The sequence below is a fragment of the Nocardia amamiensis genome, from assembly GCF_015477605.1.
GTDB lineage: Bacteria > Actinomycetota > Actinomycetes > Mycobacteriales > Mycobacteriaceae > Nocardia > Nocardia amamiensis_A.
In genome coordinates this window covers 1-209,956 of record NZ_JADLQX010000014.1, presented here as the reverse complement: position 1 = coordinate 209,956, position 209,956 = coordinate 1, and the positions used below count along the sequence as shown (strand labels likewise).

The window sequence follows — 209,956 nt, the reverse complement described above, 5'->3', positions numbered from 1 at the left end:
CCTGTCAGGATTGAACTGACGACCGCTCGCTTACAACAACGGGCACGGCCTCTACCACTGAGCTCAGCCGCGCAGCGGCTGGATGGAGCCCCCTGTCAGGATTGAACTGACGACCGCTCGCTTACAAGGCGAGTGCTCTACCACTGAGCTAAGGAGGCGGGGAAAGCGGTTGTCATCATAGCCGGGTACGCCGCCTGCGTGACACCGGGTTTCGGTGTCACGCAGCGGCGGTCGAATCGTCCCGGGCGCAGTATCGATTACCGCGGGATCAGGGCTGTGCTCCCTGGCGGGCCGCATCGTCCGCGGCCATGGCGTCGCGCAGGCTCTTCGGACGCATGTCGGTCCAGTTCTTCTCCACGTACTCGACACAAGCGGCACGGCTGTCCTCGCCGAACACGACTCGCCATCCGGCTGGAACCTCTGCGAAGGCCGGCCACAGGGAGTGCTGTTCCTCGTCGTTGACCAGGACGAAGAAGCGGCCGTCTTCATCATCGAAGGGGTTGGTGCTCAATTTCACCTCACTGGATACTGGCGCAATGTACGGGATCGCTCTTGGTTCGCACGACGCCCGGTTTTCACAAGCCACCGGCGTCGAGAGTCCCCGAGCGTTGTTTCGACACTAGCAAGCGAGACGTTACGCCTGGGCGCTTACCCAGGGGGCACGTCGGCCGCGGCGCAATCAGCTCGCAAAGAAGTCGAGCAGAATCTTGTTGACCGCCTCCGGGCGTTCCAAATACCCGAAATGTCCAGCGTCCGGCACCTCCTGGTACCGCGCACCTGGGATCACGTCGGCGACCTCCCTGGACAGGTACGGCGGAATCATCCGGTCGTCGGCGAATCCGACCGAAAGGCAGGGCACGCGAATCGCCCGGTATGCCTGGACCCGGTCGAAATCGTGGTCCATCCTGCGCTGCGCGCGGATGCCGGGCGGAACCGGTCCGCCGGTGAACTCGAACAGGTCCAGCCAGTCGCGGGCGGCGTTCGGCTCGGCCATGGTGGCGGGCGAGAGATTCATCACCGCGGTAATCGCGGCCTCGTATTTCGCCGGCAGTTTCACCCCGCTGGCGTCCAGTTCGTGTTCGCCGAGCGACAGCGTCTTCTGGAATTGGTCGAGCCGTCCGTGGCCGGCCATGAACACCGCCTTGCGCACCAGGTCGGGGCGGGCCAGCGCCAGCTCCTGGGCCACCCGGGCGCCCATCGACGTCCCGACGACCAGGGCGGGACCCTCGCCGAGGAATTCGATGAGGGCGGCCGTGTCGGCGACCAGGTCGTCGACGGTCATGCCGGAAGCCGCCTCGAAGGACGGCGCGATCCCGCGGTTGTCGAAGGTGCATACCCGGTAACCGGCCGCGACCAGCGCCGGAACCTGGTGCAACTCCCACACCCGGCCGGGACTGCCGGTGCCCATGATCATGACCACCAGCGGCGCCGAACCCTTGACGTCGGTGCCCCTGGCGCGGTCACCCTTCACCTGATAGTTGAGGGAAATCCCGTTCACCGTGGCCAGCGGCATATCGACCCTTTCGTGGAGTTGGTGCTGCGCTCCCCACGGTATAGGGACCAGCGGGGTGGGCGCACCGACCGGGTGACCTGGTGTCGAGTGCCACGCGGCGGTCGGCCGCCCCGGCGGACGCCTTTCCCAGCGTCGCATACCATTGACTTTTCGCACGTACGAGCGCACTGAGCCGGGAGGACTTGACAATGGCCGCGAAGGGCAGCGCCAACGACATTGCGGACGACGAACTGGAGCCACTCGCCGACGAGACCGCCCGCCAGGCGCAGCGGGTGGTCGCGGCCTACGCCGAAGATGCCGACGAATGCCGGATGTTGTTGTCTATGTTGGGTATTGGACCGAGCACCCGGGGCGAATAGGCTCGTTCTCGACGCCAACGGCGACGTCGACTACACAACTCCAGCGGGATACAGCAACGCGCAAAGGATGCGTGAGTGGACCAGATGAACCCGTCCGACGACTCCGAGCACGCCAGAGACACCTCGACTGCTGACACCGCGACCGGAACCACCGGTCCCGACGCGGGCTCCGGTTTCGTCGTCGTCGCCAACCGCCTCCCCGTCGACCTCGATCGACTCCCCGACGGCACCACCCGATGGAAACGCAGCCCGGGCGGCCTGGTCACCGCCCTGGAACCGGTCTTGCGCAACAACAAGGGCGCGTGGGTCGGCTGGGCCGGAGTCCCCGACGTGGACGTCGAGCCGATCATCGAGGACGGCCTCGAACTGCACCCGGTCCCGCTGGCGGCGCAGGAGGTGGCCGACTACTACGAGGGCTTCTCCAACGGCACGCTGTGGCCGCTCTACCACGACGTGATCGTGCGCCCGGTCTACGACCGCAAGTGGTGGAGCGCCTACGTCACCGTGAACCGGCGTTTCGCCGAGGCCACGGCCAAGGTCGCCGCCGAGGGCGCGACCGTATGGGTGCAGGACTACCAGCTCCAACTGGTGCCCAAGATGCTGCGCATGCTGCGCCCGGATCTCACGATCGGCTTCTTCCTGCACATCCCGTTCCCGCCGGTCGAGCTGTTCATGCAGATGCCGTGGCGGACCGAGATCGTGGAGGGCCTGCTCGGCGCCGACCTGATCGGCTTCCACCTACCCGGCGGCGCGCAGAACTTCCTCTACCTGGCTCGCCGGCTGGCCGGCCAGCCGACTTCGCGCGGATCGGTCGGCGTGCGATCCAAGCTCGGCGTCGTCCAGGTCGGATTCCGGACGGTGCGGGTCGGCGCGTTCCCGATCTCGATCGCCTCCGCCGACCTCGACGAGCAATCCCGGCGCAGGTCGGTGCGCGAACGCGCCGCGAAGATCCGGGCCGAGCTGGGCAATCCGAAGAACATCCTGCTCGGCGTGGACCGCCTGGACTACACCAAGGGCATCGACATCCGGCTCAACGCGCTGGAGGAGCTGCTCATCGAGGGCCGGATCGATCCGGCCGACACGGTCATGATCCAACTGGCCACGCCCAGCCGCGAGCGCGTCGAGAGCTATATCCAGATGCGCGGCGATATCGAGCGTCAGGTAGGCCGGATCAACGGCGAGTTCGCCAGGGTGGGCTATCCGGTGGTGCACTATCTGCACCGGCCGATTCCGCGCGACGAGCTGGTCGCGTTCTTCGTGGCCGCGGACGTGATGCTGGTGACGCCGCTGCGCGATGGCATGAACCTGGTCGCCAAGGAGTACGTCGCCTGCCACAGCGGACTGAACGGCACCTTGGTGTTGAGCGAGTTCACCGGCGCTGCCGCGGAACTGCGCCAGGCGTACCTGTGCAACCCGCACGACCTCGACGACGTGAAGGACGCGATCGTCGCCGCGCTCGGCGACGACCGGGACGTCAAGCGCAGGCGGATGCGCTCGCTGCGCCGCCAGGTGCTGGCCCACGACGTGGACCGCTGGGCCCGCGCCTTCTTGGACGCGCTGGCGCAGGGCCAGGTCGCGGGCAGCGCTCTGCTGACCGACGACGACGTGTACCCGGAACCTCGCGAGCCGCGCTGACCAGGCGTTCAGCCGTCCCGCGGTGCACAGGAATCACCCAGCTTCGATCCAGGAACTTCGCAGCCGGGTACTGGACCATGAAGCCATGAGCGAGCGCAGCGAGCGAATCATCGACGCAGCGCGCATCGCGCATGCCGGAACCGAGCGCCAGCGAGGCGAGGCATGAGCAGTGCGCCGGTGGAGCAACCCGAGGCCAGGGTGCTGGTGGTCGACGACGAGCCGATGATCGTCGAACTCCTCTCGGTGAGCCTGCGCTATCAGGGCTTCGAGGTGGACACCGCGGCCGATGGCGCCCAAGCGCTGGACAAGGCGCGCACGTTCCGCCCGCAGGCGCTGATCGTGGACGTGATGATGCCGGGTATGGACGGCTTCGGCCTGCTGCGCAGGCTGCGCGCCGATGGCGTCGACGCCCCCGTGCTGTTCCTCACCGCACGCGACGAGGTGCAGGACAAAGTCACCGGCCTCACCCTTGGGGCCGACGACTACGTCACCAAGCCGTTCAGCCTGGAAGAGGTCGTGGCGAGGTTGCGGGTCATCTTGCGGCGCGCGGGTCACGCCGCGCCGCAGCGGGAGACCTCGCGCATTCGCTTCGAGGACATCGAGCTCGACGACGACACCCATGAGGTGTGGAAGGCGGGCGAGCCGGTGGCACTGTCGCCCACCGAGTTCACGCTGCTGCGGTATTTCATGGTCAACGCCGGAACGGTGTTGAGTAAGCCGCGCATCCTCGATCACGTATGGCGTTACGACTTCGGCGGCGAGGTCGGCGTGGTGGAGACGTATGTCTCCTACCTGCGTAAGAAGGTCGACACGGGCGATATTCGGCTGATCCATACTCTGCGCGGCGTCGGTTACGTCATGCGCGCGCCCCATCGCAAGAGCGGAACGTGAGCCAGAGCAAGGTCGCGATAGCGCGTACGAAAGCCTCTGAGCTGCTGTCCGCGATCCCCCTGCGGGTGACGCTGATGGTCCTGCTGGTGCTCACCGCCGGACTGGGCCTGCTCGTCTCCGGCACGGTGGTCACCTCCGGCTTGGAGCAGCAGCTGACCGACCGGACCGACCAGCAGTTGCACGAGGGCGCGATGGAGTGGGCGCGGCGGCCCCTGCCACCACCGGTGCTGCCACCCGATCCGCGCCACGCCCCGAGCCAGTTCTACGTGCGCTCGCTGAGAACCGATGGACGCATGATCCTGATCCCCACTTTCGGCGTGGATTCCGAGCCCGACCTACGGCAAACACCGCGATCGGGGCCGTACACCGTCGGCTCCGTGAACGGTTCGACCGAGTGGCGTGTGCTGACGGTGCGCACTCCGGACGGCACGACCACGGTGGCGCTGCCACTCACGCAGAACACCGACACGGTGCGGCGATTGGTCATGCTGCAACTGATCGTCGGGGCGATCGTCCTGGCCGCGCTCGCGGTAATGGCGTACTTCATGGTGCGGCGCAGTCTGCGGCCGTTGCGCCGGGTGGAGAGCATCGCCGCGGCGATCGCGGGCGGCGACCTGCACCGCCGCGTGCCGGTGCGGGGTACCAACACCGAGGTCGACCGGTTGTCCCGGTCGCTGAACAGCATGCTGACGCAGATCCAGCGCGCGTTCACCGCGACCGAGGCATCCGAGGAGGCAGCCCGGCGTTCCGAGGAGCGCATGCGCCGATTCGTCGCCGACGCCAGTCACGAACTGCGCACTCCGCTGACCACGATCCGCGGGTTCGCCGAGCTGTACCGCCAAGGCGCCACCGCCGATCCGGGCACGTTCATGGACCGCATCGAGCGTGAATCCCAGCGGATGGGCGTGCTGGTCGAAGACCTGCTGATGCTCGCGCGGCTGGACGCCCAACGCCCGCTGGAACTGGGGCAGGTGGACCTGCTCGCCATCGCCAGCGACGCGGTGCACAACGCGCGTGCGGTGGTTGCCGCCGGACACTCCGACGGACCGGTGCGCACCATCGAGCTGAAAGTCGAACCGGGCGAAGGGATACTCGAGGTGCTCGGCGACGAGGCGCGGTTACGCCAGGTCCTGGGCAACCTGCTGAACAACGCCGTCACGCACACCGCACCCGACGCGTCGGTGACGGTCCGGCTGACACCCGCGGCCGATCACGTCCTGCTCGAGGTCGCCGACACCGGCCCTGGTCTGCCCCCGGAGGAGGCCGAACGCGTCTTCGAACGCTTCTACCGCACCGACACCTCCCGCACCCGCGCCAGCGGCGGCACCGGACTCGGCCTGTCCATCGTGCAGGCCCTGGTCATCGCGCACGGCGGCGAGGTCGTCGTGCGCAGTACGCCCGGCGAAGGGACGACGTTCACCGTGCGGCTGCCGCGCGAAACGGACTCGCCCGGCACTGATAAGACCCCGGCTGCCACCGCGTAGCACTGCTGCTTCGGGCTCCTCGTGTTCACGAACTCCATTACTGGAGTTGAGCTTTCACTCCGAGATCCGCGAAGGCTGGGTACCTGCCTCGGTGATGGGACCGTAACCCGGTCCCGCGGAGCTCGCCCCGGAGTCAAGGCAGGAAATCGCGGTAGCGCTGGTCCGAGATCACGCGGCGACCGGACTTGGTGATGCGCCATGTCCGGGTGCCGGGGAAGTAGCGCACCCACCCCAAGTAGGACAGCGACCGCAATGCGGCATGCGTGGCGTCCCGGGACAAGCCGACGAGCAGACAGAGCTGTCGAACGGCGAGCGCGCGATCGGCCAGTGCGGCAAGCACCTTCGCCTGTGGCTCACTGAGCGCCATCGGCTCGCGTGTCGAGAAGTTCATAGGCGCGGTCGATCGCCTCGTCCTCGAGGATTTCGGCGTGCTCTTCGGGAGTGCGGGGGAAGCCGTCCGGTCCGATGAACTGCACGGAGCCGTTGGTGAGGGATTCGCGGACCCGGAGTCCGTCATCGTCATGGTTGTTACCGGCGTTCACCGGAGGTTCCTCCCGGGCCGCATGCGCCCGGCTTCAATGAGCACGTCGATAGCTGCACCCTTGGCACCGCAGGTACGAGCGTCGCAATCGATGTGTTCCTGTGTCACCCAGTGCGCCTCATCCACCAGGTACGGTCTGCGCGGCGCGGCGTGCGGCCCTCGCCGTTGCGGCAGTTCGGCAGAGTTCTCGAGTTCGGTCAGCTGGCTGCCCACCTCGATCAGCCAGGGCAGCACGCAGAACAGGAGTAGCAGCATCCCGACGACGGCGGCTGCGACGATCAGTACGACTGCGAGTCCTTCGGGCATCTCGTATCCCCCTGGCGCGTTGGTGTGATTGGTGAGCACCCGACGCCGGGGACTCGAGGTCAACCCGGCGTCGGGGCCTGTGGATACCTTGTCCTGGATGAAGCCCTGCGAAGCGGCACATCGTGTGTCACCGTGGAGGCATGGATGATGCCGGGGTCGGGGGACGTACCGCCAGGGCGCGCAAGCTCGCCCGGCTCACGCAACCACAGCTTGCGCAGAAGGCGAACGTGTCGGTGTCGCTGCTGCGCAAGGTCGAGCGAGGCGCCCGCCCAGCCTCGCCCGCGTTCATCGCGGCCGTGGCCGGTGCCCTCGGGGTGAACATCGAGGATCTGACCGGGCAGCCTTATACCCCGGCGCGCGACGATGTTGGGGCACACGCCACCATCCGGGAGCTGCGCCGAAAGATCCTGGCGTTCAACGACGAACCACTGAGCGCGCCGACTACCTTGAAAGAGCTGACCGCGGGACTGCATCGGGTTCAGCAGAGCAGGCGACGGGGCCGGTACGGCGACCACCTCACCGAACTGCCGGACGTAATCCACGGTTTGCACGTGCTCGCGAGCGACGAGCCTTCCGGGCATCGTCTCGAGATGATCTATTCGACGCTCGCCTACGCCTACAACAGTGCGTCGTCGGTCGCCTACCGGTACGGCTACCTCGACCTCGCCGGGTTGGCCGCTGAACGCTGCGTCTGGGCCGCTGAACGCAGTGGTGACCCGGCGTGGCCGATCGCGGCGGAATATCATCGTGCGCTGATCCTGCTGTACTCCGGCGCGTACGCCGGTGGGCTGCGGCTCGTGGAGCGCGCGCACGCCGCCAGCGAGAAGCTGCCCACGACACCGGAAGTCCTCGCGGTGCGAGGCGCGCTGCACCTGCGAGGGGCGATACTCGCGGCCCGTGCGCTCGACGCCGATACCGCCGAAACGCATTTGCGAGAGGCACGCCGAATCGGCGAGGCGATCAGCTCCGACCAGTATCAGGAGTACGGGACCGGGTTCCATCTGCCGAACGTCGCGATCCACTCCGTCGCTGTACCCGTCGAATTGTCCGATGGCACCACCGCGGTCGCGCGCGCGGAGCGGATTCGGCTACCGGCATCGGTCACTCCCTCCCGCGCCGGGCATCACTGGATCGACGTGTCGCGCGCGTGGTTGCTACACGGGGACAAGCATCGTGCCCTCACCAGTCTCGACCAGGCACGCCGGATCGCACCGGGTCTGACGCGCAACCACCCCCAGGTCCACGACACCGTTCGCGTGCTCGCCCACGCCCGCCGCGGAACCGACGCCCTGACCCGGTTCGCGAAATGGGCCAACGTGAAGATTTGAGCTGATAGGCGGCCAAGATTGTTAGCTGCCCAACGCATGTCCCTCGAGCTGGTTCTCGGGCGGCTCAGACCGGAGTGACGGCCTCGACCAACCAGCGTGAGTCGGTTTTCGCCAAGCTGACGCGCACCCGGCTGCCGGTGGTGGTGCCCTGCGGCGTGTCCTTGCTCGTCATGACCTGGTTGAGAAACAGCAGGACCACCGCGTGCGAGCGGTCGGCGGAGACGACACCGCCCGCCTGTGTGGTTGCGGTGACGGTGAGCTGCTTTTCCTTGGCTCCCGGCGCGATCTGCTTGTCGATCAGCGTCAAGTAGTCCTCCCGGAAATCGCCGGTGAGGTTGTCGGCCGACTTCCGCAGGTCGGTGTCCACGGTCTGCGGGCTGTAGGTGAACATGGCCTCGACGGTGCGACTGGCCGTGGCGACGGCGTCTTTGCGCGCGTGCTCGGCCTGCCGGTCGTCCCAGTAGCGGTATCCGTTGACGCCGCCGATGACCGCGGCCGCCGCGACCACGACGCCGAGCACCGCGAGCAGGATCCTGCCTCGAATTCCGTTCAGGTTCATGCCACGAACTCCACATCGGACACGGTCAGGCCGGAGTCGCCGCGGGAGACGGTGACCCGGAACCGGTAATACCTGGTCTGCGGCTCGGCCTGGCCCGCGTTGGTGAGCGTCTGCTTGGCGGCGACCAGCACACGCGCCGAGCGATCGTCATCGCTCTCCAGCGCGGCCTCCACGATCTCGCCGCTGGAGACCACCTTGGCCTGCTGCACGATGCTGGTGAACGGGTCCACCCGGCCGTCGAACTCGGTCTTGAACTCGCCGGAGGCCAGCGCCAGAATCCGGTCGATATCCTGCTTGGCCGAGTCGGCCCGGATGGTGGTGAGGTTGACGATCGCCTGCCTGGCGGTCTGCAGGTACTCGGCGCGGCGCTCGTCGCGTTCGTGCGCCGCGCGCATCGCGAACACCGAAACAGTCGCGCCGCACACGAGTGCGAGCACCAACAGCGCTGAGGCGGCCAGCGCGAGGATCCGCGCGACGCCGCGAGTCCGCGTCTGTGCCGCCTCTTTCTCGGTCGGCGAGTCCTTGTCGGTGTCCTGCTCGGCGTCGGCTCCCGCAGCGTCCGGATCGGCCTCCGTTTTCGCCTTGGCAACCGATGTCGCGGCGACATCTGCGCTCGGCGCGACCGAGTCGGGCGTGTCCTGCGAAGCGGGTTTCGCCAGTGAGGTCGAGGGGTCCGCGCCAATGAAGCTCGGTCCGCTGTCCAGCGGGGAGCCAGAGGTTCCTGCGCCGTGGGCCACGGCGGCTGAGGTCTTCGCGTCTGTGGTCGACGCGGTCGCGGTCTCCTCGACCGGGGGCCCGGCCGAGCGCACCGCACGCCGACGCGTGCGGTGACCTTCTCCGTTGTGATCGCTCATCGTTGCTGCTCCTCGAGCATCGCCTGCCAGCTCGACGGTACCGTGCCCGAACCGCCCGGTCCGATATCGCCCTGCCGGTATGTGCGCCCATCGGCGCCGATGTACACGCCGGTGGCCGGGTCGTATGCCTGCGCGGCGGCTGGAGTACCGCCACCGTAACTCGCGGGTGCGACCACAGGGGGTGCGGCCGCGGGGGCGACCGGCTGCGGCGGCCCGAAGGGCGGGTTGTTGCCTACCGGAAAGTACCCGCTCCGGCACATCTCCGGCGTCGGGGCGCGCACGCCGGGCACCTCCGCACACGGAGTGTTGCGGATACCGCGCACTGCTTCCGGCGCGTCCTGCGGCACTTTGCAGTACAGGCCGGGCGGCGTGGCCGGAGTGTCCAGCTCGCTCGGCGAGCGGCGCTGGTCCGGCGGCAGGAAGCCGGTGGTGCACGCGGGCGGGTCGTTGACCAACGACATGAAGTCGACCAATGCGCCGTACTCGAGCGGGCCCCGGACCGCGGTGAGCAGCGCGGCGACCAGTGGCGGGTAGACCACCAGGACCTGCTCCAGCCCAGCGTGATACGTGACGCCAACTTGGCCGACGCTGACCAGGTTCGCCAGCAGCAGCGGCAGTGTCGGCCGCAGATCGTTGAACAGCGCGCTCACCCGCTGCGCCGCGGCCGGTCCCTTGTTCAGCACGCCGCGCAGTGCGGGGTCGTGGCCGCGCAGTTGATCGGTGACCGTCGCCAGATCGGCGGTCCAGGAACGGATCGCGGCATCCGAGCGGGTCTGGGTGTCCAGCAGCGGCCCGATCTGATCGAGGAGCTGTTTCGTCGGTTCGGCGTTGGCCTGCGCTTCCTGCACCAGCAGGGCCGCGGAATCGATGAACCGCTGCAGGTCGGGACCGGCGCCGTTGAACGCGAGGAACGCCTCGTCGATGACCTGCCGCAGCCGGGTGTCGGCGACGCTGGAGAGCAACCGGTCGGCCTGATCGAGCAGCGTGCCGACGTCCTGCGGCAGCTTGGTGCGCTCCACCGGGATCACGCTGCCGTCGTGCAGGTTTCCGCCCGTCCGGCGCTCGGGCGGCACCAGGTCGACATACTGCTCGCCGACCGCGGACACGCTGCGCACCCAGGCGTCCACGTCGGCGGGGATCTTGTAGTCGCTGGCGATGGACAGTTTCGCGTCCACCCCTACGGGGGTCAGCAGGACTTCCTTCACCACACCGACATTCGTGCCGCGATAGGCGACGTTGGCCGTCGGGTAGAGACCCCCGGTCGCGGCCAGCTGCACCGTGACCTCGTAGCGTCCGATGCCGAACATCGCGGGCAGCTTCACGTATGTCCCGCCCATGACCACCAAGCCGATCACCGTGAGCACGGCGAAGATGATCAGCTGGGTACGGACGAACGGACTGAGTTTCACTGTCCCGGCCCCCCTTGCGGTGCGGTGTTGCCCGGCAAGGGCACGGTCAACCCAGGGATCGCGGGCAGGCCTGGTATCGGCGGCAGACCGGGAATGGTCGGAGCGGGCTGGTTCACCGGCGGCGGCGCCTGGAGCGGCCCGGTGGCCGGGTCACCGTTCTGCGCGGCGGTGCCCGGCGCGAAGCTGCCCAGCGCCCCTTCCACCCCGCCGAAGCGCCCACCCAGGGGCGTGCCGGTGAGGAAGTTCGAATCCAGCCGCCGCCCGGTCATATCCACCGTCATGAACAGATTCAGGTAGTCGCCCTTGATGGCGTGGTCCAGGTTCTTCATCGGGAACGGGAAGGTGGCCAGGATCTTCAACGCCTCGGTGAGGTTGTTGCCGGTATCGGAGAGCGACCGCAGCACCGGGACGAGGCTGTGCAAGTTGGCCTTCAGGTCGTTGCCGCCTGCGTCGATGATCCGCTGCGTGACGTCACTCAATTCGCCCAGCGCGGTGAGCGCCCTGGTGATGTTCGCCCGCCGGTCGGCCAGCACGGTCAGCGCCGGATGGATCTGTTCGATGGCGGCCGCGACCACGTCGCGCTGCTGGGCCAGCTGTCCGCCGAGGCGGTCCAGGCCGCTCATCGCGGCGATGATGTCACCGGTCTGGCGGTCCAGGTTCGTGGTCAGCTCGTTCAGCTGCGGCAGCAGGTCCCGGATCGCGTCCTCCCGCCCGGTGAGCGCGGCATTCAATTCCCGGGTAATGGTTTCCAGCTGGGCGACGCCGCCGCCGTTGAGCACCACCGACAGCGAGGACAGCACCTGCTCGGTGGTCGGGTAGGCCCCGGCCCGCGACAGCGGAATGACGTCGCCGGCTTTCAGCTCGCCTTCCGGGGGCTGATCGGTGGGCGCGGACAGCTCGACATGATTGGACCCGAGCAGACTGGTCTGCCCGATCTTGGCGACCGCGTTGGCGGGCAACCGCACGTCCGGGTTGAGCGAGACGGTGACCAGCGCGTGCCAGTCCTCGACCTCGATTCCCGCGACCGTGCCCACCGTGACGTCGTGCACCCGCACCGGCGAATTCCTGGTCAGCGTGGTGACATTCGGCATCTGGATGCGCACCTGGTAGGCCCCCGGCCCGGTGCCCTCGGTGCCGGGCATCGGCAGCGAGTTCAGCCCGTCCCATTGGCAACCGGAAACACCGAGCGCCACCGCCAGCCCCACCGCGACGGCGGCGGTGCGGCGCATCCGCCGCGTCGGCATCATCGCACTCCTCCCGGGATGGCCAGTCCGGCAATGCCGTCCGGCACGCTCACCGGCGCGGGTTGCGGCCGCGCCGGGGTCTGGCTCGCCACCCGATCGGCCAGGCTGGGATCGGTGTACACCAACTGCTCCGGGAACGCGGTCACGCCGCTGGCCGCGTTCGACATGATCGGCACGTAGTTCATGCTCAAGCTCTTGATCACCGGCGCCAGGTACTGGGCGCAGAGGTCGGCGCTGCGATCGGAGTCGTTGGTCTCCAGCGCGCGGACCGAGCCGCACAGGAAGCCGAGCGGGTCGGCGGGGTTGTTCAGGGCGATCGCGCCGGTCAAGGTGCCCTGAGCCGGTTTGTAGATCTGATAGAAGTTCACCAGCGCGGTCGGACCGGAGTGCAGCACTCGTTCCAGCTCCGGCCGCTTGTCGGCGAGCACCTGGGTGGCATCGGCCAGCCGCTGCACTCCCTCGGTGAGTTCGGCGCCGCTGTTGTCCAGGAACCGGCGCACGTCGGCGACCGCGGCGTCGAGATTGTCCAGTCCCGCGCCGAGATCCGCCGAGACGCCGGCCAGCACCGAGGACACCGACGCCAGCCGTCCGCCGAACTGCACGATCTGCTCGTTGCTCGCCGAGAGCACCTCGACGAACTTCTGCAGGTTGCGCACGGTGCCGAACAGGTCGGTGCGACCGTCCGACAACGTGCTCAAGGTCGCCGACAACTCCCGCAGCGTGTCGCGGAACCGCTGGCCGTTGCCGTCGAGGTTCTCGGCGGCGGTGTCGACGAAACGCCCGAACGAGCCCTGCTTGTCGTCGCCGACGGGGCCGAGCGCGGTGGCCAGTTTGGACAGCTCCGCCTTGATGTCGTCCCACTCCACCGGCACCGCGGTGTGCTCCATGGGGATCACGCCGCCGTCGGTCAGCTTCGGGCCGCCGGTGTAGGCGGGCGCGAGCTGAATGAACCGCGCGGAGACCAGCGAAGGTGAGATGATCACCGCCCGCGGGTCGGCGGGGACGTCGACACCGCGGTCGAGCGTCATCGTCACCTTCACCCGGTCGGCACCGGGCTCGATCGCGTCGATCCGGCCCACCTGCACGCCGAGCACCCGCACGTCGTCGCCCGCGTACAAGCCCGACGTGGACGGGAAGTAGGCCGTGACCTTGGTCGTTCCGATGCGGGCTATGCCGTTCCACGCGACGGCGACCACCAGCACGGCGGCCAGCACACCGGCCACCACCAGCGCCCAGCGGGGCAGTTTCCGTACGACGTTCAGCATGCAGATCCCCCCGGACGCGACTCCGCGGCCGATCTATCGACGGCTTGAGACGGGTAGCGGATGGACGGGTAATGCCCACTCATCGCGGCGGCTCCTGTATCGCGGGTTCGATCGAGGGGAACGGCGTGAGGTAGCTCTGCAGATCGTTCGGCAAGTGCTGCGGCCACACCAGCGCGTCCACCAACGGCTGCAGCGTCTTGCTCGCGGCGTTGACCACGTACGCCTGGAAGTACGGGCCGCTGCCCACCTGCTCGCCGAGCGCGGCGGCGAACGGGCCGAGCCCATCCAGCGCGTCGGCGATGTTCTGCTTGTTCCGCTGTAACAGCGCCAGCACCGAATTCAGCTTGTCCAATGCGGGTTTCAGCTGTGCCTCGTTGTCGGCGACCAGCCCGGAGAGCTGCTGGGCGAGTCCATTGACATACACGATCAGCTGACCGAGCGCGGCGCGCCGCCGATTCAGCTCGCCGAGCAACTCGTTGCCGTCCAGCAGCAGCGCGTTGATCTGGTTGCCCCGGTCGGCGAGGATCTTCGTCACGCTCTGCGCACGCCTCAGCAAATCCGATAGGGCCTCATCGCGCGCGTTGATGCTGCGCGACAGTGCGGTGACACCGTCGAGCGCCGAACGCAGCGGAACGGGCGTGTCGGCGAACGTCTCCGAGAGCGCGTCGAGGGTCCGATCGACCTGGTCCAGGTCCAAGTCGTGCACCGTGCCCGCCAGATCGCTGAGCGCCTCGTTGAGCGAATACGGCGAGGTGGTTCGGTCCAGCGGAATGGTGTCGTCGACGCGCAACGCGCCTGGGCCGGACGGGGTCACCTCCAGCGACTTGCGCCCGAGCACCGTGTTGGTCTTGATCGCCGCCGAAGTCTTCTCCCCCAGCACGATCGACTCCGCCAAGGTGAACCGGACGAGCACCTTCGCGCCGTCCAAGCTGACGTCTTCGACCCGTCCGGACCGCACGCCCGCGACCTGCACGGGGTCACCGGGCACCAAACCGCCCGCGTCAGCGAAGTAGGCGGTGAACGTGGCGCCGGAGCGGATGAACGGAAGCCGGTCGAATTGCAATGCCGACAGCGCCACCGCCACCGCGAGCACAAGGCCGACGATGCCGATGGTGACGGCGGAATTTCGCTGCTCGTTCATCGCTCGTCCGCGCACCTTCCGGTCGTCTGCGCCCCAGGCATGTTGATCTTCATCGTCTGTCCGTTCGGGCCGTCCACCAGGAAGTTGGTCTGGCAGACATAGAGCTGGAGGAAGGAGCCGTATGAGCCGATCCGGATCAGCTGGCGATAGGTCGTCGGCAGCCGCTCCAGCACCCACTGGACGGTGTCGGACCCGGCGTCGAGGTTGGTGGCCAGTCGTCCGGTCTGCTCGATGGTGCCCTGGAGGTCGGGGCGGGCCTGGGCGAGCAGGTCGGTGAGGTCGCCGGTGGCGCCCGCGATCCGCGGGATCGCGTCGCCGATCTGATCCCGATCGGCGGCCAATCCACTGATCAGCCGCTGCAATTCGGCGATGGTCGTGGCGAATTGGTCACCGCGCTCATCGATGGTCCGCAAGACGGTGTTCAGGTTGTCGATCACGCTGCCGATCAGCGCGTCCCGATCCGCCAGCGTCTTGGCGAACGAGCCGCCGCTGTTGAGCAGCGCCACCAGCGTGCCGCCCTGCCCCTGGAAGATCTGCAACAGCGCGTTGGTCAGGTCGTTCACCTGCCCGGGGTCCAAGCCGCGCAGCAGCGGCCGGAACCCGCCGAGCAGCATGTCCAGATCCAGTGCGGGCGCGGTCTGTTCCTTCGGGATGATGCCGCCCGGTTGCAGCACCCGATTGGAGCCGGGCCCCTCGGACAGCTCGAGATAGCGGTCGCCGACCAGGTTCTCGTACTTGACCGCCGCGCGCGTGCTGGTGAGCAGCCGATACTTGCGGTCGACGTCGAACTCGACATGCGCCAGATAGTCTTTGCCGACCTTCACCGAGGTGACCGACCCGACCGGCACACCGGCGATGCGCACCTTCGCGCCGGGCAGCATGCCGGAGGAGCTGGTGAACACGGCGTGGTAGCCGTGCTCCCGCGCGAAGCGCACCTGGCTGAACACGACCGCGAGGCCGGCGAAGACCAGCGTCATCACCAGGGTGAAAATGGCCAATTTGACGGTTGTCGCGGTGTTTTTCACGTACGCGGCACCCCCGGCATTCCGGCGAACAGGATCTGGAAGATCTTCGGCGGATTCACCGTCAGCGTGGTCGACGGTGTGTACACCAGGCCTTCCGAGGTATCGGTGACGACATAGTTCGAGTGGCTGCCCGGCACCCGGTCCAGCAGCCCTTCGCAGCGCGGGCCGCCGGTCGCGTTGACCTTGGGCAGGTCCTCCGGATAGGTGTAGGGCTTGGCGCCGTACATGAAGCCGGTGTTCAGCGCGACGCCTTCTTGCAGGCCGCCGAAGACCGCCTCGCCCATCGGGAGCGCCTTGCCGAGGCCGCCGATCAGGCAGTAGAGCGCGGGCGCGTACTCGTCGAGCAGTCCGGTGGTCGGGCGCAGCAGATCGAGCGCCGTGACGAGCTGGCTCTCGTTCTCGCGCAGCACCGAACCGGTGGTGTCGGCCAGCCCGATGAGGTTCACCAGCACGTTGTCCAGACTGCGCTGCTCCTCGACCAGGGTGTTGCCGGTGACGGTCGCGTTGTTCACCGTGCGCAGCAGGTCGTTCACCGTGTCCGCGTACAGGTTGGTGACGTCGCTGGTCTTGGCCAGGTCCTGTTGCAGCGTGGGCAGGTACGGGTTGATGTCGCGCAGGTAGGCGTCGCTCTGCGCGAGCAGGTCGCCCAGCTTCTGTCCCCGGCCCTGCAACGCGGTGCCCAGCGCGGACAGCGTCGCGTTGAGCTTCTCCGGCTCGATCTTGGCGAGCACGTCGGACAGATGCTGGAACAGCGTGTTGAACTCGACGGTCACCCGCTGCGCCGTCACGGTCGCGCCCGGCCGCATCGGGATGGGCGAAGGCTGCTCGGGGACAATGAAATTGACGTACTTCGCGCCGAACACGGTAGTGGACCTGATGTCGACGGCCGCGTTGGACGGCACCAGCTTCAGCAATTCCGGATCGAGGGCCAGTTTCAGTGTGGCGCCCTCGGCGGTGTTGTCGACGGACGCGACGCGGCCGATCTCCACACCGCGGATCTTCACCTTGGCGTCCGGGTCGAGGACCAGGCCGCTACGCGGCGCGTCCACCGTCACGGTGGCCGTGGAGGTGAACCCGCCGACGAACATGACCAACGAGACCGCCACGATCGCGACCAGCGCGAGCACCATCGCGGCCCCGGCGAGTTTCAGCCCGAGCCCGCCGCGCATCGCCCGCAGGAAGCGGCTTTCGGTTTGCTTCGATTCCGCCATGTCGCTTATCCGGAGAGATGGAAGTTGCCGGAGGTGCCGTAGATGGCCAGCGAGATCAGCAGGGTCACCGTGACCACCGCGACCAGCGAGGCGCGCACCGCATTGCCTACCGCGACACCGACGCCGACCGGTCCGCCCGCGGCGTTGTAGCCGTAGTAGGTGTGAATCAACATGACGGCCAAGGCCATGAAGATCGCCTGGGCGAACGACCAGAGGATGTCGCTCGGGATGAGAAAGGTCGAGAAGTAGTGGTCGTAGACGCCCGCCGACTGCCCGTAGATCACGACCGTGGCGAACCGGCTGGCCAGGAACGAGGCGATCACCGCGAGCGCGTAGAGCGGGACGATCGCGATCATCCCGGCCAGCACGCGGGTGCCGACCAGGTACGGCACCGGCCGGATCGCCATCGACTCCAGCGCGTCGATCTCCTCGGCCACCCGCATCGCGCCCAGCTGCGCGGTGGAACCGGCCCCGATGGTGGCGGCCAGGCCGATGCCGGAGATGACAGGCGCCGCGATGCGAACGTTGATGAACGCCGCGAAGAAGCCGGTGAGCGCCTCGACACCGATGTTGCCCAGTGAGCTGTAGCCCTGCACCGCGATGGTGCCGCCCGCGAACAGCGTGAGGAATCCGACGATCACCACGGTGCCGCCGATGACCGCCAAAGCTCCGGTGCCCATGCTGATCTCGGCGATCAGCCGGATCGTCTCGGTGCGGTAGTGCAGCAGCGCCCGTGGCATGGAGCCGAGCGCCTGGGCGTAGAACACGGCATGCTTGCCGACCGAATCGAGCGAGTCCGATATCCGGCGTACGCGCCGAACGGTCCGGGGGAAGCGGGATTCGATAACAAAGGCCATCGCGTCACCGCGCCGTGAACTTGATGCCGACGGCGGTGACCACCACGTTCACGACGAACAGGGCCATGAAAGCGAAGACTACGGTCTGATTCACCGCATCACCGACACTCTTGGGTCCACCTTTGACATTCAGGCCCAGATAACAGGCGACCAGCCCCGCGATCAGCCCGAACAAACCGGCTTTCACCTCGGAAATGATGAGTTCGGGCAGATGGGTGAGCAGCGTGATCCCATTGACGAACGCGCCGGGGTTGACGTCCTGCAGATATACCGAGAACAGAAACCCGCCGACGATGCCGATCGTGCAGACCAGGCTGTTGAGCATCAGCGCCACGAACATCGACGCGAGCACGCGCGGCACCACCAGCCGGTGCACCGGATTGATGCCCAGCACCCGCATCGCGTCTATTTCCTCGCGAATAGTGCGTGCACCCAGGTCGGCGCAGATCGCGGTGGCGCCCGCCCCCGCGACGATGAGCACGGTGACGATCGGCCCGACCTGAGTTACGGAGCCGAATGCCGCGCCCGCGCCGCTCAGATCCGCCGCGCCGATCTCGCGCAACAGAATGTTCAGCGTGAAGCTCACCAGAACGGTGAACGGAATCGCCACCAGCAATGTCGGGACGATCGATACTCGCGCGATGAACCAGGACTGGTCGATGAACTCCCGCCATTGAAAGGGGCGGCGCACACTGGAACGTGCGACGTCGGCGATGAGTTCGAAGAATCCACCCACGGCCCGCAACGGCACGGCAAGGACCTGGTTCATCCGCGATCCTCCTTGCTCAACCGACGTACACGGCGCACGGCGCGAATCTCAACCGTGGCCGCACCGCCGGAACGATTAGAACATGTTCACCGTGTTCCCGGAAGCATTTTTCACACTTTTGAAGTGCATTTTCTCGAAAAATCGGCATATTAAATTTGACACCGGTTTCAGCCGAGAAAGATCCCACCTCTGTGAAGCGTGACATACCCAGTCCCTATGTCTACCAAGCGCCGATCCCCCGATCAACAGTTGGTCAGCTGACCAGCCAGCGCACCGGCGGCAAGCCGCCTCCGGTCACCCCAGCTCGGTCAGCGAAGACGCCGAGAACGTCTGCCCGGACGGGCGATCGGCGAAGTAGCCCCCCAGCGTGTCGGCCAGATCCCGGGCCGACCACTGCCCGTCGGTCGCGTCGAACCGGCGTTCGACGACGGGCGCCGCCATGAGTGCCACCATCCCCCCGTAGACGACGAACAACTGCCCATTGACCGCGTCGGCCGCCGGAGAGGCGAGGTAGGCCACCAGCCGGGCCACGTGAGCGGGCGACAGGGGATCGACATCGCCCTCCGGTGCGGGACTGAACACAGCCTCGGTCATCGCGGTCCGGGCACGCGGCGCGATCGCATTGGCCCGCACGCCGTAGCGCGACAGCGCCCGCGCGGCCGAGAGAGTCAGCGCGGTGATGCCCGCCTTCGCGGCGCCGTAGTTGGCCTGCCCCTCCGGGCCGAGCAAGCCCGCCTCCGAGGAGGTGTTGACCAGCCTGCCGTAGACCGGGGCGCCCGCCTGCTTGGATTTGCCGCGCCAGTAGGCGGCGGCGTTGCGCGACAGCAGGAAGTGGCCACGCAGATGCACCGCGATCACCGCGTCGAAGTCCTCGTCGGACATGTTGAACAGCATGCGGTCGCGGGTGATGCCCGCGTTGTTCACGACGATGTCGACCGATCCGAAGGATTCCTCGGCGGTACGGATCAACGCGTCGGCGGTCGCCCGCTCGGCGATGCTGCCCGCGACGAATTCCGCCTTGGCGCCCAGGCCGCGAATCTCGGCAAGCGTGTCCGCGACCGGGTCCGACTCCGTGAGGTCGTTGACCACCACCGACGCGCCGGCCCGGGCCAGCGCGAGCGCCTCGGCCCGCCCAAGTCCGGCGCCGCCGCCGGTCACGATCGCCACTCGGCCCGCAAGGCTCAGATCATTGCTCACGCGGCCGACTCTAGAACGTGTTCCAACTTACGGCAAGGGTCGTTCACTGCAGCCGCAGCGCCGCCTTGGGGCACTGCGCGACCGCGTCCTCGACATCGGCGAGCCGATCGGCCGGCACGTCGGCGTCGGCGATGTGCAGCACGTCCTCGTCATCGAGTTCGAACACGTCGGGGGCGATTCCGACGCAGATTCCGTTCGCTTCGCATTGGTCCGGATCGACACTGATCTTCATGGCAACTCCTTTACCACCGCTCTGATCGAAGCCTAACAAGCCGATCCGCTCCACTGGGCCGCCATCGGAGGGATCCAGCATCAATACTGGAACATGTTTCAGTCAATATGCAATGATCGGGAGAACCCGATCCGAACAAAGGCTCGGTCCTACCCACCCCGCCGACTCCGCAAGCTCCGTCGGCCGACCATCCCCCAAGAGGTACCTCCATGCGCATTGCGTACACGCCGCAACAGGAGCAGCTGCGCGCGGAGTTGCGCGACTACTTCGCACGGCTCATCACCCCCGAGCGCAGGGCGGCGCTCAGCGCGCAGACCGGTGAGTACGGGCAGGGCAACGTCTATCGCGAGGTCGTCCAGCAGATGGGCCACGACGGGTGGCTGGCGCTGGGCTGGCCCAAGGAGTACGGCGGCCAGGACCGCTCGACCATGGACCAGCTGATCTTCACCGACGAGGCCGCGATCGCGGGTGCGCCGGTGCCGTTCCTGACCATCAACTCGGTCGCGCCGACGATCATGCACTACGGCAGCGAAGAGCAGAAGAAGTTCTTCCTGCCCAAGATCGCGGCCGGTGAGCTGCACTTCTCCATCGGCTACTCCGAGCCGGGCGCGGGCACCGACCTGGCCAGTCTGCGCACCACCGCGGTGCGCGACGGCGACGAATACGTGATCAACGGCCAGAAGATGTGGACCAGTCTGATCGCCTACGCCGACTATGTCTGGCTGGCTGTGCGCACCGACCCGACGGCCAGGAAGCACAAGGGCATCAGCATGCTCATCGTGCCGACCACCGCCGAGGGCTTCTCCTGGACCCCCGTGCACACCATGGCCGGGCCGGACACCAGCGCGACGTACTACCAGGACGTCCGGGTGCCCGCGAGCGCGCTGGTCGGTCAGGAGAACGGCGGCTGGGCGCTGATCACCAACCAGCTCAACCACGAGCGCGTGGCGCTGACTTCCGCGGGGCCGCTGGCGCTGGCGCTGCGCCAGACCGTGGAGTGGGCGAGCACTACCAAGGCCGGCGACGGCTCCCGGGTGATCGACCGGGAGTGGGTGCAGCTCAACCTGGCCAAGGTGCACGCCAAGGTCGACTACCTCGAGCTGCTGAACTGGGAGATCGCCAGCCGGGCCGACGCGGGCGGCGACGCGGCTCCGCGGCCGTGGGACGCCTCGACCTGCAAGGTGTACGGCACCGAGCTGGCCACCGAGGCCTACCGGCTGCTCATGGAGGTGCTCGGTCCGCAGGCGTACCTGCGCCAGGACTCCCCCGGCGCCGAACTGCGCGGACGGCTGGAGCGGATGCACCGCGCCGCGCTCATCCTGACCTTCGGCGGCGGCACCAACGAGGTGCAGCGCGACATCATCGCCATGACCGCCCTGAAACAGCCCGCCGCTGCCCGCTGATCGAAAGCGACTGGATCACCATGGATTTCACCCCCACCGAAGCCCAACTGGATCTCGCCCGGCTCACCGGCGAGGTGTGCGGCAAGCTGGTCACCGCCGACCGGTTGCGCGAACTCGATACCGCGGACGAGCGATTCGACCAGCCGCTGTGGAGTTCACTCGCCGAGACCGGCGTGCTCGCGGCGGCGCTGCCCGAGTCGGTCGGCGGCAGCGACCTGGGGCCGCTCGAGCAGACCGCCATCCTGCGCGAGCTGGGCAAGCATGTCGCGGCCGTGCCCTACTTGTGGTCGATCGTCCTCGGCGCGGGCGCGCTGGCCCGCTTCGGTGATGCGGCGCAACAGGCTCTGGCCACCCAGGCCGGCGCGGGCCGGATCATCCTCACCGCGGCTCTGGCCGAGGAGCGGAACTGGGAACCCGCCGCGCCGACCACCACCGCGGTCGAGACCGGCGAAGGATGGCGGCTGACCGGCGCCAAGACCACCGTGCCCTACGCCAACCGCGCCGAGCGAATTCTGGTACCCGCCACGATCTCCGGCGCCACCGCCGTCTTCCTGGTCGATCCGGCGGCGGCGACGGTGACGGCGCAGCAGGTCGTCGATCGCAGCCCCGAGTTCGCGGTCGAATTCACCGATACCCCCGGTGAATTGGTCGGCTCCGTCGCGGACGGCGCGGAGATCCTCGACTGGATTCTCGCCCGCGCCTGGCTCGGACTGAGCGCCGTGCAGCTGGGCACCCTGGAACGCGCGCTCGAACTGGTCGCCGAATACGCCAGGGAGCGAGAGCAGTTCGGCAAGGCGGTCGGCAGTTTCCAAGCCGTCGCCCAGCGGCTCGCCGACGCCTACATCGACGTCCAAGGCCTGCGCCTGACGACGACCCAGGCCGCGTGGCTGCTGTCGGAGGACCTGCCCGCGGCGCAGGCGGTGCACACCGCCAAGTTCTGGGCCGCCGACGCGGGTCACCGCGTCGCGCACACCGTCGTCCACGTGCACGGCGGCGTCGGCATCGACCGCGACCACATCGTGCACAACTACTTCACCGCCGCCAAACACAACGAGTTCGCCCTCGGCACGGGCACCGACCACCTGCGCGCACTCGGCGCGCTCTTGGCCGGAACCCCGGCCTGACCGGGACATCACCGAGTCGGCCCGCTACCACGGGGGCCGACTACCGTGTCCAGTCCGCCGAATTTCTTGCTGCACGCGAGCGTATTACGTATTACAGTTATTACGAATACCGGGCACTAAGGAGGTTGGGATGCTGCTGAACAGCAAGGGCCAGGTGACGATTCCTGCCCACCTTCGAGCCAAGCACAATCTCCACGAAGGCGACGACGTGGAGATCATCGAAGTCGATGGCGCGTTGCGGATCGTGCGAGCCGAAGGCGCCTCGACCCGAGGCCAACGTCTCGTCCGGCGACTGCGCGGTACGGCGGACAGCAGGGACATCGACGGCATGAGCACCGACCAAATAATGGACCTGCTTCGTGGCGAGTAGCCTGACGCCAATCGGTGGACCTGCTGTTCTGGTCGACTCCTGCGTCTTGCTCGACGTGATGACCAATGACAAGCGCTGGGCGGAATGGTCGGCGCAGCAAATCACCGAAGCACTGGATTCGGGTCGGGTCGTCATCAATCCGATCATTTACGCCGAGGTCTCGGTCGGGTACGACGCAGTCGAAGAACTGGATTATCTGCTCCCCTCCGACGAGTTCGAGCGCGAAGCGCTGCCGTTTCGGGCGGGCTTCCTTGCCGGCAAGGCGTTTCAGCGCTATCGGCGCAACAGCGGTGAGAAGCGTTCTCCGATGCCCGACTTCTACATCGGAGCACATGCCGCGATGGCGGGCTACCGATTACTGACCCGGGACGTCGCGCGATACCGCGGCTACTTCCCGACCGTCGAGCTGATCGCACCCACTCCCTGACTCGGCAGGATTCATCAGGCCAGCCTCAGGCTCAACTCCTCACTGACTTGCAAAACGTGATCGGCGGCCTCATCGAACATGCTCTGGCCTTCCAGGTCGGTGTGCGCACAGGGCAACCGGCTCCTCCTCCGAAAGCGAACGTTCAGACCAACCATCACTCAATGATGCCGCGCGGATGCCGCGCGAACTGCTTTGCACCGTTCGGATCTCAGCCGGCCGGAGCCGACGTCAAATAGCGCTGGAGGGTAGGCGCGATATCGGCGATGATCTGCTCGCGGGTCAGTGCGACGACCGGTGGCAGGCGCAGCACGTAGCGGCACAGTGCGAGGCCGAGCAGTTGCGTGACGATCAGACCGCCCCGGCGCGGGGCGTCGGCGGGATCTCCGAAGCGCAGGACGGCGGGCAGCACCTGCTCGGCGAAGACCGCGCGAAAGCGTTCGCCGACCGCGTCGTCGGTGATCGACGAGCGCAGCAGGGTCAGCAGCACTTCGCTGTTGGGCTCCTCCTCCCAGACCGCGAAGAATCGGCGGATCAGCGATTCCCCCAAGGCGTCCGGTTCGGCGGCGCCCAGATCCGGCAGGTCCAGGTGGATGTCGACCGCGGCCGCGAACAGGCCGTCTTTGCTGCCGAAATACCGCATGACCATGGACGGGTCGATGGCCGCGTCGGCGGCGATGGCGCGGATGGTCGCTTTGCGGAAACCTTCGGCGGCGAAGCGGGCGCGGGCGGCCGCGAGGATCGCCGCCCGGGTTGCGTCCGACCGGCGGGCGGGAGCCTGATCAGGTTCGGCAGTCATGCGACAAGTGTAGGCCAACAACCGTTGACTTAGTCCGAGGCGTGCTGCCCGATTTATGCCAACAAACGTTGGCCTCGGCCGCGACGTGCGGCCCGCGCGGTCGCGGGTTTCTACTTGGCGCCGGCCTCCGCGTGGTCGTCCGCGGGACGGGCCTGGGTTTGCTCCTTGGCCCAGCGGTAGTCGGGCTTGCCCGCCGGGGATCGCTTGATCTCGTCGACGAACCAGAGACTGCGGGGCTGTTTGTAAGGGGCGATTTCCTTGGTGAGCAATGGGCGCAGTTCTTCGAGCGTCGGCCGGCTCTCGCCGCGGCATTGCACGACCGCGACCACCCGCTGGCCCCAGCGTTCGTCCTCGATGCCGACCACGAGCGCGTCGAAGATCTCCGGGTGCGACTTGAGCGCGCCCTCGACCTCCTCGGGGTAGATCTTCTCGCCGCCGCTGTTGATGCTGACCGAACCGCGGCCGAGCATCGTGACCGTGCCGTCTTCCTCGACCCTGGCGAAATCGCCGGGGATGGCATAGCGAATCCCGTTGAACTCCTTGAACGTCGCCGCGGTCTTCGCTTCGTCCTTGTAGTAGCCGAGCGGGATGTGCCCGTGCCGCGCCAGGATGCCGACCTTCCCGGAGCCGGGCTGCACCGGATTGCCGTCCTCGTCGAGCACCTCGGTGGAGGCGTCGATCTTCACTCGGGGGCCTCCGGTGTGCGTCGCGCCCTTGGCCACGATGGAGATACCGCCGAAACCGGTCTCCGAGGAGCCGATCGAATCGGAGATCATCCGGTTGGGCAACAGTTCGAGGAATTGGTCCTTGAGCGCGGGCGAGAACAGCGCCGCACTGCTGGCCATCACATACAGGCTCGAAAGGTCGTAAGGCTCAGCGGTTTCCGGGTTGCCCTCGATCAGGGCGTCCAGCATCGGGCGCGCCATCGCGTCGCCGGTGATGAAAATGAGGTTGATCTTGTGCTGGTCGACGGCCCGCCACACGCCGTGCCCGGAGAACTCCGGGATCATCACGGTCTTGCCGCCGCCGAACAGGCTGTGGAACGTCGCCCACTGCGCGCCGCCGTGGATCATCGGCGGAATCGGGAACCGCACCATCGGCGGGCTGCCTGCGCCGACCTTCGCCAATTCCCATTCGTCCTGGACGTATTCGCCGGTGATGAAGTTGATGCCTGCGCCGAGCACCCGCCACACGTCCTCCTGGCGCCACATCACGCCCTTGGGCATGCCGGTGGTACCGCCGGTGTAGACCATGTAGAGGTCGTCCGGGGAGCGTTCGCCGAAGTCGCGCTCACCCGAGGACTGCGCGATCACCGCCTCGTATTCCACCGAATCCGCTGCGGTGGGAATCGTCCCGGTCGTATCGTCGTCCACGACGATGACCGTGCGCAGCTTCGGGGTGTTCGCACGAACCGCGGCGACCTTGTCGCTGTAGCGACGCTCGTGGATCAGCGCGACCATGTCCGAATTGTCGAAGATATATTGCAACTCGTTCTCGACATATCGGTAGTTCACGTTGATCATCACGGCGCGCGCCTTGAAGATCGCGACCATGGCCTCGACGGCCTCGATCGTGTTGCGTGAGTAGATGCCCACCTTGTCGCCCGGCTGGACTCCCTGTTCTTGCAGGTAGTGAGCGAGTTTATTGGCGCGCTCCTCCAACTGGGCGTAGGTGACCTCGCGGCCGTCGTCGGCCAGCGCGACGCGGTCGGGCATCAGGTCGATGGCGTGTTCGACAAGGTCCGCTATGTTGTAGCTCACAGCCTTAAAAATAGAACGTGTTACTGTTTCTGACAAGGCTCGAAGTCAGGAGAATCAGCAATGCCGCACTGCCTCGTCGAGAAGCGCGACCATGTCCTCATCGTCACCATGAACCGGCCCGAGGCGCGCAACGCGCTGTCGGCGGAGATGATGGCGATCATGCGTGACGCCTGGGACCAGGTGGACAACGATCCGGACATCCGGGTGGCGATCCTGACCGGCGCGGGCGGCGCGTTCTGCGCCGGCGCCGATCTCAAGGGCATGACCTCCGCACATCCCGGAGACACCATCGAGGGCGGCGGCTGGAATCCGGCCAAACTCGAAGCACTGCTGAAGGGCCGCAGGCTCACCAAGCCCCTGATCGCGGCGGTCGAGGGCCCGGCCATCGCGGGCGGCACCGAGATCCTGCAGGGCACCGACATCCGCGTGGCCGGGGAGAGCGCGAAATTCGGTGTGTCCGAAGCGCGTTGGGGCCTGTTCCCGCTGGGCGGCTCGGCGGTGCGACTGGTCCGCCAGATTCCTTACACCGTCGCGGCGGACATCCTGCTCACCGGCCGGCACATCACGGCGGCGGAGGCCAAGGAGATCGGCCTGATCGGGCACGTGGTGCCAGACGGAACTGCGCTGGACAAGGCGCTCGAACTCGCCGGGCAGATCGCCGCCAACGGCCCCCTCGCGGTGCAGGCCATCCTGCGCACCATCCGGGAGACCGAGGCCATGCCGGAAGAGGACGCGTTCCAGATCGACGCCAAGCTCGGCATGGCGGTGTTCCGCTCGGCCGATGCCAAAGAAGGCCCCAAAGCGTTCGCGGAAAAGCGTAAGCCCACTTTCACCGGGAACTGAAAAACCTGGCGAAAGCGCAACGCCCCCGATGCGCGCGCAACCGACCAGTGCGCACACACCGACCACCGCGCACACACCGACCACTACGCACACATCGGGGGCGACCCCTCGCCGGACTCAGTTGCTGCCCGGGTAGTCCATCCAGAACGGCTCCCACTGGTGGCCGTCGGGGTCGATGAACGTGCGGCCGTGCATGCCGACCTGCGCCTCCTGTGCGCGCTTGTCCTCGTTCACCTCTTCGGTCGCGCCCGCGGCGAGCGCGGCGGCGGTGAGATTGTCGACCTCCGCGGCGCTGCCGAGCGACAGCGCGTACGCGGCATTGATCGCCGCCTTCGTGTCGGCCAGCGGCCGCTTGCTGAAGGTGGTGAAGAAATCCTTGGTGAGCAGCATCAGGCAGATGTTGTCGTCGACCACGATGCAGGCGGCGTTGTCGTCGGTGAACTCCTGGTTGACCTTCCAGCCCAGCGCCTCGTAGAAGGCCTTCGACCGGTCCAGGTCGTCGACGGGGAGATTGATGAAGATCATCTTGCTGCTCATGGCCTCGTCCTTTCGAGCATCCGTTCGTGTCACTCGATATGACGGGCCACCACAGAAAAACTCATCGCACCGCTCGGTGACCCGTGCCACACACCGAACAGGTTTAATGATCTTGATCTGTGCGCGTCTCGAGCTTCGAGACCTGTTTTGTGTCGGTGGCCTGTGGCAGGGTGGCACCCATGAACGACTCGCCCGGCTCCACCGCGGGCCTCGCTCCCGATGTGCTCGCCTCGTTCGAGACCCATCGCAGAGAGCTGTGCGCGTACGCCTACCGTATGCTCGGCTCGTCCTTCGAAGCGGAGGACGCGGTGCAGGAGACCTTCACCCGCGCGTGGAAGTCCTATGCCTCCTTCGAGGGCCGGGCCAGCCTCCGGTCCTGGCTGTACAAGATCACGACGAACGTCTGCCTGGACATGCTCGACGGCCCGCAGCGCAGGGCACGGCCGATGGATCTGTCCGGCCCGTCGCGGCCGGAATCGCCGCTACCGGCGCCGCAGCCGGATTACGTCTGGATCGAGCCCATCCCGAACGCGCTCGCCTTCGGCGCCGATCCGGCCGAGCACGCCAGCGCCAAGGACACCCTGCGCCTGGCCTTCGTCGCCGCCTGCCAGCACTTGCCCGCCACCCAGCGCGCCATCCTGATCATGCGCGAGGTCCTGCGGTTCTCCGCCAGCGAGACCGCCGAGGCGCTCACCATGTCACCCGCGTCGGTGAACAGCGCGCTGCAGCGGGCGCGGGCGACCATGTCCAAGGTCCAGCCGGCGGCCACCGACAGCTACGACGAGACCGACGAGGACCAGCGCCGACTGGTGGACAACTTCGTCAAGGCGTTCGAGGCCTACGACATGGACACGCTGACGTCCCTGCTGAAACAGGATGTTGCACTCTCCATGCCGCCGATCGAGCTGTGGATCTCCGGCCCGGAGAACGTGGCCGCGTTCATGCTCGGCACCGGAAGCGCCTGCCGCGACTCGCGACTGGTCCGGTTGGCAGGCGCCAACGGCCTGCCCGCCTTCGGCCATTACAAGCCAGGCGCCGAGCCGGGCGTGTGGGTGCCGTGGTCGATCACGGTGCTGGAACTCGACGGCGACACCATCGCCGGTCTGAACTTCTTCCTCGACACCGAAAAGCTGTTCCCGCTGTTCGGCCTCGCCCCCGAACTCCGCGAGCCGGTCAGCTGACCAGCGTGAGTTGACCCGGAGAAATGGCGGCCCGGATATCAAAGTCCGAGCCGCCATTTCACTACCGAATCCACAACCCGACCGCGCTTCCACTCAAACCTCGCCAAATCCGTCAACGCTGTAGTCGCATTGTCGAACTGGAGCATCGAGCGGAGTCAAATGGCGGCTCGAGGGGGCGGGCCAGCCACCATATGACTACCGCCGATCCACGAAAGCTCCCTCACTTGGATTTCTGAACGCAACCACAGCCGGTTGACCACGCTGGAAGCCGACGGGTTGCGACCAACCGCGGGAGGTAAGCCGGGTACGGCACCCGACGCGCCCGGCACTGCCCGGGAGGAATACCGTGGTAGCCAAGGCATTACTCGAAGCCTCCGGCAGAGATTTCTCTGGGGATGCTCCATAGTTAGGCGCACGGTTCCATGGGTGTACCGGAGCAGTGCTGGGCACGCTGAGTGCCGCACCCGGCTTACCTCCCGCCGTCGATCACGCACCCGCAGTCCCAGCCCAGTCGACCGGCTGTGGTTGCGTTGGAGAACTCGAGCATCGAGGGGAGTCGAATGGTGGCTTCGGGGCCAGAGAGAGCAACCATTTGACTACTCCCGAGCTCACAGGCGCCGCGTTACCGCGCCGGGATGTATCGGTCGCGGAGTTTGCGTTTGTAGAGCTTGCCGTTCGGGTCGCGCGGCAGTTCGGGCAGGTAGTCGATCGACTTGGGCATCTTGTACTTCGCCAATTGCGTTGCGGCGAAGGCGAGCAGTTCGGCGGTGAGTTCGTCGTCGCCTTCGGCCCCGTCGGCGGGCTGCACGACCGCCTTTACTTCCTGACCCCAATCCGGATGCGGGATGCCGAAAACCGCTACGTCGGCGACCTTCGGGTGGGTGATCAGGACGTTCTCGATCTCGGCGGGGTAGATGTTCACCCCGCCGGACAGGATCAGGTCCGAGCGCCGGTCGTGCAGGTAGAGGTAGCCGTCCTCGTCGAGGTGCCCGATGTCGCCGACGGTGAACAGGTCGCCGACGCGCGAGTCCTCGGTCTTGGCCTTGTCGTGGTGGTACTCGAAACTCGAAGCGCCCATGCGCATGTAGACCAGGCCGGGTTCGCCGACCGGGACCTCGGAGCCGTCCTCTTCGCTGAGCACCTTGATCACCGACCACGGCCACGCCTTGCCCACCGAGCCCGGCTTGCGCAACCAGTCGGTGCCGTTGATCACGGTCCCGCCGCCCTCGGTGGCCGCGTAGTACTCGGTGACGGTGGGCCCCCACCACTCGAGCATCTGCCGCTTGGTCTCCTGCGGGCAGGGCGCGGCACCGTGCACCATGCTGCGCAGCGAGGAGACGTCGTACTTGGCGCGCACTTCCTCCGGCAGCGCGAGCAGGCGGTGGAACTGAGTGGGCACCATGTGGCTGTGCGTCACGCGGTACTTGTCGATCAGCCGCAGCATCTCCTCCGCGTCCCAGCGATCCATCAGAACGAGCTTGTGGCCCAGCTGAATCGAGATGGTGGCGAAGTTCAGCACCGCCGTGTGATACAGCGGCGAGCCGCAGATGTGCACGTGATCGTCGTAGGGCGCGAGGCCGAAGAGGCCGAAGAACGCGGTGGTGTGCGGCGGAACGACATCCGGGTCGGCGCCGGTGAGCGGGCGCCGAACTCCCTTGGGCCGTCCCGTGGTTCCCGACGTGTAGAGCATCGGCGCACCGGTGCTGCGATCGGACGGACGCCCGGTGTCCGCGGCGCCGAGCCAGGCCACCGACTTGAAACCCTCGATCTCGCCCACCGCGAACCGTGCCGTCGCGGGCAATCCCGCCTCGTCGGCCGCGGCCTTCGCGGCGGCGGCGAAACGGTCGCTGGCGATGAACGCCTTCGCCTCGCTGTCGCCCAGGATGTAGGCCACTTCCGGGCCGGTGAGATGCCAGTTCACCGCGACGATGTACAACCCGGACTGATAGGCCGCGAAGTAGGCGGCGATCGCCTCCACACAGTTGTGCACCATGCTCACCAGCACGTCGCCGGTCTCGAGGCCGAGCCCCCGCAGGCCGGTGGCGTAACGATTGGCGAGCGTTGCCAATTCGCGATACGTCACCTCCCGGCCCGACGAATCGACCATCGCGATCCGATCGGGTTCGGCTTCGGCGATGTTCCACAGACCGAGAATTTGCACTGACTCCTGCACGGGGGAATGGTGCGGAGGCGGAGCCGACGGGGCGGGTGAGGCAGTCACCCCATTGAATTTAGAACGTGTTCTACTGTTCGACAAGGGGTGCCAACCGACGCAATTGCGCGATATCGGGAACCGACACCAGCATCATGGTGACGCCGGCGGCTTCCCATACCTTCAGCTGTTCCCGGACGTGCTCCTCGTCGCCGATGATCGCGGTGTCCAGGATCAACTCGTCCGGCACGGCCGCCGCGGCCTCGGCCTTCTTGCCCGCCTGGAACAGCTGCCCGATCTCGTCGACCTCGCGGTCGTAGCCCATCCGCCGGTACACCTGGGCGTGGAAGTTCAGCTCCGGCGCGCCCATGCCGCCGATGTAGAGCGCCATGATCCAGCGCATCCGCGCCAGCTCGCTCGCCGGGTCGTCGGTGATCACCACCTGGCAGCTCGCGGCGATCTCGAAGTCGTCCCCGCTGCGCCGCGCACCCGCCCGAGCGAAGCCCTCGTCGAGCCAGTCGTGGTACATCCCGGCCAGGCGGGGCGCGTAGTAGATGGCCAGCCAGCCATCGGCGATCTCGGCGGTGAGTGCGACATTCTTCGGCCCCTCCGCGCCCAGCCAGATCGGCAAATCCGCACGTAGCGGATGCACGATCGGCTTGAGCGGCTTGCCGAGTCCGAGCGAACCCGGCCCGGTGTAGGGCAGTGGATAGTGCGGGCCGTCGTTGGTGACCGGCGCCTCGCGGGCCAGCACCTTGCGCACGATGTCGACGTACTCCCTGGTGCGCTGCAGCGGCTTGGCGAACGGCTGCCCGTACCAGCCCTCCACCACCTGCGGGCCGGAGACGCCGAGGCCGAGAATCGCACGGCCGCCGCTGAGGTGATCGAGGGTGAGGGCGTGCATGGCGGTCGCCGCGGGAGTGCGCGCGGACATCTGCACCACCGAGGTCCCGAGGCGCACCCGCCGCGTGGCGGAACCCCACCAGGCGAGCGGACCGAAGGCGTCCGACCCCCAGGACTCGGCGGCGAACACGGCGTCGAACCCGGCTTCCTCGGCCGCCGCCACCAGTTCCCCCGCGTTCGCGGGCGGCTGAGCCATCCAGTACCCGAGTTGCAATCCGAACTTCACGCCGGACCCCTTTCCGATCGACTGCGTTTGGCATCGGCGGCGTCAGCGGACCTTCCTGCCGATTACCCACACCGCCGCTTGCCACCAGAGTTAGAACCTGTTCTACTCGATATCGTGACTCAGGGGAATACTGCATCCACGGCAATCGCGGGTGGGAGTGGCACGGGATTGGACACCGTGCCCGAGGTACTCAGCGCGCCCCTGCGGGTGCGATTCGATTACACCCGCTCCGTCGGAATCACCATCGGGACGTTTTTGACCAACCTGCGCGACCGCAAGATCGTCGGCGCGCGCGGCTCAGACGGCCGGGTGATCGTGCCGCCGCCGGAATACGACCCGATTACCGCCGAACCGCTGACCGATTTCGTCGACGTCGCCGAAAACGGCACTGTCGAATCGTGGACCTGGGTGCGCGACCCGCTGCCCGGTCAGCCCTTCGACCGTCCGTTCGCCTGGGCGTTGATCCGCCTCGACGGCGCCGACACGGCCTTGCTGCACGCGGTCGACGTCGCCGCGCCGGAGGACATCCACACCGGCTTGCGGGTGACCGCTCGCTGGGCGGCACAGACCGAGGGCAGCATTCGCGACATAGTGTGCTTCGAGCCCGGCGAGAAATCCGGGACGCCTGCCGAATCCGGCCCCGCGGCCGAGCCGGTCACCATGATCACCACCCCGGTCGACCTGTCCTACAAGCACACCGCCTCCCCGCAGGAGACCGTCTACTTGCGCGGACTCGCCGAGGGCAAGCTGATCGGCGCGCGCACCGACGCCATGGGCAAGGTGTACTTCCCGCCGCGCGGCGCGAACCCGACCGACGGCAGGCCGACCAACGACTTCATCGAGCTGCCCGACCGCGGGACGGTGACCACCTTCTGCATCGTCAACGTGCCGTTCCTCGGGCAGCGGATCAAGCCGCCGTACGTCGCGGCGTATGTGCTGCTGGACGGCGCGGACATCCCGGTGCTGCATCTGGTGCTCGGCTGCGACGCCGGCGAAGTGCGCATGGGCATGCGGGTGGAGGCGGTGTGGAAGCCGCGCGAGGAGTGGGGCTACGGCCTGGAGAACGTGGACCACTTCCGTCCCACCGGCGAGCCGGACGCCGACTACGAGACCTACAAGCACCACCTCTGAGAGAGGCGCACGTTGACTGACAACGCCACCGACATCGCGGTCGTGGGTTTCGCCCACGCACCGCACGTGCCGGAGACCTTCGGCACCACCAATGGCGTCGAGATGCTGGTGCCCTGCTTCCAGCAGCTCTACGACCGGCTCGGCATCACCAAGTCCGATATCGGCTTCTGGTGCTCGGGGTCCTCCGATTACCTTGCCGGACGCGCATTTTCGTTCATCTCGGCGATCGACGCGATCGGCGCGGTGCCGCCGATCAACGAATCGCACGTGGAGATGGACGCCGCCTGGGCGCTGTACGAGGCGTGGGTGAAACTGCGCTCGGGGCAGGCGAAGACCGCGCTGGTGTACGGCTTCGGCAAGTCCTCCGCAGGGACGCTGCGCCAAGTCCTCACCATGCAGCTGGACCCGTACCTGGTCGCGCCGCTGTGGCCGGACGCGCTGTCCATCGCCGGATTGCAGGCGCGCGCGGGGCTCGATGCCGGTCGCTGGACCGAGCGCGACATGGCGGCCGTGGCCGCGGGCGAATCCGGTGACGTCGACAGCCTGCTGGACAACCCGTATGTCGCCGATCCGCTGCGCGCGCACGATGTCGCGCCGATCACCGACGGCGCGGCGGCGGTCGTGCTGGCGGTCGGTGATCGCGCCCGCGAACTGTGCGAGCGTCCCGCCTGGATCACCGGCATGGCGCACCGGGTGGACACCCCGGTCCTCGGCGCACGCGACCTCACCGTCTCCCCCTCGACGTCGGCCGCGGCCCAGGCCGCCACCCGCGGCGACACCAGCGGTTTCGACATCGCGGAACTGCACGCGCCGTTCAGCCATCAGCAGTTGATCCTCACCGAGGCTATCGGCCTGCGCGACGGCACCGCGATCAACCCCTCCGGCGGCGCGCTCGCGGCCAACCCCATGTTCGCGGCGGGCCTGGAGCGCATCGGCTTCGCGGCCGAGGCGATCATGGCGGGCTCGGCGAATCGCGCCCTCGCCCACGCCACCAGTGGCCCCGCCCTTCAGCAGAACCTTGTGACCGTTTTGGAATCGGAGACGACCCGATGAGCCAACCCGCCGCGGTGCTCGGCACCGGACAAACCCATCACGTGACGAAACGTACCGATGTGTCGATGGCGGGCATGTGCCGCGAGGCAATCGATCGCGCCCTCGCCGACGCCGGGCTGACCATCGCCGATATCGACGCGGTCGTGGTCGGCAAGGCGCCCGACCTGTTCGAGGGCGTCATGATGCCCGAGCTGTATTTGGCGGACGCCTTGGGCGCAACCGGGAAGCCGCTGCTGCGCGTGCACACCGCAGGGTCGGTCGGCGGCTCTACCGGCTGCGTCGCGGCCAACCTGGTGCAGGCGGGCGTGCACAAGCGCGTGCTCGCGGTGGCATGGGAGAAGCAGTCGGAGTCGAACGCCATGTGGGCGTTGTCGATTCCGGTGCCGTTCACCATGCCCGTCGGCGCGGGCGCGGGCGGGTACTTCGCACCGCACGTGCGCTCCTACATCCGGCGATCCAACGCGCCGGGTCACATCGGTGCGATGGTCGCGGTGAAGGATCGACGCAACGGCGCCAAGAACCCGCTCGCCCATCTGAAGCAGCCCGACATCACGCTGGAGTCGGTGCTCGCCTCGCAGATGCTGTGGGACCCGATCCGGTTCGACGAGACCTGCCCCTCCTCCGACGGCGCGTGCGCGATCGTGCTCGGCGACGCCGACGCTGCCGCCGCTGTCGAGGCCACCGGCAGGAAGGTCGCCTGGGTGCACGCCACCGCGATGCGCACCGAGCCGACCACCTACGCCGGACGAGACCAGGTCGATCCCCAGGCCGGACGGGACGCGGCCGCGGCGCTCTGGGAGGCCGCGGGCATCACCAACCCGCTGGAGGAGATCGACGTGGCCGAGATCTACGTGCCGTTCTCCTGGTTCGAGCCGATGTGGCTGGAAAACCTCGGCTTCGTGCCCCCTGGCGACGGCTGGAAGCTCACCGACAAAGGCGAGACCGAGATCGGCGGCACCCTGCCGGTCAACCCGTCCGGCGGCGTGCTGTCCTCCAACCCGATCGGCGCCTCTGGCCTCATCCGGTTCGCCGAGGCGGCCAAGCAGGTCATGGGACGCGCCGGGGACTATCAGGTCGAGGGTGCGCGCAAGGCGCTCGGTCATGCCTACGGCGGCGGGTCGCAGTACTTCTCGATGTGGGTGGTCGGATCGGAGCAGCGGTGACGTCCCTGAAGTTCACCCTCGGGATCGCGCTGAGTCCACTGGACCAGCTGCCGGAACTCGCGAAAACCGCCGAGGAATGTGGCTTTTCGTCGATCGCGCTGCCGGACTCGCTGTTCTACATGAAGTCGGCGGCGGCGAAATACCCGTACACGCCTGACGGCAGCCGGTTCTGGGGACCCGACACCCCGTGGGTCGACCCGCTCATCGGCGCGACGGCCATGGCGGCCGTCACCAGCCGCATCCGCTTCTACACGAACGTGCTGAAGCTGGGTTCGCGCAACCCGCTGCTGCTGGCCCGGCAGGTCGGCTCGGTGGCCAACCTGTCCGGCAACCGCTTCGGCTTCGGCGTCGGGATCGGCTGGGCGCCGGAGGAATTCGAGTGGTGCGGAGTGCCGTTCGCGCGGCGCGGCGCCCGGGTGGACGAGATGATCGAGGTCATCAAGCTGGTCCTGGGCGGAGGAATGGTCGAGTATCACGGCGAGTTCTTCGACTTCGATCCATTGCAGATGAGCCCGGCGCCGAGCGAGCCGGTGCCGTTCTACATCGGCGGGCACACCGACGCGGCGCTGCGGCGCGCCGCACGGGTGGGCGACGGCTGGACCTCGGCCATGATGACCTATGACGAGCTGCGGCGCACGATCGCAAGACTCGATGCGCTGCGCGCCGAATTCGGCAGGGCTGGCGAACCGTTCGAGATCCAGGCGGTGTGCGTCGACCGCTTCGGCCGGTCCGGGTATCAGGATCTCGCCGACGCGGGCGTCACCGACGCGATCGTGGTGCCGTGGCTGGCCGACGGCATCGGTTTCGATGGCGAGCTCGCCGCCAAACAGGACTCGCTGCGCAAGTTCGCGCAGCAGAACGTCGCCGAGCCGATCGTGGCCGCGCAGCGAGGAAAGGACATGCCATGACCGAAGAGCACCCGGCCAGGGCGGCGGGCCTCGCCTCGCAGGCCGCGGTTCGAGCGCGGGACAAGCAGGCATGGGTGGCGCTGTTCGCCGAGGACGGCATCGTGGAAGACCCGATCGGCCCGTCCGGGTTCGACCCGGAAGGCAAGGGACACCGAGGTAAGGAGGCCATCGCCGCGTTCTGGGACAAGGCGATCGCCAAGACCGACCTGATCGAGTTCCGGTTCGGCGACTCGTTCGCCTGCGGCAAGGAAGTCGCCTTCACCGGCACCATCCGCAGCACGATCGGCGGTCATCGGATCGACGCCGACGGCGTGTTCACCTACCGGGTGGACCACGACGGCAAGATCGCCGCCCTGCGCGCGTTCTGGGAGGTCGACCGTGCCATGGCGACCGCGCGACCGGTCGACTGAACGCCCTGGCGAACGAGAGAGGGGCCCGCGCACCATACGGTGGGCGGGCCCCTTTCGGATCTCAGTGCGCGACCGGGCACGTCTTGTAGTCGACCGGAAACTCCTTGATCCCATTCAGCCAGCCCGAGCGCAGCCGCTTCACGTCGGCGACCTTGGTGATATCGGGCAGGTGATCGGCGATGGCGTTGAAGATCAGATCGATCTCCAGCCGGGCCAGGTTGGCCCCGATGCAGAAGTGCGCGCCGGTGCCGCCGAAGGCCAGATGCGGGTTGTCCTTGCGCATGATGTCGAACTTCTCCGGCTGATCGAAGACGTCCTCGTCGAAGTTGGCCGAGCGGTACAGCATCACCACGCGCTGCCCCTTCTTGATCCGCACGCCGCCCAGTTCGGTGTCCTCCAGCGCGGTCCGCTGGAACGAGGTGACCGGGGTGGCCCAGCGGATGATCTCGTCAGCGGCCGTGGCGGGCCGCTCCTTCTTGAACAGCTCCCACTGGTCCGGGTTCTCCAGGAACGCCATCATGCCGTGCGAGATGGCGTTGCGGGTGGTCTCGTTGCCTGCAACGGCGAGCATGATCACGAAGAAGCCGAACTCCTCCTCCGTGAGCTTGTCACCATCGATGTCGGCCTCGATCAGCGTGGTCACGATGTCGTCGGCCGGGCACTGCTTGCGCGAGGCCGCCATCTGGTAGGCGTAACCGAGGATCTCGGCGGAGGCCGCGACCGGGTCGGCGGTGCTCTCCGGGTCGTCGTAGCCGGTCATGTCGTTGGACCAGGTGAACACCTTCATCCGGTCTTCCTGCGGGACGCCGATCAGCTCGGCGATGGCCTGCAGCGGCAGTTCGCAGGCGACCTGGGTGACGAAGTCCCCGGAACCGGCTTCGGCTGCCGCCTTCACGATCGCCTCGGCGCGGGCCGACAGCTCGGCGCGCAGACCGTTGATGGCGCGCGGCGTGAACCCGCGCGAGATGATCTTGCGCAGTTTGGTGTGCTCGGGCGCGTCCATGTTCAGCAGGACGATGCGTTGCAGCTCGATCTGCTCGCGGGCGATGTCGTCGTTGAACCGCGGGATGGCGGTGTTCTCGTAACTGGAGAACACATCGCTGCGCCGCGAGACCTCCTTGACATCGGCGTGCTTGCTGACCACCCAGAAACCGTCGTCGTGGAACCCGCTGACGTCGGGCGACTGCGGATTCCACCAGATCGGCGCGGTCCGCCGCAGTTCGGCGAACTCCGCGACCGGAACACGCTCGGCGTAGATGTCCGGGTCCGTGACGTCGAACCCGTCCGGGAGATGCGGCCGGGTATTCCGAGTGTCTACCACCAGATGTCTCCTTCGACAAACTGAAACACGTTCTATAATCATTGAAGCACAGGCGCGAGAACGAGGAAAGAAACCGGACAGATCCGCCCCTGGCAAGTGCTATGAACGCGTTTCAGTTTTCTGTCCCATAAGGAAAGGTTGGACATGGGCACACCCGTGATCGTCGAGGCCGCACGGACCCCGATCGGAAAGCGCGGCGGCTGGCTGTCGGGCCTGCACGCGGCCGAACTGCTCGGCCTGGCCCAACGCGGACTGCTCGAGCGAGCACACCTGGACCCCGGCCAGGTCGAGCAGGTCATCGGCGGATGCGTCACGCAGGCGGGCGAGCAGTCCAACAACGTCACCAGGGTCGCCTGGCTGCACGCGGGCCTGCCGTGGCAGGTCGGCGCCACCACCATCGACACGCAGTGCGGGTCGGCCCAGCAGGCCAACCACCTGATCGCCGGGTTGATCGCCGCCGGCGCGATCGAGGTCGGCATGGCCTGCGGCGTGGAGGCGATGAGCCGGGTTCCGTTGGGCGCCAATGTCGGCGAGCACGCCGGCCCGCGCAGGCCCGCGTCGTGGAACATCGACCTGCCCAATCAGTTCGAGGCCGCGGAGCGAATCGCCAAGCGGCGCGGCATCACTCGCGCCGACGTGGACCAGTTCGGCGCACGCTCACAGCGCCTGGCGGCGCAGGCATGGGCCGAAGGACGGTTCGACCGCGAGGTGCTCACCGTCACCGCTCCCGCGGTCGACAAGGAAGGCAACCCGACAGGCGAAAAGCTCGACGTGCGACGCGATCAGGGCCTGCGCGAGACCAGCGTGGAGGGCTTGGCGAAATTGAAGCCCGTACTGGAGGGTGGCGTGCACACCGCCGGATCGTCCTCGCAGATCTCCGACGGCGCGGCCGCAGTACTGCTGATGGACGAAAAGGCCGCGCGCCGCGCCGGTTTGCGGCCGCGGGCGCGGATCGTCACCCAGGCGGTGGTCGGGGCCGAGCCCGAATTCCATCTCGACGGCCCGGTGCAGGCCTGCACCCGGTTACTGGAACGGTCCGGCATGAATATCGGCGACATCGACCTTTTCGAGATCAACGAGGCGTTCGCGTCGGTCGCGCTTTCCTGGGCGTCGGTTCACCAACCGGACATGGACCGGGTAAATGTCAACGGCGGCGCCATCGCGCTCGGACATCCCGTCGGCTCGACCGGATCACGTCTTCTCACAACGGCTTTGCACGAGTTGGAGCGCACCGACCGCAGCACGGCCATGGTTCTCATGTGCGCCGGTGGCGCACTAGCGACAGGAACGATCATCGAACGTTTGTAGTTTCAACTATTTCCGGGTGATTGGTTGAACGTTCATCCCCTAGGGGACGAAACGTGTCGTACGCCACACAAACCCCCAAACCCCATGGTCGATGAGATGTCAGCTATCTTGCGGCTATCAAGACCGCCCGCGGCGGGACCGCAACGACGGGCCAGAACCGGGTCGTACCCCGGGTTCTCGATAGCCGTTGGGGTGACCCGCAAACGCCACCGTCCCAGTGCCTTCGCCGCGTTCCGGCCTAGAAGCTTCAAGGAAATCCGGAATCAGGCGTAGGTTTTCAGTTACTGAGCCGCTAATATCAATGATACGTATCCGAGATAACGACTGTTAGTACAGCGAAGGGAATTGGGCGGCTCACAATGGCTGATTTCGCGGCGCGGCTGAACAAGCTGTTCGAAACCGTGCATCCCCCGGGGCGTAAGCCGCACACCAACGCAGAGGTTGCGGCAGCGCTGACTGCCTCCGGACATCCGATCTCGAAACCGTACCTGTCACAGTTGCGGTCGGGACAACGGACGAACCCGTCCGATGAGACGGTGGCCGCCCTGGCGAAGTTCTTCAAGGTCAAGCCGGACTACTTCTTCAACGACATCTATGCCGCCAAGATCGATCACGATCTGGAGTTGCTGTCCCAGCTGCAGGGCTACGGACTGCGACGGCTGTCGAGTAGAGCGTTCGACTTGTCCGAAGAATCACAGAACCTGCTCACGTCCATGGCGGAGAAGTTGCGGGCCAGCGAAGGCTTGCCCGAAATTCCTCCGGACGGCACCGAATAGGTTCTACTGCACGGCAACACAGTGCGGCCCGCCGGGTCGCACTGTGTTGCGTTATGCACGTGCAAGCGTGCTTGCAGCACACAACGGGCGCTGGGGTCGTGCCCGAAGAAATAAGGGCACGACCGCGGTCCGGTATGCGATGTTGTCCGGATCAGCGATGCGGATAACGGTTTTCGATGCCGCACGACGTTCGTCGTTCGTGCCGAACCGGATTCCCATCCGTGCCGGTTCGTTCGAATAGCCGACCGGTCGCGCACTATTGCATCTCACCGATCGCCTGCGCGCGACTGCGCTCAATTTCGAGTCGGCGCAGAAGCCACCTCCGGATAGACCCTGGCGGTGCCCCGGACCCATCCGCGTGGACTAATGCCGTCCGGCGGAGCTATCCATCGGGCGTCGACCACGACTTCCCACGCCGGATTGCGCGTCCACCTCGCCTCTTGGTCGGCCCCGAGCCGACCGCTGCCGAAGCACGGCGGCGGAACCTTTTGCGACGGAACCAGTGCGACCTACGGCCATGCGCCGAACCTTCCCTCATCAGTTGAAGCGCGGTTCTCTGCCCGGTCGCCACTCTCACCCGGGACTTCCCAACGGATGGGTGCACATAGTAGACCCCAGCCGCAACTGTGCCCCGGAAGGGGCCGAGCCGATCAAGCCCCGTAGACCGGCTCCGGCGGGGTCGCCTTGGCGATCAGATCGGCCACGACGGGTCCGAGTTCGGCCGGAGTCCAGCGGGCGCCGCGGTCGACGGCGGCGCCGTGCCGCCACCCGTCGGCCAGCGCCACCTTGCCGCCCTCGACCTCGAACATCCGCCCGGTCACGGCCGCCGAGTTCGTGCTGCCCAACCACACGACCAGCGGCGACACGTTCTCCGGGGCCATGGCGTCGAAGCCGTTGTCCGGCTTGGCCATCGTCTCCGCGAATACCGTCTCGGTCATCCGGGTGCGTGCGGCCGGGGCGATCGCGTTCACCGTGACGCCGTAGCGGGCGAACTCGGCGGCGGCGGTCAGGGTCAGGCCCGCGATACCGGCCTTGGCCGCGCCATAGTTGCCCTGCCCCACGCTGCCTTGCAGACCCGCGCCGGAGCTGGTGTTGATGATGCGGCCGTCGACCGGACGGCCCGCCTTCGCCTCCGCCCGCCAGTACTCGATCGCGTGCCGCATGGTGGCGAAGTGGCCTTTGAGATGCACGCGGATCACCGCGTCCCACTCCTCCTCGCTGAGATTGACCAGCATCCGGTCGCGCACGAACCCGGCGTTGTTGACCAGCACGTCGAGCTTGCCGAACGTGTCGACGGCTTGGCGGACCAGCCTGCGGGCGCCTGCCCAGTCCGCGACATCGTCGCCGTTGGCCACGGCTTCCCCGCCGAGCGCCTCGATTTCAGCGACCACCTGCTGCGCCGGGGTCTCCGCGGTAGCCGCGCCGTCCAGGGCCGAACCGAGGTCGTTGACCACGACGCGCGCGCCCGCCGCGGCGAAGGCGAGGGCGTGCGCGCGGCCGATGCCCCGGCCCGCTCCGGTGACGATGACGACGCGTCCGGCGCAGATCTGGTCGGTGTCCATGTGTGTCCTCTTCGTGGGTGGTCGGGTTCGGTCCAGTTGTTCAGGACTGCTGATCCGCGGTGGAGGCGGAGAGGAAGGCGGGGCGCTCGCCACCGCCGTGTACCAGCAGGGTCGCGCCGCTGACGTAGCCGGCCAGCGGCGAGGCGAGGAAGACGGCGCAACGGCCGATGTCCTCGGGGCGAGCCAGGCGACCCATCGGGATGGTCCGGCCCACCGCGTCGACGCCGTCTTGGTCGCCATAGTGCAGGTGGCTCAATTCGGTGTCGACCGGTCCGACCACCAGCGAGTTGACCCGTACTTTCGGCGCCCATTCGACGGCGAGCGAGGCCGTGAGGCTGTCCATGCCCGCCTTGGCCGCGCCGTAGGCGGCGGTACCCGGCGACGGACGGTGCCCGCTGACGCTGGAGACGTTCACGATCGAGCCGCCCTCGTCCTGCCGCTGCATCACAGCGTTGGCGGCCTGCGCCACCAGCAGCGGAGCGAGCAGGTTCAGTTCGACGATCTTGGTGTGAAAGTTCTTGCTCGCCTCGGCGGCCAGCGCGAAGGGCGCGCCACCCGCGTTGTTGACCAGGTGGTCCAGTCGGCCGTGGCGCTCGGTGATCGTCTCGATCAGCGCACGAACCGCGTCCGCGTCCCGGACATCGCACGGCAGGTAGTCGATGGCGCGTCCGTCGACCTCGACGGGACCGTCGGCGGGCCGCCGCGCACACGCGACGACGGTCGCACCCGCGGCCAGGAACGCCTTGCTCACGCCCGCGCCGACGCCGCGAACACCGCCCGTCACCAGAACGACGCGTCCGGCGAGATCGATTTCGAGTGCCACCGTGCTAACCTACCAAGCAACTGCTTGCTTTGCCAATGCGTGCACCGACGATGGGACTTGCGATGGGGATCAGCCGCCACTCCGAATCCACCGGCATCACCGTGGTCACGGTCGACTACCCGCCGGTCAACGCCATCCCCACCGAGGGCTGGTTCACCATCGCCGACGAGGTGCGCGCGGCGGGCCGCGATCCGGATACCAGGGTGGTGGTGCTGCGCGCGGAGAACCGCGGTTTCAACGCGGGCGTGGACATCAAGGAGATCCAGAGCAAGCCCGGCCATCAGGCGCTGATCGACGCCAACCACGGCTGCTTCGAAGCCTTCGCCGCGGTCTACGAGTGCCAGGTGCCGGTCGTCGCGGTGGTGCAGGGCTTCTGCCTGGGCGGCGGCATCGGGCTGGTGGGCAACGCGGACATCGTGATCGCCTCCGATGACGCCACGTTCGGGCTGCCCGAAGTAGACCGCGGCGCGCTCGGCGCGGCGACCCACTTGGCGCGCCTGGTGCCCCAGCACCTGATGCGCGCGCTGTTCTACACGGCAAGCACCGTCACCGCGCAGCAGTTGCACCATTACGGCTCGGTGTACCAGGTGGTACCGCGCGCCGAACTGGACGCGGCGGCTTTGGAATTGGCCAAGAACATCGCGGCCAAGGACGGCCGGGTGATCCGTGCGGCGAAGCGGGCCTTGAACGGCATCGACGTGCAGGACGTGCACCGCAGCTACCGGTACGAGCAGGGATTCACCTTCGAACTCAACCTCGCCGGCGTCGCCGACGAGATCCGCGCCCGGTTCGACGACGATCTCGCGGCGCGCAAGGCCGGGCAGTGAACACAGCGGGTCGGCCCGCGGCGAGCCGACCATCGGAGATGGAGCGAAAAGCAATGCGAGACAAGCGGATGTCGCTCGACCAGGTCGTCGGCGAACTGCGCAGCGGGATGACCATCGGCATCGGCGGCTGGGGCTCCCGGCGCAAGCCGATGGCGCTGGTGCGGGCCATCCTGCGATCGGACCTCACGGATCTGACCGTGGTCGGCTACGGCGGGCCGGACCTCGGGCTGCTGTGCTCGGCAGGGAAGGTGCGCAAGGCGTACTACGGGTTCGTCTCGCTGGATTCGCCCCCGTTCTACGACCCCTGGTTCACCAAGGCGCGAACCTCCGGTTCGCTGGTCGCCCGCGAGATGGACGAGGGCATGCTCAAGTGCGGTCTGGAGGCGGCCGCGGCGCGACTGCCGTTCCTGCCGATCCGTGCCGGTCTCGGATCGGACGTCCCGAACTTCTGGGAGGGCGAACTGAAGACCGTCGAATCGCCGTACCCGGTGGACGGCACGCCGGAGACTCTGATCGCCATGCCGGCGCTGCGCCTGGATGCGGCGCTGGTGCACCTGAATCTCGGCGACGCGCACGGCAACGCCGCCTACACCGGCGTCGACCCGTACTTCGACGATCTCTTCTGCCTGGCGGCGCAGCGACGCTACGTCTCGGTGGAACGGGTGGTGGAGACCGACGAGCTGGTGAAAACCGTTCCGCCACAAGCACTGCTGCTCAATCGAATGATGGTCGACGGCGTGGTGGAGGCCCCTGGCGGCGCGCATTTCACTCTCGCCGCGGACAGCTACGGCCGGGACGAGAAGTTCCAGAAGCACTACGTCGAGTCCGCCAAGACGCCGCAAGCGTGGCAGCGGTTCGTCGACACCTACCTGTCCGGGTCCGAGGAGCAGTACCAGACCGCGGTCCGCCGATTCGCCGAGGAGGCGTGATGCAGACGACCGTGTCCCGCAAGCCACAGGAGGCGCGATGACCAGCACCGAGATCGTGACCCGCGCCGAGGTGTGCGCGGTCGCCTGCGCGGAGATCTTCCGCGGCGCGGGAGAAATCATGGCCAGCCCGATGTCGCCGATGTCCATCCTCGGCGCCCGGTTGGCCAAGCTCACCACCGAACCCGATCTGTTGCTGTCGGACGGCGAAGCGCTTCTGTTCGCCGAGACTCCCCCGCTGGGCGGGAAAGCCGCGATCGAGGGGTGGATTCCGTTCCGGAGGGTCTTCGACGTGGTGGCCTCGGGTCGCAGGCATGTGGTGATGGGCGCCAATCAGATCGACCGCTTCGGCAACCAGAACCTGTCGGCGTTCGGTCCGCTGCAGCAGCCGACCCGGCAGATGTTCGGGGTGCGCGGCGCGCCGGGCAACACCATCAATCACGCCACCAGTTATTGGGTCGCGCGGCACTCCAAGCGCGTGTTCACCGAGCGGGTCGACATCGTGTCGGGCGTGGGCTACGACAAGGTGGACCCGGCCAACCCCGCCTACCGCTTCCATCACCTGCACCGTGTGGTGACCAACCTCGGTGTGTTCGATTTCGAAGGTCCCGGCAACACCATGCGCGCCCGCAGCCTGCACCCTGGCGTAACCGCCGACGAGGTCGCCGAGAACACTTCCTTCGACATCGCGGGACTCGCCGAGGCGGACGAGACGCGCACGCCGACTGCCGAAGAACTTCGGTTGATCCGAGAAGTACTGGATCCCAAGAAGCTTCGCGAAACCGAGGTCCCGGCATGACCGCACATCTGCGCACCGCGTTGACCGATCTGGTCGGGGTCGAGCACCCGATCGTGCAGACCGGTATGGGGTGGGTGGCGGGTCCGCGGCTGGTCTCGGCCACCGCGGAGGCGGGCGGGCTCGGCATCCTCGCCTCCGCCACCATGACCTTCGCGGAGCTGGCGGCGGCCATCGCGAAGACCAAGGCGCACACCGGGAAACCGTTCGGCGTCAACATTCGGGCCGACGCCGCCGACGCACCTGAGCGGATCGATCTGCTGATCCGGGAGAAGGTGGCGGTCGCCTCGTTCGCGCTCGCGCCCAAACAGGATTTGATCGCGAAGCTGAAAGACGCCGGGGTGGTGGTCATCCCGTCGATCGGTGCGGCCAAGCACGCGGTCAAAGTGGCGGCCTGGGGCGCGGACGCGGTCATTGTGCAAGGCGGCGAGGGCGGCGGGCACACCGGCCCGGTGGCCACCACTTTGCTGCTGCCATCGGTGCTGGACGCGGTGGACATTCCCGTGATCGCGGCGGGCGGGTTCTTCGACGGACGCGGGTTGGCCGCCGCGCTGGCCTATGGCGCGGCGGGCATCGCGATGGGCACCCGGTTCCTGCTCACTCAGGAGAGCACGGTCCCGGACGCCGTCAAGCAGGAATATCTGCGCAGGCAGCTGCAGGACACGGTGGTGTCGCTGAAGGTCGACGGGATGCCGCACCGCGTGCTGAACACCGAACTGGTACAGCGCCTGGAGCATTCGGGTCGGTGGCGCGGGCTCACCGCGGCTGTCGCGAACGCGGCCCGGTTCAAGAGCATGACGGGCATGAAATGGTCCACCATGGTTCGCGACGGACTGACCATGCGGAAGACCAAGGATCTCAACTGGTCCCAGGTCATCATGGCCGCGAATACGCCCATGCTGCTGCGCGCCGGACTGGTCGAGGGCAACACTCAGGCGGGTGTGCTCGCCGCGGGCCAGGTCACCGGGATCATCGATGACCTACCCACCTGCAAGGAGCTGATCGACCGAATCGTCACCGACGCAGTGGCGCGGATCGGTGTGCTCGCCGCGCTTCCCGATGGGGCGAACTCGACGAGGATCTAGTCCGAAAGGTTGACGGCCTTCGGAGCACAGACCGAAGGCCGTCTTCTCCGGGGCGGCCACGGCCGACGCAGCTGTCGTCATGGTCCCGCAGGCGGCAGGTCCGATAGTTGATCAGGGTGCGCGCCGGCGAATCGGGCGAGTCCAGCGGCGAAGGAGTCGAACATCGGCTCGAAAATGCGTCGCATCACCAGGGATTCGATCGGGCGCAGAACCGATGCCGGATCGAGGTGGACCTGCCAGACCAGGCGGCAGCGGTCGGGTCCGACGGGATCCAAGGTGATGTCCTCGATCATTCGGCGCGCCAAAGGGATTGACATGGCATCGGCGGAGAAGGTGAAACGAGCAGCGGGCTCCCAGGCCAGGAATCGTTCGCGCACGGTGATCCAGCGCAAGTGGATGTCGCGGATCGTTCCCTCGTCATGCGGTGCAGTTCCGTACCAGGTGGTGGCCCGGTATCCGGCGGCCCACTCCGGTTGCCCTTCGCCGGTGGCGAGAATGTCGAAGGTGCGCTGGGCCGATGCCGCCACGATACGTTCGTTGCGCAAGTGGCAGCGCATCGTAGCGATGTCGCCGAGGCTGCTGGGTCGCAATGCGCACATCGTCATTTCGCGGCGACCAATCTACGGGTCAGGCGAATCGTGGTGCGGCGCGGCAGGTATCGCGGCAGACGCGTCGACACCGCGTTCGCCAGCCCGGATACCACGCTCGGCCGGGGCGTGCGGCGGTCCAGTTCGCGGAGCGCCGTCGCCACCACCTGCTGTGATGTCTGCCGTCGTCCGACGCTGGCGGCTTCGCCCGCCACCTCGAAGAATTCGGTATCGGTGGCACCCGGGCACACGGCGAGCGCGGTGACGCCACTGCCTTCGAGTTCGCCCCACAGCGCCTCGGTGAACGAAAGCACGAACGCCTTCGTCGCGCCGTAGACGGCCATGAACGGAATCGGTTGAAACGCCGCGGTGGAGGCGATGTTGATCACCGCTCCGTCGCCGCGCCGGATCATGTCCGGCAGAACCGCCCGGGTCAATTCCGCGACGGCGGTGATGTTGACCGCGATCTCCTCGCGCGTTCGCGCGGGGTCGTGGTCGACGAGCGGGCCGTGGGTTGCGAAACCGGCATTGTTGACCAGCAGGTCGATCGGCTTGTCGTCCGCGCTCAGCACGTCGGCGAGTCGCTCGACGTCCGCGGGGATCGAAAGATCGGCGGTGACGACTCGCGCCCGGATCCCGAAGGTGTGTTCGAGGTCTGTCGCCAGCTTTCGCAACCGATCCTCGCGCCTGGCCACCAGGATCAGGTTGCAACGTCTTTCGGCCAAGGCCGTGGCGAACGCCGCGCCGATCCCACTACTCGCACCGGTCACGACCGCGGTCGCGCCTTCCCAGTTCTTCATGTCGCCTCCTGAAGGTGAACAGGTGTTCATCTAGCTATACTTAACAGCTGTTCAGTGATCCTTGTCAAGGGAGGCTCGATGACCGATACACGCCAGCGACGAGCGCGCGGGGAGGGTGAGCGGCTGCGCGCGGAGTTGGTTGCCGCCGCGATCGAACTGCTGCTGGAACCGCAGGCGTTGCCGACGCCGTCACTGCGGGCCATCGCCCGGGCCTGCGGTGTCGCGCCCAGTGCGGTCTACATGCACTTCCCGTCTCAGGATGCGCTGAACTATGCCGTGACCGAGGAACTGTTCGGCCGGCTGCGGCACGCGCTGGATGCCGCGGACCCTTCCACCGGCACCCGCTCCGACCGGCTGCGTGCGTTGATCGATGCCTATCTCACGTGGGCCGAGAATCATCCCGGCGCCTACCAATTGCTGTTCGAACGCCCGGATCCCTCGGTCGAATCCGGCACTGGGCCAGGGCTGGATCTGCTGGGCCGTCTCGCCGATCTGTTACCCGCCGCCGAGAAAGCGCCGGACCTCGCACTGCGTGTGTGGTGTGCCCTGCACGGCGTGGTCTCGCTGCGCATCCACAAACCTACGGCCCCTTGGACATCGGAATCGCGTGCCGACGCATGGGCAGTCGTCGCAGCCCTCGCCGACCTACCGTGAGCGCGCGGCATCCGTGCGCTGATCCGGCCACATCGCGCGATATCGTTCCGCGTCCCGGCAAGGCCCGGGTCGGCAACGCCACCGGACATACACACCGCCATCGGCCGGACCGGTGCTTCGGCCACCGCCCGGACCAGCGCATTTACCGCGGACGCCTGGTTGGCGGGGAATCGGCGGCCTAATCTTGACCCATAACCGCATACCGGTTTCGCCTGTCTCCGCCGTGCCGGCGCAGGCGTCGGTCGCGGCATGTGGCGACACCGGCGAATCCAAGGACTCGACCACTACCACTCGAGCGGAGGCCACGATGCCTGCGACGAACGAGATCACTGTGAGCAGTAGCGCTTTCGCCGATGGCGCACCCATTCCGGAGGTTTACTCGTGCACCGGAAAGAATCGGCCGCCACCTTTGACGTGGAGCGTTCCGGAATCAGCTGTCCGACTCGCCCTGATCATGGACGACCCGGACGCACCCATCGGGCTGTTCACCCACTGGGTGGTCAGCGACATCCCGCCGACCACGACCTTCAGCGAGGAGGGTGCGACACCGAACGGCGGTGTGGTCAGCCTCAACAGCGCGGACCTGGCCGATTACTTCGGGCCGTGCCCACCGACCGGGACCGGAGTGCACCACTACCGATTCATCGTGCACGCGCTGTCACACCCGGTTTCATTGAACTCGAAAACACCCGTTGCGCAGGCGAAAGCCGCGATCGAGGAAGCAAGTATCGGACACGGTCAGCTGGTCGGTACCTACACCGTCGACAGCGGACCGGCCTGAGCGGGGCGTCCTCGCCGCACCCGCCTGGACCCGGTCGGCGCGGCGGCACGTCGGCGAACCCGAGTCGCCGACGTGCCACTCGTCGCACCGGTATCAGCGCGGCAGGCGCTCGATGACGGTGGCGTTGGCGGTGCCGCCGCCCTCGCAGATGGTCAGCAGGCCGTAGCGACCTCCGACCCGCTCCAGCTCATTGAGGAGGGTCGCGAAAAGCTTTGCGCCGGTGGCACCGAGCGGGTGGCCGAGCGCGATCGCGCCGCCGTTGACGTTGACCCGCTCCGGATCGGCGCCGGTCTCCTTCAACCAGGCCAGCACCACCGGCGCGAAGGCCTCGTTGATCTCGACCACATCGATGTCGTCGATGGTGAGCCCCGACTTCTCCAACGCCCACTTGGTCGCCGGAATCGGCGCGCTCAGCATGAAGATCGGGTCCGCTCCGCGCGCGCTCACATGATGGATGCGCGCCCGCGGCGTCAGGCCGTACTCGCGCACCGCCCACTCCGACGCGAGCAGCGTGGCGCTGGCGCCGTCGGAAATCTGGCTGGCCACCGCCGCGGTGAGCGGGCTGCCTTCGGCCAGCGGCGGCAGCGCGGCCATCTTCGCCAGGCTGGTCTCGCGGGGACCCTGGTCGATCCAGAAATCGCCGACCGGAACGATCTCGTTGTCGAAGCGGCCGTTCTTGATCGCGTCGCGGGCCCGTTCGTGGCTGCGCAGCGCCCAGCGCTCCATGTCCTCCCTGCTGATGCCCCACTTCTCGGCGATCAACTGGGCCCCGCGGAACTGCGAGACCTCGCCGGTGCCGTAGCGGTGGTCCCAGCCTTCGGCGCCGACGAACGGCGAGTCGAAGCCGTATTCCTTGCCCGCGAGCATGGCCGCGGAGATCGGGATCGCGCTCATGTTCTGCACGCCGCCGGCCACGATCACTTCGGCGGTGCCGCTCATGATGGCCTGCGCGCCGAAATTGATCGCCTGCTGACTGGATCCGCACTGCCGGTCCACCGTGACACCGGGAACCTCTTCGGGGTAACCCGCGGTCAGCCACATGGTGCGGCCGATATTGCCCGCCTGCGGACCGATGTTGTCGACGCAACCCACGATGACGTCGTCCACCACCCCCGGATCGATCGGGCTGCGGTCGAGCAGGCCGCGCAGCACGGCCGCACCCAGATCGGCGGGGTGAACGCCCGCCAGTGCGCCGCCGCGCTTACCGACCGGGGTGCGTACCGCATCGATCACGTACGCGTCCCGCAGCGGGGCATACGGACGACGGGACGCGGAAGGTGCTGACATGTATGGACTCCTACGTGGTGTGCTCGGGGACGGTGAGCCCGTCGAGCACGATGGTCAGGTACTGCTTGGCGAGGTTGTCGACGGTGATGGGGCCACCGGGCCGGTACCACCGCACCGCGACCCACACCGTGTCGCGCAGGAACCGGTAGGCCAGTTCGACGTCGAGTTCCGGCCGGAAGCTGCCGTCCTGTACGCCATTGGTCAGCACCCGGTGCCAGAGCTCGCGGAATTCGCGGTTGTAGTCGGCGATGTAGGTGAACCGCTCCGCGGTGCGCAACCGTTTCGCCTCGGCCTGGTAGATCGCGACCGCGGCGTGCCAGCGGTCGAACGACTCGTAGGACGCGAGCACCAAGGCTTCCAAGGTGTCTCGCGAACTCAGTCCGGAGGCGACGATCTCGCGGTAACGGCCGAAGAGGTCGTCGAGGAACCCGCGCAGGATCTCGTCCACCATCGACTCTTTGGAGTCGAAGTGGTGGTAGAGGCTCCCCGATAGGATTCCGGCCGCGTCGGCGATGTCACGCACGGTGGTGGCGCGCAGTCCCCGCTCGGCGAACAATTCGGCCGCAAGGGCGAGCAGCTCGCTGCGCCGTGCTGATTTCGAGGCGTCTGGTGCGGTCACGCGGCCCATCATACAACCAAGCATTTGCTTGGTCGAGTGGGCGTTCAGCGCGCGGAGTAGCGCAGCGGGGAGGAGACCGAGAGGTCTGCGAGCAGTCGATCGCAGATCACCACCGGCGAGACGCCCGCACGCGCCATCCGCGCGACGAGCGCGAGACGACGTTCGCAGCTGTCCCATTCCACGGTGAGCTGGCCACGGTCCGGTCCCGCGTCCACGGTCGCCATCACCCGCGGCGGACCGCCGGGGACCGGTTCCTCGCTCAACTTGAGCACCATGCCGCGCTGCCAGGCGTGATAGGTCTCCATGTCGGCGCCGATCACGAGCTTGTCCGTGGCCGCGCATAGACCCTGGGCGATCTCGTCCGCGAAGGTCACGCCATCCACACGGAACTTGCGGCATTTCGCGAGGACCGCGAGCAGGTCCGCACGCACCTCGCACAGCAGAGCCATCTGGCGCTGCCTGCGCCGCTCGTGCTCGGTTTCGAAATCGCCCGACGGGTGGCTGAGTCCGATGCGCCTGGCGCGCTCGCGATCGCGCGCCAGATCGGCGCGCAACGCACCGCGCGGGTCGCGCGCGACTTCGCCCTCGTCGACGGCGTGCTGCTCGAGAATCCGCGCGGCCGCCATCGCGACCGCGCGTTCGGAAGTGTGCTCGATGAGTTCGGCGCCGAGGGTGAGCGCCGAAAGCACGAGGCTGTCCAGCCGCCGCCTGGCTAGTACGACGTCGCGGACCAAGTCGAGTTCCAGTTGTTCGCGGGCAGGTGGGCGATCCAGGCCCATAGCCATCGCCCCCTTGCAGAGCGCGGTTCCGATCCCATCCAGCATGGCACACCCCCGCGTTCTCCGGCTCGCCCTTTTCCACCTGATCAGCTGCCTATTTCGGCGCACTGTGCCCGACGCTGGAAGGCGATCGCACTCCGGCGCGCGGGTCGCGCATCGGTACCGAGCTAGCGGCTGCTCGATGGTCGCCGGACGCGCCCCCGCCCGATCCGGTGCGAAAGAACCGGGCAGACAGCCGGGAAAACCCGGAAGGCTCAGGCGCGTTGGCTGCTGACCGAGACCACCTCGCCGGTCAGGTACGAGGTGTAGTCGCTGGCCAGCATCGCGATCGTCGCGGCGACCTCCCACGGTTCGGCCGCGCGGCCGAACGCCTCCCGCTCGGACAATCGGTCCAGCAGTTCGGTGGAACTCACTTTGTCCAGGAAAGCGTGCCTGGCGATGCTCGGGGCCACCGCGTTGATCCGGACGCCGAGTTCGGCGGCTTCGATCGCGCTGCACCTGGTCAGCGCCATTACGCCCGCCTTCGCCGCGGCGTAGTGCGCTTGGCCGTGCTGCGCGCGCCAGCCCAGCACGCTGGCGTTGTTGACGATCACGCCGCCGTGGCCCGCCTCGCGAAAGTAGCCGAGCGCGGCGCGGGTGCAGCGGAACGTGCCGCCCAGCGTGATGTCCAGGACGCGGCTCCACTGCTCGTCGGTCATGTCGACCACCGGCGTCTCCCCGCCCAGCCCGGCGTTGTTGACCATGATGTCGATCCGGCCTATGGTCTCGGCCGCGCCGCGCACCAGGGCGTTCACCTGCTCGGTGTTCTGCACGTCGCACGCGATCGAGGCGACGCGCCGGTCCGGGAACTCGGCGGCGAGCTCGGTGGCCGTCTCCGCCAGCCGCCGCTCGTGCCAGTCGGAGACCACCACGTCGGCGCCCTCGGCCAGCAGCCTGCGCGCCGTGGCCGAGCCGATTCCGGTACCCGCCGCGGCGGTGATCACGGCGGTGCGCCCGGTCAGCAAGCCGTGCCCGGGAACGGGCGCGGGGGCGATCGACAGCGGGCCCGTCACGGGCGCGCCTCGCGCGGCAGTCCGAGCACACGCTCGGCGATGATGTTGCGCTGCACTTCGTTCGAACCTCCGTAGATGGTGTCGGCGCGGGTGAACAGGTACAGCCGCTGCCATTCGTTGAGATCGTGCTCCCCTGTGGGCCCGGCGGCGGACGCGACCAGGCCGCGGGCGCCGAGCACGGCCATGGCCAGCTCGCCGAGTCCGCGATGCCAGTTGGCCCACAGCAGTTTCGCGACCGATGCCTGGCCACCACCATCGTCCACGCCAGCGCCCTGCATCGTGCGCATGGCGTGCGCGCGCAGCACGCGCAGGCCGACCCAGGCTCGGTCGATCCGGTCGGCGATCAGCGGGTCGTCGGCCGCGCCGGTGCGGCGGGCCAGCGCCTCGATGTCGGCCAGTTCGCGGGCGAACCGGATCTGCTGGCCGAGGGTGGAGATACCGCGTTCGAAGGTGAGCGTGCCCATGGCGATCCGCCAGCCGTCACCCGGTTCGCCGACCACCAGGTCCGCGGCCGTGCGGGCGTCGTCGAAGAAGACCTCGTTGAACTCCGACGTCCCGGTGAGCTGGATGATCGGGCGCACGTCGATGCCCGGCTGCTTCATAGGAACCAGCAGGTAGGACAGGCCCTTGTGGCGGGTGGAACCGCGCTCGGTGCGGGCGACGACGAAGCACCAGTCGGCCACGTGGGCCAGCGACGTCCAGATCTTCTGCCCGTTGATCGACCACTCGTCGCCATCGAGATGCGCCGAAGTGGTGATCGCGGCCAGGTCCGATCCCGCGCCCGGTTCCGAATAGCCCTGACACCACAGTTCGCCGACCGTACGGATGCCGGGCAGGAACCGATCCTTTTGAGCTTTGGTGCCGAAGGCGAGCAGAGTCGGGCCGAGCAGTTCCTCACCCACGTGCGACACCCGCGCGGGCGCGTTGGCCTTGGCGTATTCCTCGTGGAAGATCACCTGCTGCCGCACGGTCGCCTCGCGGCCGCCGTACTCCTTCGGCCAGCCGAGGCAGGTCCATCCGGCGGCGGCCAGATGCCGGTCCCAGGCCAGGCGCTCGTCGAACGCCTCGTGTTCGCGGCCGGGGCCGCCGAGACCGCGCAGCGCGCGGAATTCTCCGTTGAGGTTCTCCTCCAGCCACTCGCGCACCTCGGCGGCGAATCGCGCGTCCTGTGCGGCGGAAAGCCGCCCGTCCGGCGCGGCGGTATCGGATTCTGAGGTCTGGATCGCACCCACGCCGGTAGGATAACCTACCAAGCACTTGCTTTGTAGAGCGCGCGCATAACTGGCTCGCGGACGGTAAGGACAACCGTGACAACCCCTGCACAAACGACACCGATGGCACTGCACCACGCCGCTCGCACGTTCGGCGCCGCCCCCGCGGTCGCGGACGGCACGGTCCGGCTGAGCTGGGCCGATCTGCTCGAGTCGGTCCAAGACGTGGCGCGGGCGCTCATCGCGCGGGGCGTGCGGGCGGGTGACCGGGTGGCCATGTGGGCGCCCAACACCCATCACTGGGTGATCGCCGCGCTCGCCGCGCACTACGCCGGGGCGGCGCTGGTGCCGTTGAACACCCGCTACGTCGCCAACGAGGCCGCCGATGTCCTGCACCGGGTACAGGCGAAGGCGCTGTTCATCGCGGGGAGTTTTCTCGGCCGCGACCGGCTCGTGGAATTGCACGCGGCGGCGCCGGATCTAGCCATCGACACGGTCGTGGTGATTCCGGTCGAGCCGGGTACGGAGAACACGGATATCGCCGCGCTGGACTGGTCGGAACTGGCGATCGTCGCCGAACAGGTCACGGTGGCCGAAGCCGAGGACCGCGCCGCGGCGGTGCGCCCGGACGACATCTCCGACATCCTGTTCACCTCCGGTACCACCGGCCGCAGCAAAGGCACCCTGGTCGCGCACCGGCAGGCGCTCGCGGTGGTGCGAGCCTGGGCGGAATGCGCCACGTTGCGCCGCGCCGACCGGTACCTGGTGATCAGTCCGTTCTTCCACAATTTCGGTTACAAGGCGGGCATCCTCGCCTGCCTGGTCACCGGAGCCACGATCATCCCGCAGGCGACCTTCGACGTGCCGGAGACGATGCGGCTGATCGGCGCGGAGAACGTCACGGTGCTGCCCGGCCCGCCGACCATCTACCAGACGATCCTGGACTTCCCCGACCGCGACGAATTCGACCTGAGCAGCCTTCGGGTCGCCGTCACCGGCGCGGCGACGGTGCCGGTGGTGCTGATCGAGCGGATGCGCTCGGAACTCGACTTCGATGTCGTCATCACCGCCTACGGCCTGTCCGAGGCCGCGGGCTTCGGCACCATGTGTCGCGCCGAAGACGACGCCGAGACCATCGCGAACACCTGCGGCAGGCCGATCGCGGATTTCGAACTGCGGCTCGGCGAGGCCGGCGAGGTGCTGCTGCGCGGCCCCAACGTCATGCTCGGATACCTGGACGACCCGGACAGCACCGCCGAGACCATCGACGCCGACGGCTGGTTGCACACCGGCGATGTCGGCACCATCGACGAGCGCGGGTACCTGAAGATCACCGACCGGCTCAAGGACATGTACATCTCCGGCGGCTTCAACGTCTATCCGGCCGAGATCGAGCAGGCGCTGGCGAGGCTGGACGGCGTGGCCGAATCCGCCGTCATCGGAGTGCCCGACAGCAGGATGGGCGAGGTGGGCAAGGCGTACGTGGTGCGCAGGCCCGGTTCGGCGCTCACCGAGGACCAGGTGCTCGCCCATGCCACCACCGTGCTGGCCAACTTCAAGGTGCCGCGGTTCGTCGAATTCCGCGACCAGCTGCCCTACAGCGCCGCCGGGAAAGTGCTCAAGCGTCAACTACGTGAGGAGAAGTCGTAATGTCGCAACCGGCAACCCCGAACGAGGGTCCGGCCGTCCCGGACGAGGGCGAGGTGGTCACCTACGAGCGGCGCGGTCGCGTCGCGATCGTCACACTGAACCGGCCGGACTACCGCAACGCGCAGAACTCGGTGATGACCTACGCGCTCGACGCCGCCTTCGAGCGCGCCGTGGAGGACCCCGAAGTCGGGGTGATCGTCCTGGCCGGCAACGGAAAGCACTTCAGCGCCGGGCACGACATCGGCACGCCGGGCCGCGACCACCACGTGCGATACCAGAACAAGGCCGCGCTGTGGTGGGACCACGTCGACCGGGTCGGCGGCGATCAGCGCTTCGCCCGGGAACTCGAGGTCTATCTCGGCATGTGCCGTCGCTGGCGGGAGATTCCCAAGCCGACCATCGCCATGGTGCAGGGCGCCTGCATCGCGGGCGGCCTCATGCTCGCCTGGGTGTGCGATCTGATCATCGCCTCCGATGACGCGTTCTTCTCCGATCCGGTCGTTCGCATGGGCATTCCCGGTGTCGAATACTTCGCGCACCCCTGGGTGATGGGCCCGCGCGCGGCCAAGGAGTTCCTGTTCACCGGCGACCGGTTCGGCGCGGCCCAGGCCAAAGACTGGGGCATGGTCAACCGGGTGGTGCCGCGCGCCGAGCTCGAGGCCGAGACCTTGGCGCTGGCCGAAAAGATCGCCACCATGCCGCAATTCGGTCTCGCTCTGACCAAGAAAGCGGTCAACCAGGCCGAGGACCTGATGGGCATGCGATCCGGCATGGACTCGGTCTTCGGTCTGCACCACTTCGCACACGCGCACAACGCCGAAGTCGGCGCCGACTCGCTGGGCGGCATGAACGCCAAGTCGATGAAGGCTTCCGCGAGCACCGCAGAACAGAACGGAACGACGTAGTGGATCTGGATCTCGACCAGGCGACGCGGGAATTCCAGCGGGAGGTCCGCGAATTCCTGGCCGCCGACAAACCCGCGCAGCCGCTGCCCTCGATGGACACGAAGGCCGGATTCGAGGCGCATCGCGAATGGGAGCGCACCCTCGCCGACGCCCGGCTCTCGGTGGTCGCCTGGCCCGAGGAGTTCGGCGGACGCGATGCTTCGCTGCTGGAATGGGTGCTGTTCGAGCAGGAGTACTATGCGGCGGGCGCGCCGGGGCGGGTCAGCCAGAACGGCATATTTCTCTTGGCGCCAACACTTTTCGAGCACGGCACGCCGGAGCAGCTCACGCGGATCATGCCGCGGATGGCGCGCGGCGACGACATCTGGGCGCAGGCGTGGTCCGAGCCGGAGGCGGGCAGCGACCTGGCCGGCATCCGCTCCACCGCCCGGCGCACCACCGGCGGCTGGCTGCTGAGCGGCCAGAAGACCTGGAGCTCGCGCGCCGCCTTCGCGGACTGGGCGTTCGGGCTGTTCCGCAGCGACCCCGAGGCCGAGCGGCACAAGGGCCTCACCTATGTGATGTTCCCGCTGAGCGCCGACGGCGTCTCCGTGCGCCCGATTCCGCAATTGGACGGCGAGCCCGGCTTCGCGGAGATCTTCCTCGACGACGTCTTCGTGCCCGACCGTGACGTGATCGGCGCGCCCGGCGACGGCTGGCGGGTGGCGATGAGCACCTCCAGCAACGAACGCGGCCTCTCGCTGCGCAGCCCCGGCCGGTTCAGCGCTACCGCGCGGCGGCTGGTCGATCTGTGGCTCGACGCCGGCGACCAGGACAACACCGCGCAACGCGACGCGGTGGTCGACGCGTGGATCGGCAGCGAGGCATATCGGCTGCACACCTTCGGCACGGTCACCCGCCTCGACGAGGGCGGCAAGCTGGGCGCGGAATCCTCGATCACCAAGGTGTTCTGGTCCGAACTCGACATCGCCATGCACGAGACCGCGCTCGAGGTGCTCGGCGCGGCGGCCGAGCGCTCCGGGCCGTGGACCGACGGTTACCTGTTCGCGCTGTCCGGCCCGATCTACGCGGGCACCAACGAGATCCAGCGCAACATCATCGCCGAGCGGCTGCTCGGACTACCGAGAGGAAGCAGCCGATGAGATTCGCGCTCAGCCCCGAGCAACTCGATTTCGGCGCCAGCCTGCGGAAGCTGCTGGAAGCGGGCCGCACGCCCGCCGCGGTGCGCGCGTGGGCATCGGGCGATCCCGGACCGGGGCGCGCCCTGATCCGGCAGCTGGCCGAAGCCGGTGTGCTCGGCTTGGCCGTCGCGGAGCGGCACGGCGGCCTCGGTGCCGAGCCGATCGATCTGGTCGTGGCTTTCCAAGAGATCGGGCGTGCGGCCGTGCCGGGACCGCTGGTGGAGACAGCCGCCGCGATTCCGGCACTGCTGCAAGCACTTCCGGACCAGAGCTCGGCCGCGCGGTGGTTGCCGGGCTTCGCGGGGGGTGTGGCGCTGGGCACTGTCGCGTTCGCAGCGCCCGGTTGCAGCGGCGTCGCCCTGGACGCCGACACCGCCGAGGTCGCACTCCTGACCGAAGGAACACGGCTGTCCACCGGGCACCGCACCGGCCTGACGCGGTCGGTCGATCCGGCACGCCGCTTGTTCACCGTGGCCGCGGACGCCGCCGTTGCCGAGGGCGAAGCGGTCCGCGAGGCCGCGGCCGCGGGATTCGACACCGGAGCCCTGGCTTGCGCGGCCCAGTTGCTCGGCGCCGGCCGCGCGCTGCTGCACGCCTCCACCGAATACGCCAAGCAGCGCAAGCAGTTCGGCAAGCCGATCGGTGAATTCCAGGCCGTGAAGCAGAAGCTCGCCGACGTGCTGATCGCACTCGATCTCGCCGAGCCACTGCTCTACCGCGCCGCGCTGACCATGACCGGACCCACCCGCGCCCGGGACGTGTCGGCCGCCGTGATCGCCTGCGGCGACGCGGCTTACCGTGCGGCCCGCGCCGCCCTCCAAGTGCACGGCGCCATCGGCTACACCGCCGAGTACGACCTCTCGCTGTGGCTGACCAAGGTGACCGCTTTGCGATCCGCTTGGGGCACAACGGATCTGCACCGCTCCCGGATCGCCCGCGCGCTGCGCGAGGAGACCGATCAAGACCGCGCCACGCGAGGCATCGCATGAGTAACCAGGCCCTCAGTCGGCAGCAAGGCGTGATCATGCGTCGCCCCGCCCGAGCCGGAAAGAACACAGCATGAGCGAGCGCAGCGAGCGAACCGTCGACACATACACCCTGGTGGTGGCGCCGGAGCCGAGCGTCAGCGAGGCGCAGGCATGAGCACCGCCGAACACCAGGAATTCCTCGCGTCGGTCCGGGCCCTGCTGACCAAGCACGCCGGATCTGCGGCGGTGCGTGCCGCGATGGACACCGAACTCGGATACGACCCATCTCTGTGGCGGATGCTGTGCGAGCAGATCGGCGTCGCGGCGCTGGCGATTCCCGAGGAGTACGGCGGTTTCGGCGCGAGCCTGGTCGAATCGCTGCTGGTGGTCGGCGAATTGGGCCGCACGCTGGCCGGGGTGCCGATGCTCGGGTCGGCCGTGCTCGGTGCGCAAGCCGTGCTGCTGTCGGGTGATGCCGAGGCCTGCGCGCGACTGTTGCCCGAGGTCGCCGAAGGCACCAGGACGATCGCGGTCTGCTGGGCGGGCGAGAGCGGCTGGGACGAGCCTGGTGTTCACGAGACCGACGGCGCGCTGACCGGGACCGCGCACTACGTGCTCGACGGGGTGTCCGCGGACACCCTCGTCGTCGTGACGCCGGACGGTCTCTTCGAAGTCGAGCCGACGGCGGCGGGCGTCACACGTCGGTCCGCGCCGACCATGGACCCCACCCGGAAGCTCGCCGAGATCACCTTCGCCGCGGCGCCCGCCCTCCGGCTCGGGTCCGCTGATCCGGCGGCGACCATGGCCCGGCTGCGCGACATCGCCTGGGCCGCCGTGGCCGCCGAGCAGGTCGGCGCGGCCGAGCGCTGCCTGGAGATGACCGTGGACTACGCCAAGTCCCGGGTGCAGTTCGGCCGGGTGATCGGCAGCTTCCAGGCACTCAAGCACCGCATGGCGGACATGTACGTGCTGCTGGAATCGGCCAGGTCCGCGTCCATCGCGGCCACGGCGGCGGTGGCGGCGAACAGCCCGTCGGCCGCCGAGGACGTGTGGGCCGCCCGCGTGCACTGCTCGGAAGCGCTCAACGCCATCGCGGCCGATACCATCCAGTTGCACGGTGGCATCGCGATCACCTGGGAGCACGACGCGCATTTGTTCTTCAAGCGCGCCCACGCGGACGCGCAGTTGTTCGGCACGCCGCGACGGCCGTTGACCCAGCCGGCCTGAGGGGGCGCCGATCGAGCGAGACAGTGACGGCACTGCACAACGTCATGGTCGATGGCGCGGACGTTCAGCTCGACCTCTCGAGTAGAGCGACGAGTCGGTCGGCAATGGCGGGAGATGCCGCGATCGTGTCGGGAGAGTCGAGGCTGTGCCGACGGAAGGTCGAGTCGAGGACGAAGCGCCCGCTTCGCGGGCGATAAGCACGCCAGCGGCTGTATCCCAGGGTCTATTGGGCCGGGCGGGCGGTTCCGGACCATATCGACGACCACGATCCCGCACCGCGCAGCGTGCGAGGAGGTCTAGGCCATCATCATCAGCGGCGACCGACTCGAAGCGCACCGATCAGCCCTGGCCTGGTCCCGGGCGAGGAGTACGGTCAGGAGGTATGACCGAAGCGAAGCGGGGCCGCGTCCGCGTCGAGACCGGCCAGAAGCGAGTGCGAGTCTATTTGGGCGGGCACTTGGTGGCCGACACGGTCAGGCCCGTGCTCGTGTGGGAGAACCCGCATTACCCGACCTACTATGTGCCGGTCGCCGATCTGCACGCCAAGCTCGAACCGCATGGAACCACCCAGCACTCCCCCAGCCGGGGCGACGCGACCGTGTACGACGTGGCGGTCGACGGCACGACGGCCGGGGCGGCGGCGCTGCGATATCACGATTCGCCGATCACCGAATTGCGTGACCTGGTCCGGCTGGAGTGGGACGCGATGGACGAGTGGTTCGAGGAGGACGAGCCGATCTACGTCCATCCGCGCGATCCGTACTCGCGCGTCGACATCCTGGCCAGCTCGCGGCATGTGCGGGTGGAGATCGACGGCGTGACGGTCGCCGACTCGCACACACCGCGCATCCTCTTCGAAACCGGTTTGCCCGCACGGTATTACCTGCCCATGACGGACGTTCGCATGGATCTGTTGCACCCGTCGACCACCCACACCGGCTGCCCCTACAAGGGCACCGCCGATTACTGGACCGTCCGCGTCGAAGGCAAAGAGTACTTCGACTACGTGTGGGGCTACCGCACCCCGCTGCCGGAGAGCCAGAAGGTCGCCGGTCTGGTCTGCTTCTACAACGAGAAGGTCGACATCTATCTGGATGGCGAACTCCAGGAACGCCCGCGCTCCCCGTTCAGCTGACCACCGGGTGCACCGATAGGCCGCCAGCCGGTCGGTCATGTCGGCGGCGTCACCATTGCGGCGTATGAAAGCGCCGCGCTACCCGGCCAGCCGCACGGAGGCAGGTGCGCCGGCATCCGGCATAGGACGCCCGGCCCGTAACTCCTTGCGCCGCAAGGCGAAAGCCTACTCATGCACAGTGTTGTTCGGCCCGCCGTTCCTGGGCTGATCAGACCGCGACCAGTGGCGGGCTGTCGACCGCGCGGCGGTATTGCCCCGGGGCCACCCCGTATTCGCGTTTGAACGCCTTCGCGAAGGCGAATTCCGAGGCGTAGCCAACGCGGCGGGCTACAGCACCGAGGCTGCTGTCGGTGTCGCGGAGCAGGCGGGCGGCGGTCAGCATGCGCCAGCGAGTCACGTAGGCCAGGGGCGGTTCGCCGACTGTCGCGGTGAAGCGGCGGGCGAGCGTCGCGCGCGAGACACCGGCGACGTCGCCGAGGTCGGGGACGGTCCAGGCTCGGGCGGGATCCTCGTGCACAGCGCGAAGCACCGCCGCGACCGCCGGATCGGTGAAAGCGCCTGCCCAGCCGGAGCTTCGGGCGTCGGCCTGCTCGTCGAACCACGCGCGAAGGATGAACAGCAGCAGCGTTTCCAATATCGCGGGCACGGCGGCGTCGCTGCCCGGACGTGGCTCGGCGATCTCGGCGGCGAGCAGATCGACCGCGCCACGCAGCGCGGGATGACGCCCGGGACGCGCGGGTAGATGGATGAATTCGGGCAGCTCGTCGAGGATCGGATGGCTGCGGCCTCGTCCGAGTTCATAGGCACCGCACAGCAGCGCGGTCCGCACGCCGGGCCCCACGATCTCCCTCGGCTCGCCGGGCAGCGCGGTCTCGGTGACCGGACTGTCCAGGCTGTCGAGCAGGTCGTGATCGGCGCCGCGCGGCATGAACAGCACGTCTCCGACGCCGAGCGCCATCGGTTCGCCGTTCGGCGGCACCACCCAGCACGATCCCTGCAAGACCACATGGAATCCCGCGCCGGGGACCACGGGATACCTGCGGCCCCAGGGCGCGTGCCGGATGAACAGGCCGGAGGTCGGGCTGCCGGTGCGGATCGCCGCGATCGTCTCGCTCAGGATGTCCACACAGTTACCATACACTCTTGGCATGAGCGTTTCAGACATCGTATCGAGCTATACAGCCATGGATTGACTCGCATTCGCGCAATAGATTTTCAACCATGACATCGACCGAAGCCACCGCATCCGCTCCGACGATCGCCGTCTACGGCGCCACCGGTCACACCGGCGGCTACCTGCTCACCGAACTGCGCCGCCGCGGGCTCACCCCGATCCTGGTGGGCCGCGACGCCGATCGAATCCGCGCCGCCGCCACCGCCGCAGGCTTGCCGGACGCCGAGGTGCGAGTCGCGGACCTGACCGACCCCGCGGGCCTCGTCGCGGCGTTCACCGGTGCCGACGTGGTGATCAGCAGCCTGCCCGCCTACGTGAACCACGGCGCCGCCGTACTCGCCGCGGCCATCGATGCGGGTGCGCACTACACCGACATGTCCGGTGAGCAGCTGTTCCTGAAGCGGGTCTTCGACGAGTTCGGACCGAGGGCCGCGGCGGCGGGCGTCACCGTGGTTTCCGGCATCACCGACAGCAATGTGCCCGGCGACCTGCTCGCCTACCTCACCAGCCGCCGCGTCGCCGGACCGGCCGACGTGGTGCTGAGCCACCTCAGCAAGAGCGGCGGCAATGGTTCCAAGGGCAGCGCCAAGACGGTCTTCGCCAGCCTGGATTGGTTTCGCGGCGGCGGCTGGCACTATGCCGACGGCGAATTGCGCACCGGCGCGGCGGCACGCCAGGACAAGCTGACCTTCCCCGGCGACACCGAGCCGACCGCCGTCGCGAAATTCCCGCAGCCACCGGTCCTGACCATCCCGCGACACTCGGATGTCTCCTATGTCGAGGGCGTGCTCGCCACGGCGATCCTCGACACGCTCGCCGGGTTCACCGCCGAGATCATCGACACGCTGCCCGACGAGCCCAGCTCGGATCTGCGCTACGACCTCGTGGTCGACGCGTCCGGGACGGACGGGCGCGTGGTTCGCGGCGTGGTCAGCGGCGTCGATTCCTATCGCGATTCGGCGCTGATGGCGGTGGAAACCGCTGTCCGGCTGGCCGCCGGCGGCGCCGCGCCGGGCGCGCTGGCCCCCGCCGAAGCCTTCGACGCGGCGGACTTCCTCGACGGACTGGCGCCGTTCGGGATTACGTGGCGCATCGAGGAAGCCGGAGAACCGGCGCCGAATCGGGCATAGTCGAACGATGACCGACAACCGACCGCCGCTCGCCGTCGCACTCGATCTCGCGCCGCACCCAGAAGGGGGCTGGTATCGCCAAACCTGGCGCAGTCCGGTCGAATTCACGCCCGCGGGATACGGCGGCCCGCGTGCGAGCGCGACGGCGATCTACTTCCTGTTGCTGCCCGGCGAGCAGTCGGCCCCGCACACCGTGCGCTCCGACGAGCTGTGGCTCTGGCATCGCGGCGGGCCGCTGGCACTGAACATCGGCGGCGAAGAAGTGATCCTCGGTCCCGGCCTGGAGCATGGCCAAGTGCTCCAGGCCGTAGTGCCTGGTGGGGTGAGCCAGGCGGCGCGGCCGGCGGGAACGGACTATGTCCTGGTCAGCTGCATCGTCGCGCCGGGGTTCGACTTCGCGGATTTCCGGCTGGACTGAGCGGGTTCAGCGCACCGGCGCCGGGGCGAACGCGGCGAGCTCCTGCGGGTCGTGCGCGCAGAACATCCGGACCCGGTCGCCGTGTTCGGCGCGCAGCGTGCGCAGCCGCTCCAGGTTCTCCACCCGCGCTCGGCCCAGAGTGCCCGCGAGCATCTCGAAGAACCCGAGCCCGACCGGGGGGCGCGCCTTCCCCGATTCGAGCTGCCGGTGGTGGAAGTACGCGTCGCCGCAATGCAGCAGCCAACCGTCGCTCTGCCGGATCGCGACGCCGCTGTGCCCGCGAGTGTGCCCGATCAGGGGAACCAGCAGGATGTCCTCGAGCACCGGCACAGCGGTGAAGCCGAACCAGGATTCCGCGCCGGTTTCGTGGGCGAGCCAGCGTGGCCCGTGCTCCCATTGGCGCGGCTGGTAGCGCCAGCGCTCTCCGGCCGTCGGCCGCTGGGTCGCCGCGTCGAGCTCGTCGGCGAAGACGTGCACGGTGGCGTCGGGGAAATCGGACAGGCCGCCCGCATGATCGAGGTCGAGGTGGGTGAGCACGATGTGGCGGACGTCCTCCCGCCGATAACCGAGCGCGCGGATCTGATGCAGCGCGGTGAGTTCCGGACGCAACCGCGGCCGCAGCAACTGGGCGGTGCCGACGCCGAGCCTGCTCCGGTCGAGCACATCGCCCATACCGAATCCGGTGTCCACCAACACCAGCCCGTCGTCGGTCTCGACGAGCAGGCAGTGGCCGACCAGCCCGCCGGTCACCAGCCCACCGCTGCCGAGCAGCGCCCGCCCGCCGAACGGGCACATCGTCGCGCAGTCCAGATGGTGCACGAGCATCGCGGAAACTCCCTCCTACGGCGCCGGACGGAGGAGATCCGATCCGGCACGAAGGTCTTTGTCGTTCCGGTCAAGGTAGCCGGATCGCGGCTCGCTCGCGACAGCTCGGCCGCCGTCGCGGGTGACCAGCGCGTGCGCGGCTCACCCGAATAACGGCCCTATTCAGGGATTTCGAGCAGACCCTCGTCCACCGCCCAGGCGATGGTGCGCTCCAGCTGGGGGCACGATTCCGGCCGGCCCGGCCGGTATCCGCTCGCGCTCAGCTCGGCGAAGACCGGGCAGTGCTCGGCCGGATCGCCGGTCCACTGCACCGACGTCTGGTGCGAGCTGCTCTTGCGCACCAGCACCTGGCTCCGGCATGCCTGACACCGCAGCGGGGTCAGGCCGTCTTCCAGATACCGCTGTCTGTCGGCCACGGTCTGGGCGCGCACTTCGGCTCGCCGATCCGGCTGGTCGGCGAAATCGGGTGCCTTCGCCCAGGTGGCCGCCATCAGACGCCCGCCTCGGCTTCCTCGGCCTCGCGCTTGCGCCGCAGGTTCTCGGCGACCTCGGCCTCCCACGCCTCGTTGGCCTTGGTGGTGTCCACCTCGAACTCGAAGCGCTGGGTCATCTTCTCGGTGACGTCGGCCAGGTCGACGTAGAACTGCTCGTACCAGCGACGCAGCTGGTAGACCGGCCCGTCCTCCTCGCACAGCAGGGGGTTCTCCACCTTGGACTTGTGCTTCCAGATCTCGACGTCCTGCAGGAAGCCGACGCTGATTCCCTCGGTCATCTTCTCGGCCAGCCGGTCGGCCATCTCGCCGTCGACGCCCTTCGGCTTCTCCAGCGTGATCCCCCATTGCAGGACGAAGGAGTCCTGGGTAACCGGGTAATGGCAGTTGATCAGCACGCTCTTGACCTCGTAACCGCTGTAGATGTTGATCAGCGGGTTGATCATGTACGAGGGGCCGTAATAGGAGGCCTCGGACTTCAGCAGCGTGTCACCGCCGTACTTGGAGGCCATGCCGATGTCCGGCCTGCCCTTGGTCTCCAGGAACTGGGTGGCGATATGGCCCTCGAAGACGTTCTTGAAGTAGGTCGGGAAGGCGAAATGGATGTAGAAGAAGTGGGCCATGTCGACTACGTTGTCGATGATCTCGCGGCAGTTGGCGCCCTCGATCAGCATCGAGTTCCAGGTCCAGTCGGTCCACCCGCCGTCGAGTTCCTCGGTGGGGCTGCCGTCGGCGTCGGTGTAGGGCCCCTTGATGTACGGAATGGTGATCTCGGGTGGCGGCTGGCTGCCTTCGACGTCGTGCCAGACGAACAGCTGACCGTTGCGCTCCAGCGTGGTCCACTTCCTGGTGCGCGCCAACGGCGGAACCCGGCGCGCGTACGGAATCGCGGTGCACTTGCCGCTGGTCCCCGACCAGCGCCAGTCGTGGAACGGGCAGGCGATGTCGTCGCCCTTGACCTCGCCCATGGTCAGGTCGCCGCCCATGTGCCTGCAGTAGGCGTCGAGTACCCGCAGTTCACCGCTGCTGTCGGCCCAGACGACGAGTTTGGTGCCGAACACGTTGACCGCGTGCGGCTTGCCGTCCCGGAAGGTCTTGGCCAAACCCAGGCAATGCCATCCCCGCGCATACCGGGTGGGTACGGTGCCGACATCGAGCTCCCGGACCTTCGCACCGCTAACTGCCATCGCGATTCCTCCTCCTTCTGTACTAGAACACGTTACAAAACTGGGGCCTTCGACGCCAGCTATTCACCTCACTTCCTGCATGAGCGCAAGTCAGACCAGGGGTGAACACCGGTTCTCGACAGAAATAGGAACCTGTTCTAGTCTCAGAGGCAAACGAGTATCGGTTATCAATCGACCAGGCAGGAGCAGGTCCCGAGATGACGCAAGAAGTGACCGAACGGGTCGAAGCGCTGTTGCCGACACTGCGCGAACGCGCGCAGGAGGCCGAGGACCTGCGGCGCATCCCCGACGAATCCATGAAGGCGTTGCAGGAGACCGGCTTCTTCCGGTTGCTCCAGCCCAAGCAGTGGGGCGGTCACGCCGCCGATCCGGTGGTCTTCTACGACACGGTGCGCAAGATCGCCGCCGCGTGCGGGTCCACCGGCTGGGTGGCGGGCATTGTGGGCGTGCACAATTGGCATCTCGCACTGTTCGCACAGCAGGCGCAGGAAGACGTGTGGGGCGAGGACAACGAGGTGCGGATCTCCTCCTCCTATGCGCCCATGGGTGCGGGCACGGTCGTCGACGGCGGCTACATCGTCAACGGCGCGTGGGCTTGGTCGTCCGGGTGCGATCACGCGACCTGGGCGGTGCTCGGCGGCCCGGTGATCAAAGACGGCAAGCCGGTCGACTTCGGCAGCTTCCTCATCCCGCGCGACGACTACCGCATCGATGACGTCTGGAACGTCGTCGGCCTGCGCGGCACCGGTTCCAACACCGTCGTGGTCAAGGACGTTTTCGTGCCGTCGCACCGGTTCCTGAGTTTCCGCGCCATGAGCGAGTTGAAATCGCCTGGCCTGGAACAGAACACCGACCCCGTCTACAAGATGCCCTGGGGCACTATCCATCCCACCACCATCTCCACCCCGATCGTCGGCATGGCCTACGGCGCATACGAGGCGCATGTCGAGCATCAGGGCAAGCGTGTGCGCGCCGCCTACGCGGGCGAGAAGGCCAAAGACGACCCGTTCGCCAAGGTGCGCATCGCGGAAGCCGCCAGCGACATCGACGCCGCTTGGCGGCAGCTGTCGGGCAACGTCGCCGACGAATACGCGCTGCTGGTGGCGGGCAAGGAGATTCCGTTCGACCTGCGCGTGCGGGCCCGGCGCGACCAGGTGCGGGCGACCGGCCGCTCGATCGCGGCCATCGACAAGCTGTTCGAGAGCTCCGGCGCCACCGCGCTCGCGAACGGCACTCCGCTGCAGCGCTTCTGGCGCGACGCGCACGCCGGACGGGTGCACGCGGCCAACGATCCCGAGCGCGCGTACCTGATGTACGGCACGCACGAGTTCGGGCTCCCGGTCACCGACGGCATGGTGTAGGAGTCGACCGTGACCTCAACCGTGGAACTCACCGCCGAATCGACGTCCCGCTACGCGCAGGTGCGACCCGGCTTGCGGCTGCACTATCACGAGGCGGGTGTCGGCAATGGGCCGACGATCGTGCTGCTGCACGGCGGCGGACCCGGCGCGTCCTCGTGGTCGAACTTCGCCCGCAATATCCCGGTGCTGGCGGAGCATTTCCATGTGCTGGCCGTGGACCAGCCGGGATACGGCCGCTCGGACAAGCCGACCGAGCATCCGCAGTACTTCGTGCACAGCGCGTCCGCGCTGAAGGACCTGCTCGACCACTTGCAGATCACCTCGCGGGTGCACCTGCTGGGCAATTCGCTCGGCGGCGGCGCGGCGGTGCGGTTCGCACTCGATTACCCGGATCGGGCCGGGAAGCTGATCCTGATGGGGCCGGGCGGCCTGAGCACCAACCTGTTCGCGCCGGACCCGACCGAGGGCGTGAAGCTGCTCGCCAAGTTCAACTACGAGCCGACCAGGGAGAACCTGGAGGCGTTCCTGCGCATCATGGTCTTCGACCAGTCGCTGATCACCGACGAGCTGATCGACGAGCGGTTCGCCTCGGCGAGCGCGCCGGAGGCGCTGGCCGCGACCCGCGCCATGGGCAAGTCGTTCGCGAGCGCCGACTTCGAGAAGGGGATGCTCTGGCGCGACGCCTACAAGCTGCGTCAGCCGGTGCTGTTGATCTGGGGTCGCGAGGACCGGGTCAACCCGCTCGACGGCGCGCTGGTGGCGACCAAGCTGATCCCGCGCGCGCAGTTGCACGTCTTCGGCGGGTGCGGACACTGGGCACAGCTGGAGAAGTTCCACGAGTTCAACCGGCTGGCCATTGATTTCCTCGCAGGCGTCAAGGAGAAGTGATGGGAATCCGCGCACTGGGTTATCTGCGTATCGAGGCGACCGACATGGCCGCCTGGCGGGAGTACGGGCTGAAAGTCCTGGGCATGGTCGAGGGCAAGGGCGCCGATCCGGAGGCGCTGTATTTGCGCATGGACGAGTTCCCGGCCCGGCTGGTGATCGTTCCCGGCGAGAAGGACCAGCTGCAGATCTCGGGCTGGGAAACCGCCAATACCGCTGAGCTGCAGGACATCCGCAACAGGCTGGACGCGGCGGGCGTGCCCTACAAGGAAGGCACCGCCGCGGAACTGGCCGATCGCCGGGTCTACGAACTGATCCGCTTCGACGACCCTTCCGGCAACACGCTCGAGGCGTTCCACGGCGCCGCGCTGGAGCATCGCCGGGTGGTCAGCCCCTACGGGCACAAGTTCGTCACCGAGGAGCAGGGGCTCGGGCACGTGGTGCTCAGCACCAAGGACGACAAGGCGGCGCTGGAGTTCTACCGCGACGTCCTCGGCTTCCGGCTGCGCGACTCGATGCGGCTACCACCGCAGATGGTCGGGCGCCCCGCCGACGGCGAGCCCGCCTGGCTGCGCTTCTTCGGCTGCAACCCGCGCCACCACTCGCTGGCGTTCCTGCCCATGCCCACGCCGAGCGGCATCGTGCACCTGATGCTCGAGGTGGAGAACGCCGACGACGTCGGGCTGTGCCTGGACCGGGCGCTGCGCAAGAAGGTCAAGATGTCCGCGACGCTCGGACGGCACGTCAACGACAAGATGCTCTCCTTCTACATGAAGACGCCGGGCGGCTTCGACGTCGAATTCGGCTGCGAGGGTATGGAAGTGGACGACGAGGACTGGATCGCACGGGAGTCCACCGCGGTGAGCCTGTGGGGTCACGACTTCACCGTCGGGCAGCGGCAGCAGTGACACCCGAGATCGATCCACGGCAATTCCGGAACGTGCTCGGGCAGTTCTGCACCGGCATCACCGTGATCACCACCTTCGACGGCGACCAGGCCCCGGTCGGCTTCGCCTGCCAGTCCTTCGCCGCCCTCTCCTTGGAACCTCCGCTGGTGCTGTTCTGTCCCACCAAGGCTTCCCGGTCCTGGGCGGCGATCGAGAAGTCCGGACGCTTCTGCGTGAACGTCCTCGCCGAACAGCAGCGCGAACTGTGCGCCCGCTTCGGCTCCCGCGAACCCGACAAGTTCGCCGACGCCGACTGGCACACCTCCGAACTGGAGCTTCCGGTCCTGGACAACGCCCTGGCCACCATCCAGTGCAAAGTCGACAGCGCCATCGATGGCGGCGACCACTACATCGTCATCGGCCGAGTCCAGGCCCTCTCCGAAACGACCACCACGGGCCGCCCCCTGCTGTTCTACCGCGGCCAATACACCGCCATCGAACCCGAGAAGACCACCCCGGCCCCTTGGCGCGCCGACCTGGAACATTTCCTCACGACCACGACCCTCGACACCTGGTTGTAGGCCTATGTAGCCACTGGACCACCCGCGGGGCACACCGAGACCTTTGCGACAAAGTGCTCAATTGATGAGCACTTCAAGGACGAGGATGGGCTTTTGAGACCAGCACCGCGAACCCAGGAGACGAGACTATGGATCAGTTCGCTGGCACCGAGATCCTCACCTGCGTCGATAGCACCCAATGGGAGAGTTGGCTTGCCGACAACCACGATCGCGCCGCGGATGTCTGGCTGAAGATCGCGAAGAAGAGTGCGGCGGGTACGACGATCACCATTACCGAGGCGCTCGACGGAGCGCTGTGCTTCGGCTGGATCGACAGCCACCGTCGCAGCCTCGACACCGACCACTACCTCCAGCGCTACTCTCCGCGCCGCCCGAAGAGCCCCTGGTCTCAGGTGAACGTCGCCAAAGCGGAAGCCCTCATCGCCTCGGGGCGCATGCGGTCCTCCGGTTTCGCCGCCATCGCTGCGGCGCAATCCGACGGGCGCTGGTCTGCCGCCTACGAGCCCCAGCGCACCGCCGCCTGCCCCGCCGACCTGAACGCCGCTCTGGCGGAGAACCCATTTGCTCGAAGCAAATTCGACGGACTCGATCGCACCGGGCAGTACGCGTTCTTCCTGCGGCTGATGAAGGCTCGGGCTCCCGCCGAGCGCGCTACTCAGCTGCGGCGGATCCTCTCGGAGTTGAGTGAAAGCCAGGCCCGTTGATTCGTCGCCTTGTCAATGGACCCGGCAGGTGGAGGCCCACCCGCCCCGCTACCGAGAACAGTCAGGCGAGCTAGGCATCCGGGGCTTCAGGGAGGTCCTCGCCCTGCTGCCGGTGACCAGTGGCGTCGTACGCATTCGGTGACCAGTGCCACCGACAAGCTCGCTCGCCACAATTGTGACTGCCGTCCCAACGAGGTGAATCTGGTTGCAGATGGCTGAGATTCGCTGTCACGATCGGACATACAACCTAGTTCGGCCGCGCTGCGCGCCCCCAATTCACCTGTGTTGTCCGCCGAACGCTCAGTCCATAGCTTGACTACAGAAATCAGGGTCGGGTCAGCGAAGGAACGCCATTGTTCACGAACCGGATCAACCGTGCGCCCGTGATTCCGAACCTGCATCGCGTGCGCTCGGTGGCCGCCACCCTCTGCTCGCTCGCCGTGCTGGCCGCGACGGCGGCGGTCTCGACCGCTCATGCCGACGAGATCGGCCAGAACTCCACCACCGCCACCGAATTCGGTTCGGTGGTCAGCTCGCACGGGTTCGCCGCCGGGTGGGGCGGCATCGAATCGGCTCGCTTCATCGAGTACGTCACCGAGGGCCCGACCGGCGCGCCGACGACGGTGACCGGCATTCTCGCGACGCCTGCCGGAAGCCCACCAGCGGGGGGCTGGCCGGTCGTCGCATGGGATCACGGGACCCGGGGCCTCGGGCCGACCTGCGGGATCACCACGGACCCGAAGGCCGACGCACCCATCGTGCGGGGGCTGCTGGATCGGGGCTACGCGGTCGTCGCGCCCGATTACCTCGGCCTGGGGCCGGGCGCCGCGACCGTCCATCCGTACCTGCACTCGCGCACCGAAGCCACGGCGACCGTCGACCTGGTGCGCGCCGCCCGCCGCGTCGAGCCCGCGCTCGCGCGCCGGTGGGCGGTCGCCGGTGTCTCCCAAGGCGGACACGCCACGCTCAACACCGGCAATATCGCCGACGGCTACGCTCCGGAACTCGATTTCCGCGGCACCGCGGCGCTCGCGCCCGCGTCCAACGTCGAGAAGATATTCACGCTCGCCGGGCCGTATGCGCCGACGGTGCCCGGCTTCGACGGGCTCACCGCGACGTTCGCGGCCGTGCTGGACGGGGTGCGGCTCGTTGCCCCCGATGCGGTGACGTCCATCCTGACGCCCACCGGTTCGGACGTGCTGGCGCGTATCGACCGTCGGTGCCAACCCGAATGGCAAGCCGCGGCCGACGGCGTCTCGATCGGGTCGATGCTCAACCGGCCGGTGGCGGGCAGCCCCGTGGCCGACGCCCTCACCCGCTACCTGGAGGTGCCGACCTCCGGATACCATCAGCCTATGTTCGTGGCGCACGGAACCGCCGATCGCGACATTCCCATTCCGATCACCCACGCGCTGCTCGCCCAATTCAACGCTGCCGGAACGAAATACGAGTTCCACACCTACGACGCCGATCACGGGGGGATCGTCGAGGCCGCTTGGCCGGACGTGCTGGCGTTCGTCGCCCGTGTTCTCGCACCCGCGTGATCAGTAGCGGAGCTGTTTCGCAACCGAGGTAGGTAGTGGGCCGCGGACGGGCCGCGGACGGTGGCGATCCGTTCGCGGCCCGTATTCCGCCGGTCAGGCCGACACGGTCGCCTTCTCCCGCTGCAGTTCCAGTGCGATGTCGATGAGCTGGTCTTCCTGGCCGCCGACGAGCTTGCGCTTGCCCGCGCGGACGAGCATCTCGGCGGCGGAGACGCCGTAGCGCTCGGCTTGCCGCTCGGCGTGCTTGAGGAAGCTGGAGTAGACGCCCGCGTAGCCCATCATCAGGGCTTGGCGGTCCAGCAGGCATTCCTGCGGCATCGCGGGGCGGACGACGTCTTCGGCGGCGTCGGCGATGGCGAAGAAATCGATGCCGGTCGTGATGCCGAGCTTGTCGCACACGCCGACCAGCGCTTCGACCGGTGTGTTGCCCGCGCCCGCACCGAAACGGCGTGCGCTGCCGTCGATCTGGGTGGCGCCGGCGCGGATCGCGTAGACCGAGTTGGCTACTGCCAGATCGAGGTTCTCGTGACCGTGGAAACCGACTTGGGCGTCATCGCCGAGTTCGGCGACCAGTGCGGCGACGCGGTCGGAAACCTGCTCCAGCACCAAGGCTCCGGCCGAATCGACGATGTAGACGCATTGGCAGCCCGCGTCGGCCATGATGCGCGCCTGCTCGGCCAGCACCTCCGGCGGCTGGGTGTGCGACATCATCAGGAAGCCGACGGTCTCCAGGCCGAGTTCCCGCGCGAGACCGAAGTGCTGGATCGACACGTCTGCCTCGGTGCAGTGGGTGGCGATGCGGCAGATGGACGCGCCGTTGTCCTGCGAGATCTTGATGTCTTCCTTCACGCCGACGCCGGGCAGCATCAGGACGGCGATCTTCGCCCGCTTCGCCGTCTCGGCGGCGATGGTGACCAGTTCCTGTTCCGGCGTCTTGGAGAAGCCGTAGTTGAACGACGAGCCGCCGAGTCCGTCGCCGTGGGTCACTTCGATCACCGGCACGCCCGCGCCGTCCAGCGCGGCCACGATGTCGCGGACCTCGGTGGCGGTGAACTGGTGGCGCTTGTGATGCGATCCGTCGCGCAGCGAGGTGTCGGTGACGCGGATGTCGAGTTCTGCTGAATAGACCATGTGGATAGCTCCTTTACACCCGGGCCGCTGTGTCTGATTGGTCGCCCCGCTCCGCTCGGCTCCGGATCTGTTCCGCGATGACCTCGCCCACCTGGGTGGCTGCGGCGGTCATGATGTCGAGGTTGCCCGCGTACGGCGGCAGGAAGTCGCCCGCGCCCTCCACCTCGACGAACACCGACACCTTGGCCATGCCGCCGGACACCACCGACGGCTGGTCGAACTGCGGCTCGTTGAGCAGCCGGTAGCCGGGCACGTACTGCTGGATGTCGGCGACCATCCGGTGGATGGAGTCGGCGATCGCGTCGGTGTCGGCGTCGTCGGGGATGGCGCAGAAAATGGTGTCGCGCATGATCATCGGCGGCTCGGCCGGGTTCAGGATGATGATCGCCTTGCCGCGCTGCGCACCGCCGATGGTCTCCACGCCACGGCTGGTGGTCTTGGTGAACTCATCGATGTTCGCGCGCGTTCCCGGTCCCGCGGACACCGACGACACCGACGCGACGATCTCCGCGTACGGCACCGGGACCACCCGCGACACCGCGGCGACGATCGGGATCGTCGCCTGCCCGCCACAGGTGATCATGTTGACGTTCGGCGCGTCGAGGTTGGCGCCGAGGTTCACCGGCGGCACCACGGCGGGCCCGACGGCGGCGGGTGTCAGATCTACGACCCGGATGCCTGCTTCGGCGTAACGCGGTGCGGCGGCGCGGTGCACGTAGGCCGAGGTCGCCTCGAAGATCAGGTCCGGCAGTTCGGACTGCCCGAGCAGCCAGTCGACGCCCTCGTGTGAGGTCTCCAGCCCCAGCCCGCGGGCCCGCTTCAGCCCCTCGCTGTCCGGGTCGATCCCGATCATCCAGCGTGGCTGGATCTTCTCCGAGCGCAGCAGTTTGTAGAGCAGATCGGTACTGATATTGCCGGACCCGACGATCGCGGCGGTGACGGTCCCGTTCGCGGACACGACAGCCTCCCTAGGTGAATTGCAGACGGACAGAACCGAGTCCGGCGAACTCGGCGTGGAATGCGTCGCCCGGACGGGCGTCGATGGCGCGGGTGCACGAACCGGGCAGCACGATGTCTCCCGCTTTCAGCCGGACGCCGAAGCTCGCCACCTTGCGCGCCAGCCAGGCGACCGCGATCACGGGATCGCCGAGCACGGCGTCGCTGCGGCCCTCGGCGACCACCTCGCCGTTGCGGGTGAGCACCGCGTCGATCGCCTTGACGTCGATATCCGCGGGCGCGACGCGCCCGGCGCCGAGCACGAAGCCGGCGGAGGAGGCATTGTCGGAGATGGTGTCGGCCAGGCCGATGTTCCAGTCCTTGATCCGCGAGTCGATCAACTCGATCGCGGGTGCGAAGGCGACCGTGGCGGCGAGCACGTCCGCCTCGGTGCAGTCGGCTCCGGGCAGGTCGGCGCCGAGCACGAAGCCGACCTCCACCTCGACGCGGGGGAACAGGTAGCGGCCCGCTTCGACCGGAACGTCTTCATAGACTTCCATTTCCGCGAGCAGATGCCCGTAGTCGGGCTCGTCGACGCCCATCATCTGCTGCATGGCCTTCGAGGACAGGCCCACCTTGTGCCCGACAACGCGGGCGCCGCCGTCGAGCCTGCGCCGGATGTTGATCAACTGGATCTCGTAGGCGTCGACCACGTCGATGCCGGGGTGCCTGGCGATCAGCGGATCGATCGCCACCCGGTCGCGCTCGGCGCGCTCGAGTTCGTCGGCCAGTTCGGTTCGTACCGCGTCGGACAGCACGCTAGTTTCCTTCCACAGTTGCTTGATCGAGCGCCGAGACCTGCTCGCCCGCCGCGGACCGGCCGGCCCTGCGGCCGGAGAAGACGCAGTCGGCCAGCGACAGCCCGCTGACGTAGGACTTCGAGCAGATCCCGATGGCGGTGCGTCCGGCCGCGAAAAGCCCGGGAATGTCCTTGCCCTCGGTCGATTTGACCGCGCCGGACTGTTCGTCCACGACGACGCCGCCGAGAGTGAGCATGGGGCACGGATTGGTCAGGCTCGGTTTGATGCCCACATCCAACAGCCAGAACGGGCCGGTCCCGACCGGTTGGGTGTACTCGGCGGGCTTGCCGACCGGATCGGGGGCGCCGGTCTCGATCGCGGTGTTGTGCGCCTCGACCGTTGCGCGCAAACCGGCGGGGTCGATACCCGCCTCGGCCGCTGCTTCTTCCAGCGTGGCGCCCCGGATCGCGGTGCGCCGCATGGTCTCGAACTGCCCGCGCTGGAACCATGCGCCCTGCTTGCCGATCTGGCCGATCGCAGAGCGCATCAACGCGTCGTCGGCCAGCAGCCAGCCCTTGCCGCCGTGCTCGGTGATCAGCGCGTGACCGACGGCAGCGCCGTAGCGGGTCTCGTCGATGACCCGGCGACCGGCGGCGTCCACCAGCAGTGCGCCGGTGAAAGCGCTCGGTGGCAGGAGGAATCGCCATGCGGAGACGTTGTCCATGCGGTCGACGGCCGCACCGGCCTGCTGTGCCATGAGAATCCCGCTGCCGTCGTCACCCGTGGTGCCGAGCGCGAGACCGCCGCGGTAGGCGGGTGCGTACAGCCGCACCATGTCGCGGTTGGCGATGAACCCGCCCGCGCTGACGACCACCCCGCGCCTGGCCAGGACGCGAATCGTGGTGCCGTAGCGGCGTTCCAGCCCGGCCAACCGCCGTTCCAGCCGCCGGCGCAGCGGTGGGTAGTAGATGCCCGGCTTGGCCGCGATATTCGCGATCCGGGTGTAGCGGTCCCGCACCCGCCCGGGCGCGTCACGCAGCGTGTGACACTCCACGCCGATCACCGCGCCGGTGCCGTCGGTAATCAATCGGGTTGCTCGCGTGAGGGTTTCCACGCGCACGCCGAGCCGGGACGCGGCGGCGGCGAGCGGGCCGGTGAGCTTCTTGCCCGAGGTACCCCGGCCCTTCACCCGATGTCCGCGCTGGGCGGCCGGGATGTCCCGGAACGCGCCGGAGATCTCGCTGCCGGAGTAGTACAGGTAGTAGCGGTCGTTCGGATAGGAGGTCTTGTACGGGCAGAGCGAGGCTTCGAACGGAACGCCGTGCCCCTTCAGCCACTCGATCAGACCGGGGCTTTCGTCGACGAACCGGCGTAGCGTCTCGGGAGCGACGGCGTCGCCGACCTCGCGCTCCAGATAGGCGTACATCGCCTCCGGAGTGTCCTCGACTCCCGCCTCACGCTGCACCGAGGTGCCGCCGCCCGCGTAGATGATGCCGCCGGACAGCGCCGACGCACCGCCGCCGGCGAACCGCTCCAGCACGAGCACCTGCGCGCCCGCCGCGGTCGCCTCCAGCGCGGCCGCCGCACCCGCGGCGCCGTATCCGACCACGACAACGTCGGTGGCCAGGTCCCATTCGAGGCCCATGTCCTCCACTCCGGTCTGAAACTGAAACAAGTTTCCTCGACAAATGGAACGTCGAGCAAGTCTTCTGCCACACAACATAGACCAATGGCGCGTCCATTCTATAACGTGTTCTACATGACTGATCGGGAATACGACGTGGTGGTGGTCGGCAGCGGCGCCGCCGGCATGACCGCCGCCCTCACCGCGGCCCAGCACGGGCTGCGCGTGGTGGTCATCGAAAAGGCCGCGCACTACGGCGGGTCGACCGCGCGCTCCGGCGGCGGCGTATGGATCCCGGGCAACAAGGCGCTGCGCGCGTCCGGTCGGCCCGACGACCGCGAGGACGCACGGACCTACCTGCACAGCATCATCGGCGACGTCGTACCCAAGGAACGCATCGACACCTACATCGACCGCGGCGCCGAAGCCTTCGACTTCGTGCTCGACCACACGCCGCTGAAGATGCGCTGGGTGCCGGGCTATTCCGACTACTACCCCGAGGCGCCGGGCGGCCGCGCCGAGGGACGCTCGTGCGAGCCGAGGCCGTTCAACGCCAAAGTCCTCGGCGCGGCGCGCTTCGATCTGGAACCGCCCTACAGCAAGGCGCCGCTGAACGTCGTGGTCACCCAGGCCGATTTCAAGCAGCTCAACCTCATCCGGCGGCATCCGCGCGGCATGCTGCGCGCCATGCGGGTCGGCGCGCGCACCACATGGGCCCGGATCACCGGCAAGCATCTGCTCGGCATGGGGCAGGCACTGGCCGCCGCGCTGCGCAAGGGCCTGCTGGACGCGGACGTGCCGCTGCTGCTGAACACCCCGCTGACCCGGCTGATCGTCGAGGACGACCGGGTCGCCGGCGTCGAGGCCGAACACGAGGGCCAGACCGTCCGCTTCGCGGCTCGCTACGGCGTCGTGCTGGCCACCGGCGGCTTCGAGCACAACGCGGAGATGCGGCACGCCTACCAGCGCGAGCCCATCAGCACCGAATGGACCACCGGCGCGCCCGCCAACACCGGCGACGGCATCAACGCCGGGCTCGAACTCGGCGCCGCCGTCGACATCATGGCCGACGCCTGGTGGGGGCCGACGATCTTCAAGGGCGGCAAGCCCTGGTTCTGCCTGGCGGAGCGCAATCTGCCGGGCTGCGTCATCGTGAACGCCGACGGGAAGCGATTCGGAAATGAGTCCGCTCCTTACGTCGAGGCCGTGCACACCATGTACGGCGGCGAGTACGGCCAAGGCGATGGCCCCGGCGAGAACGTCCCCGCCTGGCTGGTGTTCGACCAGCGCTACCGCAACCGCTACATCTTCGCGGGGTTGCAGCCCGGCCAGCGGTTTCCGTCCCGCTGGATGGAAAACGATCTCATCGTGCAGGCGCCGACGCTGGCCGAACTGGCCGCGAAGATCGGCGTGCCGGAGCAGAACCTGGCCGCGACCATCGAACGGTTCAACGGCTTCGCGGCCAGCGGCGTGGACGAGGACTTCCACCGCGGCGACAGCGCCTACGACAAGTACTACGGCGACCCGACCGTCAAACCGAACCCTTGCCTGGCCGCGCTGGTGGAGGGGCCGTTCTACGCGGCGAAGATCGTGCCCGGCGATCTCGGCACCAAGGGCGGCCTGGTCACCGATACCGCGGGCCGGGTGCTGCGTGAGGACGAGACCGTCATCGAGGGCCTGTACGCCTCCGGCAATGTCAGCGCCCCCGTCATGGGCCACACCTACGCGGGCCCCGGCGCCACCATCGGCCCCGCCATCACCTTCGGCTATCTGGCGGTGCTGGATATCGCCGAGCGCAAGAAGGAACAGCCCGCGGCGGCCACGGCCGGGGCGTGAGGTCATGTCACGGCTCGACGGCCGGGCGCGGCCGCACGTGCTCGGCGCCAGCCGCCCGACTGCGGCGTCGGCGAGCGCGGCCAGCGGCGGCACGGCTCGAAATCGCGGCCGCCGCTGTGCACGCTCGGCAGAAAACGCCGCGACCTCCTCGTCCTCGCTCGGTTGGAGCGGTACACCCGGAACGGGTCGCGAAAACCGATCGTCCCGCGGAACGGGCGAAGTGGAGCCGAGCCGGTGTCACGGACCGCAGGATTGATCCGTGGCGGCAGGTCCGCGACAGATCCGGTGCTTCCCGTCGGAACGCAGGCCGCCCGGATTCGTCCACAATCATGCACAAGGAGTTCTGATGCCCATCGACCCGAAGATCGCACTCGGCGCGCAGCTGCCAAGCCAGGAATTCGCCTGGACACCTTCGGACGTGCAGCTCTACCAGCTCGGTCTCGGCGCGGGTGCGCGCTGGACGGACCCGGCCGAGCTGCGCTACCTCGACGATCGGGAACCGCAGGTGCTGCCGACCTTCGCGACCGTCGCGCCAACGCTGCACGAGACCGAACCACCGAAGGTGAGCTTTCCCGGCATCGACATCGATCTGGCGAAGGTGGTGCACGGCCACCAGGAGATCGAGGTGCACCGGCTGATCCCCCCCGGGGGCAAGGCGACCAGCACCGGCCGGATCGCGGAGATCTGGGACAAGGGCTCCGCGGCGGTGGTCGTGCAGGAGCACACGGTCACCGGTTCCGATGGAGCGCCGCTGTGGACGGCGCGTTCGTCGATCTTCGCCAAGGGCGAGGGCGGCTTCGGTGGCGAGCGCGGACCCAGCACCAAGACTCAGTTGCCGGACCGGGCGCCGGATTTCGACGTCACCACGCCCACACTGCCGCAGCAGGCGCTGCTCTACCGGATGTGCGGTGACCGCAACCCGCTGCACTCTGATCCGAAGTTCGCCCGCGCGGCCGGGTTTCCCGCGCCCATCCTGCACGGGCTGTGCACCTACGGCATCGTCTGCAAGACCGCGACCGACACCGTGCTGGACGCCGACGCGAGCCGCGTCACCGGTTTCCGCGCCCGATTCGCGGGCGTGCTCTTCCCCGGCGAAACGATCCGCACCCGCATCTGGCGCCAGGACGACACCCTGACCATCGCGGCGACCGTCGTGGAGCGCGACGACGCACCGGTCCTCGGCGATGTCACGCTGCGATTCCAGACGGCGTGACGCCGATCGGCAATAGCGGCAGACGCTGCCACTGGGCGGTCGGACGGACCGGATGGCCGGCTCGACCAGCGCACCGATCGGTCCCCGCAGCGGGGACGTACCGCGAAATGGCCCGGACTCGGCGGGCGTCAGGGTCGCTCGTACGACCGAAGTTGCCGGTCACCGGGCGCGCGTCTGGCCGCGGCGCCCTGGATCACCAGAGCGAACAGCACCACGATCAGGACCGGCGCCACCAAGGGCGCCCAGGAAAGACGCAGCGGGATCAGTCCGGCGCCGACCGCTACCGCCGCGAAGCCGACCGCGCCGACCACGGACGGGATGGTGGTGGGGACCACCCCGTGCGGCGCGGTCACCGTGGCGGCGTTGAGCAGATACGTCGTGGCCACCAATCCCGTCGCGGCGGAGGCGAGGATGCCCGCGTCGGCGACCGCGAGCAGGCCGAGCGCGAGCAGCACCGCGCACACCGCCACCGGCCGGTACCACCAGCCGAGCGCGACCAGGACGAGGGCGGGAACGCCGACCCACGGCTCCAGCAGCGCCACCGACGCCACCAGCAGCACCCCGGAGAGAACGGCGAGAAATCGGGTCATCGGCGCACCCGCACCATCCTGCGGTGCTCGGGGAGCACGCGCATGATCTCGTCCAGACGGGCATCCTGCGGCCAGGCCACGACATCGACACCGACGGTGCCCATGTCCCGGTACATCGCGGCGCGCTCGAGCTGCCACATCCTGGCCAGGATCGGATCGAGGTCCTCGCGGAACGGGGTACCGCGCAGGACATCCACCACGACCACCACGTGCCCGCGCTTGCGCAGGTCGATCAACGCGAGCGCGAACTGGGTGTCCAGCAGCGTGGAGAACGCCACCACGATCGCCCCGAGCGGCACGGCCGCGTGCGGCGCGAGGGTGCCGGTGGTCGGAATGTGCTCGTCGCCGACGTCGAGCACGGTGTCGACGATGCGGTAGAACTGCCTGCGTCCGATATCCGGGCGAAGCCAGCGCGGAGCCTGGCCCAGGCACACCACTGCGGTCCGGTCGCCCGCCTGCAATGTCGACTGCACTACCTGCGCCGCGCCGCGCACCGACAACTCCAGAGAGTCGGTGGCCGGCCCCGGGGCCTGCTGCGAGGTGTCCACCAGCACGACGACATCCGCGGAACGGTTGGTCAGTCGCTCGGTGACATACAGCCGCCCGCGCCGCGCGCTCACCGGCCAGTTCACGGTGCGCAACTGATCGCCGGGCGCGTAAGCGCGGATGTCGGCGTACTCGACGCCGGGGCCGTGCCTGCGGGTCAGATGCGTGCCCAGCCGCTCGGGAAGTTCGGTGCGGGGCAGTCGCATCCGCTGCGGATCGGTGATCGGGTAGACGAACAGCTCACCAGCGGGCAACACCGCCGTGGCGATCGCGAGTCCCGCCGGGCTCAGCGCCGACACTCGCACCGAAACGGGATAGCGGCCCCACCGATCCGCCGTGAGCGCCAGGCGCAGGCCGGCGGGGGCGACACCGGAATCGATCGCCTCTTCGACCCGGAGCCCGAGCCCTGGCGAACCCTTCGGTTTCAGCCGCAGCAGCGCATGCCCCTTCTCCACGAAGGCGGCGACGGTGAGCGTCACCTCATCGGATTCGAAACAGCGCAGCGTGCCGCCGCCGTCGATCTGGATCCTGGTCGCGGACTGCTGCCACGGCGCGGTGGCCAGCACGCCGAGCAGCGGCGCGGCGAACACGACCAGCTGCCACCTGCCCAGGATCACCGCCAGCACCAGGGCCGCCGCGGCGCACACCGCGAGCATGAAGACCAGCGGTGCGGGCCGCCACCGCAATTCGGCGTCGACCGCGGAGCTGGCGTCGCGATGCCTCATGTCACGGTGGCGCGCGGGACCGGCAGACGGCGCAATAGTTCGGTGATCACGTCCTCGCCGCGGATGCGGCGCACCCACATCTCCGGCCGGAGCGTGATCCGGTGCGCCATGGCCGGAACGGCCAGCGCCTTCACGTCTTCGGGGACCACGTAGTCGCGGCCGAGCAGCAGCGCCCGTGCCCTGGACATCTGCACGAGATCGAGCTCGGCGCGCGGGCTGGCGCCGACCTCCACCTGGGGATGTCCCCTGGTCGCCGCGGCCAACGCGACGACGTAGCTCACCACATCGGGGTGCACGGTCACGTACTCGACCGACTGCCGCATCTCCAGCAGGCCGTTCGCGTCCACGACCTGGTTGATCTGCGGTTGCTGCGCGCCGCGCTCCAGCCTGCGCCGAATCATCTGGGTCTCGTCCTGTTCGGACAGATAGCCCAGCCGCAGCTTGATGGCGAACCGGTCCAGCTGGGCTTCCGGCAGCGGATAGGTGCCCTCGTACTCGATCGGGTTGTCGGTGGCCAGCACGACGAACGGCTGCGGCAGCACGAATGTCTCGCCGTCGATGCTGACCTGGCCCTCCGCCATCGCCTCCAGCAGCGCGGCCTGGGTCTTCGGCGGGGTGCGGTTCACCTCGTCGGCCAGCAGCAGGTTGGTGAACACCGGGCCGCGCCGGAAGGTGAACCGGCCGGAGGACATGTCGTAGATGGTCGACCCGAGCAGGTCGGCGGGCAGCAGGTCGGGGGTGAACTGCACCCGGGTGAACTGCAACCCGAGCGCGGCCGCGAACGACCTCGCGATGAGCGTCTTGCCGAGGCCGGGCAGGTCCTCGATCAGCACGTGTCCGCCGGACAGCACCGCGATCATGATCAACTGCAACTCGTCCTGCTTGCCGACCACGACCCGGGACAGCTCCCTGAGCACGGCATCGCTGCGCTGAACGGTGACATCCATCGGCATCGTCATTTGTGTACTCGCACTTGCCTCAACCCATTTCACATTCTCTGCAGGCGGCTCAGGATCTCGTCCAGCGCCGCGCGTCCCGGTGCCCTGCTGGTCTGATCACGCAACGACGAATTGGCCGGATCCACCCAGCGCCAGAGTTCGGGGCCGAATTGGTGGATACCCGCCGCCTCGACCGCCTTGCGGTTCTTCGCCACCCGCTGGCCGGTGGACAGCTCGAACTCCTTGGCCAGCAACGGGCGCAAGTGGCGGTCCCACTCGGCCCGGGTGCCGTCCGCGCGGTCCGCGAGCATCTGCGCCCTGGCATGCCAGCGCTGCAACATCTCCGCGGGGCCGTTCTCCATCTCGTCGATTTCGGGTTCCTCCCCGGCGCCGGACCGGTCGAGCAACGACCAGACCAGCCAGCCCAACGCCACCGCAACCGGGATACCCGCGACGACCAGCAGCAACCCACGCGCTCGCTCCACGGCCGCCAACTCGACCACCACGACGGCGATCACACAGGTGATCACGGCCGCCACCCGGGTCATGCCGAATCCTTTCGCACCTGACCGGGGGCCCTGCGTGGTGCGGCAAGCTGCCGGCTCCGGGCCTGAGCGGTCCTGCGGTGCCCTTTCCGGCGCGGCCGGCAGCCCGGGCCCAGTGGCGTGGGCTGCCGCGGTGGAGTCCGTCCGGTCATGCGGGCACCTCCCCTTGCAGGTCGGCGAGCACGATGCGCAGCAGTTGCTGGGCGCGCATGCGCTGCCACTCGAGCATGGCGTGCGGGCTGAATCTGGCCTCTTCGAACAGCGCGACCAGCTCGCGCGCGGACGCGTCGTGCAGCGCGCCTCGTTCGAACGCGCGGGCCAGCACCTCCATCGGAGTGTCCGAGATCAGCGGAGCGGCGGACCGGTCGGAAGCGAGGCCGCGCTCCATGGCGACGTAGCAGGCGATGATCGCGGTGCGCGGGTCCTGGCCGGGCGCGTTCATCGCGGCGAGGCCCATCTCGGCCGCACGAGCCAGCGAGTCCACCACGGTGGGGCCAGCCGGGGCGGCAAGTCCGGGCGCTGGCACGGGTTTGCGCCGGGAGGCCACCGTCACCACGACCAGACCCGTCAGGGCGACCGTCACCAGTCCTGCCGCGGCCATCGCGGCCAGCACCAGCGCCATCCCGGTCAGTTCCGACGATCCCGGGCCGGGTTCGGTCGGCGCGGGTGCCCCGAACTCCGGCGGGGCGCCGGTGGTGGTGGCGGGCGCCGCCGGGGGCGCGGGCTCGCTCGGCCCGCTCGCACCGATGAAGTAGATCGCGGTCCCGGCGGCGACCAGCAAGGCGAGCAACGCGAGCGCCCCCAGCACCGCCAAACCCACCCGCCCGAGGCGCCACTGCTGGCGCTCTTCCGCACGTTCCGGCTCGGGCATGGCCAGCGGCAGGCGATGCTGGCTGGCGATAACACCGGCCAGCAGGATCACCATGGACACGGTGAGCAAGACCGGCATGAGCGCGACCGACACGGCGGACGGAGCACGCCGTTGCGGCTCGGCTTCAATAATTCCTGGGATGTATCCACGCAGGGTGATGACGGCAAGAGCCAGCAGCGTGATCAGCACGATCACGCGCGATATCGGCGCTCGCGCCCGGGCCACTGCGTTACCACCACATCTGAGTACTGCACAAAGCAGCCACATAGTTACATGCCGTGCGGTCCGCTCGGGATGGAATCGAATACTTCGGAGTTCCTCCTCTTAAACCGCGCTAGTAGCGGGGACATCGCAGCACGCGGCGGGAACGGCGACTACCGGGCGACCACCGTCGAAAGTTGGGACAATTCACAAAGTCGGCTTTCTAAACGTGAGATATCCGGCACTCCGACCACGTTCTGGACGAGCGCAGAAAGCGGCGCGGGCGCGACCACGGTGAGTTCACGGTCGGCGTCATAGAGAACATCGATCACGTTCACCAACCGCATGGCGTGATCCGGTGGAACTTCGTTCAGCGGCGGGATATCTCGGATTTCCCAGCGCTGAAAACGTTGGGCCAGTTCGACATAATCAGCGGCAGATGTTGGGACACCGCACAAATTCGCGAAGTCGATGACAAGGGTGTCCTGGGCGGCAATGGCGCGCAATCTCCGTGGGCCGAGGAATATCTCGACGGCAGAGTGGTTCGTCGGTGCCGCAACGGGATTCTCAGGGCCACCGGAGAGCAGGGCTTCGGCACTGCGTGGTGTGCATCGTGCTGGATCCACGATGTATCTTCCGGCCGCGAATCCCGTTCGGGAATCGTTGCCCGAGCGCAGAGCGCGATAGTCGATCGGCCCGTCGACCGGCACCACGTCCATGTGCGCCAGAATCCGTTCGATCGTCGGCACGAAACGGTCGTGGAACAACGGATTGGGCAGCAGCTCATGGGGTGGATAATTCGACGTCACCACCAGGACGACGCGACGGGCGAACAGCGCGTCCAGCAGCCGTGCGATCAGCATCGCGTCGCCGATGTCGTGCACGTGGAACTCATCGAAGCAGATCAGCCGAGCGTCGCCGAGCAGCGCGTCCACCGCGGCGTCGATCGCGCCGGATTCGTGTGCGGCGGCGTGCAACCGGGCGAAGAACTGGTGGAAGTGATAGCGCCGCTTGCGCTCCGAGGCCAGCTCGGCGAAGAACCGATTCATCAGCATGGTTTTGCCGCGCCCCGGCCTGCCGTGCAGGTAGACGCCGCGATGACGCCGAATCGGCTTACCATGCCGATCGAGCAACTCCCGCAACCGCGTCACCGCCCGCGCCTGATCGGAATCCCACTGGATCACGTCGGGTTCCATGACACCTCCTCGTCCTCTACATTTGTAGAGGGCGGCCCGACCGGCGGCCAGGAAAGGTGATCATGTCCACAAGCGACCGGCGCATGCTCCTCCTCGACACGGCCATCGATCTGATCGCGACCCGAGGAATCCGCTCGCTCACCCACCGCGCACTGGACACCGCGCTCGACCTGCCCGCCGGTTCGGCCTCGTACTACTTCCGCACCAGACGCGCACTGCTCGCGGGCGTCGCGGACCGCATCGCCGAGCGATCACGCGCCGACTTCATCGCTGCCGGCCCGAGCCTGGAGGCATCCGGCACGCAGGACACCGCACTCGATCCCGAGCCGGCCGGACGCGCGATCGCGATGTGGGTCGATCGGCTGCTCGCCGAACGTGGCAACCACCTGATCGCCCGGCATGCGCTGCTCGCGGAACTACGCGCGGACCCCGAACTGCGCGCCCGGCTCGCGCGCAGCTTGTTCTCCGTCGGGCATGCGCGAGAACTATTCCGCGCCAAGGGTTCCACCGACCCGGAAACCGCCGCCGCCGACTTCGTCGCCGTGCTCGAGGGCGCGGTCTTCGACCGCTGCACGGGCAACCGCACCCATCTCGCACCCGGCACCCAGGCCAGCGTCGATCAGCTCACGACCCTGTTCGCGGTCTACTTGCGCGCCTTGTGAGCGATATCGAACACCACCCGATCATCTGCTCAGCGCGGGAATTCGCAGCACCGGCGGATGACCATGCCAGATCGGCGGCCGGTCCCGGGCAGTCAGCACCCACAAGGCTTGGCAGCGCTGCTTGATTCGAGCTCGGTGATCGGCCCGCCTTCCACGCGGCACCCTTGCGGCCGAAGCTCTGCACGTCCATGCCGCCGACTCGATCCGCGTCACGGCCAGCCTCGTTCGGAATACCTCTCGCCGCGGGCGCGGCCACGAATCGCCTCCAACGGGTATTCGATGATGTCGTCCGGCAGTTCGTCCAGCGGAAACCAGCGCAGCTCGTAGCAGTTGTCCGGCTCCCGGTTGACCGGCTCGCCGACCCACCGTGACGTCTCGAAGAACAACCCGAGCCGTGCTTCCCGACCGGCCGCGACCACATGCGCGACGTGCACGAAGTTCAGGTCGTCCGGCTCGATCTCGACCCCGGTCTCCTCCCGCGCCTCACGTACCGCCCCGGCCGTCGCCGACTCTCCCGCCTCCAGCCTGCCCGCCGGAAGATGCCACCGTCCGTCGAACTCGTCGGCGCTGCGCCGTCTGCTCAGCAGCAGCTCCTCGCCGCGCAGTAACAGAACGTGCACATCCACCAGATGCCGATCCGTCACCGCCTCAACCTAACGCTCGCCGCCGCACGCCAGAGCATTCCACCGCACCGCTTCCACCCGCCGCGAAGCGCGATCCCGATCCGGCGCTAGCCGGCGTGGGCGGACAGGATCAGACCGGAGGTCGGCACACCGGTACCCGCGGTGACCAGGATGTTCTCCAGATTCTCGACCGGGTTGACCGAGGTGCCGCGGATCTGCCGGACCGCTTCGGCGATGCCGTTCATGCCGTGGATGTAGGCCTCCCCGAGCTGTCCGCCGTGGGTGTTCAGCGGCAGGCGCCCGCCGATCTCGATGGCGCCGTCGGCGATGAAGTCCTTCGCCTCGCCGCGCGGGCAGAAACCGAGTTCCTCCAGCTGCATGAGGACGAACGGGGTGAAGTGGTCGTAGAGGATCGCCGCCTGCATGTCCTCCGGACGCAACCCGCTCTGCGCCCACAGCTGGTCGCCGACCAGGCCCATCTCCGGCAGGCCGGTCATGGCGTCGCGGTAGTAACTGGTCATCACGTACTGGTCCGCGCCGGAACCCTGCGCGGCCGCGGCGATCACGGCGGGACGCTGCGGCAGGTCGCGGGCGCGCTCGACGCTCGTGACCACGATCGCGACGCCCCCGTCGGACTCCTGGCAGCAGTCCAGCAGGTGCAGTGGCTCGGCGATCCAGCGGGAATTCTGGTGCTCGTCCAGCGTGATCGGCTTGCCGTAGAAGAAGGCGGCCGGGTTCACCGCGGCGTGCTTGCGGTCGGCGACCGCGACACGTCCGAAATCCGCGCTGGTGGCCCCGTAGACGTGCATGTAGCGCCGAGCGACCATCGCCACCTGCGCGGCCGGCGTGCCCAGCCCCTGCGGGTAGGACCAGCCCGCGTCGATGCCCGACGAGGTGGGCGCGGTGGCCAGCGCCGTGGAGAACTGCCCGAACCGCGACACCGAACGCTCATTGAACGCGCGATAGGCCACCACCACGTCGGCGATGCCGGTGGCCACCGCCATGGCGGCCTGCTGAACGGTGGCGCAGGCCGCGCCGCCGCCGTAGCCGATGTGGCTGAAGAAGGTCAGCCGCGGAATCCCGACCGCCCTGGCCACCGCGGCCTGGGTGTTGGTGTCCATGGTGAACGTGGTCAGGCCGTCCACATCGGCCGCCGTCAAGCCGGCGTCCGCCAGCGCCGCGGTGACCGCCTCGGCGGCCAGCCGCAGTTCGCTGCGCCCGGAGTCCTTGGAGAAATCCGTCGCGCCGATGCCGACGATGGCCGCGCGGCCGGACATGGCGTGCTCAGTCCTCGTCATCAGCCCTCCGCAACGCAATGACGGCCGTGGCCGTGATGTGATCGCCGAGGCTGTCCTTGCCGACCACGTCGATGTGAATGTCGTCGTCTTCCAGCGCGGTCACCGTGCCGGTGAGGGTCAGCGTGTCACCCGCGTACAGCGGCACACCCAGGCGCAGCGCGAGCGACTTCACGATCGCGCGCGGACCGGCCCAGTCGGTGACGAAACGCTGCACGAGACCGGTGTCGGTGAGGATGTTGACGAAGATGTCCTTGGAGCCGCGGGCGACGGCCTTGTCCCGGTCGTGGTGCACGTCCTGGAAATCCCGGGTGGCCAGGGCGGTGCTGATCACGAACGTCGGATCGGCGGTGATGACCAGCTCGGGCAGCACGGTGCCGACCCGGACGGCATCCGGTTCCACGGCGGAATTCACGAGACCACCTGCCAGAACGGCAGGGTCGCCTCGTCGTCCAGCTTCTCGAAGCCCACCTCGACCGCCAGGCCGACCCGCACCTCGGCGGGGTCGATGCCGCGCAGTTCCCCGAGCATGCGCACGCCCTCCTCCAATTCGACCAGCGCGACCACGAACGGCAGCTGCCGCCCCGGCACCTTCGGCGCGTGGTGCACGACGTAACTGAACACGCTGCCGCGCCCAGAAGCGACCACGTAATCGGTCGGCTTCGACTTGTCCTGCCAGATGGCCGGAATGGGCGGGTGCCGCAGCGATCCGTCCGGCAGCCGCTGAATCCGCAGCTCGCCGATTTTGGTTCCCTCCCAGAAGAATTCGGTGTCCAGCGAGACCAGCGGCTTGACCCGGTCGGCTGCGGCTGGTTTCGGCGCCGCGGTGCCCGGCGCGAATTTCAGCAGCCGGAACAGCATCTCGGCGACCACCTCGTCGCCGACACGCCAGGTGGTCCGGAAGGTGACGAACCACCCTTCCCCCAGCGCGGTCCGCTTCGGGCCGCGGATGTCCGAAAGCCTGCTGGTCACCGAAACCTGTTCGCCCACATTGAGGTAGCGGTAGTAGGTCTGCTGACAGTCGGTGGCGACCACGGAAGTGTAGCCTGCGGCGTCGAGCAGTTCGGTCACCGCGCCCATCGGGTCGTCGGCGGGCCGGGAACCCTTCAGCCCGAACATGGTCCACACCTGAGCCATCGCGGGCGGGGCGACGACGCCGGGATGTCCCGCGGCGCGAGCCGCCGCCTCGTCGACGTAGATGGGATTGGCATCGCCGAGGGCCTCGACCCAGTTGTTGATCATCGGCTGGTTCACCGGATCTCGCCCGAAACGGGGCGCGCACTCGCCCGCCGCCCGGATGGCCTCGGCCGCGGTGATGATCGCTTCCGGAGTGGTGGTTTCCGGCACGCGCGACTCCTTTACTGATTATCGGGGGACTCGCGGCAAGCGCAGTCCGGACGAGGCGACCAGTTCGCGCATCACCTCGTTGACACCGCCGCCGAAGGTCACCACCAGGTTCTGCTTGGTCCGGCGGTCCAGCCACGTGGACAGTTCGGCGGTGCCGGGGTCGGCTCGATCGCCGTAGCGGCCGATGATCTCCTCGGCGAGCCGGCCCGCCTCCTGCAGCGACTCGGTGGAGAAGACCTTGGTGGCCGAGGCGTCGGCGATCACCTGCGCCTGATCGCCGTCTGCGGTCGCGGCCACCTGCCAGTTCAGCAGTTCGTTCAGCCGGACCATGGCGTGCATGCGCCCGAGCGAGCGCCGCACGTCGAGTTCGCCGAGCACACCGCGCGCCTGCGCCCAATCGCGTACCCGGTCGTAGAGCTGCTCGATCTTGCCGGACGGACCCAGGCTCACCCGCTCGTGATTGAGCTGCGTCGTGATCAGCTTCCAGCCCTCGTTCTCCGCGCCGACCAGCATGTTCGCCGGCACTCGCACGTTGTCGAAGTAGGTCGCGTTGGTGTGGTGGGCGCCGTCGCAGGTGATGATCGGCGTCCACGAGTAGCCGGGGTCGGTGGTGTCCACGATCAGGATGGTGATGCCGCGGTGGCGCGACTCGGCCGGGCCGGTGCGGCAGGCCAGCCAGACGTAGTCCGCCTCGTGCGCGCCGGTGGTGAAGATCTTCTGCCCGTTGACGATCCAGTCCCCGGACTCGTCGCGCACCGCGGAGGTGCGCAGCGACGCCAGGTCGGTGCCCGCTTCGGGTTCGGAGTAGCCGATCGCGAAATGGATGTCACCACTGAGGATTCCGGGCAGGAACTGCTGCTTCTGTTCCTCGGTGCCGAACTGCTGCAGGGTCGGACCGACTGTCAGCAGGGTCACCAGCGGAAGCGGGACGTCGGCCCGGACCGCCTCGTTGAAGAAGATCTGCTGCTCGACCGGCCCGAAGCCCTGGCCGCCGTACTCCTTCGGCCAACCGACGCCGAGCCAGCCGTCGCGTCCCATCCTCCGCACCACCGCGCGGTAGGCGTCGCCGTGCCGGTTCACCGCCATCTCGGCCTCCTCCTCGGGAGTCACGAGATCCGCGAAATAGGCACGCAGTTCGTCGCGTAACCGGCGCTGCTCGGCGGTCAGGTCGATGAACATCTCGCCCCCAATCGATCGAGTCGGAACGACGCCCCGCCGAGCCAGCGGGCGATGTCCTTGGCCTGCGAGTAGTAGCGATGCATCGGGTGGGTCATGTCCACGCCGAGACCGCCGTGCAGGTGATGACACTTCTGCATGGCCGTTGGCAGTTCCGCGGCCACGGTGTAGGCCAGGATCTCCAGGTCGTCGTCGGTGCGCTCACGGTGCTGCTGACTCGCATCGTGCTGGGCAAGCGCCCAGTTCGCCGACGCCGCGGCGACGTGCAGCGTGCGCGAGACGACGTACAGGTCCGCGATCTGCTGGGCCACAGCCTGGAACTGCGCCAGCGGCCTGCCGAATTGGTTGCGGGTGCGCAGGTGCTCGGCGGTCAGGATTATCGCGCCCTTCAGCAGCCCGTCGGCCACCGAACCGATCGAGGCGAGCGCCAGCCGGTGCAGATCGCCCAGCCCGGTCGGCCACAGGTAGTCGGCGGGAATCTCCACCTGGTCCAGCAACACGGTGTATTCCGGGATGCCGCCGGAGACCGGCGTCTGCGTCAGGGTGATCCCCTCGGCATCCGCATCGATCAGCGCGATACCGGAATTGGTCGGCACCAGCAGCCAGCGTGCCTGCTCCGCGTAGGGCACGGCGATCTTGCACCCGCTGACGCGCACCGTCTTGCCGCTGGTGACCGCGATGGTCTCCGGCTTGTCGATGAACGGCGCCGCCGGTTCACTCAGCGCCGCGGTGAGCACGGTGCCCTTGGCGACCTCGGGCAGCACCTGCGCCTGCACGCTCTCGGGCGCGGAGGCCACCAGTGGCAGCACACCGAAGCCGAGCGTAGGAAGGGCAGGCACCGCGACGGCGTCCATAGCCAGCTCGGTGAGGAGCACGGACACCTCGAGTAGACCCATGCCGTCGCCACCGTGGCGCTCCGGCAACGGAACGGCAAGCAGGCCGGAGTCGACCAGTCTCGGCCACAGCTCCATATCGCGTGCGGGTTCGTGCTCCATCAAGCTCACGACGACTTCGGCCACCGCGTCTTGGCCCTCGTCCCTGGTGAAATCCACGCTTTTCTCCCAGTTGTCTCGATGACTAGTTATCCGCGTCACGAGGCAGCCCCAGAATCCGCTCACCGGCCACGGTGAGCAGAATCTGCTCGGTTCCACCAGCGATCGATAGACAACGCGTGAGCAGGAATTCCTTCACCACATCGGCATCCTGCGCGCCGACGGGCCCTGCCGTCTCGACAGCGAATTCCGCGACCGCTTGGCGGTGGCGCACCCCGACCAACTTCCGTACGCTACTCTGCGCACCCGGATCCGCGCCCACCAGCGCCTTCAGCGTGGCGCGTTGCTCGAGCAAAAGTCCCGCGATCGCTTCGGCGACGAATCCGCCGAGCCTGTCGTTCACCAGTTCCGCACCCGGACCGGCTGCGGGTGTTTTCGCGATCAGTTCTTCCAGTACCGGCCCGATGCCATTGCCGCCCATTGCCACCCGTTCGGTGGACAGCGTCGAGCGGGCGATTTTCCATCCGTTGTTCACCGCGCCGACCACACAGTCGTCCGGTACGAATACGTCGTCGAGAAAAACCTCGCTGAATCGCGCCTCGCCGGTGATCTGCACCAGCGGGCGGATCTCCAGTCCGGCGCTGTGCATGTCGACCAGGAAATAGGTGATTCCGCGATGCTTGGGCGCGTCCGGATCGGTGCGAGCCAAACAAATTCCCCAATTCGCTTTGTCGCCCAGCGAAGTCCACACCTTTTGCCCGCGCAGCACCCAACCGCCGTCCACCTTTTTCGCGGTGGTGCGCAGCGCGGCCAGGTCCGAACCCGCCTCTGGCTCGCTGAACAGCTGGCACCAGACCACCTCGCCACGCAGCGTCGGCCAGGCGAACCGGTCGATCTGCTCCTGTGTGCCGTGCTGCAGCAGCGTGGGAACCGCCCAACCGCCGATGGCCAGATCCGGCGCGGCGAGCCCGGCGCGGCGCAGTTCCTCGGAGATCATCAGGCCGGTCATCGGATCGGCGCCGCGTCCGTAGGGCCGCGGCCAATGCGGCATGACCAGTCCCGCGTCCACCAGCGCCGCGCCCCGCCGATCGGCGGGCAGCGCCGCGATCCGCGCGACCTCCGCGGCCAGTTCATGGGCGCTGTCGCCGTCCACGGCGACGCCTCCGGCGTGAGCAGTCAGGCCCGGAGGCGGTAGCGGAGCGTGACCACGGAGGGCCCCGCTCATGCCAGAAAGGGCATCAGCGGCGAAGACCCGGTCGGCGCCGGTGGTGCGCCGCAGGCCACGCCGGGTCAACTCGGTCACCCGGGCCCGCCAGCGCGCCGAACCGCCGAGCAGCTGGCGCAGCGCCACCGCCCTGCGCAGGTACAGGTGCGCGTCGTGCTCCCAGGTGAAACCGATCCCGCCGAGCACCTGGATGCAGTCCTTGGCGGTGTCGACCGCCGCGTCCAACGCGACGGCGGCCGCGATGGCGGCGGCGATCGGCAGTTCCGCGCCACCCTCGTCCACGGCGGCCGCGGTGTCGCCCGCGACGGCGCGGATGAGCTCGGTGCGGCACAGCATCCAGGCGCAGATGTGCTTGACCGCCTGGAACGATCCGATCTTGCGGCCGAACTGCTCGCGCACCTTGGCGTACTCGACCGCCGTCTGCAGGCACCAGCCCGCGAGGCCGGCCAGCTCGGCGGCGACCAGCGCGACGAGCAGATCCTCGGCCGGGTGCGGCGCGGCGAACACCCGTTCGGCGGGCACGCGCAGGTCCGTGCACTGCACCCGCGCCAGCGGCGTGCTCGGATCCAGCGGCGCGAGCGGCTCCACCCGCAGGCCTTCGGCGTCGGGCGGGACCAGGCACCAGCGCTGCCCGTGCGGAAGCTCGACCGGCAGCAGCACGGCCGTGCCCGGAGCCGCGCCGAGTACCGAATCCCAGGAACCCGTGAGCAACAACGCGTCGCTTGCGGCGGGTACGCTCACCGTCGAACCGACAACGAAGTCGAGCGCGACGCCGCAGGGCAGATCCTCGTCGAGGCTTCCCGCGGTGATCAGATTGGCCAAAGCCGTTGCCAGCACGGGGCCGCCGACCAGATCGTGCGCCGCCTGCTCCACCAGAACGGCGAGATCGGCGACCGAACCGCCCGCGCCACCCGCGTCCTCGGCCACCGCGACACGGAAGATCCCGATCTCGGCGAGCGCGGGCCAGTAGGCGCGCCAGAAGTCGGGCGAACCGGTCCGCATTGTTGCAATTGGACGGACCGACGCGGCCCATCCGCGCATCGACTCCTGAACGGCTTTATGCTCGTCAGTGGTGGCGATGGTCACACTCCATACCGCCTTTCCGGCGTGACTCCCACACCTAGAACATGTTCTAATATCCTAGCCGGGCGGAAGTCAAGAGACCATCGCCGCGGCGGACCGCGCACGCGGCCGACGAAACGACGTTTCCGGAAAGGACTTTCATCGATGGCCAGTCCGTCCCGTTCGCAGCCAGCCGACCCGAGTGCGGCACTGCCCGCCGCAACGGTCACCACGCTCAGTGAGGACGAACTGAGCTCGGCGGCGCAGCGCGAGCGGCGCAAGCGGATTCTGGACGCGACCTTGGCGCTGGCGTCCAAGGGCGGCTACGACGCGGTTCAGATGCGGGCGGTCGCCGAGCGCGCCGACGTCGCGGTCGGCACGCTGTACCGGTACTTCCCGTCCAAGGTGCACCTGCTGGTCTCGGCGCTCTCGCGCGAATTCGAGCAGATCGAAGGCAAACGCAAGCCGCTTGCCGGACAGACTCCACAGGAGCGCATGCACCTGCTGCTTACCCAGATCACCCGGATGATGCAGCGCGACCCGCTGCTCACCGAGGCCATGACCCGTGCGTTCATGTTCGCCGACGCCTCGGCCGCCGCCGAGGTGGACCGCGTCGGCAAGGTGATGGACCGGGTGTTCGCGCGCGCCATGAACGACGGCGAGCCCACCGAACGGCAGCTGGCCATCGCGCGGGTGATCAGCGATGTGTGGCTGTCGAATCTGGTCGCCTGGCTGACCCGGCGCGCCTCGGCCACGGACGTGACCGAACGCCTGGAACTGACCGTCGACCTCCTGCTCGGCGAACGCAACCAGTAAGTAAGGACCACAAGCCACGTCAGCGCACATCGAGCGAATTCGACGCCCGGCCGCCACGCCGGGCTCGAATTGCCCTTGTGCTGCGACGAAGCTCACCCGCCTCGGTCGCGTTGCCGTTAGCTGGGCGGATCTGTTGGACACGAGATCAAGATGTGCGTTATCGTGCGCACGCGGCCCCGCGCTCTTCTGTGCGCCAAATTCAACCCAGTATTGTTTTGGCCGCCCCCTGAAAAAATCCTCCGATCACTAGGTTGGATGCGTGAGCGCACAGGATCTGCCACTGGAACTTCGCCGTGCACTGTCGACGGTCGCGCGCGTGCCACGGCTGCTGGTCGCATCGGACTACGACGGGACACTCGCACCCATCGTGTCCGACCCGGCCAAAGCCTTTCCCCATCGGGAATCGGTGAGCGCGTTACGAGCCCTCGCCGGCCTCACCGGCACTACCGCCGCCGTGATATCCGGGCGCGCGTTGCGCGATCTCGCGGCGCTGTCGCGCCTGCCGGTCGAAGTGCAACTCATCGGCAGCCACGGCTCGGAATTCGACGTGGGCTTCGTCCACGCGATCGACAACGACGCCAAACATCTGCTTCAAGAGTTGCAGTCGGCACTCAATAAGATCGCCGCGGACAATCCCGGCGTCACGGTAGAGAGCAAGCCGGCCAGTGTGGCCCTGCACGTGCGCAACGCGAGCCCCGAGATCGGGCATCGCGCGCTGTCGCAGGTCCGGCTCGGCCCGGCGTGCTGGTTCGGCGTTCAGGTCACCGAGGGCAAGGCCGTCATCGAGCTGGCCGTGGTGCAGACCGACAAGGGCACCGCGCTGGACACCGTGCGTCACCAGGCGGGCGCGTCGGCCGCGGTGTTCTTCGGCGACGACGTCACCGACGAAAAGGCGTTCCGCGTGCTGTCGGGTCCCGACGTCGGCATCAAGGTGGGCGACGGCGAGAGCCTTGCCAAATTCCGAGTGGACAGCACCGAGACGGTGGCCCGCGCGCTGGCCTACCTGCTGGAGGAGCGGCGCACCTGGCTGGCCGGCGCGAGCGCCCCGCGCATCGAGCGGCTGACCATGCTGGCCAGCCCGCGCTCGGTCGCGCTGCTCACCCCGGACGCCACGGTGACCTGGTTCTGCCACCCGGAGCCGGACTCGGCGGCGGTGTTCGCGCACCTGCTCGGCGGCCCGCAGGGCGGTCACTTCACCATCGAGCCGGAACGGCCGGGACTTCCGCTCTCGCAGCGTTACGTCGACGGCACGATGACCGTCGAAACCCGATGGGCCAGTTTGCAAGTCACCGACTACCTGCCGCACGACGTCGCGCCGACCCGCACCGATCTGACCAGGGTGATCACCGGCGACGCGAAGGCCGTGGTCACCTTCGCCCCGCGCCCGGAGTTCGGCCAGGTTCCGGTGAACCTGGAAGCCCAGGAGGGCGGGCTGCGGGTGTACGGCACCAACGATCCGATCGTGCTGCGGTCCCCCGGCGTGCGGTGGGAGATCGTCACCGACGGCACGCATGAGTCCGCGCGCGCCGTGGTGGACCCGTCCCGCGGCCCGATCGTGCTCGAATTGCGCTGCGGCACCCAGGATCTCGACCCCGCGCAGACCCCCGAGCCGGAGCGGCGACGCCAGGCGGAGCGTTACTGGTCGGAATGGGCCGCGGGGCTCACGCTGCCCCCGCTGAAGCCCGACCTGATGAAGCGCTCCGCGCTCACCCTGCGCGGTCTGGTGCACGCTCCCTCCGGCTCGATCCTCGCGGCGGCCACCACCTCGCTGCCGGAGGACATCGGCGGCGTGCGCAACTGGGACTACCGCTACTGCTGGCTGCGGGATGCCGCACTGACCGCCTCGGCGCTGGTGTCGCTCGGCTCGCTCGCCGAGGCGGAGGATTTCCTCGGGTGGGTGCACCGGGTGCTGGAGACGATCCCAGGCCCGGAGCGCCTGCACCCGCTGTACACGCTCTACGGCGAGACGCTGCCGCCGGAGGCATCGATCGACCAGCTCCCCGGCTACGCGGGCTCGCGCCCGGTGCGCGTGGGCAACGCGGCGAACATGCAGGTGCAGCTGGACGTCTTCGGTCCGATCGTCGATCTCATCGCGACCCTGGCGCACGCGCGGGAGCTGCGCGGCGTAACCGATCCGGCGGGCGTGTTGCCGGACGCCGACTGGGAGCTGGTGTGCGCCATGGTGTCGGCGGTGCAGCGGCGGTGGGAGGAGCCCGACCACGGCATCTGGGAGATCCGCGGCAACCCGCGCCACCACGTGTACTCGAAGGTGATGGGCTGGCTGACCGTCGACCGGGCGCTGACCCTGGCGCAGAAGTTCGACCGTGAGGTCGACCCGGAGTGGGCGGTGCTGCGCGACACCATCGCCGACGAGGTGAAGGCCAAGGGCTGGAACGACGACGTGCAGTCCTACACCGCGGCCTACGACGGCACCGACCTGGACGCCGCCACCCTGCACATCGGGCTGAGCGGCCTGATCGATCCGTCCGACCCGCGGTTCGCGGCGACCGTGGTGGCGACCGAGGCCGAGCTGCGCAGCGGTTCGACCGTGTACCGCTACCACCACGACGACGGCCTACCCGGCGGCGAGGGCGGGTTCCACCTGTGCGCGGCCTGGCTGGTCGAGGCGTACCTGCTGATCGGGAAGCGCTCGGACGCCGAGGCGCTGTTCGCCCAGCTGGTCGACGTGGCAGGCCCGACCGGACTGCTCAGCGAGGAGTACGACCCGGTGGCCGAACGCTCGCTCGGCAACCACCCGCAGGCCTACAGCCACCTGGGCCTGTTGCGTTGCGCACAGCTGCTCGGACAGCCGGTGGAGGCCGCACTGGTCTGACCGAGTGCACCGCTCGAGGGCCCGCGAACGAGGAATCGTTCACGGGCCCTTCGTCTTTGGATCGCACGTGGGCGCCGCATCCTACCGTTTGACTGGGTTGCTAGAGTTAAACGGGAACGATTTCCATTACAAACTGCCGGACTGCCAGGAGTACCCCACGTGAATACCCGATTTGCTCTCAGATGCGTAGGCCTCGCCGTGGGGGTCGCCTCAGCCATGACGCTAGCCGCCTGCGGAAACTCGAGCGCCTCGGACCGGCCGACCGTCGTCGCCTCCACAAATGTCTGGGGCGATATCGCGGCCGCCATCGCGGGCCCCGACGCCACCGTCCGGTCGCTGATCACCGATCCGTCCGCCGACCCGCACTCGCATGAGACCTCTGCTGTGGAGTCGGCCCAGCTCAGCGACGCCGACCTGGTGATATACAACGGCGGCGGTTACGACGAGTTCGCCGAGAAGGCGGTGGCGGGCACGAACAAGCGCAGTGTGGACGCGTTCGCCGCACGCGTCGACAAGAGCGACGAGAACGAGCACATCTGGTACGACGTGCGGACCGTCGGCGTGGTCGCAGGCCAGATCGCCACTCAGCTGAGCGAGCTGGACCCGGACAAGGGCGCGGCCTACGCCGAGCGCGCGAAGGCGTTCACCGACCGGCTCGCCGCGATCAGCGCAATCACCGGCAAGCTGTCCGCCGAGCACCCGAAAACGCCGGTGCTGCAGACCGAACCGCTCGCGCACTATCTGCTGGTCGCCGCCGGGGTCGAGGACCTCACGCCGCACGAGTTCCAGGAGGCCGTCGAGCAGGAGACCGACCCGGCGCCCGCGGCCGTCGCGGCCACCCAGGACCTGCTCACCGGCAAGCGGGTGCGCGCGCTGATCTACAACGTGCAGACCGAGGACAAGATCACCAAGGACCTGCGTGGCACCGCGCAGAACGCGGGCATCAAGGTGGTCGAGGTGACCGAAAGCCTGCCCGACGGCCTGGATTACATTCAGTGGCAGACGAAGAACGCGCAGGCGCTGGCCACCGCGTTGGGCTGAGCAGATGAACAAGGGAGCCGCGCTGACCGAGCACACCGACCGGGCCGACCGGCGGCGAGCGAGCCGCGAGGACGGCTCGGCCGTCGTCCGGCTGGAATCGGCCCGATTGGCCTTCGGCGATCGAACCCTTTGGGACGCGCTGGATCTCAGTGTCGCTCCAGGCGAATTCGTCGCAGTTCTCGGGCCGAATGGATCGGGCAAGACGTCCCTGCTGAAGGTGTTGCTCGGCCAGATCGGGCTGAGCGCGGGCACGGCACGGATCGCAGGTGCCCCTGCGCGCGCCGGCAATCACGACATCGGCTATGTGCCGCAACAGAAGACGATCGACGCCGGGGTGCAGTTGCGCGGCGTCGATCTCGTCGGTCTAGGCGTCGACGGCCATCGGTGGGGGCTCGGCCTGCGGTCCCGCGCCGAACGCAAGCGCAAGGTAGCCGCGGCCATCGCCGACGTCGGCGCGCAGCACTTCGCGCACGCGCCACTGGAATCCATGTCCGGCGGCGAGCAGCAGCGACTGCGGGTGGCGCAGGCCTTGGTCGGCGATCCGAAGGTGCTGCTGTGCGACGAGCCGCTGCTGAGCCTGGACCTGGCCAACCAGCGCCTGGTCGCCGAGCTGATCGATCGGCGGCGGCGCACGCACGACACCGCGGTCCTGTTCGTCACGCACGAGATCAATCCGATTCTGCCGCTGGTGGATCGGGTGCTGTACCTGGTCGACGGGCGATTCCGGATCGGAACGCCGGACGAGGTGATGACCTCGGCGGTCCTGTCCGAGTTGTACCGGACCCAGGTGGACGTCCTGCGGGTGCGCGGGCGCCTGGTGGTCGTCGGCACCGGCGACACAATGGACGCGCTCGGCACCGCGGGCGGACACTGTCACGGCGCGGCGGGCGACGGGTTCGCGCCCGGCCTCTCCACATCGGACGGCGCGCGACCGTCCGGCGCCGCCGGAGCGAGCGATCCGGTGTCACATGGCGCCACGTCTGGAGTCGCGCAATCTGGCGATCCGAGAACCAACGGCGGTAGGCCCGCCGAACCGGCACCGCATGACCCGGTGACCGACACCGCGAAATCGGGTAACCCGGTCCAGAACGACTCGGCGGCGGACGACGCGACAGCGACCGGTCCCGCCGACCGCCCGCCCGCGATCTCGAGCGCTCCGGCGACCGGCGCCACGTCCACGCGACTGGCGTCGAACGACTCGGCACCAGGCAACGGGGCATCCACCCGCCCAGGGCTCGACGACGCCGCTGTCGCCGGAGCCGCTTCGATCGACGCGGAGCAGCCGGTTTCCGCCACCGACGGCGAGGGCAGCGCATCCCCGCCGGCGGCGCATCCGGATCCGAGCGGAGTGCGCTCATGATCGACAAGCTGTCCGGCGTACTCACCAAGCTGCTGGACTTCGGCACCACCGCCAACCTGCTGTCCTACGGCTTCGTCCAGCAGGCGTTGCTGGCCGCGGCGCTGCTCGGGCTGCTGTCCGGGGCGATCGGTCCGCTGATCATCAGCAGGCAGATGTCCTTCGCCGTGCACGGCACCAGCGAGCTGTCGCTGACCGGCGCCGCCGCGGCGCTGCTGGCCGGTATCGGGGTCGGCCTCGGCGCCATCGCCGGGTCCGTGGTCGCCGCCGTGCTCTTCGGTCTGCTGGGGACCCGTGCACGGGAGCGCGATTCGGTGATCGCGGTGGTGCTCTCGTTCGGGCTGGGGCTCTCGGTGCTGTTCCTGTGGCTGGGGCCGGACCGTGCGGGATCGAAGTTCTCGCTGCTCACCGGTCAGGTGGTCAGCGTCGGCAACAACGGCATCGGGCTGCTCGCGGTCTGCACGGCGGCGGTGCTCGCGGTGCTCGCGTTCGTCTACCGGCCGCTGCTGTTCGCCAGCTCGGACCCTGAGGTGGCCGTGGCGCGCGGCGTTCCTGTGCGGGCGCTGTCCATCGTGTTCGCCGTGCTCCTCGGCATCACGGCGGCATTCGGCGTGCAGATCGTCGGCGCGCTGCTGGTGCTCGCGCTGCTGATCACCCCGGCCGCCGCCGCGGCCCAGCTCACCGCGAATCCGGTGCGGGCCACTCTGCTCGCGGTGGTGTTCGCCGAAGTCGCCGCGGTCGGCGGTATCCTGCTGTCGCTTGCGCCGGGCGTCCCGGTGTCGACGTTCGTCACCACGATCTCGTTCCTGATCTACCTCTGCTGCCGCGTACTCGGAAGCCGCAACCGCCGCCTCGCTCGCGCTCGCTGAAAGACCGCCTCCGATAAGGCATAAGCCAGATCGAAATGAGGTGGCCAGCAGTGCTGCCATCCCGAGCCTCGGACTGCATCGGCCCGCCGGACGCATTGCCGCGGCAGTGGCCCGGCCGATGGTATGGGAACTCGGCCGCATCATGTCGACGGCCGCTACGCGGTCCTGGACACCGTCCGTCGCCCGTGCGCTGGAGCGCGGCCTGACGCCCTTGGCTGCGGCGCCGCGGCTGTCGCGGCGATCGGCGTTCGACTCCTGGTCGCGCACCGTGCCGTTGGTCGACTTCGCAGCTCCACGACCACCGTTCCGCAGACCGGTAGGGCTGCTGGTCGGCATGGCTCGGGGTTGTTCACGTCCGGTTCGTGCACGCCTGGTTCTCGATGACCGCGACCATGCACCGTGGCGTCGATACCGCGTGCCAGCCGATATCAGCGCAGTTCAGAGACCATGCTGATCGCCGAGACCAGTTTTGATGGCAGCCGCCTTCAGTCACTTCTGACGGCTTTCGTATGCTCGACCCATCGCGCCCCCGAACGAATGGTGACCCAACGATGATCGATTTCGCGATTCCCGCCGAGCTCGCCGCCGAACGCGACCGAGTCCGCCGATTCGTCATCGACAAGATCGTCCCGTACGAGCGGGACCCACGCCTCACCGCGCACGGCCCGACCGACGATCTGCGCCAGGAGCTCGTCGAACTGGCCCGCGCCGAGAAGCTGCTCACCGTCCAGGCTCCCGAGTCACTCGGCGGACGAGGGCTGTCCCACCTCGAGCAGGCGGTGATCTACGAGGCGGCAGGTTGGTCCACGCTCGGCCCGATCGCGATGAACTGCGCGGCGCCCGACGAGGGCAACATGTTCCTGCTGTCCAAGGTCGCCGACCCCGAGCAGGTGCGGCGCTATCTGGCTCCCGTTGTCGCCGGACATCAGCGCTCGGTGTTCGCCATGACCGAGCCCGACGGCGCCGGATCCGACCCGGCCCAGCTGGCCACCGAAGCCGCCTTCGACGGCGAGAACTTCACCATCAACGGCCGCAAATGGCTGATCACCGGCGCCAACGGCGCGAAGACGTGGATCATCATGGCCCGGCTCGCGCCCAACCCGCATCTGCCGGAAGGCCCCACGCTGTTCCTCACCGACGGCGACCAGCCGGGCATCGTCATCGAACGCACGATGAACACCATGGACCGCAACTACGTCGCCGGGCACGGCGTGGTCCGCTTCGACAACCTGGTCCTGCCCAGGGAAGCGCTGCTCGGCGAAGCAGGCCAAGCGCTGCGCTACGCCCAGCTCAGACTGGCTCCGGCCCGCCTGACCCATTGCATGCGCTGGCTCGGCGCGGCCGAGCGGGCCCAGAGCATCGCGGTGGAACACGCGCGCACCCGCACCGCGTTCGGCAAGCCGATCGGTGAGCACGAGGGCGTGTCGTTCATGTTGGCGGACAATGAGATCGCGCTGCACCAGTGCAGGCTCACCATCTGGCATGCGTGCTGGCTGATGGACAACGGTGAGAAGGCGCGGCACGAGAGTTCGATCGCGAAGGCCTTCGTCTCCGAGGAGCTGTTCCAGGTCGCCGATCGCTGTGTCCAGGTACTCGGTGGCATCGGCATCAGCGACGAGACCGTAGTGGAGATGATCTTCCGGGACATGCGCGCCTTCCGGCTCTACGACGGACCCACCGAAGTGCACAAGTACGCGATCGGGCGCAAGGTCCTGCGCGGATAGCCGAGAATTTACGGCCTGGGGCGAGCTGCCCCGGTCGGCTAACATCCTTGGGCATGAGTTCGGAACTGCACGTCGATGTCTCCAAGGGCGTCGCTGTGCTCACGCTCAACCGGCCCGCTCAGCAGAACGCCTTCACCCCCACGATGGCCGCCGAACTGGGTGCCGCCCTGCAGCGCTGCGATGTGGAAGACGCCATCCGTGCCGTCGTCGTCACCGGCACCCCGCCCGCGTTCTGCGCCGGGGCGGACCTATCCAGTCGGGTCGGCGAGGTCAGCGCGACCATCGAGCCAGCCCCGTGGCGGGTGCGCAAACCTGTGATCGCGGCGGTGAACGGGCACGCGGTCGGCATCGGCCTAGCCCTCGCCCTGCAGTGCGATCTGCGGTACATGGCGCGCGACGCGGTGTACGGGCTCAACCAGGTCCGCCGCGGCGTCTTGGCCGACGGATACGCGCACTGGACGCTCCCCCGCCTGATCGGTATGGCGAACGCCGCCGACATCATGCTGACCGGACGCACCTTCGACGGCGAAGAGGCGAAGGCGATGGGCCTGGCCAACAGCTGCCTGCCCGGCAGCGAGGTGCTACCGACGGCACTGGCCGTCGCGCACGACATCGCCAATGGCTCGGCCCCGCTACCGGTCGCGCTATCCAAGCGGCTGCTATGGGAGGGGCTCCGGATGAGCCCGGCCGTGGTCGGTCAGCTGGAAACCGATCTCAACCAGCACGCCGCCAAGAGCATCGACGGCGGCGAAGCCATGGCCGCGTTCCGGGATCGCCGACAGCCGAGCTGGTCCGGCAGTGTCAGCACGGAATGGCCCGCCTGGGACGCCACCGGCGAGCGCGAGAGGCCCAGCCTGGACTAGGCGGCTGCCTGGCCTTCGCTCAGCCCGGCGCGGACTCCGCCCGGCTGCGCCCGCACTGCGGCTACCTCAGCCTCTGCTCGGCCCGGCGCGGACTGCCGATCGACTCCGTCCGACTGCGCCCCTTACGCGTTGCCTCCGAGCAGAATGAACAGGAACAGCAGCGCGAAGATGATCATCAAGACGGTGCCGATGATGCCGAGGATGTAGCCGACCAGCACCTGGGCCCGGCCGCCGTACGGCTGGACGGGACCGGCGCCTTTCGCGGCGGCTTCGAGAGAATCCTCGATGTCGTTGAGCGCCCGCCGACCCAGTGCCCATGCCACCGGCCCCAGCACGCCGCAGCAGAGGATACTTCCGGCGCCGAGGAACAACACCGCCGACGCGTTCGGATGCTCGATCGGCTGCCCGATAGGCTGATTGGGTATCACCACCAGCCGAATTGTACGGGGGTAGACCGACTCTCCGCGTATTTTGCTGGTCGGCCCCATGCCGCGGCTCACGGCAGGCCGTCGCGCCCTTTCGAATCATGCGGCGGACTCCGCGCCTGGCGGACGTCTCGCCGCGCTCGATCAAATCCGGCGCTGCCGGGCGACTTCCGAGAGCACCACGCCCGCGGCGACCGAGGCGTTGAGCGATTCCACCGGACCGGCCATCGGAATGGACAGAACCGCGTCGCACGTCTCGCGGACCAAGCGGGACAGACCCTTGCCCTCCGAGCCGACCACGATCACGGTCGGCTCGCGACCGTCGAACTCGTCCAGCGTGGTATCGCCGCCCGCGTCCAGGCCGACGACCTGAACGCCCTGCGCGGCCCAATCCTTCAGCGTGCGCGTCAGATTCGTGGCGCGGGCGACCGGGAGGCGAGCCGCGGCACCCGCGCTGGTGCGCCAGGCCACCGCCGTGACGCTCGCGCTGCGCCGCTGCGGAATCAGCACCCCGTGGCCGCCGAAAGCCGCCACGGAACGGATCACCGCGCCGAGGTTGCGCGGGTCGGAGATGTTGTCCAGCGCGACGAGCAGCGCGGGAGCCGCCGAGCCCCGGGCTCGGTCGAGCAGATCGTCCGGATGGGCGTAGCGGTACGGCGGCACCTGCAACGCGACGCCTTGGTGCAGACCGTTGGCGCTCATCCGATCCAGATCGGTGCGCGGCACCTCCAGGATGGAGATGCCCGAGTCGGCGGCCAGCCGCACGCTCTCGGTCAAGCGGTCGTCGTTCTCCGTGCCGACCGCGACGTACAGCGCCGTCGCCGGCACGTCCGCGCGCAGGCACTCCACCACCGGGTTGCGCCCGAGCACCAACTCCGGGCCGTCATCGGTCTTGCGTCCCGCAGGCCGCCCGGTGGCACCGCCGCGTGCGGACGGACGACCTTGAGTGGCTTTGGCTTTCGCGGCCGCCCGCTTGGCGGCGGGATGCTTGGTCCGCTGCTCGGCGGGCGGCGTCGCACCGCGCCCCTCCAGCCCGCGCCTGCGCTTGCCGCCGGAGCCGACTACCGCGCCCTTCTTGGAGCCGGTCTTGCGCACCGCACCTCGGCGCTGCGAGTTGCCTGCCATCACTTGGCCTTTCCGGATTGCGGTGCGCCGAGGGCCCATTCAGGACCGTCGGCCGTGTCGGTGACCTCGATCCCGGCGGCCTGCAAGCGTTCGCGCACGGCGTCGGCGGTCGGCCAGTCCTTCGTGGCCCGCGCCTGCTGGCGACGATCGAGTTCCGCGCCGACCAGCACGTCGAGTGCGCTGAGCGCGGCCGAGGAATCGCTCGGCGCGTACCAGTGCGGATCGAACGGATCGACGCCGAGGACGCCGAGCATGGCCCGCACCTGGCCGGCGAGGTCGCACGCCGAGTCGGTCGCGCCGGCCTCCAATGCCTTGTTGCCTTCGTGCACCACCCGGTGGATCTCGGCCAGCGCTTTCGGCACCGCGAGATCGTCGTCGAGCGCGGCGGCGAACGCGTCGGTCCACTTGCCCACCGGGATCTCCCCGGCCCGGTCGAACACTCGGTTCACGAACGCCTCGATGCGCTGATAGGACTGGGCCGCGTCGTACAGCGCCTTGTCGGAGTACTCCAGCATCGAGCGGTAGTGCGCGCTGCCCAGATAGAACCGCAGCTCGACAGCGCGAACCTTCCTCAGCACGTTCGGCACCGAGAGGACGTTGCCCAGCGACTTGGACATCTTCTCCCCGCCCATGGTCACCCAGCCGTTGTGCAGCCAGTACCTGGCGAAGCCGTCGCCCGCGCCCTTCGACTGGGCGATCTCGTTCTCATGGTGCGGGAACACCAGATCCATACCGCCGCAGTGGATGTCGAACTCCGCGCCGAGATAGAACTCGGCCATGGCGGAGCACTCCAGGTGCCAACCGGGGCGGCCGGGACCCCACGGCGACGGCCAGGTCGGCTCGCCCGGCTTGGCGGCTTTCCACAGGGTGAAGTCGCGCGGGTCGCGCTTGCCCTCGCCCGCGCTCTCGCCCTGGTGCACGTCATCGAGTTTGTGGCCGGAGAGCTGTCCGTACTCGGGGTAGCTCACCACGTCGAAGTAGACATTGCCCGCCGAGGCATAGGCGTGACCCCGATCGATCAGCCGCTGCATCATCTCGACCATCTGAGTGATGTGGCCGGTGGCGCGGGGCTCCGCGGACGGCGGCAGCACGCCGAGCCGCTCGTAGGCGCGATCGAAGGCGCGCTCATGCGTGGCGGCCCATTCCCACCACGGCCTGCCCGCCTCGGCGGCCTTGGCCAGGATCTTGTCCTCGATATCGGTGACGTTGCGGATGAACCAGACGTCGTAGTCGTGCGCGAGCAGCCAGCGTCGCAGCACATCGAACGCGACTCCGCTGCGCACATGGCCGATGTGCGGCTCACCCTGTACGGTGGCGCCACAGAGGTACACCGAAGCACGGCCGGGGACCAACGGCGCGAATTCGCGCACGGTCCGCGTGTCGGTGTCAAAGAGGCGCAGCGTCACGGCAGTCGATCCTAGCTGGTGGTAAGGGACGTTCACGGACCGGCTCTGGTCCGCCGGAGCTGGATCAACGACAGGCTTGTAGCAGGGCTGTCGCCACCGCGGCGACGCCCTCGCCGCGGCCGGTCAGCCCGAGACCGTCGGTGGTGGTGCCGGACACCGAAACCGGGGCGCCGAGCAGCTCGCCGAGCACCTGTTGCGCCTCGGCGCGCCGGGGCCCGATCTTGGGCCGATTGCCGATGACCTGCACCGCGGCGTTGACCACTTCGAAGCCCGCTTCGCCGAGCAGCCTGCGCACTTCCTTCAGCATGGCCGCCCCGGAGACGCCTTCCCATTCCGGGCGTCCGGTGCCGAACACCGCGCCGACGTCGCCCAGTCCCGCCGCGGACAACAGCGCGTCGCACAGCGCGTGCGCGGCGACATCGCCGTCGGAGTGGCCCGCGCAGCCGTCCTCGCCGTCGAACAACAGCCCGGCCATCCAGCAGGGCCGACCGGCCTCGATTGGGTGGACGTCACTGCCGATGCCGACGCGCATACTCACGGCGCCACCTCGCTGGCGCTCGGCGGCGCCATGGCGCGCTGTGCCGATGATTCACTCGCAAGCTCCCGCACCGCGCTGGCGCTCGGCGGCGCCATGGCGCGCTGTGCCGATGACTCGCTCGCAAGCTCCCGCACCGCCCGGCCGATCTCCGCGCCGTCCAGCACCGCGTTGGCGAGCAGGAGGTCGAGCGGAGTGGTGATCTTGAAAGCCAGCGGATCGCCGGGAATGGTGGTGACCGTGGCGCCGAGCCGCTCCACCAGTCCCGCGTCATCGGTGGCCTGGATGCCTTCGGTCGCGTAGGCCGAGCGCAGTAGCTCGGCCGCGAAACCCTGCGGGGTCTGGATGGCGCGCAATTGGGCACGATCGGGTGTGCCGGTGACCGCCCCGGTCGCGTCGACCGACTTGATGGTGTCGGCGACCGGGAGCCCGGGAATCACGGCTGACCGCCCCGTGCGCAGCTCCGCGGCGACGCGGGCGATCAACTCGGGCGGGGTGAGGGCCCGGGCGGCGTCGTGCACGAGGAAGTAGCCCGCATCGGGCGCGGCGGCGATACCGGCCCGCACCGAGTCGGTGCGTTCGGCGCCGCCGACGACCACGTGGACCGAATCCGAGGGCGGCAGCAGGGCAACGGCGCTGTCGACGAACTCGGTGGGAACCATCACGATGATCCGGTCGACCGCGCCGGAGGCGATCAGGCCTTCGACGGCGAGCCGGACCATGGGTGTGCCGCCGACCGTGACGAACGCCTTGGGTGTCGATTCACCCAGACGCACGCCACGACCGGCGGCAGGCACCAGAGCAACGACGGGTCCGCTGGTGGAACGGACACCGTTGTCAGGTGTGTTCACGGTCAGGAAGCCGCGGCGAGGACCTCGTCGAGCAGGGTCTCGGCCTTGCCGTCATCGGTGCCTTCGGCCAGCGCGAGCTCGCCGACCAGGATCTGCCGAGCCTTGGCGAGCATGCGCTTCTCACCTGCGGAGAGGCCGCGATCCTGCTCCCGGCGCCACAGGTCGCGAACGACCTCGGCCACCTTGTTCACATCGCCGGAGGCGAGCTTCTCCAGGTTGGCCTTGTAGCGGCGAGACCAGTTGGTCGGCTCCTCCGTGTGCGGCGCCCGCAGAACCTGGAAGACCCGATCGAGACCCTCCTGGCCGACGACGTCACGCACGCCGACGTATTCGGCGTTCTCCGCGGGAACCCGAACAGTCAGATCGCCTTGGGCGACCTTCAGGACCAGATACTCTTTTTGCTCACCCTTGATGGTGCGAGTCTCGATTGCTTCGATCAGCGCCGCTCCGTGGTGGGGGTAAACGACGGTGTCTCCGACCTTAAAAATCATGTGTCCCGTGCCCCTTTCGATGTTCACAGTTTAACATGCGACTCGATAACGGCGCGATCAACTGTGCAGGTCAGGGCCACAACGAGGCGACCGTGGGGCTTGACAGAAGCCAGGCGGTGTGCATTACGTTGTGCCAGAACAGGTTATCTCCGGGCCTGATCGCCCCCGCTGCCCCACCGGCGACCCGGCACCTTCTCCGCTACTCCCGAAGCTCGACCGAACTGTTACCCACGCGCGGGGTGTCGGCACGGGCAGGCTCGGCACCGCCTCCGGAGCGCGCCCACGCGGCGTCCGGGACAAGTTGGCACAGCCCCCACGCCTGGGCCGCCGAAGGAACTACTACGCTGCCTAGTTACTACGCTCCCCGCGCGGAGCAGAGCCCGGTCGACATGGAGGGACAACCCGTGACTGCCCTGAAAGCTGTGACCGCCCCGAAGGGGGCGCGACGTCGCATGGTGACGGTTGCCGCACTCGCCGCCGGAGCGGCGATCGCGCTGTCCGGCTGCGGCGCGGGTCAGATCTCGCAGACCGCGGAGCAGGTCGCCGCCGTGAACGGCAACCAAGCCGACGTCGGCGACATCGCGCTGCGCAACGTGCACATCGTCTACCCGGCCGAGGGCACCGCGTACACCAACGCCAAGGGCGGCAAGGCGGTCATCGCCCTGTCCATCATCAACAACAGCGAGTCCGTCGCCGACGAGCTGGCCAGCATCACCACCGACCTGGGCACCGTCAAGATCACCCCGGCCGCCGGGAAGTCCGGCGCCCAGCTCGCCCCGCAGCAGACCGTCGTCGCGGGGACCCACCCGGTCAAGCAGAACACGCCGACCACAACGACCGCGGCGCCGACGACGACCGCAGCGCCGACCACCACGGCTGGGGCGCCCACCACCACGGCCCGTACGACCGCGCCGACCACCACCGCGGCCGATTCGCACGGCGCCGACGACCACGGCGCCCAGCCCGCCGCCGACCCCGAGGCCAACCCGATCCTCATCGAGATCACCGGCCTGACCAAGGACATCACCCCGGGCCTGACCTACAACGTCTCGTTCAACTTCAAGCAGAACGGCACCGTCCAGGTCCAGGTCCCCGTCGACGCGGGCCTGCACACCGAGCGGCACGAGTCCGACAAGTCCGGCCCGGCCGAAGCCGAACACAAGGGCGGTCACTGAGCTGTCCTGATATGCGGCGCCTGCGGCGCTGCGTATTCGCACCCCAGGGCGCTGACTAGTCCGGACACTGTCGGTGTTGGTGCGTAAGGTGCGCGTGTGGCAAAGACCAAGCCGATCTTCCGGTGTTCCGCCTGTTCGCACGAAGTCGCCAAATGGGTGGGCAAGTGTCCCGAGTGCGGGGCTTGGGGCACCGTCGACGAGGTCGTCGTCGGGGCGGGTTCGGTCGGGGCTCCGGGTCGCAAGGCGATGTTGCCCAGTACCGCGGCCGCGCCGATCTCCCAGATCGACGCGAAGGTCACCAAGGCCAGGCCGACCGGAGTCAGCGAGCTCGACCGGGTGCTCGGTGGCGGCGTGGTGCCCGGTTCGGTAGTGCTGCTGTCCGGCGAGCCGGGAGTGGGCAAGTCGACGCTGTTGCTCGAGGTCGCCCATCGGTGGGCGACGCAGCGCGATGAGAAGGCGCTCTATGTCACGGCGGAGGAGTCGGCGGGGCAGGTCCGGCTGCGCGCCGATCGCACCGGCGCGGTGCACGAGCGGGTCTATCTGGCGTCGGAATCGGATCTGTCGATCCTGCTCGGGCACGTCGAGCAGGTGCGCCCGACGCTCCTGGTGGTCGACTCCGTGCAGACCATGCTCGCTCCCGACGCCGACGGCGTGATCGGCGGCGTCACCCAGGTCCGCGCGGTGACCGCCGCGCTGACGTCGCTGGCCAAGGCGAGCGGGATCGCGGTGCTGCTGGTCGGGCACGTCACCAAGGACGGCAATGTCGCCGGTCCGCGCACGCTCGAACACCTTGTCGACGTGGTGCTGCAATTCGAGGGCGACAAGAACTCGACGCTGCGCATGGTGCGCGGCATCAAGAACCGTTTCGGCAGCGCCGACGAGGTGGGCTGCTTCGAACTGCACGAGGACGGTATCGCCGGTGTCGACGATCCCTCCGGCCTGTTCCTGCACCACCGGACCGATTCGGTGCCGGGCACCGCGGTGACCGTCGCGATGGACGGCAAACGCCCCCTGGTCGGCGAGGTGCAGGGCCTGACCGTGAAGACCGAGATCCCGCAGCCGCGCCGCGCGGTGAGCGGGCTGGACTACAACCGGGTCGCCATGGTGCTGGCCGTTCTGCAGAGCCGCGGCCGGGTATTCCTCGGCAAAAGCGACGTCTACGCCGCGACGGTCGGCGGGATGCGCCTGGTCGAGCCCGCGGCCGACCTGGCCATCGCACTGGCCATCGCCAGCGCCGACGCCGATGTGCCGATCCCTCCGGGCTGGGTGATCCTCGGCGAGGTCGGGCTGGCGGGCGAGGTCCGCAAGGTGACCGGCGTGAGCCGCAGACTGGCCGAAGCCGAACGCCTCGGCTTCACCACCGCCCTGGTGCCTCCCGGCCTTGCCCCCGCGAAAACCACCATGAAAATCCACGAGGTCACCGACCTCCGCTCAGCCATCCGCATAGCGGGCCTCCGCAAACTGCGCGCCGCTCCCGAAGAAGCAGCGAGCTGACTTCAGGCGATGTTGAACGGCTCGGCCGCGCTGCGCACCGAGCCCAGTTGCGCCACAACGTTGTACGCGCCCGGCGGCACCGGAACACGTTCGCCCGCACAGTTGGGCTGCGAGGTGGAGCCCGACCAGGTCACCGTGAACGCCGCCTGCTCACCGCGATTCATCGTGCGGACATCGGGCTGGCCGTCCGGATAGCAATCCGTGCTCGACCACAGCCGTCGCTGGCCGTCGAGCGTGTGCACCGACACTTGCTGCAGGCCGGAGCCCATATCGCGGGTGCAGGGCACCGACGAGATGTTGGTGATGACGATCCCGAACACCGGCTGCTCACCGGTCCGGTAGGTGGGCTGCTCGACGGTCACTTTGATCGCGAGCGACTGATCAGGGCACGAGGCAGCCGCCGCGGCGGCGACCGACGACTTCGGTACACCGGAATCACCGGCGCCGGACGGCTTGGCCGCCCCGGTGTCGGCCGGCTTGGCCACGACCGAACTGGATCCGGCGGACTTGGTGTCGCCCGGCGAGTCACCGCCGCGCACGACCGCGAGCACGACCCAGATCACCAGCGCCAGCGCGACCACCAGGATGCCGATGGCGAATGCGCGTCGACGCCAGTAGATCTCCGGTGGCAGCGGTCCATTCGGTTCCAGCACGCCTCAACGGTAAGGGCACGGTCGGGCCCAGCGTCTCAGGGGCACGGCGTGTCGGCCGCCCGCGCCCATCGGCCGCGGGTACATTCCGCCCGCACGCTGGGCGAACCTCGGGCGCGCCGCGGTGTCAGACCACCTCGCCGATGTTGCCGACGACCCGGTGCAACTGCACTTTGCCCTCGGCCAGCTTGTAGGTCACGCACGCGATCGCGCACTCACCGGTCGCGACCCGCTGCGAGATGATCATCGACCGTTGCATGAGCAGGCGGCCGGTCTCCACCACGTGCCTGGCCTCCATCTCGTCGACGGTGGACAGACCCTCGCGGCGTCCGATCAGAATGGACGGCGTGACCCGCTCCACCACGCTGCGGATGAATCCGCCGGGGACCTCGCCGCCGTCGAGCGCGTCGATGGTCGCCTTCACGGCGCCGCAGCTGTCGTGGCCGAGCACTACGATGAGCGGCACGTTGAGCACCTGCACCCCGTACTCGATCGAGCCGAGTACCGAGCTGTCGACCACATGGCCCGCGGTGCGCACGACGAACATGTCGCCGAGGCCCTGGTCGAAGATCAACTCGGCCGCGACCCTCGAGTCGCCGCAACCGAACAGAATCGCGTGCGGGTGCTGGCCGCTGACAAGCTTGGCTCGGTCGGCGGCGCCCTGGCTAGGATGCAGCAGCGTACCGCTGACGAAGCGTTCGTTGCCTTCGCGCAAGGACTTCCAGGCACTGATCGGGTTGGAATCCGGCATACCGACCATTGTGCACACCGGATGTGTTACCAGCGAGTTTGGTCGGTTACAGGTGGGCAAATACCGCCTTGCGGCGATAGGACAGGGATAGTGAGGGCAGTGCGGAACGGCGCACCGAAGGACATCGACGCGGACACGTTGCTGGACTGGTATCGAGCGAGCGCGCGCGACCTGCCGTGGCGCAGGCCGGGCGTCACCGCGTGGCAGATCCTGATGAGCGAGATCATGCTGCAACAGACCCCGGTGGTGCGCGTGGAACCGATCTGGCGCGAGTGGGTGGCGCGCTGGCCGGTCCCCTCGGCGATGGCGGCAGCCTCTCCTGCCGAAGTGCTGCGGGCCTGGGGAAGGCTCGGGTATCCGCGGCGCGCGCTGCGCTTGCACGAGTGCGCCAGAGTACTGGCGGCCGTGCACGGCGACGAGGTACCCGCCGACGTGGACGTGCTGCTCGGCCTGCCCGGCATCGGCGCTTACACCGCCCGCGCCGTCGCGTGTTTCGCCTACGGCCAACGAGTTCCGGTGGTGGACACCAACGTCCGCCGCGTGGTTGCCAGAGCGGTGCACGGGCGCGCGGAAGCAGGCAACCCGTCCTCGCGCGACCTCTCCGAGACCGAAGCCTTGCTGCCGAACCAGATCGACCGCGCCGCCGTATTCTCCGCGGCACTGATGGAACTCGGCGCGACCGTGTGTACCGCGCGTACCCCGGATTGCTCGCGGTGTCCGCTGCCGAGCTGCGCTTGGGTCGCGGCGGGACGGCCGGTGACCGAGGTGGTTCGCCGCACCCAGAAATACGAGGGGACCGACCGCCAAGCCCGCGGTCGCCTGCTGGACGTCCTGCGCCACGCCAGCGGTCCGGTCGAGCGGGTTCGCCTCGATCTGGCATGGACCCGCGACCCGGGGCAACGCGATCGGGCGCTCGACTCGCTGCTGGTGGACGGCCTGATCGAGCAAACCGCCGACGGCCTGTTCGCGCTCGCGGGCGAGGGCGGCGGCCAGGACGCGGAAATCCGTCCTTGATCGGCCCTGTCAGACGTAGTCCGTCCTGAGCCCGCGCACGGCCGAAGCGGAGTCGGAGTACGCCTAACGCGCACGGCCGGTGCAAAGGCGGAATACGCCCAACGCGCATGACCGCAGCGAAGGCGGAGGTACGCCTAACCGCCGAGAACGCGCCGCAGAAAGCGCTCGACCTCGGTCCGGTAGCGCCCCGGCTGGTCATCGTGCACGAGGTGGCCCGCGCCGGGGACCAGGGCGTAGTCGGCTTCCGGATGCGCGGCGGCCATCCGCCGCATCTGTCCCGGTGGGGTGATGCTGTGCTCGCCCTCCAGCAACAGGGCGGGCACCCGCACGGCGTGCCATTGCCGCCAGAAGTCGCGCGCCCCCCACTCCTCGGAGATGTCGCGGAACGTGGCGACCGAACCGTGCAGCCGGTAACCCTCGGGCCCGCGCTCGAACGCGTTCAGGAAGTACTGCCCGGCCACCGGCCCGAAGAAGGAAAGAACGGCCTCGTCGTCGGGAAACGGCTGCGGCCATGCCTCGATCATCGCCGCCCAGTGCGCGGCGGTGCGGCCGGTGAAATCCGGTGCGATGTCCTCGATCACCAGCGCACGGACTCGCTCGGGATGAGTCGCGGCGAACACCCACCCGTGCAGGGCGCCCATCGAATGACCGATCACCACCATGGGCTCGGTGATCCCGGCCGTGCCCTCGGCGAGGTCGTCGACGAATGCCTCGGTCGTCAACTCCCCCGGCGCCGGCCTGCCGTGCCCGGCGGCGTCGAAGGTGTAGACGTGGCCGTGTTCGCGCAGCCAGTCCAGCTGATCGCGCCACGTGCGCGCGCTGCCCATCAGTCCGTGCAGCAGCAGGATCGGCGCGCCTGCTCCGCCTTCGTCGTGCAACATCGGTTCGACAATACGAGGCACCGAGCAGCTGCTCGGCGGCAACCGCTAGCTTGGACGCATGGCTGTTGTGAAGATCAACGCGATCGAGGTTCCCGAGGGCGCGGGCCCCGAGCTGGAGAAGCGGTTCGCCCACCGTGCGCACGCAGTGGAGAACTCGCCCGGCTTCCTCGGCTTCCAGCTGCTGCGCCCCGTCGCCGGAGAGAACCGGTACTTCGTTGTCACCCAGTGGGATTCGGAGGAATCCTTCGCCGCGTGGCGGGACGGACCCGCGCGCGAGGCGCACGCGGGCGAGCGCCAGAAGCCCGTCGCGACGGGCGCTTCGCTGCTCGAGTTCGAGGTCGTGCTCGACGTCGCCGGGAAGCCCGGAGACTGACCTCGGCGCCTATCGCCGGGCAGGTCTGCCTGCTCGGCGACTCGCCCGACGCCGTGGTACGCCCGTGCCGGACATAGTTGACGCCGAGGTACCCGAGCTGTCACAGTTCGAAGGACAAACGCGAAGGTGATGCGGTAATTCCGGTGAGATTCCGGAGCGGTCGCGCCACTGTGTTCCATGCATCGAGTCCGGTGCCGGAAAGCCAGACACCGGCACCGTCGCGCCACCACCCGATGGGACGCGTATCCCAAGGAGGACTCGAATGGCCATCGCGCATTCACCCAGCCGGGCAACCGATTCCCTGGCCACCGTGCTCGTCACGGTCGGTGTCGTTCTTCTCGCACTACTCACGCTCTACCTGGTCGGATTCGACCAGGGCGTCATCTCGCGCAGCGGGATGTACCTGCATGAGCTGATGCACGACGGACGGCACCTGCTGGGGCTTCCGTGCCACTGACCGGTTCGCTCGGAACACTGCTGCTTCGCGGCCTGCTGGCCGGCCTCATCGCCGGGCTGCTGGCCGCGACAGTCGGTTACTTCGTCGGCGAACCGAAGGTGGACGCCGCGATCGCCATCGAAGAAGCGAGCTCCGCCGCCGAGCACACGCACGGCGAGCCCGCCGAGTCGCCGGAGGGGCATTCCCACGGCGACGAAGAAGAACCACTGGTGAGCCGCACCGGCCAGAAGTTCGGGCAGTTTCTGGCGCTCGGGCTGGCCGGGCTCGCGCTCGGCGCCATCTACGCCTCGGTCGCGCATGTCGCGCGGCGCTACACCACGCTGTCCGGGCCGCGACTCGCATTGACGCTGGGCGTCGCCGGTTGGGCCGCGATCGTCGCGGTGCCGTTCTTCAAGTACCCGGCCAATCCGCCGGCGGTGGGTGATCCCGACACCATCGACAACCGCACTCTGTTGTGGCTGGCGGCGGTGCTGCTCGGCATCGTGGCCGTCAGTGCCGCGGTGGCGGTGTTCACCGTGCTGCGCGCACAGCTGTCCACGATTCGGCTGATCGGTGGTGTCGCCGCGTTCGTGTTGGTGACCGGGCTCGGCTACGTTCTGCTGCCCGGCGTGAACGAAGTGAGCGCAGATTTCCCGGCGACCCTGCTGTGGGAGTTCCGGATCGCATCACTGGCCGAGACTGCGACACTGTGGACCTGCCTGGCCCTGGGCTTCGCCGCGCTCACCGAATTCGCAACGCGTACCGATACCCCGGTACGAGTAACGGCCGCTACCGCGGACTGATTCGCGTCCGGAAGCGCTGAGGCAGTGTCGGTCCCATGACCGGCACTGCCTTTTCGTCCTGGCCCGCCGCACGGCGTGTCAACTCCTCCGTTCCACCACGCGCCGTTCGTGTCGCGTTCGTCGCGCTCGTGGTCGCCTTGCTGGCGGGCGTCGCCGAGGCGATCGTGCGGGCAGCATGCGCGTCCGACACCAACCCGGAGGACTTGGTGGCCGGGCTCGGCATGCGCGTGGCGATTTATCTGGTGGTGCTGGCCGTCGCGGTGCGTATGGCCCAAGGCGACCGTTGGGCGCGCCTGCTGATCACGGTGGGTATCGGCGTGTTCGGCCTGCTCTCGCTGATCATCGAGCCGCTGGCGGCGGCCATGTCGGCGAAGGAACTCCAGGACCTGTTCACCGAACTGACCCCCGCATCCGTATGGCTGGGGTTCTTCCGCACAGTCCACATAGCCGCGGTACTCATCGCGATTCCCGCGCTCTACACCGGCTCCGCCCGGCGCTGGTTCCGCGAGCGCTAACTATTCGCGCACCCGCGCGGCCCCAGACTCGCGGCACCCGCCCTGGTTCGGCAGGCGGTGATTGTTCGCGCACCCCGAGCGCCACACCCGCGCCATCCGCCTTGGTTCCGCAGGCGGCAATTGTTCGCGCATCCGCCTCGCTTTGAAGCCGCGCCACCCGCGCTTGGTTCCGCACGCACTGACTCTTCGCGCGCCCGCATCACTCCCCGCACACGTCACGGCGTGTGCGGGGAACAAAGCGGACGCGCGAACTACGCGAGTGCCGCGTCGAGGGTGATGTGGTCGACCCCCGCCAGCGCTTTGCTCACTGGGCAGCCCGCCTTTGCAGCCTCGGCGGCGGCCTGGAATGCGTCGCCGTCGATGCCGGAGACGCGACCGCGGACGGTCAGCTTGATACCGGTGATCCGGAAGCCGCCCGCCGGGTCGGGGCCGAGCGTCACGTCGGCGGTGACGTCCAGGCTCTCCGGCGTGCCGCCCGCGTTGCCGATCTGCGCCGAGAGCGCCATCGCGTAGCAGGAGGAGTGCGCGGCCGCGATCAGTTCCTCCGGGCTGGTGGTGCCGTCGGCCTCTTCAGCGGAACGCTTCGGAAACGACACGTCGTACTTGCCAACCCCCGAACTGGTCAGCTCGACCTGTCCCGAACCCTCCTGCAGGGTCCCGGTCCAGGCAGTACGCGCGGTACGTGTGGGCATCACGGTCCTTTCGCCGATGATCGTTTGACGATTCAGGACGAACCTACCCCGGCCACCTTGCCCCGGCCCACCGCTTCGCCGATCAGTTTCGCGCCGTCGTCCGGTCCGCACTCGCGCTGCGGTCGAAGTCGAGCACGCTGGAATCCAGGATGCGCCAAGCACATCGGGCATGGCCGCCCGAACCGAGAGACGCGCCCTCGGCCGAGCGGTCGGCGGCGCCTGAACGCACATCTGGACGGGCAGGATGCCTCGGCGACAGGACGCGCCCGCCGGGCATCCATCCAGCGCCCGGAACCGTCGCTCGCCCGGTGGACAGCAGTATGTCACTCCGCGTTGGTGATCCTGGCCAGCACGATGCCGCCGACGATCAGTGCGAGCGCGAGTACGCGGCCCGCGCTGAGCGGGTCCTTGTTGACGACGATGCCGAGGGTGATCGCGCCGACGGCACCGATGCCCGTGAAGACCGCGTAGGCGGTGCCGACCGGGAGCGTCTGCATCGCCCGGGAGAGCAGGTACACCGCGGTGACGCCGAGGGCGAAGCAGACCAGCGTCGGCACGAGTCTGGTGAAGTTCTCGGTCGGCTTGATGCTCTGCGACCAGACGATCTCCACCAGTCCGGCGACACCGAGGACCACCCAGTTCATCTCAGTACTCCTCGGCCAGATCGCGCGCCGTCGCCAGCGCGAGGGTGTAGGACGCGTCGTGCTCGGCGCGCCGATGCGCGAGCGCGGGGTCCTGACGGGAATTGGCGAGCTCCGCGTGCACGAAAACCGTGTCCGATACGGCGAAATGGCCTGCGAAGAAGTCGCGCATAAAGCGTTCCTGATAGTCGTACGCCGCCTTGGGCGCGCCCGGCGCATACGTGCCACCACGTGCGGTCGTCACGACGAACCGCCGCTCGCCCAAGGACATCCGGGGAAAGGTCACCTGGTCCAGCCACGCTTTGAGCGAGGCCGGGATCGAGTAGTTGTACATCGGGGTGCCGATCAGGATGACATCTGCCGCGAGCAGTTCCGCGAGCAGCGGCCGGACGATCTCCCATGCGGCGGCCTGCTCCGGGGTGCGGGCCAGTTCGCCGAGCCGTTCCGGATCCGTGCTCGGCAGGGCCAGCACCGCGTCGCACAGTTCGGTCCAGGCTTCCCCGATGAACGGCACCGGGTCGGCGGCCAGATCGCGGTAGCGGTAGTCGCCGTCGGGGTTCCGCGCACGCCATGCGCCGGCGAATGCGGCGCTCAACTCCCGGCTGATCGACCGACGCCGCGCACTGGCATCGAGATGCAACAAGGTGCTCATGATCAACCTCCAACTAATTGGACACATCGTCCGGTTCAACACAGAACGACGTTAGCCACAACCGGACGCAATGTCCAGTTATTTCGTAATCGGCTAGAGTCACGGCATGGAACCCCGCGCCGACCTGCTCGCCGGTACCGAGACCGGCCGGGCGAAATCGCATGAGCGCGCGGATGCGGCGCGCAACCGGGCCAAGGTCTTGGCGGCGGCAGCGGGGCTGTTCGCCGACCGAGACCCCCGCACGGTGACGATGGATGACATCGCGAAGGCGGCCGGTGTCGGACGCGGAACCTTGTACCGGCGCTATCCGGACATCAACTCGATCGCGGTGGCACTGCTCGACGAATACGAGCGCGACCTGCAAGAGAAGTTGCTCTCCGGTCCACCGCCGCTTGGGCCGGGAGCCGAACCTGGACAACGGCTGGCCGCTTTCTACGCCGCGATGGTCGAATTGCTGGATGAGCACGCGCATTTGGTGCTCGGCAGCGAAATCGGCGGAGCCCGCTTCACGACCGGCGCGTACGGATTCTGGTACGCGCACGTGCGAGCGCTGTTGGTGGCAGCGGGAATTCGGGAACCGGACGCGATGGTCGATCCGCTTCTCGCGCCGCTGGCAGCGGAGGTCTATCGCCGCCAACGCGAGCGCGGACTCGCCTCCGCGCAGATCACCGACGCGCTGCGCACAATCGCGGAAACGCTTCTCGGCGATTCACGCCAGATCGCGTTTCCGCATCAGCCAGATCGTGCCACCAGCGAAGAACAGCAGGTAGCTCGCCAGCACGAGCAGTGATTCGTTTCTCGAAAGCACGTCGAGCACGCCCGGCGTGGCCGGTCCGTCGACCGTCCGCATCGCCCCGGCCAGCGATCCCGCTGCCGTGCCGGGTAGATGATCGGTAACCACCTCGATCGGCGGGAAAATGCCCGCGACGCCGCGCAGCAGGTTCTCCACCACCAGCACCCAGACCAGACCGAGCCCCACAGCGAGTGCGGGGCCGCGAGCGATCGCGCCGATGAGGGCACCTGCCAGCGTCCACATGCCGAGAATCGCTATGCCGGTGAGGATTCCGAGCAGCGTCCGGTCCAGGGACGGCAGTGTGAGCGGCTGCGATTCGGATACGGCGATCAGTCCGGCCACCGCGATATCAGCGATGAACGCCGCACACACCAGCCCGGCCACCACGCCCGCGAGACTCGCTACTACCGCGGCGACCGCGTGCGTCCGGGAAGGTCCTTGCGTGAAAACCGTTTTCCAAGTTCCCCAGCCGTATCCACTGCCGATGGTCAGCGCACCGAGGATGAGCATCAGCGCTCCGCCGAACATCGCCATGCCCTGGGTGAACACTTCCGGCACCGCGGCGGGCAACATCTGCCGCAGCAGCGCCTCGCGGGGCAGCCCGTTGGACATTCGGCCGGATTCGCCCGACGTATACGCCAGGTAGTTGAACAGATAGGCGAACGTAAGATTCAGCAGAATCCAGGTGCCCAGGATTATCCAGAACGCGGGCCACTTCCGTAGCCGCATGGCTTCCGCGTTCGTGCTGGCCACCAGGTCGCGCAGCCGCAACGCATTCATCGCGCCGCCTCCAGTCGCGTCATTTCGAAGAACACTTCCTCCAGGGATTTCTCGTCGACCCGCAGTTCCAGAAGGTCCGCGCCCGACGCCACGACAGCACGCGCGACCTCGGGCGCGGAGACGGTCTCCGACTCGATCCGGATGCCCCGCGCGGTCAGCAACGCCGAACGCTCGCCGGCCAATCGGCGCACCGCGGGCAACGCCAGCTCCAGCGGCTCGGCCCGCAACAGCAGCGACGAGGCCCCGCGCAACTCCGCGACCGTCGCCTCGGTCAGCAACCTGCCGTGCGAGATCACTCCGACCCGGTCACAGATCTCCTGCACCTCGCTGAGCAGGTGACTCGACAGCAACACGGTGTGGCCGTCGGCGGCCAGATCCGTGATCAGCTCCCGCATTTCCGCCATGCCCGCGGGGTCGAGGCCGTTGGTCGGCTCGTCCAGAATGAGCAGATCAGGTTCGCCGAGCAGCGCCGCACCCACACCGAGCCGCTGTTTCATGCCCAGGGAGTAGGTGCGGAACTTGTCGTCGCCGCGGGACGTCAAGCCGACCCGGTGCAGCGCGTCGGCCACGTCGGTCCGGCCGAGGCCGCGGTACTTCGCCAGCACCAGCAGGTTGTCCCGGCCGGAGAGGTAGGGATAGAAACCAGGGCCCTCGATGAGCACACCGATCCGGCGGACCACCGCGGGATCGCCGGGGCTTCGCCCCGCCACCAGGGCCGTGCCCGCGCTGGGACGGATCAGCCCGACCAGCATGCGCAGCGTGGTGGTCTTGCCCGCTCCGTTCGGGCCGAGAAACCCATAGATCTCGCCGGACGCGACGCTCATGCTGACACCGGCCACCGCGGTGTGCTCCCCATAGCGTTTGGTCAACCCTCGGGTGACCACGATCGAATCTGTCATGCACCGAGAATCCGCCGCCGACCCCGGCCAGGGCATCCGTCGCGGAGCGACGTTCGGTGTACGTACCGAGCACTACGAACACCGCCACCCGCGGCCCTACAACCGGATCGCAACGGCACGCTCGACGACGAATTCACCCCTCCGCGACGGAGGAAGTTCGCGCGCGCCCATCGCGTATTTCGAATGCCGATCGCGCGTATTCGGGAAATACGTTCGCAGGCGGACGTCGAATCAGGGCTCAGCCGCATAGGCTACGTGCGTGCGGGTGGCAGCGTTTACGGATCGGAGCTCGGTCGGCTTGGACTGGGGCGTCGCGCTCGTCGTGGCCGCGGTTCAGGTGGTCGGAGGCACCTTCGCGAATATGCGGCAGACGGGCGTGCAGTCCCTCGACGTGCTCGGGTACCTACTGCTGCTCGCCGGTCCCGTGGCGCTGATCTGGCGGCGGGCGCAGCCAGTGCCGGTGCTGTTCGTCGTCCTGGCCGCGTGCCTGGCGTATTCCCTACGCGGCTACGGGTACGGGCCCATCTTCGTCTCGCTGGTCGTCGCCTTTCTGACCGCCGCGAGCAGCGGATCCCGTTGGTGGACTTATCCACTCGTCCCGCTCGGCTATCTCGCACTGGTCTGGCCGGTGCCCGCGCTGCTCGGCAGACCCGCCGACCTGTGGCAGATCTTCGCGCTGATGGCGTGGCTGGCCGTGCTGCTGTCGGTGGCCGAAGGGATTCGGCAGCGCAAGGCCGTGCTCGTCGCTCGCAGACAGCGGGCGGAAGCCGCGCTCCGGGACGAGGAGGCGCAGCGCGAGCGGCGAGCCAGCGAGGAGCGCCTGGCCATCGCCCGCGAGTTGCACGACGTGCTCGCCCATAGCCTGTCGATGATCAACGTGCAGTCCTCGGTGGCGCTGGAACTTCTCGACAAGCGGCCCGAGCACGCGGAGACGGCGCTGACGGCGATCAAAGCCGCCAGCCGCGACGCGCTCGCCGAGGTGCACGCGCTGCTGCACACGATCCGCTCCGGAACGGTCGCGACGCCCGAGGACCAATCGGCCGCCGCGCACACCGACGACGAGTCCAGCCATCGCCGCATCAACGGCCGCGATTCGGCCACTGCCGAGCCTGCTTCGAGCGATAGTTCCGCGAGGAAGGCCGATGCCGCCGAGCCGCCGCCCGCCCCGCGCGCTCCCGCACCGAGCATCGGCGACCTGGACGAGCTGTTGCAGCGCCCGCGCGCGACCGGCTTGACCGTCGACACCCGAGTGCTCGGCACCCCGCAGCAGCTGCCCAGCGTCATCGACGCGGCGGCGGTGCGGATCATCCAGGAGTCGTTGACCAATGTGCTCCGCCACGCGCCAGGTGCCGACGCGACGGTGACCGTGCGCTACACGTCGGACTCGGTCGATATCACCGTCGACAACACACGCCCCACCTCCGCCCCGTCACGATCCAGCAGCGGCGGCAACGGCGTCATCGGCATGCGAGAGCGGGCCCACGCACTCGGCGGCGCGCTCACGGCCGGCCCGCGCCCCAGCGGCGGCTTCCGAGTCGCGGCGCGGCTGCCCGCCCGAGCCCCTGAGCCGGGAGCGGCCCGACCGGATACGGCGTCACCAGGACCAACGCCGCCCGGCACAGCAGCGAGCACGCCCGCGCGGAGCGACGTGGCGACAACCGCAACCGATCAGGAAGCGGCCGGACCGAGCACGGCGACGCCAGGAACGACGCCGCCCGGCACCAGACCGATCGGCACAGCACCGAGCACGGCCACCTCCAGCACGCCCGTCCATGGCAACGCGGCAACGAGCGCGTCCGCGCCGGGGGCGGCCGAACCCGACACGGCCGATGTCCCGACCAAGACGGCCCCGCCCCCGCGCAAAGCGGCATCAGGCATGCCCCGGACGACTACGGCCCCATCAGGCGGTTCGCAAGACGAACCCACCGACCGACCGAGCACATCCGCCGGACGCGTGAAGCACTAGCTCCCGCCGATGGCAGAGGAGGCTGCGATGCACGACCCCACGACGACACGCAGAGGGGCGACGCGCCTTCGGTCGACGCGCCGCCGACCACGACCGCACTGGGCCGTCGGCCGGTGCAGCACGCTGGCACTGGTAGGGCCGATCACCGGCCCCCAGCGGCGGTCTTCCGGGAAGGTGGGCAGCAGGCCCGCACCGGTTTGGTCGGCCGCCGAGGCGAAGCGGCCGCGCAGCAGCTGGGTACATCCGCTGGAAAGCCGTAGCGTCGATGGGAAACCTGGGCGGCGCAGAGGAGGCTCCTCCGATGCATGACCACGACGGCGCGGCCGGGCACGACAGCATCCGGGTCCTGGTGGCCGACGATCAGGCTCTGGTGCGCGGCGGGTTCGTCGCACTGCTGGACGCCCAGGACGGCATCGAGGTGGTCGGCGAGGCGGACAACGGTGAACAGGCGGTGCGCATGACGCGCAGCCTGCGCCCCGACGTGGTGCTGATGGACATCCGCATGCCGATCCTGGACGGCCTGGCCGCCACGCGCATGATCGCCGAAGACGCCAAGCTGGCCGACGTGCGCGTCGTCGTGCTGACCACCTTCGAACTCGACGAGTACGTCTTCGAGGCGATGCGCTCCGGTGCGACGGGATTTCTCGTCAAGCACACCGAACCGGCCGATCTGGTCCGCGCCGTCCGCGTGGTCGCCGCGGGCGATGCCCTGCTGTCCCCCGGCGTCACCCGTAGGCTGATCGCGGAGTTCTCCGCGCGCGCGAAGACACCACCGGCCGCTACCCTCGCCAAACTCACCGACCGCGAGCGCGAGGTGATGACCTTGGTCGCCGAGGGTCTCACCAACGCCGAAATCGCCGACCGCCTCTTCATGAGCCCCGCCACGGCGCGCACCCACGTCAGCCGCATCCTCACCAAGCTGAACGCCAGAGACCGCACCCAGCTCGTGGTCATGGCCTACGAATCCGGCCTGGTCCGCCCGGGCTGGCAATAGCGCGGTGCTCAGGGAAACCTGATGACGCCTTGGCCCCGACCTACCAACCGGGCCGCCGAATCCGCCAGCGCTCAGGACACCGGCGGCGCTCGCTGATCGGCCACGCAGCGGAAATCCACCTGCCCGGGCAGTCCTCTGACAATGGCCGGACCGACTCCACTCGACGGCGGGCGATGAACCACACATCCCCGATGAGCGCACGTGGCACACGCCGCAACTTGTCGGGCGGCAGCGGGACTGCCCACCGACATCGGGCACGGTCGGCGTGAGGCCCGCGGCGGCGCTCACCGGTCGTCGCACTGCACCGATTCGACACGGGCGGGTCGGTCGCGCGGACAAGCCTCCGGGATGGCGGCCGAACCTCAGTGTGCCGCAGGGCGGTGTGGCCAGATCCGTTCCGGGTCAAGGGTGATGAGATCGGATACGGCGATGACTTGCTGTTCGGCGGCTTGCAGGTGTTCCAGATGGGGCGTGATGACCGCGGCCGCACCGAGGCGATCCACGAGTATGCGCAGCCGCGTGACCGGTGCGTCCACCTCGGGCCCGAGAGTCAGCGTTCGGGCCAGGTCATAGCCCAATCTGCGTGCCAACGCGCGGATTTCGAGTTCGTGACGACGCTGGCGGCGTCCGGAGATGTCCCGGCGCAGGTACCCGATCGCTTTCGGTTTCATCGCTCCCTTTCACTGGTCGGAGCACCCGGCGCCGGGGGCTCTCGCCACCGGCCCGGCGGCGTGTACCGGGGCAGTGTGCCGATGCGGGCACGGCATCAACCCGGCGCCGGATGCTGCGAACAGCGTCGGTCACCAACCGCGCCGTGACGACGCCGCCGACTGTGTGCACCGGCCTGCGCGATATCTGCCGTAGTCCGCCCCGCCATGCCGCTTCTGGTCTAAAGTGCGCGCACGACAACGGATTCGGAACAGGGGGACCGAACGTGACCGACAAAGAAATCACCGATTCCGAATTCACCCCCGCGTGGGAGTCGCCGGAATTCCGGCGACTGCTCGCCACCGGTCAGCCTGGCCGAGCATTGGCCTTGGTCCGCAAGGAAATGGGTTTGTCCCAAGCGGATTTCGCCGCGCTGCTGTACTGGGACCGCACGCATGCCGGACGGGTGGAACGCGGCGAAGTGGCCACCATCTTCGATGTTCGTGAACTTAACCGCGCCGCCGACGCACTCGGCATTCCACGCTCGGCGCTGACCCCGATCTTGCTCGAACCCACCGATCCGAGGACCATCGAAACCGGGGAGGGTGAAGGAGCCGAGAACGTGGACCGCAGACAGTTCGGCCTAGCAGCAACAACGATGGCAGCCGTCGTCGGGAGCACTGCGACACCGGCAGCAGCGGCAGACTCGATACGCGTCGGCAGCGGCCACATCACATATATCCAGACCCTGACGCAACGGCTGTGGGAGCACGACAATCGTTTCGGCGGTGGCAATATCGCGCAGTACGCTCTTCAGCAATACCGCTTGGCACGTCGCCTGCTCGACCATGGTGAATACGGTCCGCGCACCGGCGCTGAATTGGCGAATGCGGCCGGCTGGTTGTCCAATACCGCAGCGTGGTTGGCACGTGACTGCGGACGACCGGACATCGCGCGGCACTGCCTGATGAGATCGGTCCTGCTGGCAGAACAATGCGGCGACACACTGCTGTTGGCGGCAGCGCTCGGTGACCTCGCAAATGTCGGCGTCGGCTCGACCGAAACTGGCCGGGAGTCGATACGGCTCGCGCACCGTGCGACTGAACTCGTCCGTCAGCTCCCTTCGATCCGGCTGAACGCCCTGCGTGCGGCAGAAGAAGCCACCGCACACGCAGCCATAGGAGACCGTACGGAGTTCGAACGCGCCCTGATACGAGTGTGGCGCGAAGCGGATCGCGGTCTCGAAGGCACCGACGACCCTGCCTGGCTGGACCATGTCACGGTGGCCGAGCTTCAGGTCCATGAGGCCAAGGGCCGCAAGCTACTCGGGCAACACAGTCAGTCGGTCGAGCTGTTTCGCGAAAGCATTGGACGCCCCGGCAATCTACCGCGAGACGAGGCGTCGTATCGCGCCTATTTCGCAGCATCGCTCGCCGGTCTCGGGGACACCAGCAGTGCCATCACCGAAGGCCATGCCGCACTAGCGATCCTGGAAGGTCCGGTGAACTCCCCACGCCTGGTGGCCGAATTGCGGCCGGTGCGCTTGGCCGCCGCACGCAGAAATGGCGATGACGCCGAACGCTTTCGCCGCCGCTTCGACGCTCTCAGCCCGGCCCTTCGCTCGCACTAGTACGTTGACCACGAACATCCGCCGGGCTGGGTGATACGCCTCCGGGTTGCGGCGGCGGGCCAGGGTCCGGGGCACTTTCGAGGGCGGTAGCTGCTGTCGAGAGTGCGGGGCGGTGTGTGCAGGAACAGGTTCGAGCCTGGCGGCTGCGGGACGTGGAAGGTCGACGGCCGCAGGCACCAGCTTTCTTGACCTGCGGGTCAAAAACATTTAGAGTCCTTCCCGTGGGCAGGCCGCGGAACTTCGACACCGATACCGTGGTCGAGCGCGCGATGGAGGAGTTCTGGACCCACGGGTACGGCGGCACCTCTCCCGCGCAACTCGCCGAGGCCACTGGCGTCGGCAAGGGCAGCCTGTACCACACGTTCGGCAGCAAACGGCAACTGTTCGAGCAGGCATTGGCCCGCTACGGGCGGATGGGCGTCGAGCACGCCGAGGAGCTGCTGTTCCAACCGGGAAGCACCCGCGAACGCATCGGCGCTTACCTGCGTGAGACCGTGGATTCCGATGTCGCACAGCCGGTTCGGCGTGGCTGCATGGTCGTGAACACGACCGCCGAGCTCGGTGGCCACGACGAGGAGATCACCCGAGCCCTGCATGCCATCGAGGAGCGCATCGTCGCGGTGCTGGCCGCCCGGATCGAACAGGGCCGACGCGACGGCGACGTCGGTCCCGACGTCGATGCGCGGGCCACGGCCGAGTTCCTGCTCAACACCACCGCCGGTTTGCGCATCATGGCCAAGACCCGCGACGCCGACGCGCTGTATCGCATCATCGACGTCGCCCTGACCGCACTCTGACCGATCCGCCCCGTCGCGGTGACTCTCGCGTACCCGAGTTTTTGACCTGTAGTTCAAGAAAGGAAATCTCCATGGATCTCGAATTGACCGGCAAGACCGCCGTCGTCACCGGAGCGAGCCGCGGCATCGGCCTCGCCGTCGCCGAGAGCTTGTCCGCCGCGGGCGCACGCGTGATCGGCGCCGCCCGCACCATCACACCCGAACTCGAAAAGGCCACCGTGGCGAACGTTTCGGTGGACTTGAGCTCGCAAGAGGGCGCCACTGCGCTCGTGGATACCGCGTTGGAGGAGCTCGGTGGCATCGACATCCTGATCAACAACGTTGGTGGCGGCAGCCCCGACCGGCTGACGCTGGGCGGGTTCCTCGACAGCACCGACGATCAGTGGCGGCACTTCCTGGATGTGAACCTGTTCAGCGCCGTCTGGGCGACCCGCGCCGCCCTGCCCAGCCTCCTCGAACGTCGCGGCGCGATCGTGAACGTCTCCTCGATCAACGCACACCTCCCGTCCGCCGGGCCGGTCGGATACAGCGAGGCAAAGGCCGCGCTCACCGCCTTCGGCAAGCGCCTGAGCGAGGAGTTCGGTCCGCAGGGAGTCCGCGTCAACACGGTCTCACCCGGCGTGGTCGGAACCCGGATCTGGCGCGGTTCCGAATGGGTGGGCGCGAAGCTGGCCGCCGCCCAGGGCATCTCGCACGAACAGTTGCTCGAGGCGCTGCCGGACCAGTTCGGCATCGCCTCGGGCCGAATCTCCGAACCGGAAGAGGTCGCGGCCCTCGTGACGTTCCTGGTCTCGGGCAAGGCTGCCAACATCGTCGGAGCCGACCTCGTCATCGACGGCGGGACCATCAAGACGAGCTGAGGACATCGCCTCAGCCGGCGCGTTGACCACGACCGTTCACCGGTCAGGCTGGGATGGCGTGGGTCCGGGTCGGCCCCAGCGTTACTGGCGCCGGTCGAGGCACCCGTCTGACCAGCGGCGCAGCCGCCGAGAGTGGAATCCGGCCGGATGGTCCCGGCCGGATTCTTCGTCTCATGCGGCGTCGAGGGCTGCGGTGATCTTGCGGGCCATCTCGGCCAGGACGGGGCTGGGCGTGCCCTGGTGAAGTCGCGCGGCGGAGTCGATGGCGACGAGGACGGTGCTCCGGAAGTTGGCTGCCTCGGCCGGATCTTTCTCCCCGAGCAGGCTCATTGCTGCGGTCAGGGCCGGCAGCACGTGGTCGGCGAGTTCGGCGACGGTCTTGCCCTTCAGTGTGATGTCCTTGGACTTCGCGGCGAGCACGTGCCCGACCAGGCCGGTCGCCGACGACAGGGCGATACTGCCGTCGGTGGCGGCCTTGTGGGGCTTGCCGGTGGCATCAGCGGCGACCATCAGCGACACGGCGCCGTAGGCGGCGGTACGCACGGTGGCCTTGTCCTGGTCGGTCAGGGTGATGGACATGGTGGTGCTCCTTCGAAATAGGTTGTGATGAAATGGGTTTGGACGGATGGATGATGGAATGCGGCCGGGTTGGCGCCCGCGGTATCCGGATTGCCGAGGGCGGGTCGGGTACGTCGGCGAACGCGGCCGTCCGAGCGATGGTGAGCCCATCGGTTATCAGCTCGGCGAACCCTCCTGGTCATGGGCCGATGCAGTCTCACGTACGGCCGCGGCGACGGCGCGGAAATCCTTGCGCAGGATGTGGTCGTGGTTGCTGGCGACCTTCGCACTGATACGGATGTTCGGGTTGCGGGCGCAGACCGCACCGAGGCTGGCACGGATCCGTTCCTGCTCGTCGCCCTTGCTTCCGAACGACGCCCCCGACGCAAGCACATACCGTGTCGGGACGGTGATGTCGTCCAGCACAGGGCCCAGGTTGGCCGCACGGGAGACCTTGCCGAGCTCGATGTTGCTCTCGGCCTGCTGCGCAGCGGTCATCCGCGGGGTCAGGCCCGTCGGCCGCAGCAGCGCTGTGACCGGGCGCAACAGCTTGAACAGCCTGCGGATCCGCTTCTCCATCGCCGCGTCGAGCCAGTCATAGGGTTCCGCGCCGTCGACCAAGACCGCGCCCACGGCCCGGTCCGGATTGCGGCTGGCCCAGTGCGCCGCGACGAACGCGCCGTAGGACCAGCCGACCACCAGCGCCCGATCCACACCCCTGGCCGCCAGGATGGCATCGACATCCCGCACGCAGGCTTCGAAGGAATAGTCCGCCGAACGCCCCGATTTGCCGCGCGCCCGCTCGTCGTATGTGATGTGCCGGAACCCGGGACCGAGTTCAGCGATGACCCGCCGCCAGTAGCCCTGCGTGGCGAACTGGCCATTGAGGTAGACCACGGGAATACCGGAGCCGCCGGTGTCGGTGACAGCCAGGGCCGTATCGTCGATCGGCACCATGCCGATCCACTTCGAGTTGGTCGAGGAGCTGGTGTTCTTCGTCATGGCAACCACTCTCGGCGCCTGGCCTGATACCACCCTGACGCCGACCTGACACGCCCACTGACACGGTGTAGGCCCCCGGGCCACACGCCGACCGCCCACCCGGCGTACCGCTCACCGCCATGGTTCAGCACTCGGCGACGGCGGGAATCACCTCTCGGCCGATGACCTCCAGCGGGCTGATCGCATCCATTCCGGTCACCCTGCCGATCACCATGTCGATTCCGATATCAGCGAGGCGTTTCAGCGTCCCGACCAACTCGGGGGCTTGCTCGCCCTCCGGACCCACGTCGAAGGCGAAGGGACACGTCTTACGAATCTGGTCGTAGTCGCGACCGATGTCGTCGCAATGGCGACCCAATAGTTGGAGTTTGCGCGGCAGCTCGGGCCCCGGTCGCAGACTGCAAGCGTTCGCGTAGCGGGCCACCAAGGCCAGCGTCTTCTGCTCACCGTCACCGCCGGAGTCTTGGACCCCCTGCGCTGCATACAGAAAGCCCGCACCACCGTCTACCGGTGATGCGGGCCTCTTTGCTCAGGAGTTACTCGCCGGACGCGGCCTCCGCGGAGCCTTCCGACGCGCCGGTCAGCACGACTTCGGGCTTCTCCTCGGCGGCGGCCTTGGTCAGCTTCGCCTTACCGGTGAAGGTGAACTTGGCGTCCTCACCGGAGCCCTCGCCGTCCCAGCCCTCGACGTCGACCTGGATGATCTGGCCAGGGCCGATCTCGCCGAAGAGGATCTTCTCCGACAGCTGGTCCTCGATCTCGCGCTGGATGGTGCGGCGCAGCGGCCGGGCACCGAGCACGGGGTCGAAGCCACGCTTGGCCAGCAGGTTCTTGGCGTTCGGGGTGAGCTCGATCGCCATGTCCTTGTTCTTCAGCTGCGTCGCGACGCGACCGATCATCAGGTCCACCATCTCGACGATCTGCTCGGTGGTGAGCTGGTGGAAGACGATCACGTCGTCGATGCGGTTGAGGAACTCTGGCCGGAAGTGCTTCTTCAGCTCGTCGTTGACCTTGAGCTTCATCCGCTCGTAGTTCGAGCCCTCGTTGTTGGACTGCGAGAAGCCCAGACCGACGGCCTTCGAGATGTCCGAGGTGCCGAGGTTCGACGTGAAGATCAGCACCGTGTTCTTGAAGTCCACGGTCCGGCCCTGACCGTCGGTGAGGCGGCCGTCCTCCAGGACCTGCAACAGGGTGTTGTAGATCTCCTGGTGGGCCTTCTCGATCTCATCGAACAGCACAACCGAGAACGGCTTGCGGCGCACCTTCTCGGTGAGCTGGCCGCCCTCCTTGTAGCCGACGTAGCCCGGAGGGGCACCGAACAGCCGCGAGGCGGTGAAGCGGTCGTGGAACTCGCCCATGTCGATCTGGATGAGCGCGTCGTCGTCGCCGAACAGGAAGTTCGCCAGCGCCTTGGACAGCTCGGTCTTACCGACGCCGGACGGACCGGCGAAGATGAACGAGCCGGACGGGCGCTTCGGGTCCTTCAGGCCGGCGCGGGTGCGGCGGATCGCCTTGGAGACGGCCTTGACCGCATCCTCCTGGCCGATGATCCGCTTGTGCAGCTCGTCCTCCATGCGGAGCAGACGGGTGGTCTCCTCCTCGGTGAGCTTGAACACCGGGATACCGGTCCAGTTCGCCAGCACTTCGGCGATCTGCTCGTCGTCGACCTCGGCCACGACGTCCAGGTCACCGGAACGCCACTGCTTTTCGCGCTCGGCCCGCTTGGCGACGAGCTGCTTCTCCTTGTCACGCAGCCGCGCGGCCTTCTCGAAGTCCTGCGCGTCGATCGCGGACTCCTTCTCCCGGCGCGCCTCGGCGATCTTGTCGTCGAACTCGCGCAGGTCCGGCGGAGCGGTCATGCGGCGGATGCGCATCCTGGCGCCCGCCTCGTCGATCAGGTCGATCGCCTTGTCCGGCAGGAACCGGTCGTTGATGTAGCGGTCGGCCAGGGTGGCGGCGGCCACCAGCGCGCCATCGGTGATGGAGACCCGGTGGTGCGCCTCGTAGCGATCGCGTAGGCCCTTGAGGATGTTGATGGTGTGCTCGACGGTCGGCTCGCCCACCTGCACCGGCTGGAACCGGCGCTCCAGGGCGGCGTCCTTCTCGATGTACTTGCGGTACTCGTCGAGGGTGGTGGCGCCGATGGTCTGCAGCTCGCCGCGGGCCAGCTTCGGCTTCAGGATCGAGGCCGCGTCGATGGCGCCCTCGGCCGCGCCCGCACCGACCAGCGTGTGCAGCTCGTCGATGAACAGGATGATGTCGCCGCGGGTGTTGATCTCCTTGAGCACCTTCTTCAGGCGCTCTTCGAAATCACCGCGGTAGCGGCTGCCCGCGACCAGGGAGCCCAGGTCGAGGGTGTAGAGCTGCTTGTCCTTCAGCGTCTCGGGGACCTCGCCGTTGACGATGGCCTGCGCGAGACCCTCGACCACGGCGGTCTTGCCGACGCCGGGCTCGCCGATCAGCACCGGGTTGTTCTTGGTGCGGCGGCTGAGCACCTGCATCACCCGCTCGATCTCCTTCGAGCGGCCGATGACCGGGTCGAGCTTGCCCTCGAGCGCGGCCTGGGTCAGATTGCGGCCGAACTGGTCGAGCACCAGCGAGGTGGACGGGGTGCCCGCCTCACCGCGCGAGCCGGACTCGACCGGCTCCTTGCCCTGGTACCCGGACAGCAGCTGGATGACCTGCTGACGCACGCGGTTCAGGTCGGCGCCCAGCTTCACCAGCACCTGCGCCGCCACGCCCTCGCCCTCGCGGATGAGGCCGAGCAGGATGTGCTCGGTGCCGATGTAGTTGTGGCCGAGCTGCAGGGCCTCGCGGAGGCTCAGCTCCAGCACCTTCTTGGCGCGCGGGGTGAACGGAATGTGCCCGGACGGGGCCTGCTGGCCCTGGCCGATGATCTCCTCCACCTGGCTGCGCACGCCTTCCAGCGAGATGCCGAGCGACTCCAGCGACTTGGCCGCGACGCCCTCACCCTCGTGGATCAGCCCCAGCAGGATGTGCTCGGTGCCGATGTAGTTGTGGTTGAGCATCCGGGCCTCTTCCTGGGCCAGGACAACGACACGCCTCGCGCGGTCGGTGAACCTCTCGAACATCGCTCCCTCACTCTCCTGCTCCGACATTCTGGCAACAGACGCCGCAGTGTGCTGTGTACAACCGTGGGCGTCAGACTGCCATGAAGCCCGGGGGTTGCGGCCCCCGCCGCCTCCACTCTAGTTGGCAGGGGATGCCGCCGTCGCCAGTCCACCCTATGCCGACCGGCGACAGCACGGTCATTCACTCATAACGTGGGCGTCGCGGGATTCGTTTCCGGTCAGGTTTTGCCCTCAGCGAACAGGCTGCCCGACGACCGGATCTCCGGCACGCACGTATGACCCCGGCTGCCTACCCGGTGTACGGAGCGACGTAACCGCAGGGCACCGGACGTGGATGCGCAGGATCGAGCGCGTTGAGCACGTAGGTCGCGGCCCTCGGGCTGCCCGCTATGCCCGTATGACCAGAGTAGTCCGTCGCGCATCCGTCCTGTACCACGATATTGGTCACGCCGGGCCCGGCGACCAATCCCGCGGTGTAGGGCACGACCAGCTCGTCCAGCACGGTCGCGATGTTCGTATAGGCCACACCGGGGTGGTAGACGCCGTCCTTGTTGAGCGTGCGCACGAACTCCGAGCCTTGCAGCACCTGGCGGCATGCCTGGCATGGCGATCCGGCCACCGCGTCGAAGACCGGGCCCAGACCGAGCCGGGTGCCGAAATCGTTCAGTTCCGCCATGCCGCCCGCGTTCGAGCCGAGCCAGGGCGGGGCCAGTCCGACCATCTTGTCCACCTTCGCCGCACCGCCGAGCCGTTTGACGAAGTAGTTGCCGATGAAGTTGCCCTGGGAGTGGCCGATCAGATCGACCCGGTTCGCGCCGGTCGCGGTGAGCACCCGGTTCACGAAGGCGCCGAGCTGTGCCGCGCTCCGTTCGATCGGAAGCATGCCGCCGATGGCCGAAGCGGGCCACGGCAGGTCGTAGGCGCCGAAGGTGCCCGAGTACACGCAGTAGCCCTCATTGGCCAGCAGCGGCGCGTACACGCCCCAATTCGTCTGTGCGCCACCACCGGTGCCGTGCACGAGAACCACCGGGTTCGGATGCGCGGGGCTGGGCCTGCAGGACCAGTTGTTGGTGCCGGGCAGCGAACCACCCGGATTCGCCAGCTCGGCGGGGATGCCGGCGAAGAAGTTGTAGTCGACGGGATATCGCTCCTGCGCGTGCGTTGAGCCCGCCATGGCGCAGACCACGGCGAGCAGCACGACGACCAACGAAAAGCCTGAGACACCTCGCACGATAGCCTCCAGGTATCGACCGTGTTCCGGGAAGCTACCGCATGGAGTGTCCCAGGCGGAGGGGATTCCAGTGGATTGCCGCGGAAAACTACCGCTGACCGAAAGCAGTCGCCGCGGGCTGGTTCGGCGCCGCGTACTGGCCCGCGACCATCTGACCCGCCGTCCCCGCCGCGACGGTCGACTTCCCCTGCTGGATGCCCGCGACGAACAGCGCGCCGCACAGCGCCAGGAAGGCCAGCGTGTGGAAGACGCCGCGCACGATGTTCCAACGAACCCAAGCCGATTCGTAATCGGCGCGCACGGCGGCGAGGTCGGTGATGGTGGCGGGGTCACCCGCGGCGGCCAGCTGGTCGTTGAGCGGGACGTTCAAGCCGGAGGTCACCGCGAAGGCGATCACGTTGAGCACCAGCGCGAGCACGATCCAGATCAGCGTGCCGCGGTGCTCCCGCCCCAGGTGCAGCGCCGCGGCCAGGATGGTGAACCCGACCGTGCCGAGGAACCCGATCATGAACCAGGGGTTGATGATCACCACGTTGATCTTCTGCATCACGTCGATGATCGTCCGATCGTCCGTGCGGGCCAGCGCGGGCATCACCGAATTGGCGTACGCGTAGAAAAGGCCCGCGATCAGGCCCGTCGCCAGCGTGGCGAGCACCAGTGCGGCGAGACGTGTGGCGGTCATGACTTCCTCCTGCTCGGAAAACCCGGCCGGTGCGTCAGTCGCTCCGGCTGCGTGTATCCAAGTCAAGCCGCTGACACAGGCACTCTCCATGGCCGAGAAGCTCGACCGGCTAAGCGAGCGTCTACGGTGGAGGTCTCACAGATCCCGATCGGAAATGAGCCCACTCTGCATGGCCAATCCAGCCAGCCGCACCCGCTTCTGGTTCTGCGGCAGATCCTCCACGCCGAACTTGGCGAACAGGGCGCGAAGATGGGTCTTGATCGCGTCGACGCTGAGGAACAGCTCCTCCGCGATCTGCTGATTGGAGGCGGGCGTGGCGAAGCCCGCGCCGTGCTTGTATGGGCGGCACAGCGCGATCAGCACCGAGCGCTGGGTCTCGGTGAGCGAGCGCGCGGTGGGGATCGAGCCGGTCGAGGTGCGGGTGATGTCGTCGGGCACACCGCCGAAATCGTGGAAGGACACCTTCGAGGTGCCGACCCGGATGACGTCGCCTGCCATCAGCCTGCGCCGGCCGACGAGCCGGTCGCCGTTGACGAAAGTGCCGTTGCGCGAAAGGCCGTCGTCGACGATGGTCCAGTGCGCACCGAGGTACTCGACCGCCGCGTGCAGGCGGGAGACTTCCGCGTCCCAGCTCAGGGCCAAATCGGCATGCGGAGAACGGCCGATCGTGACCCGGCCGCGGTCCGGCGTGAGCGTGAACTCCTGTTGTCGACCGGCGTCATCGATGAACCGCAAGAATGATCCGACGAATCCTGTCACTGCGCCGATACCTCGCCTTTCCATACCGCCAGTGACCGTCGCACGTTTCCATGGTGCCGCGTTCTGGAACCTCGAGCAAGATCGATTCGTCCGCCATCATGGCCCACCGTGTCATCCGGTCTTGCTGCTATATCGAAGCCCTATCACAAACAAGACCGCCGCCCCGACGTCGCACGATTCGCCGGGACGGCGGCCGAAATAGAACTATCCCTTCGCGGCCTTGTTGTACGCGTCGGTGATGTCGGCGGAGATACGGCCCCGCGCGGACACCTTGTGTCCATTCCGACGCGCCCACTCGCGAATTGCGGCGCTTTGTTCCCGGTCGATGGAGACCCGGCTCTTGGGCGTACCCGCCGCCGTCGCGGCGGCCTTGACCCGGCGCCGACCGCTGACCCGGCGCGCATTCGAAACCCACTCGTCCAAACCGTCGCGCAGCTTCGCCGCATTTGCCGACGACAGGTCGATCTCGTACGACACACCGTCGATCGCAAACTCGATGGTCTCGTCTGCGATGGACTCACCGTCGACATCGTCGATCAGGCTAACGGTGACCTTCTTTGCCATGAGATGAACGTCCTCTCGAAATCGTGCGACCCGCATACTAGGCCGATTACCCGAGGCAAGAATACCTCGAATTCCGGAAATTCCAAGACGGAGTCGCTGCTTTGCAATCAGAGTGGTCACCTGGTGACCGGACGCACAATTGGGAACAGTATCGTTTCTCGGATTCCCAATCCCGTCAGCGCCATCAACAACCGATCGATTCCCATACCGGTTCCGGTGGTCGGCGGCATGCCGTGCTCCATCGCGGCGAGGAAGTCCTCGTCCAGTGCCATGGCCTCGTCGTCACCCTGCGCGGCCAGCCGAGCCTGGTCCACGAACCGCTCGCGCTGGATCACCGGGTCGACCAACTCCGAATAGCCAGTGGCCAACTCGAAGCCCCGCACATAGAGGTCCCACTTCTCCGTCACGCCTGCCCGGCTGCGATGCTGCCTGGTCAGCGGGGATGTCTCCACCGGGAAGTCGCGCACGAAAGTCGGTGCGTACAGCTTGTCGCCATACTGGTGTTCCCAGAGTTCCTCGACGAGTTTCCCGTGGCCATAGCCCTTGTCCTCCGGAATTTCCAGACCGACCCGATCCGCGAGCGCGCGCAATTCGGCAACGGACGTTTCCGGCGTGATCGAGACTCCCAGCGCATCCGACAGCGAGGGGTACATCTCCACAGTCGCCCACTCGCCGCGTAGATCGTATTCGGTGCCGTCGGCCAGGGTCACCACCTGCGTGCCGAACACCTCTTGGGCCACTTCCTGCACCAATTCCCGGATCATCCGCGCCGAGTCGTCATAGGTGCCATATGCCTGGTATGTCTCCAGCATCGCGAACTCGGGGGAATGCGTGGAGTCCGCGCCTTCGTTCCGGAAGTTCCGGTTGATCTCGAAGACCTGCTCCAGGCCGCCGACCACGCAGCGCTTCAGGAACAACTCGGGCGCGATGCGCAGGTAGAGGTCCATATCCAGCGCATTCGAATGGGTGACGAACGGCCGGGCCGCCGCGCCGCCGTGCAGCGTCTGCAGCATCGGCGTCTCCACCTCGAGGAATCCCCTGCGCTCGAGTGCGTTGCGCATCGCCCGCACCACGGCGATGCGGGTACGCGCCATTTCCCTGGCTTCCGGACGCACGATCAAGTCGACATAACGCTGCCGGACCCGGGACTCCTCGTTCATCTCTTTGTGCGCGACCGGCAGCGGGCGCAGCGCCTTCGCCGCCATGAACCAGGAGTCGGCCATGACGCTCAGCTCCCCGGTCCGCGAGACGATGACCTCCCCCTGCACGAAGACGAAGTCACCGAGGTCGACGTCGGCCTTCCAGGCGGCAAGCGCGTCCGCGCCCACGCCGTTGAGGCTGATCATCGCCTGTAGCTTGGTGCCGTCGCCCTCCTGCAGCGTCGCGAAACACAACTTGCCGGTATTACGCATGAATATGACGCGTCCGGCGACACCGACCTGCTGGCCGGTGGCTGTGTCGGCGGCCAGGTCGGGATATGCGGCCCGAATTTCGGCGAGGGTATGCGTACGCGGCACGACGACCGGATACGCCTCGCCACCGGCCGCGAGCAGCCGCTCCCGCTTCTCCCGGCGAATCCGTATCTGCTCCGGGGCGTCGTCGGCGTCGGCCGCCACGGCAGGCCGCGAATCCGATGTCGATGCGCCGGCGGATGCAGAGTTCGGGGTGCTCACATCGAACAACCCTAGCGTGCACCAGAAATCGTTTTGCGGGCCGCCCAGGCTCCAGCCCGTAGTAACGAAACGGTATCGGCCCGGCGACCCACCCGAAGCGCTCCGCGGACACTCAGGGAACTCGAAATAGCCGGTGCGCATCGCGAGGTGCGCGAAAACACCTGGACGCCCGGCTAATTCGAGATGGAAGTGATCGCGGGAATTTACAGGGAGGCGAGCGCCTCCAGCTCGCGGGTGAAGTGCGGCGCCCGCACCGCGACGTTCAGCAGCCCCGCCGCCTTCAGTGCCTGGTAGCCGCCGACCAGGTCGGTCGCCCGATGCAGTCCGAGTTGTTGCAGCGCCGCGGCGGCCAGGCTGGAGGTATAGCCCTCCGAGCAGACGACGATCCACTCCACGTCGTGGTCGGCGGCCAAGGCCAGCCGGGCGGAACTGGCGGGATCCAGCCGCCATTCCAGCACATTGCGCTCGATCACCAAGGCGCCGGGCAAGGTGCCCTCGCGCCCGCGCTGCGCCTGGGGCCGGATATCCACCAGAATGGCGCCCCGCTCGATCGCTTCCGGCAATTCGAAGGCGTAGATCCGGCTCAGCTGGGCCCGCGCGTTCTCGAGCATCTGATCGACGGTCAAACGGGTCATTACATATCACCTTCGGGCTGGTCGGTGAGGACGGTTCGGGTGCGCCGCAAAGTGCCGTGGCCGGTCACCTCGTAATACGACATAGCGGTAAGCGGCGGGGAATAGGCGTGCACGCTCAGCGTGGGATCGAGCGGGCCCGCGGATTCAGCGGCGCCCGCCATACCGGCGGGCGCGCGCATGACGTCGTGCACCCAACCGATCGGGAACGACGCCTGATCGCCCGCCGTGAGCGTGCGGGAGCGCAGTTCCCTTCCATTCCACCGATATTCGGACAGCGCGCCGCTGAGCACGGTCAGCGCGCCGAGCGATCCGGCGTGGTCGTGCAGCTCGGTGGATTTGTCCGGCGTCCAGCTGATCAGCCAGACGTCCACCTCGTCGTCGGCGAGCAACCTGGTCGCCCAGCGCTCGTCGGCCGGCCACTCGCCGTTCGCGGGAAGCAGATGGTCATACCGCCCGGCCAGCACGTCTTCGGCACCTTCGTCGGTCAGCCGCAGCAGATCGGCCGGACGCAGCCGAGTGGGCAGTGCGGGCGCAACCGGACGATCCAGCGGCGGGGTGGCCGACAACGCGGTACGCGCGGATGAAAGGGAAAGTACGGAAGAACGCATGAGCGAATCTCCAGGAGGATGGTATCGGTCGAGGGCGGGTACTCAGCCTCGATCGGTCGAGGCAGGTCAGCCTCGACAACACTCCTGGGTGCTCACGCTAGAAAACACGAGTGCGAGTTTAACAGCACGGTGTGCGGTATCGGCAAGTGCCTGTCCTGCGACAAATCCAACACCGCGCATATCAGACACTTCCCTTGCGCCGCTGGTTGCGTTCGTATACAAGGCGCAGGCCGGTCAGCGTGAGATGCGGGTCATGGTCCTCGATGGTCTCGGATTCCGGGACGATCAGTGGCGCGGTCGCCCCGGTCGCCACCACCGCCACGTCGTCGCCCGCGAAGGCGTCGAACTCGTCGCGGATCCGATCGATCAGCCCGTCGACCAGGCCGGCGAATCCGAATACCGCGCCGGACTGCATGCACTCCATGCTGTTCTTGCCCAGCACCGACCGCGGCCTGGCCAACTCGGCCCGCCGCAGCGCGCTGCGTTCCACCAGCGCCTCGGTGGAGATCTCCACGCCGGGCGCGATGATGCCGCCGAGAAACTCACCCTTCTTCGACACCAGATCCACGCAGATCGCCGTCCCGAAATCGACGACGATCGCGGCCGAGGAATACCGCTGGTAGGCGGCCAGGCAATTGACGATGCGGTCCGCCCCGACTTCTTTCGGATTGTCGACCAGCAGCGGAATGCCCGTGCGCACACCCGGTTCCACCAGCACGTGCGGAACATGACCCCAGTACTCGCTCAGCATTCCGCGGAGTTCGCGCAGTACCGGCGGCACGGTCGACAGCGCGGCGACGCCGACCACCTCGTCCAGTTGCGCGCCGACCAGCCCGCGCACCTGCATGGCGAATTCGTCGGCGGTCAGCAGCGGGTTGGTGTGCATGCGCCAGTGCCGCACCAGTTTCGAATGCGCTCCGGTCCCCGAGAACAGACCGAGTTCGATACTGGTGTTGCGGACATCGATGGTCAGCAGCATGTCCCGGTCGCCGGCTCTCAGGCGAACGACAGGGAGCGCGGCGAGGTCAGTCCCGAGCCCTCCGGCGCGTGCGCCGGGTCCGCGCCCAGCTCGACCGGGCGGTTGCGCTCGTCGACGAACACCACCTTGGGGGCGTACTCCGCGAGTTCCTGCTCGTTCAGCTGACCGTAGGCGATCAGGATGACCAGGTCACCGGGGTGCACCAGGTGGGCGGCGGCTCCGTTGATCCCGATCACGCCGGAACCCCGCTCACCGGCGATGACGTAGGTCTCCAGCCGGGCGCCGTTGTCGATGTCCACGATGCAGACCTGCTCGCCTTCCAGCAGGTCGGCGGCGTCGAGCAGGTCCTGATCCACCGTGACCGAACCGACGTAGTGCAGGTCGGCGTGCGTCACGGTGGCGCGGTGGATCTTCGACTTCATCATGGTGCGCAGCATTGCGTCGCCCTTTCTAGTTCGCGGGAGGGAGCAGGGCGGGATCTGACACCGCCGGGGCAGGCTGGGAGGAATCCGCGGCGGGCCGCGAACCGGAGACGGCGGGGTGCCCGTCGATCGGAGCGCCGAGGGTGAGGGCGATGTTGTCGATGAGCCGGGTGGCGCCGACCTTGGCCGCGATCAGCAACCTGGCATTGCCGGTCGCCGGGGCCGGACCCAGGTTGGCCGAACGCAGCTCTAGGTAGTCGAGGTCGACGCCGGTCACGGCGTCGAGCACCTGGCGGGCGGCGGCCAAGACGGCCGCGCCGCCGAGACCGCCCGCGTGCTTGCCCGCCGACAACGCGGCGGACAGCGCGAGCGCCGATTCGCGCTGCGCCGGATCGAGGTAGCGGTTGCGCGAGGACAGGGCCAAGCCGTCGGCCTCGCGAACGGTGACCACCGGCGTGATCTTCACGTCGAAATTCAGGTCGCGAACCATCTGCCGGATCAGCGTGAGCTGCTGGTAGTCCTTCTCACCGAAGAACGCCTCGGTGGGCCACGCGATCTGCAGCAATTTGGCGACCACGGTGAGCATGCCCGCGAAATGGGTCGGGCGGCTTGCCCCCTCGAGCTCGGCGCCGAGCGGGCCCGGGTGCACGGTGGTGCGTGGGCCGTCCGGGTACATATCGGACACGCTCGGCGCGAACACCAGCTCGATGCCCTCCGCGCGCAGCAGTTCGACGTCGGCGTCCAGCGTGCGGGGGTAGGTGTCCAGATCCTCGTTCGCACCGAACTGCAACGGGTTGACGAAGATCGAGACGATGACCACCTGATTGGTCCGCTTGGCCAGTCGCACGATCTCCAAGTGGCCCTCGTGCAGGGCGCCCATGGTCGGCACCAACGCGACCGTGCGGCCGACGCCGCGCAGGGCGCCGGACACCGCGCTGAGCACCGCGGGATCGTGGTGCACGGTCAGTTCGCCGGGCCGGTAGGCGCCGCGCAATTTCGGGTCGAACATCAGCGTCCTTCCAGCAGTTCGATAACGGCGGGGGCGGCGCCCGCCCGCTCCGCGGTGCGCAGCGACAACGCGCGATATCCCTCGGCCAGCCGGGGATCGACCGCGGTCAACGCGGCCAGGTGGGCGGCGACCGCGTCCGCGTCGCCGCGGGCCACCGGGCCCGTCAGCGCGGACTGGCCGCGGCGCAACGCGTTGTCCAACGCGGCAGAAGCCAGCGGGGCGAGCAGACGCTCGGCCAGCCCGCCCGGCTGATCGTCGACCACCTGCTGGCCGAGCAAGCCGGGACCGGCCAGCGCGACACGCAGCGCGGCCAGCGCGTCGACAACCACCGTGACCAGGTGATTGCTGCCGTGCGCGAGCGCGGCGTGATAGAGCGGCCGGTTCTCTTCCGGCACCCGCACCGGCTCGCCGCCCATCTCGATCACCAGCGACTGCGCGATCGCGTAGCCGACCTCGTCGGCGGCGGTGATGCCGAAGCAGGCGTTGCCGAGCCTGGTCACGTCTTCGTCGTGGCCGGTGAAGGTCATGGCGGGGTGGATGGCCAGCGGAAGGGCGCCGAGCTCGGCCAGCGGGGCTAGTACGCCGATTCCGTTCGCGCCGGAGGTGTGCACCACGATGGTGCTCGGCCGGACGACACCGGCCCCGGCGAGGCCCCGAACCAGACCGGGCAGCTCGGTGTCGGGCACGGCGAGCAGCAGGAGTTCGCTGCGGGCGGCCACCTCTTCGATCGGCAGGATCTCCGAGTCGGGCAGCCGGGTACGGGCGCGCCGAATCGAGGCGTCGGAGATCGCGCAGACGCCGAACACCACATGTCCGGCGCGCTCGAGGGCGGCGCCCAATGCCGAACCCACGCGTCCCGCCGAGACGATTCCCACCGTCAGGCGTGCGGGCGCGGGGTCGTAGCCCGAAGTAGCGCTATCGGAATTCACGCTTCTCGAGGTCAACGTTGTCCTCTCGATGTCGTTCCAGTCCCGCCATGCGGGTACCGGACGGTACGACACGAGGATATCGGCACGCGTTTCGCCGATGCCATGGGGTGCGCGCGTGATTTAGGCCGCAGTGCCGGGCCGGGGACAAGGCCCCGTTCAGCGACCTTCGCGCTGTTCGGACTGCAAGTTCGCCATGATCTCCGCGACCGAGAGACGGCGCGACGGCGCGTCGCCGTCGTGCTCGGCCCTGCGCCGCCTGCGGGTGCTCGGCGTGCCGACGGTCGGCGTGGACGTCGGCCGCAAAACGGGCTCGGGGCGCACGGCAGGCTGCGTCGGAGGTTCGTCGAGCGGTTCCTCGACCGTCTCGGTGAAGGCGTCGGCCCAGCCGCGGGGCCCGGCGTACCGGTCGTGCTCGTCGTCGTCCTCGTCGAAGGAGACGACCGCGGTCTCGGCGGTGACCGGCTCGTCGAAGGGGCTGGCGAAGACCGGCGGCTCGGGGTGATCGGGCTCGAAGATCGGCGTCATACTGCTATGCGGTTGCTGGTCGGCGAAGACCGACCACATTCCGGCATTCGCGGAGCTATTGTTCGCCGATTCCGCACTGGAGCTGGTCAGCTCTTGAATCCGGGTCGCGTCGGCGCGCAGCGCGGGGCGATCCATCGGCAGATCGCCGTCGAACAGCCGTTGCAGGCTCTGGCGCAGCACGGTGAGCTCGGCACGCAGCGCCGCGAGTTCGGCCGCGTCGGCGCCCACTTCCTCGCGCACGCGCGCCTCGACGCCGAGCTCGTACTCGCGGCGCGCGGTGATCTCCCGTTCCAGCTGCAATTCGTAGACCGTCTGCAGATCGCGGACCTTCGCCTTGTCGACCGTCGCCTCTTTGCGGTACTTCGTCGCGGCCAGCGCGCCGACCGCGGCCGCCCACAGCGCCGCGACCAGACCTACCCGTACGAACTGCACATTGTTACTGAAGACCAGGAAAACGCTGGCAACCAGACCCAAAAGAATCAGGACGCCGGTGAACAGTTTTCCCGCATCGTCCCGCCGTCGACGGGAAGTGCTGCTACGGGAGGGTGAAGCCATGCCAGCCAGGGTAGCCAAAACGTGGACCGTCGCCCAGATCGCGGTTGGGTGATATCGCTCGTGGAACTAGCTACGTGGTTGCCGCATCGTCCGTGGGGTCCTCGGGGGCCCGGCAGCAGTACTCCAACCAGAGCGCCGCAGCAACCAAAGCCACCCCCGCCAGCATCCCGACGATCGCGCCAGGGCTGTCGGCCGCCGCGGCGCGCAACGTGCCGCGTTGCGGGAAGACCCAGCACAGGAATCCCAGCCAGATGCCCGCGGCGATCGAACCCACCTGCACCGACGCCTTGGCCAACGCGACGGCGCGGGCTGCCGTGATCGGATGCAGCTGGTGGCGGCCATCGCCGATCTGCTGGTCGTTGACCCTGGCCCGGATCACGAAAGCGAGCACAGCCTCGATGGCGGCCACCGGATAGAGCGAGGCGCCGGCGAAGATCGAGATCGGGGGGAAGTTGTCGTAGGCCACCCTGGTGGCGATCCACGCGACGAGCGCAGCGATGAGCACGTTCGCGACGATGTCCAGGACGCGGGTCGGCTTCAGTTTCACGACGCCGTGCCCGTCAGCGAGAAGTCGGTGCGGCGCACACCGGCGCGCTCGGCCGGATCGAGCCGCTCCAGCAGGTCCGTGACGGAGTACGCCGTGCCGTCGACCTCGAGCACCGCGTCCGGCACGACGTCCAGCCATGGCACCAGCACGAAGGCACGGCGGTGCGCCTGCGGGTGCGGCAGGATCAGATCCGGGTCGGTGCTGCGACAAGCCACGGGCTCGCCGTTGTGCAGTTCAGCGCACCACACCACGTCCACGTCGAGCGTGCGCGCGCCCCAGCGCACGTCGCGGACCCGCCCCGCGGCCTGCTCCAGCTCTTGGCCGCGGCGCAGCCAGTCCGCGCAGCCGAATACCGGATCATCTACCAGCACAGCGGCATTGAGGTAGTCCTCCTGCGGGACACCGCCCCATGGCGCGGTCGAGTACACCGCGGACACGGATAGCACCCGGTGGCCGAACCCGTCCAGGACGCTGCGTAGGTGCGCAAGCCGGTCACCCAGATTCGAGCCGATGGACAGCACCGCACGAGTCATCGGCACGCCTCCGCGGCGCTCCGCTCGGTTCGCAAATGGGCCGCGGCCGGATTTCGGGACCTCATGCTGTGCCCACTTTCCTGCGCTGCTGCCTCCTGGCCTGACCATTCATGCGGGATGCTCCCCTCGGTGGCGCGAGGTGACCACCCGGACGTCGGCGAAGGTGTGTGGGATCGGCGCGGACGGCTTGTGCAGCACCACCTCGACCGAGCTGATCCGGGGATCGGTCATCACGTCGTCGGCGATCTCCGACACCACCGACTCGATGAGATTGCGCGGCGGGCCCTGAACGATCCGCACCGCGCGCTCGGCCAGCGCACCGTAGTCCACCGTGGCCGCCAAGTCGTCGGATGCCGCGGCGACGGCGAAATCCACCCACACCGTCAGATCGACCAGGAATTCCTGGCCGTCGCGGCGTTCGTGATCGAACACCCCGTGATGCCCGTAGGCGCGCAAGCCGCGCAACTCGATCCGGTCGGCGCCACGGCGGATCGGCGCGTTCCGCGCCGCGGTACCGGCTTCGGCATGGACCGGGGACTGGCTCATCGGTGAGCTCCTCGCGCACTCGGGCGGACGGTGTCGTGCTCTGCGGCGCGCTGCCGTGCGGAATTCTGCCACGCGTCGGCGACGGCAATGGCATCCAGTGAGGCGCGCACGTCGTGCACACGCACACCCCAGGCGCCGTGCAGCGCGGCGAGCGCGGAGATGGTCGCGGTGGCCGTCTCTCTACCGGCCGCTGGACGCGGGCCGGCCTCGTCGGCGAGCAGCGCGCCGAGGAAACGCTTGCGTGAGGCGCCGATCAGGATCGGCAGTCCGTGCCCGACGAGTTCGGGCAGCGCGCCGAGCAGGGCCCAGTTGTGTTCGGCGTTCTTCGCGAAACCCAGACCCGGGTCGAGGATCAACCTGGATGGATCGACCCCCGCGGCGACGGCCACGTCCACCTGCTCGCTCAACTCGGCAAGCACCTCGGCGACCACGTCGTCGTAGTGGTCGGCGGGGCCGGTGTGCCGGTAGTCGGCCCCAGCCCGCCAGTGCATGAGAATCCACGGGACACCGGCGGACGCGACCACCCGCACCATGTCCGGATCGGCACGGCCACCGGAGACATCGTTCACCACCGAGACCCCGGCTTCGATCGCCGCCTCGGCGACCGCGGCGCGCATGGTGTCCACGCTGGTCGGCACGCCTGCCGCGACCAGTCCACGGATAACGGGCGTAACCCGAGCCGCCTCGGTTGTCGCGTCGACGCGGACCGCACCCGGCCTGGTGGACTCGCCGCCGACATCGATGATGTCCGCGCCAGCGGCATACAGCCGGACACCGTGGGCGATTGCCAGTTCGGGATCGAGATACTTGCCGCCATCGGAGAACGAATCGCTGGTGACGTTCACTACCCCCATCACCACACAGGACCGACCGCCGCGCGCCCTGATTGCTCCCGGCCCGGTCATCTGAGCGTCCGTGACCGTTCCTTCGTCATCGGCCCGGCCGGTAATCGTCGCGCTCTCACCGCTCCTCGCGGTGTCATCCCTCGTCGCTCCAGTCGCTGCGCTTTCCTCGCTCCTCGGTTCGGACACCGCCGGCCCGCTCACTTACGCAGAATGAGATCGAGCGCCTCGGCGCGCGAGGCGGCGTTGGACTGGAGCAGTCCGCGCACCGCGGAGGTGGTGGTGCTGGCGCCCGGCTTGCGAATGCCGCGCATCGCCATGCACAGGTGCTCGGCCTCGACCACCACGATGGCGCCGCGCGGGTCCAGCTTGCGCATCACCGCGTCGGCGATCTGGCTGGTCAGGCGTTCCTGCACCTGCGGGCGCTTGGCGTACAGGTCGACCAGCCTGGCAAGTTTGGACAGACCGGTGACCCGGCCGTGCAGGCCGGGGATGTAGCCGACGTGAGCGACGCCGTGGAAAGACACGAGGTGGTGCTCACAGGTCGAGTACATCGGGATGTCCCGGACCAGGACGAGTTCCTGATGCCCTTCGTCGAACGTGGTGTTGAGCACGGAATCCGGCTCCACGTAGAGCCCGGCGAACGTCTCCCGGTACGCCCGCGCGACCCGGGCGGGCGTCTCCCGCAGACCTGGCCGATCCGGGTCCTCGCCGACAGCGATCAACAACTCCCGCACCGCGGCTTCGGCGCGGGCCTGGTCGAACGACTTGCCGGTTTCCAGCGCGACCAAGCCGGGCTCGGTGATGCCGAGGTCGACACCGTCGTGTTCAGCAGCATTCGACTCGGCGAGGACGTAGCCGCCGCCGTGATTGTTGGGCGACAATCGAGGACACCTCCAAACTCTCGGGATGCCGGCAATTACTCGGCACCCCCGATAGTCGAGCCTAATCGTCACCGGCCGCGGCGAGCGACCGGGCCGCGGCCCCGCCGATCAGACCCTGCGACAGACCCCGGGACGGATAACCGCCCCCGTTTCAGTGACGCCCGTTCGGCCCATCCCAATCGCCGTTCTCGCTGTCGCCGACCGGGTTCGCGCGACGCGGCTCGTCATAGCCACCACGGTCGCCGTACCCGTCCCGGCCATAGCCGTCGTCGGACCCGCCCCACGGCTGGTAGCCCTGCCGCGGCTGCTGCGGATCGCTCCACCCGCCGGACTGACCCTGCTGCTGCGGCTCGTCTCGCGGCGGCCAACCGGGAGCCGACCACCCCGCCGGAGCGCCGTAGTCCGGTCGCGAACCGTGCGTCCCCTGACGCGGGTAGGCCGGAGCGGGCGTCTGCGGAATCGGGTAGCCGGGCGCGGCCGGGCGGCCATACTGCGGCGGCGCGCCGTACCCGCCATCGTGCGGCGGATAACCGTTGGCGCCCTGCGGCTCCCGCTGCGCGGACGCCGCCACCGGCTTCACCAATGGCTCCGGCGGCCACGATTCACCGCGCTCGGCGGCCAGTTCGCCCGGCGTCTTCACCGGCGGCTTGTCCGACGGCACGCGATCGCCGAAATCGTTGAACGCGGTGATCCGCGGGCGCTTCTCCACCGAAGCGAGAATCTGCTCGAGATCCTTGCGGTGCAGGGTCTCCCGCTCCAGCAGCGCGGTGGCCAGATCGTCGAGCACGTCGCGGTACTCGTTGAGGATGGACCACGCCTCGGTGTGCGCGGCCTCGATGAGGTTGCGCACCTCCTCGTCGATCGCGCCCGCCACTTCGTGCGAGTAGTCCGAGCCCATGCCCATCGAGCGGCCCAGGAACGGATCGCCCTGCTCTTGGCCGTACCGGACCGCGCCGAGCCGAGCGCTCATGCCGTATTCGGTGACCATCGCGCGAGCGATCTTGGTGGCCTGGTCGATGTCCGAGGACGCGCCGGTGGTCGGCTCGTGGAACACCAGTTCCTCGGCCGCGCGACCGCCCATCGCCATGACCAGGCGGGCGATCATCTCGGAGCGGGTCATCAGGCCCTTGTCGTCCTCGGGGACCGTCATGGCGTGACCACCGGTGCGGCCGCGCGCGAGGATGGTCACCTTGTACACCGGTTCGATGTCCGGCATCGCCCAGGCGGCGAGGGTGTGACCGCCCTCGTGGTAAGCGGTGATCTTCTTCTCGTGCTCGCTGATGATCCGGCTCTTGCGGCGCGGGCCGCCGATCACGCGGTCGACCGATTCCTCCAGCGATTCGCCGGTGATCATCGCGCCGTTCTCGCGGGCGGTGAGCAGCGCCGCCTCGTTGATCACGTTGGCCAGGTCCGCGCCGGACATGCCGACGGTGCGCTTGGCGAGGCCGTCCAGGTCGGCATCCGGCGAGATCGGCTTGCCCTGCGAGTGCACCCGCAGGATGGCGCGACGACCGGCGAGGTCGGGGTTGCCCACCGGGATCTGCCGGTCGAACCGGCCGGGACGCAGCAGAGCGGGGTCGAGGATGTCGGGGCGGTTGGTCGCCGCGATCAGGATGATCCCGGTGCGGTCGCCGAACCCGTCCATCTCGACCAGCAGCTGGTTGAGGGTCTGCTCGCGCTCGTCGTGACCACCGCCGAGGCCTGCGCCGCGCTGGCGGCCGACCGCGTCGATCTCGTCGACGAAGATGATGCAGGGGCTGTTCTGTTTGGCCTGCTCGAACAGGTCGCGCACCCGGGAGGCGCCGACGCCGACGAACATCTCGACAAAGTCCGAACCGGAGATGGTGAAGAACGGCACGCCCGCCTCACCCGCGACCGCGCGGGCCAGCAGCGTCTTACCGGTGCCGGGCGGGCCGTAGAGCAGCACGCCCTTGGGGATCTTGGCGCCGAGGGCCTGGTAGCGGACCGGGTTCTGCAGGAAGTCCTTGATCTCGTAGAGCTCTTCGACCGCCTCGTCGGCACCGGCCACGTCGGCGAACGTGGTCTTGGGCATGTCCTTGGACAGCTGCTTGGCCTTCGATTTGCCGAAGCCCATCATGCCGCCGCGCCCGCCGCCCTGCATGCGGGCCATCACGAAGATGAACAGGCCGAGCAGGATCACCATCGGGAGCACGAACAGCAGGATCTGGGTGAACCAGCTCTCCTGCTTGACCACGGTGTTGTAATCGGCCCCTGAGTTCTTCACGGCCTGGAAGATCTGTGCGGAGGTCTCGCTGCCGCCCGGATACTTCGCGATGATCTTGGCCTGACCACCGGTCGCGTCGTTGCCGTTCTTCAGCTCGATGCGCAACTGCTGCTCGCGGTCATCGATCTGAACGTTCTGAACGTTGCTCTTGTCCTCGAGCTGGCTCAGGGCAACCGATGTATCGACGCTCTTCCAGCCCCGCGTGTCGTTGCCGAAGTAGCTGAACGCATAGATCACGAGCAGGATGCCCGAGACTATGGCCAGGGTGCGAAACACAGTCTTGCGGTTCATAGAGCGTCGGCCGGGGCGGCCAGTCCTTTCCGGTGTCTCCGGTTCTTGCCTAGCGATGCGTCTGGCGTGTCCGGTTCCGCGGGGGTTCGGATGCGGACAAGCCACGTTACCGCGTACGGTCTACTCGATACATCGCGCAGTTCGGCTGCAGGTGCAGCTAAAGAGGTAAACGGCCGGAGACCGACGGTGGTTCCCGATGTCTCCGGTTCAGCTTCCTCCAAGTGGCAACAATCATGGCATGTTCGGCCTATCGTGAGCGACGACACAACCACGCGGCGCGAGCGACGGGCACGGAGGCGGTAGCTTGCGTAACCACGAAAGGCCCCGGCAGCGCCGCCATCGGACGCAGTGCGAGCGACGGGCACGGAGGCAGCGGCTTGCGTAACCACGAAGGGCCCCGGCAGCGCTGCGACATCAGACAGAGCGGCGCGAACGACAGGTGCTGCGGAGGCGACTCACCGCACCGCGAAGTGCCCCAAGAGCGCCGCGAAGCAGACAGAACGCAGGGGGTATGGACATAGTCGAGTTACGGACACCCACAGCGATATTGCGTCACGGCCGCGGCAGACTGATCGTTCTGCGGCCCGGATCCGACGGCGAGCGCGTGCTGGACGTTCCCGTCTCGGACCTGCTCAAGGTCCGGCTGAACCGGCGCGCCGACGACGCGGTGGTCATCGAGATCTACCTGCGATACCCGACGCCCGTGCTCACCGGCGTACCCGCGGACCGCACGCCGCTGCCGGTCCTGATCGCCGAGCACGACGTCCCCGCGGCCACTGAGATCGTCGAGCGGATCAACACCCACATCTTGGCCACCCAGCGCATCGACGTGGCCGCGCCCGATCTCCGTCCGCCCGCACCCACCTGGGGCCGGAGCGGGCCCGCCCGCGCGGACGTGGACCGGGCGGCCGGACGGATGACGCCGCGCCGCGAGGCCAAACCGGCGATAGCGGCTCTGCATCGTTACGTGACGCCTGACGAGTACGTCCTGGAGACCGCCCTCGCGGTCGCGCATCCCCCTGCGGGCACCGGTCTCGGGCTGCTCGCCGCGACGACAGGACGGCTGCTGTTCATCGCCATCGCGGAGCCCCGGTACGCGTACGAACTGCCCATCCCCGCGGTCATCTGGGCGCGGACCACCGACACTCCCCCGGTCGGCCCCGGCGAAATCGGCCCGGTGCGCGGCACGACGGGCATGGACGTGCACGACGGCAACCGGACGCTGCGTTTCGCGGGCGCCGAGCGCGCCGACACCGAGCGGGTCACCTGCGCGGTGAACTTCGCGGTGCGCCGCGAATCCGCGGACGGCGCCACCGGCTCCGCGGATCCCGGTGTCGCCCAGCTGTATTCGGAATGGGAGCTGCTGGTCGAGCGGCACTCCCTCGGCATGGTCGACGACGCGCAGTTCCAGCGCTACGGCCGCGGCATCCTGCGCTCACTCCCCGACGGGAGCTGAGTTCAGCGCGACCCGCCGCCACGGGCTGGTCGGGCGCAGCCACAGCCGCAGCAGCTCCATGCGGCGGTCGACGCCGCCGTTCTTCAGCTCGGCCAGGTCCTCGCAGGCCTGCCAATAGGTCCACCCGGTGAGATAGGCGTCACCGAATTGGCGCCAGTTGCGGTACTTGCTCTGCGCGATCGGCAGGGCGCGCCCGAGATAGCTCCAGGCCAGGTCCGCATCGAGGTAGCCGGCGGTGTAGGCCATCCTGGCCACCGCGACCACCCTGGCCAGATCCCAGGCGTGGATGTCGTTGGGCAGCGGCCTGGCCAGGTGATCGGTGAAACCGATCTTGATCGCCTGCGACCAGATGTCGTAGTCGCGGACCAGCGCCTCGGGATTGTCCATGCCCCGGAACGCGCCGACCTGCCGTAGGAAGGCCCGGTGCCGGTCGGCCCGCTCGCCGAAGCGGTCGCGCTCGCTGGCGTTGATCGATGCCGTCACGAGCGGATGCACGAGGGCGTAGAGCGGGGCGTGCATACCGTTCAGCAACTGCTCCATCGAGGCCCGCGCCTCGGTTCCGTCGGTGATGCCCCACGCGCCGGTGAGCGTGTCGATGGCCAGCTCGCGCCGGTCGCCGAGCGGATGCGCGCGTTCCGGCCCGAGCAGCAGCGCGTCGTGGAAGGCGTCCCAGCGCGCGGAGTAAAAGGCGCCGAGCGCCAGTGCGCGCAGCTCATCGTCGGAGATCGCGGCGCCGGACCAATGGTCTTCCTCCCGCTCGTCCAGCTCCGCATACGGAAACGTCGTCAAGGTCGGTACACCGCGCGAAGACATGACCCGATTGTTCCCCATCCGTCAAAGTGCGGGCCGGGTATTCGCGCTTCCGGTGCTCGTCCTGCGAGCGAATCGATCGCCGCACGGTGTCTACTTCCCTGACGCAGGTCGTGATCTGGAGCTAGTGTTCTCGCATGTGTAGAAACATCACCGTCCTGCGTGGTCTGGAACCTGCCGCAACCGAGCAGGAAATCTATGCCGCCGCACTGCAGTACGTGCGCAAGGTCGGTGGCGTGTCCGGCCTGAGCTCGACCACCAAACCGGCCGTCGACAAGGCCGTCGCGGCCATCGCAGCGGCGACCACCACCTTGCTCGCCGAGTTGCCCGACCGCAGGGTCGCGCCGACCACCGAGCCACCGCTACGCCGCCTCGCGGCACGGGAGGCGGCGGCCGAGTAGTCCGGCCGGTCAGGGCAGGGCGTCGACGCCGTAGATCGCGACGCAGACCAGCGCGATCTCCAGCGGCAGACGCCGCTGTTCGATCGAGAATCCCAGGAGATGTTCGATCCGCTGCATGCGGTAGCGGACCGTGTTCTTGTGTACGCCGAGCAGTTTCGCCGTGGCCTCCGGGCTGCGGTGGCTGCGCAAGTAGGCGTGCAGCGTTTCACGCAGACGCGCGGCGTTCGCGTCCCTGGCCGCCAGCGGGCCCAGCTCGCGCTGCACCAGCCCGCGCATGGCGGCGTCGTCGGCGCCCGCCAGATACGCGATCTCCACCCCGCGATATCCGGTCACCCGCCCAGCCGTGGGCGCGCGTTCGGCGACATTCCGCGCGGCGACCGCCTCACGATGACTCTGCCGGAAGCCGCGGATTCCCCCGCCGGGTACCCCGAATGCCACCCGCACCGGAGCCTCGACCTGAGCCGCCACCAGCCGTTCCAGCTCGCCCGGCACCGCGAGTTCCGCGGCCCGTTCCGGGTCGTCCAATCCCGCCCAGGCCCACATCGCGCTGGCGCCGGACGGAACGGTGAGAACCCGCCCGCTGCCGAGGGCCGCGGCCAGCCGGGCCGCGAACCGGTCCAGCATTCCGGTCGCCTCGCCATCCACGCCGCCGGACTCACCCGTGGGCTCATCGGTCCACAGCAGGAACGCGAGATGCTGCTGGGACAGTCGATATCCCAGCCGTACCGACGCCTGCTCGACGTCCACCTCGTCGCCGTCGAGCACGGCGCGGACGGTCTCGGCACGCCGGTTGAGCGCGGCGCGCAGGACCTGCTCGCGCTCTTCCATGTAGGTCTCGGTGAGCAATTCGACCGAGGTACCCATCCACTTGGTCGAGCGCTCGAACAGCCGCATCAGCACCACGCGCTCGATCTCCGGCGGCGCCTGCCGCTGCTCGATCACTTCGGTCATGTAGTCGAGCACCGCCTCCATGCCCACGTGGTAGACGCGCAGCAGCAGCCGCAACTCGAACCCGCGCCTGGCCACGCTGCGCGCGAAAGCGTGCGCCTCTTCCGGCAGCGAGAACTCGAAGGTGTCGCTGGTCAGGCGGCTGAGCACGATCCTGGCGTGTGCCCTGGTACTTGCCGCCAGATCGCGGCGCATATCGCGATCGGCGAGTTCGGGAATGCGCGTGATGATGACGTCGTCGAGCCGGGTGACGATCCGGTCGAGCGTCTCGGCGCGCATCGTCTCGTAGACGTACTCGGCCAGCCAGTCCCGTACCTCCTCCAGGTCGGGACTCGGCCTGATCGCGGCGCGCGGCGACGGCGGAACGGTCATCGCCGACTCCTTCCGTCCGGGCGCGATCTCGCCTCAATTTGTCTTCCAGGTACAAATCCACCAGCCCGCATTGACGAATGAGGCCAAGAAAGTCCCTGCGGATTGTGTCACGATCATAGTTCAGTGGCCTGATTCACAGGCAGACCGCGGTTCAACACAAAGTCAGTGGGAGAACAGCTAGTGACCAACACCGAACCAGCGCCGGGCGCGACCGAGAAGGCCACGGCCAGGAAGACGCAGGCGCGCACGAAGACCGCGAAGACCGGCGACACCCCGGCCGTCATCGAGGTGCGCAATCCCGGTACCGGCCAGGTCGTGGGCACGGTGCCGGAGGAGACCGCGGACGCGGTCGCGGCGAAGGTCCGCGAGCTGCGGCTCTATCAGCCGGAATGGGAGGCGATCGGCCCCGACGGCCGCAAGGCGTGGCTGCTGAAGTTCCAGGACTGGTTGATCGACAACACCGACCGCCTGGCTACCGTGCTGCAGTCGGAGACCGCGAAGCCGCGGGTGGACGCCCTGATCGATCCGGGCTTCGCGACCGATCTGATCGGCTACTACGCACGTCGCGCGGCCAAGTTCCTCGCCGACGACCACCCCTCTCCGCACAGTCCGCTGGCCAGGGTCAAGCGACTGACCACGGTCTACCGGCCCTATCCGGTGGTCGGCGTGATCACGCCGTGGAACTTCCCCCTCGCCATGCCTGCGATGGACGTGTTCCCCGCGCTCGCCGCGGGCGCGGCCGTCATCCTCAAGCCGTCCGAGGTGACTCCGCTTTCGGCGCTCGAACTGGCCAAGGGCTGGGCGGAAATCGGCGCCCCGCCGGTCTTCGCGGTGGTCACGGGCACCGGCGCGACCGGGGCGGCCGTAGTCGGCCACGCCGACTACATCCAGTTCACCGGCTCCACCGCGACCGGCCGCAAGATCGCCGCCGCCTGCGTGGAGCGGATGATTCCCTACAGCCTCGAGCTCGGCGGAAAGGATCCGGCCATCGTCTTGGCCGACTCGGACCTCGATCGCGCGGCGCACGGCATCGCCTTCGGCGGCATGTTCAACTCCGGTCAGGTCTGCATCTCGGTGGAGCGGGTGTATGTCGAGGCGCCGGTCTACGACGAGTTCGTCGCCAAGCTGACCGCCAACGTCGAGGCGCTGCGCCAGGGCCTGGACGGACGCGAAGCCGAATTCGACGTGGGCGCGCTGGCCAACGAGAACCAGGTAGCCATCGTGCAACGCCACGTCGACGAGGCCGTCGCGGCGGGGGCGAAGGTGCTGACCGGCGGCAAACGGGCCGGGTTCGGCACCGCGTTCGAGCCGACCGTGCTCGTCGACGTCGACCACACGATGTCGTGTGTGACCGAGGAGACCTTCGGCCCGACGCTGCCGGTGATGAAGGTGGCCGACGAGGCGGAGGCGATCCGGCTGGCCAACGACTCGGTATACGGGCTGTCGGCGTCGGTGTGGACGGGCGACAAAGAACGCGGCGCTCGGATCGCCCGGCAACTCGACGCGGGCGCGGTCAACATCAACGACGTGTTCGCCAACCTGTTCAGCTACGCGCTGCCGATGGGCGGCTGGGGCCTGTCCGGCGTCGGGACCCGCTGGGGCGGGGCGAACGGTGTGCGCAAGTACTGCCGCCAGCAGGCGATCACCACGCCGATCCTGCCGACGCAGCAGAAAGAGCTGTTCTGGTACCCGTATTCCATGCCGAAGCTGCTGTTCGCGCTCGGCGCCATGCGTGCGGCCGGTGCGCGCGGCCTGCGCCGCCTCGACCTGCCCGCCCTCCTGAAGTTGAAGGGTGACGACAAGTGATCGACGCGAAGCAGATCCGCGGCAAAGTCGTGGTCGTCACCGGCGGCGCCCGCGGCATCGGCCTGGCGACGGCCACCGCGCTGCAGACCCTCGGCGCGCAGATCGCCATCGGCGACATCGACGAGGCAGCGGTCAAAGAGGTCGGCACGGCGCGCGGGTTCGAGCTCTACGGCAAGCTCGACGTGACCGATCAGAACTCCTTCGAGAGTTTCCTCGACGACGTCGAGCGAACCATCGGCCCGATCGATGTGCTGATCAACAACGCGGGCATCATGCCGACCGGCAAGCTGGTGGACGAGCCGGACCAGGTGACCCGCCGCATCCTGGACATCAACGTCTACGGCGTGATCCTCGGCTCCAAGCTCGGCCTGCGCCGGATGCTGCCGCGCGGGCGCGGGCACATCATCAACATCGCCTCGCTGGCGGGCGAGACGCACATCCCGGGCCTGGCCACCTACAACGCCAGTAAGCACGCGGTACTGGGCTTCACCGACACGCTGCGCGAGGAGTACCGGGGTACCGGCCTGCACTTCTCCTCGGTCCTGCCCACGCTGACCAATACCGAGCTGGGCGCGGGCGTCACGGCGCCGAGCCTGCTGCGTCCGGCCGAGCCGGAGGAGATCGCCGACGCCATCGCCGAGCTGATCGTCGCACCGAAGTCCAAGGTCAGAGTGACCGCGCTGGCCGGGTTCATCGCACAGGTGGTCGGGCTGTTGCCGGAGAAGCTCGGTGACGGCATCGGCCGCGCGCTCGGCTCCGGACGCGCCTTCCTCGATGACGTCGACGCCGACCAACGCAAAGCGTACGAGGAGCGCGCCCGCGGGGTGTGATCGGCCAACACGCGGCGCCGTCCCCGGAATCACCCGGAGGGCGGCGCCGCGGAGCGTTGTGGCACACCCCAAAACAGGCATCCGGATGGGTGTCACAAACAATATGTGATGAAAATCACGCGAGCGATCGATTACACCCGCTAGGCGTTCGATCGCGAATGCGTAGCCGATGACCGGCAACCATTCGAGTGTCCACAATCCGCTACCGGCTGCACCAGCATCCTCGCATCAATGCTGGTCAAACGCCCAACTGCACCCCTTCGAGCGGAAACTCGGGCGCATGCCGAGGATTCGCCAACTGCTTAGTGCGGAGCACCATGACAGGCAATATGCTGTCTCTAACAAACCTGCCGACTGTTTCGGTGCCCGTATCCAGACTTTCCGGCCTGATAAGGCTGGAAATTCAGGACTGATTCTGATAGCAAGGGGCTATGGACCCGCATTTGCGCGACCTGCGGTATTTCGTCGCCGTCGCTGAGGAACTGCACTTCACCAATGCCGCTCAGCGGCTGCACATCGCTCAACCCACCCTGTCGCGTCAGATCCGTCAGCTGGAACGCCAGCTCGACGTGGTCTTGTTCGACCGCAACCAGCGCAGTGTCGCCCTGACCGTCGCGGGCAAGGAACTACTCGAAGGCGCCCGCAAGATCCTCGAGCTGTGGGAAGTCACCAACGTCTCGCTGCAGGAGGCGGGCGAGGTGCTGCGCGTGGGCATTCAGTCCGCGCTCGGCCGCGGCCTGCTCAGCGATCTGGAGAGCGCGAGCGGCCACCGACTAGCCCTGCACGCCGCGTCCTGGACCGATCCGTCCAGCGGACTCGCGGGGCGTCAGGCCGACCTCGCCCTGGTCTGGCTTCCGCTGCCCGACCCGAGCCGTTACCGCTGGCAGGTGCTGCGCACCGAGCCGCGCTGGGTGCTGCTACCGGAGAACCACCCGCTGGCGGTCTCGGACACCATCGAATTCTCCGACCTGCTCGATGAGCCGTTCGTCGCGCTGCCGACCGAAGCCGGTGCCGTGCGCGACTTCTGGCTCGGCAACGAGGGGCGTGGCGGCCGCGCGCCGAAGATCGGCGCCGAGGCCGCGACCCCGGAGGACCGGCTGGAGGCGGTGAGCCTCGGCCTGGGTGTCTGCCTGCTCGCGGAGAACAACGTGCCGATGTACCGCTGGCCCGGCCTCACCGCGCGCCCCGTCTCCGGGCTCGCGCCGTGTGAGCTCGCCGTGGCGTGGCGGGCCGACGACAACCGGCCCACCATCCTGGAGTTCGCCGGCCGCGCCGTCGACGGCGGATTCGCCGCGCAGCAGTCCCCGGTCAGCGTCTGACCGAGGGCGCGATGCGCTGCCAAGGGTGACGGGTCTCCAGCTGCGCGGCCAGTCGCAACAGAGTGGATTCACTGCCGGGCGGACCGGCGAGCTGAGCCGCGACGGGCGTCCTCGACGACGGATGCATGCCCATCGGCACGGAGGCGGCAGGCCAGCCGACCAGATTCCACAGCGGGGTGAAGGGGGCGAATCGCGCGCCGGCGAGCAGAGCGGCCGGCTGACTGCGGGAGTGCCAGGCCTCCGCCATGGGTGGCGGGGCGGCGAGCGTGGGAGTGATCACCACGTCGTATCGGTCGAAGAATTCCAGTAGCCGCGCCTCGACCCGGTCGATCTGGGCTGGGCGCACGACCCGCAATTGATGCACCGTCCGGCCGAGGGCCAGCTGGCGCCGGATGCGACGCGATAGTCGAGGGGGCTCGGGTAGGGATAGGGCCGGGGCGTCGCGCTCACCTGCGGCTAGCCAGCGTAGGAAGACCGCGAATAGTGCGTTGCCGTAGGGCATGGCGGTCGTTTCGACGAGATGGCCTGCCGCCGCGGCGACGGAGGCGGCCCTGCGGGCGGCCGCGGTCCAATGCCGGTCGACGCGTATCAGGTTCGACGGCGGATCCACGGCCAGCCCGATGCGTAGTCGGCCGGGTGGGTCCACCTCGGCTAGGTTCGGCCGCGCGGCCAGCACGGCTAGCGCTAATGCCGCGTCCTGCACCGTTGTCGCGAGCACGCCGTTCTCCACCATGCCCGGCCAACCGCCCGTCCCGGCCGCGGTATAGCACCCGGGCTTGATCCCGAAGACCCCGCAGCAGGCCGCCGCGACGCGCACCGAATCGAGGCCGTCACTGCTGTGCGCCAGCGGCACAAGCCCTGCCGCGACCGCCGCACCGGCCGATCCGCCCGCGTGTCGCGCGGTGTTCCACGGGTTGTGCACGACGCGAGCCGGAGCGTCCGGTGGATCCCGACGGTCCTGCTCGCTCCCTGCGCCGAGCCCGAAAACCACGGCGCCCGCGCCGCGCAGCCGGGCGGCCACGGGATACCCGGCCTCCGGCTGCCACCGCGCGGGCGTGCCCGTGATCGACGCGCCCGGTTCGACCGCCACCGGCACACCGGCCAGCGGCAGGGCGTCGAGGTCGTCTCGCTCCTCCAGCGCGGCGGCGTCGGCCATGGCCCACTCGACGCGCAGAACGGGGAGCGCGTTCGATTCCCGCTCCGCCGCCGGGAGCCGGGTCGCCGCCTCCGCCACCACCCGGCTGGGTAGCAGCGCGCCGTCCCGCACAGCCGCCGCGATCGTCGCGGCGGTGCCGTGCCCGGGATCCGGCTCGGCCTCCCGGCCGCGCCCGGAGCGCGTGTCCGCGGCGGCGGAGAACAGCTGAGCGACCACCTCGGCGGTCCTGCTATTGCGAATCGTCGTTCGAGGCGCGGCTGTTCTCGTCGAGAGCGAGCCGTCCGCCATCACCGCGGCATCATCAGACATGTGCTGGTCATCCCCCGTCGCATCGTTGTCGAAATCGGGTGATCCACTGTCGAGCCGCAAGTTATCATTTCGAATACGGCGCGGGGGATGATGGTGTGGGGTGTGGCGGAGAATTTTTGCGGCACATCCACCGACCGACCACTGCGGATTCCGCGGCGTCCGCCGAGCCCACTAGGTCCGAGTATGAGCGCGAACTCTGAGAGCAGTTCCGATACCTACACAGGTGCGGCCACCGGTGCAGGCTATGACGACCTGTCACATGCCGAATTCAGCGCGGTAGCGGCCTTCTCCGCGGCGTGGGAATCCACTCGTCGCCCGCCCGAGATCGCCGAGTACCTGCCCGACGCGACCACGTTGCGCCGTGAGGCATTGGTCGAGCTGATCCGCGTCGACTTACGCCATCGCTGGCTGCGCCGTCCCCCGGCGGGCAAGGGCGCCGCGCCGGAACCAGCCGCACGTAAACGCCTGGCCGATTACTGCGCCGAATTCTCCGAACTCGCTACCGAAGAAATCCCGGCCGGTCTGGTGTATGAGGAGTTCGTCATCCGCCGCCACAGCGGGGAACGGGTCGATCCGCGAGATTGTCTGCGCGAATACCCGCAACAGGCGGAGGAACTGCGCGCCTTGTTGAACGCCGACGAGATCGACCAGAGCACCCGGCGCGCGGTGTTGGAGGATTCCACCCGGACCGTCTTCGTGCGCACCCGCTTCGCTCTCGACGACACCGCATTGAACCAAACGGTCGAGCCCGATCGTGGTTCTGAGGTGACCAGAACGACCACCGCCGATCTGACCGGCACGGCTACCGCCGTTCCCACGACGATCGCGACCGGGCCGAGCCGGGTCAACGCACTCGACCGGATCGAAATCGGTCAGCGGATCGATGATTTCGATCTGCTGACCGGTTTGGGCAGCGGTGCGTTCGCCCGGGTCTTCCTCGCCCGGCAGCGGTCGCTGCAACGGCTGGTCGCGGTCAAGATCTCCGCCGATCACGGCACCGAGCCGCAGACACTGGCCCAGCTGGACCATGACTACATCGTGCGGGTCTTCGACCAGCGGCTGCTAGACGACGCCGAGGGCGCCGCGCGCCGGCTCCGGCTGCTCTACATGCAGTTCCTGCCGGGTGGCACGCTGCTCGGCGTGTTGCGCTGGGTGCGCTCCACCCCACCCGCCGAACGCAGTGGGCAACAGCTGCTGAACGCCGTCGACGCGGCGATGGAGGAGAAAGGTGAGATCCGGCCGACCGACTCCAGCGTGCGAGCCGAGATCGCGGCGCTGAGCTGGCCGGAGACGGTGGCCTGGCTCGGGCGCAGGCTGGCCGAAGCGCTGGACTACGCCTCCTCGCACGGCGTGCTGCACCGGGATGTGAAACCGGCCAACGTGCTGCTCACCGCCGAAGCAGTGCCGAAACTGGCCGACTTCAACATCAGCTTCAGCCGCAATGTGGAGGGCACCAGCCCGGTCGCCTACTTCGGCGGGTCACTGGCCTACATGTCGCCGGAACAGCTGGAGGCCTGCCATCCCGGCTTCGACCGCGGCGCCGCCGACCTGGACACCCGCGCCGACATCTATTCGCTCGGCGTGGTGCTCTGGGAGCTGCTCACCGGAGCCAAGCCGTTCGACGACAGCACAGCGGGCGCGGGCGATCAGAGCGACGACACCACCCTGGAGGCCATGCTGGAGCGCCGCAGCGCCGGTGTGGACGCCGCGGCGCTGGACCGGGTTCCGCCCGACTGCCCGGCCGCCCTGCGCCGCATCCTGCTGACCTGCCTGGCGCCCGAGCGCGACAGCCGGTGGTCCAGCGGCGCGGTCTTGGCCAGACAGCTGGAGATGTGCCTGGACCAACGCGCGCGGGAACTGGTCGACCCCGCGCCGAACAGCTGGCGGCGGCGACTGCGCCCGCACATCGTGCTCGTGGCGCTGATATCGGTGGCACTGCCGAACGTGCTCGCCTCGCTGTACAACATCCAGCACAACCAGCACCTGATCATCAGCCGGATGACCGAGGAAGCCGAACGGACGTTCCTCGTCATCACCAGCGTCGTGAACGCGATTTTCTTCCCTGCCGGCATCGCGGTCGTGTTGTACATGGCCAGATACGTGCTGACAGTGCCGCGCGGTTTGCGCAAAGGACGACGATACGACCCGGACACCCTGCGGCGTGCCAGACGTGACGCGCTGCTGATGGGCGATCGTGCGGTCGCCGTGGCGTTTTCGCTGTGGGTATTGGCGGGCGCCATCTTTCCGCTCGCGCTACAGCTGTCCACCGGAGACATACCGAGAGGGGATGTGGTGCACTTCTTCTCCTCGCTGGTGGTGTGCGGGGCGATCGCGGTGGCCTATCCGTTCTTCCTGCTGACCTTTTACATGGTGCGGTGCATCTACCCGTTGTTCCTCCGGCACGGGGACATAAGTCCCGAGGACGCGGTGTGGCTGCGCGGGCTGGACCAGCGTTGCAACTGGTACCTCGCGGTGGCCGCGTCGGTGCCGCTGCTCGCGGTCGCCGGAGTGACCTTCCTTCCGGCCGAGGACATCCCGTCGGTGATCTTCGCGGTCCGGCTGCTGTGTGTCGGCGGCATAATCGCGTTCGTGGGCACCTATCTGCTGTTCCGTTCGCTGGAGGCGGACCTGCGGGCACTCGAGCGCGTGGTCGACCCGGAATCCGCCGTAGCGGCCTCGCGTCCTGATCGGCAGGCGCGCGTCGAAGCGGACGCGGCGGAGACCGGCAGGTGACCTCATCGCGCACCGACGCTGTCGCCCGGTTCGCCACCGCCTGGCAACGCTGTCTCCAAGGTGATCGGTTGCCGCCGCGGATCTCGGACTACGTGCCCGACGCCACGCAGGTGCGCCTGGCCGTGCTCACCGATCTGGTGCGAGTCGATCTGCGGCGGCGCTGGGAACGCGAAGGACTCGGCAAACGCGTCGCCGAGTACCGCAAGGAATTCCCCGAAGTGGGCGACAGCCCCGAACTCGTCGAGCTCGTGTGCGAGGAGTTCCTGGCGCGCCGCAGACGCGCACCACTGCCGCTGCCGGACTTTCTCGCCGAGTACCCGGATCTGGCCGGCGAGGTCCGCGAACGCCTCGCCGACTTCGCCGCCGACGACGCCGCGGAAGTCGCCACCGCCGAGTCGAGCGCAGCCGCCGCCGTGTTGGCCGATCTCTCGCCCGGCCTGCGGATCGAGGACTTCGACCTGCTCACCGACCTGGGCGGCAGCCTGCTCGGCCGCGTTTTCCTCGCCAGGCAGCGATCCATGCAACGACTCGTCGCCGTGCGGTTCTCGGCCGGGCGGGCGGGCGCACCGCAGACGATGGCCCAGCTCGACCACGCCCACATCGTGCGCGTCTTCGACCAGCGGGTGCTCGGCCCCGACATCGCACGCACCATGACGGTTTCCGCCGCACCTGGCAACCCCGCGATCGCCGTATCCGACACGGGCGCCGCGATCGCCGAGCCGCGACCCGACCTCGACACCACCGTCGCCGCACCCTTCGATCCTGGCGCCACGATCGCCGCACCACACGCGACCAGCGAGGCAATCGCCCCCGACGACCACGCCCAAGACGCGACCGTCGCCGCACCACACGCGACCGACGGGGTTACCACCGTCTCAGCGCCGCCGCCCGACCTCGACACCACCGTCGCCGCGCCCTTCGATCCCGACGCCACGATCGCCGGGCGACCTACGGGCCGCGAGGCAACCAACCCCGACGACAACGCCCGGGATACGACCGTCGCCGCACCACACGGACCCGACAGGGATACCACGGTCTCAGCGCCGCCGCCCGACCTCGACACCACCGTCGCCGCGCCCTTCGATCCCGACGCCACGATCGCCGGGCGACCTACGGGCCGCGAGGCAACCAACCCCGACGACAACGCCCGGGATACGACCGTCGCCGCACCACACGGACGCGACGGGGATACCACCATCGCCGAGCCACATGGTCTCGACACCACTCCCGCCCAGACCCCTGATCCAGACGCTGCCGCCGGTACATCCCGCCGCGCTTCGCCCCCACGACGCAACGGAGCGGAACGGTCTGACGAAACATCCACCGACTCGGCCGAAGGCACCGCCGTCCTCACCCACCCCGACGCCACGCCCGTCGATCGGTCAACCGAATCCTCGACGCTCGTCCGTCCACCGGCCCGCACCGGAGCCACATCTGCGGCGCCGCGCGATGCGACCCTTCCCTCCGCTCCTGCGGCCGCCCTCCCTCGCCTCGTCTACATGCAGTACCTCCCGGGCGGCACCGCGGTCGGCGTGCTCGAGCAAGGTCGTCGCGGACCGGTGGCCGACGGCGGAGCGCTGCTGCTGCGCGCGGTGGACAGCGCCATGGAGGCCAAGAGCGAGATCCGGCCCTCGGATTCCAGCGTGCGCGCCGAGATCGCGCGGCTGAGCTGGCCAGAGACCGTGGCGTGGGTGGGCAGGCGGCTGGCCGACGCGCTGGACTACGCCGCGAACCACGGCGTGCTGCACCATGACATCAAACCGGCGAACGTTCTGTTCACCGCCGAGGGCATCCCGAAGCTCGCGGATTTCGCCCTCGGCGAGTCGGGACCGCGCACGAACGGAGTGTCGCAGGCCGCCGCCGCGACGGATTCGCTGGCCTACCGCTCGCCCGAGCAGTTGGCGCGCTACCTCGATCCCGACGCGCCCGCGCCGGGCGACAGCAGCGATGTGTATTCCCTCGGGGTCCTGCTGTGGGAGATGCTCACAGGGGCGAGCCCGTTCGATGACCCACCGCTCGCCGAGTCCGGACCGACCGCGGAAACCTACGCGGGAATGCTCGCGCTGCGCCGACGCGGCGTCGCGGCGGTGGCGCTGTCGCGCGTGCCGGAGGGAACACCGGCCGCATTACGCCGCGTGCTGTTGGAATGCCTCCACGTGGACCCGAAGCACCGTTGGCGCAGCGGCGCCGAACTCGCCGTTCAACTCGACCTGTGCCTGGACGCCCGCGCTCGCGACTTGGTCGATCCCCCGCCGGACAGCTTCGCCTACCGGGCCCGCGGCTGGCTGCTACCGATCGCGGCGGTGTGTATCGGCGTGCCGAACGTGCTGGCGAGCTTCTACAACATCCAGCTCAACCAGACCTTGATCATCGACCGGATGTCGCCGGCCGCCCAGGAGAAATTCGCTGCGGTCGGATTGATCAACAACCTGATCGCGTTCCCGGTGGCCGCGCTGCTGCTGCTGTTCCTCACCCGGCGCCCCCTCGCGCTCGCGTACCGTCTCAGACGCGGTCGTGCATACTCCGCGAGCACGCTCGCGAAAGCGCGTCGCGACACGCTGCTGATGGGTGATTGGGCGGTATGGGTGCCGTTCGGCTTCTGGTTGGTCGCGGGCATCATCTGGCCGCTGGGACTGGCATTCTCGGGTGTCGATCTACCGCCGAAGACGTTCTTGCATTTCTTCGCCGCGCAGGTCGTGTGTGCGGCGATCGCGCTGGCCTATCCGTTCTTCCCGATCATGGTGTACTCGCTGCGCTCGGTCTATCCGCAATTGCTGGTGCGTGGAGGTATCGGTCCCGGTGACGAGCGCCAGCTGCGGTCCTTGGCCAAGCGCGGAAATTTCTACCTCGGCGTCGCGGCGTCGGTTCCGCTGCTCGGTGTGGCGAGCGCGACCTTCGTCGACCCGGCCGACCTGGGGTTGGTGATCGTTCCGGTGCGCGTACTGAGCGTGGGTGGCATTCTGGCGTTCGTGCTGACCTACCGGCTGTTCCGGCTTCTCGAATCCGATCTCCTCGCGGTGGCCGAGGCGATTCCGCAGAGAACGCGATGAGCACACCGCGGCCGCTGGGGCGGTTGGTGAGTCTGTCGCACGTGCACGATCCGGCCACCACGCCGCTGTACCCGGACGATCCGGAATTCCGCACCGACATCGTGGCCACCATCGCGAACGACGGCTACTACCTGCGCTACATCCAGCAGGGCGAGCACACCGGGACCCATTGGGGTGCGCCGATCCACTTCGACGCCGACGGACTCGCCGCGGACCAGCTGGACTTGGACGACCTGCTGCTGCCCGCGGTGAAGATCGACCTCAGGCACCGGTGCGGGAACGATCGCGACTACGCGATCACGATCGACGACTTGCGCGGGTGGGAGGAGAAGCACGGCCGGATTCCGGACGGCGCCGCGGTGATCGCCTGGACCGGCTGGGACGCGAAATGGGGCACCCCGGAGTTCATCGGCACCGGCGAGTCGGCCGGTCATCAACCGGGTTTCGCGGTGGAGACGGTGGAATGGCTGTTGCGCACCGGCAGGCTCGGCCGCCGCGGCGGGCTCGGCATCGACACGTTCGGCCCGGATGTGGGCACCGATGACACCTACTCGGTGTCGAAGCTGCTCTACGGCCAGCATCGGATCAGCTTGGAATGTCTGGCGAACCTCGCCGAGCTACCCGCCTCAGGGGCCTGGGTCCTGGTGGGCGGCCCGCTCTATCGGGACGGATCCGGCTCCCCCGCAACCATTTTCGCCATCCTCCCGGGGTGAGGGTCAGCCCCCGTAAACCTTGGGATCCAGGGTGCCGATGTAGGGCAGGTCCCGGTAGCGCTCCGCGTAGTCGAGGCCGTAGCCGACGACGAATTCGTTCGGGATGTCGAAGCCGACGTGCGCGACGTCCACGTGCGTGCGTAGCGCGTCGGGCTTGCGCAGCAACGTGACCACCTCGAGCGACGCGGGGTTGCGGGTGGACAGGTTGCGCTTGAGCCAGGACAGGGTGAGCCCGGAGTCGATGATGTCCTCGACGATCAGGACGTTGCGGCCGGCGATGTCCTTGTCCAGGTCTTTCATGATGCGCACCACGCCGGAGGACGAGGTGGACGACCCGTAGGACGAGACGGCCATGAACTCCATCTGGGTCGGGATCGGCAGTGCCTTGGCCAGGTCGGTCATGAAGAAGATCGCACCCTTGAGCACGCCGACCAACAGCAGATCACCCTCGGGAGCATCGGCGGGATAGCGCTTGGCGATGAGTTCGGCCAGCTCCTGGGTCTTGGCGGCGATCTGTTCCTCGGTGATCAGTACCGACGCGATGTCGTCCCCGTACACGTCAGCCGAATTCCTTCCGTGGTGGTGAGCCCGAAGGCCGGTGGGAGTCTGCGTCATCGCCTCCGATGGCCATCCTCGCCCAGCCGCAGTGTCAGCCTGCCATGTTCACGCCCGGCGACCAACCTGCTTCCGGGCGTTCCTCCGCCGACCGCGACACCGCCCTGTCCGCGCCAAGCCGTCACCAACTCGTCGACGGCCTGTAAATGCTTGGTGGTCAGGGCTTTCGCTCCGCCTGCCAGCAGCCATGCCCGGATTGCCCGTTTACGCAGGGCCGCGGGCGCAGTGGCGAGCGTCTCGATCACGAGCGCTTGCCCATCACTCGCGGTGTGCAACAGTTCCGCGGCGAGCGCGTCCAGCACCACGCCGTCTTCGCGCAACTGCTCGGCCGTGCGGGCCAGCGCCGGGGCCACCCCGCCGCCGAGAATCTGCTCCAGCAGCGGTAATACCTCGGTGCGAAGGCGAACCCTGGTGAACTCCGGCGCCGCGTTGTGCGGGTCGTCGTGCGGTGTCATCCCCAGGTCGGCGCACAGTTGCCGGGTCGTCTCCCTGCGCACATCGAGCAACGGCCGCCCCCACGGCTCGGCACACGCGGCCATGCCCTGAATCGAGCGGCCACCCGATCCGCGCGCGAGCCCGAGCAGCACGGTCTCGGCCTGGTCGTCGAGCGTGTGACCGAGCAGCACCGGCAGACCGTTGCGCGCCGCGTCCAGTGCGGCGTATCGAGCCCGCCGCGCCGCCGCCTCCATCCCTCCCTCGGTGCCGACCTCCACCGCCAGCACTCGCGCGGACCGACAGCCGAGCGCCAACGCCTGGGCCGCCGCCTCGGCGGCAACCGCACCCGAGCCCGGCTGCAACCGGTGATCGACCACCAGCGCGTCGACCGCGTTCGTCTCCACCACCGCCACTGCCGTGAGCGCCAGCGAATCCGCGCCGCCGGACAGCGCCACCGCGACCGCCTGCTCCTGGTTCTCGCCCGGACCGAACCGGCTCAGCCACTCCCGCACGGCCCTCCGGACCGTGAGCGCGGCGGCGGTCTCTGGCAGGCGGCGCACATCGGCGGCATCGGGCGCAGACCGCCCAGCACCCGGTGGCCCAGTCTCCGATCCGAAGCGCCCGGGTGTCGTTCCTGGCGCACGCCCCATGCGGGCAGCCTACCGACTGACCGCCCTACCCCAGAACCCGTTCGATCCAGCGCTGCGGGTTCTCGATCTCATCGGTGCGGGGCAGGGCGTCCGCCTCGGTCCACACGGTGTTGAACCGCGCCATGCCGACACTGCCGACCACCTCGTCGACGAACTTCTTGCCGCGCACATACTGCGCGACCTTCGCGTCCACGCCGAGCAGGGCGCGCAGCAGGCGTTGCAGTGGGTTGGTCGGACGCCTGCGGCGCTGATCGAAAGCGGTGCGGATCTGCTGGACCGTCGGAACGACCGCGGGACCGACCGCGTCCATGACGTGATCGGCGTGCCCTTCCAGCAGAGTGCCGAGCATGAGCAGGCGGTCGAGCGCCTCACGCTGCGGCGGCGCCTGAGTGGCACGCAGCAGGCCGACCACGCCGCGCGCGGCAGGGTCGTCCGGAACGCCGCCGCGACGACGCTCGCGCAGCTCCTCGACCAGCCGGGAGAGCATCTCGGCCAGCGGCTCGTCGCCGACTTCGCCGAGCACCTCGACGTTGGCGCGCATGTAGTCGGTCAACCAGGGCGCGGAGGAGAACTGCACCCGATGCGTCACCTCGTGCAGGCAGACCCAGAGCCGGAAATCGCTCGGCGACACCCCGAGCGCACGCTCCACCGCCACGATGTTCGGCGCGACCAGCAGCAGGGTGCCGTCGGCCTCCGTGAACGGGTCGTACTGGCCGAGGATCGCGGTCGACAGGAACGCGAGCATCGCGCCTGCCTGGACACCGGCGGGCTTGCCCGCGAACAGCCTGCTTCCAGTGGGCGCGCCACCGGTGCCGGTGAGCTGGGCCATGGAGTCGGCGGCAGCCCTGATCCAGCCCGGCCGGTCGACGATCCTGGCGGCGGGCACCGGGCGGTCGTCCAGCAATCCGCTCACCTCGCGAACCGGCGCTTCGGCGCGTACGGACGCGTCGGCCAGTTCCGCGACGACCTGCTCGGCCGAGTAGCGCGATGTGCGCGGACCCGCAGGCACCAGAGCGGAACCGGTCTTTGCGGCCAGGCGCCAGTCGACCACGCCGGACAGACCCGCACGACCCTTCCGCCGCTCGATCGCGCTTACGGGGCCGGACCCGGCGGTCGGGGAATCTTGCTGGGTCATGGTCAACCACCCGTCATGAGCATCCACAGTTTCGCAGCGTGCCTGCGATCGCGTCCAACGCGGGCCTGCTCACCTCCGGTGGTCGATCGTTCGACATCAGAGCGAAGGTCAGCACCCGCCCATCGGCGTCAAGCACATACCCGACCAACGCGCTGGACACCGACAGAGTTCCGGTCTTGGCCCGGACCCAGCCTGCGCCCTGCCGGTCCCTGGTGACGTATCGGCTGGTCAGCGAGCCGGTTGCACCTGCGACCGGCAGATTGTCCAGCATCGGCGCCAAGGTCGCCGCGATCCGGTCGGTCTCCGGCTTGGCTTTCGTGCCCGCCGGTTGCACCATGGCGGCGCCGCTGGCCTTGGCGGCGGTCGCCACGACTCGGTCGAGCAACCGGGCGGGAATCCGGTCGTCGACCGAAAGCCCGCTGCTGTCGTGCATATCCAAGCCGGTGAGATCGAAACCGGCCGTGCGCAGCGCCGCGCGCACTGCGGCGACCCCGCCGCTGAAGGAAGCCTCGCCTCCGGTCGCCGTCGCGATCTCCCGTCCGATCGCCTCGGCGAGCACGTTGTCGGAGTAGACCATCATGTCGCGCAGCCGATCGCGCAGCGGGGCCGACCGCACGCCGGCGATCTCGGCCGCGCCCTGCGGCGCGACGCCGATCCTGACCAGGGCGGGGTCGAGGCCGAGGTCGGCGGCCAGCCGCCGCCCGGCGTCCAGTGCGGGGGTGGGGGTGCGCGGCGAGTATTCGACGAGCGGTTGCAGGCGGCCGCCATCGATCATCACCGGCTCGATCGGGGCGATCGAGCCCTCCGGAATGTCGATCGGGTCCCAGCCCTGAGCCATGGTCGGGCCGGTGTAGGCGGAGGTGTCGACGACGATGGTGTCCACCGGTCGGCCCGCGGCTTTGATCTGGGCCACCAGATCGGACAGGCGCGGCCCGTTCGGGTAGTAGCCCTTGCCGTCCGGCTGCGCGGTGAGCGTCGGATCGCCGCCGCCGACCAGCACCAATTCGTTCGGCGCCGAACCGGCGACCACCCTGGTGGTCAGCCGGTGCTCGGCGGGCAGCGTGAGCAGAGCGGCCGCGGTGGTGAGAATCTTGGCGGTAGACGAGGGGATCATCGGTTTGCTCGCGTCGCCGCTCCACAGCACCATGGCGCTGTCGGCGTCGGTCACCTGGCCGGCGAACGCGCCGAGGTCCGGGTTGCCGATCACCGGGGCCAGCGCCGCGGCCATCCCGGCGGGACTCGGCGCGGGCGCGTTCGAGCGTGCCGGGCTGACCTGCGGCGACGGCTCGACCGGCGCGGGCGGTGCGGCGATGGTCAGCCTGCCGTGCCGGAATTCGGCGGTCCACGGCCGTATTGTGAAAAGCGCCACCACCACGACCCCGAGTAATACGCCCAGCGTGACCGCTACGCCGATCGATCTGTTGCGCCTGCGCCGGGCAGCCAGCCCACCGATGTTCTCGTTGCCACCAAACACGTCGCCGCCGCTCTCCTGACCGATTCTCGCAGCAGCCGCCTGCCGCACCCATCTCCCCGCCGACCACACTATCCTCGTTGCGCAACCGTTCCCCCGAACAACCTGGCGAGTCGGCACACTCCGCAGCGGCCGAGTCGGCAGTCGCCGAAAAGAAGCCGAGTCGCCGGCTCGGCACCGATGCAATGAAGGAGATGGCGTGGAGTTCGACGTCACCATCGAGATCCCGAAGGGGTCCCGGAACAAGTACGAGGTCGATCACGAGACCGGCCGGGTCCGGCTCGACCGGTTCCTGTACACGTCCATGGTCTATCCCGCCGACTACGGCTACATCGAGAACACCCTCGGCGAGGACGGTGACCCGCTGGACGCGCTGGTCCTGCTGCCCGACTCGGTGTTCCCCGGCGTGATCGTGGAGGCCCGTCCGGTCGCGATGTACAAGATGGTCGACGAGGCGGGCGGCGACGACAAGATCCTGTGCGTGCCCGCGGGCGACCCGCGCTGGGACCACATCCAGGACCTGAAGGACGTCCCGGAGTTCGAACTGGCCGCGATCAAGCACTTCTTCGAGCGCTACAAGGACCTCGAGCCCGGCAAGTACGTCAAGGGTTCGGAGTGGGTCGGCCGCGCCGAGGCCGAGGCCGAGGTCGAGGCTTCCATCCAGCGCCTGAAGGACCAGGGCGGGCACTGAAAGCCAGTACGGCACGAGCGAAGCGGGGAGTCCGGTGAATTCCGGGCTCCCCGCTTCGTCTTCCCGGCCCATCGAGAGCCGAAAGGCGAAAAGGGACATCCGGATACCGGATGCCCCTTCTCAGTGACAGGTGGCTCAGTAGTAGATGTAGAGATCCCAGCCGCTGTAGGTCTCGACGCACTCCCAGTAGTAGCCGCCGGTGCTCGGCGAAATGCCGTCGGCGCGGCAGGCGTCGAAGGTGGCGTAGGTGCCGACGTAGGTGCCGCCGTAGGCGACGTCCTGGTATCCCGGCGCGGCCGAGGCCGAAGCTGCCGTCGACACCCCGGCGACGGCGGCGGTGGCCAGAAGACCAGCGGCGAGGATGGACTTGATACGCATTGTTTGTGCTCCTGAATGCGGGGCGGAATTTCTGACGTCACAGACGTTATGGGCGATCGCTGCCTCGCACAGCCACCCCTAGGGTGACGGGAAGGCAACCCTGGGGCGAATCACCTTGCCCACCCTGCACACGCCGTGTGGTCGGCATGGCGCGCCCGTTCCGGCACGGACGCGCCGTCGAACTCACTTGCCGCGGAACTCGGGCGCGCGTTTCTCGAAGACCGCCTTGATCGCTTCGGTCAAGTCCTCCGAGGGCAGGAATGCGGCATTCCACGCCGAGACGTAGCGCAGGCCCGCGGCGACCTCGTCCTTGCGCCGCTGATCCAGCACATCCTTGACGCCCTGCACGACCAGCGGCGGGTTCGCGGCGATCTCGCGCGCGGTGGCGTGCGCCGCGTCCAGCACCGCCTCCTGATCCGGGAAGACCTCGTTGACCAGGCCGATCCTCTCCGCACGCGCGGCATCGATGTCCTTGGCGGTGTAGGCGAGCTCACGCAGGTGCCCCTCGCCGATGATGCCGGGCAGCCGGTGCAGCGACCCGATGTCGGCGACGATCGCGACCTTGGCCTCGCGCAGGCTGAACTTCGCGTCGGCGCTGGCGTAGCGGATGTCGGCGGCGGCGATGAGGTCCAGCCCACCGCCGATGCACCACCCGGAGATCGCGGCGATCACCGGCTTGCGGCTGTCCGCCACCGCCGTGACCGAAGCCTGCATACCGCGGATCTCGGTCAGGAAGTCGGTGCGCGGCGCGGCCAAGGCCCGATCGGCCAGCAGCGGGCCGAACGTGCCGCTCATCGCGGGCAAGTCGAGACCGTAGGAGAAGTGCTTCCCGGAACCGGTCAGCACGATCGCGCGGACCTCGGGGTCGGTGTCCAGCGCCTGGAAGATCTCCGGCAACTCGCGCCAGAAATCCGGGCCCATCGCATTGCCCTTGCCAGGGCCGGTCAGCGTCACCTGCGCGACGTTGTCCTTCGTTTCGACGGTAAAAGCCTGCCAATCTGTCATTTGTACAGCGTATCGAGAGAAAATGAGATCGGAACTCCGGGCCGGGACCTTCCGGCATGCAGGACGCACCGCGCAAACGTCGCAACGTGTAAATCCTGTGCAAATTAGCAGCAGCGCACTGGTTCCCGGTTCGGCCGAGGCCGGATCATGGTCGAGTCAGCAAACTTTGGATTCATCGGGTTCGGAGGAGATCATGCTGATGCATCGCGGAATCGGCCTCGACCGGTTCAATGAAATGCCGCGTGGCCGCGCGATTCACGCACTGTACGAATGCTGTTACAACGTCACCTGGGCGGCGAAGCTCGCCGATGCTCGCCCCTACCCGGACCGGGACGCGCTGCTCACCAAGGCGGATGCCGAACTCCTCGCCCTCTCCCAACGAGATGTCGAGCGCGCCTTCGAAGCGCTTGTGCACGAGCAGGTCTCATCGCACGACCTGGCCCAGCTCGCGCGGATCACCCGTGCGCGGATCTCCGGGATGCTCGGGCCGGTCGAGGGATATCCGGAATACTGAGCCGGCGCGACTCGCGCGGCGTACCGCCCGCAATCGCTCTACCCTGGTGAGATGCGCAGGTCGTCATTGCCACCGGTCGCCTGCCGGGTCGCCGATACCCTCATCGCCCGAGGCCACCACGGCCTGATCATGGCCCAGCCGGAGCCGACGCACACCGCCACAGACGCCGCCCGAGCGCTGGGCGTCGACGTGGGCGCGATCACGAAATCGCTGGTCTTCCTGCTCGATGACGACCCGGTACTGCTGCTGGTCTCGGGCGCGCACCAGGTCGACCTGGCGAACACCAGCGCGCGCCTGGAGGGCACGCTGACCCGCGCCCCGGCCAAGCTGGTGCGCGAGGTCACCGGTCAGCCGATCGGCGGTGTCGCACCGGTCGGCCATCCGACCAACCTGCCGACCTGGGTGGACAACGCGCTGTCGCGGCATCGCGAACTCTGGGCCGCCGGCGGGCACCCGAACACTATTTTCCGCACGTCGTTCCGGGAGCTGCTGCGGATCACCGCGGGTCTTCCGATCGACGTCGACTGACCGGTGGACGGCCTCCAGCACCACGCGCTCCGCGCCGGCTCGGCGATCCGGCGTAGTTTCGTCCTGTGACAGAAGCACCACGGCCCGAGACGGAACTCCAGGTTCCCGATGATCTGAGCGGCATCACCGCCGAGCAGTATCGCGCCTCCATGCGCCACTACCCCGCGGGCGTCACCGTCGTCACGCTCAGTTCGCCGCGCGGGCCGGTCGGCTTCACCGCCACCTCCTTCGCGTCGCTGTCGCTCGACCCGCCGCTGGTCTCGTTCAACATCGCGCACACGTCCTCCAGCCTGACCGCCATGCTGGACGCCGAATCCGTCGTCATCCACTTCCTCGGCGAACACCAGCAGCACCTGGCCCACCGGTTCTCGCGCGCCGCCGAGGAGCGATTCACCGACCGCTCCCTGTGGACCTCCCTGGACACCGGCGAGCCGGTCCTGCACGGCACCCCCATCTGGCTGCGCACCACCGTGCACCAGCTCATCCCCATCGGCGACCACACCTTCGTCGTCGGCCTGGTCACCCGGGTCCACGACAACACCGACGAAGAGCCCGCCGCGGCCCCGCTCCTGTACTACAACGGCCGCTATTACCGCCCGACGTTGCTGGGCGACTGATGGAATAGGCGGCTGCCTCGCTGCAGCCGCGTACTTGGATCTCGGCGCGACATCAGGCGCCGTCCAAGGCGCCGAATCCGATGTCGACCGGAAAGGGGTCGGTCAGCCGGAGCACCTCCTGGTGGGTCTCGGCCAGCCGGTAGCTGCGGCTCGCCCAGTCGAGGCGGTACTCCTGGATGATCTTCACTGTGCGATCGGCGGCCAGGTGCACGATCAGATAGATCGGGATCCCCTCGTTCGCATACTCCGCGCACTTGTCGACGGTGTCGGTGTACTCCGATCCCGGCGAGACGACCTCCCCCACCAGAAGTACGTCCGCGGTCGTCAGTTTCCGATCGCCGTCGATGCACCGGTACAGCGCGACATCCGGGCGGCGAAACGAGAAGCCCGGGCTCGCCGGACGGCTCCGGACGTAGTACATCTCGAAATCGGTCACCACGCCGGTGCACGGCTCATCGGGGCTCGCCTGCTCCAAAGCGTTCGCCAGCCGCCGGGCCACGTTGTTGTGCTGGAAGGTTCCGCTGCGGCACACGATCACGTGGCCGTCGACCACCTCGATCTGCCGCTGCACATCTTCCGGGAGCGCGTCGTAGCCCTCCTCCGTGATGAGGAGAGCGCCCGGATCGGTGGCCCAGACTGGCAGCATGCTCATAGGTCCACCTCGAGGTCGGGTTGCCGGATACGCCGATACTATCCGGCAACGCCGCTCGGACCGCGTCGTCAGCCGATCAGGCAGGGGGCCGCGCCGGTGGGGGTGGTGGAGGTGAACGGGCGGGTTTCGGGGGTGGGGTTCCACAGGCCGTTCGTAGCGGCGTAGTCCCAGGTTGGGCCGGTGGTCACGAGGGTGGACACGGCGTCGATCAGGCGGTCCACGTCGGCGGACGTGGTGCCGAGGCCGATGCTGGCGCGCAGGGCGCCGTCCAGGCCGAGGCGGGCGAGCAGCGGGTGGGCGCAGAAACGTCCGTCGCGCACGCCGATGCCGTGTTCGGCGGAGAGGTAGGCGGCGACATGACCGGGAGCGAATCCGTCGAACGCGAAGGCGACGATGCCGACCGAGTCGGGGCTGTCGGACCAGATGCGCAGCAGGCGCACGCCCGGGATCGCGGCGAGGCCGTCGCGGAGTCGATCGGCGAGCCGTTTTTCGTGGGCGGCAAGGGTTTCGGCATCGATGGCACAGAGCGCGTCACAAGCGGCGGCCAGCGCGGCGGCGCCGAGCACGTTCGGCGACCCGGCCTCGTGCCGCTGCGGAGCGGGCGCCCACTCGGTCTCGGTAATGCTCACCTCGCGAACCGCCCCGCCGCCGGATAGGTAGGGCTGCGCCGCGTCGAGCCAATCGCGCTTGCCCACCAGCACACCGGCGCCGAAGGGCGCGTACAGCTTGTGGCCGGAGCAGGCCAAGTAGTCGATTCCGATGTCGCGCAGGCTGATCCGCCGGTGCGGCGCCAGCTGGGCCGCGTCGACCAGGATCCGGGCGCCGCACTGGTGCGCGATGGTGGCCAGCCGCTCCAGCGGAAGCACCTCACCGGTGACGTTCGACGCGCCGGTCACCGCGAGCAACGCGGCCGGCTTGCTGCACAACTCGGCGACCAGCCTGCCCACGGTCTCCTCGACGGTGTCGGCCGCCTGCACGACGCGGCGGCCGTGCCTGGTCCACGGGAGGAAGTTCGCGTGGTGCTCGATATCGAGCACCACCGTGTCGCCTGGCACGCAGGACGCGAGCAAATTCAGCGAGTCGGTGGTATTGCGGGTGAACACCACCACCTGGTCGTCGGCGGCGTCGAGGAACTCGGCCACCGATCCGCGGGCGGCCTCGTAGCACTCGGTGGAGATCCGCGAAGCGTAACCCGCGCCGCGGTGCACGCTCGCGTAGAACGGCAGCAGCCGCTGCACGCGGTCGGTGACCTCCACCAACGCCGGCGCGCTCGCCGCGTAGTCGAAGTTGGCGTAGGTCGCCGTTCCGCCCTGCACAAGCGGCACCAGCAGTTCGTCGCCGGAGACCCGGGCTAGTGCGGCACAGGTGCTGTCGACAGCAATAGTCATCACGTGAATCCCGTCGGCTCAGGGACCCGCGATCGCATGATTCGCCGAGTCCGCGCTTGCCGCGCCCGGTTGGGCGTCGGCCGGGTCGTCACCCGGAGCACCCCACCGCGGAGGAGGGTTGCCGACCAGCAAGCCGGGGCTTAGCGCTGGCACTCATGACCTGACCCGAGACTGGCAGAAGCGGCCCGGCGCTGTCAACCGCGTGCCAACCCGAGCCGGCGCATCCCGATCGGGACATGGCAACAGACCCGAGTCCTCGCAAGCACACTCGCGATCCGTATCACTACCTGACCAAGTCCTACGGGCGCCGTTCACAATCGAACCCACATCAACCGAATCGCACTTGCCTCGAATACATCACGCCTCCCGCATCCGTTTTGGCGCAGGCTCGGCGCCCCATCCACGACAAAGCCACAATTGACCAAACGAAGCAAACATGCAGCAGCGCCCCAGAACCCGCAGGAATCAGCGCTCGCCTGTCAGATAACCACAGCGGACCGAACTTTTTCCGGCAGCAAAACCAAGCGTTATCTGTTTGCAGCCAGTGACGCCCCGATTCGAAATCTGTCAGCTAGATGGTCAGCCCTGACGGTCCGCGTTCTCCAGCTAGCAGCGAGCAGCGGAGTCCGATCGCGGTCGCCGCCGATCCGACCGCGCCGGCTCCACCGCCGCTCTCGACCGAAGCGAGACGAGCATCACCTGTTCGAGCAGCGCTGCGGGCGCCGCGGGAACAAACCCAGTACCGTGGACAACTGGCCAATCGGGGCATTTGCCCTTTGGTAACCCCACTATGGCGCGACGACGGAAAGTATGAGGCAGGTCGATGGGAGGTTCGCTGAGCACCATGCTCCGAACAGAGGTCGACGCGCCGGCGCGCCCGTTGTCGCGGGGCGACCGTGCGCCCCAGGCGAGGACGCTGGTCGACATCCTCACCGCTACGGCACTCGCGCATCCCGACACGCCGGCCATCGATGACGGCCAGGTGGTGCTGTCCTACCTCGAACTGGTCGTCGAGGTGGAGAAGACCATGGCCCGCCTCGCCACCGCGGGCGTTCGTCCCGGCGACCGGGTCGGCGTGCGCATGCCGTCCGGTACCCGCGGGCTCTACGTCACCATCCTCGCGATCCTCTACAGCGGCGCCGCCTACGTGCCGGTCGACGCCGACGACCCGGACGAGCGCGCTCAGCTGGTCTTCGGCGAAGCCCAGGTCACCGCGATCGCCACCGCCGACGGCATCGAAACGACAGCCGCCGGTATCCGCGCCGCGGAGCAGCACGAGGGTGCGGACACCTGGTCGACGCTCCCGACCCCGCGAGACGACGCCTGGATCATCTTCACCTCCGGATCGACCGGAACCCCGAAAGGCGTTGCGGTCACGCACCGCAACGCCGCCGCGTTCGTCGATGCCGAAGCCGACCTGTTCCTCCGCGACGCCCCGATCGGCCCCGGCGACCGGGTCCTCGCCGGTCTCTCGGTCGCCTTCGACGCCTCCTGCGAGGAGATGTGGCTGGCCTGGCGCAACGGCGCCTGCCTGGTGCCCGCACCGCGCGAGCTGGTACGAACCGGCGCCGACCTGGGCCCCTGGCTGGTGCGGCGAGAGATCAGCATCGTCTCGACGGTGCCGACCCTGGCGGCGACCTGGCCGGTCGAGGCGCTCGAGGCGGTGCGCCTGCTGATCTTCGGCGGCGAGGCCGTCCCGCCCGAACTCGCCGAACGCCTTGCCGGAGACGGTGATTCGACTCGCGAGGTATGGAACACCTACGGCCCCACCGAGGCCACGGTCGTCGCCTGCGCCGCACAGCTGAACGGCCAGTGGCCGATCCGCATCGGGTTTCCGCTCAACGGCTGGGATCTCGTCGTGGTGGATCAGGCGGGAAACCCGGTGGCGGAGGGCGAATCCGGTGAATTGGTGATCGGCGGGGTCGGCCTGGCGCGCTATCTCGACCCGGTCAAGGACGCGGAGAAGTACGCGCCGCTGCCCTCGGTGGGCTGGGACCGCGCTTACCGCAGCGGTGACCTGGTCCGGAACGACAGTGCGGGCCTGGTCTTCCTGGGCCGCGCCGACGATCAGATCAAGCTCGGCGGCCGCCGCATCGAACTCGGCGAGATCGACAACGCGCTCCAGCATCTTCCCGGGGTCACCGGTGCCGCCGCCGCGATCCGAACCACCCAGGCGGGCAATAAGTTACTAGTCGGCTACCTCACCGGCCCCGGACCGGACTTCGATGCCAAGGCCGCGAGAGCCGTACTCACCGAACAACTTCCGGCCCCGCTGGTCCCCCGGCTCGCGGTGGTCGACGAGCTACCGACTCGCACCTCCGGCAAGGTCGATCGCGACGCGCTGCCGTGGCCGCTACCGGGCGCCGCGGAGGACGACGACGACAACGACCTGACCGGCACTGCGCAGTGGGTTGCCGGACTGTGGGATTCGATTCTGGGCGGAGAGGTCGGCGATATCGACGCCGACTTCTTCGAATTGGGCGGCGGCTCGCTCGCGGCCGCACAGCTGGTCACCGCCCTGCGCGAACGCTATCCGCAGATCGCCGTCGCCGATGTCTACGACCACCCGCGCCTCGGCGCGCTGGCCGACCTGCTGGAACAGACCACGCCCGCGGTGGCCGTCGCCGAACGGGCGGTACGCCCGACGCCGCCGGGCGCGCAGGCGGCGCAGGTGCTCGCCACCATCCCGCTGACCACGCTCACCGGCCTGCAGTGGCTCACCTGGCTGGCGATCGTCGGCAATATCGCGGCTTGGTCCGGCTCGCTGCCGTGGCTGCCGCAGCTGTCCTGGTGGTGGACGCTGGTCGCGTTCGCACTGTTCATCTCACCGCCCGGCCGCATGGCGATCTGTGTGGCGGGCGCACGGCTGCTGCTGCGCGGCGTCCGGCCGGGCCGCTATCCGCGCGGTGGCTCGGTGCATCTGCGCCTGTGGGCGGCCGTCCGCCTGTCCGAGGCCAGCGGCGCCGAGAACCTCTCCGGCGCACCGTGGATGGTGCCGTTCGCGCGGGCGCTCGGCGCGAAGATCGGCGAGGGTGTCGACCTGCACACCCTGCCGCCGGTGACCGGCATGCTGGAACTCGGCGACGGATGCAGCGTCGAGCCGGAGGTCGATCTGTCCGGTTATTGGATCGACGGCGACGTGGTGCACCTGGGCCCGATCACCATCGGGCCCGGCGCGGTGGTCGGCTCGCGCTCGATCCTGCTGCCCGGTACCAGGATCGGCAAGAACGCCGAGGTGGCGCCGGGCTCCGCGGTGTCGGGCAAGGTGAAGGCGGAACAGGAGTGGGCGGGGTCGCCCGCGGTGAAAATCGGCAAGGCGCAGCACCGCTGGCCGCCGCAGACCCCCGAGCGGGCCCGGCACTGGGTCGGCATCTTCGGCGTCACATCGATGGCGTTGGCCGCCATGCCGATTCTGGGCCTCGGCGCGGGCGGAGCGTTCGTCGCCTGGTTCGTCCGCGATACCCGGACGCTCGGGGAGGGCGTTGTCCGCGCCTTCGCGATCCTTCCCGTCGCGACCCTGCTCAGCCTCGGCCTGTACGCGGCGGCGACCATCGTCGCGGTCCGGCTGCTGAGCATCGGCCTGACCGAGGGCTACCACCCGGTGCGCAGCCGCGTCGGCTGGCAGGCGTGGGCCACCGAGCGACTGCTGGATTCCGCACGCACCTTCCTGTTCCCGCTGTACGCGAGCCTGCTCACGCCGTTGTGGCTGCGCCTGCTCGGCGCGAAGGTCGGCAAGAGCGTCGAGGCGTCCACGGTGCTGTTGCTGCCGAAGTTCACCACCGTGGCCGACGGCGCCTTCCTGGCCGACGACACCATGATCGCGGGTTACGAACTCGGCGGCGGCTGGCTGCGCATCGGCGAGGCCAAGGTGGGCAAGCGCGCTTTTCTCGGCAACTCCGGGATGACCGCCCCCGGCCGCCGCGTCCCCAAGAACGGGCTGGTCGCGGTGCTGTCGGCGGCGCCGTCCAAAGCGAAGGCGGGCTCGTCCTGGCTGGGCAGCCCGCCGGTCCGGCTGCGCCGGACGGCGGAGAACACCGACACCGCACGGACCTTCGACCCGCCCGCCCGCCTGCGCATCGCCCGCGCCGTCGTCGAAACCTGCCGGCTCTTCCCGGTGCTGGTGACTTTCGCCATCGGACTCGGCGTGCTGTGCACGCTGGCCTGGCTCGCGCAAACGTTCGGCCACCTGGCCGCCGGGCTGCTCAGCGGTGTGGTGCTGCTGACCGCCGGTGCCGTCGCGGGCGCGAGCGCGGTCGCCGCCAAATGGTTGCTGGTTGGGCGGATCGGCACCGAGGAACACCCGCTGTGGAGTTCGTTCGTGTGGCGCAACGAGGTCTCCGACACCTTCGTGGAAACGGTTGCCGCGCCGTGGTTCGCCCGCGCGGCGACCGGTACGCCCGTACTGAATCTGTGGCTTCGCGGGCTCGGCGCGACCATCGGCCGCGGGGTATGGTGCGAGTCCTACTGGCTACCGGAGGCGGACCTGGTGACTCTCGGCGACGGCGCGACCGTCGAACGCGGCTGCGTGGTGCAGACCCATCTGTTCCACGATCGGATCATGGCCATGGACAGCGTCACCCTTGGCGCCGGGGCCACCCTCGGGCCGCACTGCGTCGCGCTCCCCGCCTCGGCTATCGGCGACGGCGCGACCATCGGCCCGGCCTCGCTGGTCATGCGCGGTGACACCGTGCCCGCGTCGACGCGCTGGTGGGGCAACCCGATCGCCCCCTGGTTCACAGGCGACCCCGGAGCGAGCTGATGGCGGGCAAGTTCTACGAAGCCCCCATCGATGAGTACCTACCGCAGAACGGCAATCGCGGGTACCGGGTCTCACGATACGAACTGGAGCTGAGCTATCGGGTCGCTGGTAACCGGCTCACCGGACGCGCCACGATCACCGCGGTGACCACCGCTACTCACCCGCGGTTCGCGCTCGACCTCGCCCAAGCGCTCACCGTCGCGAAGGTGTTCGTCAACGGAACCAAGGCCGCCAAATTCACCCATCAGCACGGCAAATTGGTGATCACCCCGCAGCAGCGGATCCCGGCGGGCGGCGCGCTGTCGGTGGTGGTGCTGTACGGCGGTATCCCGAAGCCGGTGCGCGGACCATGGGGCGAGGTCGGCTGGGAGGAGCTCACCGAGGGCGCGCTCGTGGCCAGCCAGCCCAATGGCGCGGCTTCCTGGTTTCCCTGTGACGACCACCCGAGTTCCAAAGCGAGCTACCGGATTTCGATCACCACCGATTCGCCGTACTACGCACTGGCCAACGGCACCCTGCTGCGCAAGCAGACCAAGGCCAGCCAGACCACCTGGGTCTACGAGCAGCCCGAGCCGATGCCGAGCTACCTGGCGACCATCCAGATCGGCCACTACCGCAAGCATCGCATCGGTTCCGTACACGCTCCGGTGCCGATGCAGGCCATCCTTCCGGCCCGACTGCGCGCGAACTTCGACCACGACTTCGCCCGGCAGCCGAAGATGCTCGAGGTCTTCACCGAGAAGTTCGGCCCCTACCCGTTCGAGGGCTACACGGTGGTCGTCACCGACGACGAGCTGGAGATCCCGATCGAGGCGCAGGGCATCTCCATCTTCGGCGCCAACCACTGCGACGGCCGCCGCGGCGCCGAGCGGCTGGTCGCACACGAGCTGGCCCATCAGTGGTTCGGCAACAGCTTGACCATCCGGCAGTGGCGCGATATCTGGCTGCACGAAGGTTTCGCCTGCTACGCGGAATGGATCTGGTCCGAAGCGGCGGGCGGGCCCACCGCCGACCAGTTGGCGCGCGCCGCGCGGCACAATCTGTCCCGCCAGCCGCAGGACATCGTCGTCGGCGACCCAGGACCGCGGCGCATGTTCGACGACCGCGTCTACAAACGCGGCGCGCTGACCTTGCACGCGCTACGCCTCGAGCTCGGCGACTCGACGTTCTTCAACCTGCTGCGCGAGTGGACCATCCGCTACCGCCACTCCTCGGTGACCACGGAGGAATTCACCGACCTCGCGGGACACTACAGCCTCGTGCCGCTGCGGCCGCTGTGGGAAAGCTGGCTGCTCGCCGAACCGCTGCCCCAGCTGCCGCCGCACGGCGGCGCGTCGATCGCCTGATCAGAACACCAGATAGCGCGCGGCGAGTTCTTCGACGAGCGGATCGTCCTCCGCGACGTTCGCCAGCGCGTCGAGATCGGTCTCCACGGCGATCAGCCGCGGGTCGTCGTGCTCGGTGTCGAGGGGTCCGTCCTCGGCGAGCTGGCGCAGCAACTTCTCCTGCACCCTTGTCTTCAGCGAGTCGTTCATATTTGGAACTTGCCTCCACGCATGGCGGCTACACCGGTGTAAGCATGGTTCCCCACGGCGTATTGCGCAGCACGGTGTAGACCGCCAGCAATCCGAAAAATGTCCACATGGTGGTCCGGCTGATCGACGGCAGGCGCATCGCCTGGCCGCGCCAGGCCCGGATGGTCCAGTCCGTCACCCACACCGCGAACGCGAGCACCAGGGGAATCGCGAGCAGATTGCTGTGCAGGGCATCGACGATCTGGCCGTCGGTGAGGTTGTGCACGGCGCGCATGCCGCCGCAGCCGGGGCAGTACCAACCGGTCAGCGCGTAGACCGGGCAAGTGCCGTAGGAGCCTTCGACATGGGGATCGCGCAGGTGCAACAACACGCCGACACCCACGCCGACACCGGCCACCAGGAGCGGCAGTGCCGCTCCGCGCCAGCCGGTCCGCTGCTCGGTCTCCGTACTCCGCTCGGCCTCCGCGGCGGTCGCGGATCCGTCCGCGGCTGCAGCGGATCCCGGGGCAGTGTGCGCGATGTCCACAGCATCAACCGTAGCCGTGTTCGTCGCGCCGCGCCCAGCTACTCCGGCTGGGCGAAACGCAGCACGTTGCCGGATGGGTCGACCAGCTCGAACCCCGGCCCACCGGGGCCGTCCTCGGGGCTGCCCGGTTCGGCGTAGCCATAGCTCTTGCCCGCCAACTCCGCCTGCCAGGCGAACACGTCGTCCACCGCGATCCATACGACGCTGCCGGGCGTGCCGTCGCCCTGATGCTCGCTGAGATGAATCGTCGCTCCGGCCCGTGAGATCTGCGCGTACAGCGGGAACCCAGCGCCGAAGCGGTGCTCCCAGTCGACGGCGAAACCCAAGCAGTCCCGATAGAACTCGAAGGTCCGCGCGACATCGAACATGCGCAGCACGGGTATCGGCGGTTCGAAACGGATCTCCTTGTTGACCACGCCGTGATTGTGGCACCGGGGGGCGGACAAGATCGGTGCCGAAATGATCTTTTGATCGGAGTGAATTCGGGGTACTTCTTAGTACAAGCCAGGAATTCCGTCATCGAGCGCTTGCACTAGCAAGCACCCTTGCTTGCACTGTACGGTGACGGAGGACACAAAGGAGTGCTCGATGCTGGTGAAGTCGATGAGGACGCTGGCGGACGCGCGCAATGGCGCGCTGACCGCTGCTTACCGTGCCGGACTGCGGTCTCGCACCTTCCGGACGGCGTCTCTGAACGCCCCCACCGCCCCATGTGCGGTCATCCCGGTCACTACGAAGGACAGCGCCCGCCTCCGCGTGCACGCCTACGGTCCCGCCGATGCCGACGTCATCGTCCTCATCCACGGCTGGAGCTGCAGCATCGAGTACTGGAATCCGCAGATCAACGCCTTCGCCGACCGATATCGAGTGGTGTGCTACGACCAGCGCGGCCACGGCGCGAGCGAACTCGGCAAGACCACCCCGGGCAAGGAAACGATGGCCGACGACTTGGCGGCCGTCCTGTCCGCCACGCTGCGCCCAGGCCGGCGCGCGGTGCTCGTCGGGCACAGCATGGGCGGAATCACCGTGCAGGCGTGGGCTTCCGCCTACCCGGAGCAGGTGCGGCGGCAGGCCGCCGCGGCCGTGCTGCTGAACACCAGCTCGGGCAACATCCGCTACGACACCGATCTGCTCCCGCTGCTGAACAAGCCGCTGACTTTGGCCGACCGGCCGCTCACCGTACTCGGCGCCACCGTACGGATGCCGATAATCGTGGCCGAGACCCTGCTCACCGCCCCGGTGCCGCTGCCGGGTGGTTGGCCGGCCAGCGCGCTGCTCAAAGCGCGCATCATGACCGAGCAGGCCACCGCGGACCAAGTCGAGTTCGCCCTCGGCATCGTGCGGTCCTGCCGACCGCTCACCCGCGGCAGGCACGCCGCGGCGCTCGCCGACATCGATCTCGCCGAGGCTGCCGCGTCGCTTACGGTGCCAACCACGGTGATCGCGGGCCTGCACGATCGATTGCTGCCCGAGCGCATGTCGCGCCGCATCGCAAATGCGCTCCGCGACACCGGTCATCTCGCCGCGTACCACGTATGGCCGACTGGGCACCTGGGAAATATCGAAGCCGCAGACCGCTTCAACGCGGAATTGGCGAGCATCGCCGAGCGCGTCCACCTGCGTTCCGTAGCAGCCGGCTGATCCACCGCCGCGCGCTGGACGGAAGACGTTCTCCTGGGCCGGTCAACGGCGCCCGGCCCAGGAGTAACGGCTTGCGTCCCTTCGGCTTACCCCCATCCCACACCCGCGCCCACTCGCGGTAGCCCTCCCCATGGACGGCAAGACGCGGACGCCGAACTTCGCCACGCTGGTTAACATTCTGCGAATCGCGAGCGAAACATGGGCAGACAGTTCGGCCCCTATGACAGAGCGGAGCAGCGGTGAAGGGCTATCGCGGAATAACGGCAGTGGCTTTGGCCGCTGGGGCACTCGCGCTGACCGCCCCGACCTCGTCCGCGCTTCCCGTCGGCGTCACACCGGCACGCACGCTCTGCGGAGGCGGCGGTACCGGCATCGGAATGATTGCGGCGCAGTACGATCCCGCGCGCAACTCCTCCGAGAATCCAACGTTATGGATCCGTCCGGAGTTCGTCTTCGCCCCCGACTCGCCAGGCGCGTCCTGCGGCGCGGAGGTCACGGTGTATTGGCGGAACTCCGACACCGGCGAGTTCGGCGGTCTCCCACCGGTCTGGCTCGGCGACGACACGCCATCCGGCGAGAACGTCCACGGCAATTGGGTGCCGATCACCATCCCGTCGGGTCTCGGCCGAGCCGAAGTGCTGATCGCGACCGATTACCCACACGTCCCCGGCAAGGGAACATTCGTCGTCACGTAGTCCGCGCGGGTCGTAGATTTCCTCCCCCTTGGCGCATCGCCGGTCCGGGCTTGGGAATGAATGCGGTGGTCGAGCGGTAGAACAACCTATGAAGCTCGACGATGACGCTCGCGCACTCATCGGTTCCGGTGCCGACGCAACGCTGGTCACCATCAACCCCGACGGCAGCCCTCAGGTATCCGTCGTCTGGGTGGCCCTGCAATCCACGCCGGACGGCGACGAGCTGGTCACCGCTCACCTCGGCGTCTACCGGAAGATCCGCAACGTCCGCCGCGACCCGCGCGTCGCGGTCACCATCCTCTCCCCCGAACGCGGCGAGGTGATGCGCCCGTACTTGTCGATCACCGGCACCGCCCGCGTCGTCGAGGGCGGCGCCCCCGAGCTGCTCACCGAACTCGCCAAGACCCTGGCCAGCCCGACGGCGAAGTTCCCGCCGGAAGACGCTCCGCCCGGCTACCTCACCCGCATCCGCATCGACAAGGTCGGCGGCATCGGCCCCTGGGCATCCTGACGACACGTCCCACATGACTCCCGGCACCGAACGAATCCGGGCGACATAGCCGCAGACTCTTGACTCGTTCCAGAAAACGGACAAGACTTCCTTGCGTGGCAACAGCCTCGGAGTTCCAGCAAATGCTGCGCGGAGTTTCGCTGCGTGTGACCCGTCTCCGGGTCGCCGTGCTGAGCGCGGTGCACGACCACCCGCACGCCGACACGGATTCGATCATCCGCGCCGTGCGGTCCGGGCTGCCCGAGGTGTCCCATCAGACGGTGTACGACTCGTTGAACGCGCTCACCGCCGCAGGCCTGGTCCGGCGTATTCAGCCGTCCGGTTCCGTGGCACGTTACGAGTCGCGGGTCGGCGACAACCACCACCACGTCGTTTGCCGGGCATGCGGGGTGATCGCCGACGTCGACTGCGCCGTCGGCGAGGCCCCCTGTCTGACCGCGTCCGATGATCACGGGTTCTCGATCGACGAGGCCGAGGTCATCTACTGGGGCCTGTGTCCCGACTGTGTAGAAGTACAGGCTTCTCTACCGCATCCGTGATCGCAGCCCATCACTCATTCAGGAAGGAATGCTGTGTCATCCGATAGCCGCCCACCCAATCCTGACACCAGAACTCAGAGCGCGAGCGAGAGCGAGAACCCGGCCATCCCATCCCCGACGGCGAAGACGGAGCATCGCCCTCGCAGCAACAAGGACTGGTGGCCGGAGCAGATCGATGTCTCGCTGCTGCACGCCCACTCGTCCAAGGCCAACCCGCTGGGCGAGGACTTCGACTACCCCGAAGAGTTCAAGAAACTCGACGTCGATGCCCTCAAGGCCGACGTCGCGGCAGTCATGACCAACTCGCAAGACTGGTGGCCCGCCGACTACGGCCACTACGGCGGCCTGTTCATCCGGATGAGCTGGCATGCCGCGGGTACCTATCGCATCGCCGACGGCCGCGGCGGTGGAGGTCAGGGCGCCCAGCGCTTCGCGCCGCTCAACAGCTGGCCGGACAACGCCAATCTGGACAAGGCTCGCCGGCTGCTGTGGCCGGTCAAACAGAAGTACGGCAACAAGATCTCCTGGGCCGACCTGCTCGTGTTCGCAGGCAACGTGGCCTTGGAGTCGATGGGCTTCAAGACCTTCGGCTTCGGTTTCGGCCGCCCGGACATCTGGGAGCCGGAAGAGGTCTTCTGGGGTCCGGAGGACACCTGGCTCGGCGACGAGCGCTACAGCGGCGACCGCGAACTGGCGAAGCCGCTCGGCGCGGTCCAGATGGGCCTGATCTACGTGAACCCGGAAGGCCCCAATGGTCAACCGGATCCGCTGGCCGCTGCCCGCGATATCCGCGAGACGTTCGGCCGCATGGCGATGAACGACGAGGAGACCGTCGCACTGATCGTCGGCGGCCACAGCTTCGGTAAGACCCACGGTGCCGGCGATGCCGACCTGGTCGGCGCCGAACCGGAAGCCGCCCCGCTCGAGCAGCAGGGCCTCGGCTGGAAGAGCGCCTACGGCACCGGCAAAGGTAAGGACGCCATCACCAGCGGCCTGGAGGTCGTCTGGACCGCCACCCCCACCAAGTGGGGCAACGGCTTCCTGCAAAACCTGTACGGCTACGAGTGGGAGCTGACCAAGAGCCCCGCCGGGGCATGGCAGTGGAAGCCGAAGGATGGCGCCGGAGAGGGTGCCATCCCTGACCCGTTCGGTGGGCCCGCGCGAACCCCGACCATGCTCACCACGGACCTGGCGCTGCGGGAAGACCCGATCTACCGGGAGATCACCCACCGCTGGCTGGATCACCCGGAAGAGCTGTCCGAGGCGTTCGCCAAGGCGTGGTACAAGCTGCTGCACCGCGACATGGGGCCGGTCAGCCGCTATCTCGGGCCGTGGGTTCCCGAGCCGCAACTGTGGCAGGATCCGGTTCCCGACGTCGACCACGAATTGATCGACGAGCAGGACATCGCGGCACTGAAGAGCAAGGTCCTCGAGTCCGGCCTGTCCATCGCGCAGCTGGTCAAGACCGCGTGGTCGTCGGCGGCCAGCTTCCGCAGCACCGACAAGCGCGGCGGCGCCAACGGCGCTCGGATCCGGCTGGAGCCGCAGAAGAACTGGGAGGTCAACGAGCCTGCTGAGCTGGACAAAGTGCTGCCGGTGCTGGAGCAGATCCAGCAGAACTTCAACAGCTCGGCCTCCGGCGGCAAGAAGGTCTCGCTTGCCGACCTGATCATCCTGGCCGGGTCCGCGGCCGTCGAGAAGGCGGCCAGGGACGCGGGGCACGACCTCACGGTGCCGTTCGCGCCGGGGCGGACGGACGCGACGCAGGAGAACACCGATGTGGAGTCGTTCGCGGTGCTCGAACCGCGGGCCGACGGGTTCCGTAACTACGTGCGGACCGGCGAGAAGGCTCCGCTGGAGCGCCTGCTGCTCGACCGGGCGTACATGCTGGACTTGACCGCTCCGGAGCTGACGGTGCTCATCGGCGGCCTGCGCGCCTTGGGCGCCAACTACGGCGGCACCGAACACGGTGTGTTCACCGACCGGCCCGGCGTGTTGACGAACGACTTCTTCGTCAACCTCCTCGACCTGAACACGGAGTGGAAGCCGTCCGAGTCGGCGGAGAACGTCTACGAAGGCTTCGACCGGCCCTCCGGCCAGGCCAAGTGGACAGCCACCGCCAACGACCTCATCTTCGGGTCGCACTCGGTGCTGCGAGCGCTGGCCGAGGTGTATGCGCAGCATGACGCCAAGGAAAGGTTCGTGAACGACTTCGTCGCCGCGTGGGTCAAGGTGGTCAACAACGACCGGTTCGACCTCGCCTGATCTGATCGATGAGTTCCAGGCCGGCCCTTCGGGGCCGGCCTGGATACGTTCGGAGTTCGGCGACATGTGGCTGGCACTGGCGCCACGCGCCGGTTGGTAATCGAATTCTCCGACACGCCCTCGATGTTTTACCGGCAGAATTCGGGGCCCTGGTTCATAAGTACCAGCTTGATGATGGTGCATACGAGCCCCGTCGTACCGCTCGCCGAGCCGCTGTCGCCGGCGTCCACCAAGGACGCGGACGGAGTGGGCTGCGGAATCTCGGCCTGCGCGGTCGCAGCGGGTGACAGCACAGCGACGGTCAACAGCGCGCCGATGGTGAGCCGAGTGATTCGAGTCATGCCGAATCTGCCTTTCTCTCTTGAGTTTTCGGTCCGCTGAGGCGTACCGCTAGGACCATCGTCGGCTCTACTTCGGCCGTTACCGTGGTGTTACTCAGCGCTGCCGTTCGAGCGTCATCAACTTCGAGCCACGCCGCTGGGTCGCGCGGACAGCCTGCCGGGCTGCCGCTGTGAACGCATTGAAGCCGTTGTCACCAACGTGGCAAGACGTGGGGCAGCGTGATGCGGTGGCGAGGGGTTGGACGGATTGTTCCGGGACCAAGCGTGTCGAAGCCGGCACCGGTGCGGAAACCAGGAAAAAGATGGAGCCGCCTGGGGGAATCGAACCCCCGACCTTTTCATTACGAGTGAAGCGCTCTACCGACTGAGCTAAGGCGGCGTGCCTTTCGGCCAAGCGAGTCTATCGTCTCGGGGCCGGATCGCGAAAACGGGTGGTCATGGGGTCACCTGGACTGGGCCGCGATCAGGGCTGCGGCCATGGCGGCGAGGGCGAAGCGGGGTTTGACGTTCAGGTCGAGCGCCGTACGGCAGGCGAGGACGGCCTCGATGGACTGGAGCAGGCCCTCGGGCCGCACGCGGGCGGCCAGGTCGTGGATCTGGTCGGACAGGTCGGGGTGGGTGAGCGCGATGCCGGAATCGCGGCGGGCGGCGCCGAACCGGACGGCGAGCGCGTCGCGGTAGACGCCCGCCACGTCGATCAGGGCGCGATCGAGGGCGTCGCGGCCGGTGCGGGTGGCGCGGGATTTCTGCCGTCGCTCCAAGTCCTTCAATACGCCGGCGGAACCACGGGTGGCACTCGCCGCGCCTTTTCCGGTGCCGCCCGCGCCCAGCGCCGTGGCGAGCTCCTCCCGTTCGCGTTCGTCGCGGGCCGCGCTCATCTGCTTGGCCTCGTCGTCGGCCGCGCGCACCAGTTCGTCAGCGGCGGCGTAGGCAGCTCCCGGCTTGCCGACGGCGGCGACCAACGCCAGTGCCCGCTGGCGGCGGGCACGCGCCTCTTCGTCGGTGGCGAGCCTGCGGGCCCGCCCGACGTGCCCGCCACTGATGGAGGCGGCCCAGGTCGCGGTCTTCTCGTCGAGCTTGTCGCGTTCCAGGAGCACCCGAGCGATGGCGGGCACCGACGGCGTAACCAGGTGCACATGCCTGCACCGGGAGCGCAGCGTGATCGAGATGTCCTCCGGATCCACCGAGGGCGCGCACAGCAGGAACACCGTCCGGTCCGGCGGCTCCTCGACCACCTTGAGCAGCACGTTGCCCGCCGCCTCGGTCAACCGGTCGGCGTCCTCGATCACCACCACCTGCCAGCGGCCGGTACTCGGCCTGCGCGCGGCGACCTGCACGATCTCGCGCATCTCCTTGGTACTGATGCTCAATCCCTCGGGCACCACCCGGCGCACGTCGCCGTGCGTGCCCGCCATGGTGGTGGTGCAGGCGTGGCAGCTGCCGCACCCGGGAGCCTGCGGGTCGGTGCATTGCAATGCCGCCGCGAAGCACAGCGCCGCAACAGATCTGCCGGACCCCGGCGGGCCGGTGAACAACCACGAATGGGTCATCGCGCCATCGATCACGCCCGCGCGCGCCGCGACGGCGGCAGCCGTCAACTCGGACTCCACCGCCTCCTGGCCGACCAACCGATCGAAGACACCCGCCACGCCGTACACCCTAGCCGCCTGCACCGACACCGCCGCCGGGCGTCGGCGCATCGGAACCGCGAGCTAGGCGGCGCGCTGCCGCGTACTGTTCGCGCCGTCCAGCGCCTCGCGGATGATGTCGGCGTGCCCGGAATGGTGCGCGATCTCCCGCAGAATGTGCAGGACGGTATAGCGCACGGACTGCCAGATCCGCTCCGGCGTCCACGGCGCCGTCGGCGTGGGAATCGAGCTGTCGAGGCTGTCCACCGAACGGATCAGCTCGGCCGTTGCCGCGGCGACTCCGTCCCAGGTGGCCAGCAACCCGGACACAGTCTCGTCGGACGCCATGACGTACTCACCCTCGAACTTCGAGACGTCCAGTTCCGCGTGCTCGTCCCGGTGCACGATCACCGAGGTCCAGTGCCGTTCGCAGTTGATCAGGTGATGCAGTAGACCGCCGAGGGTCAGTTCGCTCACGGTGGTCCGCCGCCGCGCCTGCTCCTCATCGATCCCGCGCAGGGTGATGCGGAAAAGCTCGCGCTGGTCGGCGAGCATCGCGATCAGATCCTCGCGTTCCTGTTCGGTACTCACGGCGCTCACACTACGGCCGAAGACGAGCGTCGGGCACTCACGCCTTCCCGACGCCGGTCTTCTTCGCCGCCGCCTTCTGCGCCGTGGTCTTCTTGGCGACCGTCTTGGTGGTGGTCGCCTTCTTGGCGGCCGTCTTCTTCGCCGCTGTCTTCTTGGCGGGGGCCTTCTTCGCCGCTGTCTTCTTGGCGGCCTTCTTCACCGGCCCGCGTGCCCGCCGATCGGCGAGCAGCTCCATAGCCCGCTCCGGGGTGATCGACTCGATCTCGTCGCCCTTGCGCAGCGTCGCGTTGGTCTCGCCGTCGGTGACGTACGGGCCGAAGCGGCCGTCCTTGATCACCATCGGCTTGCCGGTGGCCGAGTCGGTGCCGAGCTCACGCAGCGGGGCCGAGTTCGAAGCCTGCCGTCCGCGGCGCTTGGGCTCCGAGTAGATCTTCAGGGCCTCCTCCAGCGTCACGGTGAAGATCTGGTCCTCGGTGTTCAGCGACCGCGAATCGGTGCCCTTCTTCAGATACGGGCCGTACCGCCCGTTCTGCGCTGTGATCTCCTCGCCGTTGGCCGGGTCGGTGCCGACCACACGCGGCAGGGACAACAACTTGAGCGCGTCGTCGAGCGTGATGGTGGCCAGTTCCATGGATTTGAAGAGCGATCCGGTGCGCGGCTTCGGTGCGGCGGCCTTCTTCGCGTTCTTCTTCGCGGGCTCCTGCCCCTCCTCGACCTGCGGCTCGGGCAGGATCTCGGTCACGTACGGCCCGAAACGACCTTCCTTGGCGACGATCTCGTGCCCGGTCTCGGGGTCCACGCCGAGCGCACGGCCTTCCTGCGGCGTCGCGAACAGCTTCTCGGCGACCTCGGGGGTCAGCTCGTCCGGCGGGAGATCGTCCGGCAGATTGGCTCGCTGCGAGACCGAATCGCCTTCCGGATCATCGGGATTCGGGACCATCCGCTCCAGGTACGGCCCGTACTTCCCGACCCGGACCACGACGTCGCGTCCGTCGGCGTCACTGAACAGCTTGATGGAGTTGATCTCTCGGGCATCGATGTCGTCGAGCCGGTCGCCGACCATCCTCTTCAGCCCGCCCGAGCGCGCGACCGAACCCTCGACGCCGTGATCGCCGCCGAAGTAGAAGCTGGACAACCAGTTCCCGCGCTGTTCGCGTCCACCAGCGATGGCGTCGAGATCGTCCTCCATGGCCGCGGTGAAATCGAAGTCGACCAGGCGGCCGAAATGTTCTTCCAGCAGGCCGATCACAGCGAACGCCACCCAGGACGGCACCAGTGCGCTGCCGCGCTTGTACACGTACCCGCGGTCGAGAATCGTCTTGATGATCGACGCATACGTCGACGGACGACCGATGCCGAGTTCTTCGAGCGTCTTGATCAGCGACGCCTCGGTGTAGCGGGCGGGCGGATTCGTGGTGTGCCCGTCGGGGTTCAGCTCGACCGCGGTGACCGCTTGGCCCTGCTCCAGGGCGGGAAGCCGGGATTCGGCATCGTCGGACTGACCGCCCGTCTCCTCGTCCACGCTCTCCACATAGGCCTTGAGGAAGCCAGGGAAGGTGATGGTGCGACCGGAGGCGGAGAACACGCACTCCTCGCCGGTACCGGCGACGCCGGTGATGCGCAGGGTCAGCGTGGTGCCCTTGGCGTCGGCCATCTGCGAGGCGACGGTGCGCTGCCAGATCAGCTCATACAGGCGGAACTCGTCGTTGTCCAAGCGCGAGTGCAGCTGCCCGGGCGTGGCGAACGTATCGCCCGCCGGGCGGATCGCCTCGTGCGCCTCCTGGGCGTTCTTCACCTTGCGGTTGTATTGCCGCGCGGTCGGGTGCACGTACTCGGCGCCGTAGAGCTGGGTCGCCTGCGAACGGGCCGCGGCGATGGCCGACTCCGACAGCGTGGTCGAGTCGGTGCGCATGTAGGTGATGTAGCCGTTCTCGTACAACCGCTGCGCGACCCGCATGGTCCGCTCGGAGCTGAAACGAAGCTTCCGCCCCGCCTCCTGCTGCAGCGTCGAGGTCATGAACGGCGGATACGGCTTGCGGCTGTACGGCTTGGCCTCCGCGGAGGAAACCACCAGGTCGGCCCCGTCCAGCGCCTCGGCGAGCCGCCGTGCGTAGCCTTCGTTCAGCACCACCACGCCGTTGGTGGCCTTGAGCTGGCCGTCCGGACCGAAATCCCGCCCGGTAGCGACCCTGGCGCCGTCGACGGTGACCAACCGGGCCCCGAAGGTCCTCGGATTGGTCGTCTCGCCTCCCTCGCCGGTGCCGGCGTCCAGCTTGGCGGCGATGTCCCAGTACTCGGCGGAGCGGAACGACATCCGCTCGCGCTCACGCTGCACGATCACCCGGGTGGCCACCGACTGCACGCGGCCCGCCGACAGCCGTGGCATGACCTTCTTCCACAGCACCGGGCTGACCTCGTAGCCGTACAGCCGGTCCAGGATACGGCGGGTCTCCTGGGCGTCGACCAGGTCGCTGTCGAGCTCGCGGGTGTCCGCCGCGGCGGCCTGGATGGCGGGCTCGGTGATCTCGTGGAACACCATCCGCCGGACCGGCACCTTCGGCTTGAGCGTCTCCAGCAGGTGCCAGGCGATGGCCTCGCCCTCGCGGTCGGGGTCGGTGGCCAGGTAGAGCTCGTCAGCGTCCTTCAGCAGGCTCTTGAGCTCGGTGACCTTGGCCTTCTTGTCCGGGCTCACGACGTAGATGGGCTCGAAATCATTGTCGACGTCCACGCCGAGACGCGCCCAGGACTGCCCTTTGTACTTGGCCGGGACATCGGCCGCGCCCCGCGGCAGGTCCCGGATATGACCGACCGACGCCTCGACCGTGTAGTTGCGACCGAGGTACGGCGCGATCTTGCGGGCCTTGGTCGGGGACTCGACGATCACGAGACGACGCAGGGGACGGCCCTGGTCGGCTGCACCGCGGTCTCGTGTTGCCACCGGCGAATACACCTTTCCTGATCGACCCGCGCTGCGTTGTTTCCGCTGTGCGCGGCTGGGGGTAAGCGGCTGCGACGGCTGTACGTCGCCACCAGACACGTTTATACCGTGACGCCGCGTGTGGTCGAGTGCTTCCGACTCGAACCACTGAGGGTACGCGCGTCAGTTCGAACCAGTATGCCCTGTCTTTTCGCCACCTCTGCGCGGCGGCGTGCTCGACGGGCGTTCCGCCCAGTTCGCGCGGGCCGTGTCTACCCCAGCAGATATAGCTCGTCCCCCACCCCGTTTCCGGCGGTGAGGGACGAGCGGTGGATCTTGCGCCGCTCAGCTGAGCGCACGCACTCCGGTGGCCTGCGGGCCCTTCGTGCCCTGGCCGACCTCGAATTCGACCTTCTGGTTCTCCTCGAGGGTGCGGAAGCCCGAACCCTGGATCTCGGAGTAGTGGACGAAGACGTCAGCGGAGCCGTCCTCGGGCGCGATGAAGCCGAACCCCTTCTCCGCGTTGAACCACTTCACAGTTCCCTGTGCCATTCTGTTCCTTCTCTTTTCTTACCGGAACGGCGGACAACTGGGTTCGTCCACCGGGTCCGTTCCGACCGCTGTACTGTTGGTTCCCCCTGCAGGAAAGCACCAAGCACACCGTTCGCAACATCGATCCTGCTGACGGTTTGGACTTTGGATCCGTCCCTCGAACACAGAAGCTTGCGACCAGGAACCAGTGAACCATGTCTCCGGGCAATTCAACAGTCGAGTTACCGACAATTTGCAAAAAAGTTGATCTTGCGAATGCGCAGGTGAGGGACACAATGGCGGAATCCGGACTTGCAGTTCGTTTGCCTTCTGATAACCGAGTCGACGTTCGGCAATCCAGCTGTGACCCAGGTCGCTATTGGGTATCGAAATGGCAGGTGGCGCTTCCCGGACGCACACGTTTCACACTTTCCGAGCGTGTTGCGGGGATCGGCTCGTGAATCCAGCGGGCTCGGCGCCCCGCGCGCAGCCGCGAACCGACCTCGGCTACGGCGCATCGTTGCTGAATCGTGTCCTAGCCGGAGTGCCGCACGAGGACCCCAGGCTGACCCATGTCGTCGAGTTGCCGCCCCGGGCAGCCGATCGCACCGCCTGGCCCGCATGGGTATCGCCGGAAGTGATCACCGCGTTGCGCGACGCGGGCGTCGACGCGCCCTGGAGTCATCAGGCCGAGACGGCGGGCCTGGCTTTCGAAGGCAAACACGTGGTCGTGAGCACCGGTACCGCGTCGGGCAAGTCGCTCGGGTACCAGCTTCCGGTGCTCACGACGCTGCAAACGGATCCGAAAGCCACCGCGCTGTACCTGGCCCCCACGAAGGCGCTCGGCGCCGATCAACTGCGTGCCGTCGGGGAACTGACCCACGAAGGTCCGCTGCGGGATATCCATCCAGCCACCTACGACGGCGATACGCCGGCCGAGATCCGGCAGTGGGTGCGCGCCAACGCGCGATGGATTTTCACCAATCCCGACATGCTTCACCTGGGCATACTGCGGTCACACCAACGCTGGGCACGCGTGCTGCGCCGGCTGCGCTATGTGGTCGTGGACGAGTGCCATGCGTATCGCGGGATCTTCGGCTCGCACGTCGCCCTGGTGCTGCGCAGACTGCGGCGCATCGCCGCGCGATACGGCGCCGATCCGGTGTTCGTGCTGTGCTCGGCGACCACGGCGGAACCAGCGGCGGCCGCGTCCCGGCTGATCGGCGCGCCCTGTACGGCGGTCACGCGAGACGGCTCACCACAGGGTCCGCGCACCGTCGCGCTCTGGGAACCGCCGCTTCTCACCGCGGTGACCGGCGAGAACGGCGCTCCGGTGCGCAGGGGTGCCACCGCGGAGGCGGCGCGGATCATGGCGGACCTGGTGGCCGAAGGGGCGCGGACCTTGACCTTCGTCCGCTCGCGCCGAGCCGCCGAGCAGACCGCGATCGATGCCAGGAGGCTGTTGGCCGAAGTCGATCCCGACCTCGCCGCACGTGTGGCGTCCTATCGCGCGGGCTACCTGGCGGAGGACCGGCGCGACTTGGAGGCAGCGTTGTCGGACGGGTCGCTGCTGGGTGCTGCTACGACCAACGCACTGGAACTCGGCGTCGATATCGCGGGGCTGGATGCCGTGGTCATCTCGGGTTTTCCCGGTACGGTCGCATCGTTCTGGCAGCAGGCCGGGCGGGCGGGACGGCGTACCCAGGGATCGCTGGTCGTGCTCGTGGCGCGGGATGACCCACTCGACACCTACCTGGTCCACCACCCGGACGCGCTGCTGGACAAACCGGTCGAGGCCACCATCACCGATCCGCGCAATCCCTACGTGCTCGGTCCGCAACTGCTGTGCGCCGCGTTGGAACTGCCGCTCACCGATACCGAGGTGGACGAGTTCGGCGCGCGTGAAGTACTGCCCGATCTGACCGCGAAAGGGCTGATCAGACGGCGCGGGGACCAGGAAAGCGCGCGATGGTATGTCACCGCGGAGACGCAGCCGCACGACGCGGTCGACGTCCGAGGTGGCATCGGCACGCCGGTGGCCATCGTGGACGGCGAGACCGGCAGGCTGCTGGGCACCGCCGACGCGGGACGGGCACAGGCAACGCTGCACCAGGGCGCCGTCCACCTGCACCAGGGTGAGACATACGTGGTCGACGAGCTGGACCTCCAAGATGGCGTGGCCTTCGTGCACGCGGCGGAACCGGGTTGGACCACCAGCGCCAGGCAGACGACCTCGATCACCATCGACGCGATGACCGAACACCACCGCCACGGTCACGTGACGACCGCTCTGGCGCAGGTACGGGTCACCAGTCAGGTGATCGGCTACCTGCGCACGCTGGCCACCGGCGAAGTGCTCGACCTCGTGGAACTCGATCTGCCCCCGCGAACTCTCCCCACCAGGGCGGTCATGTACACGGTGACACCGGAGTTGTTGGCCCTGGCGGGCATCGAGCCCCAGGACGCCCCAGGCGCGCTGCACGCGGCCGAGCACGCGGCGATCGGCCTGTTGCCGCTGGTGGCGACCTGCGACCGTTGGGACATCGGCGGCGTCTCCACTGCCGAGCATCCGGACACCGGGCTACCCACGGTCTTCGTCTACGACGGCCAAGCGGGTGGAGCCGGTTTCGCCGAGCGGGGGTTCGCCCAGCTGGGGTGGTGGCTCTCGGCAACCCTCGCGGCCATCGAGTCCTGCGGATGCACCGCAGGCTGCCCGTCCTGCGTCCAATCCCCCAAGTGCGGTAATGGGAACCACCCGCTGGACAAGGCCGGCGCGGCACGCCTGCTCACCGCGGTACTGGCCGCACTGTCCGACGGTGACGGCGCCTCCCTCGATTCGTGACGATGCGGAATCCGGCATGTGATCGCTTGTCCAGGTTGCTAGGGCGCCGACAGGGAACACTGGGACACCTCCCAGTGGCGTGGGGTGGCGCCACCCCGGAGAATAAAAAGGAATGAATTCATGTTAACTAGGCTATTGCCACATCATTCGTTGCGTACATGCGCATTCATTCGTTTTCCATATCCGGAGCACCATGGCGAATTCCGGGAGCCGGTTTTTGACCGGCCGGTAGAATTCCGGTTTCCGCCACCCTAAGCGACGCCCGGGCGGTTGTGTATCGAACTCTTCAGTCTTCAACTGGTCCGGCTCTAGCGATCGCTGCGACACTCCGATCGCCATACAGACCTATTGGTACATTCGTTTCGACTGTGACAGTCATGTCCCACTCCGCGGCTGTACAGATCCGGATCCGTGTCCCCATTCGCCGCGCCACCTCATCGGCCTCGGCGCACGCCACATCCACTCCCTGCACCAATGCGCTCGCCGCGGCCAGCGCCGCCATATCCGCCGCGGCCTGCGCACGATGTCGCGCCACCACGACGGCGCCCACGTGCGCGATCAACAGGGTGGCGCCGATCAGCGCCACCAACGCCGAGCCGGCGAACACGGTCGCTACGCCGTCCTCACCATGAACTGCCTCCACGAACCTGCGCCAGGCCCAGCGCCCGGTCCGGTCGACGGCTTCACGATGGGCCCGCCAACAGCGCCGAAATCCATGATCGGCATCACCTGGGTGCTTCCGCTCACAGTGACTCGCTCCTTCCCCGCTGGACGCAGCCGTAGGCCGGACCGAGGACTTCGCAGTCACGGTGCGGTACCCGGTTCGAGGGTCGTGACTGCCTCGGCGCGGAGCGTGAGCAGCGGTAGAAGGGGAGTTCGGGCGGAGACGACAGCGACCGCACGGGTGCCCTCGGTGCGGAGAGCGATGTCGGCCGCCCGCGGGGCGATCCGCCGGGCCGCGGGTACGGCATTGCCGTGATCGCCCCGCGCGGCCAGACGCGCCGCCTCACGTGCGGCGTCGACACAGCGGACCTGCGTCGACGCCGCCAGCAAGGCACCGAGACACAGCACGACGGTGGCGACCACCGCGGTCAGCGCGAGCGCCGCCTCGACTGTCACCGCCCCTCGGTCGTCACTCGGCCTCGGCCGGCCGCGGTGGTCTCGGCCGCCGATGACGCCGCCTACACCGACGTGTTGAGCGCCCGATCGATGATCTTCGTCAGCGCGTTGACGATGCTGTCGCCCGTCACCACGCCGTAGAGCACCGCACCGAACGCCGCCGCCGCGATCGTGCCGATCGCGTACTCCGCGGTGCTCATGCCGTCCTCGGCGACCAACGCCTGCACCGCTCGCCCGCGCAGGCCCGTATATATAGCCTTCAGCCGCTTGCCGCCGGACCTCGTCATCCACTCGATACGCACCCGATTCCCCTCTCATTCCGGCCCGTGCGGCCGCTCCGCACGAGCACGCTTCCTTGGACGCACCGGGCACCGTGATCCCACGCCACCGCCCCGAACCCAGCTGACGCATCCGAATCCACGCCGCTGTGGCGGACGAACGCGTTGCCTCCGAGCGGGTGCTCGGCGGGATCACAGCAGACCGCCGCCGAGTACCCGGCCCGCCAAGCCGATGACCACAGGCACGATGCCGAGGCAGGCGAATGCCGGAAGGAAGCACAAGCCCAGCGGTCCGCCGATCAGGACGCCTGCGCGTTCCGCCTTCGCGGCGGCCGCGTCTTCGACCGTCGCCCTGCGCTGTCCGGCCAGCTCGCCGACCGCGACCGCCAGCGACGCACCGGAGCGAGCCGAACGGCGCGCCATCCGGGCCAGTGACTCGATCTCGTCGGGCCCTCGACGCCCAGATCCATCCCGGGCGACCTGTTCCCAGGCAGTGGCCGCGTCCGCGCCCAGTGCGAGCAGATCCGCCGCCCGCCGCAGTGCTCCGCCCAGCGGTTCCGGCGCCTCGGGCGCCACCGCCCGTGCCGCATCCGCCATCGGCAGACCGGCTCGCAGGCACGCGGCGAGCAGGTCGAAGACCGAGGCGGCGGCCAACGGATCGGCGTTCCGTCCTCCACTCGACTCCTCGACTCGCCCGGTGACCGGCTGGCGCAGAGCACGCCAACGCCGGCCGACCGCCACTCGCCCCGGCAGCAGTGCCAAGGCGATCGCCGACAACAGCAGCGGCGCCACCGTCTCCGTCGTCACTGTCATCCCAACCTTCCCTTCCCGGAGCGGCTGCGTGAAAACCCCGCACGCACCGCATGACCGGCTGCTGTCCTGTTCTCACGCCAGCACCTTTCGTGTAATGACATCGGTCCACAGCAACCCGGCACAGGCCAGCCCGGCGCCAAGGGGAAGCAGCACTTGGCCTGCGGATGAGGCGAAGAGAACATGCAGGGGAGAAGCGCCCATCATCTGGCCGAGCGCGATACCGAGACATGGCAGGCAGGCCAGAACCGCGGCGGTCGCGCGGGCACCGGCCAGCGCGGCGGTGGTGCGGCCGTGCAACCGCATGCGCTCTGCGAGATCCGTACGAGTTGCGGACAGCAACTCGGCCAGCGCCAGACCGTGCTCCTCGGCGATCTGCCAGGCGCCCGCGACACGGGCCAGTTCCGCCGCGACGAGGGACTCCGGTCTCCGCAGCCCCTCGGCCGCGGACCCGCCGAGCCGACTGCGTGCGGCGCCGACGGCGAAGACGCGTGCCGACTCGCCGTGCACCTCGCGTGCCGCGACCTCGGCGGCCGTACTCGGATGGGCGCCTACCCGCAACTCACCGATGACGGCTTCCAACGCCCCGAGGAGGTGGTCGCGCTCGGCGTTCCTGCGCCGGTCGCGCGCAGACCTGCGGACCCGCAGCGCCAGCGTCCCCGCGATCATGCTCGCCGCGAGAAAAGGGCCCGGCCCCAGAACGACGAGCACGGCTACAACGCCTGCGATGGCACCAGCGCGGGCCATGGTGCTCCACGCTGGCCTTCGACGCTCGCCTCGTGCGCTGAATATCCGGACGAACCGGCGCCGTGATCCAGGCGCCGGAGCCGCGACCAGCGCCAATGCGAGTAACACCATCGCCGCACTCATCGGTCGAGCCGTTCGGCGAGCAGGCGGGACAGGTCGGCAGCGGCGGGAGCCTTACCCGTGAAGTGCCATGCGGGCGTAATGCGCACCCGGCCACCGTCGGTGCGATGCACCAGACCGATCTCGCGCAGTCCCCGTGTACCGTCGGGTCGGCGGTGCACATGAAGGACGACTTGGACCGCGGCGGCGAGTTGGCTGTGCAGGGCTGCGCGGTCCATTCCACCCAACGCGGCAAGTGCCTCTAGGCGCGCGGGAACTTCCCGCGGCGAGTTGGCGTGCACGGTGCCCGCGCCGCCGTCGTGACCGGTGTTCAACGCGGTCAGCAGGTCGACGACCTCAGCGCCTCTGACCTCGCCGACCACGATTCGGTCCGGACGCATACGCAGTGCCTGGCGGACCAGATCGCGCACGGTGACCGCACCGACGCCCTCGACATTCGCGGTCCTGGCGACCAGGCGGACGACATGGGGATGCGGCGGTGCGAGCTCGGCGGCGTCTTCGACACAGATGATCCGCTCGGTCGGATGCACCGTCGCCAGCAGGCCGGACAGGAGTGTCGTCTTACCCGCCCCGGTGCCGCCGACCACCAAGAAAGCCAGCCGTGCCCGAACGATGCTCTCCAGCAAGAGCTTTGCCTCCGCCGACACCGCACCCGCCGCGGCGAGCGCGTCCAATCCCTGCGTAGCCGGGCGAAGTACGCGCAGCGAAAGGCAGGTGCCGCCATGGGCGACCGGCGCGAGTACCGCGTGCATGCGGACACCGAACGAATCGCCCAGCGCCGCACCAGTTCCGGACAGCCGGCCGTCCACCCAAGGTTGCGCGTCGTCGAGCCGCCGCCCCGCCGACAGCGCCAAGCGCTGCGCGAGCCGCCGGACCGCGGCCTCGTCGGGGAACGTGATGGAAGTCTGCTCCAGTCCACGCCCGCGATCGATCCACACCGCGTCGGGGCCGGTCACCAGCACGTCCGCGACGTCCGGATCGTGCAGCAACGGTTCTAGCACGCCCGCGCCGGTCATCTCGGTCTGCAACAACCGCAGCGCCCGCAGCAGATCGGTGTCGCCGAGCACCCCGCCTGCCTCGGCCCGGATCGCCGCGGCGACCTGCGCCGGATCCGGGTCACCCGTCTCGGCGGCCAGCCGCTCGCGCACTCGATCCAGCAGCTCACCCGTCAGTAACGCATTCATGCCTCCACCTCGCTGCCGCTCGGCTCCGGCATGACTGCGAACGCAGCCGTGCCCATTGGTCGCTCGCTTCGCTCACTCATGCCTCCACCTCGCTGCCGCTCGGCTCCGGCATGACTGCGAACGCAGCCGTGCCCATTGGTCGCTCGCTTCGCTCACTCATGCCTCCACCTCGCTGCCGCTCACACCCATAACCACCTCGTTCACCGTCGCTGCCCGGCTGGTGCGCTGAGCACACCGAGGACCGCGTCGGCGGCATCGCGCAGTGGTCCCCGCCGGCGCATCGAGACCGCGCCACGCTCCAGCCGGTGCGCAAGCCCGGTTTGGGCGCGGACGGCGGCGAGCAAGGGGATGTCGAGAACTTCGGCGACTTCGTCTCCGCGTAGCCCTCCGGGCGCCGGCCCACGAACGATCAAGCCCTGGTTCGGGTTTCGCCGCGCGATGTGGGCGGAGACCGCTTCGGCGGCGGCGACCGCCCGCAGCCGGGCCGGAACGACCAGCACGACGAGATCCGCCGCGTCGAGCATCTGGTCGGCATGCGGTCCGCGCTCACCCGAAATGTCGCAAACTACGAAATCGCCTGCGGCACGGCCTGCTTCGAGCACAGCGCGGACACCAGCCGCGCCGAGTTCGCGTGGCAACCGCCCCGCACCACATCGAGCGCAGGACAGCACGGCAAGGCCGGGCGCGGCGGCAGGCAGCGCGCCGTGCAGGGCGGCCGCAGACACCCGTCCGTCCTCGACGACCAGGTCGGGCCAGCGCAAGCCCGCTGTCGTCTCGATGCCGAGGAGCAGGTCGAGCCCTCCTCCGAAGGGGGCGCCGTCGACCAGCAAGGTCTCTCGCCGGAACGTCTCGGCCGCAGCGCGCAGCGCGACCGCGACGGCCAGGGTGGACGCCCCAGCCCCGCCGCCCGCCCCGGCGACGGCGACGACCACCCCATCGCCCGCACGCTGCTCGCCATACTCAGCAAACATCTCGATGAGCCCCACCGCGGAGCCCGGCAGAGCGATAACCCGCTCCGCGCCGACCGATGCCGCGACCTGCCAATCGAGCAAACCTGGCTCACCGTCGGTTACCAGCACCACCCCGGTTCGGCGCAGATACCCGCCCGCAGCCGCGTCTCGCGCGGCATCGGTGTCGAGGATCACCAATGCCGCGCCGGTCCAGGCATGCCTTCCGACGGGTTGCGACGGCTCGTCGAGATTCCTTTCGGCGGCGGCCGCGACGCGCCGGACTTCGTCACGCAAGCGTGCGTCGTGGATCAGCACGAGGGCAGGCGGTGTGCCACCTGGCGCCGAGTGGTCGAGATTCATGCAGGTCAGCGTGGCTGAATACGGCCGGGCAAAGAAGGGGGTCCGTGCCGAATGTGGATAACTCACGGGCTGTGGACAACTTCTCGAGCCACGCTGCCGAACGAATCGTCCCGGAAATAGAGGACGGCCCCAGCCGGGGGGGGAGGAGGCTGGGGCCGTCGGGTTCAGCCCCGGGGGGTCGGGCTGAACGCGCCTGGACCATGTCCAGGTGCCAGCAATACTACACCCAATCCCCGGCCACGACGCAAGTCCGGCATCAGAGAACTTTGTGCCTACCCAAGCCCCGGCGTCTGCGGGGCAAACCCCGCGGCAGCATCGCCCACCTCGCCCCTTACCAACGAGGACACCCCTGCCGAAGGGACGCAGCTGGATGAAATCAATCCGCAGGCGTGCTGGCGAGCCACGACAAGAGGCACTAAGACTCGAGGCCGCCGCTTATGCGCCCGGCCGAGCCAAGTCGAGGTCGCCGCCTATTCTGGTCGGGTGGACAACCCACCCACCGCAGGCGGCCGCGTCGCCGCCTTCTTCGATCTGGACAAGACCGTGATCGCGAAATCGAGCACGTTCGTGTTCAGCAAGCCCTTCTACGCGCAGGGGCTCTTGAACCGCCGCGCCGTGCTGGAGAGCAGCTACGCCCACTTCCTGTTCCTGCTGTCCGGGGCCGACCACGATCAGATGGAGCGGATGCGCGCCCACCTGACCAGCATGTGCGCGGGCTGGGACGTCGAGCAGGTGAAATCCATTGTGGGTGAGACACTGCACGAACTGGTCGAGCCCCTGATCTACGCGGAGGCGGCCGACCTGATCGCCGACCACAAGATCCGGGGGCACGATGTGGTGATCGTGTCGGCCTCCGGCGAGGAGATCGTCGCCCCGATCGCCGAAGCGCTCGGCGCCTCGCATACCGCCGCTACCCAGATGGTGGTGGCGGACGGCAAGTACACCGGCGATGTGGAGTTCTACTGCTACGGCGAGGGCAAGGTGGCCGCGATCGAAAAACTCGCCGCCAGTGAGGGTTACGACCTGTCGCGGTGCTACGCCTACTCCGACTCGATCACCGATCTTCCGCTGCTCGGCGCGGTAGGGCACCCGACCGCGGTCAATCCGGACCGCAATCTGCGCCGCGAGGCCACCGCGCGCGGCTGGCCCGTTCTGACCTTCTCCAACCCCGTGTCGCTGTGGTCGCGCTTCCAGGCGCCGTCGTCCACCACGCTCGCTGCGACGGCCGTGGTCGGTGTGAGTGCGGTACTGGCCGGCGCGATCAGCTATCGGATGCTGCGCCGTCGCCGCTGAGATCTGAGCGTTCGGGTGCCGCCTCGCGCGGGGCGCCAGGCCCTCGCCATCAGCTTCGCCGACTTAGCACATGAGGCGAAGGACCAGGCATTTTAACCGCGAAACGCCGAGAAACACGTCGTTTGTTCAATGCCATTCGAACCCTTGATGTGAATGCAGTCACAGTGTAGAAAGGTAACTACGGAAGGGCGGAAGGCCTAGGCAATACCGGAAGAGAAGGGATTGCCTCCCGACCCTCCTTCCCAGCACGGACACCAGGCACCCACGCGGAGCACGCCGCGACAAGGGCAGAAGCGTTGTGGGCCTGCGAAATCCGGGTATTCGACGGCGAGGGCCTCGCACAGGTTGCGGGGATGAACCGGCGATGTCCGGATGGTCGCCGAGGCCGCAGAACACAACCCACCCAGCACGCTTGGTAACCCGGTAGTCCGTGCTAGCGGGCGGTGAGGTCGACAGACAACGCCGCCCGCTTTGACGTGTCGGGGGCCGCGGTTATCCCACCGCCGAGTCGGCGATCGATGTGGCCTCGCGCGCTCCGTCCTCGAAGGCCCCGCAGCAGAAGATCACCCAGCCGCCCACGGCTTCCGGATCGCCGGTCCCGAACCCGTACGCGGCGTCCAGATAGGCCTGGCGCCTGCGCAACCAGAACACCTCCGGTACGCCGAGACTGTGTGGGTCCAGCCCACTGGACACGGCGACCAGGCGTGAGGCCGCCCGCGCGACTACACCGTCCGCCGTCCCGAACGGTCGCAGCGCCAATAGCTCACCGTGTACCACCGCGGCGATCACCGGTGCCGGCGCTCGTGAGCCGAGCGCTGTTTGCGCCAGCAGATCCAGCCGCTGCGCCACACCCGGCTCGTCGCGCGGCCTGCCGAGCGATTCCTCTGCCGAGACCAGATCCGCGGCGGCGAGCAGATGCAGCCGCGCCAGCGCCTGCAGCGGCGCCCGCTGCCAGGTGCCTGCCAGGTTCCGCAATGCGTCCCCGTCCAACGCCTGCCCGACCCGCAACGAACCGGCCAGGATCGGATCGGCCACGCGGCCGTCGGCGGGGAGTTCGGTGCTGCCACCGTCGATGGCGGCCGAGGAACGGGCCGCGCGCACCGCGGCCTCGGCTGCCGTGGTCGGCCACCCACGGCGGTTCGCCTTGTGCCGATGCACCTCGGCGAGCGCGTCGCGGGCACGGTCGGCCGCGTCCCGGACACCCGGTAGATCGGCGAGGGGCTGTAGCGGATCGGTCACGGCATACGAGGCTACTTGCCTGTTCCGGGACCGATCCCCCCGCCTGATGCCCCTTACCCTGCGAGCAGGGCCCGCCCCGGAATCGCGTCGAGCAGGTTGCGGGTGTACTCCTGGCTCGGGTTGTCGAACACCTCGTCGGTGGCAGCCGCCTCGACCACCTTGCCGTGCTGCATGACCAGCACGTCGTCGGCGATCTGCCGGACGACCGCCAGATCGTGGGTGATGAACAGATACGTCAGCCCCAACTCGGCCTGCAACTCACCGAGCAGCCGCAGGATCTGCGCCTGCACCAGCACGTCGAGTGCGGACACCGCCTCGTCGCACACCACCACCTCCGGCCGCAGCGCCAGCGCCCGAGCGACGGCCACCCGCTGACGCTGCCCCCCGGACAGCTCGTTCGGGTAGCGCCGCAGCACGCTGGACGGCAGCGCGACCTTGTCGAGCAGTTCCCGGACGGTCGCCTCGCGCTCCTCGGGCGTGCCGATCCGGTGGGTGCGCAGGGGCTCCTCGATGGTGCGGTAGATGGTGTACATCGGGTCGAGCGAGCCGTAGGGGTCCTGGAAGACCGGCTGCACCCGGCGCCGGAAGGCGAAGGCGCCCTTGCGATCCAGTGTGGCGACCTCGTTGCCGTCGAAGGTGACCGATCCGGAGGTCGGGGCGAGCAGCCCGAGAACCATCCGCGCCACTGTCGTCTTGCCCGACCCGGATTCGCCGACGATCGCCGTGGTCGAACCGCGGCGTAGCCGGAACGACACGTCGTCCACCGCGACGAATTCAGTCGATTTCCACGGTGCGCGGTCGCGGATGCGGAACGTCTTGGTCAGGTGCTCGGCCACGACCACATCGTCCGGAACCACCGAGAGCTCGGCATCGGCCGCCGCGACCTGCCCGGCCACCCGCACGGCCTGCGCCCGGATCTCGGCCCGCTGCCGCAGCGACGACCGCCGATGCGCGGCCAGCGATGGCGCCGAGCTCACCAGCCGCTTGGTGTACTGGTGCTGGGGATCGCGCAGGATCCGCAAAGCCGGGCCGGATTCCACCACCCGCCCGCGATACATCACCACCAAGTGCTCGGCGCGCTCTGCCGCGAGTCCGAGATCGTGGGTGATCAGCAGCACCGCCGTGCCGAGTTCGGTGGTGAGCCGATCGAGATGGTCGAGGATCTGCCGCTGCACGGTCACGTCCAGCGCGGAGGTCGGCTCGTCGGCGAGGAGCAGTTTGGGACGGCAGGCCAAGCCGATCGCGATCAGCGCGCGCTGGCGCATGCCACCGGAGAATTCGTGCGGATACTGGTTCACCCGGCGTTCGGCATCGGGCATGCCCGCTTCCTCGAGCAGTTCCACGGCTCGCTTGTCCGCGGCCCTGCCCTTCGCGATGCCGTTGGCCTCCAGGGTCTCGCGGATCTGGAAACCGATTTTCCAGACCGGATTCAGATTCGACATCGGGTCCTGCGGCACGAAACCGATGCCGCTGCCGCGGACGGCGACGATGTCTCGTTTCGACGCCGCGGTGAGATTCTTGCCATCGAACCGGATCGATCCGGAGGTGACCCGCCCCGTTCCCGGCAGCAGATCGATGATGGCGTGGGCGGTGGTCGATTTGCCCGAGCCCGATTCGCCGACGATGGCCACGGTCTGGCCCGCATACACCGAGAGGCTCACGTCCCGGACCGCGGGCACGTGCTTGCCGTCGGCGGTGAAACCCACGTTCAGGTCGGCGATCTCGAGCAGCGGCTCGCCCTCTTTCATCGCTTCCTCGCCTTCGGATCGAGGGCGTCACGCACCGCGTCGCCCAGCATGATGAAGCTCAGCACGGTCAGCGCCAGAGCCGTCGCGGGATAGAAGAGGATCGCCGAGGTGCGGATCTCCTTCTGCCCAGTGGCGATATCAGCGCCCCAGGACACCACCGTGCGTGGCAATCCGACGCCGAGGTAGGACAGTGTCGCCTCGGTGACGATGAAAACGCCCAGCCACAGCGTGGTGACCACGATCAGCGGCCCCGCCGCGTTCGGCAGCACATGGCGTAGCAGCGTCTGGAGCCGGGACACGCCCAACGCCTGCGCCGCCGTGACGTAGTCGCTGTTCTTCGCCTGGATCACCGCGCTGCGGGCGATCCGCGCGGCCTGCGGCCAGGTGAACGAGGCGAGGATGACGATGACGGTCCAGATCGTGCGGGCATCCAGCAGCTGCATGATGACGATGGCGGCCAGCATCAGCGGTATCGCGTAGAAGATCTCGGCGACCCGGGATACGAACGAATCCAGCGGGCCGCCGTAGAAGCCCGACAGCGCCCCGAGCGTGCCGCCGATCAGCACGAAGAGCATGGTCGCGCCGACTCCGGCCAGCACGGAAGCCCGTGCGCCATAAATGGTCCGGGCGTAGATGTCGCACCCCTGCTTGTCGAAGCCGAAGGGGTGGCCCGCGCTGCGCGGGTCCATGCTGAAGTCGCCGTTGCAGTAGCGCGGATCCTGGCCGGTGAACCAGCCCGGCCAGATCACCACGATCAGCACAAGCACGATCAGCACCGCCGCGGCGATGAAGATCGGATTGCGCCGCAGTTGTCGCCACGCGTCGCGCCAAATGCTGGTGGGCGCGCCGGAATCCACCACGGCGTCGGTGGCGAGCACCTCGACCTCGTCCGGGGGAGCGACGAAGTGCTCCTGGCCGCGGCGCTCCTGGCCGCCGCCCGTGGTCGGGTCAGGCATAGCGAATCCTCGGATCGAGTGCGGCGTAGAGCAGGTCGACGACCAGGTTGGTGATCAGGAAGATGACGATCAGCACCGTGACGAAGGAGACCACCGTCGGCGGCTCGCCCCGGGTGATCGCCTGATAGAGCGTGCCGCCGACGCCGGGAATGTTGAAGATCCCCTCGGTGACGATCGCGCCGCCCATCAGGGCGCCGAGATCGGCGCCGAGGAAAGTGATCACCGGGATCATCGAATTGCGCAGGATATGCACAGTCACCACGCGGCGTCTGCCGAGCCCCTTGGCCGTCGCGGTGCGGACGTAGTCGGCGGACATGTTCTCCGCCACCGAGTTCCGCGTCAGCCGCAGCACGTAGGCGAACGAGAGCGATCCGAGCACGAACGCCGGAACCAGCAGTTCACCGAGCGTCGCCCGCCCGGAGACGGTCACCGGCGCGATTCCCCATTTCACGCCGAGCAGGAATTGCGCCAGAAATCCCACCACGAAGACCGGAACCGCGATGACGATCAGGCTGATCACCAGCATCGTGGAATCGAACAGCTTGCCTTTGCGCAGCCCGGCGATCAGCCCGAACGCGATGCCGAACACGGACTCGACGAGCACCGCCAGCAACGCGAGTTTGATCGTGATCGGGAACGCGCGCGCGAGTTCGTCCCGCACCGGCCTGCCGGAGAAGGCCGTTCCGAAGTCCAGCGTGACGATGCCCTTCAGATACAGCAGATACTGCACGAGGAACGGCTCGTCGAGGTGGTAGCGCGCCCGCAGCTGCGCCTCCACCGCGGGCGTCATCGGCTTGTCACCGGCAAGCGCGTGGATCGGGTCGCCGGGAACGAGGAACACCAGGGCATAGATGAGCAGCGTCGCCCCGAGGAAGACGGGGACCATCTGAAGCAGACGCCGCAGGACGTACCAGGCCATTTCGCCTCCTGGGTCAGCGCTGCCCGCGCCGGAGGCGACGCAGGGCGGCGAGCGGCTACTTCTCGATGTTCTCGAAGTCGAACAGGCCGTTCCAGGCCAGTTCGGCCCTCCGCACCCGGTCCGACCGGCCCGCGGCGGCCACGTAGTCCAACACCGGGATGTCCGCCATGTCCCTGATCAAAAGGCCTTGGGCCTGCGCGATGATCTTGTAGGACTCGTCCTGGGTCGGCGCGGCCTGGGCGGCGTCGAGCAGGCGGTCGACTTCGGGGTTGTTGTAGTCGACGTTGTTGGTTTCGGAGTAGCTGTAGTACTGCGAGGTGAGGAACTGCAGCATGGTCGGGTAGTCACCCTGCCAGCCGTAGCGGAACGCCTTGTTGATCGTGTGCGCGTTGATTTCGTCGCGGATGTTCTTGAATGTCGGGTACGGCGTGCCGACGGCGTCGATACCCAGGGTGTTCTTCACGCTGTTCGCCACGGCCTCGACCCAAGCTTGGTGACCGCCGTCGGAGTTGTAGGCGATCTCGTAGCGGCCCGACCAGGGCGTGATCGCGTCCGCCTGCGCCCACAGCTTCTTGGCCTCGTCCGGGTTGTACTTCAGCACCTCCGAGCCGGGCAGGTTCGGGTCGAACCCGGGCAGGGTGCTCGCGGTGAAGTCGCGCGCCGGAATCCGGGTGCCGTGGAAGATGTTCTCGGCGATCTGCTGTCGGTTGATCGCCATCGAGATCGCTCTGCGCCGCAACAGCCCTTCCTGGCCGGAGAAGTGCGGCACGTTGGACTGGACGCCGATGTGCTGGTTCTGCGCGGTGGGCTTGGTGATCGCGCGGTCGCCGAGATCCTGGTGATAGGACGTGAGCGCGCTGTCGGGCACCGTGTCGAGCGCGTCGAGGTTGCCCGCTTGCAGATCCGCGTACGCCGTGTCGTAGGACTGGTACATCACGAAACGCAGACCCTTGTTCTTGGCCGGGCGACCACCTGGGTAGTCCGGGTTGGGCACCAGATCGATCTTGACGTTGTGCTCCCACGCCCCCGTGCGCGCGAACTTGTAGGGGCCGTTGCCGATCGGGTTCTCACCGAACGCTTTCATGTCCTTGAACGCGGCCTCCGGCAACGGGTAGAACGGCGCGTACCCGAGCCCGGTCTCGAAGTCGATCGAGGGGGCCTTCAGCTCGATGGTGAACGTGCGGTCATCGATCACCTTCAGCCCCGACATCGTCTGTGCGCTGGGCTTTTCCGCGGACACCTCGTCGAAACCGAGGATCGGGTTGAACACATAGCTCTGCAGCTGTGCGTTGGTGCCGAGCGCGCCGTAGTTCCACGCGTCGACGAATGACTTGGCCGTGACGGGTGTGCCGTCGCTGAATTTCCAATTCGACTCGAGGGTGACCCGGTAGTTCTTGCGATCGGTGGTCTGGATCGACTCCGCCATTTCGTCGTGTGCCTTGCCGTTGGCGTCGTAGTACTTCAGTCCTGCGAACAACCGGTCGACCACACGCCCGCCCATGTTCTCGTTGGTGTTGGTGGGGACCAACGGATTCTGCGGCTCGCCGCCATTGACGGTGACGATGTCGGCGTCGCCGCCGTCGCCCGGGGAACAGGCGGCCAGCCCAAGGCTTGTGGCCAGTAGTACTGCCGCGGTCAGCGCCATCGCTCTGTGGAATCTCAACGCGTTCTCCCGTTGCGAGAAGGGGGGAGCCGGACGACACCCGCGCGAAGTCCACCAGCGCATGCCGACACGATCCGCCTGTGTGGTTGGCAGAGTAACCACCGGCGCGGGCACTGTCACCGGATTGATCCGAGTTCGTTGCACTTGTTACCGATCCGGCAACATCGCCGAAACACCCCCAGTTTGGTGCGTAAATACCCGCACGGCCGGAACATTGCCTACGTCGAGGTAGGCGCGTCCGGCGCGCCTCCGTACAGACGCGCGCCGGGGTGACTGCGACGAAACCCGGACGACACACCGCACGCGGCGTAGGTCACAGTTGATTACTGTCGAACTCGGCTGCGTCGAATCGTGCGCTCAGGCTACGTGGAAAGAAGAGAAGAAATGACTGAAACCACCGCCGACCACAGGGACTCGTACCCACCCACACCGGAGTTCGCCGCCGCGGCGAACGCCGACGCCACGCTGTACCAGCGGGCCGCGGCCGACCGCGATGCGTTCTGGGCGGAGCAGGCGGGGCGGTTGCATTGGCATCAGCCATGGACGCAGGTGTTGGATTGGAGCGCCGCGCCGGTGGCCAAGTGGTTCGTCGGCGGCAAGCTCAACGTCGCCTACAACTGTGTGGACCGGCACGTGCTGGCCGGACACGGCGCGCAGGTCGCCATCCACTGGGAAGGCGAACCGGGCGACTCCCGCGCCATCACCTACGCCGAACTGCTCGAAGACGTGTGCCGGGCGGCGAACTACCTCACCGAACTCGGCCTGCACGCCGGGGACCGGGTCGCGATCTACCTGCCGATGATCCCCGAGGCGATCGTCGCCATGCTCGCCTGCGCCCGCCTGGGACTGACCCACTCGGTGGTGTTCGCCGGGTTCTCCCCCACCGCCCTGCGCCAACGCGTCGAGGACGCCGCCGCCCGGCTGGTCATCACCACCGACGGCCAATGGCGCCGCGGCACCGCCGCCCCGCTCAAGGCCGCGGTGGACGAGGCACTCGCCGAGGGCGAGACGACTGTCGAGCACGTGCTGGTGGTGCGCCGCACCGGCATCGACGCGCCGATGACCGCAGGCCGCGACCAGTGGTGGCACGACACCGTCGCGGTCGCCTCCCCCACCCACGAACCGCAAGCCTTCGACGCCGAGCACCCCCTGTTCATCCTCTACACCTCCGGCACCACCGGAAAACCC

General features: G+C 68.2%; 202 protein-coding genes, 2 tRNA genes, 2 pseudogenes and 1 riboswitch. Of the genes and pseudogenes, 83 read left to right on the top strand and 123 right to left on the bottom strand.

The annotated features are described in order from the left end of the window. Window positions 1-83: 83 nt before the first annotated feature. From IU459_RS20190 to IU459_RS20180, 3 genes are all read right to left on the bottom strand, one after another. Window positions 84-158, bottom strand: a tRNA-Thr gene (locus IU459_RS20190). Between the two features lie 110 nt (window positions 159-268). Next, entirely contained in the window at window positions 269-511 is a 243-nt protein-coding gene (locus tag IU459_RS20185) for an MbtH family protein (protein ID WP_040773625.1), read from the bottom strand. Window positions 512-679: 168 nt separating this feature from the next. After that, window positions 680-1,513: an alpha/beta fold hydrolase gene (locus tag IU459_RS20180; RefSeq protein WP_195131083.1), complete on the bottom strand. Its 834-nt coding sequence runs from the start codon at window positions 1,511-1,513 to the stop codon at window positions 680-682. A gap of 188 nt (window positions 1,514-1,701) precedes the next feature. Between IU459_RS20180 and IU459_RS20175 the strand changes: the two genes are divergently transcribed. The 4 genes from IU459_RS20175 (at window position 1,702) to IU459_RS20160 (ending at window position 5,882) form a co-directional block, all read left to right on the top strand. Continuing rightward, entirely contained in the window at window positions 1,702-1,872 is a 171-nt protein-coding gene (locus IU459_RS20175; RefSeq protein ID WP_169811004.1) for a hypothetical protein, read from the top strand. An 84-nt stretch (window positions 1,873-1,956) separates the two neighbouring features. After that, complete coding sequence (locus tag IU459_RS20170; RefSeq protein ID WP_195131113.1) at window positions 1,957-3,507, top strand: alpha,alpha-trehalose-phosphate synthase (UDP-forming); 1,551 nt, start codon at window positions 1,957-1,959, stop codon at window positions 3,505-3,507. A 162-nt stretch (window positions 3,508-3,669) separates the two neighbouring features. After that, window positions 3,670-4,398 carry a response regulator transcription factor gene (locus tag IU459_RS20165; RefSeq protein WP_195131082.1) on the top strand — a complete coding sequence of 243 codons (729 nt, stop codon included), beginning with the start codon at window positions 3,670-3,672 and terminating at the stop codon, window positions 4,396-4,398. 74 nt (window positions 4,399-4,472) lie between these two features. Continuing rightward, window positions 4,473-5,882, top strand: a complete 1,410-nt coding sequence (locus tag IU459_RS20160) for a sensor histidine kinase (RefSeq protein ID WP_195131112.1) — start codon at window positions 4,473-4,475, stop codon at window positions 5,880-5,882. A gap of 133 nt (window positions 5,883-6,015) precedes the next feature. Here IU459_RS20160 and IU459_RS20155 read toward each other — a convergent pair whose 3' ends face one another. Genes IU459_RS20155 through IU459_RS20145 form a run of 3 tightly spaced genes read right to left on the bottom strand, consistent with a single transcriptional unit; the run spans window position 6,016 to window position 6,729 of the window. After that, window positions 6,016-6,249: a helix-turn-helix domain-containing protein gene (locus IU459_RS20155; protein WP_195131081.1), complete on the bottom strand. Its 234-nt coding sequence runs from the start codon at window positions 6,247-6,249 to the stop codon at window positions 6,016-6,018. Further along, window positions 6,236-6,424, bottom strand: coding sequence for a hypothetical protein (locus IU459_RS20150; protein WP_195131080.1), 189 nt, complete (start codon window positions 6,422-6,424; stop codon window positions 6,236-6,238). The genes IU459_RS20155 and IU459_RS20150 overlap by 14 nt, the downstream gene beginning before the upstream one ends. Next, a complete protein-coding gene (locus IU459_RS20145) occupies window positions 6,421-6,729 on the bottom strand; it encodes a hypothetical protein (protein ID WP_195131079.1) in 309 nt (102 codons plus the stop codon). The genes IU459_RS20150 and IU459_RS20145 overlap by 4 nt, the downstream gene beginning before the upstream one ends. Window positions 6,730-6,869: 140 nt before the next feature. Between IU459_RS20145 and IU459_RS20140 the strand changes: the two genes are divergently transcribed. Next, on the top strand, window positions 6,870-8,057 hold the full coding sequence (locus IU459_RS20140) for a helix-turn-helix domain-containing protein (RefSeq protein ID WP_195131078.1): 1,188 nt from the start codon (window positions 6,870-6,872) through the stop codon (window positions 8,055-8,057). Between the two features lie 64 nt (window positions 8,058-8,121). Here the strand turns inward: IU459_RS20140 and IU459_RS20135 are convergent, their stop codons facing one another. From IU459_RS20135 to IU459_RS20080, 12 genes are all read right to left on the bottom strand, one after another. Next, window positions 8,122-8,616 (bottom strand): h domain protein, encoded by a 495-nt coding sequence (locus tag IU459_RS20135; protein WP_228838182.1) that lies wholly within the window; start codon window positions 8,614-8,616, stop codon window positions 8,122-8,124. Beyond that, window positions 8,613-9,470, bottom strand: a complete 858-nt coding sequence (locus tag IU459_RS20130) for a hypothetical protein (RefSeq protein WP_195131077.1) — start codon at window positions 9,468-9,470, stop codon at window positions 8,613-8,615. Before IU459_RS20130 ends, IU459_RS20135 begins: the two co-directional genes overlap by 4 nt. Further along, entirely contained in the window at window positions 9,467-10,879 is a 1,413-nt protein-coding gene (locus IU459_RS20125) for an MCE family protein (RefSeq protein ID WP_195131076.1), read from the bottom strand. Before IU459_RS20125 ends, IU459_RS20130 begins: the two co-directional genes overlap by 4 nt. Further along, the gene (locus IU459_RS20120) at window positions 10,876-12,126 is read right to left on the bottom strand and encodes an MCE family protein (protein ID WP_228838181.1); all 1,251 of its coding nucleotides are present in this window, start codon (window positions 12,124-12,126) and stop codon (window positions 10,876-10,878) included. Before IU459_RS20120 ends, IU459_RS20125 begins: the two co-directional genes overlap by 4 nt. Then, window positions 12,123-13,388: an MCE family protein gene (locus tag IU459_RS20115; RefSeq protein WP_195131075.1), complete on the bottom strand. Its 1,266-nt coding sequence runs from the start codon at window positions 13,386-13,388 to the stop codon at window positions 12,123-12,125. The genes IU459_RS20120 and IU459_RS20115 overlap by 4 nt, the downstream gene beginning before the upstream one ends. Before the next feature lie 79 nt (window positions 13,389-13,467). After that, on the bottom strand, window positions 13,468-14,529 hold the full coding sequence (locus tag IU459_RS20110; RefSeq protein ID WP_195131074.1) for an MCE family protein: 1,062 nt from the start codon (window positions 14,527-14,529) through the stop codon (window positions 13,468-13,470). Next, on the bottom strand, window positions 14,526-15,554 hold the full coding sequence (locus tag IU459_RS20105) for an MCE family protein (RefSeq protein ID WP_195131073.1): 1,029 nt from the start codon (window positions 15,552-15,554) through the stop codon (window positions 14,526-14,528). Before IU459_RS20105 ends, IU459_RS20110 begins: the two co-directional genes overlap by 4 nt. Further along, entirely contained in the window at window positions 15,551-16,723 is a 1,173-nt protein-coding gene (locus IU459_RS20100) for an MCE family protein (RefSeq protein WP_228838220.1), read from the bottom strand. Before IU459_RS20100 ends, IU459_RS20105 begins: the two co-directional genes overlap by 4 nt. A gap of 47 nt (window positions 16,724-16,770) precedes the next feature. Beyond that, window positions 16,771-17,622, bottom strand: coding sequence for an MlaE family ABC transporter permease (locus IU459_RS20095; protein WP_195131071.1), 852 nt, complete (start codon window positions 17,620-17,622; stop codon window positions 16,771-16,773). Window positions 17,623-17,626: 4 nt separating this feature from the next. After that, window positions 17,627-18,391 (bottom strand): MlaE family ABC transporter permease, encoded by a 765-nt coding sequence (locus IU459_RS20090; RefSeq protein WP_067467293.1) that lies wholly within the window; start codon window positions 18,389-18,391, stop codon window positions 17,627-17,629. Window positions 18,392-18,685: 294 nt separating this feature from the next. Next, the gene (locus IU459_RS20085; RefSeq protein ID WP_195131070.1) at window positions 18,686-19,588 is read right to left on the bottom strand and encodes a 3-oxoacyl-ACP reductase; all 903 of its coding nucleotides are present in this window, start codon (window positions 19,586-19,588) and stop codon (window positions 18,686-18,688) included. 43 nt (window positions 19,589-19,631) lie between these two features. Further along, complete coding sequence (locus tag IU459_RS20080; protein WP_195131069.1) at window positions 19,632-19,820, bottom strand: ferredoxin; 189 nt, start codon at window positions 19,818-19,820, stop codon at window positions 19,632-19,634. A gap of 209 nt (window positions 19,821-20,029) precedes the next feature. On the opposite strand from IU459_RS20080, the gene IU459_RS20075 reads away from it, so the two are divergent. The 4 genes from IU459_RS20075 to IU459_RS20060 all read left to right on the top strand — a co-directional run bounded on the left by IU459_RS20075 (window position 20,030) and on the right by IU459_RS20060 (window position 23,144). Beyond that, on the top strand, window positions 20,030-21,223 hold the full coding sequence (locus tag IU459_RS20075; RefSeq protein ID WP_195131068.1) for an acyl-CoA dehydrogenase family protein: 1,194 nt from the start codon (window positions 20,030-20,032) through the stop codon (window positions 21,221-21,223). A 20-nt stretch (window positions 21,224-21,243) separates the two neighbouring features. Then, window positions 21,244-22,347, top strand: a complete 1,104-nt coding sequence (locus tag IU459_RS20070; protein ID WP_195131067.1) for an acyl-CoA dehydrogenase family protein — start codon at window positions 21,244-21,246, stop codon at window positions 22,345-22,347. Between the two features lie 130 nt (window positions 22,348-22,477). Further along, complete coding sequence (locus IU459_RS20065; protein WP_195131066.1) at window positions 22,478-22,717, top strand: AbrB/MazE/SpoVT family DNA-binding domain-containing protein; 240 nt, start codon at window positions 22,478-22,480, stop codon at window positions 22,715-22,717. Continuing rightward, a complete protein-coding gene (locus IU459_RS20060; RefSeq protein WP_324198945.1) occupies window positions 22,707-23,144 on the top strand; it encodes a type II toxin-antitoxin system VapC family toxin in 438 nt (145 codons plus the stop codon). Before IU459_RS20065 ends, IU459_RS20060 begins: the two co-directional genes overlap by 11 nt. Window positions 23,145-23,352: 208 nt before the next feature. Here the strand turns inward: IU459_RS20060 and IU459_RS20055 are convergent, their stop codons facing one another. Then, a complete protein-coding gene (locus tag IU459_RS20055; protein ID WP_195131065.1) occupies window positions 23,353-23,940 on the bottom strand; it encodes a TetR/AcrR family transcriptional regulator in 588 nt (195 codons plus the stop codon). A 110-nt stretch (window positions 23,941-24,050) separates the two neighbouring features. Further along, complete coding sequence (locus IU459_RS20050; RefSeq protein ID WP_195131108.1) at window positions 24,051-25,700, bottom strand: acyl-CoA synthetase; 1,650 nt, start codon at window positions 25,698-25,700, stop codon at window positions 24,051-24,053. A 60-nt stretch (window positions 25,701-25,760) separates the two neighbouring features. On the opposite strand from IU459_RS20050, the gene IU459_RS20045 reads away from it, so the two are divergent. Further along, complete coding sequence (locus IU459_RS20045; RefSeq protein ID WP_195131064.1) at window positions 25,761-26,543, top strand: crotonase/enoyl-CoA hydratase family protein; 783 nt, start codon at window positions 25,761-25,763, stop codon at window positions 26,541-26,543. 117 nt (window positions 26,544-26,660) lie between these two features. Here the strand turns inward: IU459_RS20045 and IU459_RS20040 are convergent, their stop codons facing one another. Then, a complete protein-coding gene (locus IU459_RS20040) occupies window positions 26,661-27,080 on the bottom strand; it encodes a VOC family protein (RefSeq protein ID WP_195131063.1) in 420 nt (139 codons plus the stop codon). A gap of 179 nt (window positions 27,081-27,259) precedes the next feature. Here IU459_RS20040 and IU459_RS20035 point away from each other — a divergent pair, with 179 nt between their 5' ends. Further along, a complete protein-coding gene (locus IU459_RS20035) occupies window positions 27,260-28,261 on the top strand; it encodes a sigma-70 family RNA polymerase sigma factor (RefSeq protein WP_195131062.1) in 1,002 nt (333 codons plus the stop codon). A 622-nt stretch (window positions 28,262-28,883) separates the two neighbouring features. Here the strand turns inward: IU459_RS20035 and IU459_RS20030 are convergent. Continuing rightward, complete coding sequence (locus tag IU459_RS20030) at window positions 28,884-30,434, bottom strand: acyl-CoA synthetase (RefSeq protein ID WP_195131061.1); 1,551 nt, start codon at window positions 30,432-30,434, stop codon at window positions 28,884-28,886. Between the two features lie 70 nt (window positions 30,435-30,504). Next, complete coding sequence (locus IU459_RS20025) at window positions 30,505-31,542, bottom strand: LLM class F420-dependent oxidoreductase (protein WP_195131060.1); 1,038 nt, start codon at window positions 31,540-31,542, stop codon at window positions 30,505-30,507. 168 nt (window positions 31,543-31,710) lie between these two features. On the opposite strand from IU459_RS20025, the gene IU459_RS20020 reads away from it, so the two are divergent. The 5 genes from IU459_RS20020 to IU459_RS20000 are packed head-to-tail and all read left to right on the top strand — an operon-like array spanning window position 31,711 to window position 36,207. Continuing rightward, window positions 31,711-32,673 (top strand): OB-fold nucleic acid binding domain-containing protein, encoded by a 963-nt coding sequence (locus IU459_RS20020; protein ID WP_195131059.1) that lies wholly within the window; start codon window positions 31,711-31,713, stop codon window positions 32,671-32,673. A 12-nt stretch (window positions 32,674-32,685) separates the two neighbouring features. Beyond that, complete coding sequence (locus IU459_RS20015; RefSeq protein WP_195131058.1) at window positions 32,686-33,726, top strand: thiolase domain-containing protein; 1,041 nt, start codon at window positions 32,686-32,688, stop codon at window positions 33,724-33,726. Continuing rightward, a complete protein-coding gene (locus IU459_RS20010; protein ID WP_195131057.1) occupies window positions 33,723-34,889 on the top strand; it encodes a thiolase domain-containing protein in 1,167 nt (388 codons plus the stop codon). Before IU459_RS20015 ends, IU459_RS20010 begins: the two co-directional genes overlap by 4 nt. Window positions 34,890-34,894: 5 nt before the next feature. Further along, a complete protein-coding gene (locus tag IU459_RS20005) occupies window positions 34,895-35,797 on the top strand; it encodes a TIGR03619 family F420-dependent LLM class oxidoreductase (protein WP_195131107.1) in 903 nt (300 codons plus the stop codon). Continuing rightward, window positions 35,794-36,207 (top strand): nuclear transport factor 2 family protein, encoded by a 414-nt coding sequence (locus IU459_RS20000; protein WP_195131056.1) that lies wholly within the window; start codon window positions 35,794-35,796, stop codon window positions 36,205-36,207. The genes IU459_RS20005 and IU459_RS20000 overlap by 4 nt, the downstream gene beginning before the upstream one ends. A 61-nt stretch (window positions 36,208-36,268) precedes the next feature. Here the strand turns inward: IU459_RS20000 and IU459_RS19995 are convergent, their stop codons facing one another. Further along, a complete protein-coding gene (locus tag IU459_RS19995; protein WP_195131055.1) occupies window positions 36,269-37,528 on the bottom strand; it encodes a cytochrome P450 in 1,260 nt (419 codons plus the stop codon). Window positions 37,529-37,672: 144 nt separating this feature from the next. Between IU459_RS19995 and IU459_RS19990 the strand changes: the two genes are divergently transcribed. Both IU459_RS19990 and IU459_RS19985 read left to right on the top strand, forming a co-directional pair. After that, window positions 37,673-38,836: a steroid 3-ketoacyl-CoA thiolase gene (locus IU459_RS19990; protein WP_195131054.1), complete on the top strand. Its 1,164-nt coding sequence runs from the start codon at window positions 37,673-37,675 to the stop codon at window positions 38,834-38,836. A gap of 359 nt (window positions 38,837-39,195) precedes the next feature. Then, window positions 39,196-39,612, top strand: a complete 417-nt coding sequence (locus tag IU459_RS19985) for a helix-turn-helix domain-containing protein (RefSeq protein WP_011207048.1) — start codon at window positions 39,196-39,198, stop codon at window positions 39,610-39,612. A gap of 650 nt (window positions 39,613-40,262) precedes the next feature. On the opposite strand, the gene IU459_RS19980 is transcribed toward IU459_RS19985, so the two are convergent. Together IU459_RS19980 and IU459_RS19975 are read right to left on the bottom strand one after the other, a co-directional pair. Beyond that, window positions 40,263-41,174 carry an SDR family oxidoreductase gene (locus tag IU459_RS19980; protein ID WP_195131053.1) on the bottom strand — a complete coding sequence of 304 codons (912 nt, stop codon included), beginning with the start codon at window positions 41,172-41,174 and terminating at the stop codon, window positions 40,263-40,265. Between the two features lie 40 nt (window positions 41,175-41,214). Continuing rightward, entirely contained in the window at window positions 41,215-41,997 is a 783-nt protein-coding gene (locus IU459_RS19975) for an SDR family oxidoreductase (protein ID WP_195131052.1), read from the bottom strand. 62 nt (window positions 41,998-42,059) lie between these two features. On the opposite strand from IU459_RS19975, the gene IU459_RS19970 reads away from it, so the two are divergent. Genes IU459_RS19970 through IU459_RS19955 form a run of 4 tightly spaced genes read left to right on the top strand, consistent with a single transcriptional unit; the run spans window position 42,060 to window position 45,631 of the window. Beyond that, window positions 42,060-42,824, top strand: a complete 765-nt coding sequence (locus IU459_RS19970; protein ID WP_195131106.1) for an enoyl-CoA hydratase family protein — start codon at window positions 42,060-42,062, stop codon at window positions 42,822-42,824. Window positions 42,825-42,877: 53 nt separating this feature from the next. Then, window positions 42,878-43,753 carry a CoA transferase subunit A gene (locus IU459_RS19965; protein ID WP_195131051.1) on the top strand — a complete coding sequence of 292 codons (876 nt, stop codon included), beginning with the start codon at window positions 42,878-42,880 and terminating at the stop codon, window positions 43,751-43,753. A 37-nt stretch (window positions 43,754-43,790) separates the two neighbouring features. Continuing rightward, window positions 43,791-44,549 carry a CoA-transferase subunit beta gene (locus IU459_RS19960; RefSeq protein ID WP_195131050.1) on the top strand — a complete coding sequence of 253 codons (759 nt, stop codon included), beginning with the start codon at window positions 43,791-43,793 and terminating at the stop codon, window positions 44,547-44,549. Further along, a complete protein-coding gene (locus tag IU459_RS19955; protein ID WP_195131049.1) occupies window positions 44,546-45,631 on the top strand; it encodes an NAD(P)H-dependent flavin oxidoreductase in 1,086 nt (361 codons plus the stop codon). The genes IU459_RS19960 and IU459_RS19955 overlap by 4 nt, the downstream gene beginning before the upstream one ends. Window positions 45,632-45,708: 77 nt before the next feature. On the opposite strand, the gene IU459_RS19950 is transcribed toward IU459_RS19955, so the two are convergent. Together IU459_RS19950 and IU459_RS19945 are read right to left on the bottom strand one after the other, a co-directional pair. Further along, window positions 45,709-46,176 carry an SRPBCC family protein gene (locus tag IU459_RS19950; protein WP_195131048.1) on the bottom strand — a complete coding sequence of 156 codons (468 nt, stop codon included), beginning with the start codon at window positions 46,174-46,176 and terminating at the stop codon, window positions 45,709-45,711. A gap of 56 nt (window positions 46,177-46,232) precedes the next feature. Further along, entirely contained in the window at window positions 46,233-47,018 is a 786-nt protein-coding gene (locus IU459_RS19945; RefSeq protein ID WP_195131047.1) for an SDR family NAD(P)-dependent oxidoreductase, read from the bottom strand. A gap of 78 nt (window positions 47,019-47,096) precedes the next feature. On the opposite strand from IU459_RS19945, the gene IU459_RS19940 reads away from it, so the two are divergent. Next, entirely contained in the window at window positions 47,097-47,672 is a 576-nt protein-coding gene (locus IU459_RS19940) for a TetR/AcrR family transcriptional regulator (protein WP_195131046.1), read from the top strand. A 331-nt stretch (window positions 47,673-48,003) separates the two neighbouring features. Further along, window positions 48,004-48,453: a YbhB/YbcL family Raf kinase inhibitor-like protein gene (locus IU459_RS19935; protein WP_195131045.1), complete on the top strand. Its 450-nt coding sequence runs from the start codon at window positions 48,004-48,006 to the stop codon at window positions 48,451-48,453. A gap of 93 nt (window positions 48,454-48,546) precedes the next feature. Here IU459_RS19935 and IU459_RS19930 read toward each other — a convergent pair whose 3' ends face one another. From IU459_RS19930 to IU459_RS19910, 5 genes are all read right to left on the bottom strand, one after another. Beyond that, window positions 48,547-49,740 carry an acetyl-CoA C-acetyltransferase gene (locus IU459_RS19930; protein ID WP_440446512.1) on the bottom strand — a complete coding sequence of 398 codons (1,194 nt, stop codon included), beginning with the start codon at window positions 49,738-49,740 and terminating at the stop codon, window positions 48,547-48,549. A gap of 10 nt (window positions 49,741-49,750) precedes the next feature. Then, window positions 49,751-50,368, bottom strand: coding sequence for a TetR/AcrR family transcriptional regulator (locus IU459_RS19925; RefSeq protein WP_195131104.1), 618 nt, complete (start codon window positions 50,366-50,368; stop codon window positions 49,751-49,753). A gap of 35 nt (window positions 50,369-50,403) precedes the next feature. Beyond that, window positions 50,404-51,183 (bottom strand): hypothetical protein, encoded by a 780-nt coding sequence (locus IU459_RS19920; protein WP_228838178.1) that lies wholly within the window; start codon window positions 51,181-51,183, stop codon window positions 50,404-50,406. Between the two features lie 209 nt (window positions 51,184-51,392). Then, window positions 51,393-52,190 (bottom strand): SDR family oxidoreductase, encoded by a 798-nt coding sequence (locus IU459_RS19915; protein WP_324198943.1) that lies wholly within the window; start codon window positions 52,188-52,190, stop codon window positions 51,393-51,395. Beyond that, window positions 52,187-53,413: an acyl-CoA dehydrogenase family protein gene (locus tag IU459_RS19910; protein WP_440446514.1), complete on the bottom strand. Its 1,227-nt coding sequence runs from the start codon at window positions 53,411-53,413 to the stop codon at window positions 52,187-52,189. The genes IU459_RS19915 and IU459_RS19910 overlap by 4 nt, the downstream gene beginning before the upstream one ends. A gap of 84 nt (window positions 53,414-53,497) precedes the next feature. Here IU459_RS19910 and IU459_RS19905 point away from each other — a divergent pair, with 84 nt between their 5' ends. The 6 genes from IU459_RS19905 to IU459_RS19880 all read left to right on the top strand — a co-directional run bounded on the left by IU459_RS19905 (window position 53,498) and on the right by IU459_RS19880 (window position 60,467). Further along, complete coding sequence (locus IU459_RS19905; protein ID WP_324198942.1) at window positions 53,498-55,051, top strand: FadD3 family acyl-CoA ligase; 1,554 nt, start codon at window positions 53,498-53,500, stop codon at window positions 55,049-55,051. Then, entirely contained in the window at window positions 55,051-55,956 is a 906-nt protein-coding gene (locus tag IU459_RS19900; RefSeq protein ID WP_195131041.1) for an enoyl-CoA hydratase, read from the top strand. Before IU459_RS19905 ends, IU459_RS19900 begins: the two co-directional genes overlap by 1 nt. Beyond that, window positions 55,956-57,098, top strand: coding sequence for an acyl-CoA dehydrogenase family protein (locus IU459_RS19895; RefSeq protein WP_195131040.1), 1,143 nt, complete (start codon window positions 55,956-55,958; stop codon window positions 57,096-57,098). Before IU459_RS19900 ends, IU459_RS19895 begins: the two co-directional genes overlap by 1 nt. Further along, on the top strand, window positions 57,095-58,126 hold the full coding sequence (locus tag IU459_RS19890; protein ID WP_195131039.1) for an acyl-CoA dehydrogenase family protein: 1,032 nt from the start codon (window positions 57,095-57,097) through the stop codon (window positions 58,124-58,126). Before IU459_RS19895 ends, IU459_RS19890 begins: the two co-directional genes overlap by 4 nt. A gap of 150 nt (window positions 58,127-58,276) precedes the next feature. Beyond that, the gene (locus IU459_RS19885) at window positions 58,277-59,332 is read left to right on the top strand and encodes an acyl-CoA dehydrogenase family protein (protein ID WP_195131038.1); all 1,056 of its coding nucleotides are present in this window, start codon (window positions 58,277-58,279) and stop codon (window positions 59,330-59,332) included. Between the two features lie 382 nt (window positions 59,333-59,714). Next, window positions 59,715-60,467: a DUF427 domain-containing protein gene (locus IU459_RS19880; protein WP_195131037.1), complete on the top strand. Its 753-nt coding sequence runs from the start codon at window positions 59,715-59,717 to the stop codon at window positions 60,465-60,467. Between the two features lie 208 nt (window positions 60,468-60,675). On the opposite strand, the gene IU459_RS19875 is transcribed toward IU459_RS19880, so the two are convergent. Further along, the gene (locus IU459_RS19875) at window positions 60,676-61,593 is read right to left on the bottom strand and encodes an AraC family transcriptional regulator (RefSeq protein WP_195131036.1); all 918 of its coding nucleotides are present in this window, start codon (window positions 61,591-61,593) and stop codon (window positions 60,676-60,678) included. A 95-nt stretch (window positions 61,594-61,688) separates the two neighbouring features. Between IU459_RS19875 and IU459_RS19870 the strand changes: the two genes are divergently transcribed. Continuing rightward, window positions 61,689-62,771 (top strand): saccharopine dehydrogenase NADP-binding domain-containing protein, encoded by a 1,083-nt coding sequence (locus IU459_RS19870; RefSeq protein ID WP_195131035.1) that lies wholly within the window; start codon window positions 61,689-61,691, stop codon window positions 62,769-62,771. A 7-nt stretch (window positions 62,772-62,778) separates the two neighbouring features. Continuing rightward, window positions 62,779-63,189 (top strand): cupin domain-containing protein, encoded by a 411-nt coding sequence (locus IU459_RS19865; RefSeq protein ID WP_195131034.1) that lies wholly within the window; start codon window positions 62,779-62,781, stop codon window positions 63,187-63,189. Window positions 63,190-63,195: 6 nt separating this feature from the next. On the opposite strand, the gene IU459_RS19860 is transcribed toward IU459_RS19865, so the two are convergent. The 3 genes from IU459_RS19860 to IU459_RS19850 form a co-directional block, all read right to left on the bottom strand. Next, window positions 63,196-64,014 carry an MBL fold metallo-hydrolase gene (locus IU459_RS19860; RefSeq protein ID WP_195131033.1) on the bottom strand — a complete coding sequence of 273 codons (819 nt, stop codon included), beginning with the start codon at window positions 64,012-64,014 and terminating at the stop codon, window positions 63,196-63,198. 158 nt (window positions 64,015-64,172) lie between these two features. Continuing rightward, window positions 64,173-64,505 (bottom strand): hypothetical protein, encoded by a 333-nt coding sequence (locus IU459_RS19855; RefSeq protein WP_195131032.1) that lies wholly within the window; start codon window positions 64,503-64,505, stop codon window positions 64,173-64,175. Next, the gene (locus IU459_RS19850; RefSeq protein ID WP_228838175.1) at window positions 64,505-65,692 is read right to left on the bottom strand and encodes a Rieske 2Fe-2S domain-containing protein; all 1,188 of its coding nucleotides are present in this window, start codon (window positions 65,690-65,692) and stop codon (window positions 64,505-64,507) included. The genes IU459_RS19855 and IU459_RS19850 overlap by 1 nt, the downstream gene beginning before the upstream one ends. A 197-nt stretch (window positions 65,693-65,889) precedes the next feature. Between IU459_RS19850 and hsaA the strand changes: the two genes are divergently transcribed. The 6 genes from hsaA to IU459_RS19820 all read left to right on the top strand — a co-directional run bounded on the left by hsaA (window position 65,890) and on the right by IU459_RS19820 (window position 71,654). Continuing rightward, window positions 65,890-67,053: a 3-hydroxy-9,10-secoandrosta-1,3,5(10)-triene-9,17-dione monooxygenase oxygenase subunit gene (gene hsaA, locus IU459_RS19845; protein ID WP_195131031.1), complete on the top strand. Its 1,164-nt coding sequence runs from the start codon at window positions 65,890-65,892 to the stop codon at window positions 67,051-67,053. Window positions 67,054-67,062: 9 nt separating this feature from the next. Further along, window positions 67,063-67,941 carry a 4,5:9,10-diseco-3-hydroxy-5,9,17-trioxoandrosta-1(10),2-diene-4-oate hydrolase gene (gene hsaD, locus IU459_RS19840; RefSeq protein WP_195131030.1) on the top strand — a complete coding sequence of 293 codons (879 nt, stop codon included), beginning with the start codon at window positions 67,063-67,065 and terminating at the stop codon, window positions 67,939-67,941. Beyond that, window positions 67,941-68,846 carry an iron-dependent extradiol dioxygenase HsaC gene (gene hsaC / locus IU459_RS19835; RefSeq protein ID WP_195131029.1) on the top strand — a complete coding sequence of 302 codons (906 nt, stop codon included), beginning with the start codon at window positions 67,941-67,943 and terminating at the stop codon, window positions 68,844-68,846. Before hsaD ends, hsaC begins: the two co-directional genes overlap by 1 nt. After that, entirely contained in the window at window positions 68,843-69,406 is a 564-nt protein-coding gene (gene hsaB, locus IU459_RS19830; protein ID WP_195131028.1) for a 3-hydroxy-9,10-secoandrosta-1,3,5(10)-triene-9,17-dione monooxygenase reductase subunit, read from the top strand. The genes hsaC and hsaB overlap by 4 nt, the downstream gene beginning before the upstream one ends. Before the next feature lie 128 nt (window positions 69,407-69,534). Next, window positions 69,535-70,110: a YdeI/OmpD-associated family protein gene (locus tag IU459_RS19825; protein WP_195131027.1), complete on the top strand. Its 576-nt coding sequence runs from the start codon at window positions 69,535-69,537 to the stop codon at window positions 70,108-70,110. A gap of 353 nt (window positions 70,111-70,463) precedes the next feature. Next, window positions 70,464-71,654 (top strand): lipase family protein, encoded by a 1,191-nt coding sequence (locus IU459_RS19820; RefSeq protein ID WP_195131026.1) that lies wholly within the window; start codon window positions 70,464-70,466, stop codon window positions 71,652-71,654. Between the two features lie 93 nt (window positions 71,655-71,747). On the opposite strand, the gene dmpG is transcribed toward IU459_RS19820, so the two are convergent. From dmpG to IU459_RS19800, 4 genes are read right to left on the bottom strand one after another with little or no spacing between them, the layout of a single operon-like run. Next, window positions 71,748-72,785 carry a 4-hydroxy-2-oxovalerate aldolase gene (gene dmpG / locus IU459_RS19815; protein WP_195131025.1) on the bottom strand — a complete coding sequence of 346 codons (1,038 nt, stop codon included), beginning with the start codon at window positions 72,783-72,785 and terminating at the stop codon, window positions 71,748-71,750. A gap of 13 nt (window positions 72,786-72,798) precedes the next feature. Further along, window positions 72,799-73,743: an acetaldehyde dehydrogenase (acetylating) gene (locus IU459_RS19810; protein WP_195131024.1), complete on the bottom strand. Its 945-nt coding sequence runs from the start codon at window positions 73,741-73,743 to the stop codon at window positions 72,799-72,801. 10 nt (window positions 73,744-73,753) lie between these two features. Continuing rightward, window positions 73,754-74,539, bottom strand: coding sequence for a 2-keto-4-pentenoate hydratase (locus IU459_RS19805; protein WP_195131023.1), 786 nt, complete (start codon window positions 74,537-74,539; stop codon window positions 73,754-73,756). 1 nt (window position 74,540) lies between these two features. Further along, window positions 74,541-76,166: an FAD-binding protein gene (locus IU459_RS19800; protein ID WP_195131101.1), complete on the bottom strand. Its 1,626-nt coding sequence runs from the start codon at window positions 76,164-76,166 to the stop codon at window positions 74,541-74,543. A gap of 114 nt (window positions 76,167-76,280) precedes the next feature. Here IU459_RS19800 and kstD point away from each other — a divergent pair, with 114 nt between their 5' ends. Together kstD and IU459_RS19790 are read left to right on the top strand one after the other, a co-directional pair. Then, the gene (gene kstD, locus IU459_RS19795; protein ID WP_195131022.1) at window positions 76,281-77,981 is read left to right on the top strand and encodes a 3-oxosteroid 1-dehydrogenase; all 1,701 of its coding nucleotides are present in this window, start codon (window positions 76,281-76,283) and stop codon (window positions 77,979-77,981) included. A 346-nt stretch (window positions 77,982-78,327) separates the two neighbouring features. Continuing rightward, a complete protein-coding gene (locus tag IU459_RS19790; protein ID WP_195131021.1) occupies window positions 78,328-79,194 on the top strand; it encodes a MaoC family dehydratase in 867 nt (288 codons plus the stop codon). Between the two features lie 128 nt (window positions 79,195-79,322). Here IU459_RS19790 and IU459_RS19785 read toward each other — a convergent pair whose 3' ends face one another. The 6 genes from IU459_RS19785 to zapE all read right to left on the bottom strand — a co-directional run bounded on the left by IU459_RS19785 (window position 79,323) and on the right by zapE (window position 84,806). Next, window positions 79,323-79,784, bottom strand: coding sequence for a hypothetical protein (locus IU459_RS19785; RefSeq protein ID WP_195131020.1), 462 nt, complete (start codon window positions 79,782-79,784; stop codon window positions 79,323-79,325). Beyond that, entirely contained in the window at window positions 79,781-81,055 is a 1,275-nt protein-coding gene (locus tag IU459_RS19780) for a DUF58 domain-containing protein (RefSeq protein WP_195131019.1), read from the bottom strand. Before IU459_RS19780 ends, IU459_RS19785 begins: the two co-directional genes overlap by 4 nt. Then, window positions 81,052-82,014 carry an AAA family ATPase gene (locus IU459_RS19775; RefSeq protein WP_195131018.1) on the bottom strand — a complete coding sequence of 321 codons (963 nt, stop codon included), beginning with the start codon at window positions 82,012-82,014 and terminating at the stop codon, window positions 81,052-81,054. The genes IU459_RS19780 and IU459_RS19775 overlap by 4 nt, the downstream gene beginning before the upstream one ends. A 29-nt stretch (window positions 82,015-82,043) precedes the next feature. After that, window positions 82,044-82,541, bottom strand: coding sequence for a hypothetical protein (locus IU459_RS19770; RefSeq protein WP_195131017.1), 498 nt, complete (start codon window positions 82,539-82,541; stop codon window positions 82,044-82,046). 145 nt (window positions 82,542-82,686) lie between these two features. Further along, on the bottom strand, window positions 82,687-83,604 hold the full coding sequence (locus tag IU459_RS19765) for a DUF4129 domain-containing protein (protein ID WP_324198941.1): 918 nt from the start codon (window positions 83,602-83,604) through the stop codon (window positions 82,687-82,689). A 179-nt stretch (window positions 83,605-83,783) separates the two neighbouring features. Continuing rightward, a complete protein-coding gene (gene zapE, locus IU459_RS19760) occupies window positions 83,784-84,806 on the bottom strand; it encodes a cell division protein ZapE (protein ID WP_195131015.1) in 1,023 nt (340 codons plus the stop codon). Window positions 84,807-84,868: 62 nt separating this feature from the next. On the opposite strand from zapE, the gene IU459_RS19755 reads away from it, so the two are divergent. Continuing rightward, the gene (locus IU459_RS19755) at window positions 84,869-85,468 is read left to right on the top strand and encodes a TetR/AcrR family transcriptional regulator (protein WP_195131014.1); all 600 of its coding nucleotides are present in this window, start codon (window positions 84,869-84,871) and stop codon (window positions 85,466-85,468) included. Between the two features lie 209 nt (window positions 85,469-85,677). On the opposite strand, the gene IU459_RS19750 is transcribed toward IU459_RS19755, so the two are convergent. The 7 genes from IU459_RS19750 to IU459_RS19720 form a co-directional block, all read right to left on the bottom strand. Continuing rightward, entirely contained in the window at window positions 85,678-86,112 is a 435-nt protein-coding gene (locus IU459_RS19750) for an NUDIX hydrolase (protein ID WP_195131013.1), read from the bottom strand. A gap of 86 nt (window positions 86,113-86,198) precedes the next feature. Then, a complete protein-coding gene (locus IU459_RS19745) occupies window positions 86,199-87,389 on the bottom strand; it encodes a lipid-transfer protein (protein ID WP_228838174.1) in 1,191 nt (396 codons plus the stop codon). After that, window positions 87,376-87,801 carry a MaoC family dehydratase gene (locus tag IU459_RS19740; RefSeq protein ID WP_324198940.1) on the bottom strand — a complete coding sequence of 142 codons (426 nt, stop codon included), beginning with the start codon at window positions 87,799-87,801 and terminating at the stop codon, window positions 87,376-87,378. Before IU459_RS19740 ends, IU459_RS19745 begins: the two co-directional genes overlap by 14 nt. Then, entirely contained in the window at window positions 87,798-88,733 is a 936-nt protein-coding gene (locus IU459_RS19735) for a bifunctional MaoC family dehydratase N-terminal/OB-fold nucleic acid binding domain-containing protein (RefSeq protein WP_195131012.1), read from the bottom strand. The genes IU459_RS19740 and IU459_RS19735 overlap by 4 nt, the downstream gene beginning before the upstream one ends. An 18-nt stretch (window positions 88,734-88,751) precedes the next feature. Next, the gene (locus IU459_RS19730) at window positions 88,752-89,912 is read right to left on the bottom strand and encodes an acyl-CoA dehydrogenase family protein (protein ID WP_195131011.1); all 1,161 of its coding nucleotides are present in this window, start codon (window positions 89,910-89,912) and stop codon (window positions 88,752-88,754) included. Then, on the bottom strand, window positions 89,897-90,961 hold the full coding sequence (locus IU459_RS19725) for an acyl-CoA dehydrogenase family protein (RefSeq protein WP_195131010.1): 1,065 nt from the start codon (window positions 90,959-90,961) through the stop codon (window positions 89,897-89,899). Before IU459_RS19725 ends, IU459_RS19730 begins: the two co-directional genes overlap by 16 nt. 25 nt (window positions 90,962-90,986) lie before the next feature. Continuing rightward, entirely contained in the window at window positions 90,987-93,212 is a 2,226-nt protein-coding gene (locus IU459_RS19720) for an acyl-CoA dehydrogenase (RefSeq protein WP_195131009.1), read from the bottom strand. A gap of 141 nt (window positions 93,213-93,353) precedes the next feature. Between IU459_RS19720 and kstR the strand changes: the two genes are divergently transcribed. The 7 genes and pseudogenes from kstR to IU459_RS19685 all read left to right on the top strand — a co-directional run bounded on the left by kstR (window position 93,354) and on the right by IU459_RS19685 (window position 102,691). After that, on the top strand, window positions 93,354-94,004 hold the full coding sequence (gene kstR, locus IU459_RS19715; protein WP_040773321.1) for a cholesterol catabolism transcriptional regulator KstR: 651 nt from the start codon (window positions 93,354-93,356) through the stop codon (window positions 94,002-94,004). A gap of 259 nt (window positions 94,005-94,263) precedes the next feature. Beyond that, window positions 94,264-96,837 carry a trehalose-phosphatase gene (otsB, locus tag IU459_RS19710; protein WP_195131008.1) on the top strand — a complete coding sequence of 858 codons (2,574 nt, stop codon included), beginning with the start codon at window positions 94,264-94,266 and terminating at the stop codon, window positions 96,835-96,837. Between the two features lie 159 nt (window positions 96,838-96,996). Further along, window positions 96,997-97,878 carry a metal ABC transporter solute-binding protein, Zn/Mn family gene (locus tag IU459_RS19705; protein ID WP_440446511.1) on the top strand — a complete coding sequence of 294 codons (882 nt, stop codon included), beginning with the start codon at window positions 96,997-96,999 and terminating at the stop codon, window positions 97,876-97,878. Window positions 97,879-97,882: 4 nt separating this feature from the next. Further along, window positions 97,883-98,746, top strand: a pseudogene (locus tag IU459_RS19700) (metal ABC transporter ATP-binding protein); the annotation flags it as partial. 488 nt (window positions 98,747-99,234) lie between these two features. After that, window positions 99,235-100,104, top strand: a complete 870-nt coding sequence (locus tag IU459_RS19695) for a metal ABC transporter permease (protein WP_195131006.1) — start codon at window positions 99,235-99,237, stop codon at window positions 100,102-100,104. 551 nt (window positions 100,105-100,655) lie between these two features. Then, window positions 100,656-101,828, top strand: coding sequence for an acyl-CoA dehydrogenase family protein (locus IU459_RS19690; RefSeq protein WP_195131005.1), 1,173 nt, complete (start codon window positions 100,656-100,658; stop codon window positions 101,826-101,828). Between the two features lie 53 nt (window positions 101,829-101,881). Next, on the top strand, window positions 101,882-102,691 hold the full coding sequence (locus IU459_RS19685) for an enoyl-CoA hydratase/isomerase family protein (RefSeq protein ID WP_195131004.1): 810 nt from the start codon (window positions 101,882-101,884) through the stop codon (window positions 102,689-102,691). A gap of 122 nt (window positions 102,692-102,813) precedes the next feature. Here the strand turns inward: IU459_RS19685 and IU459_RS19680 are convergent, their stop codons facing one another. From IU459_RS19680 to carD, 6 genes and pseudogenes are all read right to left on the bottom strand, one after another. Further along, window positions 102,814-103,122, bottom strand: a complete 309-nt coding sequence (locus IU459_RS19680; RefSeq protein ID WP_195131003.1) for a DUF4190 domain-containing protein — start codon at window positions 103,120-103,122, stop codon at window positions 102,814-102,816. A 138-nt stretch (window positions 103,123-103,260) separates the two neighbouring features. Further along, window positions 103,261-104,241, bottom strand: coding sequence for a 23S rRNA (guanosine(2251)-2'-O)-methyltransferase RlmB (rlmB, locus tag IU459_RS19675; RefSeq protein ID WP_195131002.1), 981 nt, complete (start codon window positions 104,239-104,241; stop codon window positions 103,261-103,263). Continuing rightward, window positions 104,241-105,647, bottom strand: coding sequence for a cysteine--tRNA ligase (gene cysS, locus IU459_RS19670; protein WP_195131001.1), 1,407 nt, complete (start codon window positions 105,645-105,647; stop codon window positions 104,241-104,243). The genes rlmB and cysS overlap by 1 nt, the downstream gene beginning before the upstream one ends. Before the next feature lie 64 nt (window positions 105,648-105,711). Next, window positions 105,712-106,179 (bottom strand): 2-C-methyl-D-erythritol 2,4-cyclodiphosphate synthase, encoded by a 468-nt coding sequence (gene ispF, locus IU459_RS19665; protein WP_195131098.1) that lies wholly within the window; start codon window positions 106,177-106,179, stop codon window positions 105,712-105,714. A gap of 161 nt (window positions 106,180-106,340) precedes the next feature. Continuing rightward, window positions 106,341-107,033, bottom strand: a pseudogene (ispD, locus tag IU459_RS19660) (2-C-methyl-D-erythritol 4-phosphate cytidylyltransferase); the annotation flags it as partial. Between the two features lie 2 nt (window positions 107,034-107,035). Next, window positions 107,036-107,524 (bottom strand): RNA polymerase-binding transcription factor CarD, encoded by a 489-nt coding sequence (carD, locus tag IU459_RS19655; protein WP_011206964.1) that lies wholly within the window; start codon window positions 107,522-107,524, stop codon window positions 107,036-107,038. A gap of 404 nt (window positions 107,525-107,928) precedes the next feature. Between carD and IU459_RS19650 the strand changes: the two genes are divergently transcribed. Together IU459_RS19650 and radA are read left to right on the top strand one after the other, a co-directional pair. Then, window positions 107,929-108,699 (top strand): hypothetical protein, encoded by a 771-nt coding sequence (locus tag IU459_RS19650; protein ID WP_324198939.1) that lies wholly within the window; start codon window positions 107,929-107,931, stop codon window positions 108,697-108,699. A gap of 96 nt (window positions 108,700-108,795) precedes the next feature. After that, on the top strand, window positions 108,796-110,193 hold the full coding sequence (gene radA / locus IU459_RS19645) for a DNA repair protein RadA (protein WP_195130999.1): 1,398 nt from the start codon (window positions 108,796-108,798) through the stop codon (window positions 110,191-110,193). A gap of 2 nt (window positions 110,194-110,195) precedes the next feature. Here the strand turns inward: radA and IU459_RS19640 are convergent, their stop codons facing one another. Together IU459_RS19640 and IU459_RS19635 are read right to left on the bottom strand one after the other, a co-directional pair. Continuing rightward, window positions 110,196-110,846 (bottom strand): hypothetical protein, encoded by a 651-nt coding sequence (locus IU459_RS19640; RefSeq protein ID WP_195130998.1) that lies wholly within the window; start codon window positions 110,844-110,846, stop codon window positions 110,196-110,198. 124 nt (window positions 110,847-110,970) lie between these two features. Further along, window positions 110,971-111,594 carry a carbonic anhydrase gene (locus IU459_RS19635; RefSeq protein WP_195130997.1) on the bottom strand — a complete coding sequence of 208 codons (624 nt, stop codon included), beginning with the start codon at window positions 111,592-111,594 and terminating at the stop codon, window positions 110,971-110,973. A gap of 90 nt (window positions 111,595-111,684) precedes the next feature. On the opposite strand from IU459_RS19635, the gene IU459_RS19630 reads away from it, so the two are divergent. Then, window positions 111,685-112,608, top strand: coding sequence for an A/G-specific adenine glycosylase (locus tag IU459_RS19630; protein ID WP_440446510.1), 924 nt, complete (start codon window positions 111,685-111,687; stop codon window positions 112,606-112,608). A 134-nt stretch (window positions 112,609-112,742) separates the two neighbouring features. On the opposite strand, the gene IU459_RS19625 is transcribed toward IU459_RS19630, so the two are convergent. Beyond that, a complete protein-coding gene (locus IU459_RS19625) occupies window positions 112,743-113,489 on the bottom strand; it encodes an alpha/beta fold hydrolase (protein WP_195130996.1) in 747 nt (248 codons plus the stop codon). Window positions 113,490-113,547: 58 nt separating this feature from the next. On the opposite strand from IU459_RS19625, the gene mhuD reads away from it, so the two are divergent. The 4 genes from mhuD to IU459_RS19605 all read left to right on the top strand — a co-directional run bounded on the left by mhuD (window position 113,548) and on the right by IU459_RS19605 (window position 115,616). Beyond that, complete coding sequence (mhuD, locus tag IU459_RS19620; protein ID WP_195130995.1) at window positions 113,548-113,862, top strand: mycobilin-forming heme oxygenase MhuD; 315 nt, start codon at window positions 113,548-113,550, stop codon at window positions 113,860-113,862. A gap of 262 nt (window positions 113,863-114,124) precedes the next feature. Then, the gene (locus tag IU459_RS19615; protein ID WP_039794710.1) at window positions 114,125-114,319 is read left to right on the top strand and encodes a CbtB domain-containing protein; all 195 of its coding nucleotides are present in this window, start codon (window positions 114,125-114,127) and stop codon (window positions 114,317-114,319) included. Further along, window positions 114,310-115,101 (top strand): CbtA family protein, encoded by a 792-nt coding sequence (locus IU459_RS19610; protein WP_195130994.1) that lies wholly within the window; start codon window positions 114,310-114,312, stop codon window positions 115,099-115,101. Before IU459_RS19615 ends, IU459_RS19610 begins: the two co-directional genes overlap by 10 nt. Before the next feature lie 35 nt (window positions 115,102-115,136). Further along, the gene (locus IU459_RS19605; protein WP_195130993.1) at window positions 115,137-115,616 is read left to right on the top strand and encodes a hypothetical protein; all 480 of its coding nucleotides are present in this window, start codon (window positions 115,137-115,139) and stop codon (window positions 115,614-115,616) included. Window positions 115,617-115,867: 251 nt separating this feature from the next. On the opposite strand, the gene IU459_RS19600 is transcribed toward IU459_RS19605, so the two are convergent. The 3 genes from IU459_RS19600 to IU459_RS19590 form a co-directional block, all read right to left on the bottom strand. Then, window positions 115,868-116,308: an OsmC family peroxiredoxin gene (locus IU459_RS19600; protein ID WP_195130992.1), complete on the bottom strand. Its 441-nt coding sequence runs from the start codon at window positions 116,306-116,308 to the stop codon at window positions 115,868-115,870. Between the two features lie 323 nt (window positions 116,309-116,631). Further along, the gene (locus tag IU459_RS19595; RefSeq protein WP_195130991.1) at window positions 116,632-116,952 is read right to left on the bottom strand and encodes a DMT family transporter; all 321 of its coding nucleotides are present in this window, start codon (window positions 116,950-116,952) and stop codon (window positions 116,632-116,634) included. Window position 116,953: 1 nt separating this feature from the next. Then, window positions 116,954-117,601: an FMN-dependent NADH-azoreductase gene (locus tag IU459_RS19590; RefSeq protein WP_195130990.1), complete on the bottom strand. Its 648-nt coding sequence runs from the start codon at window positions 117,599-117,601 to the stop codon at window positions 116,954-116,956. Window positions 117,602-117,707: 106 nt separating this feature from the next. Here IU459_RS19590 and IU459_RS19585 point away from each other — a divergent pair, with 106 nt between their 5' ends. After that, window positions 117,708-118,391 carry a TetR/AcrR family transcriptional regulator gene (locus tag IU459_RS19585; protein ID WP_195130989.1) on the top strand — a complete coding sequence of 228 codons (684 nt, stop codon included), beginning with the start codon at window positions 117,708-117,710 and terminating at the stop codon, window positions 118,389-118,391. Here IU459_RS19585 and IU459_RS19580 read toward each other — a convergent pair. Together IU459_RS19580 and IU459_RS19575 are read right to left on the bottom strand one after the other, a co-directional pair. Continuing rightward, window positions 118,311-119,174 (bottom strand): ABC transporter permease, encoded by an 864-nt coding sequence (locus tag IU459_RS19580; RefSeq protein ID WP_195130988.1) that lies wholly within the window; start codon window positions 119,172-119,174, stop codon window positions 118,311-118,313. The genes IU459_RS19585 and IU459_RS19580 overlap by 81 nt on opposite strands. Next, window positions 119,171-120,073 carry an ABC transporter ATP-binding protein gene (locus IU459_RS19575; RefSeq protein ID WP_195130987.1) on the bottom strand — a complete coding sequence of 301 codons (903 nt, stop codon included), beginning with the start codon at window positions 120,071-120,073 and terminating at the stop codon, window positions 119,171-119,173. The genes IU459_RS19580 and IU459_RS19575 overlap by 4 nt, the downstream gene beginning before the upstream one ends. Window positions 120,074-120,332: 259 nt before the next feature. On the opposite strand from IU459_RS19575, the gene IU459_RS19570 reads away from it, so the two are divergent. Together IU459_RS19570 and IU459_RS19565 are read left to right on the top strand one after the other, a co-directional pair. After that, on the top strand, window positions 120,333-122,039 hold the full coding sequence (locus tag IU459_RS19570) for a histidine kinase (protein WP_324198938.1): 1,707 nt from the start codon (window positions 120,333-120,335) through the stop codon (window positions 122,037-122,039). Window positions 122,040-122,340: 301 nt separating this feature from the next. Next, window positions 122,341-123,033 carry a response regulator gene (locus IU459_RS19565; protein ID WP_195130986.1) on the top strand — a complete coding sequence of 231 codons (693 nt, stop codon included), beginning with the start codon at window positions 122,341-122,343 and terminating at the stop codon, window positions 123,031-123,033. Between the two features lie 362 nt (window positions 123,034-123,395). Here IU459_RS19565 and IU459_RS19560 read toward each other — a convergent pair whose 3' ends face one another. After that, window positions 123,396-123,704, bottom strand: coding sequence for a hypothetical protein (locus tag IU459_RS19560; RefSeq protein WP_195130985.1), 309 nt, complete (start codon window positions 123,702-123,704; stop codon window positions 123,396-123,398). A gap of 110 nt (window positions 123,705-123,814) precedes the next feature. Between IU459_RS19560 and IU459_RS19555 the strand changes: the two genes are divergently transcribed. From IU459_RS19555 to IU459_RS19545, 3 genes are all read left to right on the top strand, one after another. Further along, entirely contained in the window at window positions 123,815-125,311 is a 1,497-nt protein-coding gene (locus tag IU459_RS19555) for a helix-turn-helix domain-containing protein (RefSeq protein WP_195130984.1), read from the top strand. Window positions 125,312-125,532: 221 nt separating this feature from the next. After that, window positions 125,533-126,108: a TetR/AcrR family transcriptional regulator gene (locus tag IU459_RS19550; protein WP_195130983.1), complete on the top strand. Its 576-nt coding sequence runs from the start codon at window positions 125,533-125,535 to the stop codon at window positions 126,106-126,108. A gap of 71 nt (window positions 126,109-126,179) precedes the next feature. Further along, complete coding sequence (locus IU459_RS19545) at window positions 126,180-126,968, top strand: oxidoreductase (RefSeq protein ID WP_195130982.1); 789 nt, start codon at window positions 126,180-126,182, stop codon at window positions 126,966-126,968. 171 nt (window positions 126,969-127,139) lie between these two features. Here the strand turns inward: IU459_RS19545 and IU459_RS19540 are convergent, their stop codons facing one another. From IU459_RS19540 to ftsH, 22 genes are all read right to left on the bottom strand, one after another. Further along, window positions 127,140-127,547: a hypothetical protein gene (locus IU459_RS19540; protein ID WP_195130981.1), complete on the bottom strand. Its 408-nt coding sequence runs from the start codon at window positions 127,545-127,547 to the stop codon at window positions 127,140-127,142. 156 nt (window positions 127,548-127,703) lie between these two features. After that, on the bottom strand, window positions 127,704-128,528 hold the full coding sequence (locus IU459_RS19535; RefSeq protein ID WP_195130980.1) for an alpha/beta fold hydrolase: 825 nt from the start codon (window positions 128,526-128,528) through the stop codon (window positions 127,704-127,706). A 124-nt stretch (window positions 128,529-128,652) separates the two neighbouring features. Further along, the gene (locus IU459_RS19530) at window positions 128,653-128,952 is read right to left on the bottom strand and encodes a hypothetical protein (RefSeq protein ID WP_195130979.1); all 300 of its coding nucleotides are present in this window, start codon (window positions 128,950-128,952) and stop codon (window positions 128,653-128,655) included. A gap of 112 nt (window positions 128,953-129,064) precedes the next feature. Next, entirely contained in the window at window positions 129,065-131,620 is a 2,556-nt protein-coding gene (locus IU459_RS19525) for an ATP-dependent Clp protease ATP-binding subunit (protein ID WP_195130978.1), read from the bottom strand. A gap of 289 nt (window positions 131,621-131,909) precedes the next feature. Then, the gene (locus tag IU459_RS19520; protein WP_195131094.1) at window positions 131,910-132,794 is read right to left on the bottom strand and encodes an esterase/lipase family protein; all 885 of its coding nucleotides are present in this window, start codon (window positions 132,792-132,794) and stop codon (window positions 131,910-131,912) included. A 145-nt stretch (window positions 132,795-132,939) separates the two neighbouring features. Then, entirely contained in the window at window positions 132,940-133,533 is a 594-nt protein-coding gene (locus tag IU459_RS19515) for an anthrone oxygenase family protein (RefSeq protein WP_195130977.1), read from the bottom strand. 135 nt (window positions 133,534-133,668) lie between these two features. Beyond that, a complete protein-coding gene (locus IU459_RS19510) occupies window positions 133,669-134,316 on the bottom strand; it encodes an FHA domain-containing protein (protein WP_195130976.1) in 648 nt (215 codons plus the stop codon). Window positions 134,317-134,496: 180 nt separating this feature from the next. Continuing rightward, the gene (locus tag IU459_RS19505; protein ID WP_067476126.1) at window positions 134,497-134,856 is read right to left on the bottom strand and encodes a histone-like nucleoid-structuring protein Lsr2; all 360 of its coding nucleotides are present in this window, start codon (window positions 134,854-134,856) and stop codon (window positions 134,497-134,499) included. A gap of 116 nt (window positions 134,857-134,972) precedes the next feature. Next, window positions 134,973-136,472 carry a lysine--tRNA ligase gene (lysS, locus tag IU459_RS19500; RefSeq protein WP_195131093.1) on the bottom strand — a complete coding sequence of 500 codons (1,500 nt, stop codon included), beginning with the start codon at window positions 136,470-136,472 and terminating at the stop codon, window positions 134,973-134,975. 260 nt (window positions 136,473-136,732) lie between these two features. Beyond that, window positions 136,733-137,155 (bottom strand): rhodanese-like domain-containing protein, encoded by a 423-nt coding sequence (locus tag IU459_RS19495; RefSeq protein ID WP_195131092.1) that lies wholly within the window; start codon window positions 137,153-137,155, stop codon window positions 136,733-136,735. Window positions 137,156-137,163: 8 nt separating this feature from the next. Continuing rightward, window positions 137,164-137,772: a cysteine dioxygenase gene (locus IU459_RS19490; protein ID WP_195130975.1), complete on the bottom strand. Its 609-nt coding sequence runs from the start codon at window positions 137,770-137,772 to the stop codon at window positions 137,164-137,166. Between the two features lie 181 nt (window positions 137,773-137,953). Continuing rightward, complete coding sequence (locus IU459_RS19485) at window positions 137,954-138,751, bottom strand: type III pantothenate kinase (protein WP_195130974.1); 798 nt, start codon at window positions 138,749-138,751, stop codon at window positions 137,954-137,956. A 17-nt stretch (window positions 138,752-138,768) separates the two neighbouring features. Beyond that, a complete protein-coding gene (panD, locus tag IU459_RS19480; RefSeq protein ID WP_195130973.1) occupies window positions 138,769-139,188 on the bottom strand; it encodes an aspartate 1-decarboxylase in 420 nt (139 codons plus the stop codon). Between the two features lie 13 nt (window positions 139,189-139,201). Continuing rightward, window positions 139,202-140,182, bottom strand: a complete 981-nt coding sequence (panC, locus tag IU459_RS19475; RefSeq protein ID WP_195130972.1) for a pantoate--beta-alanine ligase — start codon at window positions 140,180-140,182, stop codon at window positions 139,202-139,204. Beyond that, the gene (locus IU459_RS19470; protein WP_195130971.1) at window positions 140,182-141,111 is read right to left on the bottom strand and encodes a Rossmann-like and DUF2520 domain-containing protein; all 930 of its coding nucleotides are present in this window, start codon (window positions 141,109-141,111) and stop codon (window positions 140,182-140,184) included. Before IU459_RS19470 ends, panC begins: the two co-directional genes overlap by 1 nt. Before the next feature lie 156 nt (window positions 141,112-141,267). Further along, window positions 141,268-142,191, bottom strand: a complete 924-nt coding sequence (locus IU459_RS19465) for a DUF6779 domain-containing protein (RefSeq protein ID WP_195130970.1) — start codon at window positions 142,189-142,191, stop codon at window positions 141,268-141,270. A 70-nt stretch (window positions 142,192-142,261) separates the two neighbouring features. Then, entirely contained in the window at window positions 142,262-142,732 is a 471-nt protein-coding gene (locus IU459_RS19460) for a DUF3180 domain-containing protein (protein ID WP_195131091.1), read from the bottom strand. Between the two features lie 2 nt (window positions 142,733-142,734). After that, window positions 142,735-143,271, bottom strand: coding sequence for a 2-amino-4-hydroxy-6-hydroxymethyldihydropteridine diphosphokinase (folK, locus tag IU459_RS19455; RefSeq protein ID WP_195130969.1), 537 nt, complete (start codon window positions 143,269-143,271; stop codon window positions 142,735-142,737). A gap of 108 nt (window positions 143,272-143,379) precedes the next feature. Continuing rightward, window positions 143,380-143,817: a dihydroneopterin aldolase gene (gene folB / locus IU459_RS19450; RefSeq protein ID WP_195130968.1), complete on the bottom strand. Its 438-nt coding sequence runs from the start codon at window positions 143,815-143,817 to the stop codon at window positions 143,380-143,382. Then, the gene (folP, locus tag IU459_RS19445) at window positions 143,814-144,671 is read right to left on the bottom strand and encodes a dihydropteroate synthase (protein WP_228838173.1); all 858 of its coding nucleotides are present in this window, start codon (window positions 144,669-144,671) and stop codon (window positions 143,814-143,816) included. Before folP ends, folB begins: the two co-directional genes overlap by 4 nt. 188 nt (window positions 144,672-144,859) lie before the next feature. Further along, window positions 144,860-145,465, bottom strand: coding sequence for a GTP cyclohydrolase I FolE (gene folE, locus IU459_RS19440; RefSeq protein ID WP_195131090.1), 606 nt, complete (start codon window positions 145,463-145,465; stop codon window positions 144,860-144,862). Window positions 145,466-145,694: 229 nt separating this feature from the next. Beyond that, entirely contained in the window at window positions 145,695-148,079 is a 2,385-nt protein-coding gene (gene ftsH, locus IU459_RS19435) for an ATP-dependent zinc metalloprotease FtsH (protein ID WP_195130966.1), read from the bottom strand. Window positions 148,080-148,590: 511 nt separating this feature from the next. On the opposite strand from ftsH, the gene IU459_RS19430 reads away from it, so the two are divergent. Then, the gene (locus IU459_RS19430; RefSeq protein WP_195130965.1) at window positions 148,591-149,535 is read left to right on the top strand and encodes a hypothetical protein; all 945 of its coding nucleotides are present in this window, start codon (window positions 148,591-148,593) and stop codon (window positions 149,533-149,535) included. Here IU459_RS19430 and IU459_RS19425 read toward each other — a convergent pair. Continuing rightward, window positions 149,515-150,348, bottom strand: a complete 834-nt coding sequence (locus tag IU459_RS19425) for a DUF1266 domain-containing protein (protein ID WP_195130964.1) — start codon at window positions 150,346-150,348, stop codon at window positions 149,515-149,517. The two genes, IU459_RS19430 and IU459_RS19425, sit on opposite strands and share 21 nt — an antisense overlap. Window positions 150,349-150,482: 134 nt before the next feature. Here IU459_RS19425 and IU459_RS19420 point away from each other — a divergent pair, with 134 nt between their 5' ends. Then, window positions 150,483-150,746: a DUF2277 domain-containing protein gene (locus IU459_RS19420; protein ID WP_195130963.1), complete on the top strand. Its 264-nt coding sequence runs from the start codon at window positions 150,483-150,485 to the stop codon at window positions 150,744-150,746. 9 nt (window positions 150,747-150,755) lie between these two features. On the opposite strand, the gene IU459_RS19415 is transcribed toward IU459_RS19420, so the two are convergent. Further along, the gene (locus IU459_RS19415) at window positions 150,756-152,066 is read right to left on the bottom strand and encodes a PucR family transcriptional regulator (protein WP_195130962.1); all 1,311 of its coding nucleotides are present in this window, start codon (window positions 152,064-152,066) and stop codon (window positions 150,756-150,758) included. A gap of 180 nt (window positions 152,067-152,246) precedes the next feature. Between IU459_RS19415 and IU459_RS19410 the strand changes: the two genes are divergently transcribed. From IU459_RS19410 to IU459_RS19400, 3 genes are all read left to right on the top strand, one after another. Continuing rightward, complete coding sequence (locus IU459_RS19410) at window positions 152,247-153,872, top strand: aldehyde dehydrogenase family protein (RefSeq protein WP_195130961.1); 1,626 nt, start codon at window positions 152,247-152,249, stop codon at window positions 153,870-153,872. After that, on the top strand, window positions 153,869-154,702 hold the full coding sequence (locus IU459_RS19405) for an SDR family oxidoreductase (protein ID WP_195130960.1): 834 nt from the start codon (window positions 153,869-153,871) through the stop codon (window positions 154,700-154,702). The genes IU459_RS19410 and IU459_RS19405 overlap by 4 nt, the downstream gene beginning before the upstream one ends. A 431-nt stretch (window positions 154,703-155,133) precedes the next feature. Beyond that, on the top strand, window positions 155,134-156,021 hold the full coding sequence (locus IU459_RS19400; protein WP_195130959.1) for a LysR family transcriptional regulator: 888 nt from the start codon (window positions 155,134-155,136) through the stop codon (window positions 156,019-156,021). Here IU459_RS19400 and IU459_RS19395 read toward each other — a convergent pair. After that, complete coding sequence (locus tag IU459_RS19395; RefSeq protein ID WP_195130958.1) at window positions 156,011-157,486, bottom strand: amidase family protein; 1,476 nt, start codon at window positions 157,484-157,486, stop codon at window positions 156,011-156,013. The genes IU459_RS19400 and IU459_RS19395 overlap by 11 nt on opposite strands. A gap of 183 nt (window positions 157,487-157,669) precedes the next feature. Here IU459_RS19395 and IU459_RS19390 point away from each other — a divergent pair, with 183 nt between their 5' ends. The 3 genes from IU459_RS19390 to IU459_RS19380 are packed head-to-tail and all read left to right on the top strand — an operon-like array spanning window position 157,670 to window position 163,982. Beyond that, complete coding sequence (locus IU459_RS19390; RefSeq protein WP_195130957.1) at window positions 157,670-160,219, top strand: serine/threonine-protein kinase; 2,550 nt, start codon at window positions 157,670-157,672, stop codon at window positions 160,217-160,219. Beyond that, complete coding sequence (locus tag IU459_RS39725; RefSeq protein WP_195130956.1) at window positions 160,216-163,269, top strand: protein kinase domain-containing protein; 3,054 nt, start codon at window positions 160,216-160,218, stop codon at window positions 163,267-163,269. The genes IU459_RS19390 and IU459_RS39725 overlap by 4 nt, the downstream gene beginning before the upstream one ends. After that, window positions 163,266-163,982 carry a cyclase family protein gene (locus IU459_RS19380; protein WP_195130955.1) on the top strand — a complete coding sequence of 239 codons (717 nt, stop codon included), beginning with the start codon at window positions 163,266-163,268 and terminating at the stop codon, window positions 163,980-163,982. Before IU459_RS39725 ends, IU459_RS19380 begins: the two co-directional genes overlap by 4 nt. Window positions 163,983-163,985: 3 nt before the next feature. On the opposite strand, the gene hpt is transcribed toward IU459_RS19380, so the two are convergent. The 4 genes from hpt to IU459_RS19360 all read right to left on the bottom strand — a co-directional run bounded on the left by hpt (window position 163,986) and on the right by IU459_RS19360 (window position 168,270). After that, on the bottom strand, window positions 163,986-164,540 hold the full coding sequence (hpt, locus tag IU459_RS19375) for a hypoxanthine phosphoribosyltransferase (protein ID WP_040773205.1): 555 nt from the start codon (window positions 164,538-164,540) through the stop codon (window positions 163,986-163,988). A 53-nt stretch (window positions 164,541-164,593) separates the two neighbouring features. Then, window positions 164,594-165,583 carry a tRNA lysidine(34) synthetase TilS gene (gene tilS, locus IU459_RS19370; RefSeq protein WP_228838191.1) on the bottom strand — a complete coding sequence of 330 codons (990 nt, stop codon included), beginning with the start codon at window positions 165,581-165,583 and terminating at the stop codon, window positions 164,594-164,596. Window positions 165,584-165,707: 124 nt separating this feature from the next. Next, on the bottom strand, window positions 165,708-166,817 hold the full coding sequence (locus IU459_RS19365) for a zinc-dependent metalloprotease (RefSeq protein WP_195130953.1): 1,110 nt from the start codon (window positions 166,815-166,817) through the stop codon (window positions 165,708-165,710). 13 nt (window positions 166,818-166,830) lie between these two features. Further along, window positions 166,831-168,270, bottom strand: coding sequence for a D-alanyl-D-alanine carboxypeptidase/D-alanyl-D-alanine-endopeptidase (locus tag IU459_RS19360; protein WP_440446513.1), 1,440 nt, complete (start codon window positions 168,268-168,270; stop codon window positions 166,831-166,833). 217 nt (window positions 168,271-168,487) lie between these two features. On the opposite strand from IU459_RS19360, the gene IU459_RS19355 reads away from it, so the two are divergent. Beyond that, window positions 168,488-168,979: an inorganic diphosphatase gene (locus IU459_RS19355; RefSeq protein ID WP_067469153.1), complete on the top strand. Its 492-nt coding sequence runs from the start codon at window positions 168,488-168,490 to the stop codon at window positions 168,977-168,979. Between the two features lie 135 nt (window positions 168,980-169,114). Here the strand turns inward: IU459_RS19355 and IU459_RS19350 are convergent, their stop codons facing one another. Continuing rightward, complete coding sequence (locus IU459_RS19350) at window positions 169,115-169,357, bottom strand: hypothetical protein (protein WP_195130951.1); 243 nt, start codon at window positions 169,355-169,357, stop codon at window positions 169,115-169,117. A 183-nt stretch (window positions 169,358-169,540) separates the two neighbouring features. After that, window positions 169,541-170,362: a crotonase/enoyl-CoA hydratase family protein gene (locus IU459_RS19345; RefSeq protein ID WP_195130950.1), complete on the bottom strand. Its 822-nt coding sequence runs from the start codon at window positions 170,360-170,362 to the stop codon at window positions 169,541-169,543. Between the two features lie 199 nt (window positions 170,363-170,561). Between IU459_RS19345 and IU459_RS19340 the strand changes: the two genes are divergently transcribed. The 3 genes from IU459_RS19340 to IU459_RS19330 all read left to right on the top strand — a co-directional run bounded on the left by IU459_RS19340 (window position 170,562) and on the right by IU459_RS19330 (window position 172,021). Then, window positions 170,562-170,876, top strand: coding sequence for a 2-oxo-4-hydroxy-4-carboxy-5-ureidoimidazoline decarboxylase (locus IU459_RS19340; protein WP_228838171.1), 315 nt, complete (start codon window positions 170,562-170,564; stop codon window positions 170,874-170,876). 51 nt (window positions 170,877-170,927) lie between these two features. Next, complete coding sequence (locus IU459_RS19335; protein ID WP_195130948.1) at window positions 170,928-171,404, top strand: YbaK/EbsC family protein; 477 nt, start codon at window positions 170,928-170,930, stop codon at window positions 171,402-171,404. A gap of 65 nt (window positions 171,405-171,469) precedes the next feature. Further along, window positions 171,470-172,021, top strand: coding sequence for a flavin reductase family protein (locus tag IU459_RS19330; RefSeq protein ID WP_369123098.1), 552 nt, complete (start codon window positions 171,470-171,472; stop codon window positions 172,019-172,021). 52 nt (window positions 172,022-172,073) lie between these two features. On the opposite strand, the gene IU459_RS19325 is transcribed toward IU459_RS19330, so the two are convergent. Further along, window positions 172,074-172,673, bottom strand: coding sequence for a Uma2 family endonuclease (locus IU459_RS19325; RefSeq protein ID WP_195130947.1), 600 nt, complete (start codon window positions 172,671-172,673; stop codon window positions 172,074-172,076). A 68-nt stretch (window positions 172,674-172,741) separates the two neighbouring features. After that, on the bottom strand, window positions 172,742-174,061 hold the full coding sequence (locus IU459_RS19320) for an aminotransferase class V-fold PLP-dependent enzyme (RefSeq protein ID WP_195130946.1): 1,320 nt from the start codon (window positions 174,059-174,061) through the stop codon (window positions 172,742-172,744). A gap of 47 nt (window positions 174,062-174,108) precedes the next feature. Then, a riboswitch (SAM riboswitch) is annotated at window positions 174,109-174,222 on the bottom strand. A 683-nt stretch (window positions 174,223-174,905) separates the two neighbouring features. On the opposite strand from IU459_RS19320, the gene IU459_RS19315 reads away from it, so the two are divergent. Continuing rightward, window positions 174,906-178,820, top strand: coding sequence for a Pls/PosA family non-ribosomal peptide synthetase (locus IU459_RS19315; RefSeq protein WP_195130945.1), 3,915 nt, complete (start codon window positions 174,906-174,908; stop codon window positions 178,818-178,820). Further along, window positions 178,820-180,166, top strand: coding sequence for a M1 family metallopeptidase (locus IU459_RS19310; RefSeq protein WP_195130944.1), 1,347 nt, complete (start codon window positions 178,820-178,822; stop codon window positions 180,164-180,166). The genes IU459_RS19315 and IU459_RS19310 overlap by 1 nt, the downstream gene beginning before the upstream one ends. Here IU459_RS19310 and IU459_RS19305 read toward each other — a convergent pair whose 3' ends face one another. Genes IU459_RS19305 through IU459_RS19295 form a run of 3 tightly spaced genes read right to left on the bottom strand, consistent with a single transcriptional unit; the run spans window position 180,167 to window position 181,297 of the window. Further along, on the bottom strand, window positions 180,167-180,355 hold the full coding sequence (locus IU459_RS19305; RefSeq protein ID WP_195130943.1) for a hypothetical protein: 189 nt from the start codon (window positions 180,353-180,355) through the stop codon (window positions 180,167-180,169). It lies immediately after the preceding gene. A 28-nt stretch (window positions 180,356-180,383) separates the two neighbouring features. Beyond that, window positions 180,384-180,881 carry a DUF2752 domain-containing protein gene (locus tag IU459_RS38575; protein ID WP_324198936.1) on the bottom strand — a complete coding sequence of 166 codons (498 nt, stop codon included), beginning with the start codon at window positions 180,879-180,881 and terminating at the stop codon, window positions 180,384-180,386. 38 nt (window positions 180,882-180,919) lie between these two features. Continuing rightward, window positions 180,920-181,297, bottom strand: a complete 378-nt coding sequence (locus tag IU459_RS19295) for a glyoxalase superfamily protein (RefSeq protein ID WP_324198935.1) — start codon at window positions 181,295-181,297, stop codon at window positions 180,920-180,922. 172 nt (window positions 181,298-181,469) lie between these two features. Between IU459_RS19295 and IU459_RS19290 the strand changes: the two genes are divergently transcribed. The 5 genes from IU459_RS19290 (at window position 181,470) to katG (ending at window position 186,532) form a co-directional block, all read left to right on the top strand. Continuing rightward, complete coding sequence (locus IU459_RS19290) at window positions 181,470-182,522, top strand: alpha/beta fold hydrolase (protein WP_195130942.1); 1,053 nt, start codon at window positions 181,470-181,472, stop codon at window positions 182,520-182,522. 266 nt (window positions 182,523-182,788) lie between these two features. Then, the gene (locus IU459_RS19285) at window positions 182,789-183,217 is read left to right on the top strand and encodes a hypothetical protein (RefSeq protein ID WP_195130941.1); all 429 of its coding nucleotides are present in this window, start codon (window positions 182,789-182,791) and stop codon (window positions 183,215-183,217) included. An 88-nt stretch (window positions 183,218-183,305) separates the two neighbouring features. Then, a complete protein-coding gene (locus tag IU459_RS19280; protein WP_195130940.1) occupies window positions 183,306-183,728 on the top strand; it encodes a PPOX class F420-dependent oxidoreductase in 423 nt (140 codons plus the stop codon). A gap of 122 nt (window positions 183,729-183,850) precedes the next feature. Next, a complete protein-coding gene (locus IU459_RS19275) occupies window positions 183,851-184,267 on the top strand; it encodes a Fur family transcriptional regulator (protein WP_228838188.1) in 417 nt (138 codons plus the stop codon). 33 nt (window positions 184,268-184,300) lie between these two features. Continuing rightward, a complete protein-coding gene (gene katG, locus IU459_RS19270; RefSeq protein ID WP_195130938.1) occupies window positions 184,301-186,532 on the top strand; it encodes a catalase/peroxidase HPI in 2,232 nt (743 codons plus the stop codon). A 128-nt stretch (window positions 186,533-186,660) separates the two neighbouring features. Here the strand turns inward: katG and IU459_RS19265 are convergent, their stop codons facing one another. From IU459_RS19265 to IU459_RS19240, 6 genes are all read right to left on the bottom strand, one after another. Continuing rightward, window positions 186,661-186,873, bottom strand: coding sequence for a hypothetical protein (locus IU459_RS19265; RefSeq protein ID WP_195130937.1), 213 nt, complete (start codon window positions 186,871-186,873; stop codon window positions 186,661-186,663). Window positions 186,874-187,176: 303 nt separating this feature from the next. After that, window positions 187,177-187,252: transfer RNA gene (locus IU459_RS19260), tRNA-Thr, on the bottom strand. Window positions 187,253-187,316: 64 nt separating this feature from the next. Then, window positions 187,317-188,573 carry a DNA polymerase III subunit delta' gene (locus tag IU459_RS19255; protein ID WP_228838170.1) on the bottom strand — a complete coding sequence of 419 codons (1,257 nt, stop codon included), beginning with the start codon at window positions 188,571-188,573 and terminating at the stop codon, window positions 187,317-187,319. A gap of 12 nt (window positions 188,574-188,585) precedes the next feature. Continuing rightward, the gene (locus IU459_RS19250) at window positions 188,586-189,056 is read right to left on the bottom strand and encodes a mycothiol transferase (protein WP_195131086.1); all 471 of its coding nucleotides are present in this window, start codon (window positions 189,054-189,056) and stop codon (window positions 188,586-188,588) included. A gap of 73 nt (window positions 189,057-189,129) precedes the next feature. Next, window positions 189,130-191,976: a type I DNA topoisomerase gene (gene topA / locus IU459_RS19245; protein ID WP_324198947.1), complete on the bottom strand. Its 2,847-nt coding sequence runs from the start codon at window positions 191,974-191,976 to the stop codon at window positions 189,130-189,132. 378 nt (window positions 191,977-192,354) lie between these two features. Continuing rightward, window positions 192,355-192,561, bottom strand: a complete 207-nt coding sequence (locus tag IU459_RS19240; protein WP_011206895.1) for a cold-shock protein — start codon at window positions 192,559-192,561, stop codon at window positions 192,355-192,357. Between the two features lie 436 nt (window positions 192,562-192,997). Between IU459_RS19240 and IU459_RS19235 the strand changes: the two genes are divergently transcribed. Continuing rightward, complete coding sequence (locus IU459_RS19235) at window positions 192,998-195,382, top strand: DEAD/DEAH box helicase (protein ID WP_440446509.1); 2,385 nt, start codon at window positions 192,998-193,000, stop codon at window positions 195,380-195,382. A 286-nt stretch (window positions 195,383-195,668) separates the two neighbouring features. Here the strand turns inward: IU459_RS19235 and IU459_RS19230 are convergent, their stop codons facing one another. The 7 genes from IU459_RS19230 to ssd all read right to left on the bottom strand — a co-directional run bounded on the left by IU459_RS19230 (window position 195,669) and on the right by ssd (window position 200,950). Continuing rightward, window positions 195,669-196,025, bottom strand: coding sequence for an Rv3654c family TadE-like protein (locus IU459_RS19230; protein WP_195130933.1), 357 nt, complete (start codon window positions 196,023-196,025; stop codon window positions 195,669-195,671). Between the two features lie 161 nt (window positions 196,026-196,186). After that, window positions 196,187-196,501 (bottom strand): TadE family type IV pilus minor pilin, encoded by a 315-nt coding sequence (locus IU459_RS19225; RefSeq protein WP_195130932.1) that lies wholly within the window; start codon window positions 196,499-196,501, stop codon window positions 196,187-196,189. 62 nt (window positions 196,502-196,563) lie between these two features. Continuing rightward, window positions 196,564-196,788 carry a DUF4244 domain-containing protein gene (locus tag IU459_RS39720; RefSeq protein WP_324198946.1) on the bottom strand — a complete coding sequence of 75 codons (225 nt, stop codon included), beginning with the start codon at window positions 196,786-196,788 and terminating at the stop codon, window positions 196,564-196,566. A gap of 183 nt (window positions 196,789-196,971) precedes the next feature. Next, entirely contained in the window at window positions 196,972-197,592 is a 621-nt protein-coding gene (locus IU459_RS19215) for a type II secretion system F family protein (protein WP_195130931.1), read from the bottom strand. A 72-nt stretch (window positions 197,593-197,664) separates the two neighbouring features. Beyond that, window positions 197,665-198,459 carry a type II secretion system F family protein gene (locus IU459_RS19210; protein WP_195130930.1) on the bottom strand — a complete coding sequence of 265 codons (795 nt, stop codon included), beginning with the start codon at window positions 198,457-198,459 and terminating at the stop codon, window positions 197,665-197,667. Continuing rightward, the gene (locus IU459_RS19205; protein WP_195130929.1) at window positions 198,456-199,640 is read right to left on the bottom strand and encodes a TadA family conjugal transfer-associated ATPase; all 1,185 of its coding nucleotides are present in this window, start codon (window positions 199,638-199,640) and stop codon (window positions 198,456-198,458) included. The genes IU459_RS19210 and IU459_RS19205 overlap by 4 nt, the downstream gene beginning before the upstream one ends. Before the next feature lie 200 nt (window positions 199,641-199,840). Continuing rightward, complete coding sequence (ssd, locus tag IU459_RS19200; protein ID WP_195130928.1) at window positions 199,841-200,950, bottom strand: septum site-determining protein Ssd; 1,110 nt, start codon at window positions 200,948-200,950, stop codon at window positions 199,841-199,843. Window positions 200,951-201,433: 483 nt separating this feature from the next. On the opposite strand from ssd, the gene IU459_RS19195 reads away from it, so the two are divergent. Further along, a complete protein-coding gene (locus tag IU459_RS19195) occupies window positions 201,434-202,243 on the top strand; it encodes an HAD family hydrolase (RefSeq protein WP_195130927.1) in 810 nt (269 codons plus the stop codon). A 492-nt stretch (window positions 202,244-202,735) separates the two neighbouring features. Here IU459_RS19195 and IU459_RS19190 read toward each other — a convergent pair whose 3' ends face one another. Genes IU459_RS19190 through IU459_RS19170 form a run of 5 tightly spaced genes read right to left on the bottom strand, consistent with a single transcriptional unit; the run spans window position 202,736 to window position 208,750 of the window. Beyond that, window positions 202,736-203,482: an oxidoreductase gene (locus IU459_RS19190; RefSeq protein WP_195130926.1), complete on the bottom strand. Its 747-nt coding sequence runs from the start codon at window positions 203,480-203,482 to the stop codon at window positions 202,736-202,738. Between the two features lie 53 nt (window positions 203,483-203,535). After that, on the bottom strand, window positions 203,536-205,230 hold the full coding sequence (locus IU459_RS19185; protein WP_195130925.1) for a dipeptide ABC transporter ATP-binding protein: 1,695 nt from the start codon (window positions 205,228-205,230) through the stop codon (window positions 203,536-203,538). Next, the gene (locus IU459_RS19180) at window positions 205,227-206,186 is read right to left on the bottom strand and encodes an ABC transporter permease (protein WP_195130924.1); all 960 of its coding nucleotides are present in this window, start codon (window positions 206,184-206,186) and stop codon (window positions 205,227-205,229) included. The genes IU459_RS19185 and IU459_RS19180 overlap by 4 nt, the downstream gene beginning before the upstream one ends. After that, window positions 206,179-207,105: an ABC transporter permease gene (locus tag IU459_RS19175; protein ID WP_195130923.1), complete on the bottom strand. Its 927-nt coding sequence runs from the start codon at window positions 207,103-207,105 to the stop codon at window positions 206,179-206,181. The genes IU459_RS19180 and IU459_RS19175 overlap by 8 nt, the downstream gene beginning before the upstream one ends. Before the next feature lie 55 nt (window positions 207,106-207,160). After that, window positions 207,161-208,750 carry a peptide ABC transporter substrate-binding protein gene (locus IU459_RS19170; RefSeq protein ID WP_195131084.1) on the bottom strand — a complete coding sequence of 530 codons (1,590 nt, stop codon included), beginning with the start codon at window positions 208,748-208,750 and terminating at the stop codon, window positions 207,161-207,163. 402 nt (window positions 208,751-209,152) lie between these two features. Between IU459_RS19170 and IU459_RS19165 the strand changes: the two genes are divergently transcribed. Then, on the top strand, window positions 209,153-209,956 hold an 804-nt coding region (locus IU459_RS19165; RefSeq protein ID WP_195130922.1), incomplete at its 3' end, for an AMP-binding protein.

Excerpts from the sequence above, each read along its gene's own strand:
- IU459_RS20180 (WP_195131083.1), bottom strand. The coding sequence starts at position 1,513 with ATGCCGCTGGCCACGGTGAACGGGATTTCCCTCAACTATCAGGTGAAG.
- IU459_RS20175 (WP_169811004.1), top strand. The coding sequence starts at position 1,702 with ATGGCCGCGAAGGGCAGCGCCAACGACATTGCGGACGACGAACTGGAG.
- IU459_RS20170 (WP_195131113.1), top strand. The coding sequence starts at position 1,957 with ATGAACCCGTCCGACGACTCCGAGCACGCCAGAGACACCTCGACTGCT.
- IU459_RS20165 (WP_195131082.1), top strand. The coding sequence starts at position 3,670 with ATGAGCAGTGCGCCGGTGGAGCAACCCGAGGCCAGGGTGCTGGTGGTC.
- IU459_RS20160 (WP_195131112.1), top strand. The coding sequence starts at position 4,473 with ATGGTCCTGCTGGTGCTCACCGCCGGACTGGGCCTGCTCGTCTCCGGC.
- IU459_RS20155 (WP_195131081.1), bottom strand. The coding sequence starts at position 6,249 with ATGGCGCTCAGTGAGCCACAGGCGAAGGTGCTTGCCGCACTGGCCGAT.
- IU459_RS20145 (WP_195131079.1), bottom strand. The coding sequence starts at position 6,729 with ATGCCCGAAGGACTCGCAGTCGTACTGATCGTCGCAGCCGCCGTCGTC.
- IU459_RS20140 (WP_195131078.1), top strand. The coding sequence starts at position 6,870 with ATGGATGATGCCGGGGTCGGGGGACGTACCGCCAGGGCGCGCAAGCTC.
- IU459_RS20135 (WP_228838182.1), bottom strand. The coding sequence starts at position 8,616 with ATGAACCTGAACGGAATTCGAGGCAGGATCCTGCTCGCGGTGCTCGGC.
- IU459_RS20130 (WP_195131077.1), bottom strand. The coding sequence starts at position 9,470 with ATGAGCGATCACAACGGAGAAGGTCACCGCACGCGTCGGCGTGCGGTG.
- IU459_RS20120 (WP_228838181.1), bottom strand. The coding sequence starts at position 12,126 with ATGATGCCGACGCGGCGGATGCGCCGCACCGCCGCCGTCGCGGTGGGG.
- IU459_RS20115 (WP_195131075.1), bottom strand. The coding sequence starts at position 13,388 with ATGCTGAACGTCGTACGGAAACTGCCCCGCTGGGCGCTGGTGGTGGCC.
- IU459_RS20110 (WP_195131074.1), bottom strand. The coding sequence starts at position 14,529 with ATGAACGAGCAGCGAAATTCCGCCGTCACCATCGGCATCGTCGGCCTT.
- IU459_RS20100 (WP_228838220.1), bottom strand. The coding sequence starts at position 16,723 with ATGCGCGGCGGGCTCGGGCTGAAACTCGCCGGGGCCGCGATGGTGCTC.
- IU459_RS20095 (WP_195131071.1), bottom strand. The coding sequence starts at position 17,622 with ATGGCCTTTGTTATCGAATCCCGCTTCCCCCGGACCGTTCGGCGCGTA.
- IU459_RS20090 (WP_067467293.1), bottom strand. The coding sequence starts at position 18,391 with ATGAACCAGGTCCTTGCCGTGCCGTTGCGGGCCGTGGGTGGATTCTTC.
- IU459_RS20080 (WP_195131069.1), bottom strand. The coding sequence starts at position 19,820 with ATGAAGATCAGTGTCGATCCGGACCAATGCGAAGCGAACGGAATCTGC.
- IU459_RS20075 (WP_195131068.1), top strand. The coding sequence starts at position 20,030 with ATGCGCATTGCGTACACGCCGCAACAGGAGCAGCTGCGCGCGGAGTTG.
- IU459_RS20070 (WP_195131067.1), top strand. The coding sequence starts at position 21,244 with ATGGATTTCACCCCCACCGAAGCCCAACTGGATCTCGCCCGGCTCACC.
- IU459_RS20065 (WP_195131066.1), top strand. The coding sequence starts at position 22,478 with ATGCTGCTGAACAGCAAGGGCCAGGTGACGATTCCTGCCCACCTTCGA.
- IU459_RS20055 (WP_195131065.1), bottom strand. The coding sequence starts at position 23,940 with ATGACTGCCGAACCTGATCAGGCTCCCGCCCGCCGGTCGGACGCAACC.
- IU459_RS20045 (WP_195131064.1), top strand. The coding sequence starts at position 25,761 with ATGCCGCACTGCCTCGTCGAGAAGCGCGACCATGTCCTCATCGTCACC.
- IU459_RS20040 (WP_195131063.1), bottom strand. The coding sequence starts at position 27,080 with ATGAGCAGCAAGATGATCTTCATCAATCTCCCCGTCGACGACCTGGAC.
- IU459_RS20035 (WP_195131062.1), top strand. The coding sequence starts at position 27,260 with ATGAACGACTCGCCCGGCTCCACCGCGGGCCTCGCTCCCGATGTGCTC.
- IU459_RS20010 (WP_195131057.1), top strand. The coding sequence starts at position 33,723 with ATGAGCCAACCCGCCGCGGTGCTCGGCACCGGACAAACCCATCACGTG.
- IU459_RS20000 (WP_195131056.1), top strand. The coding sequence starts at position 35,794 with ATGACCGAAGAGCACCCGGCCAGGGCGGCGGGCCTCGCCTCGCAGGCC.
- IU459_RS19990 (WP_195131054.1), top strand. The coding sequence starts at position 37,673 with ATGGGCACACCCGTGATCGTCGAGGCCGCACGGACCCCGATCGGAAAG.
- IU459_RS19985 (WP_011207048.1), top strand. The coding sequence starts at position 39,196 with ATGGCTGATTTCGCGGCGCGGCTGAACAAGCTGTTCGAAACCGTGCAT.
- IU459_RS19980 (WP_195131053.1), bottom strand. The coding sequence starts at position 41,174 with ATGGACACCGACCAGATCTGCGCCGGACGCGTCGTCATCGTCACCGGA.
- IU459_RS19970 (WP_195131106.1), top strand. The coding sequence starts at position 42,060 with ATGGGGATCAGCCGCCACTCCGAATCCACCGGCATCACCGTGGTCACG.
- IU459_RS19965 (WP_195131051.1), top strand. The coding sequence starts at position 42,878 with ATGCGAGACAAGCGGATGTCGCTCGACCAGGTCGTCGGCGAACTGCGC.
- IU459_RS19960 (WP_195131050.1), top strand. The coding sequence starts at position 43,791 with ATGACCAGCACCGAGATCGTGACCCGCGCCGAGGTGTGCGCGGTCGCC.
- IU459_RS19955 (WP_195131049.1), top strand. The coding sequence starts at position 44,546 with ATGACCGCACATCTGCGCACCGCGTTGACCGATCTGGTCGGGGTCGAG.
- IU459_RS19945 (WP_195131047.1), bottom strand. The coding sequence starts at position 47,018 with ATGAAGAACTGGGAAGGCGCGACCGCGGTCGTGACCGGTGCGAGTAGT.
- IU459_RS19940 (WP_195131046.1), top strand. The coding sequence starts at position 47,097 with ATGACCGATACACGCCAGCGACGAGCGCGCGGGGAGGGTGAGCGGCTG.
- IU459_RS19930 (WP_440446512.1), bottom strand. The coding sequence starts at position 49,740 with ATGTCAGCACCTTCCGCGTCCCGTCGTCCGTATGCCCCGCTGCGGGAC.
- IU459_RS19925 (WP_195131104.1), bottom strand. The coding sequence starts at position 50,368 with ATGGGCCGCGTGACCGCACCAGACGCCTCGAAATCAGCACGGCGCAGC.
- IU459_RS19920 (WP_228838178.1), bottom strand. The coding sequence starts at position 51,183 with ATGCTGGATGGGATCGGAACCGCGCTCTGCAAGGGGGCGATGGCTATG.
- IU459_RS19900 (WP_195131041.1), top strand. The coding sequence starts at position 55,051 with ATGTCGCAACCGGCAACCCCGAACGAGGGTCCGGCCGTCCCGGACGAG.
- IU459_RS19890 (WP_195131039.1), top strand. The coding sequence starts at position 57,095 with ATGAGATTCGCGCTCAGCCCCGAGCAACTCGATTTCGGCGCCAGCCTG.
- IU459_RS19885 (WP_195131038.1), top strand. The coding sequence starts at position 58,277 with ATGAGCACCGCCGAACACCAGGAATTCCTCGCGTCGGTCCGGGCCCTG.
- IU459_RS19880 (WP_195131037.1), top strand. The coding sequence starts at position 59,715 with ATGACCGAAGCGAAGCGGGGCCGCGTCCGCGTCGAGACCGGCCAGAAG.
- IU459_RS19870 (WP_195131035.1), top strand. The coding sequence starts at position 61,689 with ATGACATCGACCGAAGCCACCGCATCCGCTCCGACGATCGCCGTCTAC.
- IU459_RS19865 (WP_195131034.1), top strand. The coding sequence starts at position 62,779 with ATGACCGACAACCGACCGCCGCTCGCCGTCGCACTCGATCTCGCGCCG.
- IU459_RS19860 (WP_195131033.1), bottom strand. The coding sequence starts at position 64,014 with ATGCTCGTGCACCATCTGGACTGCGCGACGATGTGCCCGTTCGGCGGG.
- IU459_RS19855 (WP_195131032.1), bottom strand. The coding sequence starts at position 64,505 with ATGGCGGCCACCTGGGCGAAGGCACCCGATTTCGCCGACCAGCCGGAT.
- IU459_RS19850 (WP_228838175.1), bottom strand. The coding sequence starts at position 65,692 with ATGGCAGTTAGCGGTGCGAAGGTCCGGGAGCTCGATGTCGGCACCGTA.
- hsaA (WP_195131031.1), top strand. The coding sequence starts at position 65,890 with ATGACGCAAGAAGTGACCGAACGGGTCGAAGCGCTGTTGCCGACACTG.
- hsaC (WP_195131029.1), top strand. The coding sequence starts at position 67,941 with ATGGGAATCCGCGCACTGGGTTATCTGCGTATCGAGGCGACCGACATG.
- IU459_RS19825 (WP_195131027.1), top strand. The coding sequence starts at position 69,535 with ATGGATCAGTTCGCTGGCACCGAGATCCTCACCTGCGTCGATAGCACC.
- dmpG (WP_195131025.1), bottom strand. The coding sequence starts at position 72,785 with ATGGTCTATTCAGCAGAACTCGACATCCGCGTCACCGACACCTCGCTG.
- IU459_RS19800 (WP_195131101.1), bottom strand. The coding sequence starts at position 76,166 with ATGGGCCTCGAATGGGACCTGGCCACCGACGTTGTCGTGGTCGGATAC.
- kstD (WP_195131022.1), top strand. The coding sequence starts at position 76,281 with ATGACTGATCGGGAATACGACGTGGTGGTGGTCGGCAGCGGCGCCGCC.
- IU459_RS19790 (WP_195131021.1), top strand. The coding sequence starts at position 78,328 with ATGCCCATCGACCCGAAGATCGCACTCGGCGCGCAGCTGCCAAGCCAG.
- IU459_RS19785 (WP_195131020.1), bottom strand. The coding sequence starts at position 79,784 with ATGACCCGATTTCTCGCCGTTCTCTCCGGGGTGCTGCTGGTGGCGTCG.
- IU459_RS19780 (WP_195131019.1), bottom strand. The coding sequence starts at position 81,055 with ATGAGGCATCGCGACGCCAGCTCCGCGGTCGACGCCGAATTGCGGTGG.
- IU459_RS19775 (WP_195131018.1), bottom strand. The coding sequence starts at position 82,014 with ATGACGATGCCGATGGATGTCACCGTTCAGCGCAGCGATGCCGTGCTC.
- IU459_RS19770 (WP_195131017.1), bottom strand. The coding sequence starts at position 82,541 with ATGACCCGGGTGGCGGCCGTGATCACCTGTGTGATCGCCGTCGTGGTG.
- zapE (WP_195131015.1), bottom strand. The coding sequence starts at position 84,806 with ATGGAACCCGACGTGATCCAGTGGGATTCCGATCAGGCGCGGGCGGTG.
- IU459_RS19755 (WP_195131014.1), top strand. The coding sequence starts at position 84,869 with ATGTCCACAAGCGACCGGCGCATGCTCCTCCTCGACACGGCCATCGAT.
- IU459_RS19745 (WP_228838174.1), bottom strand. The coding sequence starts at position 87,389 with ATGACGAGGACTGAGCACGCCATGTCCGGCCGCGCGGCCATCGTCGGC.
- IU459_RS19730 (WP_195131011.1), bottom strand. The coding sequence starts at position 89,912 with ATGTTCATCGACCTGACCGCCGAGCAGCGCCGGTTACGCGACGAACTG.
- kstR (WP_040773321.1), top strand. The coding sequence starts at position 93,354 with ATGGCCAGTCCGTCCCGTTCGCAGCCAGCCGACCCGAGTGCGGCACTG.
- IU459_RS19695 (WP_195131006.1), top strand. The coding sequence starts at position 99,235 with ATGATCGACAAGCTGTCCGGCGTACTCACCAAGCTGCTGGACTTCGGC.
- IU459_RS19690 (WP_195131005.1), top strand. The coding sequence starts at position 100,656 with ATGATCGATTTCGCGATTCCCGCCGAGCTCGCCGCCGAACGCGACCGA.
- IU459_RS19685 (WP_195131004.1), top strand. The coding sequence starts at position 101,882 with ATGAGTTCGGAACTGCACGTCGATGTCTCCAAGGGCGTCGCTGTGCTC.
- rlmB (WP_195131002.1), bottom strand. The coding sequence starts at position 104,241 with ATGGCAGGCAACTCGCAGCGCCGAGGTGCGGTGCGCAAGACCGGCTCC.
- ispF (WP_195131098.1), bottom strand. The coding sequence starts at position 106,179 with ATGCGCGTCGGCATCGGCAGTGACGTCCACCCAATCGAGGCCGGTCGG.
- carD (WP_011206964.1), bottom strand. The coding sequence starts at position 107,524 with ATGATTTTTAAGGTCGGAGACACCGTCGTTTACCCCCACCACGGAGCG.
- IU459_RS19635 (WP_195130997.1), bottom strand. The coding sequence starts at position 111,594 with ATGCCGGATTCCAACCCGATCAGTGCCTGGAAGTCCTTGCGCGAAGGC.
- IU459_RS19625 (WP_195130996.1), bottom strand. The coding sequence starts at position 113,489 with ATGTTGCACGACGAAGGCGGAGCAGGCGCGCCGATCCTGCTGCTGCAC.
- mhuD (WP_195130995.1), top strand. The coding sequence starts at position 113,548 with ATGGCTGTTGTGAAGATCAACGCGATCGAGGTTCCCGAGGGCGCGGGC.
- IU459_RS19615 (WP_039794710.1), top strand. The coding sequence starts at position 114,125 with ATGGCCATCGCGCATTCACCCAGCCGGGCAACCGATTCCCTGGCCACC.
- IU459_RS19605 (WP_195130993.1), top strand. The coding sequence starts at position 115,137 with ATGACCGGCACTGCCTTTTCGTCCTGGCCCGCCGCACGGCGTGTCAAC.
- IU459_RS19600 (WP_195130992.1), bottom strand. The coding sequence starts at position 116,308 with ATGCCCACACGTACCGCGCGTACTGCCTGGACCGGGACCCTGCAGGAG.
- IU459_RS19595 (WP_195130991.1), bottom strand. The coding sequence starts at position 116,952 with ATGAACTGGGTGGTCCTCGGTGTCGCCGGACTGGTGGAGATCGTCTGG.
- IU459_RS19590 (WP_195130990.1), bottom strand. The coding sequence starts at position 117,601 with ATGAGCACCTTGTTGCATCTCGATGCCAGTGCGCGGCGTCGGTCGATC.
- IU459_RS19585 (WP_195130989.1), top strand. The coding sequence starts at position 117,708 with ATGGAACCCCGCGCCGACCTGCTCGCCGGTACCGAGACCGGCCGGGCG.
- IU459_RS19580 (WP_195130988.1), bottom strand. The coding sequence starts at position 119,174 with ATGAATGCGTTGCGGCTGCGCGACCTGGTGGCCAGCACGAACGCGGAA.
- IU459_RS19575 (WP_195130987.1), bottom strand. The coding sequence starts at position 120,073 with ATGACAGATTCGATCGTGGTCACCCGAGGGTTGACCAAACGCTATGGG.
- IU459_RS19565 (WP_195130986.1), top strand. The coding sequence starts at position 122,341 with ATGCATGACCACGACGGCGCGGCCGGGCACGACAGCATCCGGGTCCTG.
- IU459_RS19560 (WP_195130985.1), bottom strand. The coding sequence starts at position 123,704 with ATGAAACCGAAAGCGATCGGGTACCTGCGCCGGGACATCTCCGGACGC.
- IU459_RS19555 (WP_195130984.1), top strand. The coding sequence starts at position 123,815 with ATGCTGCGAACAGCGTCGGTCACCAACCGCGCCGTGACGACGCCGCCG.
- IU459_RS19545 (WP_195130982.1), top strand. The coding sequence starts at position 126,180 with ATGGATCTCGAATTGACCGGCAAGACCGCCGTCGTCACCGGAGCGAGC.
- IU459_RS19540 (WP_195130981.1), bottom strand. The coding sequence starts at position 127,547 with ATGTCCATCACCCTGACCGACCAGGACAAGGCCACCGTGCGTACCGCC.
- IU459_RS19535 (WP_195130980.1), bottom strand. The coding sequence starts at position 128,528 with ATGACGAAGAACACCAGCTCCTCGACCAACTCGAAGTGGATCGGCATG.
- IU459_RS19525 (WP_195130978.1), bottom strand. The coding sequence starts at position 131,620 with ATGTTCGAGAGGTTCACCGACCGCGCGAGGCGTGTCGTTGTCCTGGCC.
- IU459_RS19520 (WP_195131094.1), bottom strand. The coding sequence starts at position 132,794 with ATGGCGGGCTCAACGCACGCGCAGGAGCGATATCCCGTCGACTACAAC.
- IU459_RS19515 (WP_195130977.1), bottom strand. The coding sequence starts at position 133,533 with ATGACCGCCACACGTCTCGCCGCACTGGTGCTCGCCACGCTGGCGACG.
- IU459_RS19510 (WP_195130976.1), bottom strand. The coding sequence starts at position 134,316 with ATGGAAAGGCGAGGTATCGGCGCAGTGACAGGATTCGTCGGATCATTC.
- IU459_RS19505 (WP_067476126.1), bottom strand. The coding sequence starts at position 134,856 with ATGGCAAAGAAGGTCACCGTTAGCCTGATCGACGATGTCGACGGTGAG.
- IU459_RS19490 (WP_195130975.1), bottom strand. The coding sequence starts at position 137,772 with ATGCGTTCTTCCGTACTTTCCCTTTCATCCGCGCGTACCGCGTTGTCG.
- IU459_RS19485 (WP_195130974.1), bottom strand. The coding sequence starts at position 138,751 with ATGCTGCTGACCATCGATGTCCGCAACACCAGTATCGAACTCGGTCTG.
- panD (WP_195130973.1), bottom strand. The coding sequence starts at position 139,188 with ATGCTGCGCACCATGATGAAGTCGAAGATCCACCGCGCCACCGTGACG.
- panC (WP_195130972.1), bottom strand. The coding sequence starts at position 140,182 with ATGTTCGACCCGAAATTGCGCGGCGCCTACCGGCCCGGCGAACTGACC.
- IU459_RS19465 (WP_195130970.1), bottom strand. The coding sequence starts at position 142,191 with ATGGCTTCACCCTCCCGTAGCAGCACTTCCCGTCGACGGCGGGACGAT.
- folK (WP_195130969.1), bottom strand. The coding sequence starts at position 143,271 with ATGACTCGTGCGGTGCTGTCCATCGGCTCGAATCTGGGTGACCGGCTT.
- folB (WP_195130968.1), bottom strand. The coding sequence starts at position 143,817 with ATGAGCCAGTCCCCGGTCCATGCCGAAGCCGGTACCGCGGCGCGGAAC.
- folP (WP_228838173.1), bottom strand. The coding sequence starts at position 144,671 with ATGGGGGTAGTGAACGTCACCAGCGATTCGTTCTCCGATGGCGGCAAG.
- ftsH (WP_195130966.1), bottom strand. The coding sequence starts at position 148,079 with ATGAACCGCAAGACTGTGTTTCGCACCCTGGCCATAGTCTCGGGCATC.
- IU459_RS19430 (WP_195130965.1), top strand. The coding sequence starts at position 148,591 with ATGGACATAGTCGAGTTACGGACACCCACAGCGATATTGCGTCACGGC.
- IU459_RS19425 (WP_195130964.1), bottom strand. The coding sequence starts at position 150,348 with ATGTCTTCGCGCGGTGTACCGACCTTGACGACGTTTCCGTATGCGGAG.
- IU459_RS19420 (WP_195130963.1), top strand. The coding sequence starts at position 150,483 with ATGTGTAGAAACATCACCGTCCTGCGTGGTCTGGAACCTGCCGCAACC.
- IU459_RS19415 (WP_195130962.1), bottom strand. The coding sequence starts at position 152,066 with ATGACCGTTCCGCCGTCGCCGCGCGCCGCGATCAGGCCGAGTCCCGAC.
- IU459_RS19400 (WP_195130959.1), top strand. The coding sequence starts at position 155,134 with ATGGACCCGCATTTGCGCGACCTGCGGTATTTCGTCGCCGTCGCTGAG.
- IU459_RS19395 (WP_195130958.1), bottom strand. The coding sequence starts at position 157,486 with ATGTCTGATGATGCCGCGGTGATGGCGGACGGCTCGCTCTCGACGAGA.
- IU459_RS19390 (WP_195130957.1), top strand. The coding sequence starts at position 157,670 with ATGAGCGCGAACTCTGAGAGCAGTTCCGATACCTACACAGGTGCGGCC.
- IU459_RS19380 (WP_195130955.1), top strand. The coding sequence starts at position 163,266 with ATGAGCACACCGCGGCCGCTGGGGCGGTTGGTGAGTCTGTCGCACGTG.
- IU459_RS19365 (WP_195130953.1), bottom strand. The coding sequence starts at position 166,817 with ATGACCCAGCAAGATTCCCCGACCGCCGGGTCCGGCCCCGTAAGCGCG.
- IU459_RS19350 (WP_195130951.1), bottom strand. The coding sequence starts at position 169,357 with ATGCGTATCAAGTCCATCCTCGCCGCTGGTCTTCTGGCCACCGCCGCC.
- IU459_RS19345 (WP_195130950.1), bottom strand. The coding sequence starts at position 170,362 with ATGACAGATTGGCAGGCTTTTACCGTCGAAACGAAGGACAACGTCGCG.
- IU459_RS19340 (WP_228838171.1), top strand. The coding sequence starts at position 170,562 with ATGCATCGCGGAATCGGCCTCGACCGGTTCAATGAAATGCCGCGTGGC.
- IU459_RS19335 (WP_195130948.1), top strand. The coding sequence starts at position 170,928 with ATGCGCAGGTCGTCATTGCCACCGGTCGCCTGCCGGGTCGCCGATACC.
- IU459_RS19325 (WP_195130947.1), bottom strand. The coding sequence starts at position 172,673 with ATGAGCATGCTGCCAGTCTGGGCCACCGATCCGGGCGCTCTCCTCATC.
- IU459_RS19320 (WP_195130946.1), bottom strand. The coding sequence starts at position 174,061 with ATGACTATTGCTGTCGACAGCACCTGTGCCGCACTAGCCCGGGTCTCC.
- IU459_RS19315 (WP_195130945.1), top strand. The coding sequence starts at position 174,906 with ATGCTCCGAACAGAGGTCGACGCGCCGGCGCGCCCGTTGTCGCGGGGC.
- IU459_RS19310 (WP_195130944.1), top strand. The coding sequence starts at position 178,820 with ATGGCGGGCAAGTTCTACGAAGCCCCCATCGATGAGTACCTACCGCAG.
- IU459_RS19305 (WP_195130943.1), bottom strand. The coding sequence starts at position 180,355 with ATGAACGACTCGCTGAAGACAAGGGTGCAGGAGAAGTTGCTGCGCCAG.
- IU459_RS19290 (WP_195130942.1), top strand. The coding sequence starts at position 181,470 with ATGCTGGTGAAGTCGATGAGGACGCTGGCGGACGCGCGCAATGGCGCG.
- IU459_RS19280 (WP_195130940.1), top strand. The coding sequence starts at position 183,306 with ATGAAGCTCGACGATGACGCTCGCGCACTCATCGGTTCCGGTGCCGAC.
- IU459_RS19275 (WP_228838188.1), top strand. The coding sequence starts at position 183,851 with ATGCTGCGCGGAGTTTCGCTGCGTGTGACCCGTCTCCGGGTCGCCGTG.
- IU459_RS19265 (WP_195130937.1), bottom strand. The coding sequence starts at position 186,873 with ATGACTCGAATCACTCGGCTCACCATCGGCGCGCTGTTGACCGTCGCT.
- IU459_RS19255 (WP_228838170.1), bottom strand. The coding sequence starts at position 188,573 with ATGCGCCGACGCCCGGCGGCGGTGTCGGTGCAGGCGGCTAGGGTGTAC.
- IU459_RS19250 (WP_195131086.1), bottom strand. The coding sequence starts at position 189,056 with ATGCTCGCCGACCAGCGCGAGCTTTTCCGCATCACCCTGCGCGGGATC.
- IU459_RS19240 (WP_011206895.1), bottom strand. The coding sequence starts at position 192,561 with ATGGCACAGGGAACTGTGAAGTGGTTCAACGCGGAGAAGGGGTTCGGC.
- IU459_RS39720 (WP_324198946.1), bottom strand. The coding sequence starts at position 196,788 with ATGACGAGGTCCGGCGGCAAGCGGCTGAAGGCTATATATACGGGCCTG.
- IU459_RS19215 (WP_195130931.1), bottom strand. The coding sequence starts at position 197,592 with ATGACAGTGACGACGGAGACGGTGGCGCCGCTGCTGTTGTCGGCGATC.
- IU459_RS19210 (WP_195130930.1), bottom strand. The coding sequence starts at position 198,459 with ATGAGTGCGGCGATGGTGTTACTCGCATTGGCGCTGGTCGCGGCTCCG.
- IU459_RS19205 (WP_195130929.1), bottom strand. The coding sequence starts at position 199,640 with ATGAATGCGTTACTGACGGGTGAGCTGCTGGATCGAGTGCGCGAGCGG.
- ssd (WP_195130928.1), bottom strand. The coding sequence starts at position 200,950 with ATGAATCTCGACCACTCGGCGCCAGGTGGCACACCGCCTGCCCTCGTG.
- IU459_RS19185 (WP_195130925.1), bottom strand. The coding sequence starts at position 205,230 with ATGAAAGAGGGCGAGCCGCTGCTCGAGATCGCCGACCTGAACGTGGGT.
- IU459_RS19180 (WP_195130924.1), bottom strand. The coding sequence starts at position 206,186 with ATGCCTGACCCGACCACGGGCGGCGGCCAGGAGCGCCGCGGCCAGGAG.
- IU459_RS19175 (WP_195130923.1), bottom strand. The coding sequence starts at position 207,105 with ATGGCCTGGTACGTCCTGCGGCGTCTGCTTCAGATGGTCCCCGTCTTC.
- IU459_RS19170 (WP_195131084.1), bottom strand. The coding sequence starts at position 208,750 with ATGGCGCTGACCGCGGCAGTACTACTGGCCACAAGCCTTGGGCTGGCC.